The sequence below is a fragment of the Millisia brevis NBRC 105863 genome (assembly GCF_001552615.1).
GTDB lineage: Bacteria > Actinomycetota > Actinomycetes > Mycobacteriales > Mycobacteriaceae > Millisia > Millisia brevis.
Genome location: NZ_BCRN01000002.1, coordinates 171,134 through 401,819, shown reverse-complemented (window position 1 = coordinate 401,819; position 230,686 = coordinate 171,134). Strand labels below are relative to the sequence as shown.

The window sequence follows — 230,686 nt, the reverse complement described above, 5'->3', positions numbered from 1 at the left end:
GACCCGACCAGCCGGCGGATGACCTCGCCCGGCGGGCGCGAGGTCGTCATGACCGACACCGTCGGATTCGTGCGCCACCTGCCGACCCAGCTGGTCGAGGCGTTCCGTTCGACGCTCGAGGAGGTCGCCGACGCCGATCTGCTCCTGCACGTCGTCGACGGCTCCGACCCCGATCCGACCGCCCAGATCAGCGCGGTGCGCCAGGTTCTGCGCGAGGTGCTGGAGGGCGACGACCGGCGGCATCCGCCGGAGTTGATCGCGCTGAACAAGGCCGACGCCGCCGACCCGGTGGTCCTGGCCGGACTGCGCAGCCTGCTTCCGGAATCGATCGTCGTATCGGCGGCCGACGGCACCGGCATCGAGGAGTTGCGGGAACGAATCGGCGCGGTGGTCGACGCCGACGAGGTCTCGCTGGATCTGGTGGTGCCCTACGAACGCGGCGACGTGATCTCCCGGCTGCACCACGCGGCCCGGGTCACCCAGACCGCCCACGAAGCCGACGGCACGCACGTCCGGGTCCGCGTTCCCGCGGGTCTGGTTCCTTCGCTGCGCGAGTTCGTTCGGTCGACGTGAGATATCGACGGCCGAGGTGGGCGGCGGGGGCCGCTTGGGCCGTCGTCTGCCTCTGCCTGGGGATGGCTCCGGCCGCCGCGCAACCCGCGGAAACGCCGGATCCGTCGGCCACCCAGACGTCCGCCGGCTCCGAGGTCTACTGCACCCCGGACGACCCGGGCCTGGTGGAACTGTCCGGGCTGACCGTGGTCGGCGACACGATCTACGCCGTCGGCGACAGCGGCAACGACGATCGGGTCGCGGCCATGGACAGCTCCTGCCAGGTTCTGGAGTGGATTCCCAACCCGATCGACCCCTACGACGTCGAGGACATGACCTATCGGAACGGCCGACTCTGGCTGGCCGATATCGGTGACAACGCCGGGGTTCGGGACACGATCGCGATGACCGATCTGAACCTGACCGACCGCACCGGCGCCGTGCACCGCATGACCTACCCCGACGGGCCCCGCGACGCCGAGGCGATCCTGCTCGAGGCCGACGGCCGCCCGGTGGTGATCACCAAGGACGCCGGCGGCAACAGCGAGATCTTCACCGCCGACGTCCCGGTGGAGGACCTCGCCGCGCCCGGTCCCACGCCGATGCGGGCGGTCGGGCCCTTCGTGGTGACCTCGACCGGCACCGAGGGCGGTCCACCGCTGATCGACGGATCGCTGATGGTGACCGGCGCCGCCATCGACGCGTCCGGCACCGTCGCCGCGGTGCGCACCTATACCGACCTCTACCTCTTCCGGATCGGCGACGGCGGGGTCGCGCAGTCCCTGCTCGGTCCTCCCGCGCTCGTCGTGCCGCTGCCCGCGCAGCCGCAGGGGGAGGCGATCGCCTTCCTCGACAACGGTGACCTGCTGGTGGCGTCGGAGGGCGGCACCCGGCAGGCGACCCAACCGATCGCGGTGGTGCGTGGGGTCGTCGACATGGTCGCTCCCGCGGATATCGCGGAGCCGGTCGCCGACGGATCGGTGAGCCCGTCCGGCGCACTGATCTTCGCGTTGTCCGCGACGGTCCTGCTGATCGGCGTCTCGGTGCTGTTGGGCCGTCGCTCGCGGCGTCGCGCCGCCGAGGAGGACGACGCCTATGACATATCCGACGACGTGGACGACGAGATCGCGGCCGAGGATCGGGCGCTGCCCTTCGATCCCGACGATCCGTACGCCCTCGACCCGACCGACACCGACGCGTCGAACGCGAAGGGTGGGCGCGGCCGTCGATAGCCGAACGCCGCGCTGCCGTTGCGGATCGCAACGACCATTACCCCGGTCCCTGGTGCTACAGAGTTCGGAGGCTGTCCGGTGGTATCACCACGCGCTGGTCAGATCGGTCTGCCCGAAGTCCTCGCCTTTGAACAACAACGGGGCGTTCGCGAGCTTGGCGGTCGCGTAGGAGAAGCAGTCCCCGAGGTTCAGGCCGGCGGGGTGACGTCCCTTTCCGAATCGGCGCCACGCCGTGATGGCTGTTCGCGCGTGATCGGCGTCCACCGGCACGACGGTCGCGGCGACGCCGTCGAGTAACAGTTCGAGATCCCGCGCAGCGTCGGGTCCCTGCTTGGCTTCCACGACGATGCCGGACTCGACGACCGTGGCAGCGCCGATGAGGACCTGCTCACCGTGCATACGGGCGAGGTACCGTTCCGCGTCGTCTTCACCCAGCACGATCGCGACCAGCGCCGACGTGTCGGTGACGATCACGCGGGCAGGCCCCGATCGTCGTAGCCGAGGATCGTGTCGGCACTGCGGTCGTCGATCGTCGCTCGCGCGCGCCCCCGCGCGATGATCGCCTCCAGGCCTGCGGCAGTCACGGCGGACTGTCGTGCTCGAAGAGCCGCGAGTTTCTCCTCGATCGCTTCCCGTAGCGCAGTTGTGATCGGCTTGCCGGTGAGCTGGGCGAGTTCGCGGGCCAACCGATCGGTCTCGGGATCCTTGATGTTGAGCGCCATCTAGGAAGATTATCATGTTGAAAGGAAGATATCGATCCTCCTCAGTTGGGGTGGACGTGTTCGGCGTCAGCCGGGCAGGTGTCCTTTGCGGCGGAGACGATCACTCCCGCGATCGGTGCGTTTCGGATCGTCCGGAGCCCTGGATCGTCTGTCACGCCTTCGTGCGGCGTATCGCTGCGGTCGATGTCTGGCGGCAGCCGAAACAGTTCGCACACATTGCTTCGGTCACGAAAGGTGCTCGCTCCGGTCCTGTCGGTGTCCGGCATCACGTTTTAGCCTGCATGTGGTCGGGCGGGCCGCCATGCGCGCCGGCGCCGACGAGCCATCGACATCGCCCTTCGAGGAGAGCCAGTGGAACGTACCCTGTTCGACGCCGAACACGACCTGTACCGCGAGTCCTACCGCAAGTTCCTCGGGCTGAATGTCGCCCCCAACCACGATCGTTGGGAGGAGCAGAACATCGTCGACCGGGACGTCTGGATCGAAGCCGGTAAGCAGGGCTTTCTGGGGATGGCGGTTCCGGAGCAGTACGGCGGCGGCGGTGTGCGCGACTTCCGGTACAACGCGATAGTCGGCGAGGAGAACACCCGCGGCCACTACGGCGGCCTCGGCTTCACCCTGCAGAACGACGTGGTCCAGCCCTATCTGACCGAGCTGTCCAACGAGGAACAGAAGCAGCGGTGGCTCCCCGGCTTCTGTAGTGGCGAGATCATCACCGCGATCGCGATGACCGAGCCGGGTACCGGCAGCGACCTGCAGGGCATCAAGACCCGCGCGGTCCGCGACGGCGACGACTGGGTGCTCAACGGCTCGAAGACGTTCATCACCAATGGCATCAACTCCGACCTGGTGATCGTCGTGGCGCGCACCGATCCGGAGAAGGGCTCCCAGGGCTTCAGCCTGCTGGTGGTCGAGCGGGGGATGGCCGGCTTCGAACGTGGTCGCAATCTCGACAAGATCGGCCTCAAGGCCCAGGACACCGCCGAGCTGAGCTTCACCGACGTGCGGATCCCCAAGGAGAACGTCCTCGGTGAGGAGGGCCTGGGCTTCATCTACCTCATGCAGAACCTCCCGCAGGAGCGGTTGTCGATCGCCGTCGTCGCGGCCGCCGCGATGGAGTCGGTGCTCGAATCCACCAGCCAGTACGTGCGGGACCGCAAGGCGTTCGGCAAGCCGATCGGTGCCTTCCAGAACACCCGCTTCGAGCTGGCGGATCTGGCGACCCAGACCACGATCGCCCGCGTCTTCGTCGATCGCTGCATCGAGCTGCTCAACGAGGGCAAGCTGACGGTGCAGGAGGCCGCCATGGCCAAGTGGTGGACCACCGATGCGCAGGTCAAGCTGATCGACCGGTGCCTGCAGCTGCACGGTGGCTACGGCTACATGAAGGAGTACCCGATCGCGAAGGCCTTCCTCGATTCGCGGGTGCAGACCATTTACGGCGGCACCACCGAGATCATGAAGGAGATCATCGGGCGCGGGATGAACCTCGCCTGACCTTCTCGAACCGCTCCGCGTCCCCGGCATCGCATAGGTGCCGGGGACGCGTCGTTGCGGGCGATGGTGCTCGGCGGGTGGGAGACCGATAGGGAACAATCGAACCGGTCCGACGCCGAGGTGACAACGACGATGGAGGTGCTGTCCCGTGCCGGATACGAACCCGACGGCCCCGGACGATCCCGATAACAGGCCGGATCCCAGCGGCCGGTGGATACCTTCGCCGCTGGTCGGTGGCCTGTACACGGTGATTCTGCGGTACTGCCGGCGCCGGATCGGGGACACGGGGCACGCCGGCGAACTCGCCGATCGTGTCGCCGAGGACCTGGCGGTTTCGACGATGGTCGCCCTGTCCCGGATCGCGGAGGCCGACGGCCCGGGCGAACCATCGCTGCCCGATGCCCTCGACGCCGCCGAAAGCGAGCTGTCCGCAGCCGGGATTCCGCCCCGGGGGTACCCGGACCGTCGGGCGCTGCTGTCGAAGCTGCCGGACCATCAGCGCGACATCGTGACGCTTCTGGTCGTGGTGGGCATGTCCGCCGAGGAAACCTCCAAGGTGGTCGGCTGGAACGCGGGGGCCGTGCGGGTCGCAGGTCACCGCGGAATGGCCAAGCTCAAGCGAATGCTGGGAGGCCCCGACGACCCGGACTGATACCGACGGACCCGGACCGATACCGACGACCCGGACCCGAACCGGCGCCGTCGGTGTGCGAGCGCCGTCAGTCATCCGCGACGCGCGGCGCCGTGCGCATGGTGTCCCCGGCCCGCGCGGCAAAGGCCACCGCGGTGGCGGTGATCGTCCGGTGCATGACGTCGACCGCCGCCGTGGGCGCGACGTCCGACGGACGATGCAGGCTGATCACGCGCGTGAGCGTCGGCTCCTCGAGCCGTACCGAACGCAGGCCGGGGCGATCGATCAGGACCATCGCCGGCACGATCGCCACGCCGAGGCCGCGCTCGACGAAGCGCAGCACCGCGTCCATCTCCGCCCCTTCGAGCACCACGTTCGGTGTCAGGCCCGCTGCGCGGAACGCGTCGTCGGTGGTGCCCCGCAGGTCGTACGACGAGCTGAAGACGATCTGCGGCAGGCCCGCGACGGCGGCGAGGTCGATCGTGGCGCCGGAGACCACCGCCGGTCGGGCGGCGGAGGAGATCACGACGAGTTCCTCGACCAGTAGCGGCGTCACCGTGAAGCGCTCGGCGGGCGCGGCGTCCGAGGTGGTGATGAGCGCCAGATCGAGTTCCCCACCGGCCAATTCATCGAGGAGCCGCCGCGATCCCCGCTCGGACAGATGTAGTTCGACCGCCGGGTAAGCCGCGTGGAAGGTGCTCAGCACCTCGGCGACGAGACTGATGCACAGTGTCGGCGTAGCCCCCAGGCGGACCCTACCGCGCTGCAGGCCGGCGAGTTCGGCCAACTCCCGGTGGACGGTCTCGGCGTCGGCGAGCATCCGCCGCGCCAACGGCAGCAGTAGCTCCCCGGCACCGGTCAGCGTGCTTCCGCCGCGAGCCCGATGGAACAGTTCGGCACCGAGATCACTTTCCAGAGTGGAGATCTGCCGGCTCAGCGACGGTTGCGCCAGGTGCAGCCGGTCCGCCGCCCGGGTGAAGTTGCCGATCTGCGCCACCTCCACGAAGCTGCGCAACTGTTCGAGGTTCACCTCGATAGCATATCCGTATCGAATCAACCAGAAATATGCATTGGAGTAATGCAGAGGTCGTCCTTACCTTTGGAGTGATGAGCACCCCGGACCATCGGATATCCACAACCGAACGCCAAATGTCCACTACCGTCCTCGTCGTCGGCACCGGAGGCTCCGGACTGCGGGCCGCGATCGAGCTGGCCGAAGCAGGCATCGACGTCCTCGCCCTGGGCAAGCGGCCGAAGATGGACACCCACACCTCGCTGGCCGCCGGTGGGATCAACGCGGCCCTGGCCACCATGGATCCCGACGACAGCTGGCAACAACACGCCGCCGATACGCTTCAGGAGAGCTATCTGCTGGCCAACCCTCGCACCGTCGAGATCGTCACCTCCGGCGCGGCGCGGGGGATCGAGGACCTCGAACGGTACGGAATGCCGTTCGCCCGCGAGGCGGACGGCCGCATCTCGTTGCGCTTCTTCGGCGCACATACCTACCGCCGCACGGCATTTGCCGGCGACTACACCGGCCTCGAGATCCAACGCACCCTGATCAATCGGGCGGCGCAGCTGCAGATTCCGATCCTCGACAGCGTGTACGTCACCCGCATCCTGGTCAACGACGACGGCGCCGTCTTCGGCGCCTACGGGTTCGACATCGAAAACGGCACAAGGTATCTCATCCACGCGGATGCGGTGATCCTCGCGGCGGGCGGGCACAACCGCATCTGGCGGCGTACCTCGTCCCGCCGGGACGAGAACACCGGCGACTCCTTCCGGCTGGCCGTCGACGCGGGTGGTCGGCTGCGTGATCCGGAGCTGGTGCAGTTCCACCCGTCGGGCATTCTCGAACCGGAAAACGCAGCCGGAAGCCTGGTTTCCGAGGCGGCGCGTGGTGAGGGCGGCATCCTGCGCAACGGCCTCGGCGAGCGCTTCATGGGCAATTACGATCCGCAGCGCCTCGAACTGTCGACCCGCGACCGGGTCGCGCTGGCCTGCTACACCGAGATCAAGCAGGGGCGCGGCACCCCGAACGGTGGTGTGTGGCTCGATGTTTCACACCTACCCCGGCAGACGATCATGACCCGGCTGCCGCGGGTCTACCAGACGATGCTCGAGCTGCAGATGCTCGACATCACCAAGGATCCGATCGAGATCGCACCGACCGCGCACTACTCGATGGGTGGGGTCTGGGTGCGTCCCGAGGACCATTCCACGGACGTGCCGGGGCTCTACGCGATCGGCGAAGCCTCCTCGGGTCTGCACGGGGCGAACCGGCTGGGCGGCAACTCGCTGATCGAACTGCTCGTCTTCGGCCGCATCGTCGGGCAGGCGGCGGCCGCGTACTCCGCGGGGCTGTCCGCTCAGAAGCGGTCGTCGGACGCGGTCGCCCGGGCGCGAGCCGAGATCGCGGACCTGCTGTCCACCGACGGTCCGGAGAATGTGCGGGCCCTGCAGCGGGATATCCGCAATACGATGACCGAGCATGCCGGTGTCGTCCGCGACGAGGCGGGCCTGCGGACCGGTCTGGCGGAACTCGACGCGATCGAGGCCCGCATGGCCGATATCGGTGTGCATCCGGACATCGCCGGCTACCAGGATCTCGCGCACGCCTTCGACCTGAAGTCCGCTGCGCTGGCGGCGCGCGCGACCCTGCTGGCCGCCCTCGAACGTCGCGAGACACGCGGCTGCCACAATCGCAGCGACTACCCGGACCTCGACCCCGCCCTGCAGGTCAACCTGGTGTGGTCGCCGTCGACCGGCGTCGTACGCGAGCCGATTCCGGAGATCCCCGCCGCCATCGCCACGCTGATGCGCGACGACATCTCGGTCGCCGGGAAGCTCGTCGAATAGCGGTGACGCGCGTCTGTCGGGCGCTCAACCACGGCGCCCGACACGCGCGCGACCGGATCAGATCTTGCGCACGACGGTGACGACCTTGCCCAGGACCACCGCATCCGTGCCGTCGATCGGCTCGAAGAGGTCGTTGTGGGGGAGCAGCCAGACCTGGCCGTCGGTGCGCTTGAAGGTCTTGACCGTCGCCTCGCCGTCGATCATCGCCGCGACGATGTCGCCGTTGTCGGCGACGTTCTGCTGACGCACGACCACCCAGTCGCCATCGCAGATCGCCGCGTCGATCATCGATTCACCGACGACCTTGAGCAGGAAGAGCGACCCCTCGCCGACCAGCTCGCGCGGCAGCGGGAAGACCTCCTCGACCGCCTGCTCGGCGAGGATCGGACCACCGGCGGCGATCCGACCGAGGACCGGCACGAACGCCGGAGTGGGCAGCGGATCGCCGTCGAAGGTCGACGACGAGTCGTCGACGCCGCGCACGTCGACCGCGCGGGGACGGTTCGGATCGCGGCGCAGGAAGCCCTTGCGCTCCAGCGTCCGCAGCTGATGGGCGACCGAGGACGTCGAGGTCAGGCCCACCGCATCGCCGATCTCCCGGATGCTCGGCGGGTAGCCGCGCTCGGCGACCGAGGCGCGGATGACCTCGAGGACCCGCCGCTGACGATCGGTCAGCTCGGAGACGTCGAGGGAGGGCGCCTCCTCCTCCACGACCGCCGGGCCCTCCGGGCGCAGCCGGGTCACACCGGCGGTGGCGTGATCGTCGGCCTCGTCCGAGGCGCCGTGAGTATCCCGGGTGGTCGGCATGCTGGGCTCCCTGTGTCGCTGGTCGGTCGGCGCGCGGCCGACCGGATCGGATCGAGGGATCCGTCCTGCGCCGGTCGTGGCGTCGTTGGTCTCGAATCTAGTCGCACCCATCGCCCTGATCAAACAGATGTTCGAGGCGTGTCGCGGATGGTCGGCGAACTTTTCCGGTGAACTTGTCGGCCCCCCGTGATAGAAATCGAACAGACGTGCAATCGAACGTCTGATCGAATACCGGCGGCCGGGGGTCGCCGAACCGGCGAAGGGACGGATCATGACACAGGCACTGATGCGTATCGATGGACACACCGCGGACTCCGCCGAGCGGGCCGACGGCGCGCTCGCGGTTCGGCCTGCACGGATCGCGCCGCCGCGCGGTACCACCGCCGACGTGGCGTTCACCGACGTGGCGTTCGCCGACGGATCGGTCAGTTACCTCGACAGCTACCGGTACCGCCGTCCGGTTCCCCGGCGGCGCTCGTCGATGGTCGACGTCGATCGGTCGCGCGAGCGGGAGGTCGTCACCGCGACGCGGGCCACCACCACGATCGTCATCGATGAGACGCCGTTGATTCGCCTGATCCGCACCGTGGTGATCGCGCTGCTGGTGGCGACGGCGTGCATGCTGCTGGTCTGGATCGCGAACCTGCGCGCCACCCCGATCCCGGAGGGGCCGGCTCCGCTGCCGGTCGCCGCGGTGGTCTCGGTGGACTCGTCGGCGACGGTCGGCGGGTGACGAGGTCCGATTCCCGTCGGAGCCCCCGGATGACGCCGGGAGGGGTGAGGGGCTCGAGCACCCAGGCTGAGCAGGGTATTCTCGGAATGCGTACCCGGCCGAAATGGTCGGTCCAGACGTGGTCGAGAACCGAGGGGTTGCGCATGTTCTGCCCGTTCTGTCGTCATGAGAACTCCCGCGTGGTCGACTCGCGCGAGGCGGACGACGGGAACGCGATTCGCAGACGACGACAGTGCACCGCATGCGGGCGGCGCTTCACCACGGTGGAAACCGCGGTCCTGGCCGTGGTGAAGCGCAGCGGCGTCACCGAACCCTTCAGCCGGGACAAGGTGATCCAGGGTGTGCGGCGCGCCTGCCAGGGGCGGGATGTCAACGAGGACCAGCTCGCCCTGCTGGCGCACCGGGTCGAGGACACCGTGCGGGCGTCCGGTTCGGCGGAGATCCCCAGCCACGAGGTGGGTTTGGCGATCCTCGGACCGCTGCGCGAACTCGACGAAGTCGCCTACCTGCGGTTCGCATCGGTCTACCGGTCTTTCAGCTCCGCCGAGGACTTCGCCCGCGAGATCGAGGAATTGCGTTCCCTGCGGCAGCGGGATGGCGACCGTGGGGGCGATCTGGATTCGCATCTGGCTACAGGCGGCGCGTCTCCGCGTTAGATCTACGTCCATCTGGGATGGCAGCGGGTAGGGTCCTTGCAAAGGAATGGCGAGCGGAGGACTGAGCCAGATGGCTAAGACGATCACACTCTTCAATAATAAGGGTGGCGTTTCCAAGACTACGACTTGCTTTAATCTTGGCTGGATGCTAGCCTCCCGCGGTCTACGGGTGATAATGGTAGACGCTGATCCGCAGTGTAATCTCACTGGGATGGTATTGGAGCTAAGTGCTGAAGATGCCCTAGAGGAATTCTACAATGTGAATCCGGGAGTGAATCTAAAGGAAGCCCTAGAGCCCGCATTTAAGTCGCGACCTGTTCCGCTTCAGCCGGTTGATTGTATCCCGGTTCCCGGTCGAGATGGGCTCTATCTTATTCCGGGTCATATTGCTCTATCCGAGGATGAAACATCCTTGGGAATAGCGCAGCAGCTCTCGGAGTCTTTGCAGGGGTTGAGAAATCTTCCTGGCAGCTTTTCTCATCTCTTTAAGATAACAGCTGATAAATATGATGCCGATTATGTAATAGTAGACCTCAGCCCGGGGTTGGGGGCGATTAATCAAAACCTCGTTGCGACCTCTGATTACTGCTTGGTTCCCTGCAGTCCGGATATTTTCTCGGTGATGGCGATCGACTCCCTTGCGAGAATCCTTCCTAGGTGGATGGATTGGGCCAGGAGAGCGAACAAATTGGAAGTTCTAGCGGAGGCAGACTACCCTTTCCCGGAACCGCGCTTGAAGTTTCTCGGCGTGGTTGTGCAGCGGTTCCGAGTTCGCAGCGGAAAGCCGACCCAGGCTTTTCAAAAGTACTTCGACAAACTAAATGAAGCTATTCTGGATTCTCTAGTGCCGGCCCTAAGAAGAACCGATTTGCTGCTTTCGGCGACGAAGTACCGGGATTCTGGAATGGATTCTCACTATGTACTTGCCGAAGTTCCTGACTTCAATACGTTGATCGCTCATTCGCAGCAAACGCGAAAGCCGGTTTTCGCACTGACGCGAGAGGATGTCGGTCGCGGAGGCAGGCTTTGGTCGAACCAAGAGGCGAGCATTGATAGCTTCCGGGACACGTTTGAAGAACTCGCTCAACGGGTCATCAAGTTGACTGACGGTTCCTAGGTAGAAATAGTGGCGACTTCTAGGCTGCCGCAGTTTAATCTCAACGTTGCGCGGGCCCGTGAATTGGTCGGACTCGGTGTGGCGGTTTCCGGCATCACCTCCGGGAGTGTCAATTCTTCCGATATGTACCGATCGGCCCTGGTCCAAGGCGTGGCTGCGCTCGACGCGTACGTTCATGACGTTGTCTTGGACTTCACGATTGAGATCCTGAGGGGCATACGACCGCCTGGTACGGCGGGGCGTATCGGACTGCACTTCGGTGCTGTGTGTGATCTCCTAAACGCACCAGGTGCTGTTGAGTTCGAGCTGATGGCACGTGAACTTGTAAACCAACGCCTCAGTGCCGAGACCTTCCAGAAGCCTGATGACATAGCGAAAGCTTTCGCTTCGGTGGGTGTGAACGGAATATGGCGAGGAGCATTTGGAATCGGTTCAGGGATTACTACCGAATTGAATCTAGTGGTAGGCCGCCGAAATCAAGTTGTTCATCGCTGTGATATGGATCCCGCCGGGGTATTGGGGATACTACCTATGGAGGACCTTGACGCGTTGGCTGCGATCGGAACGGTAGAGACAGTTGTTCAGGGTATTGATGCGTACCTGTGAATGAGGCGCAGCGGTGCGGAGTTATCTCGGCCTGGCGGATTGAGTAGCTCAGACTTGATCCTCTAACGCGAGAGTCGACCTCAGCGCCGCACGAGGGCGGCGATCGTTCGGGCCACACGCTTCTCCGAGATCGGATAGGCCGTTCCGAGGCCCTGGGCGAAGAGGCTGATCCGCAATTCCTCGATCATCCATGCAGGTTGGCGAGCGCCCTCCGACATGCGGGCGCCCTCGGGCAGCGCCTCGAGCGCCTGCGCGTACTGCGCGAAGACCCGATCCAGAGCCACCATTCCCACGCGATCCCGGTCCGCCGACGCGGGCAGCGCCTCCAGTCGCATCCGCGCACCGCTGAGGTAACGCGGCAGATCGGCCAGATGTTCACTGCCGGTGTCGAAGACGAAGCCGTCGAAGATCAACCCGTCCACCTGTTCGCGCACATCGGCGGCCGTATCCGGGAACCGTTGTGTCGCAGCGGTACCGAGCAGAGCGGTCACCTCCGCGGCGGCCGCGAGGATCGCGGCGACCGCGCGCAGCGTGCGCGGTGCGGCGGCGTTGATCGCCGGTCGGATCCGGGTGACCAGCGCCTCGAAGTCCTCGGCGGACATCGGCGCGGGCGCGGCAGCGGCCTGTTCGGCCACCAGGAGCAACACGATGTCGTCGACCAGCGCCTGCGCCGACGGATACGGACTCTGCGAGAGTGCCAACCGATCCCGAGTCCCCAACGACCCCAACAACGAACCGGCCGCCGGGTGGATGCGTCGGGCCGCCAGCCGGGCCACCGCCCGGCGATGCCCACGATCGCGGGAGATCCGCGACGGATACATCCGCAGCGTCGCACCCCCGGACCCGTTCGCCGACGGACCGGCACCGGGCGTTCCCGTCCCGTCCACCGACAGGCCCGGATAGGCCGTCACGTCCATCCCGCGCACCGTGCGTGTCACCTCGTCCTGCAGCGTCCCGAAGGTATCCGCCGTCCACTCGACCGCGGTCGGAGCGGCCGCCGCGGCCGCCGCCGGTCGGCCGGGCCGGGAGCCGCGCACCTGGACGCGCAGCGCCTCGAGATCGCGGGAGCGCCCCACCTCGCGGCCGGAGTCGTCGACGACCCGGAAACCCATCCGCAGGTGCGGATCGAGCGCATCGGGCCGGAAATTGCCCGCCACCACCGGCACCCCGGAGACCTCGACGATCGCCGCGGTCAGGGCGTCGACGAAGGGGCGGGTGCGCACCGGCATCCGAGCCAGCGCGGCGGTCGCGATGTCGGGAGCGGGCACCACCCGGCGACGCAACTCCTTCGGCAGGGTCCGGATCAACGCGGTCGCCAGATCGTGGCGCATACCGGGCACCAACCAGTCGAAGCCCACCGACCGGACGTGGTCGAGCAGCGACGCCGGGATTGTGGCGGTCACGCCGTCGTCGGCGTTGCCCGGCTCGAACAGGTATGTCAGATCCAGCCGCACCTCGCCCTGCTGCCAGATCCGGGGGAACGCCGCCTCGTCGAGGCCCGCCGCCTGCGGATTGGTGACGACGTCGACGGTGAAGTCGAGCAGATCCGGGGTCTCGCGACGCTTGCGCTTCCACCAGGCGTCGAACTGTCGGGCGGTGACCACCTCGCCGTCGATGCGGCGATCGTAGAAATCGAACAGGGCGTCGTCGTCGACGAGGATGTCGCGCCGCCGGGCCCGGTTCTCCAGGTCCTCGGTGTCCTCGAGCAGCCGACGGTTGTGGTCGAGGAAGCGGTGCCGGCCGCGCCACTCGCCCTCCACCAGGGCGTGGCGGATGAACAGTTCACGCGCATGCGTCGGATCGATCCGCGAGAGCTGCACCGGCCGCCCGGTCACCAGCGGCACCCCGAAGAGGGTGACCCGCTCGCGGATCATCGCCGCCTCGCGCTTGCTCGACCAGTGCGGCTCCGCGTACTGCCGCTTCACCAGATGGCCGGCCAGTTGCTCGACCCACTCCGGTTCGATGCGGCCGACCGTGCGTGCCCAGAGGCGGCTGGTCTCCACCAATTCGCCGGCCATCACCCACCGCGGCGGCTTGTTCGCCAGCGACGATGCGGGGAAGATCGCGAACTTGGTGCCGCGCGCTCCGGCGAACTCGCGGGTCTCACCCTCCCGCAGACCGATATGTGTCAGCAGGCCGGCCAGGATCGCACGGTGGACCCGCTCGACGTCGCCGGCCAGCGGGGGAACGCCGTCGTCGGTGGGCTCGGGGAGATCCCGCCGATCGACCGTCCACCCGAGATCGCGGACGATGCCGCGCAACTGCCCGTGCAGGTCCTGCCACTCCCGCACCCGCAGATAGTGCAGATACTCGGTGCGGCACAGCCGGCGGAACGCGCTCGACGAGAGCTGGTCGCGACGCAGCCGTAGGTAGTCCCACAGCCGCAGGTAGGCCAGGAAGTCCGAGCCGGGGACGTTGAAGCGGGCATGGGCGGAGTCCGCCGCGCCGCGATGCTCGGTCGGCCGCTCGCGGACATCCTGGATCGACAGCGCCGCGACGATCACCAGAACCTCGGCCAGTACGCCGGTGCGGTTCGCCTCGTGCAGCATGCGGGCCATCCGGGGGTCGAGCGGGATACCGGCGAGCTCGCGGCCCACCGGGGTCAAGCGGGGACCCCGGGGAGCCTGCTCGGTTTCGTCGTCGCCGGCCGTCGACCGCCGACCCCGGCCGCGGCGACCCCCCGCCCGTCCGCCCGCGGTCGCCTCCTCGGAGCCGGAGCCGGAGCCGGAGCCGGAGCCGGAGCCGGAGAGGCCCGAGCCGTCGGAGCCGGGGGAACCCGAGCCCGACCCGGAGTTCGTATCGGTGGCGGTCCCGTCGGACGCCCGGTCGGTGGTCGCGTCGGACGATCCCCGGTCGTCGGTGCCGGCGAGGGCGCCCAGCTCGGTCAGGACCGCGATGCCGTCGCGCACCGCCCGCGGGTCCGGCGGATCGACGAAGGGAAAGTCCTCGATGCGGCCGAGGCTCAGGGCCGCCATCCGCAGGACGACGGACGCCAGATTGGTCCGCTGGATCTCCGGCTCGGTGAACGCCGGACGGGCGTCGAAATCCTCCTCGGAGTACAGCCGGATGCAGATGCCGTCGGCGACACGACCACAGCGGCCGGACCGCTGGCGCGCCGAGGCCTGCGAGATCGGTTCGATCGGCAGCCGCTGCACCTTGGACCGCAGCGAGTACCGGGAGATGCGCGCCGTCCCCGGATCGACCACGTACCGGATGCCCGGCACCGTCAGCGAGGTCTCCGCGACGTTCGTCGACAGGATCACCCGCCGGCCGGTGTGGGATTGGAAGACCCGATGCTGCTCGGCCGCCGAGAGCCGACCGTAGAGCGGCAGGATCTCGAGGTTTCGGAACTTCCGGTCGCGCAGCGCGTCGGCGGTATCGCGGATCTCGCGTTCGCCGGACAGGAAGACCAGGATGTCCCCATCGCCCTCGGCCAGCAGCTCCGAGACCGCGTCGCAGACCCCGTCGACCTCGTCGAGGTCGATCACCTCCTCGCCCACCTCGACCGTCAGCGGGCGGTACCGCACCTCGACCGGGTAGGTCCGCCCCGATACCTCGATGATCGGGGTGTCGATCCCCATCGACCGGAAGTGCTCGACGAAACGTTCCGGGTCGATCGTCGCCGAGGTGACGATCACCTTCAGGTCGTCGCGCACCTGCAACAGTCGCGCCAGATAGCCGAGGATGAAGTCGATATTGAGGCTGCGCTCGTGGGCCTCGTCGATGATGATCGTGTCGTAGGCGCTCAGCCGACGATCGCGATTGATCTCGTTGAGCAGGATGCCATCGGTCATCACCTTGACCAGGGTCGACGGGCTCGAGGTGTCGGTGAAGCGCACCTGATAGCCGACGTGATTGCCGATCTGTTCGCCGAGTTCGTCGGCGATGCGTTCGGATACCGATCGGGCCGCGAGCCGCCGCGGCTGGGTGTGGCCGATCATGCCGCGCACGCCGAGGCCGAGGTCGAGGCAGATCTTCGGCAGCTGGGTGGTCTTGCCCGAGCCGGTTTCACCCGCCACGATCACGACCCGGTGGTCCCGGATCGCCTCCGCGATCCGATCGCGGGCGGCGGTCACCGGCAGATCCGGGGGATAGGAGATCGTCGGGACCGCGGCGCGGCGCCGCTCGACGATCCCGCGGGCCCGTTCGAAGTCCTCACCGATCGCCGCGCGTGCCCGCGGACTGCGGGCACGCCGCAGCCGCGTCCGGAAGCGTTCGGCGTCGGCGATCGTCAGTTCGTCGAGATCGAACGACACGGGAGGTGCGGGCTCGCGACGAGCGTCGGGCGCGATCTCACCCGGACCGGACGGTGCGGGCTCGCGGGTATCGGACGAATCGCGATCGGAATCGATGGGCATGACCGATCCCAGGATACGGATGCCGCCGCCGGTCGCGAACGGCGCGGGCTCAGGACGCCGTGGTCGAGCGGGATACCGCTTCGGCGTAGCGGCGGTGGAGCCGTTCGCGGATCTCCCCGGGGGTGTACGTGGCGCGGCGCCGTTGATTCCGGGCCACGAGCACACCGCCCGCCGTGACGCCGACGATGCCGGCCAAGCCGACCCACTTCCACAGGGACATTCGCTCATGCTAGGTCAGTGTCGGTCCCGAATCGGGCACCGCACCGGGGTATCGGCGCCGTGTCGCCGGACCCGTTCCCGAGTCGCGCCGCACGCCCTCCTCGGGGTCGTGTCGGGGGGCCGGGCGGCTGGCTTTACACTGTGCGCGTGCGACCGGTCAACGTCGATGACGCCCTGGAAATCAGCCGTACGGGCGACATTTGGTTGTTCCGTGGCCGATCCGGCCCGGACCGAGCGATTCAGACGCTCACCAACAGTCCGGTCAACCATGTCGGAATGATTGTGGCGCTGGATGATTTGCCGCCGCTGATGTGGCACGCCGAGCTGGGTGCCTCGCTCGAGGACATGTGGACCGGGCGGCGTCAGCGCGGTGTGCAGCTGCACGACGCGCGGCAGGCGATCGACCAGTGGACCGGTAGGTACGAGCAGCGGTGTTGGTTTCGGCAGTTGCTCAGCTCGATCACCGTCGAGCAGGAGGATCGGCTGCTCGAGACGATCGCCCGCATGAACGGGGTCGACTTCCCGCATACGATGCGACTGCTGGGTCGGTGGCTGCGCGGGCGGGTTCAGTTGCCCGGCCGCGGCGCCGGGCGCCTCCCGGACGAGGGCGACGAGGAGCAGGCGGGCGGTGCCCGGCGATTGGAATCGGCGTACTGCGCGGAGGTCGTGGCGGTGACCTACGAGGCGATGGGCCTGCTCGAAACCCGCAAGACCACCAACTGGTACGACCCGGGCCGCTTCTGGAGTGGCGACTCGCTGCCGCTGGCCCCCGACGTCGAGTTGGGCCGCGAAATCCCGGTCGCCCTACCCGATCCGAGCCGCTCGACCTGATTCCCCCCCGGCCGGGCAGGCCCCCGGCGGGGCACAGCGGTCGCTCGGCCGCAGGAGCTTTCGAGCGACCGGGTGCGCCGTCCCGCCGCGGTGGCGCGGGCTCAGCCCGCGATCAACTCCACGTCGGTCAGTACGACCTCGCCGGCCCGATCGGACGCTTCGACGTCGACCGTCGCGGTGATCGCCCATCCGTGATCGCCCTCGGGGTCGTCGATGATCTGCCGGAACCGAATCCCGTTGGCATCCGCGGTGTAGTCGAACAGCGCCCCGCCGCGGGCGTTCGGGCCGGAGTCGACCGGGCCGTACTCGTCGGTATAGGGCTGCAATTCGGTCGACCAATCGACATCCGGCGCCAGTTCGGCCAGATCGGCCCAGCGCCGTCGCGCAGCGAATTCGACCAGTCGGAATGCCGCATTTCGGACCATGACTCGGAAGGCGCGGGTATTCGCCGAGATCGGTCGCGGGGCATCCGATTCGCGCGGTGGCCCGACCGGCACCTCCGGGTCGGGGTTGGTCAGCGCCTCCCACTCGTCGAGCAGGCTCGAATCCACCTGGCGCACCAGTTCGCCCAACCACTCGATCAGGTCGTCGAGTTCCTCGGTGCGCGCGGACGGTGGAACGGTCTGTCGCAGCGACCGGTAGGCGTCGGCCAGATAGCGCAGCACGGTGCCCTCGGCGCGGGCCAGACCATAGGCCGAGATCAGGTCGGAGAAGGTCATCGCGCGTTCGACCATGTCGCGCACCACCGACTTCGGCGACAGCGCGGAGCCGTCGATCCACGGGTGTCCCGAGCGGTAGGTCTCGAACGCCGGGACGAGCAGATCGGCCAGCGGGGTGGGCCAACCGATCTCCTCGATCAACTCCATGCGCTCGTCGTACTCGATGCCGTCCGCCTTCATCGCCGCGATCGCCTCGCCGCGTGCCGCGTGCCGCTGGGCGAGCAGGACGGCCATCGGATTGTCGAGCGTCGACTCGATCACCGAGATGACATCCAGGGCGTACTCGGGGGACTCGGGATCGAGCAACTCCAACGCCGCCAACGCGAACGTCGACAGCGGCTGGTTCAACGCGAAATCGGCCTGCAGGTCGGCGGTGATGCGCACCCAGCGGCCGTCGGCGTCCGGCTCGGGGAGGCGTTCGACGATGCCGGCCGCGAGCAGCCCGCGATACAACCCGATGGTCCGCAGAATGTGTTTGCGTTGGGCGGGGCGGCTTTCGTGGTTGTGCTCGAGCAGATGGCGCATCGCGTCGAAGCAGTTGCCCGGTCGGGCGATCACGTTGAGCAGCATCGAGTTGCTGACCGAGAAGCGGGAGACCAACTGCTCCGGGGGAGCGGCGACCAGGCGGTCGAAGGTCGCCTCCGACCAGGAGACGAATCCTTCGGGAGGCTTGCGGCGCTGGACCTTTCGGCGCTTCTTCGGATCGTCGCCGGCCTTGGCCAGGTTGCGGTGGTTCTCGATCTCGTATTCCGGTGCCTGGACGACCACCGTGCCGCGGGTGTCGAATCCGGCGCGGCCGGCGCGACCGGCGATCTGGTGGAATTCGCGGGATCGCAAATGCCGCATGCGTTGTCCGTCGAATTTGGTCAGACCGGTCAACACGACGGTGCGGATCGGCACGTTGATGCCGACGCCGAGGGTATCGGTCCCGCAGACGACGGTCAGCAGTCCGGCCAGCGACAGTCGCTCCACCAGACGGCGATACCGCGGCAGCATGCCCGCGTGGTGGACGCCTATCCCGTGGCCGAGCAGTCGCGAGAGCGTGCGCCCGAAACTGGTGGTGAAGCGGAAGCCGCCGATCACCTCCTGGATCTCGTCCTTGCGCTTCTTGTCGGCGAAGGACCGCGAGGTCAGCGCCTGGGCGCGTTCGAGCGCCTCCTTCTGGGTGAAGTGCACCAGATAGATCGGGCTCTCGCGTTCCTCGATCAGTCGGTCGATCGTCTCGACGATCGGGGTCAGCGCGTACGAGAAGCTCAGCGGCACCGGGCGTTCCGCGCCGGCGATCACCGCGGTCGGGCGACCGGTGCGGGCGGTCAGATCGTCGCGGAAGAAGTCGGTGGTGCCCAGTGTCGCCGACATCAGCAGGAACTGCGCGCGCGGCAATTCGATCAGCGGCACCTGCCAGGCCCAGCCCCGGGAGGGGTCGGAGTAGAAGTGGAACTCGTCCATCACCACTTGGTCGACCGGGGCGTCCGCGCCCTGTCGCAGGGCGATGTTCGCGACGATCTCGGCGGTCGCGCAGACGATCGGCGCCCCGGGATTGACCGAGGCGTCGCCGGTGATCATGCCGACGTTGTGCGGGCCGAAGACCTCGCAGAGCGCGAAGAACTTCTCGCTGACCAACGCCTTGATCGGCGCGGTATACCAACTGCGCTGCCCGCGGGCGAAGGCCAGGAAGTGGGCGGCCATCGCCACCATGGACTTGCCCGAGCCGGTCGGCGTCGACAGGATGACGTTCGCCCCGGTCACCAACTCCAGGATCGCCTCGTCCTGGGCGGGATAGAGGGTCAGGCCGCGGCCGCCGACCCAGTCGACGAAGGCCTCGTAGACCGCGTCCGGATCGTCGCCGTCGGCGGGGATCGCGTCGGTCAGCAGCAAGGTGGCCGTCACGTGGCGCTGCGTTCGTCGTGGCCGATCGCGCCGAGCACGGCGCGGCGGGTCGCCGCGGGCCCGGCGATGCTGTCCTCGACCACCCCGCGGGCGAGGGTCCGGTTCCAGGTGGACCGGTCGAAGCGGGCGGCGGGTTCGGAGTCGAGGAACTCCTCGATCACCCGCAGGAAACGCAGTGGGTCGTCGTGGAACGGGAAATGCCCGGCCCGCCGGAAGATGTCGAGACGGGAGCCGGGCATCGCCGCGTGGGCGAGATGCGCGTGCCGCACCGGGATGACCGAATCGTGGTCGCCCCACACCAACTGCACGGGCAGATCGCGGGCCAGATAACAGCGATCGAGCATCGTGACCACCTGGCCGCGCCAGTCGACGACGGCGCGCAGGGTCCGCAGATAGGCCTGGTACGCCGTCGGATCGAGGAGGTCGCCGAGGACGCGAATCAGATCCTCGCTGTCGTGCAGCGCGCCGCCGAAGGGGTGGACGGGCGCCTTGTCGACGGCGGCGACCAGGTTCGCGACGGTGCGCACCGACCACATCGTGCCGGGGATGCGCAGCAGCTTGACCACGTCGTTGACCACCGGCAGCGACGCGAGCCGCAGGGCCGGATGGACGTCGGCCGTCACACCTCCGGAGGAGACCAGCGCGAGCCGTTCGACCATCTCCGGGTACTGGTAGGCGAACTGCATCGCCACCCCGCCGCCGAGGGAGTGGCCGATCACCGTCGCGCGCTCGATCTCCAGCACCGACAGCAGATCCCGCATGCCGTTGGCGTACGCGGCGATCGAGTAGTCCGCCCGCGGCTTGTCCGACCGCCCGTGGCCGAGCAGATCCGCGGCGATCACCGTGTGATTGCGCGCCAGATGCGGCTGGATGTCCTTCCAGGTCAGGGAGTTGTCGCCGATGCCGTGGATCAGGAGGATCGCCGGGCCGCTGCCCGCGATGCGAAAGGCCCGACGGTAGCCGTGGATCATCCGATATTCGAGCGTCGGCTCCCGGTCGGGTACCGGCCGCAGGGCGCGGACGACGGTGTCGCGATTCTCGCCGGTTGTGGTCGGGCTCATCGTTCTCCTCGATCCGGCCAGGCCGCGGATCGGGGCAGACGGTCCGCGGCGGCTGCGGTGGGGCTCACCGCATGTCGGTCACAGGTTGTCCGGTCCGGTTTCCCGGTCGTCCTGTTCGGCCAGAAAGCGTTCGAACTCCGCGCCGAGTTCGTCGCCACTGGGCAGCGGCTGATCCGAGGCCAACAACGGCTGGTCCTCGGAACGTTGGGCGGTGAAGGCGTCGTACTGCTGTTCCAGTGCGGCGACCAGGGACTGCACTTCCTCGTTGTTCTCGATGTGGTGATCGACCCGCTCGCGGATCTTCTCCGCGGCATCGTCGAGCGCCGCGAGTGGCAGGTTGAGATCACCGAGCGTGCCGATGCGTTCGAGCATCACCTTGGCGGCGGCCGGGAAGTCGGTCTGCGCCAAATAGTGCGGGACGTGGACCGAGAAGCCGGTCGACACGACGCCGTGTTCACCCATCCGGTACTCGAGCAGGGTCGAGGCGCTGCTCGGCACCGTCAGTTCGCCTCCCCAGCGGTCCTCCGGAGCGACGAGGCTGCGGTCGGAGGAGTGGGCGGTCAGCCCGGTGGGGCGGGTATGGGGTACCGCCATCGGGATCGCCGAGAGCCCGACCGCCGCGCGCACACCGAAGCGATCGGACAGTTCGATGACCGCCTTGATGAACCGCTCCCAGCGCAGGTCCGGTTCCATACCGGCCAGCAGCAGAAACGGGGTGGCGTCGACATCGCGGACGATCAGCAGATCCAGCCGCGGCTCGTCGTACCCGGAGAAGTGGTCGGAGGTGAACGTCAGGGTGGGGCGCCGCGAGCGGTAGTCGAGCAGGTCGTCGATCGCGAACGACGCGAGCACCTCGTGATCGAGGCTGTTGCGCAGATGATTCGTCGCGAGCCGCACGGCGTGACCGGCGTCGGAGTATCCCTCGAGCCCGTGTACGAGCACCGGGGCCGATCCCTCCGGCAGGGCCGTCTCCGGATCCCGCGCGAAGCGATAGAGCTCGGAGGTGTCGTCCACCGTGGACCCCTTCCCCCCGGCACGATCCGGGCACATACGCGGGTGCACGCACACCCCGGTCACCCGGTGGAAGCGAATACGCCCGCCGAGCACGTCCCGGAACGTCGATCGGCCTGACCGACCCATCCGTGACCGAGCACCGTTCGGCGTCCGAATGACACCGTCCGAACGCTCATTCTGCACGGTCGATGTTTCGGGTGTGTACACGGCCGGCGGTGTCGGCGCGGCGTACGAACGGTGCGGGCGCGGATCGATCGGGCCGACCGGCGCGGCTACACGCCGAAGGAGCGCAGTTCGCGGATCTTGTTGGTGACGTCGAGCGCCGCGACCTTGTACGCCTCCGACAGGGTCGGATAGTTGAAGACCGCGTCGACGAGATAGTCGACGGTGCCGCCGCAGCCCATGACCGCCTGGCCGATGTGGATCAGGTCGGTCGCGCCCGAGCCGAAGATGTGCACGCCCAGGACGCTGCGATCCTCGGTCGACACCAGCAGCTTGAGCATGCCGTGCGAGTCGCCGGCGATATGTCCGCGGGCGAGCTCGCGGTAGCGGGAGACCCCGACCTCGTAGGGGATCGACTTCTCGGTCAGCTCCACCTCGGTCGCCCCGACGTAGGAGACCTCGGGGACCGAGTAGATCCCGATCGGCTGGATCGGGGTCAGCGCGACCTCGGTTTCGCCGAAGGCGTGGTAGGCGGCGAGGCGTCCCTGATCCATCGATGTGGCGGCCAGCGCCGGGAAGCCGATGACGTCACCGACGGCGTAGATGTGCTCCACTTCGGTGCGGAAATGGTCGTCGACGGAGATCCGCCCGCGGTTGTCGGCCTCGAGTCCGGCCTTCTGCAGGTTGAGTTCGTCGGTCAGACCCTGACGGCCGGCGGAGTACATCACCGTCTCGGCCGGGATGCGCTTGCCGCTCGCGAGGGTGGTCAACGTGCCGCGCTCGCTGCTCTGCACCCCGACGACCTCCTCGCCGAAGCGGAAGGTCACCGCGAGATCGCGCAGGTGGAATCGCAGTGCCTCGATGATCTCCGGATCGCAGAAGTCGAGCATCGCGGGCCGCTTCTCCACCACGGTGACCTTGGTGCCCAGCGCGGCGAACATCGACGCGTACTCGATGCCGATCACGCCGGCGCCGGCGACGACCATCGACGCGGGGATCGCGCTGAGATTGAGAATGTCGTCGGAGTCGAGGACCCGGCCGGGGGTGAAGTCGATGCCGGCGGGGCGGGCCGGGCGGGTACCGGTCGCGATCACCACGTAATCGGTGGTGACCATCGACCGCTCGCCGCGCTCGGGCTGGTCGACCGCGATCGTGTGCGGGTCGAGGAAGCTGCCGGTGCCGGTGAGCATCTCCACCCGGTTGCGCTGCAACTGCGAGCGCACGATCTCGATCTCCTTGCCGATCACGTGCTCGGTGCGCGACATCAGATCGGCCGGGGTGATATCGGACTTGACCCGGTAGCTCGCGCCGTAGAGCTCGCGCTGGTTCATGCCTGTCAGATAGACCACGGCCTCGCGCAATGTCTTCGACGGCACGGTGCCGGTATTGACGCAGACGCCGCCGATCATGTCGGTCTTCTCGACAATCGCCACCCGCTTGCCGAGCTTGGCGGCGGCGATCGCGGCCTTCTGGCCACCGGGACCGGATCCGATCACGACCAGGTCGTACTGATTCTCCGAAGACATGCCTCCACTATTAGGCTGACAATCGACCGGTATATGGCGCTCGCATCACAACCGTATGAACGCGTTGCCACGCTCACAAGGCGGCGGTGAAACGCGCGCGGTCGAGCGCCCACTTTTCGAATGTGGAGGACAACGAATGGCTCAGACGGTTCGCGGTGTCGTTGCACGGGAGAAGGGCAAGCCGGTGGAGGTGGTGCCCATCGTCATTCCGGACCCGGGCCCCAACGACGTCGTGGTCGCGGTGCAGGCGTGCGGTGTCTGCCATACCGATCTGCACTACCGCGAGGGCGGCATCAACGACGAATTCCCCTTCCTGCTGGGTCACGAGGCCGCCGGGGTCGTCGAGTCCGTCGGTGACGCGGTCACCACGGTCGAGGTCGGCGACTTCGTCGTGCTGAACTGGCGCGCGATCTGCGGTCAGTGTCGCGCCTGTAAGCGCGGCGAGCCCTGGTACTGCTTCAACACCCACAACGCCTCGAAGAAGATGACCCTCGAGGACGGCACGGAGCTCAGCCCCGCCCTCGGTATCGGAGCCTTCTCCGACAAGACCCTCGTACACGAGGGCCAGTGCACCAAGGTCGACCCGGAGGCCGATCCGGCCGTCGTCGGCCTGCTCGGCTGCGGCGTCATGGCGGGCCTCGGCTCGGTCCTGAACACCGCCGCGGTCCGCCGCGGCCAGTCGGTGGCCGTGATCGGCTGCGGCGGCGTCGGTATGGCCGCGATCGCCGGTGCCCGCCTCGGCGGCGCCACCCCGATCATCGCGATCGACCGCGACCCGAAGAAGCTCGACTGGGCCCGCGAATTCGGTGCGACCGAGACGATCAACGCCACCGAGGAGGACGTCGTCGAGCGCATCCAGGAGCTGACCGGCGGCTTCGGCGCCGACATCGTCATCGAGGCGGTCGGCCGCCCGGAGACCTGGAAGCAGGCCTTCTACGGTCGCGACCTCGCCGGCACCGTCGTGCTGGTCGGCGTGCCGACCCCGGATATGACCCTCGACATGCCGCTGATCGACCTGTTCTCGCACGGCGGCTCGCTCAAGTCGTCCTGGTACGGCGACTGCCTGCCCGAGCGCGACTTCCCGACGATGGTCGCCCTCTACCGGGAGGGACGGCTGCCGCTGGAGAAGTTCGTCACCGAGCGGATCGCGCTCGACGACGTCGAGGAATCCTTCGCGACGATGAAGAGCGGCGACGTGCTGCGTTCGGTGGTCGTGCAGTGAGCGGAGCGTTGCGGGTCGACAACATCGTCACCTCGGGCACCTTCTCGCTCGACGGCGGTACCTGGGATGTCGACAACAACATCTGGCTGATCGGCGACGACGACGAGGTCGTCATCGTCGACGCGGCCCACACCGCCGATCCGATCATCGAGGGCGTCGGCGGACGCCGGGTGGTCGCGATCGTGTGCACCCACGCGCACAACGACCACGTCACCGTGGCCCCGGAATTGAGCAGCAAGCTCGACGCCCCGGTGCTGCTGCACCCGGGCGACGACGTGCTGTGGCAGCAGACCCACCCGGGCGTCGCCTTCGGGTCGATCGAGGACGGCACCCGTATCCCGGTCGCCGGCACCGAGATCGAGGTCATCCACACGCCGGGCCACTCGCCGGGCTCGGTCTGCCTGTACCTGCCGGAGGCCGGTCGGCTGTTCAGCGGGGACACGCTGTTCTCCGGTGGCCCGGGTGCGACCGGACGGTCCTACTCGGACTTCCCGACGATCATCGGGTCGATCCGCGACCGGCTCTTCGCCCTGCCGGCGGAGACGGTCGTCGGCACCGGGCACGGCGACGGCACCTCGATCGGCGCGGAGTCCCCGCACCTCGAGGAGTGGATCGCGCGCGGCAACTGAGCGCGAATCCGGCGGCGGAAGCGTCGTCGGGACACGTTCGACACACGAGGCGGGGTTGTCGGCGGCATCGATGGGATGTCGTGGGCAGCCCCGCTTCGCCGTCTCCGGTGGTGGTGGTGGGGGCTGAGTGCGGACCGGGGACACGCCGGGCCCGCATCCCCGGAAAAGCGGACGTTCCGGGCAAGGTGGGGGTATGAGTGTGGGTCACCGCTTCCGTCGGTTCGGCCGGATCGGTGCGGCCGCGACGCTGGTCGTGATCGCGACGGGCTGCACGGTGCAGGTCGCCCCGAGCGGCACCGCGGAGACGCAGGTGCCGACGTCGGTCGCCGTCGACCCGGCTCCGGCGCAGGCCGGGACGCCGGCCCCGGCGCCGCAGGATGTCACCACCACCACCGCTGCCGTCGCCGCCGGTAGCGCCGGAACCGGTGGGGTATCGCCGAGCGACCTGCTGGTCGACGCGAGCTACGTCCCGGAGGGATACACCTCCGAGATCGTTCCGGCCGATCGGCGGGCGAGCGTCGTCGGGACCGTGACGGGAATTCCGACCGGCGCCGCCGTCGATCCCTCGAACTGCACCCCGCAACCGCTCGCCGCGGATGCGGCGGTCCTGCTCGCCACCGATGCGAATGCCGCCAATCTGATGGTCGTCGTCGAACGGGTCGACGCGAAGCTGCTGCACCTGGTCACGCAGTGGCGCAACTGTCGGGACTTCACCGTCGCAGACGGCGGCTCGGTGGTTCGGCATCGGGCCGAGCTGACCGCGGCCCCGCCGGTGGGGGTCGACGAATCCGCCGGCCTGCGGACGCTGATCGAGTCGGATGCGGGCGGACCGACCCAACAGACGGTGACCCTCGCCGCCCAACAGGGCGACTACCGCGTCACCGCGGTCGCCCTCGGCCGCCTCGACACCATCGATACGGTCGGGCTGGACACGCTGTTCACCGAAACAGTGCTCAACCTGCGGAATTCCTGACCCGGGTCGCCCACTCGAGCAGGCCTGTCCCCGGGCCTACGGTTATCCACAGCTGCGGCGAACTCGCAGGTCGACGGCCCGGGGCCGCGGCGGCAGCCCGGAAAGCTGCCATTCATGACCACCGATGACCTCGCCGCCGTCGCCCCGATCCGCGATCCCGGCGCCCTGCTGGCCACGCTGCCCGCCATCCTCGGCTTCGTTCCCGAATCCTCGACGATCGTCGTCGGCCTGCGCCGTGAGGACGGCGTCACCACCGTCGGCCCGGTGATGCGTCAGGACCTGCCGGGCCACCCCGACCTGCTCGCGCCGTCCGCGGCGGTGGTGGCCGATATCTGCGCCAACGGGGGAGTCGAACGGGCCCTGCTCGTGGTGGTCGACGGTGATGCGCACGGATGGGCCGACCACATCCCGACCGCGGAGACCTTCGCCGAGGTCCTCGGCGCTCACGGTTGCTCGTTGATCGCCGCGTACTTCGCCCCGCAGCTCGCCGACGGCTCATCGTGGTGCGAGATCGACAGTGCCGGTGACCATCCGCCGCAGTGGACCGGCGACGGCGATCACCGGTCGGGGATGCTGGCCGATCCGGCGACCCGCGATCTGGCGTTGGTGCGCCTCCTCGGGGGTACCCCGGTCGCCGCCGACCGGCGCGACCTCGAGGCGGAGCTGTTGCCGGTCCTGCGATCCCGCAGACGGGCGGTCGAGCGGGCGATCGACGCGCACCGCGGATTCCCGGATCGCGCGGATGCGCGGGCGGCGATCACCGAAGCCGTGCGGGACGCCGGACGCACCGACCATCGTGCGAACTCCGAGTCGATGCACTCCGCGTCGATCCGGCTGATCGCCGATGTCGCCGTCGCGGTCCGCGATGTCTCGGTGCGCGACGTCGCCCTCGGGATCGAGGGGGCCGAGCGCGCGGCCGAACGCCTGTGGACCGCGGTGGGGCGCCACCTGAGCGGCAGCGACCGGGCGACCGCTCTGACCCTCGCCGGCTATCACGCCTATGCACGCGGGGACGGGGCGCGGGCGGGGATCGCCTTCGCGGCGGCGCTGGATGCCGACCCGACGCACCGCCTGGGCGCACTGCTCGACGACGCGCTACGGATCGGTATGTCGCCGACCGATGTTCGCTCGTTATCGGTGGTCGCCGATCGGGTGTCGGCCGATATCGACGCCGATACGCATACCGCCGCCCGGCGATACCGGGCGGCGGACGGAAACGCTCAGACCGAGGCGGGGTGAGCGGCGTGCGAACGGCTGCCGAGCGCCCGGGTGAACTCCCACGCGTCGGCGACGACCTCGTCCAGGTCGGTGCGGGTCGGCTGCCAGCCGAGCTCGGCGGTCGCCTTGGCGCTGGAGGCGACCAGGACCGCCGGATCCCCGGCGCGTCGTTCGGCATCGATCGAGGCGATCGGCAGGCCGGTCACCCGGCGGCAGGCCTCGATGACCTCCCGAACCGAAAAGCCGGTCCCGCTACCGAGATTGAAGATGCGGTGCTCACCGGGTGTACCGGAGCCGAGCGCCAGCAGATGGGCGTCCGCCAGGTCCGCGACGTGGATGTAGTCGCGCACGGCGGTGCCGTCCGGTGTCGGCCAGTCGGTACCGAAGACCGAGATCGCTTGGCGCTGAGCCAAAGCCACCTGCAGGACCAATGGGATCAGGTGGGTCTCCACCCGCCGGTTCTCGCCGAAGCCGCCGTGGGCGCCGGCGACGTTGAAGTACCGCAGGCTGGTCGCGGTGAAGCCGTAGGCGCGCGAGTAGCCGGTGATCGCCGCGTCGATCGCCAGCTTGGTGGCTCCGTAGGTATTGGTCGGGGCGGTCGGCATGTCCTCGGTGATCGGGGTGATCTCCGGTTCGCCGTAGGTGGCCGCGGTCGAGGAGAACACCAGCCGCGGGGTGCCGGAGGCGACGATCGCGTCCAGCAGCGCCAGCGCGGTTTCGACATTGCCGTGCCAGTACTTCGCCGGATCGAGGACCGACTCGCCCACCAGCGACTGCGCCGCGAAATGCAGCACACCGTCGAACGGGCCGTACTCGGCGAAGACGCCGGTAACGGTATCGATCACCGATCCCTCGACGAAGGTCGCCCCGGGCGGGACGCCGTCCCGGTTACCGGTGCTCAGATCGTCGATGATCACGACCTCGTGACCCCGCTCGAGCAGGACCGCCGCGCATACGCCACCCACATATCCGGCGCCGCCGGTGACCAGCAGTCGCATCAGACGGTCTTCACCTGCACGGCGTGTGCCATCTCCGGCGACAACTCGACGTCCTCGTGACCCTGCGTCGTGATCGTGGCGGTGCCGGACGCGTCGAGCGTCACCGTCACGCGGGCATCGGGGACGACACCCGCATCGCGCAGTCGGCCGATCAATTCGGGATCGGACTGGACGTACTCGGCGAGCCGGCGCACCACGACGGCGGTCGCCTGCCCGGCGGACAGATCGCTCAGCCGCACCAGCGCCTCGGGGGTCGGCGCGGTCTGGCCGACGCCGAGCTGGTCGAGCCCCGGGATCGGGTTGCCGTAGGGGGAGGTCGTCGGGTTGTTGAGCACCTCGACGAGGCGGCGCTCGACCTCCTCGCTCATCACGTGCTCCCAGCGGCAGGCCTCGGCGTGCACCTCTTCCCACCGCAGCCCGATCACGTCGACCAGCAGCCGCTCGGCCAGGCGATGCTTGCGCATCACCGAGATCGCGAGTTCGCGACCCTTGTCGGTCAACTTGAGGTGACGGTCACCGGCGACATTGAGCAGCCCGTCGCGTTCCATGCGGGCGACGGTCTGGCTGACGGTCGGGCCACTCTGGTCCAGGCGCTCAGCGATGCGCGCTCGCAGCGGCACAACGCCTTCCTCCTCGAGATCGTAGATCGTTCGGAGGTACATCTCGGTGGTGTCGACGAGATCCTTCACGCAGATATCCCTTCGCTATGGGGTGATTCTAGCCTTGCGCACCCCGAAGCAGGTGACGTCCACCCCAACGGGTGGCCGTCGCCCGGCGGGGCGTCTCGGTACTGCCAACAGTTCCCGCGCACGGTTGATTCCCTCGATGTGATTCGCCCAGCGCAGCGCGGTGAGGTACCTACCCGATCGGGTAGGAGGTATCCCGTGCGATAGATAGTTCTCGTCCGTGCCCCGGAGTGTTGTCGGTGCCGTAGCGTCGAGGTTATGCGGGCAACATCGTCGACGGAGCCGGTTGGAAGGTCGCGCAGTGGGGCGGTTGTGTGGAGTCGCAGCTTCCTTCAGTACCGATGGAGTGCGGACCATCCCATGAGTCCCACGCGACTCGCGCTCACCATGGCATTGGCCGAGAATGTCGGGATTCTCGACGATGTCGAGACGATCGCCCCGGGGATCGCGGCGGAGACCGAACTGCTGCGGGTGCATACCCGCGGTTACATCGACGCGGTCGCCAAGGCGTCGGCGGCCGGGGAGCCCGCGATTCTGCCGGGCCCCGAGTTCGACCACGGTCTCGGTTCCGATGACAACCCGATCTTCGCCGGCATGCACGAGGCGGGGTCGGTGATCGCCGGCGGCACGATGGCCGCGGCCCGGGCGATCGCCGACGGTGTCGCCACCCGCGCGGTCAACATCGGCGGCGGGATGCACCACGCGATGTCGGACTACGCATCCGGCTTCTGCGTGTACAACGATGCGGCCGTTGCCATTTCGTGGTTGCTCGACCGCGGCTACGAGCGCATCGCCTATATCGACGTCGACGTCCACCACGGCGACGGCGTCCAGGCGGCGTTCCAGGACGATCCGCGGGTGATGACGGTGTCGATCCACCAGCACCCGGCGACGCTGTGGCCGAATACCGGCTGGGCGGCCGAGATCGGCAAGGGCGCCGCGGAGGGCACGATCGTCAACATTCCGCTCCTGCCCGGCACCGAGGACGCGTTGTGGCTGCGGGCATTCCACGGTGTGGTGCCGTCGGTGCTGCGCGCCTTCAAGCCGCAGATCATCGTCAGCCAGTGCGGGGTCGACACCCACAAGGAGGATCCGCTCGCGGATCTGTCGCTGACCGTCGAGGGGCAGGTCGGTGCGTTCCGGGCGATGCGCGATCTCGCCGACGAACTGTGCGAGGGGCGGTGGCTCGCCGTCGGCGGCGGTGGCTACGGGGTGATCCGGGTGGTGCCCCGGTCGTGGACGCATCTGTTGGCGACCGCCCTCGATCGCGATCTGGACCCGACAACCCCGATCCCGGAGAAGTGGAAGCAGACCGTCCACGAATCGGTGCCGGGTATCGAACTGCCCGATACCTTCGGGGACGGGGGATCGGCGTACTACGCACCCTGGGACGGGCCGGGCGGAGCCCCGGATACCGGCGATCCGCGCCACGACCGGGCGGTCGAGCGGGTGGATGGTGCGATCCTCGCCGTTCGGCGGTCGGTCTTCCCGACCCTGGGCCTCGACCCCGACGATGTACGAGACTGAAGCTGTGCCGATGTCGAGACACCGATGTTTCGACAGGCCGGATGTCGAGACACCGGATGTCGAGACACCGGATTTCGAGACGTAGCCGACATTCGCACCGGGCCCGACCGGTACAAGACTGAAGGACGAGACGCGGCCGTGGACCGATCGATCGCGACGGGTGACGGTAAGGAGAGCTCGTGACCGAGAACAATTCCGCACGGGGCAGGTCGGGCGGGGGCGCCGGCACGGTTGCCGCCGCCGGAACCGATGCACCGCAGCCGGAGGCGCCGCCGCTGCTGCCGCCCCCGGCGGACGACGCGGCGCGCGAGAAGCTGCGGATCGGCCGGGAGTACCCGCTGCACCGCGAGGCCGATGTCCTGGCCTCCGACGGTCGAGTGGTGCTGCTGCGGCCGATGACCCCCGACGACGCCCAACGCCTGGTCGACTTCCACGGGGGGTTGTCCGCGCGGACCCGCTTCCTGCGCTACTTCGGCCCCTACCCGGTGATCACGCCGCGCGATCTGCATCGCTTCGTGGTGGTCGACCACAAGTACCGCGAAGCGCTGATCATGCTGCTCGGCGACGAGATCATCGCCGTCGGCCGGTACGAGCACCTGCCCGAGGGTGACGGACTGTCCGCCGAGGTCGCCTTCGTCGTCGCCGACTCCCACCAGGGGCGCGGTCTCGGACCGATCCTGCTCGAACACCTCGCCGCGGCGGCCGGCGAGAGCGGCCTGCACCGCTTCGTCGCCGACGTACTCGCCGAGAACCAGGCGATGCTGACGGTCTTCCAGCAGGCCGGTTACACCGTCGAGCGACGTTTCGAGGAAGGCGTCATCCGCCTCGAATTCGCCATCGACCCCAACGACGTCCAGGTCACCGTCCGCAACCGTCGCGAGTCGGCCGCCGAGGCCCGCAATGTCGGCAATATGTTGCGGCCCCGCTCGGTCGCGGTGATCGGCGCCTCCGCCGACCCGAACAAGGTCGGCAACGTCGTGCTGACCAATCTGCTGCGCGCCGGCTTCACCGGGCCGGTCTTCCCGGTGCACGCCGAACGCACGTCGGTCGCCGGGGTGCGCGCCTATCCGTCGGTGCGCGATATCCCCGACGACGTCGACCTGGCGGTAGCGGCCGTCCCCGCCGATGCGATCGACGCCGTCCTCGACGACTGCCTCGAGAAGGGTGTGCGGGCGATCGTGATCGTCTCGTCCGGCTTCTCCGAGGCGGGCAATGCCGGTCGGCAGCGCGAGCGCGCCCTGGTGCGCGCGGCGCGGGCCCACGGTATGCGCGTGGTCGGTCCCGCCGCCCTCGGCGTCGCCAATACCGATCCGGAGGTCTCGCTCAACGCGACCCTCGCGCCGCGGATGCCCCCGGCCGGTCGGATCGGCTTCTTCTGCCAGTCCGGCGCCCTGGGCATCGCGATCCTCGACCAGGCCGCCACCCGGGGTCTCGGGCTGTCGACCTTCGTCTCCGCCGGCAACCGCGCGGATCTGTCCGGCAACGACCTGCTCCAGTACTGGGACACCGACGACTCGACCGACCTGGTGCTGCTCTACCTGGAGACGCTGGGCAACGCCCGCAAGTTCACCCGGATCGCGCGACGGGTATCGCGCCGCAAGCCGATCATCGCGGTCAAGAGCGGCCGCGGCGCGGCGCCGCCGTCGGTGGCATCGGGTGCCGCGGTCGACGACACGATCGTCCGGACGCTCTTCGAGCAGGTCGGCGTGATCCAGGTCGGCTCGATCTCCGAACTGTTCGATACGGCCGCGCTGATCGGCTATCAGCCGCTGCCCCAGGGGCCGCGGGTGGCGGTGGTGTCGAACTCGACCGCCCTCGGTGTGCTCGCCGTCGTCTCCTGCCGCCGCGCCGGGCTCGACGCCTACGACCCGATCGACGTCGGGGCCGCGGCGGACGGCCACACCCTTGCCGTCACGGTCGCCGAGCAGTTGCGGCGCCACGATGTCGACTCGGTGATCGCCGTCTTCGTGCCGCCGGTGACCGTTCGGGTCTCCGAGTTCGCCAGCGAACTGCTCGGCGCCACCAGCGGCAGCGACAAGCCGGTATTGACCACCTTCCTGGCCGCCGAGGGCATCCCGGACGTCCTGGCCCGGGGGATCGACGAGTCGGGTGGTGTCGCCGGATTCGGGTCGATCCCGTCCTATCCCGACCCCGATCGGGCGGTGGCCGCGCTCGCCCGCGCCTGGCGTTACGTCGCCTGGCGGGCCACACCGGAACCGCGACCGGTCCGCCCGGACGGTATCGACCGGGCGGCGGCACGCGAGCTGATCGACGCCTACCTGGAGAGCGAGCCGAGCGGCGGCGAACTCAGCGACGTCGACACCGCGAAGCTGCTGCGCTGCTACGGCCTCGAGTTGCCCGCCTTCAAGCGGGTCGACAACGCCGACGACGCGGTCGCGGCCGCCGAGGAGATCGGCTACCCGGTGGTGGTCAAGGCCCTGGACGTCGGGTGGCGGCACCGCCCCGATCTCGGCGGCGTGCGCCTGGACCTGACCGCGGCGGACGGGGTGCGGCAGGCCTACAACGACCTGACCGCCGAGATCGGCAGCCCGTGGGTGCAGGTGCAGGTGCGCGTCCCCAAGGGCATCGGCTGCTCGGTGCGGGCCAGCGACGATCCGGCCTTCGGGCCGCTGGTGTCGTTCGGTCTGTCCGGGGTGATCCCGGCGCTGTTCAACGACCGGTCCTATGCGGTCGTGCCGATCTCCCGCGAGGAGGCGGTCGGGCTGGTCGACGCGCCGCGGGCCGCGCCCCTGCTCAACGGCGACAGCACTCGCGAGGGCGTCGACAAGGCGGCGCTGGCGGATGTGGTCGAACGGATCGCGACCCTGGTCTCCGACTTCCCGGAGGTTCCGTCGATCGTGTGCGACCCGATCCTGTCCTCACCGGACGGCGCGTTCATCACCGACGCGCGCGCCTGGGTGCGCCCGGAGGACACCAATACGGAGGGCCCCCGTCGGCTCTGGTGACCGATCCGCCGCCGTGACCACCCCGTACCGCCCCCGAACATGACCGGACCCGCCGGCGACCACCACAGCGCCGGCGGGTCCCTCGATCTGGTCGTGGGGCGGACGGGGCGATCCGGTTGTCTCTCCGGTGGCCCGTCCGCTCGGTTGGGTCAGGACGCGTATGCGCGCAAGCGCTCCGCTCGATCGCCCTGACGCAGCTTGCTCATCACTTCGCGCTCGATCTGGCGCACCCGCTCGCGGGAGAGACCGAACAGCTTGCCGATCTGGTCGAGCGTGCGCGGCTGGCCGTCGTCGAGGCCGTAGCGCAGCCGGATGACCTGCTGCTCGCGCTCGTCGAGGGTCGCCAGGACGGTCCGCACGTCGGTGTGCAGCAGCCCGGCGATCACGACGCTCTCGGCCGAGGTGGCCTCCGAGTCCTCGATGAAGTCACCCAGCGGGGCTTCCTCGTCGGTTCCGACCGGCATGTCCAGGCTTACCGGGTCGCGGCTGTGGTCGAGCAGATCGGCGATCTTGTCGATCGAGATGCCCGACTCGGCAGCCAGTTCCTCGTCGGAGGCCTCACGTCCGAGCTGCTGGTGCAGCTCGCGCTTGATGCGGGCGAGCTTGTTGACCTGCTCGACCAGGTGGACGGGCAGCCGGATCGTGCGGCCCTGGTCGGCCATGCCGCGGGTGATCGCCTGGCGGATCCACCAGGTGGCGTAGGTGGAGAACTTGAAGCCCTTGGCGTAGTCGAACTTCTCCATCGCGCGGATCAGTCCGAGGTTGCCCTCCTGGATCAGGTCGAGCAGCGGCATGCCGCGGCCGGTATAGCGCTTCGCCAGCGACACCACGAGGCGCAGATTGGCCTCCAGCAGGTGGGCGCGCGCCGCGCGGCCCTGGCGGACGATGGTCGCCAGTTCACGCTTGCGGGTGGGGGACAACCGCTTCTGCGTCTCGAGCAGGTGGTCGGCGTACAGACCGGCCTCGATCGACTTCGCCAGCTCCACCTCTTGTTCGGCGGTCAACAGCGCGGTGCGGCCGATCCCGTTGAGGTACACGCGAACGAGATCCGCAGCCGGGCTCTGGGCATCCAGATCGGCATCTGTGGGGCGAATCCTCGTCGTGGTGCTCGGGCTGGTCATGAATGCCTCCTCCTGGCTGATCATTCACTTCGTTCAACGCCGAGGTACCCCGGAGTAGTTCCCCGGCCTATGTCTCGCAAAGTGTTCTGACCTGCGGGTTCCCGTGAGCAGCCCTGAGAAGTTACTGAGAAGCGGCGCCGTTCGGAGTAGCGTCCCGGGCATGGAGAGCCGGGGGACCAACGACGGCCGGACAGAGCGGGCCCCGGCAACCGGGACAAATCCGGCGACGACGTCCGGGCGAGCGGCGGGGGAGTCGCTCGACCCGCGGGCGGCGGCCGTCGCGGATCGCCTGCGCGCCGCCAATCGACGGCAGTCCCGGCGCATCGCGGCGTCGGTGCTCGCCCGTTCGCTGCGCTCACACCTCGGCGGTGGACGCGGCTCGGTATCCGGCGGGGGCGACGGGCGTTCGTGGATGCGCGACAAGCTCGACGCGATGGACCCGACCAAGGCGCAGATCTGTTACGTCACCGCGCGCACCCTCGGCGCCCGGCGGGTGGTCGAGGCAGGCACCGGATTCGGCTACTCGACGATCCACCTCGCCGCGGCGGTGCGCGACAACGTCGCCGACGGCGCCGGCTCGGCGACGGTGACCCCGGCCGTCTTCGGTACGGAATTCGAGCCCACGAAGGCGGCGGCCGCCCGGGCGAACCTGGCGGAGGCCGGGCTCGACGACCTGGCGACGGTGCTCGACGGGGATCTGCGCGAGAGTCTGCCGACCGTCGACGGCCCGATCGACCTCATGGTGCTCGACGTGTGGATCGATATGGCCGCGCCCGCCCTGGCGGCCACCCTGGACGCGCTTCGGCCGGGAGCGGTCGTGCTGGCGAACAATGTGGTGGTCGCCGCCGCGCAGTACGCGGAGTATCTGGCGGTGGTCCGGGACCCGAACGGACCGTTCCGTTCCTCGACGCTGCCGCTGCGCGGCGGTATGGAGGTCTCCGTCCGCCGGTGACGGCGCCGGGGGTGTGCAAACCTGCCCGGTTTTCGGCCGCCGCGACAACTATTGCTTCGGCACCCCGAAACCGTGCAGATTCGCACGCCGGCGACGTTGCGCTATGCCTGGTCGGCGCGGGCCTCGGCCGTGGGAGCCTCGTCCGGCTCGCTGTCGATCACCCGCGCCTCGAGCGCCGGGGCCGACGTACCGGCCACCGCGGTGCGGCGATGGTCGTAGCGGCGGGGCTCGTCGGCGGTGCGCGGCGGGCGGTCGTTGGCGATCAGCACCGCGATCCACGGCAGCGGGATCGACACGCCGATGATCGCCAGCGAGATCCACGGATTCGCCCACGCGGAGTACGCCACCGCGGCCAGAATCAGCGCCGGGATCCGCACCGACATGATCATCATGTACTTGCGGACCCGCGCCCGATGCTGCTCCTCGAAGGACGTTTCGGCATCGGTGATCAGGACCGGGCGACCCGAGTCGTCCAGTTCGACTCGTTCGCGTCTACCCATGGCATCTACTGTCCCACTCCGACGGCTCGAAGGGGAGGGCGCCCCCACCGTGACCGGCGTGTCGTCGGAGGGGGTGGGCGGCGCATAATCGGACCATGAGCACGCAGACGATCGAGCGTCCCGATGCGACAACCGACGAAACGACCGACGACGACACTCCCAAGTACTTCCACTATGTCAAGAAGGAACGGATCGCGGAGAGTGCCGTGATGGGGACGCACGTCGTGGCGCTCTGTGGCGAGGTCTTCCCGGTCACCCGCTCGCCGAAGCCCGGTTCGCCGGTCTGCCCGGAATGCAAGAAGGTTTACGACTCGCTGCGCAAGTAGGCACCGCGCACCCCGGGGCCGGTCGCCGTGTCGGGACCGGTGCCGGGGTTTGTCCGGCCCTCCGGCGTGCGGACGCCCTCCGGCGTGCGGACGGTCGGCGCCGATGCGGGGTCGAGCGGCCGACCGGCGTCCGGCAACCGGATCGTCGGGGCCTCCTCGGGTGGCGCCTCCACCGGCTCGCCGGTCCGGATGGGGCCGGTCGCCAGGCGGGTGAGCGCACCGATGGGATTGACCCCCGGATCGATCGCGGTGCGCTCGGTGATCCACCCGCGGACCTGCTCGATCCGCGTGGCCCGCGCCGGCCAGAAGGCCTGCAGCGAGGCGTTGAACTCGGCGCCCAGCACGATCGAGAAGCCGAGGAAGAATGTGAACAGCAGGAAGGCGATGAACGCCGACAGCGCCCCGTAGGTGAAGCCCGCCGCGCTGATCACCGACAGGTAGGCGCGCAGGCCGACGCTCGCCGCCAGGAAGAAGACGCCGGCGAGCAGGGCGCCCGGCAGCAGCCGGTGCCAGGGCAACGATTTGTGCAGCGCGAGCTTGTAGAGGGTGGTCAGCCCGACGATCAGCACCGCCCCCACGAAGGGGAAGTAGCCGATATCGATGATGCGCCCGACGATGCTGTGCCAGGACCCGGGGATCAGCCGGCCGATCAGCGAGGGCCCCAGGGCGATCACCGGCAGCACGACCACCGCGGCGAACAGGAATCCGACGTAGAGCAGCAGCGCGAAGATTCGCTGCCAGATCGGATTGCGCGCGTCCTGCTGCTCGTGGGCGTGCACGATCGAGTCGACGAAGGTCGAGACCGCCGACGATCCGGCCCACAGCGACAGGATGAAGCCGAACGAGATCACCGAGGCGCGGGGCCTGGCCATCACGTCGTCGACCGTCGGTGAGATCACCTCGTCGACCACCTGCGAGCTGAAGATCGTGCTGGCGAAGTCGAGCACCGCATCGGTGATGTCGTTGAGGATATTCGGCCCGAACCAGGGGGTGACATATCCGACGCTGCCCACCAGGCCGATCACCAGCGGCGGCAGCGACAGCGTCTGCCAGAACGCGGCGGTCGCGGCCTTGGCGAAGATCGAGTGGGCCCACGCCCGGGTGATCGTGTGCCAGATCAGTCGCCAGAGCACGAGGGGCGCGGGCCCGTTCGTCGGGTCGGAAGCGCTCGTCGCTCGGCCGGCCGAGGTGTCGGCGGCGGGTCGGATCGGCGCTTCCGCAGGGTTGTCGTGCTCGGGCATCGTGGACTCCAGCATCCCCGATGCCCGGATTCCGTGCGCGTTGCCACCCCGAAGTGGTGTCGATCACTACCGGCCGGTGTGGTGACGATCGTGCCGCCGGCTGTGCCGGGCCTCACCGGAGTGCCTCGAACCGGGCGTCGCGCGAACCGCTAGGCTCCATCGAGTGCCATCAGCCTCAACCGATTCCAGCGGCGCGAGTCCGGCTTCGATCGGGACGGCCGGACCGTCGCTGCGCGCGTGGCAGCGACGGGCACTGACCAAGTACCTCTCCTCGGGCCCGCGCGACTTTCTTGCCGTCGCCACCCCCGGTGCCGGCAAGACGACGTTCGCCCTGCGCCTGGCCGCCGAACTCGTCTCGGACCGAACGGTCGATCAGGTCACCGTGGTCGCGCCGACCGAGCACCTCAAGTACCAGTGGGCGGACGCCGCGCGGCGGTTCGGTCTGGCGCTCGACCCGCGATTCAGCAACTCCACCGGCGCCACCTCGGCGGACTATCACGGTGTGGTGGTGACGTACGCGCAGATCGCGGCGCACCCCACCCGTCATCGGGTCCGGACGGAGAACCGGCGGACGCTGGTGATCCTCGACGAGATCCATCACGGCGGTGACGCGAAGACCTGGGGCGACGCGATCCGTGAGGCTTTCGGGGACGCGACCCGCCGCCTCGCCCTCACCGGAACCCCGTTCCGCAGCGACGACAGCCCGATCCCGTTCGTGACGTACGAGCCGGACGGCGAGGGTCTGATGCGCTCGCGCGCCGACCACACCTACGGCTATTCGGCGGCGCTCGCCGACGGCGTCGTGCGGCCCGTGGTCTTCCTCGCCTACTCCGGCGAGGCGCGGTGGCGCACCAACGCGGGGGAGGAGTACTCCGCGCGTCTGGGCGAACCGCTGTCCGCCGAGCACACCGCGCGGGCCTGGCGCACCGCGCTCGACCCCAACGGCGAGTGGATCCCGTCGGTCCTGGCGGCGGCCGACGTGCGGCTCGCGCAGTTGCGTTCCTCCGGGGTTCCCGACGCCGGCGGCCTGGTGATCGCCTCCGATACCGTCTCCGCCCGCGCCTACGCCAAGATCCTCGAGTCGATCAACGGGATCGCCCCGGCGGTGGTGCTCTCGGACGATCCGGGTTCCTCCGATCGCATCCGCACCTTCGCCGAGTCCAACGAACCGTGGTTGGTCGCGGTGCGCATGGTCTCCGAGGGTGTCGACATCCCCCGGCTGGCCGTCGGGGTGTACGCGACGAGCGCGTCGACGCCACTGTTCTTCGCCCAGGCGATCGGCCGCTTCGTGCGGTCGCGGGTCAAGGGGGAGACCGCCAATATCTTCCTGCCGTCGATCCCGGTCCTGCTCGAACTGGCCAGCGGCCTCGAAGCCGAACGCGACCACGTCCTGGGCAAGCCGCATCGGCCCAAGGAGGGCTGGGACGACGAGCTGATCGAGCAGGCGAACAAGACCGAGACCGAGGACGACCCGGAGGAGAAGGGGTACGTCTCGCTCGGCGCGGACGCCGAACTCGACCAGGTGATCTACGACGGCTCCTCGTTCGGCACCGCGGCGTTCGCCGGATCCGCCGACGAGCAGGAGTACCTGGGCCTGCCCGGTCTGCTGGACGCCGATCAGATGCGGGAACTGTTGCGCCGCCGGCAGAGCGAGCAGCTCGACCGCAATGCCGCGGTCGCCGCGGCGCCGACCCCTGCGCCGACCGCACCGCAGGTCGGTACCGGTCCGTCGGCGGGCGCGGCCGACCTGGGCCGGCTGCGGCGCGAACTGAACTCCCTGGTCGCGATGCGGCATCACCGGACCGGTCAGCCCCACGGCGTCATCCACGGCGAGCTGCGGCGCGTGTGCGGCGGGCCGCCGACCGCGATCGCGACCGCGGACCAGCTGCAGAACCGGATCGAGTACCTGCGCAAGTCCTGAGCGGTCCGGCCGGCCGCCGAGGCCGGAAGTGGCGCCTGCGGGCGTCCGACTGCCGTGATGACCGACTCCCGGGGGCGTCCGGCTCCCGGGACGTTTCGACGGTCGGCGGGACCGACACATCCCCGAAAACAACATCGCGCGGACGTCTCCTCCCGGACGTCCGCGCGATGTCGAAGATGTTCAGTTGTGAATGCTGTGGTACGGCTGTTCTGTTGTGTCAGGGGCCGCGGTGCGCGGCCATCGGACGGGGAATTCGGGTCGACGTGGCGACCCGACTGCCACTAGTCGTCGATCTCTTCCACGAGAATCGTCGCCTCGAGGGCTCGGAGCTGGGCTTCGTGCTTCGTGCCGTGATGACGGCAGAAAAGCAGTTCTCCGCCTCCGGGGAGGACAGCCCGCACGCGAGCCGCCGCCCCGCACCGGTCGCAACGATCAGCGGCAGTGAGAGTTGAGGTGGTGACTGTTCCGGTCATGGCTCCTCCGTCCTGGCACCTGACTGTTGTGCCGTATGGGGCCCCCGCCGCGCCTGGATGGCACGTTCCCTACACCCTAGACAGACGATTGGAACCAGCCGTGTGTTCCCGACATCCGGTGTGTCCGGTGTCACTTTTGTTCGCCGGGTGGCCGTTCTCACCGAGGTTTATAGTGCCGACTGCGACGGGCGGATTTTCCCAAGACCGTACCGTATGTTTTCTGGTCCGTCATCGCCGGTTCACCGTGCGCCGGAGGGGCGAACATGTCGGAGGGCCCGCCTAGCATCGTCGATCGTGAAGGTGCTCGCGTGAAGGTGATCGACTCGGCCGGCCCGTCCGGGGGTGGTTCGGCCGCGCCCCGCGTACGGGAGTTGAGCCGTTCCCAGGCGCGGCGGATCGCGATCGCCGCGCAGGGCCTCGCGGCGCCGCGGCCGACCGGACCGGTCACGATGCGCCATATCGGGTCGTTGCTGGGCCGGATCGGGCTGCTGCAGATCGATTCGGTCAATGTGGTGGCCCGTGCCCACCTGCTGCCCGTTTTCGCCCGTCTGGGGCCGTACGACGTCGCTTTGCTCGATCGTGCGTCGGGACGCGCACCGCGGCGCCTCGTCGAGTACTGGGCGCACGAGGCGTCGTTCGTCCCGCCGTGGACCCGCGAGCTGCTCCGGTGGCGGATGGACCGGATGGCCGACAGCGGCCACGTGCGTCGCCTGCGCGCCGAGCATCCCGAGGTGCTCGCCGCCGTGCGTTCCCTGCTCGACGAGCGCGGCCCGTTGACCGGGCGGGAGGTGCACAGCCTGCTGGAGGGGTCGGCGGTGCAGCGGGACCACTGGGGGTGGAACTGGACCCTCGCGAAGCAGGCGCTCGAGGCGCTCTTCGCCGTCGGCGAGGTCACCAGCGCCGGGCGCACCCGTCAGTTCGAGCGTCGGTACGACCTGACCGAGCGGGTGATCCCGGCCGAGATCCGGGCCGGCGCCCCGGACAACGAGGCCGACGCGGTGCGGGAACTGGTGCAGATCTCCCTGCGGGGGCTGGGGATCGGCAGCGTTCGCTGTATCGCCGACTACTTTCGGCTCTCGATGGCTGCGGTGCGCCCGGCCCTCGACGATCTGGTCGAGGCCGGCATCGCCCAACCGGTGACCGTGCGGGAGTGGGGGCCGGCCTACCTCGACACCGCCGCCGCGGTACCGCGATCGGTATCCGCCCGGGCGCTGCTGGCGCCGTTCGATCCGCTGGTCTTCGAGCGGACCCGTTTGGAGCGCCTCTTCGACATGCACTACCGCATCGAGATCTACACCCCGGCCCACAAGCGGGTCCACGGCTACTACGTGCTGCCGTTCCTGCTGGGGGAGCAACTGGTCGGGCGGGTCGACCTCAAGGCCGACCGCGCCGCCGACGCCCTGGTGGTGCGCTCGGCCTTCGCCCAGCCGGATGCCCCGGCCGATACCGCCGAGCAGTTGGCATACGAACTGGCCGTCCTCGCCGGTTGGCTCGGCCTGTCGGAGGTGACGATCGCCGCCGAACCGGTCGGCGGCGATCTGCTCGGCCCGCTGGGAGCCGAACTGCACGTCGCGCGGTGACCGCCTCGGATCCGGCTCAGCCCACGGCACACCCGGATACGGCAACGCCGTCCGCGTCGGACGGGACGGGGACGGCGTTGTGCGGGTGTCGGGCCGGGTCCTGCGGGGGGACTGCGCCGGACCGGCTCGGGGTCAGTCGAGGTAGTCGCGCAGAACCTGCGAACGGCTCGGGTGGCGCAGCTTCGACATCGTCTTCGATTCGATCTGACGGATGCGCTCACGGGTGACCCCGTAGACCTGGCCGATCTCGTCGAGGGTGCGCGGCTGGCCGTCGGTCAGGCCGAAGCGCAACCGCACGACGCCCGCCTCGCGCTCGGAGAGCGTCTCGAGGACCGACTGCAACTGGTCCTGCAGCAGCGTGAACGACACCGCGTCGACCGCGACAACCGCCTCGGAGTCCTCGATGAAGTCGCCGAGCTGGCTGTCGCCCTCGTCGCCGATCGTCTGATCCAGCGAGATCGGCTCGCGCGCGTACTGCTGGATCTCGAGGACCTTCTCCGGGGTGATGTCCATTTCCTTGGCCAACTCCTCCGGAGTGGGCTCGCGGCCCAGATCCTGGAGCAGCTCGCGCTGGATGCGGCCGAGCTTGTTGATCACCTCGACCATGTGCACCGGGATGCGGATGGTGCGGGCCTGGTCGGCCATCGCACGGGTGATCGCCTGCCGGATCCACCAGGTGGCGTACGTCGAGAACTTGTAGCCCTTGGTGTAGTCGAACTTCTCGACCGCGCGGATCAGACCGAGGTTGCCCTCCTGGATCAGGTCCAGGAACGCCATCCCGCGGCCGGTATAGCGCTTCGCCAGCGACACCACGAGGCGCAGGTTGGCCTCGAGGAGGTGGTTCTTCGCGCGATTGCCGTCGCGGCAGATCCAGTTCATGTCCCGACGCTGAGCGGCGGGCAACTTCTCGCCCTTCTCGGTCAGCTCGGCCATCAGATGCGTGGCGTAGAGGCCGGCCTCGATCCGCTTGGCGAGCTCGACCTCCTCCTCCGCGTTGAGCAGCGCGACCTTGCCGATCTGCTTGAGGTACGCGCGCACCGAGTCGGCGGAGGCGGTCAGCTCGGCGTCCTTGCGGGCCTGCCGCAGCGCCTCCGACTCTTCCTCGTCCCACACGAAGTCACCGGAGGCCTTGTCTTCGGCGGTCGGCTCGGCGGTCTCCTCCTCGGCTTCCGCCTCGGCCTCGACGACGATCTCCTCGCCGTCGACGCCCGGGTCACCGTCGGGACCGTCGAGGTCATCCATATCGGTGACGTCGGCGCCGTCCGCCGGCTCGGCGTCGTCGCCGGTCGTCTTCTTCTTGGTGGCTCGCTTGGCGGGGGCCTTCTTGGCGGCCGCCTTGGTCGCCCGCTTGACGGGAGCCTTCTTGGCCGCAGTGCGCTTGGTCGCCGCCCGTGCGGGGGCCGCTTCGGGCTCGGCCACGGCGGTTGCCGCGGGCTGAGCCTGCTCGGTGTCGGTGACCTGTGAGGTGTCGGTGACAGCCACGTACGCCCTTTCGTGACGGTGTCGTGCCGCGTTATTGTGCCGAAGTATCGGTTCGGCGAAAGTTGAACGGGTTTTCCGGCTTCGAGCCGGGCATCGACCATTGTAACGATCGGACCCCGCGCGGGCCCGTCGCGGTGCACGTGACCACCGGAACCGACGTGTCGCCGGGCCGTTCCGCCGGCGCCGCAGCGGCGCCGGCGGAGACCTCTCAGGCCTTCGTCGCCGCCATCGCCGCGCCGACGATCCCGGCGGTGTTGAGCAGGGTCGCGGCGACCACCGGGGTGCGGCATTCGAGCAGCGGAATCCACTTGTCCGCCTTGCGGCTGATGCCACCACCGGCGATGAACAGGTCGGGCCACAGCAACGCCTCGTACTCCTGCAGGACCCGGCTGACCTCGACGGCCCACTTCTTGTACGACAGGTCCTTGCGTTCCTTGACCGAGGAAGCCGCCCGATGCTCGGCCTCCTCGCCGTCGACGTAGAGGTGGCCGAGTTCGGTATTCGGGAGCAGGACGCCGTTGTGCAGGACCGCCGACCCGATACCGGTGCCGAAGGTCAACAGGATCACCACCCCGGTGGTGTCCTTGCCGCCGCCGTAGGCGTCCTCGGCCACCCCGGCCGCGTCGGCGTCGTTGAGGACGGTCACCGAGCGCCCGCCGAGAGCGTCGCCGAAGAGGGCCGCCGCGTCGGTATCGATCCAGGCCTTGTCGATATTGGCGGCGCTGCGCATCACGCCGTGGGTGACCACGCCCGGCAGCGTCACGCCGACCGGTCCGGTCCAACCGAAGTGCTCGACGACCTTCGCGACGGTCTCGGCGACCGCGTCGGGGGTCGAGGGCTGCGGGGTGAGGATCTTGAAGCGTTCACCGACCAGTTCGCCGGTGGTCAGATCGACAACTCCGCCCTTGACGCCGCTGCCGCCGACGTCGACACCGAAGCCGAGCGGACCGGTGGGGGCGGCGGGTGCGGAATCCGTCGAGGTATCGGCGGATGCGGTATCGGCGGATTCGGGAGTGTCGTTGGTGGGGGCGTCTTCTGCGGAATCGGGCATCGTGGGCTCCCTTTCGCTGCGGCGGACGATGCGCGGTCCGGCGCGATGTGACTCGTACGACTGCCAACACTAGTGCCGGCGGCGTCGCTGTGTGTTGCGATGAGGATGTGATCAGCACAGGTATCCCGGAACGTGCCGATGGGTCCGACAATGGCGGCGATTCGGGGGGTGGTGCGGCGCGAATTCCCGGCCCGGACCCGTCCGCCGGAGCCCCGAACGACGCGGCGACGGACGTCGAGACGCTCGCCGCCGTGGCGACGGTGGTCGCGGAGGCCGCGGCCGGACACGTTCGGGTGCGGCGCCCCGAGGTCCTCGGCGGGATCGGGGGTCGCCGTGCGGTCGCCGACGGTGCGGTCGCCACTAAGTCGGCGCCCACCGACCCGGTGACGATCGTCGACACCGAGACCGAACGGCTCGTGCGCGATCTGCTCGCACGCCTGCGTCCGGGGGACTCGGTCCTCGGCGAGGAGGCCGGCGGCGGGGACGCCCCGGCCGGTGGCGTCCAGTGGGTCGTCGACCCGATCGACGGCACCGTCAACTTCGTCTACGGACTGCCCGCCTACGCGGTATCGCTCGCCGCCCGTGTCGACGGGGTGACGCTGGCCGGTGTCGTCGTCGACGTCTCGCGGCGGCTGACCTACCGGGCGGTGCTCGGCGGCGGCGCCGAGGTGATCGATGCCGACGGCGAAGCGCATTCCCTGGTCTGCTCCGACCGGACCGAGCTGGCGACCGCCCTGATCGCCACCGGATTCGGCTACGCGTCCGCGCGCCGCGAGCGGCAGGCGCACGCCCTGGCCACCGTCCTGCCCGCCGTCCGCGATATCCGCCGCGTCGGCTCGGCCGCGCTCGACCTGTGCATGGTCGCCACCGGCACCGTCGACGCCTCCTATGAGCACGGGCTGCACCCCTGGGACTGGGCGGCAGGGGCGTTGATCGCCGCCGAGGCGGGCGCGATCGTCCGGCTGCCGTCCGGCCCGACCGATCTGACCCTGGCGGCGGCACCGGGAATCGCCGACGACCTGCTCGATCTGCTCGACCGGGCCGGTATCGCCGGATCGATCGACGCCGTGAGCTGACCTCCGAGCCCGAGCCCGAGCCCGAGCCCGAGCCCGAGCCCGAGCCCGAGCCCGAGCCCGGTGGTCGGTCGGTTGGTTGGACCAGGGGCGCCGAAGCGGGTCCGCGCGGATGCGATCCGGCGCACAGTTGTCACATTTGTGGGCCGGTCACCGTCCGATAGGCAACAACAACCGACAAACCGGGAGACAGCGATGCACGTCGTGGTGGTGGGCGCGGGATACGCGGGAGTGATGGCGGCCAATCGTCTGGCCGGACGGGGTTCCGGGATGCGGGTGACGGTGGTCAACCCGCAGGCGGACTTCGTCGAGCGGATCCGATTGCACGAGTTGGCGGCCGGGACCGGCACGGCCACCCGGCCGCTGACAGCCCTGCTGGCCGACGGCGTGGACCTGCACCTCGGCCGCGCCGAGAAGGTCGGCGACGGGGTAGTGGTGGTCCGGGATGTCGACGGCGAGCCGTCCGACGTGCCGTTCGATCGGGTGATTCTCGCGGCGGGCCAGGCGGCGAACCTCCCGGACGGCGCGGTGGGAATCGACAGCCTCGGACGGGCGCAGCACGCGGCCGGCGCGATCGCCGCCCTGCCGACGGGGGCGACGGTGGCCGTGGTCGGAAGCGGTCTGACCGGGGTGGAAGCCGCCGCTGAGATCGCCCGGGCCCGAACGGATCTTCGGGTGGAGCTGATCGGTGCGAGCGAACCGGCCGCCGACTTCGATCCGCGCGGACGCGCGCGGATTCGGGGCGGGCTCGAACGGGCGGGGGTCGAGGTGGTCACCGGATCGGTGCTCGAGGTCGCCGATGGGCGGGCGACGCTCGCCGACGGCGGGACACGAGCCGCCGACCTGGTCGTCTGGGCGGTGGCATCCGGTGCCGGCGCGCCGATCGGCGGGGTCGCGGTCGACCCGGCCGGCCGGATCCGCGTCGACGAGTACCTGCGCAGCGTCGAGGATCCGCGGGTGCTGGCGGTCGGCGACATCGCGGCGGTGCCGGGGATGCGGCCCTCGTGTCAGGCGGCGATCCCGCAGGGGGCCTACGCGGCGGATCTGCTGATCGCCGAGGGCGTCGGCAGTCGGCGGGCTCGGCCCTTCTCGATGCGGTTCGTCGGTCGCAACGTCAGCCTCGGCCGCCGGGATGCGGTCATCCAGGCCACCGATCGCAACGATCATCCGCTGCGGTGGACGATCGGTGGCCGCCCCGCCGCGGCGATCAAGGAGACCGTCTGCCGGGGCGTCGTCCAGGCCGTCCGGCTGGCGAAGTACTACCCGGCCTGACCACGCACCCCCATCACCCGCCCGCCGGCTGTCCCGCGCAGCGCGGTCGGGTCAGCGACGGCGGGGAGCATGGCTCCTCGCCGTCGCTGCGGGTCAGCACTGGTTGTGGCGGGCGGCTTCCAGCAGGCCGACGTCGACCGGCGGCGGGGTGGTGTTGACCGGGGTATCGGCCAGGATGCGCAGCACCTCGATGGCGTCGGGGTTCGGCTGCAGGTCCTGGAAGTAGGTGCCCAGAGCGAGGTCGACCGTGTCGTCGGTGCGGCCGTCGAGCACGAACTCGGTGCAGCGGGCCGCGAGAGCCACGGTCGCGGCCGCCGCGCGGCCCTGCTCACCGAAGCGGATCTGCCCCTGGCACTGCATGTTCTGGTCGACGTAGATCGGGTCGTTGCCGGCCTGGACGTCCGGGGCGCTGGCGAAGCCCATATCGCTCAGCTCGGCGGCGACGGTCGAGGCCTGACCGCGCTGGCCGTTGGCGTTGTACACCCGCACCCGGGTCGAACCGACCGAGGCGGGCTGGACGTCGAGCATCGTGGAGGCATCGACCACGGTGCCCAGCTCCGGAGTGGGGGAGCCGTCCGCGGGCGCGGTCGGGGCATTGCAGGCCACCGCGATGTCGGATTCCTCACTCGCGGTCAACACCCGAATCCACAGACCCGTGGCCACCAGGGCCAGTACGAGCGCCATGATCACGTACGGGAGGGTGCGGCGACGCCGGAACGGGCGCCCCTTCGGGTCGCTCGAGGAGCCTTCTGTGATCAGGGATACCACGGTCTACTCGTGTTCCTTCCGCGCCGTTGTGCCATCGACCCGTCTCGGCGGGCCGTCTACGCCATCGACCCGCATGAACGGGGGCCGTCGGTTTGCTCCGGCCGGGTCACGGGCCCGCCCTCGCAGTCTTTTCAACTCTATAAGGGCTTTCGGGAATGCTCGAGCGCCCTCGTACGTTGTCGGTTCGCAATCGCAGTTTTCGAATCTCCTCGAGGGCGACGTGCGGGTCGGTTCCGGGTACCGGATCGAGCCGAATCGGAGGGGGAGCGGACGACACGATAGCGCCGCAGGACCGCCCGTTTTCGACATCGGCGGTTGGGTGGGCTATTGTTCGGCCGCCTCCCGGATGGGCCGTCGCCCCTCGGCGGGGGTTTCGGTGCCTGCGGGCGCGCGATGAATAGCCACGATCGTGCCTGCGTGTGGACGGTGAAGACCCATCCCCGCGCGCAGGGGAATCGATTCAGGAAGGTCAGGAAAATAATGGCTACCGACTACGACGCTCCTCGGCGCACCGAGTCCGACGAGGTGTCGGAGGACTCCCTCGAGGAGTTGAAGGCTCGACGCAACGAGGCGCAGTCGGCCGTGGTGGATGTCGACGAGTCGGACACCGCGGAATCCTTCGAACTGCCGGGAGCGGACCTCTCGGGCGAGGAACTCTCCGTGCGGGTGATCCCCAAGCAGGCGGACGAGTTCACCTGCTCGAGCTGTTTCCTCGTGCACCATCGGTCCCGTCTCGCGAGCGATGCGGGCGGCGCTCTGGTGTGCCGGGACTGCGCGGCCTGAGACGACGTCCGCGCGGTGGGTCACCGTCGGATCACTCGATAACCACCGTCCTTCCGGTCGGTGATCGGCTCACGATCACCGACCGAGGGAGGTGGGCGGGTCCTGATCGACGGTGGACAGCCCCAGGGCCTCGATCACGGCTTCCGGGCGACGCGTGCTGAAGATCCAGTAGGGCGTCGGATCGTCCGGGTCGTCGAGCACGGCGACCACCATCGGGCGCACCCACGGGCGGTGCAGGACGTAGGCCGCCGGATCGAGTTGGCGACCCATCGCCGCGCTCTTGGCGGTCGGCGGGACCACGGCGGCGCGGGCGATGAACCGCGTCGGCAGCCGGGCGTCGCCGACCTGCAGTTCGCGGCCGTCCGGGCCGTCGACGACCGCGATGGTGGTACGGCCCATGCGGAAGATCGCGAACGCCGCGAGCCCCAGCAGGAACGGGTACGGCAACCAGGCGGGGACCTGCGGTGATCCCATGTGTATCTCCGCGGACAGCACCGCGGCGATACCCAGGGCGAGCAGCCAGATCCATGCCGATACCCAGAGGTACTCGCGGTGGATCACACCCGTCGACCGGTCGGCCGCGCGCGGTGCGGTGTCGTCTCGGGCTTCGGCGGACATGCTGTCGACCTTACCGCCGGCGGGGTGCGAGTGGGGAGTGTGGCCGGTTTCTCGTCGGCCGATCCCGACCACTGCCCGGAGATCGGAACCGTAACCGGTAGTCTTCTGGCTTGTGACCGAACCGATATCTGTCGCCGTTCGTCGGTTGGACCCGGACCTGCCGCTGCCGAAGCGGGCGCATCCGGGTGACGCGGGCCTCGATCTCTACGCGACGACCGAGGTGGTCATCGCGCCCGGCGAGCGGGTTCTGGTCGGCACCGGTATTGCGATCGCGCTGCCGGTGGGCACCGTGGGGCTGTTGCATCCGAGATCCGGTCTGGCCGCGCGTGCCGGACTGTCGATCGTCAACACGCCCGGTACCGTCGACGCGGGCTACCGCGGTGAGCTGAAGGTGTGTCTGATCAATCACGATCTGCGGGAGAGCATCCGGGTCCAGCGCGGCGATCGCATCGCCCAGTTGCTGGTCCAGCGGGTCGAGCTGGTCGACCTGGTCGAGGTGGATGATCTGGACGACACCGACCGCGGCAGCGGTGGTTACGGTTCGACCGGTGGACACGATGTCCTTGCGGCGGGCGCGGGAGCCTGAGCGAAAGATTTCGGGAGATGACGGGCGCGGTCGGGTGCCTCGATGGTCGGAAGACATGGTCGAAGAAGCGTGGTCGGAGAGAAGTCGGCGGGATCGATGAAGGGATCTGTGTAGATGTTCGGACGCGGTAAACGTTCGTCTCGGCAGCGCGGGAACTCCACCGGACGCCAGGGCCGGACGGTCGATTCTCGGAATATCGACGAGATCGACGACTTCGACGATGAGGTCATCCGGGACGGAGCGGAGCTGCCCGGGCCCGGCACCGGTCCCTACGATGTCGACGCCCTGGGTCTCGATCGGGCCACGATGGCCTCCAAGCGCCTCGATTTCGGTTCGATCATGCTGCCGTTCCTGTCCGGCGCGGAGTTGCAGGTCGAGATCGGCGAGGGTGGTCGGGCGACCGGCGTACACATGCAGACCCAGTTCGGGCGCATCACGATCGCCGCCCTCGCGGCGCCGAAGTCGCCCGGACAGTGGCGCGAGATGGCGCGCGAGATGTCGGATCTGCTCCGCAAGAACGGGCAGGTCGTCACCGTCGAGGAGGGCGCCTACGGCCGTGAGGTCCACGCCGCCGGCCCGGACGGCGACCGACGCTTCATCGGCTTCGACGGCTACCGCTGGATGGTGCGCGCCGTCGCGACGGGGCCGACCGGCATGGTCACCGCCGATGCGCCGCTGGTACGGCTGACCCGCGCGGTGCTCAGCGAGACCGCCGTCGTGCGCGGCCCCTCGCCGCATCCGGCGCGCAACCTGCTGCCGATCGTCCTGCCGAAGGTGATGGTCGAGCACCTTCAGGCGAAGGAGATGCAGCGCCGCGCCCAGAGCGCCGCCGAGAATGCGGCCGCGGTCGGCGTGCGGCGTATCCCGGCGACCGCCGGCGCGCCGATGGCGCCCGGTACCGGGGCGATCCCCGCCGCCGCGCGCACCGGCGCGATTCCGATCGCCGCGCCGATCACCGGCGCGATCCCGACCGGGGCTCCCACGGGCGCGATCCCGACCGGGGCACCGACCGGTGCCATCCCGACCGGGCCGGTCACCGGTGCGCTTCCGGTCGCGCCCGGCACCGGTGCGATCCCGACCGCCCCGACCACCGGTGCGATTCCGGTCGCCCCCGGCACCGGTGCGATCCCGGCCGTTCCGGGAGGCCGCCGCGGCGCCGCCGGTTCGGCGATGCAGCAGCTGGGCTGACCCGGCCGGCGGTCACTCGTCGGCTGCTCGGCCCCGGCCGTTCCCCGTGTTCAGGCGCTCCAGAGCCGCCAGGGCGAGCGTCCCGAGCCTGCCCGGATCGGCGCCCAATTCGTCGAGGGTGAGCGTCGACAGGTCCGCGACCGGCAGCTGGGCGCACCACTGCCGGGCCACGGGCAGCGGGTGGACCGGGTCGTCGCTGCCGGCGATCACCGCGACCGGGACGGTGACGGCGGCCAACTCGGCCGGGCTCGGACCCGCATAGCCCGCGGCTTCCCGCAGCGCCGCCGGCAGATCCGGCCACTGGGCCCGCCAGGAGCGGGTCAACTCCGCGGCCAACCACGGGGGACTGCCGGCGGTCATCGTCTCGATCGATCGTTCGAGTCCGATCTCGTCGAGCATGTCGGCCGTCACCCGCGCCGACACCGCCGCCGGCGCCTCGCCCGGCGGGCCGGTCCATGCCGGCAGCGCGGCGATCACCGCAGCGCATCCCCCCGGCCGCCGCGCCGCCCACCGCAGGGCGACCGACGCCCCGAGCGAGACCCCGCCGACGATCGTGTCCGGTCCGGCCGCAGCGTCGAGGGCGCGCCGATACGAGGCGATGAGGTCCGCGGGATCGGGGTCGACCCGGATCACCGTGACTTCGTCTCCGAGCAGGGAGGTTGCGAAGGCCTTCTCCAGAAACCGCGCGTCCGAACCGGTGCCGGGAAGCAGCACGGCGGTACGGGAAGTCGACGCTGACATGGTGGGTGATTGTGCCCCGGGCCGAGAGGGCGGACGCGGCCGGTCCGACAGGTGTTTCGCGATCGGAATCGGACTACAGTGGGAGCAGGTTTCTACGCCGATGTAGGACACGCGAACGAGCTTCAGGAGCACCACATGGCACCAAGTGCCACCGGCTATTTCAAGCGGCTGGGACGTCGCTTGACCGAGGATCAGGACGTCACGGACGCCGAGCGGATGGCCACCCAGTCGTTGGCCACCGGAGCGCTGCCCGCGGTCGACTGCACTCGGGGCAAGGAGGTCACCCTCCTCGGGCGGCTCCGCAGCGTCGATGCGTGCTCGCGGTGTTCGACCCCGAGCGTGGAAGCCGAGCTCTTCGACGGGACCGACGCGGTCACCCTGGTGTGGATCGGCCGGCGCAAGATCGCCGGTATCGAGGCCGGCCGCACCGTGATGGTCAAGGGCCGCATCGGCGAACGCGACGGCCGCAAGGTCGTGTTCAACCCGTACTACGAATTGCGCGACGGTTCCGAGCCGAACGGCTGACCACGTCCGCGGGCGGCTCGCGCGGCGACGTGGGAGCCGCGGCGGTCGTATGTCACCCTGGTCGGTATGACCACGGGCAACTCCGACGACGACAAGCCGACCTCGGCGACCCTGCTCGACCAGATGGGTGGTTGGCGCGGTCTGGTGCAGTCGACGCTGCCGGTGGGCGTCTTCGTCCCGGTCAATGCGATCTTCGGGATGTCGCCCGCGATCGGGGCGGCTCTGGGTGCGGCACTGGCGATCCTGATCTGGTGCCTGTTCAAGCGGCAGTCGGTGCAGCCGGCGATCTCCGGCTTCCTCGGCGTCGCGCTGTGCGGCTTCATCGCGTATCGCAGCGGTGAGGCGCGGGACTACTACCTCTTCGGGCTCTACACCAGCCTGATCTACGGCGCGGTGCTCGCGCTGTCGGTGCTCGTGCGCTTCCCGCTGGTCGGCGTCATCTGGAATCTGCTCAACGGTCGCGACGGCACGTGGCGGCGCGTTCCCGCCGCCCGCCGCGCCTACGACATCGCCACCATGGTGTGGGTGGCGGTCTTCGCGGCCCGCTACCTGGTGCAGTCCGGCCTCTACGACGACGATCGCGTCGGCTGGCTCGGCGTCGCCCGCATCGCGATGGGGTATCCGCTGGCCGCGGTCGCCCTGGTGGTCTGCATCTGGGCGGTGCGCCGCGCCGATCGCGCGCTCGCCGCGGTGGCGGACGACAACCCCGAGGCGAGCGATGAGGTCGCGACCGACCCGGCGAGCCCGTCCGACCCGGTGCGTGTGAACGATGCGGTGCGGTTGAACGATGCGGTGCGTGTGAACGATGCGGTCGGCGTCAACGATGCGGTGGGCGTGAGCGACACGGCCGCCGCCGATTCGGGCGAGTCGCCCGCGGCGTCGCGCCACGGCCGGGACGAGCCACGGGGCTGAGCGCCGGGTACCGGCGCGCGGGCGCTCAGACCAGTCCGAGGACCTCGCGCAGTTCCGCCTGACCGTCGCCGGTCACCACGAACAGCAGCTCGTCGCCACCCTCGAGGGGGTCGTCCTGCTGCGGCACGATCACCCGATCCCCGCGCAGGATCGCGACCAGTGCGGTGTCGCGGGGCAGCTTCAACCGGCGCACCGCCTTGCCGGCGATCGCCGCGTTCTCCGGCAGGGTGATCTCCACCAGATCGGCCCCACCGCGGCGGAAGGTGATCAGCCGCACCAGATCGCCGACCGAGACCGCCTCCTCGACCAGCGCCGCCAGCAGGCGGGGGGTCGAGACCGCGACGTCGACACCCCAGGACTCGTCGAAGAGCCATTCGTTGCGGGGGTCGTTGACCCGCGCGACCGCGCGGCCGACCCCGAACTCGGTCTTGGCGAGCAGGCTGAACACCAGATTGACCTTGTCGTCGCCGGTGGCGGCGATCGCGACGTCGTAGTCCTGCAGATCGGTCGACTCCAACAGCGACAGCTCGCAGACGTCGCCGACGATCCGTTCGATCGGATGGGCATAGGTCGGCGGCCCGCCTGCCGGTACCGGGTCGGGACGTCCGATCACGTCGGCGCGGCGGTCCATCAACAGCACCCGGTGTCCGGCGGTGGCCAGTTCGCGGGCGATCGATCCGCCCACGGCTCCGGCTCCGGCGATGGCTACCTTCACGGCGATCCTTCCTAGTCCGCGTCGACGGGCGGGGCCGCCGCGACCGCGACGGCCCGGTTGACGGTGTCGACCAGGGCGGCCAGATAGACCTCGTCGTCGGCCTGCAGGACGCTGCCGGGCGCCGGGATCACCCCACGGCCCAGTCGCACGACAAACGCCACCCGCGCACCCGACGCCGCCTCGAGCGCGACGATCTTTCGCCCGATCCAGCCGGGATCGACGTAGGCGGAGGTCACGGTGACCGATCCGGTCGGCTCGGTCCAGCGGACGCCGGGGGCCTCCGGGAGCAGTTCGTGCAGCAGCAGATCGGTCGTCCAGGGGACCGTCGCGATCGTCGGAATGCCCATGCGCTCGTATACCGCGGCGCGTTTTGCATCGTAAATACGGGCCACGACACGTTCGACATCGAAATGTTCACGCGCCGTTCGCGCGGCGATGATGTTCGAATTGTCGCCCGAGGAGACCGCCGCAAAGGCGTCCGCACGCTCGATCCCCGCCTCGATCAGGACATTTCGGTCGAATCCGCGGCCGGTGATCGTGCGGCCGGAAAAGCCCGGCGGCAGGCGTACGAAGGCGCCGGGATCCTGGTCGATGATCGCCACCTCGTGCCCGGCGGCGAGGATGGCGGTGGCGAGGCCGGAACCTACACGGCCGCAACCCATTACAACGACGTACACGGGTCTCCTGTCGATCGGGCTGCGGTGGCCTGCGCCACCCGGTCCACCGCGCCGGTGGCCGGCCGAAGGAGGGTATCGAAATCGTTCGGAACGGTTCGGCCCCACCGGTACTCTATCGATTCCGCAGAGGCCTACGCTGACACGCTGTGCCCAGTATTTCGACGGTCACCAAGCGCTTGCTGGTGGGTCGACCGTTTCGCAGCGACACGCTGGAGCAGACCCTGCTCCCGAAACGGATCGCATTGCCGGTGTTCGCCTCCGACGCGATGTCGTCGGTCGCCTACGCCCCCGAGGAAATCTTCCTCATGCTGGCCGTCGGCGGCAGCACGGCGCTGATCTTCACCCCCTGGATCGGCCTGGCCGTCGCCGTGGTGATGGCGGTCGTCGTCGCGAGCTACCGCCAGAACGTGCACGCCTATCCCTCCGGCGGCGGTGACTACGAGGTCGCGACGGTCAACCTCGGCCGCACCGCCGGCCTGGTGGTCGCCGCGGCCCTGCTGGTCGACTACGTGCTGACCGTCGCGGTGTCGATCTCCGCGGCCGCCGCCAACGTCGGATCGGCCTTCCCCTTCGTCGCCGAGCACAAGGTGGCCTTCGCCGTCGGCGCGATCGTGCTCGTCGCGGCGATGAACCTGCGCGGCGTTCGCGAATCGGGCATCTCGTTCGCCGTTCCCACCTACGCCTTCATCTTCTTCACCGCCGGGATGGTGATCTGGGGCGCGATCCGGCTGTCGTTGCTCGGCGACGATCTGCAGGCGGAGTCCGCGCGCTACGAGATCATCGCCCAGCAATCCCATATGAGCACCCTGGCGTTCGCCTTCCTGATCGCCCGCGCCTTCACCTCCGGCTGCGCCGCCCTGACCGGTGTCGAGGCGATCAGCAACGGTGTACCGGCGTTTCGGAAGCCGAAGTCGCGCAACGCCGCGGCGACGCTGGTCATGCTCGGCGGTATCGGCGTCGGGTTGATGCTCGGCATCCTGTTCCTGGCGCGGCGGCTCGGCGTCGTCTTCGTCGAGAATCCGCAGACCCAGCTGGCGAACGTGCCGGCCGACTACCACCAGCAGACCCTGCTCACCCAGGTCGCCGCCACCGTCTTCGACAACTTCCCGCCCGGCTACTACGCGATGGTCGTCGTTACCGCGTTGATCCTCGGCCTGGCCGCCAATACCGCGTTCAACGGCTTCCCGGTGCTCGGCTCGGTGCTCGCGCAGAACAGCTACCTGCCGCGACAGTTCCACACCCGCGGCGACCGGCTGGCGTTCAGCAACGGCATCCTGTTCCTGGCGCTGGCGTCGATCGCTTTCGTGGTGGCCTTCGGGGCGGAGTCGACCCGGCTGATCCAGCTGTACATCGTCGGGGTGTTCGTCTCGTTCACCCTCAGCCAGGCCGGCATGGTGCGGCACTGGACCCGACTGCTCGAGTCGGAGACCGACGCATCGGCGCGGGCGCGGATGATGCGGTCGCGGGTGATCAACACGATCGGCTTCGTGATGACCGGCACCGTGTTGGTGATCGTGCTGCTGACCAAGTTCACCGCCGGCGCCTGGGTGGCGATCCTGGCGATGGGCGCGGCGTTCCTGTTGATGCAGGCGATCCGCAAGCATTACGACGCCGTCGCCGAGGAACTCGCCGACTACGAATGGGACGGGGTGCTGCCCAGCCGCACCCACTCGATCGTGCTGGTCTCCAAACTGCACCGGCCGACCATGCGGGCGGTGGCCTATGCGCGGGCGACCCGTCCGGACACCCTCGAAGCGGTGACGGTCAACGTCGACGACAAGGAGACCCGCCGGCTGGTCGAGCAGTGGGAGCGCAGCGACATCACCGTCCCGCTGAAGGTGATCGAGTCGCCCTACCGGGAGATCACCCGGCCGATCCTCGACTACGTCAAGCGCATCCGGCGCAACTCGCCGCGCGACGTGGTCACCGTCTTCATCCCCGAATACGTTGTGGGCCACTGGTGGGAGCAGATCCTGCACAACCAGAGCGCCCTGCGCCTCAAGACGCGGCTGCTCTTCCAGCCCGGTGTGATGGTCACCAGCGTGCCCTGGCAGTTGGTCTCCTCCGAACATGCCCGCAACCGGCTGGTCGGCCCCGCCCCGGGCACCGCGCGCCGCGGTATCGGCCCCGCCCGCACGAACGACGATCGGTGACCCGACGATGACCGATGGTGTATCCGACCCGAACGGTGTATCCGGCGCGGCCGAGCGGCCCGGAGCCTGGCTGGGGCGCACGCTCGAGGTGACCCTCGACCGACCCGCGCACGGCGGATTCTGCGTCGCCCGCCACGAGGGTCGGGTGGTCTTCGTCCGACAGGGTCTGCCGGGGGAACGGGTGCGCGTCCGGGTGGAGGCCGACGACAAGCCGGGTTGGTGCCGCGCGGAGGTGATCGAGGTTCTCGATCCGTCGCCGCACCGCCGGCCGTCGGTCTGCGCCGCCTCGGCGGAGAGCGGCTCCGGATGCTGCGACCTCGCCCATACCGACCGCGACGGCGCGCTCGCCTACAAGACGGCGGTCCTGCGCGAACAGCTCGAACGCATCGGCGGCCCCGGGGTCGCGCAGGTCGGCGAAGTCCCCGTCGAGACGCTGCCGGCGGCGCCGGAGGCCGGGGCACCCGATCTCGGTTGGCGCACCCGGGTGCGGCTGACCGCCGACGCCGACGGCCGCTTCGGCTACCACCGCTACCGCAGCGAGGACGTCGTCGCCGATCTGCGCTGCCCGCAGCCGGTCGCGGGGGTGATCGACGGGATCGCCGACCTGCGCTCCCGGCCGGGCAGCGAACTGCTGGTGATGCGCGACGCGGACGGCGAGCGGCATGTCGTCGAGATCGGACCGCCCGCCCCGGCCGCCCGTTCCGGCTCCCGCCGCGAGCGGGCCACCGGCCGCCGGACCCGCGGCGGAGCGCGACGTACCTCGACGGTGCTCGAAGGCGATCCGACCGTCGTCGAACGCGTCGGCACGCACGTCTGGCAGCTCGAGCCGACCGGCTTCTGGCAGGCCCACATCGCCGCACCGCGCGTCTACAGCGACGTCGTGACCGAGTGGGCGGACCCGGACGCGGGCGACATCGTCTGGGACCTCTACAGCGGCGCCGGGCTGTTCGCCGCCCCGCTGGCCGACCGGGTCGGGCCCGCCGGTGGTGTCGACGCGGTCGAGATCGCGCCGGCCGCGGTCGCCGCGGGTCGGCGCTCCCTGGCCGATGTGCCCGCGCTGCGTTTCCATCGGGGCGAGACCGTCCGGACCCTGGCGACGCTGCGACCGGATCCGCGGGCGGTGATCCTCGACCCGCCGCGCGCCGGCGCCGGCCGCGCCGTCGTCACCGCGGTCTGCGCCGCCGAGCCGGACCGAATCGTCCATATCGGTTGTGACCCCGCATCATTCGCACGTGATCTCGCTCTCTACGGCGAGCGCGGCTACCGGCCGCGGCGGATGCGTGCCTTCGACGCGTTTCCGCTGACCCACCACGTCGAGGCGATCGCCCTGCTGACCCGTGGAGACTGAGAGCCGGATCACATCCGTGGGTGGTTCGGCGGCGCGGGAGTCGTCGAATCCCGGACGTGCTCCGGCGGGACAGTAGACTCGATTGTCGACCGGGGGCACAACGGCCCGTCGCCCGCGGTGGTCTCGGATGGGAGGAACGTCTGGTGGATGAACTGTCCCGTCTTCACGGCCCGGAAGACCTGCGCTCGATGTCGGACGCGGAGTTGGACGAGCTGGCGGAGGAGATCCGTCGCTTCTTGATCGAAAAGGTCGCCGCGTCTGGCGGACACCTCGGTCCGAACCTCGGAGTCGTCGAGCTGACCCTCGCGTTGCACCGCGTCTTCGACTCGCCGCGCGACCCCATCATCTGGGATACCGGCCATCAGGCCTACGTGCACAAGATCGTCACCGGTCGCGCCGACCGGTTCGACACGCTGCGCCGCGAGAACGGCCTGTCGGGATACCCGAGCCGCGCCGAGAGCGAACACGACATCGTCGAGTCCTCGCATGCCTCCGCGGCGCTGTCCTACGCCGACGGCCTGGCCAAGGCCTTCGAACTGACCGGGCACAGCAACCGGCACGTCGTCGCGGTCGTCGGTGACGGCGCCCTGACCGGCGGCATGTGCTGGGAGGCGCTCAACAACATCGCCGCCGGAGAGAATCGGTCGCTGATCATCGTGGTCAACGACAACGGCCGCTCCTACGCCCCGACGATCGGCGGCTTCGCCGATCATCTCGCCGGTCTGCGCCTGCAACCGGCCTACGAGAAGCTGCTCGACGAGGGCCGCCAACTGCTGCAGTTGATCCCGATGGTCGGCGACGCCGCCTATACGGTCCTGCGCGGTATCAAGGCCGGCCTCAAGGACGCCCTGAGCCCCCAGGTGATGTTCACCGACCTGGGCATCAAGTACGTCGGCCCGGTCGACGGGCACGACCGCGCCTCCCTGGAGTCGGCCTTCCGGCGGGCGATGGCCTTCGGCGGTCCGGTGATCGTGCACGCCGTCACCCGCAAGGGGATGGGGTACTCGCACGCCGAGAACGACAGCGCCGAACAGATGCACTCCACCGGCGTGATCAACCCGCACACCGGCCGGGCCACCTCGACGCCCTCGCCGGACTGGACGTCGGTGTTCTCCAAGGAGCTGGTCGAGATCGGCGAGCGCGACTCGTCGGTTGTGGCGATCACCGCCGCGATGCCCGGCCCCACCGGCCTCGCCGAATTCGGCAGGCGCTTCCCGGACCGGATGTTCGACGTCGGCATCGCCGAGCAGCACGCGATCACCTCGGCCGCGGGACTGGCCCTCGGCGGTCTGCACCCGGTGGTCGCGATCTACTCGACCTTCCTCAACCGCGCCTTCGACCAGGTGATGATGGACGTCGCGCTGCTCGAGCAGCCGGTGACGATCGTGCTCGACCGCGCGGGCATCACCGGCCCGGACGGGGCGAGCCACAACGGCATGTGGGACATGTCGTTGCTGGGCATCGTGCCCGGGATGCGGGTGGCCGCGCCGCGCGACCCGGCGACGCTGCGCGAGGAACTGCGCGAGGCGGTCGCCGTCACCGACGGTCCGACCGTCGTCCGCTTCCCGAAGGGCTCGGTCTGCCCCGACCTCGAGGCGGTGCGGCGGATCGACTCGACCGTCGACGTGCTCGCGGAACCGGCCGCCGAGGACGCCCGCGATGTGCTGCTGATCGCCATCGGCCCCTTCGCCCGGCTGGCCCTCGACGTCGCGGAGACGCTGCGAGCCGGCGGTATCAACGCGACGGTCGTCGACCCGCGCTGGGTGCTGCCGGTACCGGAGGCGGTCGTCAAGCTCGCCGCCGACCACCGTCTGGTGGTCACCGTCGAGGACGGTGGCCTGCACGGCGGCATCGGTTCGGCGGTCTCCGCGGCGATCCGCGATTCCGGGGTCGACGTGCGCTGTCGCGAGGTCGGTCTACCCCAGCGCTTCTACCAGCACGCCTCGCGCGACGCGATCCACAAGGAACTCGGTCTGACCGCCGCCGCGGTGGCGGCGCGGGTCCAGGGTTGGTTGGCCTGACGTCCCGACCCCGGCCGCGTCCGGTGGTTCCGTCGGGGGCGGCCGACGGGTAAGCGGCCCCGGCGGCGGGTACTACTCGGCGGAGTCGGGAGCGGTCTCGGCCGCCGCGGTGGCCGTGCTCAACGCCGCGGCCAACGGTTCGATCGCCAGGTCGCGCTGCCACCGCCGCGATCCGCCCGCAGACAGCACACCGCCGACGTACTCGCGCACCCGATCGAGGTCGGCCGGGTGCTCCTCGGTGGCGATCAGGTCGGACGGCCACGTCCAGCACAGCCGCCGCACCAGGTCGGGGGTCAGCAGGTTCTCGAGCGGTAGCCGCTGCTGATCGGCGACCTCCCGCAGCGCCGTCCGGGCCGCGGTCAGCCGCGCCGCCGCCTCGGGATCCTTGCGCGCCCACCGGTTGGCCGGCGGCGGCCCGTCGAAGGGTGCCGACCGCGGGGGTAGCTCGGAATCGGGCAGGTCGCGGGCCCGCTGCAGCGCCGCGAACCAGCGGTCGGCGCGCCGGCGCTGCCGGGAGCCGGAGAAGATCGGCAGGGCGATCAGCGCCGTGCGGCTGCGTGGCGCGGTCTTGGCGGCGTTGATGATCGCCGCGTCCGGCAACACCCGGCCGGGGGAGATGTCGCGCTGCGCGGCGATGTCGTCGCGTTCGATCCACAGTTCGCGGACCGCCGCGAGCTGGCGGGTCGACTTGAGCGTCTGCAGGCCGGAGGTGCGCCGCCACCGGTCGGGCCGCGGCCCCGACGGCGGGGACGTGCGCACGTGCTCGAACTCCTCGAGCGCCCAGTCGAGCTTGCCCTGCTTCTCGAGGTCGGCGGCGACCTTCTCGCGCAACTCCAGCAGCAGTTCGACGTCCAGCGCCGCGTAGGTCAGCCAGTCGTCGGGCAGCGGGCGGGTCGACCAGTCGTCCGCCCCGTGTCCCTTCGCCAGGTGGAAGCCCAGCAGGTTGCCGATCATCGCGGCCAGGCCGACCCGTTCGTAGCCGGCGAGGCGCCCGCCCAGTTCGGTGTCGAAGAGCGCCCGCGGTCGCAGGCCGAGTTCCTCGAGGCAGGCGAGGTCCTGGTCGGCGGCGTGCAGCACCCACTCCAGGTCGTTGATGACCTCGGCCAGCTCGTCGAGGTGATCGGCGGTCGGGATCGGGTCGAGCAGGATCGTTCCGGAGCCGGCGCGTCGCAGCTGCACCAGGTAGGCGCGGTTCGAATAGCGGAAACCCGAGGCCCGTTCAGCGTCGACGGCCAGCGGTCCGGTCCCGGCGCGCAGCGCGGCGACGGCGGCGGCCACCCCTTCGGGCGTCTCGACCACGGGGGGAACGCCATCGGCCGGTTCGAGCAGGGGGAGGGCGGGCGCGGCCTCGGGCTCGGTCGCGGCGGCCGGGGTCGCGGGGACGTCCGGCTGCGTCGGCGTCGCCGTGGGGATATCGGGCCCGGACCCGTTCACGATGGTGTTGTCCTGCTGATCCGGCATTCACACACCTTACGCAGCGGCGACCCGATCGCCGGCATGCCTCGCGGAGGCCGGGTGTCGGGCGGTGCGGCGAGGTGCGGTCAGCGATCCCGGCGGCCGAGGTCGGCGACCCCGTCCGGCGGCAGGCCCGCGGCGTAGGCGAGCACCTCCGCGAAGGCCTCGACGTGCCGGTCGACGCGGTCGGTCAGACAGGTCCACGAGGCCCGCAGCTCGAGCTGGTGCGCCCGGGTGGGCCCGGCGATATCGCCGAACCGCACCGAGTTGGTCGCGGTCACCGTGCCGCCGAGGGCGGTCAGCTCCTGCTCGCGGCCCGCGAAGGCGTCGACCAGCCAACTCCACGCCACCTCGGGCAGCAGCGGATCGGCGGCGACCACCTCGTCGATATCGGCCTGGATATAGGTGACCAACCGCATGGTGCCGTTCCAGGCCTCGTCGCCGTCCGGGTCGTAGAGCAGGATCAGCCGGCCGAAGGCGTCGCCGTCGGACTGTTCGGGGACCTGGTCGTCGTCCGGATGGCTGACCTCCGCGCCGATCGCGTAGCTGTACGGGGCCAGTTTCTGTGGCGGACGGATCGGGCCGACCTCGATCGCCGGATGGACCGTCGCGCGCCCCATGGCTTCCACGGCCGCACGGAAGGCCTCGGGCTGCCCGGTTTGTCCACGCCTGGTCACGGCCTCGAACGTAGACCGGCGCCGGGCGTCGGACACGCAGGCGCGCCGCCCCGGTGTACACCGTTCGACCAGGTGGTGGTACTGGACGGTCGCCTCTCCGTCACCGGAGACCCGGTGGCCGTTGCACACCACGCGCGAGAGAAGGGCGCCGAGGACAATACGTCCTCGACCGTGCTCTCCCGATCGTCGTGTGCACCAGGTGCCGGCCGGAACGCCCTCGCCCCGATCGGTCGGCGCGGCCGGTTGGGTGGGACGATGGGGGAGATGAACGTTGACGACGCCGTGCGCGATCTTCCCGCCTCCGATTCGCCGGTCACGGCCGATTCCGATTCGCCGGTGACGGCGGTCTCCGATTCGCCCCTGATCCGCGCCGCCCGCGGCCTGCGCCCGCAGCGCCGGCCGGTGTGGTTCATGCGCCAGGCGGGTCGATCGTTGCCGGAGTACCGGAAGCTGCGCGCCGATGTCGGCATGCTCGCCGCCTGTTTCAACCCGGAGTTGGTCTGCGAGATCACCCTCCAGCCGGTCCGCAGGCACGACGTCGACGCGGCGATCCTGTTCTCCGACATCGTCGTTCCGCTGCAGGCCGCCGGTATCGATCTCGACATCGTCGCGGGTGTCGGCCCGGTGATCGCCCATCCGGTGCGCACCGCCGCCGATGTCGACGCGTTGCCCCGACTGCAGCCCGACGAGGTCGGCGCGATCGGCCGCGCGGTGCGCCTGCTGACCGCCGAGCTGGGCGGTACCCCGTTGATCGGCTTCGCCGGCGCGCCGTTCACCCTCGCGTCGTACCTGGTCGAGGGCGGGCCGAGCAAGCATCACGAGCGCACCAAGGCGCTGATGTACTCCGACCCGCAGGCCTGGCATCGGCTGATGGGCGCGCTGGCCGACATCACGACCACCTTCCTGAAGGTGCAGCTCGAGGCGGGCGTCGCGGCGGTGCAGCTCTTCGACTCCTGGGCGGGCACCCTGTCGTTGGCGGACTACACCCAGTTCGTGCTGCCGCACAGCACCCGCGTCTTCGCCGAGGTCGAGGCGGCCGGGGTGCCGCGCATCCACTTCGGTGTGGGTACGGGGGAGTTGCTCGGTGCGATGAGCTCCGCGGGCGCCGACGTCGTCGGTGTCGACTGGCGGGTGCCGCTGGTCGAGGCCGCGCGACGGGTTGGCGCGGGCAAGGCGCTGCAGGGCAACCTCGATCCGGCGGTGCTCTTCGCCGGCCCGGCCGTGGTCGAGGAGCGGGTGCGCCGGGTGGTCGCCGATGCCGACGCCGCGATCGCCGCGGGTGCGATCGGCCACATCTTCAATCTGGGCCACGGCGTCATGCCGGACACCGACCCCGGCGTGCTGACCGCCGCCGTCGAGTTGGTGCACTCGCTCTGACGCCATGACCGACACCCCCGCCCCATCGATCCGTCTGGCCGTCCTGGGCGCCGGAATCTCCGGGCTGGTCGCCGCCTATCGGCTGCGCCGGCTGCACGGGGACGAGGCGCACATCGTGCTGGTGGACGCCGCGAACCGCCCCGGCGGCCAGCTGTACACCGTCGATCTCGCGGACGGTCCCTTCGACGTGGGGGCCGAGGCCTTTGTCACCCGGCGGCCCGAGGTCCCCGCGCTGCTGGCCGAACTCGGCCTGGCCGACCTGATCGAGCATCCCGGCGACGCGCGCCCCTCCGTATGGGCCGGCGGCGCGCTGCACGCCCTGCCCGCGGGCACCCTGATGGGTATCCCCGCGTCCGGCGCCGCGCTCGGAGACCTGGTGGACGCCGGCGCCGCCGCGCGGGTGGACGCCGAACGCGACCGGCCGCTGCGCTGGGAGGTCGGCTCCGATCCGTCGATCGGCGCGCTGGTCGGCGACCGATTCGGCCGCGCGGTGGTCGACCGCAGCGTCGACCCGCTGCTCGGCGGGGTCTACTCCGGTCGGGCCGACGGGATCGGTGTGCGCGCCGCGCTGCCGACCCTGGCGGCCGCCCTCGACGCCGGCGCCGGAAGTCTGATCGAGGCGGTGGAACGGGCCATGCCGCCGACCCGCTCGGGACCGGTCTTCGGCTCGGTGCGCGGCGGCTATCGCGTCCTGGTCGACGCCCTGCTCGCGGCGGCCGATGTCGACCTGGTCCTCGGCCGGCCGGTCGGCCCGATCGGGCGGGTCGGCGGCCGCTGGTCGGTCGACCCGGTCGGCGATGTGGACGGGATCGTCGTCGCGCTCCCGGCGCCGGAGGCGGCCGAGGCGCTGCACGGCGTGGCACCCGAGGTCAGCGTCGAGCTCGCGCGCATCGAACGCGCCGCCGCCGCGGTCGTCGCGCTCGCCATTCCGGACGACCCGCCGCTGCCGCACCGCTCCGGGGTCCTTGTCGCGGCCGACGAACCGCTGCAGACCAAGGCGTTCACCTTCTCCTCGGTCAAGTGGCCGGCCCGCGGGCGCACCGTCCTGCGCGCCTCCCTCGGCCGCGCCGACGATGCCGCCGTGGTCGAGGCCGCCGACGAGAAGCTGATCGACATCGCCCTCGCCGACCTGGAGACCGTCACCGGTCTGCGGGTGCAGCCGCACGCGACGCTGGTGCACCGTTGGCGTGCGGGCATCCCGCAGTACGCGCCCGGCCATGCCGCACTGATCGCCGAGGTCGACCGGCGGATCGCGGACCTCCCCGGCCTGACCCTGGCCGGCGCCTACCGGCACGGCGTCGGGGTGGCCGCCTGCGTCGCCGATGCCGAGCGCGCCGCCCGCCGGGCTCGCGACTGAATCAACGTTCGGCGAGAACCTTGACGACGGCTTCACCCACGCCGGCGGCCGACTGCGGATTCTGCCCGGTGACCAGGCGCCCGTCGACCACCACGTGGTCGGTGAAATTCTCGGCCGGGTGATGAATGGCACCGCGCTGTTCGAGCGCGGTTGCGAGCAGGAAGGGCACCACATCGGTCAGACCGACCGCCGCCTCCTCCTCGTTGGTGAAGCTCGCGACATTCTTTCCGGCGACCAGGTACGTGCCGTCGGCGGTTGTGATGTCGAGCAGCCCGGCGGGTCCATGGCAGACCGCCGATACAACACCACCGTTGTCGTAGACCCGACCGGAGAAAGCGGCCAGCGCTGCGTCGCCGGGGAAGTCGAAAACCGTCCCGTGCCCGCCGACGTAGAGAACGGCGTCGTAGTCGGCCGGATCATAGTCGGCTATGGTTCTCGTGTTCGACAGCTGCGCGGCGACCGACGGATCGCTGAGGAAGGCCTCCTGGTCCGCGTCGTCCGGATCGAAGCCGTCTCGCGGAGGTACCCCACCGCGAACCGACGCGAAGTCAACATCGTAGCCGGCATCGCGCAGCACCTTCCAGGGGTGCGCGGCTTCGTTGATGTAGTAGCCCGTCTTTCGAACACCGGCCAGATCGTCGTGGCTGGTGAGGATGAAGAGAACTCGTCCATTGCTCATGGTTGCTCACATTCCTTCGGCAGTGGGAGGGTGGGGGCAGGCAATTCGCCCGAGCGGAGCCGTAATTGCAACTCCGTCGATGAATCTACGTACGGATGGACCCGGCGTCCAAGAGAAAAACAAATCTGTGGCATAACCCGATTTAGGCATGATCCTGGTCACGGACCTTGTCGCGCACTGCTTTGCGAATAACATCGACCGCGGTTCGCAATGACCTGCGTCGCGACAATGCCCCGGTCATCGCGGCAAGAAACAAGGTATTCAGTGGCGCCACCTCCGGTTGTTCGAGGTCAATCAACTCTCCGCGCTCGAGCTCGTCGGTGACCAGATAGCTTGGGAGCACGCTGATTCCGAAGCCGCTCAGGACTGCGGAACGAACCGCGCTGAGGTTGGGTAGCAGGGTGGCGGTACCCAGTTCGGCTTGGACCCCGTACACAGTCGTCCAGTACCGGCGAATGATGGGAAGTTTGCGATCGTAGGCCACCACCGGGATGTGGCGGAAACGTTCGCTACCTGAACCGACCACCCGCACGGCCATCGTGGGAGCTGCGACCAGCACGAATTCCTCGTCCATGAGCGGCCACGCGGTCACGCCGTCGGCCCGCGGACGCACCGTCGAAATGATCAGATCGAGGCGCCCGGCGACGAGTCGGTCGATCAGTTCCTCCGCGACGTCGAAGGTGAACTCGACGCGCGGGAGGCTATCGGCACGACCGGCGAGAGCGGGCAGCAGTAGCTCGGTCGTGAACTCCAGGGGACCGCCGAGATGCAGAATGCGAGCTTCGGTATCACCTACGACGTCCTCGGCGAAGAACCTCTCGAGGTGATCGAGTTGCTCGCCGACCGCACCGGCCATTTCGTGCGCCGGTGCGGTCGGTTGGGCGCCACCGGTCGAACGGATGAACAACTCCGTCTGCAGCGTTCGCTCCAGTTGCGCAATATGATTGGTGACAGTCGGTTGCGTGACGGACAACTGACGGGCGGCCGCGGTGAACGAGCCGGTGCGATAGACGGCCAGAAACGTGCGCAACACGTCGAGGGACGGTGCCCGGTCAACTCCCATATGCCGATTCTGGCCTCTGCCGACCCCGGCGTCCCATCAGATGTGGGCAAGCTCCCGAAGGTCGAGGGAAAACAGTTCGAGCTCGGCGGCCCGACCCGCATGCTCCGGGGACACCCAGCCCCACGTCGCCCACCGCGACGGCACTCCGGCGGCGGATACTCGCGCGACATTGGTGATGTTGTCATCGACGAACAGGGCCGCGTCCAGCGGTAGACCCCCACCGATCGCCAGACACCGCGCCGCCAAACCCTTGTCGCTCACGTCACCCATCACACCGGCGACATGCCGGGACAGGTCGAAGTGCCGAAGGATCTCGAGACTCGATGTCGCGTCCTTTGCGGTGATGACGAAGACTCGTCCGCTGTACCGCGCGAGTAGCTCCGGGATCCCGGGAAACACGGTATGCGTATCGAGCCATTCGCGGCGATTCGTTTCGCGCCAGTGATCCCGCAGCCTCCGGGCCGACGCCGCGAACCGTTCGATATCATCGGAATCGATCGCGGCCTTCAATCGGTCGAAGGTGGCTTGGGTCGTGACCGGCTCGGTCTTTCTGGCCAGTTGTGTCACCGCAAAGTCGTCGAGTGTTCGGCTGAACGGTCGAAGCTCCGCGAATCGACTCCGAAAGTCCTCCGGTATCTCGGCGAATGCGGTGCGGATGTCGACCGGCGGTTGCTCCGGCCCGGCCCAGTAGCTCAGCGCCGTGCACTCCTCGACCGAGTCGGCGATGACACCGTCGAAGTCGAGCAGCAGCAGTTGTACAACGTTGTTGGACTTCATCCGACGGTCGCAGGCTCACCGACGAGGCTCGCGGCAGTATCGAACACCGAGCGCATGAACGTGCCGACGTATGCGTAGTACGAACAGGTGATGATGTTTCCGTCGACGATGACGTCGGCATCGGTAACGTCCGCACCTGCATTGATGACGTCGTCACGTAGCCCGATATATGCACATGCTTTGCGCCCCTTCAGTACTCCGGCGCTGATCATGATCCAGGGGCCGTGGCAGAGGCCGGCGACGACCTTGCCCGCCGCTGCCATCTCGGCGACGAATCTTGTGGCTCGCGGGTCCTGACGTACCCGGTCCGGTGCCTCGTGTCCGCCAGTGAGGATCACGACGTCGAACTCGGCGATGTCGAGGTCGTCGAAGGAGATCAGTGGGCCCGCGGTCTTGTCCATGGGCAATGGCGTGCCGTACTTTCCGGATACCGGACGACCGTCTTTGGTGGCGATGTCGATATCCCATCCCTCTTCTCGACACCGATACCAGGTATAAATGACATCGTGATCCTGAAACCCTTCGGCGGTCAGGATAGTTGCTCGCATGGCTCATACTCCTTGTCATGAACTGGGTGGCGAAGAGATTGGTAGCGTCCTGTTATCGTGATGCGACGGCCAGATAGGTCTGATCAGTCAACACGGGGGCTTTCGTGCCAGGGGTACAGCCGAGGACCGGATGGCCTGAAATAAACGACTCGAATCCCACTGGTACATAGAAGAGATCGCGAGCCCGGGGGGTATAGAAGATGTCCATACCCGAACGTAAGGTGAATTCGAATCGCGCGCCTGTGCTGGTGCGGCGCAAATGTGTGTGAGCGCGTCGGCGCACTGGCTCGAGTGGTGATTCGCCTTCGGATGTGACAGACGCCTCGTATGCGGTTTTGGAACGATCGTAGCTGTCGTGCAGCCGCAGGAGATCGAACTTGTTTCGCGGCGTCTCGACTTCGATGAGGTGCAATTCCGCGGAGATGGCGCGGGTTCGGTGAAACGCCGCAGGGCCGATCGACACGATGGTGCCGGGGGTGACCGCATGTGATCCGTGCAGGGTGTCGAACCTCCCCTCCCCGGACAGGCACAGCTGATGCGTGGTCTTGCGCAGGTGGGCGTGCATCGAGGTTGCTCCTCCGGCGCGGATACACAGATGCCAGAGGTCGTAGACGGGGTCGGCGAATACCCGGGATTCGTGGCCCCATGGTTTCACGACCACCCGGGAAAGGTCATCGGACGGGTTTTCGTGCCTGATTTCGGTTTCGGGGGTAACCAAATCCCGGACGGCTGCAAGGTCATCGGCATTGGCCTGCAGGAGGACGCGACGGGTGGGGGCTTCGAGCGTGGTCATGCGGATCCCTTTCCGATAGGTCGGAGAGCGTCGATCAGGGCTGACTCGAGCGCGGCGATGCTCGTGGGGTTCTGGGCGGTGATGACCAAGTCGTCACGGACGACGTTCGACGCGCGGTCCGCGGCGCACAGGACCGTCGCGCCTGCCGACTCGAGCGCCTGCTGGAGAGAGAAGGGCAAGAGATCGAGAACCCCGCGATTTCGTTCCTCGTTGTCGCTGAAGGAGGTGATCTGGAGGTCCTGGACCCATGGGCTGCCGTCGCTGCGACGTAGCCCGAGGAAGGCTGCAGGGCCGTGGCAGATGGCTGCGACGACTGCCCGTCGAGCCTCGGCGCTCTCGATCAGTGCGTGTAGGGCGGGTTGAGTCGGGAAGTCCCACATCGCCCCGATCCCACCGACGAAGTAGACAATCTCGTACGGCTGGTCGATGGCGCGCGCGGCCGCGATGGTCGGGACTGTGAGGGGGCGATCGAAAGCACGGTTGAAGCGTTCTATCGCCCGGCTCGGGGACGACTTCAATACCCCCTCGACGGTCCCGCCGCCGAGAGAGGCGAATTCGACGTCGAAGCCGTGCACGGTCAGGAAGTCCCATACCTCTGCAGCCTCACGTATATCGAATCCGGTCGGGCTGTGAAACCCGTCTGCGTGGTACACCTCGGTCACGACGAATAGAGCGCTACTCACAGGTTTTCACCTTTCCGAGTATCCAGATTCTCAGATCATTCGTGAAACCTATCGCTGTATCTGTGGCGGCAGATCTCTCGACGAACGAAAACAGCACTCCGGCAGTGATTCAGTCGCTCTGTCAACTGCAGAGAGGAATGTGATGTGAATCGAGCGGTCGTGGTACAAGTCTGGCGGAAAGCGCCGGATTTCAAAGATACGCAAGGCGCGTGCTCGGGAATTCATCCCGGAGGGCTGCGGGTTGGTGGATGCGACTACCGGCGGTGCATGGCCACCTCGTACGATACAGCAGATTCGGTTTGTAGGAGGCCGTCTATATCCCATCGGAATAATGACTGCTATCGGAGTATTTATTGACCGTCGTGGCGGATAGCGTACCCGCCGAGTGTTTTCCGAGGTCAGCTCGCGGTGGATGATTGATAGCTGGAGTGCCCCCGCGCATTGTGCGGTGATTGAGATCACAATGGTTCTCGAATGGCGGGAGGGTGAGGTGCAACGATGTGGTTAACGCCCGGTTTACGGATAGCCAACGTTTCGAATTGCGGCCGCCTCGGCCTCTCGAATTGTGCGGTGGAAACGGCTGTTGGCATGCGGGATGGGGTTGCTGAATCCTCAGCGTTCTGGAGCGAGACTCGGCCAGACGGTTTCGATCAAGCGATCGGCATAGTCGAGATCGGGGGTAACTCTCATTACGAGCAGGCGGTAATACACTGCGCCCCAGATGGAATCCATAACGACGTCCACTGCCAGGCCCTTTCTGACGAGGCCGTCGGCGCCGGCGCGTCGAAAGAACTCGGTGGTGAAGTCGCGCCGCACCTTGATGAACCGCTCCATAAGCTCGTCGTGCAGGACGTCGTCGAATCGCGCTTCTGCGAAGAGATCAAGTGTGGCCGAGCCGGTCTCGCCGGCGTAGAAGGTCAGGACCGCGCGCACCTCGTTGCGCAGGTCTGTCCGGGGATCTCCGGTGTACTGGAACGTGGGATAGGTGATCTCCCGTTCGTGGACGGCATCGAGAAGCAGTGCGGCCTTGGACTTCCACCATCGATAGACCGTCGACTTTCCTGCGCCGGCTCGACGGGCGATCTCCTCGATGGAGGTCTTGTTGAAGCCGCCCTCCACCAGTGAGGTGTACGCGGCATCCAGGATGGCTCGTCGGGCTTCTTCGTTGCGTCGGCGGCCGCCATGGCGAGACGGGGACGGCCCACCGGTCGCAGAACGAGTCGACTGCTGGTCATCGGACGTGGTGCTCACCATCCGGACGATAGCACTTGACAGATTCGATACGTAGCGTTTTGATTGATCGCGTGCAGCGGCAGCCCGGCTCGCACCGCTCGAACCATCGTCCCAGCCGGCCGTCGGAGACCCGGGACCGGCCCAAAATAGCTGTCAAGCAAGGGAGTCCGCTCATGGTAGGTCGTGCCAAGCTGCGGCAGGCGCAATCGAACACCGAGGTGGAGACAAGTCCCGTTATCAAGTCCATCGGAGTGCTGGGGTATGCACAGGTCAGCGAGCAGGATTGTCTGACCCCCTGGAGATTTTCAAGGGCACCGCGATGGTTCTGAGAGGGGACATAGCACCGTGGCAACGGGACACGATCAACGAGGAACTCGACGTTCGACTGGTTGCTCTCGACGGTCGTGTGATTTCGATGCAGATGGGTACCCAGGTCGTTCCGGATGGCGCCTTCGATCAGGACGAGCTGTTCGATCTGTTCTACGTACCGGGAGGCGTCGGATCGGGGGCGATCGCCACCGATGAGCGCGTGTTGAATACTGTTCGGCGGCATCATGAGTCCGGTCGGATCGTTGCTGCCAACTGCTCAGGTGTCGGTGTCCTGGCCCGCGCGGGCGTACTCGGGGGCCTGCCGGCAACCACGGTTGCGGCGATTGCCCGTGGTCTACGAAACGAAGGTTTCAACGTTTCCCGTTCGCGCAGGATGTGGGTGGGCAATCCGGCCGAGCGAATCTGGACTGCCACCGGCTCCTACGGCGTCAACGGAAGCGCGGTTGCCATGGTCAGCCACTACTTCGGCCGCGAGATCGGGACGATCGTGTCGATGATGTTCGACACGCACAGTGGCTTGGGGGACGCGATCTTCGAGCCTGTAGGACCGGAGTTCTTCGAGCATCCCGAACTCGAGTCCTCGTTCCAGGACCTCTTCGAGGAGATGCTTCTTCCCGCCGACTAGACATGCGTTGGCCGCACCTTGATTGCCACCGAGGAGCAATAGTGTCATCAGCTGTACAGAGCCGAGCCTTCGAGCCCGTCCACGATATTCATTGGATCAGGGGCGCCCTACAAACCGCGATCGCGGTCGAGCACGCGACGATGCCGCTGTATTCGGCTGCAATGTACTCGCTCGAGGTCCAGAACTATCCCGCCTACAACACCCTCCGGTCAGTGCTGATGGAGGAAATGTTGCATATGGCTGCGGCCTGCAATGTGTTAGCTGCGATCGGTGGATCGCCTGGATCGCGCAACTGGATCCGTGGGTCGTGCTGGACGGACTGCCCGGTGGAATCGCACCGTCGTTGCGTGGTCGGTTCGCACGATTGTCCAAACGTCAGCTCGATACATTCATGCGGATCGAGTCCCCCGCGGTTCTGTCCGGTGACGGCCAGGCTCGTTTTCCTACGATAGGTAGTTTCTATCGAGCGATCGCGGCGGCTGTCGAGAAGAACGCTGCCGAGATAGCGGCTGCTGCCAAGTTGCCGCAGCGCTCCAATCAAGTGGGCGGAAATCTCGGATACGCAGTCATCGACGTGTCCCGCCGAACCGCTGTGGTCGACCAGATATTGACCGGAATCGAGCTGATCATCGACCAGGGGGAGGGAGTCGAGTCGACGACTTTGACCGCCGGGGAAAACTCAGGGGGAGAGCTTTCGCATTACGCACGGTTCGCGGAACTTCGATACGGTCGAAGGTATTCCGGCGAAGGGCAGGCAGCCGACGACGGTGACGGCCGCGATGATCGACCGTCCGCGAGCGAGGGGCAGCGCAGGTACTTTCAAGGGGACCGGATCGCGTGGCCGGAGGTCATCAACACCCTGGCTGTGCCGCGTGACGGCTACCGCGCCATCCTGCGGACCGATCCCAACTCGGTCGCGGTGACAACCGAACTGCGAGCCTTCGACAGCGCGTACACCAGGATGCTGGGCGCACTCGACGATGCCTGGAACGGTTCGGTCGAGGATACCTGGCCCTCGCTGGGGCGAGCGGTCTTCGAGATGAACGAACTGCGAGTCATCTCGTGTTTCAACATTGTTCGCTTCCAAGTGCCCGAGCGAGCGGTCGGAGACTTGGACACGCTCTACCCGGGAGAGGCGGACGAGATCCGGCTGCTCAGCGATCTCGGGCGGCCCTGCTTCTACGGTCCTCGTTTCATCAACACCTCCAGCGGGAAGCCGGTACGGCGATGAGCACTCGGGAACCGCGCGTGGCGGTTGTCACCGGAGCCAGCTCCGGAGTGGGAAGGGCTACGGCCCTATTGCTGGCCGGGAAGGGCATTCACGTCCACGCTCTCGCCCGCCGCAAGGATCGGTTGACGATGATCGCGGATCGGGCCGGTGGCGGGATTATCCCGCATGCCGTCGACATCACCGACGCGGACGCCGTCGCGCGGTTCGGGCAGGCGGTCGGCGGTGTCGATTTTCTGGTCAACAATGCCGGCGGAGCACGGGGCTCCGCACCGGTAGTCGCCGCGTCGATCGATCAGTGGGAATGGATGTGGCGGACCAATGTTCTCGGGACGGTGCTCGTCACACGGGCCATCGTCCCGGGAATGGTCGAACGGGGGACCGGCACCGTTGTCAACGTCACGTCGGTGGCGGCCTTCGAGCCGCTCGACAACAGCTCCGGATACAGCAGCAGTAAGCACGCGGAGTCCGCCGTGAGCGTCACGTTGCGGAATGAGCTGTTGGGAACCGGTGTTCGCGTCGTGGAGGTGTGTCCCGGGATCATTCGCTCGGAGTTCTTCCGCCGACGTTTTCCCGACGACCCCGAGCGTGCCGATCGGATCTATGCCGGGATGACACCGTTGGAGCCCGATGATGTCGCCGACGTCATCAGCTACGCGATCCACGTTCCCGTGCACGTCAATCTCGATCGCATCGTCGTTCGCCCGATCAACCAGGGCAGCCACGGTCGATCATTCCGTGAGTGAACGGGAGACCGCCATGAGCAACCTCACCACATCGAGACGCGCGGAGCCGATGCGGCTGATCGCGCTGGCCATTTTGTCGGCGTTCGGTTTCGTGACCATGCTGACGGAGATCGTACCGGCCGGGTTGCTGTCCGGTATGGCGGCCGGCCTGCAGGCGTCGCCATCGACGACCGGCCAGTTGCTGACGGTGTACGCAGCCGCGTCGATGCTCGCCGCCGTGCCCGTGACCGCTCTGACGCGACATCTACCTCGCAAGCTGCTGCTGATTCTCACGGTCGCCGGCATTGTGGTGGCCAACACGGTCACTGCCCTGTCCGACGTCTATGCGCTGACTGTCGCCGCGCGGATCGTCGCCGGCGTATGTGCGGGTGTCCAATGGGCATTGGTAGCCGGTTACGCGATGCGTATCACCGCCGATGCGACCAAGAAGGGCAAGGCGCTGTCGATCGCGATGGCCGGAATACCGCTCGCTCTCGCGGTCGGCCTTCCGCTCGGGACCTACCTCGGAACTCTCGTCGGCTGGCGGGGTGTGTACGCGGCTTTGGCGGTCGTCGGTGCCGTTGCCGCATGCGCCGGCCTCCGGCGACTGCCGAGTCTGGATGCCGAGGCGACCGCTCAGTCCCGGCAGCGCGCGGCCGAGGGCGGCAGGTCGCCGGTGATCACCGCCCTGCTTCGGCCGGGGATCGTGGTGATCGTTCTCTGCGCCTTCGCCTTCCAGGCCGGCCATATGAACCTGTACACCTACATGGAGCCGTTCCTGCAATACTCCGGCCTCGACGGCAACATCACCGCCGTGTTCTTGGTCATGGGAGTCAGCGCGACGGTCGGCCTCTGGATAACGGGCATGGTGATCGACCGGCACATTCGAACGTTGGGATATTCGGTTGCCGTCTGCTTCCTGATCGCTGCGGCGGCACTGGGTATCTGGTCGACCAACTCCGTGATCGTCATCCTGGCAATCTGTTGCTGGGGTCTGGCCCTCGGCGCAGCGCCGACGCTGTTTCAGGCAGCCGCTGCACGCGCGGCCGGAGACCGCATCGATATGGTCCAGGCGATCCTGGTCACCTTGTTCAACGCGGGAATGGCGACGGGGTCGGCCGTGGGCGGTGTGGTGCTCGCCGTGACCCACGCCTCGGCTCTGCCGTGGGTGAGCATGGCGTTCTTCCTGGCGATAACGTGCGCGCTGGTGGTCCACCATCGGGTGGCATTGCCGGCGATGGTGGACGGCAGTCGATCGACATGAGGATCGGTGAGGTGACCGAATGACGAAGAAGACGGCCTTCTATCACGTGGGATTCGCCGTGCCCGACATCGAAGCGAGCATGGATCTGCTCTCCCGGGCCGTGGATGTCACGTGGAATACTCCGCAATCCGCGTCGTTGGGGCCATGGGCGTATCGGATCGTGTTCACCACCGAGCCGCCCTTCATCGAGCTCATACAGGGCCCCGCCGGTAGTCCCTGGGACACCGAATCGTCCGGGCCGCGCTTCGACCACCTGGGATGGTGGGCCGCATCGCTCGATGCGAGTGCCGACGACTGGTCGGGCCGGTGCGGTCTGGACATGGACTACGACGGCCGTACCGAGGGGCGATCATTTGCCTACTTCACCGCAGTGGCGCTCGGCACCCGTTTGGAACTGGTCGAGGCCGACCGGATGGGCGCGTTCCTGTCGGCGTGGTCTCCGGGAACCGACCCGACGGCGATGGACATCCTGGACCGAGACTGACCACACCATGATCGGGCCGGTCGGCTGGGTTCGGTTCGTGCCCGTGGGGAACCGGTGTGATTCGCATCGTGCGGGCGGGGCCGGATCCGACCGTCGGACCAGGGTGGCACGATGGCAGGTATGGCACGTCTGGACTACAACGCGATCAACTCCGAGCAGCGCTACCTGATGTTCTCGGTGTTCAAGGTGCGCGCCGGCGAACTCGGCGCCAACCGGCAGGGCCCGGCGGAGGAACTGACCGCCTTCGTCCGCAAGCTCGAGGAGCGCGGTGTGGTGGTCCGCGGCTTCTACGACATCAGCGGACTGCGCGCGGATGCCGACTACATGGTCTGGTGGCACGCCGAGCAGATCGAGGACCTGCAGGCCGCGTATACCGACTTCCGCCGCCTCACCTCGCTCGGCCAGGCCAGCGAGCCGGTGTGGAGCAACGCCGCGCTGCACCGCCCCGCGGAGTTCAACAAGTCCCACGTGCCCGCCTTCATGGCCGGTGAGGAGCCGGGCGCCTATATCTGCGTCTACCCCTTCGTCCGCTCGTACGACTGGTACCTGCTGCCCGACGAGGAGCGCCGCACCCTGCTCGCCGAACACGGCATGGCCGCCCGCGACTACAAGGACGTGCGCGCCAACACCGTCAGCTCCTTCGCCCTCGGCGACTACGAGTGGATCCTCGCGTTCGAGGCGCCGCAGCTGCACCGCATCGTGGACCTGATGCGCGACCTGCGCGCCACCCGCGCCCGCCTGCACGTGCGCGAGGAGGTGCCCTTCTTCACCGGGCCGCGCGTCGAGCCGGCCGACCTAGTCGGCGCCCTGCCGTGACCGATCCGGCTGCGACCGCGCCGCTCGAGGCGGTGCTGTTCGACTTCTCCGGCACGCTCTTCCGCCTGGAACACGCCGGCGACTGGTTCGCCGGGCCGGGCGGTACCGACGACGTCGAGCAGCAGGTCGAACTGATGCGCCGGCTGACCGCACCCACCGGCGCCCCGGTCGACATGACCGATGCGCAGAAGGCCAAGTGGGACCGCCGCGACCTCGACCCCGAGGCGCATCACGAGGCGTTCACCCACGTGCTGCTGGCGTCCGGTGCCTCGCCGGCGCTCGCGGAGCGGCTCTACGCGCGGGTCTCCGATGTCGACAGCTGGACGCCGTACCCGGATACCGCCGCGGTGCTGCGCGGCCTCGCCGACGCCGGGATCAAGGTGGGGGTGGTCAGCAATATACCCTTCGATCTGCGTCCGATCTTCGACAAGCTCGGCGTCCTGGACACCGTCGGCCTGTTCTCGCTGTCCTTCGAGGTCGGTGCGGTCAAGCCGAATCCGGCGATCTTCGAGCACGCGCTGCACGGACTGGACGTCCGCCCGGAGGTCACCCTGATGGTGGGGGATTCCGAGATCGCGGACGGTGGGGCGCGGGCGCTCGGCGCGCACTTCGCCCTGGTCGATCCGGTGCCCACCGACGAGCGCCCGGACGGGCTGCTGCGCGCGATCGCCCCGTACGGGTTGCCGATCGCATCGGGTACCGGAAGATAGACGCCGGGACCGCCGAATGGCCCGGCCGGAGGAGGACATGCCGTGAGACGGCCGGATGCTCAGCAGATCGCCCACTGGGGCATGTACACCGCGGTGACCGACGGCCGGGATGTGGTCGAGGCGCGACCCGATCCCGGTGACCTCGATCCGTCGCCGGTGCTCGACAATCTGCGCGGTTCGGTCACCCACCGCTCCCGCATCCGCCGACCCGCGGTCCGCCGCGGCTGGCTCGAACACGGCGCCGGGCCGAGCGACCGCCGGGGTGCCGACGACTTCGTCGAGGTCGATTGGGATACCGTCACCTCGCTGCTCGCCGGCGAGTTGCGCCGGGTGATCGAGCGGTTCGGCAACGAGGCGATCTACGGCGGCTCCTACGGGTGGTCGAGCCCCGGCCGATTCCATCACGCGCAGAGCCAGATTCACCGCTTCCTCAAGCTGGCCGGCGGCTACACCCGGTCGGTCAACAGCTACTCGCTCGGTGCGACCGGCATGATCATGCCGCACGTTCTCGGGGCGCACTGGAAGATGTTCGCGCGCAGTACATCCTGGGACGTGATCGCCCGTTGGACCGATACGGTGGTCTGCTTCGGGGGTATCCCGCTCAAGAACACCGCCGTGAACGACGGTGGCACCAGCAATCATCCGGCTCGCGACGGCCTGGACAGGTTGCGCGAACGCGGCGGTCGGATCATCTCGATCAGCCCATTGGCCGACGACATGCACGGCGAGGCGGAACGCATCGCGCCGGTGCCGGGCAGCGATGTTGCGCTGATGCTCGCCCTGGCGTATGTGCTGGTCACCGAGGGCCTGCACGACCGCGACTTCCTCGACACGTATTGCGTCGGCTACCAGCGGTTCGAGCGCTACCTGCTCGGCCTCGACGACGGGGTCGCCAAGTCCCCGCAGTGGGCGGCGCCGATCACCGAGATCGCCCCCGAGGTGATCGTCGCCCTGGCCCACCGGATGGCCGAGGGTCGCACCCTGGTGACGGTCACCTGGTCGCTGCAGCGGGTACGCGGCGGCGAACAGGCGCCGTGGATGGGCGTGACCCTGGCCGCGATGCTCGGCCAGATCGGGCTGCCCGGTGGCGGTTTCGGGCACGGCTACGGGTCGATGAACGAGTCGGGGCTCGCTCCGGTGCCGTATCCGCTGCCGACCTTCCCGCAGGGCAACAACCCGATCGATCAGTTCATCCCGGTCGCCCGGATCGCCGACATGCTGCTCGATCCCGGCGGCCGCTACCGGTACAACGGGCAGAGCCGCACCTACCCGGACATCCACCTGGTCTACTGGGCCGGCGGCAATCCGTTCCATCACCACCAGGACCTCGGCCGGCTGCGGCGCGCGCTGGGGCGGCCCGACACGATCGTCGTGCACGACCCGTACTGGACACCGATGGCCAAGCACGCCGACATCGTGATCCCGTCGACCACCGCGCTCGAACGCGACGACCTGTCCTGCACCCGCAACGACCCGCTGCTGGTGGCGATGCAGGCCGCGGTGCCGCGGTACGCCGACTCCCGCGACGACTACGACACCTTCGCCGCGATCGCCGCCAAGATGGGCCTGGGTGAACGCTTCACCGAGGGGCGCAGCAGCGAGCAGTGGCTGCGGCATATGTACGAGCAGTGGCGCGGCTTCCTGCGCGCCGACGGCGTGACCACCCCGACCTACGAACAGTTCCGCGAGCAGGGCAGCTTCCGGATGCGCACCGAGGACGACCTGGTGATGTTCGAGGAGTTCCGCAAGGACCCGCAGGCCAACCCGCTGCGCACCCCGAGTGGACTGATCGAGATCTTCTCCGACACGGTCGCCGGATTCGGCGACGGCCCGGGACATCCGGTGTGGATCGAGCCGCAGGAGTGGCTGCACGGCGAACGCGCCGAGCGCTTCCCGCTGCACCTGATCGCCAATCAGCCCCGCACCCGGCTGCACAGCCAACTCGACCACGGCGCCACCAGCCAGAAGTCGAAGATCCGCGGCCGCGAACCGATCCGCCTACACCCCGCGGACGCCGCCGCCCGCGGGATCGCGGACGGCGACGTCGTGCGGGTATTCAACGATCGCGGCGCCTGCCTGGCCGGCGCCATCCTCGACGCGGGACTGCGTCCGCATATCGTGCAGTTGGCTACCGGCGCCTGGTACGACCCGCTCGATCCGGCGGACCCGACCAGCATGTGCGTGCACGGCAACCCGAACGTGCTGACCCCGGATATCGGGACCTCCGACCTGGCGCAGGGCTGCACCGGCCAGCACGTTCTGGTCGAGATCGAGCGCTACGACGGCGACCTACCGCCGATCCGCGCCTACGACCCGCCGACGTTCGTCGGCGAGCACATCAGGCCTCGGTCGGGCCCGGCTGCAACCGCAGGCTGATCGAGTTGATGCAGTACCGCTGATCGGTGGGGGTCGGATACCCCTCACCGGCGAAGACGTGCCCGAGGTGGCTGTGGCAGTTCGCGCAGAGCACCTCGGTGCGGTGCATGCCGAGCGAATCGTCGTCGCGCAGGATCACCGCGTCGCTGTCGGCCGGATCGAAGAACGACGGCCACCCGCAATGCGAATCGAACTTCTCGGTGCTGCGGAACAGTTCGGCCCCGCAGGCGCGACAGACGTAGACACCCGGCTCCTTCGTATCGGTGTACTCACCGATGAAGGGGCGCTCGGTGCCCGCCCGACGCAGCACGCGGAACTCTTCCGGATTGAGCTTGACCCGCCACTCGTCGTCGGTCAACGCAACCTTGGGCGCGGGTAGAGACTGGGCAGAAGACATGCACACCACGCTATCGGTAGTCGGGACAGTCCGCCGTACCAGCGGCGGACCGGGGATTGCCCCCGAGTCCGCGTTCCCCCATCCCTGGACCGTCCGGTAGCTGATGGGAGACGCAACCTAGCTGTTCAGACGCGTTTCGATGCCCGGATGTTCCCGATCGATCCGGGCGGTCGCACCATCGTCGGACGGTGCCTCACCGGATGGGTCGGCCCGATGCCGGGGGACGGTGTCCGCGTGACCGGAGCCGGGTGCCCGCGACCCCACCACCGCACCCTCGGCGGAGACCGCCGCGTGTCGACCGGTGGTCGGCTCGGAATCCGTGGCCTGCGAGCCGGCGGGCAGATCGGCGTCGAAGATCGGGTCGATGCCGAATTCGAGGCGGCCCTGACGCCTGGCGGTCAGGTAGCGGCCGACGAGGACGGCGAAGATCACGATGATCAGCAGCGACCATCCGAAGCTGACCCGCATGTACTCGGCCGCGCGACCGGCGGTGAAGTAGCGCGCCGAGAGCCAACTGTCGTACGACATGAATCCGTAGACGGCCAGCCAGGCCGGCCAATTGCGCATCACCGAGTTGCGCAGTACCACCGACATCAGCAGCGGGAACAGCGTCATCGAGTAGTACATCTGCCCCAGCGAGGACAGCAGGTACGCCGCGAGCAGCAGCAGACCGGAGGTGGTGACCACGAAGAAGACGCGGTCCTCGCGGTAGTACCGCCACAGCAGCCACAGGGAGACCGCGACCATCGCCGCGAACAGTCCGCGCATGCCCAGGATCAGCCATTCCGGCAACCCGTAGTACAGGCCGTTACCGACGATCGCGCTGTTGAAGTAGTCGCGGGGCGCCGTCAGATAGGGCATGGTGCGGGTGATGAAGGCGCCGGCGTCGACCGACCACGGGATCGCCAGCAGCGTCAGCACGGCGGGCACGAAGATGGCCGTGCCGATGGTGCGCCACTGCTTGTAGACGAACGGGATCAGCAGCAACGGTGCGAGCACCGGTTTGACCGCGAGCGTCAGTCCGATCGCTATGCCCGCCAACCACTGGCGATTCTGCAGAACGAACCAGAGGAAGAGCACCTCGCCGAGCAGGACGGCACCGTTGATGTTGGTGAAGACCAGCGTATTGGTGACCGTCTCGCTGGCGAACGCCCCGAACAGCAGAATCGGCGCCGCCACCGACCTGATGCCATACCCGAACATCCGCAGGATGATGTACAGCGCGATCAGGATCGCGATCGTATTGACCCCGACGAACAGCCAGCGGGAACGTTCCGGATCGAGCACCGCGAACGGGGCGATCAGCAGGGTCCCGCTCGGTGGATAGAGATAGTGCGGGTCGACCGAACCGTAATCGGCCGTGTACACCGGCTGCCGATTCCAGAACGCGACAGCGGCGTCGTAGACCGGGCGGAAGTCGTCGGTGATGTAGCGGTTGACCGCCTTGATCAGAATGCGGTGCAGGACGGTCATGATGGCCAGCGGCCACATCACATAACGAATGGCATCCGCCGCGGTCCGAGCCGTCTTGGGTTCGAGCGCGCGCATCACCACCCGCAAAAGGTACCCGACCGGCCCGGCCGTTCCGCACACCGTGTCCGGTTCCCGCGATCCGGTACGCGAACCCGCGCTCGGCGCGGCTTGCGGTACCGGATCGTCGCGGTCAGGAGTCCGGGCCGAGGATCTCGTCGATGCGTTCGCGCTTGGCGCGCAGCTGACCGGTGAAGCCGGGCCGGATGTCGGCCTTCAGAACGAGACTGACCCGCGGGGTCACCTCGGCGACCGCTTCGACGGCCCGTTTCACCACGTCCATCGTCTCGTCCCAGTCGCCCTCGATCGTGGTGAACATCGAGGTGGTCTCGTGCGGCAGTCCGGAATCGCGCACCACCTTGATCGCCCGGGCCACGGCCTCGGCGACGCCGCCGTCGGCTTCTGCGGTGGTCGGAGCGATGCTGAATGCAACCAACATGGCTCCAGCCTGGCACAGCGTGCGGCGGGAATCGACGCGGCGCGAGGCGCGTGGATCAGGGCGGGCAGACGGTGCCGTCGGCGGGCAGTCGGCCGCTGTCGATGTAGGTGGTCACCGCGCCGGCGATGCAACCCGACCCGCTGAGCGGGGGATGGCCGAGCCCGTGCCAGGTGAGCGTCGAGGTAGCCGCCCCGGCGTTGGCGAGCGAGCCGGTCACGTCGGCGGTGCCGGTATTGCCGGTCACCGGGTCGGAAATGCCGTTGGTCACCAGGACCGGCACCGACAGCTCGGCCGGCAGTGTCGGCGGTTCGTCGGCCGGCCAAGCCGTGCAGGCGAGCATCCCGAGGGCGGCGGTCGGCCCGAAGACCGGGTACTGATCCGACCACTGGGCGGCCAGCTCGCGCACCCGGTCGGGGGCCACCGAGTCGTTGCCGTCGCTGCATCGCGACGCCAATTGACCGTCCGATCCGGTCGCGGCCAGGTTCCGATCGGACAGGACCAGCACGTCGTCGACGTTGCCGTCGCGGGCCGCGGACAGCGCGTCCGCCAGGATGCGGGTGCGCGCCCCCGAGTCGGCGCCGGCGACGTCGGACAGACCCCACTGCAGGGCGCCGATCACCCCGGCGCGGGAGAGCGGCGGCAGCCCACCACCGGCCGCCCGGGCGACCAGGTCGTCGATCGCCGCGGCGGGGTCGTCGCCGAGGGAGCAGGCGATCGCGCGGCACCGCGCGACGAAGCTGTCGAGGGCGGCCTGCTGGCCGATCACCCGAAACTCGGTGGTCTGTACCGGGTCGGGGCCGGTGGACACCGGGGCATCGAGGATCAGTCGGCCGACGTGGTCGGGATGGGCGGCGGCGTAGGCCAGCGCGGTCAGCGCGCCGTTGCCGGCGCCGATCAGGCCGATGGTCGACACACCCCAGAAGTCCCGCAGGACCTCGATATCGGCGGCGGCGTCCGAGGCGCGGAAGACCATCCGGCCGGGCGGGCGGAAGTCCTCGGCCGACTGCATCACCGCGTCGCGGCAGTCGACGGTGATGTCGCGCGCGGCGGCGGCGACCGCATCGACCGGGTCGCCGCCGGCGAACTGGCCGAGGGTGATCATCGTCTGCTGGTCGAGCGGGTTGGCGCACAGCAACGGGAACGACAGCCCGGTACCGCGGCGGTCGATCGCCACCACCGGGTGTTCGGCAAGCAGGGGATTGTTCGGCTGGGTGGCCAACTCGGCGACCGCCGCGCTCGACGGCCGATCCGCGCCCGAGGTGTAGATCACCGGCGCCGCATCCGCCGGGGTGGCCGCCGACGTCGCCCGCACGACGCCGACCGATACCTCGGTGGGCAGCGCCGGATCGGTCGGATCCATCGGCGCCTGGTAGGAGGAACATTCCAGGGTGACCCCGGCCGGCGGGGCCGGCAGCGACCACTGGGTGATCAGCATCGAGGTGCAGTCGACGTAGCTGAGGTCGACGATCGGCACCTCCGGGGCGGGCGGCGGCTCGACCGTCGGGGAGGTGTCCGCGCCCGGACTGCCGACGGACCGCTCCTGGAAGGCGAATCCCGGCCGGTCGGAGGGGCCGAGGCTGCACCCGGCAAGCGTCGCCGTGACCACCGCGGTCAGGGCGAGAACTCGGGTGACCGGCCGCGCACGCATGGCGTCCAGCCTGCCGGCCGCCGCCGACACCCGAGCACCGACCCGCCGGGACGTTCGCCACACCCGCCCGATGATCAGCGGCGATCGCGGATCAGGGGCGATCGCGATCGATCACCCAGCGGGTGGCGATCGTCCCGTCGTCGTCGGTCAGCAGCACCGCCCGGTGGGCCCGCCGCACGGCGCCATGCGGCGAGGCTGTCGCCCGGCCCGCTCGCCCGGCGGTCAGGATCGGTGCGGTGGTCAGGCAGAACTCGTCGACCAGGTCCGCCTCGATCATCGACCCGATCAGGGAGGGGCCGCCCTCACAGAGCACCCGCAGCAGGTGCAGCTCGGCGAGCGCGGCGACGATCTCCGCCGGCTCCACCGTCTGTCCGGGCAACCGGATCACCCGGGCGCCGGCAGCGGTCAGCGCGTCGACCCGCCCCTCGTCGGCGGACTCGCCGGTCAGCACGATCGGCGCGGCGTCGCCCGCCCCGAAGAGGCGATGATCGGCCGGGATGCGGGCGGACCCGGTGACCACGGCGATCGGGGGAACCGGCGCCAGCCCAGCCTCGACGCGCCGGTCACGGACGGTAGGATCGAAGGCGACCGGCCCGTAGTTCTCGGCCAGCGCGGTGCCGCTGCCGACCAGTACGACATCGCAGAGGCTGCGCAGCAGGTGGTAGATCCGCTGGTCGGCCGGGGTGGCCAGGCCCCCGGACAGGCCATCGACCGCCACCGCCCCGTCGATGCTGGTGATGAAGTTGGCGCGCACCCACGGTCCGGACAGGTCGGCCGGGTAGGCGTACAGGTCGGCGAGTTCCTCGGGGCCGAGGCTGCCGATGGCGATCGGCGGGCTCGCCGCACCAACCGTCCCCGGCGAGTCCCGATCGGTCGGATCTGTTGTGAAGTGGGTCGCTTTCTCGTGACGGGTCACAGGCCGATTGCACCACGTCGTTACTCTTGTCCACCATGGCTCAGCACTTGGTCGATCGGAATCCGACCGTTCCCGTCGATCAATTGATTTCCACGTTGGTGCCACCGCCGACCTTCTCGTCGGTCGGTTTCGATACCTATATTCCGGACCCCAACGAGCCGAGTCAGAAGGCCGCGGTCAAGGCGGCCGAGGAGTTCGCCGCCAAGGTGCGCAAGATCCGGGCCGGCGGCAAGCGCGGCTTCTTCGGTCGCAAGGCGCAGCAGGTGTCCGGTGCGGGTCTGTACCTCGACGGCGGCTTCGGTGTCGGCAAGACTCACCTGTTGGCGTCGATTTATCACGCGGTCGACGAGCCCAAGGCGTTCAGCACGTTCGTCGAGCTCACCCACGTGGTCGGGGCCCTCGGCTTCACGCGGGCGCTCGAACAGCTGTCGAACCACTCGCTGTTGGCGATCGACGAATTCGAGCTCGACGATCCCGGCGACACGATGCTGGTCTCGCGACTGCTCACCGAACTGTCCGCGCGCGGCGTCTCGATCGCGGCGACGTCGAATACCCTGCCGGGCCAGCTGGGCGAGGGCCGCTTCGCCGCCCAGGACTTCATGCGCGAGATCAAGAAGCTCGGCGCGATCTTCGAAGCGGTGCGTGTCGACGGTCCCGACTACCGCCACCGTGATCTGCCGCCCGCGCCCGATCCCTTGCCGCAGGACGCCCTGGAAGCCGCCGCGGAGAAGGACCCCCACGCGACGATCGACAGCTTCGATGCGTTGCTGAAGTTCTTCGGCACCCTGCACCCCTCCAAGTACGGCGCCCTGATCGACGGGGTGTCGACGGTCCTGCTCACCGGGGTGCACCCGGTCGAGGACCAGGCGGTGGCCCTGCGGGTCGTCGTCTTCGCCGACCGGTTGTACGACGCCGGCATCCCGGTGGTCGTCTCCGGCGCGAAGCTCGACCAGATCTTCTCCGACGAGATGATGCAGGGCGGCTACCGCAAGAAGTACCTGCGCGCGACGTCCCGCCTGCTGGCGCTGTCCCGCCAGGCATCGGTGGCCTGACCCGGTCCTTCCCGCCGGGGAATATCGTCCGACGTCCAGTGTTGATTGCGATATCAACTATGTGGAGGTAGCGATGAGCCGACGTACCTACGGAACCCCCGAGCAGCCGACCTTCGGCCTCGATACCTTCGGCGACATCGCGGAAGGCCCGGACGCCGGAGCGGAAGCCGCGGCGCGGGCCCTGCGCGAGGTGGTCGCCGAGGCGGAGCTGGCCGACCGGGTCGGTATCGATCACTTCAGCGTCGGTGAACACCACCGGTCCGAGTACGCGATCACCGCACCCGAGGTGGTGCTGGGCACGATCGCCGGGCGCACCGAGAACATCACGCTGGGCACCGCGGTCACCGTCCTGAGCTCCGACGATCCGGTCCGCGTCTACGAGCGCTTCGCCACCCTCGACGCCCTGTCGGAGGGGCGGGCCGAGATCACCGTCGGCCGCGGCTCGTTCACCGAGTCCTTCCCGCTCTTCGGCTTCGATCTCGCCGACTACGAAGTGCTCTTCGAGGAGCGTCTCGACCTGCTGGCGAACATCCTGCGCGGCGAGCCGGTGACCTGGGAGGGCACCACCCGCGCGGCGCTGACCGATCAGACGCTGTACCCGCCGACGGTCGACGGGCCGATCCCGACCTGGGTCGGCGTGGGCGGTTCGCCCGAGTCGGTGGTGCGGGCGGCGCATCACGGGCTTCCGCTGATGCTGGCGGTCATCGGGGGCTCCCCGGATCGCTTCGAGCCGTTCACCGACCTCTACCGGCGCGCCCTCGCCCAGTTCGACACGCCCGAACTGCCGATCGGCATGCACAGCCCCGGCCATATCGCCGTCGACGACGCCACCGCAGCGGACGAGCACTTCCGCCCGCACCGGGACGCCTTCGCCCGCATCGGCCGCGAGCGCGGCTGGTCGCCGATGAGCCGGTCGGAGTACGACGGCCAGCTGGGGGAGCGCGGCGCCCTCTTCGTCGGCGGTCCGGAGACCGTGGCCCGCAAGATCGCCCGCGCGATCCGCGTCCTCGGCCTCTCGCGCTTCGACCTGAAGTACGCCGTCGGCTCGCTGCCACACGACCAGCGCATGGAGTCGATCCGGCTCTACGGCGAAGAGGTCATCCCGCGCGTGCGCGAGCTGTTGGTGCCCAGCACCGTCGGATGACGCGGCCGGAGCGGGGTCAGGCCCCCGACCTCGAGGGGTCGGCCTCGCTCTGAATGCGCCCGCCGACGTAGTACCAGCGGCCGTCCTCGCGATGGAAGGTGCTGCGCTCCCGCTGGACGCCGGACCGTCGAATCGCCTTGTGCCAGAACTGCGCCCGAAACTCCACCGTGCCCTCGGAGGCGTAGGAGGAGGTGCCGTCGGCGGAGACGATCTCCAACCCGGTCCAGGTGATACTCGGATCGAGGTTGACCGTGCCCGGCCGGGTATCGGGGTGCCAGCTCGCGAGCAGATAGTCGGCGTCGCGCACCGCGAAGGCGGTATAGCGACTGCGCATCAGCTGCTCGGGCGTCTCCGGCAGGGCCGTGCCGCCGCGGCTGGGCAGGAAACGTCCGCAGCACCGGTCGAGTTCGTCCTCCGACCCACAGGGGCAGGGTTCGCTCATGCGGTACCCGGCGACGGGTGCGCGACCGGCCGGAACATCACGAAGTCGTCCTCGACCACCGTGCCGAGCTGGAAGTGCTTGCTGCCCACCACCTCGAACCCGTTGCGGCGGTAGAAGGTCTGCGCGCGCAGATTCTGCTGGTTGACGCCCAGCCAGAGGCCGGACGACCCCGCGGCCACCTCGATGATCGCGGCCATCAGGCTCGCCGCGGTGCCGCGTCCGTGCCGGGCCGGGTGGACGTAGATCTTGCTCAGTTCGAGGACCGGGCGCGGGGTGATCACCGCGGCGACCTCGGGATCGTTCGGCTCCTCGGCGAGGACGACGGCGAAACCGTCGATGGCGAGTTCGCCGGTGGCCTGCGTCTCCGAGGGAGCGACCAGAACGGTCGCCGTGGGATCGGCGATCCATGCGCGAAAGTTGTCGGCCGCCAGGGAGGTGGTCAGGAACTGGCGGATGTCCTCGGCCAGGCTGGTCGGCGGGCAGGCGAGCGGGAAGGTGATCTGGGCTAGACGCTCGAGCGCCGGCGCGTCCTCGGGGACGGCCTGAACGATCGCTGTTCCGTGTGCTGCCTGCATACGGTCAACGGTACTGCGGGCTCGGCGGGGTCGGGTCAAGCCGCGCCGAACGTACCTTCGGGTATGTTTTAGGATGTGGGGTGATCGCGCAGGACACGGTGGATCTCGACGGCCAGGCGGGCCGGTTGATCCCACTGGATGAGGTGTCCGGCGCCCGGCACGATGCTCAGCGTCGCCCCGGGGATCGCGTCGGCCAGGCGGCGCGCCCGATCGGCCGGGATCCAGGTGTCGTCGGCGCCCCAGACGATATGGACCGGGGGAGCGACCTTCGGTAGCAGCGGCTCGATCTCGGCGGTGAACCGCTCGTCGGCCTGCGCGATCTGCCGGTAGAACGCCGCCTTCCCGGCCGGGGTCAGCCACGGGGCGCAGAGGCGGTCGAGATCGTCGGCGCGCAGAGGGCGGTGCGCCGCGCCGGAGATGTAGGTGCGCAGCAGCGCCTCGTGCATCGCGTCCGGCAGCCGCCCGAAGACCTCGGACTGTTCGCGGACCAGGGTGAAGAACGTCGATCCCCACGGCCGCAGCGCCACCACGTCGACCAGGGTCAGCGAGCGGTAGGCCCGGCTGTGCAGCAGGTGGGCGCGCAGGGCGACCGCGCCGCCGAAGTCGTGGGCCACCACGTGCGGCTCGACGCCGTGGTCACGTGACCAGTGCGTCAACAGGGCCGCGAACGCCTCGCCCTGGACCCCGAGGTCGACGTCGTGGTCCGGGTCCATCGACGACGCCCCGTATCCGGGCATATCCCACAGCAGCACGGTGTACTCGGAGGCGAGGGCCTGCGCGATGTCGAGCCACAGGTGCGAGGACCACGGCGTGCCATGGCAGAACACCACCGGCGGCCCGGAGCCGGCGCGCCACCAGGCGATCCGCCGACCGCGCCACTCGAACACGTCCCGTTCCATCCCACTCCCATCACGTGCGGGCGACTGTACGTGCACAGCACGCTGCACAGCGCATCGGCGAGGAGATTCCGCCGCGCCGCACCTGGTGTGCGCATCCGTGGTGGATACCGTGTCGGCGTGGACGTCGGCGTTTCCCTTCTGGCCGCGGCGGTGGTCATCGGGGCTCTGGTCGCGATGGTGACCACCCCGGTCGGTGTATCCGGTGCGGTCTTCCTGTTGCCGGTACAGGTCAGCGTCCTGGAGGTGCCGAGCCCCGCGGTGACGCCAACCAATCTGCTGTTCAACCTCGTGTCGATCCCCGGGGCACTCGTGCGCCAGGCCCGCGCCGGTGCCCTGCTGACGCCATTGACCCGATTGCTGCTGGCCGGAACGGTGCCGGGGGTGGTGGTGGGTTCGGTCCTGCGGGTCCTGGTGGTCCCCGATCCACGGACCTTCCGCATCGTTGCGGCCGGCCTGTTGCTGGTGCTGGGCATCGGGCTGCTTCGACGCGCGCGTGGTCGGCGCGTCCCGGTCGACGGGCGAGTGGGTCCGTCCCGTCGCGCGATCCTGCTCCTCGCCCTGGGCGCGGGCCTGGTGGGCGGGGTATACGGCATCGGCGGGGGATCGTTGGTCAGCCCGGTCCTCGTCGGGCGTGGAATGCGGACGTCGACGGTAGCGCCCGCCGCGTTGACCTGCACCTTCGTCGCCTCGGCGGTCGGTGCGACGGTCTTCGCGGTGCTGTCGGTGGTGGTGGGCGATTCGACGATTGCGCCGATCTGGAGCTTGGGGGTGGCGCTCGGCGTGGGTGGCCTGCTCGGCGGAATCCTCGGCGCACGCCTGGGTCCGATGCTTCCCGAGCGGGTGCTGGTCGGCTTGCTGGGTGGCTTGGCGATCGCCACGGCCGGTCTCTATGCGGTGGAGGTGATCCTCGGATGACGGCGGCAGCCATCGAGGTCGGGATGCAGAAAGGGCCCGCCGGGAATCCGGCGGGCCCTTCTGTTGGTGCGCGATACTGGGATTGAACCAGTGACCTCTTCCGTGTCAGGGAAGCGCTCTCCCACTGAGCTAATCGCGCAGGTCCGCAAACCGCTTTGGGCCTGCAAGAGAGGTGGAGACGGGAATCGAACCCGTGTGCACGGCTTTGCAGGCCGTTGCCTCACCACTCGGCCACTCCACCGTGGGCCCACCTCGATCTCGAGCGGATGACGGGATTCGAACCCGCGACCCTCACCTTGGCAAGGTGATGCGCTACCAACTGCGCTACATCCGCACTGTGCTCGGCCGGGAGCAGCGCCCCGTGCCTTGCGTTTGAGAACATTAGCCGACGTCTCACGCAAAACCCAAATTGGCTGGTCAGCGGGTCGCGGCGGGCGATGGGGCGTCGCACGGCGGGTACGGACTCGGCGGACGGTGGCCTTCCGGAACCGGGTGATCGGAGGCGGATGAACCGCCCGGTCGGACCCGGCGGCGGGGGACCGGACGCCCCTCGGCGCCGGCCGGCGCTTGGTGCGGCGACGACGATTTCGGCTCGCCTGCGTCCTCGTGTTACTGTTCCTGCCCGTCGGTGTTCATCGATTCGTTCGATGTGGCCCGCAGTTGGTCCCGTGGCTCAGTGGAAGAGCGTCCCGTTCACACCGGGGAGGTCGCTGGTTCGATCCCAGCCGGGACCACCAGGTAAGGAAGCTACTTGTCCAGCCCAGGCAACTAGCGGCAATGTCGAGGGTGTTGTAGCCCGTGGGCACCGCCTCGAAACTCCCAGCGCAGGTGCACTATTCGACACACCGCCCCGTAGCGGCGTCTCTGTCGGTGGGCCGTGGAAGTCTGACGTAGTGTCCGAACGGCCCGTCGACTTCGACCGCCTCCGCTACATGCGCTGCTGGACCTGTGCCCACGAGTGGGAGGTCGACGCCGCGTGGCTCGCACGCTTCGACACGGGCGATGAGCCGTGCCCGAAATGTGGCACCGACTGCACCAGCGAGCACCGGCCGGACTTCTGGGTGCGACCGCAGAACCCGGCTCGCTACGACGACACCGTGAGGGCGTGGTACTGGTATCACTCCTCTACCCACGCCGTCTGGCCCGACAGGGACTTCGACCCCGCAGCGCAGCTCACCGACGAGACCAAGCGGAGGATGGAACACGACGGGCTGACTCCCGGAGCGGTGGAACGCTGGGCGGCGCGGCAGAAGTCCAAAGCGCTCCACATCGGCACCTACGAGGCCGCCATCGAGAACATGCTCCGCAGGATGAACGACCAGCGCGACGCTGCGAGCCAGTTCTACCTCTACCGCGTTCAGCTCCGGTCCGACTGCGTCATCGAGCCGGGAATACATCCGGAGCTGCCCGGCCTCATGGGCGATGTGGAACTCAGTGCCGACGCCCAGAAGGCCAACGTGTTCCGGTACGTGAACGTCTGCGAGGACGTGTCCAGCGTGTCGCTCGCCATCGAGATCAGCGCGGTCTGGAAGGTCCAGAGCATCCCGATTCCCTTGCCGGTCGACGCTGACGACCCGGGTTTGCGCGAGGCCACCGCTCGCCTCCTCGCGGCGGCGGACAGACCTATCGAGCAGACACGCCCCGAGGACGATGACGACACCGGCCCTCTCGAACGGTTGCGCCGCCGCCACACGCCGCAGACACCGCTCGCGTCCGAGGCTGGTCGCCTCCGGCATGAGACCGCTGATCTGCTGCCGTTGCTGCAACGGCAGCAGCTGCGTGTCGAATTCGACGAGGCCGGGTTCGCCGGTGACCCGAGCGCTTATCCCGCGAAGCTCATCGGGCTGGTCCGGTTGGTCAGCGATCCGCAAGCCATCCTCGACGCGCTCAACCAGCAACCCGGCCATTTGGTTCCGCCTGCACCTGGTGAACAGAGTTTCCTGATGCAGGAACGGTGATGTTGTGGAGACGTCGTCGACCTGATCTGACCTGCCCGGAGTCTTGATCCTTCCGTCGTGAGAATTCTTGACCGGCATCGGGTAGGTACCGAGAATGTGCTCTGCGGAGTTACGTTAATGTGCCGCTGGTATCAGCAAGGCCGGGATAACAGCATCCGCCCAAAGGTGCGGTTCCTGGTCGTCACAACCCTGGCAATACGGCCGTCGAACTCGTGTACTGGCCTGTGGCGGTGTTCTCCTCCTTCGCCGGGCACGATCCGGCGATTGCCTGGAAGCTGCGGGCGATGCAGGACGAGCACACAGGGTGTTCGCCGAACGCGGCTGCCGCGACGGTGACGTCTCGGCGGATATCGATCCGCGTGCCTTCGCCGAGTTCCTGGCGGGCCGGTGAGGCACGGCGATGACCCGCGAAGCTCCCGTGCTCTACCTCACCATCGAATCCAGCCTCACCCCACTCTGAACGATCGTGGTTCGGATGCTCGCACGGCCGCAGACGCCGGGGTGCCGCACGGCGACTTCCTCGCGGGCCAGCCCGCCGCGTTCGGGATGGCCGGCGGGCGGATGGTCGAGCCCGAGGAGGTCGCCGACCTGGTCGCCTTCCTGGTATCGCCGGTGGCCGCGAGCGTCATCGGCTCCGATGTGGTCATCGACGGGGGCACCCTCAAGCACTGCTGAGCCCCGGGCCGCCGACGACGGTGGGCGCGCGGGGTCAGTAGGACGCGCGCCCGCCGGAGGCGTCGTAGACCGCCCCGGTCGAGAAGCTCACCGCCGACGAACTGAGCCAGGAGACCAATTCGGCGATCTCCTCGGGGCGACCCATCCGCCGCATGGGGGTCAACGCCTGCGAGCGTTCGAGGATCTCCGGGTCGGTGTCCGCGTTCATCGGGCTGGCGACCGCGGCGGGGGCGATCGCGTTGACCAGTACCCCGGTGGTCGCCAATTCCTTGCCCAACGACTTGGTCAGCGCGATCACCGCCGCCTTGGACGCCGAATACGCGCTCTGCAGCGGGTTGCCGTCCTTCGCGGCGATGCTGGCCAGGTTGACGATGCGCCCCCAGCCGCGTTCGCACATCGCCGGGGCGAAGGTCTTGCAGGTCAGGAACGTGCCCTCGGTGTTGATCGCAAAGGTCCGCCGCCAGTCGTCGAGGTCGACCTCGACCAGCGGCGCCGATGGCCCGACCACCCCGGCGCTGTTGATCAGAATGTCGACCGGGCCGATCCGATCGAAGAGCCCGGTCACCGATTCCGGATCCCGCACATCCAGGCGTTGGTCGGCGCCCGCGGCGATGTCCGCGGTGACCACCTCGACCCCGTCGGCTCGCAGCCGTTCGGCGCAGGCGGCTCCGATCCCGCTCGCGCCCCCGGTGACCACGGCTCGTCGCCCCATGACTGTGCTCCTTCGCATCCGAATCTATGTATTTCGCGCACATAATGTGCAACGTCTATGTAGATTTCCGACTATATGTTTCGGGGTGCGGCGGAAGGGCGGGAATGGAAATTCGGTGGATGCAGTCGTTTGTGGCCGTGGCCGAGGAATTGCACTTCGGACGAGCCGCGGCCCGACTGCAGATGGCGCAATCCCCGCTGAGTCAGACGATCCGCAAACTGGAGAAGGAGCTCGGCGCCGAACTCTTCGAGCGCAACACCCGGTCGGTCGCGCTGACCGCCGCCGGTCACGCCTTCCTGCCGCACGCCCGGGCGGTCCTCGGTGAGGTCGAACGGGCCCGGCAGGCGACCCGCGCCTCGGTCGGTGCGGTCTACGGGCACATCACCCTCGGCTTCACCGGCGCCCTCAATCACCTGTCTCTGCCGCCGCTGACCCGGGCGGTCCGCACCACCTATCCCGACATCGACCTCGACCTGGTCGGGCGGGTGATGACGCGCGACGCGATTCAGCAACTCGACAGTGGCGCACTGGATCTCGCGTTTGTCGGTCTCCCCGTCGAGTCGGCCCTCGTGCATACCCGACTGATCGCGCGGGAGCCTTTCTGTGTGGTGCTGCCGAGCGATCACCGCCTGGCGAACCGGTCGGTGATCGAGCTGGTCGAGATGGCCGACGACGACTTCATCTCCACCCCGTTGACCGCCGGTTCGGCGCTGCAGGAGGACGCGATGCGCGCCTGCCTGGAGGCGGGCTTCCGGCCGCGCGTCGTCCAGGAGATCACCGACCCCTACATGATCCTGATGCTGGTCGCGGCGGGCGTCGGGGTCGCGCTGATGACCGAGGGGCTTGCGAACGTCGCCCCACCCGGTGCCGTCTTCGTCCGACTGACCGGCGGAACGGTGCGGATGAACCACGGATTGGCGTGGTCGGCGAAGGCGATTCACCGTTCGGTGGTGCGCGAGGCGGTACTCGCCCTGGCCGAGAGGGTGCTGCCGACACCGCCGCCGGGCGTGAACTGGTCCGCGACCGCCAATTAAGACTCCAAACAGCATAGTCTGAGACCAACTTAGTGTTGGACGAACTTAGGTGTCTCCCCACACACTTCTTCCATCAGTGCGATTGGCGTCACAAGTGTGGAGGAGACACCATGGCGACAACCATCTCGCCGGACCAACAGCAGCCCCCGGCGAAAGAGCGTGGACAGGCCAAGCGAGCCGCGGTTTCCGGCTTCGTAGGCAGCACGCTCGAGTACTACGACTTTTTCATCTACGGATCGGCAGCCGCCCTGGTCTTCGGCCAGGTGTTCTTCCCCGGCGGATCCACCTCGACCCTGTTGTCGATCGCGACGCTCGGCGTCGCCTACGTCGCCCGACCCCTCGGAGCCGTGCTCTGGGGACATCTCGGTGACAAGATCGGCCGACGCAATACCCTGATCGCCTGCCTGGGCCTGATGGGTCTGTCGACCTTCCTGATCGGCTGCCTGCCGACCTACGACCAGGTCGGCATGTTCGCTCCGATCCTGCTGGTCGCTCTGCGTCTGCTGCAGGGGCTTTCGGCCGGCGGCGAGTCGCCGGGCTCGGCCTCGCTGTCGATGGAGCACGCCCCGGATCACCGGAGATCCTTCTTCGCCAGCTTCACCATGAGCGGCATCATGTTCGGCATCGTGCTGTCGAGCCTGGTGTTCATCCCGGTTGCGATGCTCCCGGACGAGCACCTCTACACCTGGGGCTGGCGGGTCCCGTTCTGGCTGTCGATCCTGATGACCGCCGTCGCCTTCTGGCTGCGCCGTCAGCTGCACGAGCCGGAGGTCTTCACCGACACCAAGGCGGCCAACAAGACCGCCGATGTCCCGATCGTCGAACTGTTCCGCAACCACTGGGCCTCGGTCGTGCGGGTGATGTTCAGCTCGACCTTCGCGATGATGAACACGATCATCAACGTCTTCGCCCTGGCGTTCGCCACCCAGCACAACGGCATCGACCGCACGATGATGCTGCTCGCGATCGCGGCGGCCAATATGTGCGCGGTGATCACCCAGCCGCTGTACGGCATGCTCGCCGACCGCATCGGCCGCAAGCCGGTCTTCATCGGTGGCGTCCTCGGCGCCGGCGTGATGATCTTCGTGTACTTCGCGGCGATCGGTTCGGGCAATGTCGCCCTGGTCTTCCTGGCCGGCATGGTCCTGCTCGGCGGCTTCTACGCCGCCCCGAACGGCAGCTACATGGCAGCCTTCCCCGAGCAGTTCCCGGCGTCGGTTCGATTCAGCGGCATGGCGATCGGCCTGATGCTCGGTCTGCTCGTGGCGGGCTTCACCCCGGCCGTCGCCCAGGCGATGACCTCCGGCGACACCAGCAACTGGACCCCGGTCGCGTGGATGTGCCTCGGCTTCGCGGTGCTGTCGGCGGTCGCCTTCGCCACCGGACCCGAGACCTATCGGACCCCCACCGCTCAGTTGGGCCTGCGGCGCAGCTGATCCCGGACAGCAGATATCCCCATCGGACAGGTACAGGACAGGTGAAGAACATGTCTCGCTCACACCATCGGATCGGACTCATCGGAGCCGGGATCGACGGTTCGTTGTCGCCGACCCTGCACCAGACCGAGGCGAGCGCCCTCGGATTGTCCGACTACAGCTACGAACTGCTGGATATCGACGTGCTCGACCGCAGCCCCGAGGACGCCGCCGGTGTCCTGCGGGACGCCCTGGCCAACGGCTACACCGGGTTCAACGTCACCCACCCCTGCAAGCAGACGGTGATGACGGGTCTCGACGAGATCACCGAGCACGCGGCGGCCATCGGGGCGGTCAACACCGTCGTACTCCGACAGGGGCGAACGGTCGGCCACAACACCGACGAGACCGGCTTCCGCACGGCATTGCGGACCGGATTGCCGGGCGCGGCAATGGGCACCGTGGTGCTGTGTGGGGCCGGCGGCGCCGGCGCGGCGGTCGGCTGTGCGCTGGTCCGGGCGGGCGCCCGGCGACTCCTGATCGCCGATACCGATGTCGATCGCGCCACAGCCCTGGCCGACCGACTCGGGCGTTCGGGGGTCGCCGTCGGCGGGATCGCGCCGGCCGACCTGCCCGGTGTCCTGCCCGACGCGGACGGGGTGGTCAACGCCTCGCCGATCGGCATGGACGGACATCCCGGTACACCCTTCGCCACCGACCTGCTGGGGCCGCATCTCTGGGTTGCCGACGTGGTGTATCGCCCCGTGCGCACCCAATTGCTGGCCGCCGCGCAGTCGGTCGGCTGCCGCACGCTCGACGGCGCTCAGATGCTGGTCGCCCAGGCGGCCGACAGCTTCGCATTGGTGACCGGTATCGACCCGGACCCCGCCCGGATGCGCCGCCACCTCGCCGAGGTGCTCGATCGGCGGGCCGGCGCCGCGCGATAGCCCCGCGCGGCCTCCCCGTACAGACTTTCGACAGCGACCGGAGAACGACAGTGACCGGAGAACCAGTGCCCGGAGAACGAGTGACCGACAACCAAATTCCCGCCTACGCGGAGCCGCTGCGCATCGGAGGGGTAACCCTGCGCAACCGCTTCGTCTCGGCGCCGATGGAACGCAACTACTGCCATCCGGACGGAACCCTCACCGACGAGTACATCGACTACATAGCCCGCCGGGCCCGCGGCGGCGCGGCGCTGATCTTCACCGAGGCGTCCTATGTGCGGGCCGACGGCAAGGGCCGCATCCGCCAGATGGCCGTCGACACCGACGACTGCCTGCCGGGATTGACCCGCCTCGCCGACGAGGTCCACCGGCATGGCGCCCTGCTCGGGGTGGAACTCAACCACGGTGGGCGCACCGCCCAGGGTGTGGTCAGCGGTTTCGTTCCGGTCGCGCCCAGCCCGATCCCGTGCCAGGTCGTCGGCGGTCAGATGCCCGAGGAACTCGACGTCGACGATATCGAGCACATCATCGAGTGTTTCGCCGACGCCGCGGAGCGCTGCGAGCGCGCCGGGGTCGACGTCCTGTCGCTGCACGGTGGCCACGGTTATCTGATCCACCAGTTCCTCTCGCCCGCCTACAACCTGCGCACCGACGAATGGGCGGAGCCGACGCTCTTCCTCAATCGGGTGATCGCCGCCGTCCGCGAACGCACCCCGAATATCGCTCTGGGGCTGCGGTTCTCGGCGTTCGAAGGGATCGAGGGCGGGCTGACCCCGGAGCTGACCCGCGAGCGCATCGCCGCCACCGACGTCGAGCGGCTCGACTTCCTCGACGTCTCGGCCGGCAACTACGAAGCGGGACAGTGGATCATCCAGCCGGGGGAGTGGGAGCGCGGCCTGCTGCGCGACTACGCCGAACCCTACCGCCGCGACTACGACATCCCGGTCGGCGTCGCCGGTCGGATCAACACCCCGGACACCGCGGACGAGATCATCTCCGCGGGCAAGGCGGACTTCGTCAGCATGGCGCGCACCCTGCACGCCGAGCCCGACTTCCCGAACCGCGCGCTCGACGGCGGCCGCTACCGCCCCTGCATCGCCTGCAACTACTGCATCGATTCGCTGGCCGCCGGGCCGATCCCGTGCTCGGTCAACCCCTGGGTGGGGCGGGACGCGGCCGAACCGGAAGCGCCGGCGGACCGGCCGACCGTCGTCGCGGTCATCGGCGCCGGCCCCGCCGGACTGGCCGCGGCTCGCGAACTCGGCCGCCTCGGTCACCGGGTCGACCTCTACGACGAGCGGCCCACCATCGGCGGCGACTTCGGGCTGGCCTCGGCGCTGCGCGAGTACCCGGAATACCACCGGATCATCGACTGGTACCGCGACGAGATCAACGATCTGCCGGTCACGGTGCACACCGGCACCCGCGTCGACGCCGCCCGCTTCGCGACCGATCGCCCCGACGCGATCATCCTGGCGGCCGGCGGCGACGGGGTCGGACCGGATATCGAGATCGTCGACCGACCGTTCCGCGATGTACGCGACTTCCTGCGCTCGGGCGACGCCGCACCGGAGGCGATCACCATCTATGGCGCCGACCGCGAGGCCGCGGCGATCGCCGACGACCTGCTCGGCCGCGGCACGCGTGTCGTGCTGATCGGCCCCCAGGAGACGATCGCCCACGACGTGGGACGACGCGCCAAGATCGTGCTGCTCCCGCGCCTGGCGGCCGACCCGAACCTGACCGCGCATCTGTCGGCGCGCGTGGTGCGGGCCGAGGCCGACCGCGCGCTGATCCGGGACGCCGACGGCGAACGCTGGATCGACGCGCCGGGCGAGCTGCTGCTGTCGACGGGCATCGTCCCGCGCAACGACCTGCTCGGTCGGCTGCGGGCGGTGGCCCCGCCGTTGGGTATCCACGCGATCGGCGACGCCGGCGGCGACGGCGGTTCGATCCAGGCCGCTCTGGTCACCGCGGTCGACGCGGTCGCCGAGATCGGTGCGCGGCTGCGACAGGCGGCGAGCGCATGACCGCGGCCGCCGCCGGCGCCGGCGCGAGCCTGCGCACCACGATTCCGCCGATCGGACTCGGCACCTGGCCGCTGGTCGGCCAGGACGCCACCCGCGCGGTGCTCGGCGGGATCGACGTGGGCTACCGGCATATCGACACCGCGACGATCTACGGCAACGAGGACGCGGTCGGCGCCGCGCTGGCGACCACCGACGTCGCCCGCGAGGAGCTCTTCGTCACCTCGAAACTGCGTGGCAGCGACCATATCTCCGGCGACATCCGGGGCGCGGTCGAACGCAGCCTGCACACGATGGGGCTCGACTACCTCGACCTGTACCTGATCCACTGGCCGCTGCCGCGATTCGACCGCTACGTATCGGCCTTCGCCGGTCTGCTCGAATGCCGCGACGCCGGACTGATCCGCTACGCCGGGGTCTCGAACTTCCTCGGCTCGCACCTGACCCGGGTGGTCGACGAGGTCGGCGAGGCGCCGGCGGTCGACCAGATCCAGATGGACCCGTCGTTGGGACGCCGCCCGGTCCGCGAGGTCGCCGACCGGCTCGGCGTGCCGATCGCCTCGTGGAGCCCGCTCGGCCGCGGCGATGTCCTCGACGATCCGGTGGTCGTCGGGATCGCCGAACGGTACGGGCGCACGCCCGCCCAGATCGTGCTGGCCTGGCATCTGGCCGTCGGGGTGCTGCCGGTCGCCCGGTCGGCGAACCCCCAGCGGCAGGCCCAGAATCTCGCGGCGGCCGATATCGCGCTGACCGCGGACGACATCGCCCAACTCGATCGTCTCGACCGCGGCGAATCCGCGGCCCGCGACGTGGAGAAAGAGGAGCACTTCTGATGACCCTGCGTGTGGGCATCGTCGGTTGCGGCAAGATCGCCGGCAACCACGCCCGTTCCCTGCAACAGATCCCCGGGGTCGAGGTGATCGCCTGCTGCGATACCGATTCCGATCGCGCCCGAAACTTCGCGGCGCAGTACGGCATCCCCGCCGGGGTGGCCGGGGTCGAGAGCCTGCTGGCCCTGCGGCCCGACGCGATCACCGTCTGCACCCCGCATCCGGTGCACGAGGAGGTGGTGGTCGCGGCGGCCGCCGCCGGCGTACACGTGCTGTGCGAGAAGCCGATCGCCGTCGAACTCGACGCCGCGGACCGCATGGTCGCCGCGACCGAGGCCGCCGGGGTCACCTTCGGGGTGGTCTTCCAGCGCCGGCTGTGGCCGGCCGCGCAGCGCATCCGCCGGGCGATCGACGACGGCAGCCTCGGCACCCCCATCCTCGGGGAGGTCTCGGTCCTGCTGCACCGCCCGCCCGCCTACTACTCCTGCGACCCGTGGCGCGGGCGGTGGGATACCGACGGAGGCGGCGTGCTGATGACCCAGGCGATCCACCAGGTCGATCTGCTCCAATGGTTCTGCGGCACACCGGTATCGGTGACCGGCTTCATCCGCACCCACGCTCACGGCGAGCACATCGAAACCGAGGACAGCGCGTCGGCGGTGGTCGCCTTCGACACCGGAGCGACCGCCACGATCACCGCGACCACCGCGGCCGCCCACAACCTGGGCAACCGGGTCACCGTCGTCGGCGCGACCGGCGCGGTAGCGAGCGTGCTCGAATACCCGGAGGGGCAGGAGGGCGTCAACGAGATCTGGGCGCTGCCCGGCGACACCAGTTTCGGCGCCCCCTTCCTCGGCGACGAGTCCGCCCACCAGGACATCGGCGACATCAATGCGCGACTTACCCCCTTCCACACCCTGCAGATCCGCGACTTCGTCGACGCGGTCCGCGAGGGACGCGATCCGGTGGTCACCGGACGCGATGCGCGCGCCTCCCTGGCGATCGTCACCGCCATCTACGAATCCGCCCGCACGGGCACAACGGTCGATCTCACCGGGGTCGATCTCACAGGCCAACCGGAAGGAGCCCTGTCATGATCGACACCAGCGCGACGGATCAGATCGCCGAGAGCGTCTCGGGGGTTGAGGAATTCGATGTCGTCGTCGTGGGATCGGGGGCGGGCGGCCTCGCCGCCGCGGTCGCCGCCGCGCACGGCGGCGCCCGGGTCCTCGTCGTCGAGAAGGCGTCGACCTGCGGCGGTGCCACGGCATGGTCGGGCGGCTGGATGTGGACGCCGCGGCACCGCTTCGCGCGGGAGGCCGGCGTCGTCGAGAGCATCGAGGAGCCGAAGTCCTATCTGCGGGCCCGGCTGGGTGACAACTTCAACGAGGCGAAGGTCGACGCCTATCTGACCGGCGCCCCGGAGATGGTCGATTTCTTCGAGGAGCGCACCGCCCTGCAATTCGTTCCGGGCGCGGCGGCCGATATCCACGGCGGCAGCCCCGGCGCGGCCTCCGGTCACCGTCAGGTCGCCCCGAAGCCGGTGCGGCTGACCCGACTGGGACCCGACGTCGCCCGGCTGCTGCGCCGACAGATGTGGGAGACCTCGTTCCTGGGCATGGGCATCATGGCCGGGCCCGACCTGCAGGCCTTCCTGCACTCCACCCGCTCGGCGCGCGCCTTCCTGCACTGCGCGAAGCGCGTCAGCCGCCATGCGCTCGATCTCGCGGTCCACCGCCGGGGGCAGAGCCTGGTCAACGGCACCGCCCTGATCGGGCGACTGTTGCGCTCCGCGCTCGACGCCGGCGTCGAGATCCGCACGGACACCGCCGCCACCGAACTGGTGACCACCGACGGCCGGGTATCCGCGATCCGGCTGGCCGGACCCGTCGACACCTATACCGTCGCCGTGCGGCGCGGCGTGGTGCTCGCGACCGGCGGATTCAGCCACGATGTCGACCTGCGGCGGGAGCGCTTCGATCGCACCCCGACCGGCCGGGAGCACTGGACGTTGCCCCCGGCGGCGACCACCACCGGCGACGGGCTGCGTCTGGCCACCGCGCTCGGTGGGCGCCTCGACACCACGACCGCGTCGGCGGCGGCCTATTGCCCGGTCTCACTGGTGCGCTATGTCAACGGTCGGCGCGGGGTCTTCCCGCATATCCTCGACCGCGGCAAGCCCGGCGTGATCGGCGTGATCCGCGATGGCAGTCGATTCGTCAACGAGGCCAACGGATATCACGACTACACGCTCGGCATGTTCGAAGCGGTCCCCGAGGGCGACCAGGTCTGCTCCTGGCTGATCGCCGACGCGCGCTACCTCAGGCGCTACCCCCTCGGCATCGCGAAACCGTTCCCGGTGCCGCACCTCAACCACCGCCTCTCCGGCTACCTCAAGCGTGGTCGGACCCTCTCGGAGCTGGCCCGGCGCTGCGGGATCGACCCGAACGGCCTGGCGAAGACCGTCGCCGATTTCAACGAGAACGCCCGTCGCGGTGAGGATCCCGAGTTCGGTCGGGGGGAGACCCCGTTCAACCGCAGCTCGGGTGACGCGGACAACCCGTGGCCCAATCCGAGCCTGGCGCCGATCGAGGAGGGGCCCTTCTACGCGGTCAAGGTCGTCCCCGGCAGCTTCGGCACCTTTGCCGGCTTGGTGACCGATACGCAGTCGCGGGTACTCGACGAGACCGACACCCCGATCGACGGGCTCTACGCCGTCGGGGTCGACCAATCGAGCGTCATGGGCGGGCACTACCCGTCCGGCGGCGTCAACATCGGACCGGCGATGACCTTCGGCTATCTGACCGGCACCGCCCTGGGCCGGCCGGCCGCCGACCGGGCCGACGCATCGCAGCCATCGATCGCGCCGGTGGACGCCACCCTGGGACAGGAGATTTCCCGATGAGCGCACCTCTGGGCCTGGCGGCCCTGACCGTCCTGGACACCGCCCCGCTCGACCACATCGCGCTGGCGGAACGGCACGGCTTCGACACGATCGGGCTGCGCCTGCTGCCCGCGGCGCCGGGGACAACCGCCTATCCGCTGCACACCGACCCCGCCGCGATGCGCGAGGTCACCGCCCGGTTGGCGAACTCCGATGTCTCGGTCTTCGACATCGAGATCATCCGGATCGGCGCGGATTTCGTCGCCGACAGCTACCGCCCGCTCCTCGACGCCGGCGCGCAGCTCGGCGCCCGGGCGGTCCTGGTCGGCGGCGACGATACCGACATCGCCCGGCTGACCGACTCCTATGCGCAGCTCGCGCAGCTCTGCGCGACCTACGGGATCGCGGCGAGCCTCGAGTTCATGCCGTGGACCGCGGTGCCGAATGCGCGCTGCGCGGTGGCGATCGTCGAGCAGGCCGATGGGCCGTCGCGCTCGGTGCTTGTCGACACGCTGCACACCGGCCGGTCGGCGACGACGCTCGACGACCTGCGCGCGATCCCGGCGGAGTGGATCCACTACGTCCAGCTGTGTGACGGCTCCGTGCCGACGCCGACCACCGACGAGGAGTTGATCCGTCAGGCCCGCAACGAGCGGCTGATCCCCGGCGAGGGTGGGCTCGAACTGCGCGGCGTGATCGAGGCGCTGCCGGCGGGCACCCCGATCAGCATCGAGCTGCCGAACGAACCGCAACGCCGGGAGCTGGGCACCGATGTCTGGCTCGATCGGATCGTCGCGGCGGCGCGGGAGGTGGTGACGGTCGGCGCGGGCCGCTGATTGTGTCGGGTGCCGGCCGCGCGTTGTCAGGGAGCGGCGGGGGCGGTGATCCCGCGGGCGTCGAGGATCGGCCGCACCCCCTCGGCGAACCAGTAGGCCTCCTCGAGGTGCGGGTAGCCGGAGAGGATGAACTCGTCGAACCCTGCGTCGTGGTACTCGGCGATCAGATCGGCGACCTCGGCGTGCGAGCCGACCAGGGCCGTGCCCGCCCCGCCGCGTACCAACCCGACGCCCGCCCACAGGTTCGGGTGGATCTCCAGGTTCTCCCGGCTGCCGCCGTGCAGGGCCGCCATCCGTCGCTGCCCCTCGGACTGCGAGCCCGCGTGCAGACCGTGGGCGCCGGCGATCTGCTCGTCGGTCAGCTCGTCGAGCAGGCCCTGTGCGACGGCCCACGCCTGCTCGGAGGTCGCCCGGCTGATCGTGTGCAGGCGGATGCCGTAGCGCAGCTTGCGGCCGTGGCCGTCGGCCAGTTCGCGGACCCGATCGATCTTGGCCTTCGCGGCGGCCGGCGGTTCACCCCAGGTCAGATAGGTGTGCACCCGCTTGGCGGCCACCTCGAGCGCCGGGGCGGACGATCCGCCGAACCAGAACTCCGGCAGCGGCAGTGGGGGTTCGGAGACCCGGGCGTCGGCGACGCGGAAGAACTCGCCCTCGTGGTCGACCGGCCCCTCGGTCCAGATCCGGTGCACCACGTCGAGGAATTCGTCGGTGCGCGCGTAGCGGCGGTCGTGGTCGACCCAGTCGCCGAAGCGGCGCTGTTCGCTGTCGTCCCCACCGGTGACGATGTTCAACAACAGCCGCCCCTCCGAGAAGCGTTGCAGCGTCGCCGCCTGCTGCGCCGCCAACGTCGGCGGAGTCAAACCCGGCCGGAAGGCCACCAGGAACTTCAGTCGCCGCGTCTCCTGCAGCAGGGCCGCCGCGGTCAACCAGGCGTCCTCGCACCACGTTCCGGTCGGGGTCAACACCCCTTCGTAGCCGAGCCGGTCGGCGGCGCGGGCCACCTCGGTCAGATAGCTCAGTGTCGGCGGGCGGTAGCCGGCCGGGCGCACGTGATGGCTCGACGCGTGCGAGGCGCCGACGATCGAGCGGCTGTCACCGGAGGTGGGCAGGAACCAGAAGATGCGGGCGGTCATCGGCGATGGGGACCTCTCGGACGGGTGTTCGGGGTAACCCGACGATTGTCGCGAGCCCCGCATCCCGTGGCCGGGGTTCCGCGCACGCTGCGCGGAACCCTCGTGGCGCAACTGTATACAGCTGTATGCAGAAGGGGTCCGCACGAACCGTCCCCTTTCGGAGCACCTTCATGACCGAGTCGGCCACCGCCCTCATCGACACCTCCCGCGCCACCTCCTTCGACGATCCGCAGGTCGCCGCCGCCTACCGCCGCATCGGTGAGGTCGGGCCCTTCGTCTACGGCCTGACCAACTACATCGCCGCCAACCTCAGCGCGAACGTCCTGCTCGCGGCCGGTGCAGGACCCGCGATCGGCGCGGGCGCCGACTGGCCCACCACCTTCCCGGCGGGCGCCGGTGCGGTCTGGATCAACACCGCCACCGTGATGTCCAACGACGCCGAGACCGTGCGCACCGTCGCCCGGACCGCCCGTGACGCCGGCACCCCGTGGGTGCTCGATCCGGTCGCGGTCGGCGCCGGAGCGGTCGAATACGACGCCTTCGTCCGCTCCCTGCTCGAATTCGGCCCGGCGATCATCCGCGGCAACGCCAGCGAATTGATCGCCCTCGCCGGTGGCGACGCGACCGGCAAGGGGGTCGAGACCACCGCCGACTCCGCCGATGCGGTCGAGCACATCGCTGCCCTGGCTCGGACCAGCGGCGCGGTCCTCGCGGTCAGCGGCCCGACCGACTACATCACCGACGGCACCGAGGTTGTTGCCGTGCCCGGCGGGGACCGGCGACTGACGCAGGTCACCGGCGCCGGGTGCAGCCTGGGCGCGCTCGCCGCGGGCGCCGCCGCCGTCACCGAGGATCGCCTGCTCGCCGCGGTGACCGCGCACGCCGCCTATGCGCGGGCCGCCGAGAACGCCGCACAGCGTCTCGGACCGCGCGGCGGCAGCGGCTCCTTTGCCGTCGCCCTGGTCGACGGGCTCTGGGAGCTGGCGAACTGATGCATCTGGCCGCCTTTCTCAACGCCGGACCGCAGGGCACCGTCGGCTGGCGTCACCCCGACGCCGGGACCGGCTTCCTGACCGCCGAGCACTACGTGCGCATCGCCCGGATCCTCGAGGACGCCCGGTTCGATATGGCGTTCGTGCCCGATTCGCTGGCCGTACCGCGCAGCCTCGGCGGCTCGTTCGACCCGGCGGTGCGCTGGGGCACCGGCACCCCGCGTCTCGACCCGCTGCCGGTGATCACGGTGATGGCCGCGGTCACCCGACACCTCGGCCTCGCCGCGACGGCGTCGACCGGATATCAGCAGCCGTACAACCTCGCGCGCACCTTCGCCACCCTCGACCACCTGACCGGCGGCCGGGCCGCGTGGAACGTCGTCACCAGCTTCCAGGACGCCGAGGCGCAGAATTTCGGCCAGGACGCGCTGCCGCCGCGCGCCGAACGGTACGGGCGCGCCGAGGAATTCCTCGAGGTGACCACCCGGCTGTGGGACAGCTGGTCGGACGAGGCGATCGTGCACGACCGGGAGTCCGGCGTCTTCGGCCGCCCGGATCAGGTCGAGGCGATCGACCACGTCGGCGAGTACTTCCGCGTACAGGGGCCGCTGGCCGTGCCGCGCTCGCCGCAGGGCTACCCGGTGATCGTGCAGGCCGGGGCCTCGCCGTCGGGCCGCGACTTCGCCGCCCGTTGGGCCGACGTCATCTTCTGTAGCCACGAATCCCTGGAATCCGGTATCGATTTCGCGCGGGATCTGCGGCGCCGGGTCGCCGAGCGCGGCCGCGATCCGCGCCAGGTCAAGATCCTGCCCGCGGTGACCACCGTCGTCGGGAAGACAACCGCCGACGCCGAGGCGGCGCACCGGGCGTTCGCCGATCTGGTCACCCCGGAAGCCGGGCTCTCCCGGATGGCGTACCACGTGAATGTCGATCTCACCCAATACGATCTGGACGGTCCGCTGCCGCCGCTCGCGGAGGTCGGGGTCGAGGGGCACTATCGCGAGATCGTCGAATTCGCCGAACGCGAGAAGCTGTCGATCCGCGAGATCGGCCGCTGGTACGGGGCGCGCACCGAGGGCAATATGGTCGGCTCGGCCGAGGCGATCGCCGACACCATGCAGCAATGGCTCGAGGCCGGCGCGGCGGACGGCTTCATGATCCAGGCCACCCACGTGCCCGGTGCCTTCGTGGACTTCACCGAACGGGTCCTGCCCGAACTGCGCCGCCGCGGCCTGGTGCCCACCGAATACGCGGGCACCACCCTGCGCGAGAACCTCGGTCTCGACCGGCCCGAACGCGGCGAATGGCGCAACCGCGCCGCATCGACCGCACCGGTGGGGGTCGGCCGATGACCGGCACCCGCAGCGCGCTGGTCGACGCCGACTGGCTGATCGCCCACCGGGACGAGGTGATCGTCCTCGACGCGAGCATCCGCCGCGGGGCGGGCCCGGACGACCCGCCCTTCGCCAGTGGGCGGGACGACTTCTCCGCCGCGCATATCCCCGGCGCCCGCTTCGCGGACCTCTTCGAGGACTTCTCCGACCCCGGGTCGGCGCTGCCGTTCACCCGTCCCACCGACGCCGGCATCGCCCGTGCGGCCGCCCGCGTCGGCATCGGCCCGGACACCCCGATCGTCGTCTACGACCGGCTGACCGGCGCCTGGGCCGCCCGGGTGTGGTGGGTGCTGCGCTCGCGCGGATTCACCGACGTGCGGGTCCTCAACGGCGGGCTCACCGCGTGGACCGCGGCCGGAGGTACGGTCGAATCCGGTGCACCGCAACCGCTCCCGGATGCCGAGGACCGTCGGCCGACGATCGACGCGGCGGCGGACGGCTTCTTCGTCGACATCGACCGGATCGCCGGAGCCCCCGAGGTGGTGCTCTGCGCGCTCAACGAGCAGGCCTACCGGGGCGATCCGGCGCAGCCCGGCACCGGTCACATCCCCGGTTCGCACAGCGCCCCCTACCCGGACACCCTCGACGACGGGCGGATCGATCCGGCGCGCACCCGGGCGCTCGCCGACCGGCTCGGCATCGGCCCGGACACCGACACGATCGTCTACTGCGGCGGCGGCATCAACGCCGCCGGTCTGGCGTTGGCCTTCCACGAGGTCGGGTTGCACCGCACCGCGATCTACGACGGATCGCTCGCCGACTGGCGCTCCGATCCGGAGCGCCCGCTGGTCACCGGAGCGGCCCCGTTCGCCGAGGTCGCGGCCGATGGCTGAGCGGGGCGCGGTCGGCGGCTCCGGTGACCGGGCGCCCGCCGGTAGTGCCCGCGACCGCATCTACGCCGAAATCCGCCGCCGCTTGACCTCCGGCACCTACGGGCCCGGCGATTCGCTGATCCCGGCGGCGCTGTCGGTCGAGTTCGACGTCTCCCGCACCCCGGTGCGGGAGGCGTTGGCGCTGCTGGAACGCGACGGCCTGCTGACGATCACCTCCCGCGGCTACCTGCCGCGGATCCGTTCCGAACAGGAGACCCTGGACGTCTTCGAGGTCCGCGAGATCCTCGAAACCGCCGCCGCGAAGGCCGCCGCCCAACGCCGCAGCGAGACCGACCTCGCCCGGCTGACCGAGGCGACCAGCCGGGCCGCCGCGTCGGCCGACCCGACCGAGAAGCGGCTGCTGTTCAACGACTTTCACACCATCCTGCGGCATGCCGCGCGCAATCCGACGCTGACCGAACTGCTGCAGGGGCTCGAGGCGATCGCCAAGGTCTGCGCTCCCTGGCGTGAATCGACAACCCAGCGTGAATCGTCAACCGGGCGCGAATCGCCGAACGGTCCCGGACCGTCGGAGGGGGGGAGCCGCCCCTTCGTCGACCGGCAGTCCGAACACGAGGACATCCTCGCGGCCATCGTCGACGGGGATGCCGATCGCGCGGAATCGCTGATGCGCGAACATCTTCTGCGCGATCGGCAACTGCGAGTCGGCGGGCGCACCGGAGGACCCGATCGGCAGCCGGCCCCGACGCGCGGAGGGCGGCAGTCCGCCGTATCCGAGCCGGTGCCGACCGGGGTGGGTGGTCACTCCAGCAGGGTCTCGCCGATATAGCCGTCGGGGGCGCACCCCGGCGGGACGGCGAAGACCGCCGACCCGATCGGGGTGGTCCACTCGTTCAGCAGATCCAACTCGTCGAGGCGGCGCTGGATCGGCACGAACTGGGCGTCGACGTCCGCCTGGTAGGCGACGAAGATCAACCCCGAATCGGAAACCGCGCCCCCGGACGGGGGCAGGTCGTAGTTGTACGCCCGCCGGAAGATCACCTCGTCCGGGTTGTCCGAGCGGGCCCGCCGCATATGGGAGAACTCCGGGATCACCGGGAACCCGATCGCCGTCGTCGCGGTGAAGTCCGGCTCGTCGTGCTCCGCCGCACCGGTCAGCGGCGCCCCGGTATCGAGGCGACGCCCGACCGACTGTTCCCGCCCACCGCGATCGAGGCGGTCCCAGGTATCGAGATCCATCGCGGTGCGCCGAATCACGATGCCCGTGCCACCGGCGAGCCACCCGTCGGTCGCCCACACCACCCGGTCGAAGGTGTCGGTCCCCGGCGTCGGATTGGTGGTTCCGTCGACCTGGCCGAATAGATTGCGCATCGTCGTGCCGGGCGCGACCGTGCCGTGCGCATGGCGGAAACCCTGTTGCGTCCAGCGCACCCCGGCGAAGCTGCGGGCGTCCTTGAGCAGCATCCGCACCGCGTGCGCGACGGTGATCGGATCGTCCGAGGCGACCTGCAGCAGCAGATCCCCGTCGTTCCACTCCGGTTGCAGCCGGTCGATCGAGAACGCCGGCAACGGCCGCAACCACGCCGGACCGTCCCTACCGGTCCGAGCGACGAAGCCGGGCCCGAAGCCGAAGGTGACCGTCAGGCCGGCCGGTGAGATCGCCAGTTCCGGTTCGGAATCGGCCAGTGCGGCGGAACCGCGGGTCAGCCTGGCCGCGTCGTCGGACAGGATGCGCATCAACCGGCGCAGCCCCGCCCGGTCGACCTCCGGATGCAGATCCAGGCCGATGAAGGTGGCATGCGCCTGGGCGGCGGTGGCGATACCCGCCTGGTGGGCGCCGTGAAAGTCGACGAGCCGATCCCCGTTGAGCGGTTCCGCCGCACCGGCCGATTCCGCCGAGGTCGACTCGCCGTTCTGCCGCAGGGCGTAGTCCAGTCCGATCGCGCCGGACGCGCCGACGGCGGCGACGGTTCCCCCGATCAGGAACTGTCGCCTCGACGCCGCGGCAAGCGGGCCTCGCCGCCGCGGCGTCTCGGATCGACGGGCGCCCGGTTCGGGCGCCGGCATCAGGAGCCCGAATCCATGGTCATCCCGGAGTCGCCCTCGTACGACTCGTTGGCGCCCGAGTAGTCCTTCACCGGCGCGGTGAACTCTGCGGTGGAGCCGTCCGCGAAGGTCAGGGTCACCGGGACCTCGTCTCCGGCGACGAGCGGGCCGGTCAGGTCCATCAGCATGATGTGGTTGCCGCCCGGCTCGAGCGCAAGGGTGCCGCCCGCGGGCACGACGAAGCCGCCCTCGACGGGCGTCATGACCATCTCGCCGGCGTCGTTGGTGACGGTCTGGTGCAGCTCGAGCATCGTCGAGGCCGGGCTCGCCGCGGCGGTCACGGTGACGTCGGCATCGGAGCTGTTCGACAGCACGCCGAAGGCCGCGGACATGCCGGCGTCGGCGGCCTTGACCCAGGCGTCGTCGAGGGTGACCGCCTCGGCCGCGGTGGCGGTCGAGCCGGAACCCGTGGAGCTCGACGCCGCGCTCGTCGAGGAGCCGGCACTCGAGGTGTCGGTACCGGAGGTGCTCGTGCTCGAACTGTCGGTGCTGGAGCAGCCGGTCAGGGCGATCGCACCCACGGTCAGGGCGATCAACAGACGGTTGGTGGTGATGCGAATAGTCAACGCACTGGTCCTTTTCCGGGAGTCGGGGACTCCCGTGAGGTGGGGAGGGACGCCCCCGCGTGATGTCGGGGTGGCGCTCCGGTGAGGTTCGGGGAGGCGAGGGTCAGGAGCGCGGATCGCCGGACGATCCGGTGCGGCCGCGTCGGGCGCGGACGACCAGGTAGACCGCGACCGCGATGGCCGCGCCGGCGAGGCCGACCAGCAGCACGCGCAGCGCGCCGCCCGAGCCGTCGTCGGAGCCCGCGGCATCGGCGGCGGTGTCCGTGCCCGCCGCCGCGCTCGTCGACTGCCCCGACGGTGCCGGGCTCGACGTCGGCTGATCCGTTGTCGTTTGACCGGTCGGTGACGGCTCGGTGACCGGCACGCCGGTCGCCACGGTGAACGGCACGACCCCACTGATCGGATGGCCGTCCGAGGACACCACCCGCCACCGGATCTCGTAGCCGCCGGCGGGCATCCCGGTGCGCAGCGGAGCCGTCACCAACCCACCCTGAATCTGTGGTGCGCCGTCGACCCAGTCCTGTTCGGACGCGTCGACCACGATCACCGCGGCGCCGATCGTCAGGACGTCGGCCGAGAAGGTCAACTGCACATCCGCCGGCGCGGTCTCGAGCTGTTGACCGCTGGTCGGCGTACTGGAGATCAGGTCGTCGTGCGCCGCGGCGGGTGCGGCTGTGGCGACCAGTACAACGGCAGCGGTCAGGACCGCGCCCGCCATCGCGCGAAATGCGCGCATGTGAAACCACCCATCTGCGCGGCGGTCACCCGTGTCGTTCCGGCACGGGGACGCCACGCGCGGAGAAAAGCGCCCCGAGAGGGGAGCTGCGGAATCCGCCGGTCCCACGGCGCATCGCAGACGCGACGGTGGGACGGCGGTCAGAGAACGGAGATCAGCCGTCCGGGTGGTCCGCGCCTGCCCACCGACACCAGGAAGGGTTCGTCCGCGGCCGATGCGGGTGCCGCGCACACCGGCAGGCGGGTGAGTCCGTCGGGGATCGCCACCGGAACGGACTCGGGGAAGACGATGGTGCGCCGGGCCCGCGAGGCGATCGCGCGGCCGAGGGCCTGCAGCTCGAGCAGGGTGCGTTCACCGCGGTGCACGATCGCGATCGTGACGACGGCGGCAAAGGCGTGCCAGAACCACATGCCCGCACTGGAGCCGGCCATCGCCGACATGTCGTGCAACGGCGCCGAGACATCGGACATCGGCGCGGACGTCGTGATGGTCGCGGCGGGCATCGCCGCGTCGGACATCGGCACGCCGCCGTGTAGGTGGCTGCCGTCGGTCGCGCTCGCCGGCAGAACCAGCGTCGGCGCCGGGCGCGCGGCGAGGACGAAGAGGCTGTGGAAGAGCGACTGGCTGATCGCGACCGCCGCCGTCAGCCGCAGCAAGGACAACCGTTGCCCGGCCAGCAGGGTGCACACCACCAGCGACAGCGCCAGGGATATGGCGACCCCGCCGAGGCCCGGCATGGCTCCGCCACCGGCGAGGTGGGACAACAGCGCGCCGGTGGTGGCGACCGATCCCGCGGCGGCGCCGCGCAGCGCGCGGGGGAGCCTCGGTGGTCGCATACCGCTCATTCTGACACCGGCCCCGACGTGCTCCGACAGGGCGTCGTAGAGCCGGCCGGGAAATCGCCCATTCAGGACATGCGCCCGCCGATCTCCCCGGTGGTCTCCTCGCGGTAGGCGCGGACCAGGACCGCCGCCCAACTGCGGTACGGCTGCCAGGCCTCCGCGATCGCCCGCAGGCGCGGCAGTTCGGCGTCCGGCTCGCGATAGAGCTGCCGCATCGAGTCGATCAGTCGCCGCTCCGCCGTCGGGAAGATGTCGGGTGCCCCGCAGCCGCGGATCAGGATCAGCTCGGCCGAGAACGGCCCGATGCCGGGCAACTCCTGCAGGGCTTTCAGCGCCGACTCGGTGTCGAGGGCGCGGAGCCGATCGGCGTCGAGGGCACCGCCGAGGGCGGCGGTCGCCAGGGCGTGCAGCCGCTGCTGTTTGACCTCCGGCAGCGGCAGTTGATCGGCGACCTGCGCCAACCGGGCGGGGGACGGAAAGACGGGGGCCTGCGCGCCGTCGACCGTGACGACGGTGCCGAAGGTCCGGGCGATCCGCTCCTTGAGGGCGGCGGCCTGAGCGATCCGCACGCGGTGGCCGATCACCGCCCAACAGGCCGATTCGTAGGGGGACAGGAAGCAGACCGGCCGCAGCCCGTCGAACCGGTCGAGCAGGGCGCCGATCACGGGATCCCGTTCCCCGATCGCGGGAAAGCCGGTGCCGTCGACGTCGATCGACAGGATCCGTTCGATCTGCCGGGCCGCGGCGTCGGCGATCGGCGAGTCGGTGCCGGTGTCGGCTGCGTCGATCACCGCGGTGACCGTGCCGTCGTCCTGCTGGGTGATCACCGCCCCGGCGACCTCGTCGGTGCCGTCGACGACAAAGCCGAGCCGCAGCGTGGGCCGCTCGTCGGTGGGGCCGCTGCCGTCGTATCGCGCCGGGGCGAAGCCCTCCAGGAACCGGGTGCTCGCCCGCAGCGAGAAGGTGCCGCGGACATCCAGGGTGCGCATGGATCGACGGTAGGCCCCGACACCGACAGGTTCCCCGGACACGGACACGGACATGACATGCGAACCGGCGGCGGCGACGGTGTGGTCGGGACCGGTCGCGGGGGATTGGAATCACGGTGTGCGCTTGGGTCGACGCGGCCGACGCCCGGTCCTACGGTCCGAGCAGGTGTTCCGGCCGGTCCGGAACGCGGTACGGACCATCGGACACCCCGGGAAGGACTCCAACTCATGGCGATCTACGACTCGGTGCTGTCCGCCGTCGGCAATACCCCGCTGGTGCGTCTCAACCGGCTGACCGAGGGCATCTCCGCGCGGGTCTACGTCAAGCTCGAATACCTCAATCCCGGAGGCTCGGTCAAGGATCGAGCGGCGCGCCAGATGGTCGAGGACGCCGAACGATCCGGCGCCCTGATCCCCGGCGGGACGATCGTCGAGGGATCGTCCGGCAATACCGGGATCGGTCTGGCCCAGGCCGCCGCCGGCCGGGGCTATCACCTGGTGGTCGTCGTTCCGGACAATGTCAGCATCGAGAAGCAGGATCTGTTGCGGGCCTACGGTGCCGAGCTGATCGTGACGCCGGCCGGACATCCGCGCGACCACCCCGATCACGTGTCGAATATCGCCGAACGGATCGCTTCGGAGCGGCCGGACGCCTGGTTCGCCCACCAATACGACAACCCCGGCAACCCCGAGGCGCACCGCCGCACCACCGGCCCGGAGATCTGGCGCGATACCGAGGGTACGGTCACCCATCTGGTCGCCGGGATCGGCACCGGCGGAACGATTTCCGGTACGGGGGAGTACCTCAAGCAGGTGGCCGACGGGCAGGTGCAGGTCATCGGCGCCGACCCGGTCAGCTCGGTCTACAACGGCGGCGACGGCAGCCCCTTCTTCGTCGAGGCCGCCGGCCACTATCTGCACCCCGACACCCCCGAGGACGTCTGGCCGCAGAGCTACCACCCGGACGTCGTCGACCACATCGTCGCGATCCCGGACCGCGAATCGGTGGCCACCATCCGCGAACTCGCCGCCCGCGAGGGCCTGCTGGTCGGCGGCTCCGCCGGACTGGTCACCGCGGCGGCGCTGCGGGTGGCGCGCGATCTCGGCCCGGAGCACACCGTGGTCGCGGTGCTGCCCGATTCGGGACGCGCCTACCTGTCGAAGTACCACTCGCGGGCCTGGCAGCGACGCCTCGGCTTCCTCGACGACGACCGCACCGGCCTGCTCGCCGAATTGGTGGGCGAGGTGGAAGTACCGGCCGCCGGACGCGCGGTGACCCTGGCCGAGGCGGCTGCGCTCGTCCGATCCACCGGGGCGACGATCCTGCCGGTGGTGCTGCGCGAACACAGCATCCTGCCCGCCGCGTTCAGCGAGATCCGGGGGGTGATCGGCCGCCGGGAGTTGCTCGCCCGCGCGGAGCGCGAGCCGCATCGAGCCGTCGGCGAGATCGCCACGCCGCCACCGGCGACCGTCGGCACGGGGGAAACCGCGGCCGAGGCGATCGCCCGGCTGGGGGAGGAGCTCGGCGATCATGTGACCGTGCTGCGCGATGGTCGGCTGGCCGGAATCCTCGCGGCCGAGGACCTGCACCGCGCCGCCGCTCGCGATCGCGCGGCCGCCGTCGCCGGCGCCGCCTGACCGGCGGTCGCGACCGCCGAGGTCAGCCTCGTGGAACCCGGCCCAGGAGATGGAATTCGGGGTTCGGCGGGATACCGGCCGCGTGCACCAGCCGGTTCGACATCGAGAAGAAGGCGGTGATCGCGCTCATATCCCAGATCGCGTCGTCGCTCCAGCCGGCGTCGCGCAGCTTCCGGTGCTGCTCCTCGTCGATCCGATCGGGGTCCACCGACAGCAGCACGCAGTAGTCGAGCATCGCGCGCTGCTTGTCGGTGACATCCGCCTGCCGGTAGTTGGTGGCCAGATAGTCGGCGATCAGCGGGTCCTTGGCGCGGATGCGCAGGATCGCGCCGTGCGCGACCACGCAATACAGACAGCTCCACCGGGCGCTGGTGGCGACGACGATCATCTCCCGCTCCGCCTTGGTCAGCGGCTCGTCCGCATCCATGAGCGCGTCGTGATAGTCCATGAACAGGCGCAGCTGGTCGGGTCGATAGGCCAGTCCCAGGAAGACATTCGGCACGAAGCCGGACTTCTCCTGGACCTGCAGGATCCGGTCGCGCAGGTCCTCCGGCAGGTCCGCGACCTCGGGTACCGGGAATCGACTGATCATGAACGCGCTCCTTCGGTGCTGCCGCCGGGCCGTCGCGGACCGGTCTGCTCCGGATCGTGGCAGAGGCTCCGGGGATATGTCCGGCTGTTCGGTCGAAGCGGCCGGGCCCGGGTGAAAGGTATGTCCGAAAGGAGGGGGCCAACGGCCGGTGACGTGGCGGCTCGAGCGGGTGTACCCCGGATCGTTCGGCGGCCAGGAGAACGCTGGTGAACGATTCGTGACGAATCGGACGGATGTCTCGGCGGGTGCCGGTCGCGGGGGTCGCCCCGGGTAGTGTCGATGGCAACGGATACGGGCGAATTGACCGACGATTCGTCCGAAGAATAGGGGAGACCGAGGAGGTGCCGGTGGCCACAACCGACAAATCCGACGGCGGGACTGCGGATACCGGTGCCACGGAGCGGGTGGACAGTCGTCACCGCGGGCTGATCGTCCGCTATCGCTCGTGGCGAGCCGACCTCGAGAGCAAGCCGGCGACCCTGAGGATCTTCCGGATGATGGTCGGGATCATCGGCACGATCGTCGTGTGTATAGGCATCGTCGCCATCCCGTATCCAGGTCCCGGTTGGCTGATCGTCTTCACCGGCCTCGGCATCCTCGCCTCCGAGTTCGACTGGGCGCAGTCGGTACTGCACTGGGTACGTGGCAAGTACGAGATCGTCATGGGCTGGTATCTGCGTCAGAGCCTGCTGGTCCGCGGCTTCGGCGCCCTGTTCACCTGCGCCGTCGTGGTGCTGACGCTGTGGCTGCTCGGGGCGGTCGGCATGGTCGCCCGCTGGGTCGGGCTCGACCAGTCCTGGTTGCAGAGCCCGCTTCCCTGGCTCTGACCACCGGTTCGCGGCCCGTCGGCGTACGTCGGCGATCGGTCGGTCGATAGGCTGTTCGGGTAGCCAGTCCCCGGTATGTCTCGTCGCGGCCGCTTGCGGCCGTTGTCGAGCGCCGGGACGACCCCAGTATTTCAGCAAAGGAGCGACGATCCTCGTGGTCACAGCCGCAGCAGCAACTACCGGTGCCGAACGGGTGAAGGTTCCCGCCGGGACTACCGCCGGCACCGCGCTGCGCGAAACGGGGCTGCCCAACAAGGGGCCCGAGGCCATCGTCGTGGTGCGTGAGGACGACGGCCGGCTGCGGGATCTGTCCTGGGCGCCGGAGGTCGACGTCGAGGTCGACGCGGTACGTGCCGACTCCGAGGACGGGCGCAGCGTCATCCGGCATTCCGCCGCGCATGTGCTGGCGCAGGCGGTTCAGAGCCTCTTCCCGGAGGCGAAGCTCGGCATCGGCCCGCCGATCACCGACGGCTTCTACTACGACTTCCAGGTCGCCCGGCCGTTCACCCCGGAGGATCTGACCGCGCTCGAGAAGCGCATGAAGCAGATCATCAAGGGCGGCCAGCGGTTCTCCCGACGCGTCTACGACTCGATCGAACAGGCTCGCGAGGAATTGGCGAACGAGCCGTTCAAGCTCGAGCTGATCGACGACAAGTCCAGCGTCGACGACCCCGAGGTCATGGAGGTGGGCGGCGGCGAGCTGACCGCCTACGACAACCTCAACCCGCGCACCGGAGAGCGCGAATGGGGCGACCTGTGCCGCGGCCCGCATATCCCCACCACCAAGTACATCCCGGCGTTCAAGCTCACCCGCAGCTCCGCCGCGTACTGGCGCGGTGATCAGGACAACGCCGACCTGCAGCGCATCTATGGCACCGCGTGGGAGTCGACCGAGGCGCTCGACGGGTATCTGGAGCTGCTCGCCGAAGCGGAGCGGCGCGATCACCGCCGGCTCGGTGCGGAACTGGATCTGTTCAGCTTCCCCGACGAGCTCGGTTCCGGGCTGCCGGTCTTCCACCCCAAGGGCGGCATCATCCGCAAGGAGATGGAGGACTACTCGCGGGCCCGGCATATCGACGCCGGCTACGAGTTCGTCTACAGCCCGCACATCACCAAGAGCCACCTCTACGAGGTCTCCGGTCACCTCGACTGGTACCGCGAGGGCATGTTCCCGGCGATGCACCTCGACGAGGAGCTGAACGAGGACGGCACCGTCCGCAAACCCGGCCAGGACTACTACCTCAAGCCGATGAACTGCCCGATGCACAACCTGATCTTCGCCGCGCGCGGACGGTCGTATCGGGAACTGCCGCTGCGGTTGTTCGAGTTCGGCAGCGTCTACCGCTACGAGAAGTCCGGCGTCATCCACGGGCTGACCCGGGTGCGGGGTATGACGCAGGACGACGCGCATATCTACACCACCAAGGAGCAGATGCGCGGCGAGCTGAGGTCGCTGCTGGAGTTTGTGCTGGACCTGCTTCGCGACTACGGTCTCGACGACTTCTACCTCGAGCTGTCCACCCGCAACCCGGACAAGTCGGTCGGCTCCGACGAGGTATGGGAAGAGGCGACCGAGACCCTCGCCGAGGTCGCCCGCGAGTCCGGGCTCGACCTCGTCCCGGACCCGGGCGGCGCCGCCTTCTACGGCCCCAAGATCTCGGTGCAGGTCAAGGACGCCCTCGGCCGCACCTGGCAGATGTCGACCATCCAGCTCGACTTCAACCTGCCGGAACGCTTCGGCCTGGAGTACACCGGCTCCGACGGCGCCAAGCACCGCCCGGTGATGATCCACCGCGCCCTCTTCGGCTCGATCGAGCGCTTCTTCGGCGTGCTCACCGAGCACTACGCCGGCGCCTTCCCCGCGTGGTTGGCGCCCGAGCAGGTCGTCGGTATCCCGGTCGCCGAGGACTTCGTGCCACACCTCAACACGGTGATCGCCCGACTGCGCGACCGGGGCGTGCGCGCCCGCGTCGATGCCGGGGACGACCGCATGCAGAAGAAGATCCGCACCCACACCACCCAGAAGGTGCCCTTCATGCTGCTGGCGGGTGCGCAGGACCGGGACGCCGCCGCGGTGAGCTTCCGCTTCCGCGACGGTTCGGTACTCAACGGGGTTCCCGTCGACGAGGCGGTCACCGCGATCTCCGACTGGATCTCCGCGCGCACCAACGTCTCGCCGAGCGCGTCCACCTTCCTGTCGAGCGGCCCGGAGCCGGTCGAAGCGGTAGCGAACGGGGTTGCGGCGGACGATGACTGACGCGCGGGTCGACGGCGGATCCCCCGACGGTCGGATACCGGGGGACGCCGGGGCCGTCGAGGACGCCGCGGTGGTCGACACCGGGGTGGGTGACCCGGACCGGCTGCAGCGGCTGTGGTCGCCGCATCGACTGTCCTACATCACCTCCGCCCCGACGGCCGCCGACGACGGCCCGCAGGAGGAGCCGTTCACGGCGATCCCCAAGATGGCCGACGAGGACGGGCTGATCGTCGCCCGCGGCGAATGGGTCTACGCGGTACTCAACCTCTACCCGTACAACCCGGGCCACCTGATGGTGGTGCCCTACCGGCGAGTGGCGAACCTCGAGGACCTCACCGAGCAGGAGAGCCACGAACTAATGGCGTTCACCCAGCGCGCCATCCGGGTGATCAAGGCGGTATCGCGGCCGCACGGCTTCAACGTCGGGCTCAATCTCGGCGCCCCCGCGGGAGGCTCGTTGTCGGAGCACCTCCATCAGCACGTCGTCCCGCGCTGGGGCGGCGACGCGAACTTCATCACGGTGATCGGTCAAGCGAAGGTGATGCCGCAGTTGTTGCGCGATACGCGCGGCCTGCTCGCCGACGCCTGGACGACGGTGTGATGCGAGAGCGGCAGTGATGCACGAACATCGGGAAGTGCTGTGTTGAGTTTCTTCGGCCGCGAGGCCGTCAGCAAGGTCACCACGCCGATCGGAGCGGTGCTGCTGCGGTCCGGGCTGACCCCCGACGTCGTGACCGTCATCGGCACCATCGGCACGATCGCCGCGGCCCTGTGGCTGTTCCCGGCCGGTCAGCTGTTCTGGGGTGCGCTGGTGATCGCGCTGTTCGTCATGTTCGACATGATGGACGGCGCGATGGCCCGCGCCCGCGGCGGCGGAACGAAGTACGGCGCGGTCCTCGACGCCTCCTGCGACCGGCTGGCCGACGGCGCGATCTTCGCCGGCCTCGGGTGGTGGGCGGTCTACGCCCGCGAGGACCGGTGGCTCTTCGTGGCCACCATGATCTGCCTGGTCACCTCGCAGGTGATCTCGTACGTCAAGGCGCGCGCCGAGGCGAGCGGGCTGTCCGCCGACGGCGGCTGGATCGAACGTCCCGATCGGCTGGTGATCGTGCTGGTCGGCGCCGGGCTGACCGGCCTGGCGTTCCTGCTCGGCATCGGTTGGCTCGAACACGCCATCGACGTGGCGATGTGGCCGCTGGCCGCCGCCAGTATCGTGACCGTGTTCCAACGGATTCTCGCGGTCCGGCGCTCGCCGGGCGCCCGCGAGGTCATCCCGAAGTCGGCCCCGGCCGACGCTGCCCACGATGTCGGTACCACCGACGGCGTACACGATGTCGGTACCACCGACGGTGAGGATCGCGAAGGACCGTGACAGTCGGACAACGGCTCGAGGCATACGGATATCTCGCCGGGTGGCGGGTGGTGGGAGCCCTGCCCGAGTCGGTTGCCGTGGGAGCGTTCGACGCGGTCGCCGACGTCATCGCCCGGCGCGGCGGCGGTCCGGCGCAGCTGCGTCGCAACCTCGCCCGCGTGCTGGGCTGCGACCCGGCCGATGTCCCCGCCGATCTGATGCGGGCGAGCGTGCGCTCCTATGCCCGCTACTGGCGCGAGGCCTTCCGGCTGCCGAGGATGGATCTCGCCCGCACCGCCGCCGATGTCGAACCGCTCATCGCCGGGCGGGGGCGGATCGCCGAGGCGGTCGCGGCCGGCAAGGGCGCGATCCTCGTCCTGCCGCACAGCGGCAACTGGGACATCGCCGGCGTCTGGCTCGCCCAGACCTACGGCGGTTTCGCGACCGTCGCCGAACGGTTGGAACCGGAACTGCTGTATCAGCGGTTCGTCGAATACCGAGAAGGGCTCGGGTTCGAGATCTTCCCCACGAAGGGCGGCGAGCAGCCGCCCTTCGAACTGCTGCGCGATCGCCTCGAGGCGGGCGGCGTGATCTGCCTGCTCGGTGATCGTGACCTGACCCGTCACGGGATCCCGGTGACCTTCTTCGGCGAGAAGACCCGGATGCCGGCCGGTCCGGCGCGCCTGGCGATCGAGACCGGGGCTCCGCTGCTGCCGGTGCACTGCTGGTTCACCCCCGGCAGTTGGGCGATGACCATCGAGGAACCGATCGATGTCTCCGGGGGCGTCGAGGCGGCCACCCAGGAGTTGGCGGATCGATTCGCCGCCAATATCGCCGCCCATCCCGCCGACTGGCACATGCTCCAGCCGTTGTGGATCGGCGACTGGTCGCAGGAGCGGCGGGCCCGGATCGAAGGTGCCGGGACCGGGGCGGAGCGGATCGGGGATGGGCGGATCGGGGATGGGCGGATCGAGGGAGACCCCCCACCGCCATGAGAATCGGCATGGTCTGCCCCTACTCGTTCGACGTTCCCGGTGGCGTTCAGGCGCACGTGGTCGAGCTGGCGCGGGTGTTGATCGAACGCGGCCACCAGGTCAGCGTGCTCGCGCCGGTGTCCGACGACACCGAGGTACCCGACTTCGTCGTCTCCGCCGGAAAGGCGGTGTCGATCCCCTACAACGGTTCGGTCGCTCGGCTGCGCTTCGGTCCGGTCACCTACGCCCGCATCCGCCGGTGGATCACCGAGGGCGACTTCGACGTGCTGCACCTGCACGAGCCGAACGCGCCGAGCCTGTCGATGCTGGCGTTGAAGATCGCCGAGGGCCCGATCGTCGCGACCTTCCACACCTCGACCACCAAATCGTTGGTGCTCAGCACCTTCCAGGGTGTGTTACGGCCGTACCACGAAAAGATCGTCGGCCGGATCGCGGTCTCCGAACTGGCCCGCCGCTGGCAGGTCGAGGCGCTCGGGGCCGACGCCGTCGAGATCCCCAATGGCGTCGACGTGTCGGCGTTTCGCCGCGCTCCGCTGCTGGAGGGCTATCCACGGCCCGGCCGGACGGTCCTCTTCCTCGGTCGCTACGACGAGCCCCGCAAGGGCGCGGCGGTATTGCTGCGCGCCCTGCCGGAAGTGGTACGGGCGTACCCGAACGTGGAAATCCTGGTCGTCGGGCGCGGCGACGAGGACAAACTGCGGTCCCTGGCGGGCAAACACGCCGATCGGCTGCGCTTCCTCGGCCAGGTGACCGATGCGCAGAAGGCGTCCGCGATGCGCAGCGCCGACATCTACTGCGCACCCAACCTCGGCGGGGAGAGCTTCGGCATCGTGCTGGTCGAGGCGATGTCCGCCGGGACCGCCGTCGTCGCAGCCGATCTCGATGCCTTTCGACGGGTGCTGCGCGACGGCCGGGCGGGGATGCTCGTGCCGGTCGGCGACGGCAGGGCGCTCGGTACCGCATTGGTCGAGTTGTTGGGTGACGACCGCCGCCGCACCGAACTGGTCGACGCCGCCAACACCATCGTCGGCGCCTACGACTGGCCGGTGGTCGCCCAACAGATCGTCCGGGTCTACGAAACGGTGGCCGTCAGCGGCCAACGCGTGCGAGTCGAGGCCTGACGGTGGATCTGACCATCTCGCTCGGCGTCGCGATCGTCATCGGCATCCTCGTCGCGATCCTGATCCTGCTGGCGCTCTGGGCGTACAGCCGCGCCAACCGCCTCGACCGGCTGCACGTGCGCTACGACCAGTCCTGGCAGGCCCTCGACGCCGCCCTGGCCCGCCGTTCGGTGGTCGCCCGCGCGATCGCGTCGGCGCGGGCCGAGGCCGACCCGACCGCTGCCCGCAGCCTCACCGCCCTGGCCGACCAGGCCGAACGCGCCTCGCGTGAGCAGCGCGAGCAGGTGGAGAACGCCCTGTCCGCGCGGCTGGACAAGATCGACAAGGCGACCTTGAAGCCGGCTCTGGCCGCCGAACTCGGCGACGCCGAGGCGCGGGTGCTGATCGCCCGTCGTTTCCACAACGATGCGGTGCGCGATACCCGCACCCTGCGCGGACGGCGCCTCGTGCGGCTGCTGAGACTGGCCGGAACCGCGCCGTGGCCCACCTACTTCGAGCTGTCCGAACACGCCAACCTCGACGAGCTGACCGCGCCGCCCAACCGCACCTCGGCACGGGTGGTCATCCTCGACGAACACGGCCGCGCGCTGCTCGTGCGGGGCTGCGACCCGGCCAAGCCGGACGTCTTCTTCTGGTTCACCGTCGGCGGTGGAGTCGACGCGGGGGAGACCCTGCGCGAGGCCGCCGTCCGCGAGATCCGGGAGGAGACCGAACTCGAGGTCGACGCCGACCAACTGCGCGGGCCGATCTGGCGCCGCGTGGCCACCTTCAGCTTCGACAGCAAGGTGATCCGCTCCGAGGAGCTCTACTTCGTGGTGCGCACCGCGAGCTTCGAACCCGGCCGCGGCAGGTTCACCGACCTCGAGGTCCGCACGATCACCGACTTCCGCTGGTGCGACGCCGCCGATATGCGCGCGTTGAGCGCCAACGGTGAAACCGTCTTCCCCGTGGAACTGCCGGAGCTGTTGATGGAGGCCAATACCGCCGCGGCCCTGCACACGCCGCCTGCGGTGCGGGCGATTCGGTGACGGATTCGTCTACCTTCCCATGCTTCTGCGGTCGAGGGCAATCCGTCGACTTGTGAACATCGGTGACTTCGGCCGGGCTATCCCACTGGCGATTCGCGCTGAGGCGGAGGCAGCTCGAAATCTGGATCCCGACGATCGCCGTTCCTCCTACGGTCGCGCCGACCTCGTCCACGCCTACAGATCCGCTCGGCGGTTCGACGAACTCATCGCGCTGTACGAAGGGATGCTCTCCGACTCGAACCGCGCAGGTAAGTCCGAGGACTCTGCCACCGAGCGCCTGTGCAAGGGCCTTGCCTACGCGTATACGCATGGAGGTAGGCCGAGGGAGGCGATCGGTCCGTACGAGACCCTCCTCGGCGATCCCGAAGAGTTCCCGGGTTCCGACGACCCCGAGACGCTCGCCACCGCTCACAACCTTGCCGTCGCCTATCGATCCGTCGGTCGGGTTGCGGAGGCGATCGCTCTGCTCGGGAGACGCTCGCGGATCTCCGGCGCGTTCTGGGTCCCGATGACCTTCAGACGATGAGCTCGCAAGCCAGGCTCGCCGACGCGTATCTGACGGCGAGGCGGCTACCTGAGTCGATCACACTGTACGAGCCGGTGCTCACCCACAGTGAAGGCATCCGGGGGCCCGACCATCTCGCGACGCTGACCTATCGCAACAACCTGGCGGTTGCCTATCGATTCGCCGAACAGCTTCCGTAGGCTATCGAGCTGCTGGAGACCACGGTCTCCAGCCGTGAGCGCCTTGTGGGTCCCGACCACCTTGATACCTTGACCTCCCGCACCAACCTCTCCGACGCGTACCGCCGAGCGGGTAGGAACTCCGAGGCGATCGCACTCGATGCGGTGACGCTCGCCCGTGGAGAGCGCACGCTCGGTTCCGACCACCCGAAGTTCTTGAGCATTCGCCGTGCTTTGGCTGTGGACTATCAGTCCGCGGGTCGAATTGCGGAGGCGGTCGCGCTCTACGAAGCAGTGCTTGTCGACAGCAGTCGGATCCTGGGTCCGGACCACCCCGACACGCTGACCATCCGCGACCACCCGGTACAAGCTAAGGGCGAAAGTGATTCGGGCGCAAGCGCTCCTGGTTTGGGTAGTGGGGTGAACGGCCACGATCCGTCACTGTGCGGCTCCGGTTCAGGGGAGGTGTGATGACGGCGGACGTCGTCGGCCGGTGGCCGACTGTTCGGCGAGGCCAATTGATGCCGGTCGTCGGTTCGAGCGCTACCGGACAGCGCCTAGACTGAGCGCACCGGTCAGCGCGGGTCCCAGGGCTTTCGGCGAGACCGCAGCATTCGCCGGGGAGAGGGTGACCGCATGGCCGACGGTTCGGTGATCCGGCAGGTGCTGGCGCCGACGGCGGTGACTGCGCTGACCACCTCCGCCCTCACCGTGATGATCAACCTGGCGACGTCGGGCGAGTACCAACCGTGGAGTTGGGTGGCAGTGGCGGCCCTGACCGCCGTGAGCTTCGGTGCGTCGATGTGGCTGCACCGCCGACAATCCGGAACTGCTACCGATCCCCCGGACAGGCCGACCGGCGGTGGGACGCACGTGCACGCGGACAACGGCTCGGTCGTCGCCCAGGAGATCAGGGACGTCTCCATCATCAACTACCTGAAACCCGGGCCGCCCGCGGACCCTCGTTAGCCGGGACGCGCCGCCAGTCGCCATTCCGTCCCGGCCGATCAACCTCCGGCGACATACTGTCGGCCACCGAGGGGTCGGTCGTCGCCGAGACGATCGGCATTGTCACCTACAGCGTCCATCACCACCATCCCGCCGCCGTACCGGAAACAGGGCAGATCGTCGTCGGAAAGATCCCCGACCGGCCGCACCATTTCGTCGAACGCATCCAGATCGAGCAAATGGCCCGGTGGTCGGATCCGCAGCAACCCGTGGCAGTGGTGACCGGCATGCGCGGCGTCGGCAAGTCGCATGTCGCCGCGGCCTACGCGCGGGCGCGGATCACCGACGGATGCCCTCTGGTGGCCTGGGTCAACGCCGAGACCGCCGACTCGACCCTCGCCGATCTCGTCCGGGTGGCCGAACGACTCGCCATCGCCGATCCGCACGGTGACTCCACCCGCTCGGTCGAACGGTTGCGCGACCATCTGGCGTCGCGCGAGGACGCTGCGCTGATCGTTCTCGACAATGCGACCGACCCCAACCGGATCCGCGCCCTGCTGCCCGGAGTCGGTCCCGCGCGCATCGTGATCACCAGCGTCGACCGGTCGTTCCTGCACCTCGGCGTCGCTGTGGATGTCGATACCTACCAACCGGATCAGTCGATCCGGTTCCTCGATGCGACCACCGGACTCGATGACGACGCCGGAGCCGCGGCCGTGGCTGGCGAACTGGGACACCTTCCCCTCGCGCTGAGCGTCGCCGCAGCCACCATCAGCCCCCATACCGGACAGAACCTCACCTACTCGGCCTATCTGCGGCGGCTGCGGGAGCGCCCGCTTCCCGCGACACTCGAACGTCACGCCGGTCAGGACTACCCGCATTCCGTGGTCGCCTCGATTCTGCTGTCAGTCGACACCGTCGAGGGTGTGCCGGGGGGAAATGCGATTCCGGACAATGCTATTCGGCGCATACTGGGACTGTTCGCGATGCTGTCTTCGGACGGGGTCGACCGCTCGCTGCTCGCCGGACTCACCGCCGTCGGGTCCTCGGGCTCACACCCTGAAACCGAGCCGGGCGCGGACGACGAGAGTGTGATCGACGCCGCGGTGGGACGCATCGTGGCCGGCTCGTTGCTGTCGTGGTCGCTGTCGGGCGAGGTGCTGATCATGCATCGTCTGGTCGCGCGAATCCTGCGCGAACGGGCGCGTTCCTCGGTGGACACCGGAGCGAACCGGCAAGCGGTCGATTCCCTCGTCACCACCGCGATCGGCGTGGTCGAACGTGCGGTAGTCGGGCCGGACGACGCGTGGAGCCGTCGGCAATTCGGGTCGCACGTCGTCGCTCAGATCGAGTCGGTCTTCGCCACCGGACTGATCGATTCCGACGCCGATGCCGATACTCGTGAGCGTGCCGCACGCCTGTACGCCCGAGCGGTTCTACATTTCATCGAGACTGCCGACGGTGCGCGGGGTATTCCGTTGGCGCATCGAGCGCAGGAGGCCACCGTGTATCTTCTCGGTGCCGACCATCCGGACGCGCTGATGGCCCGCAACCACCTTGCGGCCGCCTACTCCTCGGCGGACAAGATGCCGGAGGCGGTCGCGCTGCTCGAGGCCACGCTCGCCGATCGGGAACGGATTCTCGGTGCGGAGCATCCCGATACCCTGATCTCGCGGAACAACCTCGCCGCCGCGTACGAGTCGGCCGGTCGAGTGATGGAGGCCATTGCGCTGCACCGCGCTGCGTTGGCCGAGAGCGAGAGAATTCTCGGGCCCGACCACCCCAACACGTTGTCGGTACGCAACAATCTCGCGTCCGCCTACGGGGCGGCGGGTCGGCTACCCGAGGCGATCGCCTTGTTCAAAAGCGTGGTGGCCGAGAGCGAACGGGTTCTGGGTGCGGAGCATCCGTATACGTTGTCGTCGCGGAACAATTTGGCCTCGACCTACGAGTCCGCGGGGCGGTTGCCGGCGGCGATCGACTTGTTCGCGGCCACCCTGGCGGACCGGGAGCGCATCCTCGGTGTCGATCACCCGGGCACGTTGATCTCGCGCAATAATCTGGCGTCGGCGTATCGGACCGCGGAGCGGTGGTCCGAGGCAATCGCGTTATTGGAGACCACTGTGGCCGAGGGCGAAAGGCTTCTCGGCGCCGAGCACCCGTTCACGTTGTCGTCGCGAAACAACCTGGCCTCCGCTTACCAGTCCGCGGGTCGGATCGGCGAGGCGATCACCTTCTACGAGTCCACGTTGGCCGACCGCACTCGGATCTTCGGATCCGACCATCCGAGCACATTGGTTGCGCGCAATAATCTGGCGTCGGCCTATGGTTCGGCGGGGCGCGGGCCGGAGGCGATCGATCTGTTCGAAGCCACGCTCGCCGACCGGGAGCGGGTTCTCGGGGCCGACCATCCCCATACGCTGTCGTCCCGTAACAATCTGGCTTCCGCCTACGAGTCGGCGGGCCGCCGGTCCGAAGCGATCGACCTGTTCGAACGCACGCTTGCCGACAGCGATCGGATTCTCGGGCCCGATCATCCCGATACGTTGATCGTGCGCAACAATCTTGCGTCGGTCCACGAGTCGGCCGGGCGGGTCGGCGAAGCGGTCGAGCTGTTCGACATCGCCGTGCGCGACAGTGCACGCATCCACGGAGCGGAGCATCCCATCACCGCTGCCACCCGGGAACGCTTCGAAGCCGCCCAACGACGGCTGGACCCCCAGCGACAGCAGGACCCCCAGCGACAAGGGGAGGGCCGCGCGCCGTAGGCGATTCGGGCCCGGCGGGCATTGACATCCGCCCATGAGAAGCCGCCGCCGATCCGTCCGGTGCTGGCCGAGGCCAATCGACGCCGGTGGTCGGTTCGAGCGCCGGCGCGCACCGCCTAGACTCGTTCTGTTCACCGATCACACAAGGAGTCCGTCATGTCCGCCGGCCCAGACACTGCCGCCGCCCCCACCGTCGCCGGTTCGACCGACGACGCAACCCCTCAGACCGGCACCTCCCGCGTCAAGCGCGGCCTCGCCGAGATGCTCAAGGGTGGCGTGATCATGGACGTGGTCACCCCCGAGCAGGCGAAGATCGCCGAGAACGCCGGTGCGGTGGCCGTCATGGCGCTCGAGCGGGTCCCCGCCGATATCCGCGCCCAGGGCGGCGTCTCCCGGATGAGCGATCCGGACATGATCGACGGCATCATCGCCGCGGTCGACATCCCGGTGATGGCGAAGGCCCGCATCGGCCACTTCGTCGAGGCCCAGGTACTGCAGTCGCTCGGTGTCGACTACGTCGACGAGTCCGAGGTGCTCACCCCCGCCGACTACGCCAACCACATCGACAAGTGGCAGTTCACCGTGCCCTTCGTCTGTGGCGCGACCAACCTCGGCGAGGCGCTGCGCCGCATCACCGAGGGCGCGGCGATGATCCGCTCCAAGGGTGAGGCCGGTACCGGCGACGTCTCGAACGCCACCACCCACATGCGCCAGATCCGCGACCAGATCCGGCGGCTGACCTCCCTGCCGACCGACGAGCTCTACGTCGCGGCGAAGGAACTGCAGGCCCCCTACGAACTGGTGGCCGAGGTCGCCCGTACCGGCAAGCTGCCCGTCGTGCTGTTCACCGCCGGCGGTATCGCCACCCCGGCCGACGCCGCGATGATGATGCAGCTCGGCGCCGAGGGCGTCTTCGTCGGGTCCGGCATCTTCAAGTCCGGCAACCCCGAGCAGCGCGCCGCCGCGATCGTGAAGGCGACCACGTTCTACGACGATCCCGACGTGATCGCCAAGGTCTCGCGCGGTCTGGGTGAGGCGATGGTCGGTATCAACGTCGACGACATCCCGCAGCCGCATCGCCTCGCAGAGCGTGGCTGGTGACCGAGCAGACCGACAAGCCTCAGCAGCCTCGGTTCCACGACCGCGGCGTGCCGGCGGTCGACCATCCGCCGATCGACGAGATCCTCGAGCTCGAGCGGATCGAAAAGAACATCTACCGCGGCATCGCGGTCGAGTCGTATCTGCCGCGCACCTTCGGCGGGCAGGTCGCCGGGCAGGCCCTGGTCGCGGCGACCCGCACCGCGGACGAGCAGTACCTGGTGCACTCGCTGCACGGGTACTTCATCCGGCCCGGCAACCCCAAGCAACCGATCGTCTACGTCGTCGACCGGATGCGCGACGGGCGCTCGTTCTGCACCCGTCGGGTCGACGCGATCCAGGACGGCAAGACCATCTTCACGATGGAGGCGTCGTTCCACGTGCCGGAGGACGGCGGCCTGCGTCACCAGGACCAGATGCCGCCGGCGCCGCTGCCGGAGGAGCTTCCCGACTACGCCGAACTGCCCGCCGCGGAACGCGAAACGTGGATGGCGGAGTGGTCCGACTGGGATATCCGGCCGGTGCCGCCGGAGCAGACCCGCACCCTGCCCGGGCTCGCCGCCCAGCAGCGGGTGTGGATCCGCTACCGACGCAAGCTGCCGGACGTCAACATCCTGCACGTCTGCGCCCTCGCCTACCTCAGCGATATGACTCTGCTGGGGTCGGCGCGGGTGCCGCATCCCGGGGTCGAGATCCAGGCGGCCTCGCTCGACCACGCGCTGTGGTTCCTGCGACCGTTCCGCGCCGACGAGTGGCTGCTCTACGACCAGACCTCGCCGTCTGCCGGATTCGGTCGGGCGCTGACCCAGGGGCGGATCTACAACCGCTCCGGGGACATGGTCGCCGCGGTCACCCAGGAGGGTCTGACCCGAATCGCCCGCGACTCGTGATGCGGGGCAGCACTGTCGGCGCGGGGGAGACCTCGTGACCGGGCCGACGATCGGCGTGCTCGCCCTGCAGGGCGGGGTGCGCGAGCACCTGGAGGCGTTGGAGGCGGCCGGGGCCATCGCGGTCCCGGTGCGTCGGGCCTCCGAGGTCGCCGCCGTCGACGGCCTGGTCCTGCCGGGTGGCGAGTCGACGACGATGAGCAACCTGCTGCTGGCCTTCGACCTGTACGAGCCGATCAGGCAGCGCCTCGCGGAGGGATTGCCCGCCTACGGGTCCTGCGCGGGGATGATCCTTTTGGCCGACGAGGTCCTCGACACCCGGCCGGATGCCGTCAGCTTCGGTGCGATCGATATCACCGTGCGCCGCAACGCCTTCGGTCGGCAGATCGACTCCTTCGAGGCCGACCTCGCCGTTACCGGTCTCGAGGGTGACCCGATGCGCGCGGTCTTCATCCGCGCCCCTTTGGTCGAGCGGGTCGGCGATGCGGTCGAGGTGCTGGCCACCGTCGCGGAAGGCCCGGCGGCCGGCCGAATCGTCGCGGTGCGCTCGGGGCAGGTCCTGGCGACGTCGTTCCACCCGGAGATGACCGGGGACCGGCGCCTGCACCGGCAGTTCGTCGATCTGGTGGCCCAGCGCGGCTGATCGGCGTACGTCCGGGGGGAGCGGCAGGATGCGCAGCAGTGAATTGGCCGAGTTGGCGGGCGTCACCGTGCGCACCCTGCGGCACTACCACCAGATCGGGTTGCTCGCGGAACCCCCGCGCACCGGCGGCGGATATCGGCATTACGACGTCGGCCACCTCGTCCGGCTGCTGCGTATCCGCCGGATGACCGCCCTGGGCATTCCGCTGTCCGCATTGCCTGCGGTGCTGGATGATTCGGCGGTGGCCGATCGGCTTCTCGACGAGATCGACCGCACGGTCGCCGAACAGATCGACGAGCTCACCGCTCGGCGCGCCACGATCGCCGCGCTCCGCCGCGCCGGGGCCCCGCCCGATCTTCCTCTCGAACTGTCGGCCTGGGGAACGACTGCCGGACAAGGGATCTCGCCGGAGCGGGCCCGGTACGAGCACGAGCAGATGATCCTGCTCGGCCACCTCCTCGGCCCGGACGGCCCGGCGAGCCTCGCCGCCCTGCTGGGCGACGCGGGCGGGGCGGTACCCGATGAGCTCGTCGCCCGCTTCCACGCCGTCGACGCCGACACCCCGGACGAGGGCATCGAGGCCGTGGTCGGGGAATTGGCCGCCGCCATCGAGCCGATCGTCGACCGATTCGCCGACCTGCCCGCCCTGACTCGGCAGGCCGCGGTGCTGCTGGAGGAACTGAACGCCGGCGCCCTCGGATCGCCGCAGCGCAGGATCCTGCGGCTTCTGCAGGAGCGATTGGCGCCGGATTCCTGACGACCATCCGGCGGGCTTGACTCCGACGCGACGTCCGGGTGTGCAGTGGGGACACCCACCCAGCGACCCCGTCGAGGAGGCCCCCGATGACCACCGCGCCGAAACTGATTCCCGTCGAAGACTTCTACGGTCTGCCCGTGCGCAGCCGCGCCCTGCTGTCCCCGAACGGCGAAACCGTCGCCTACCTGGCCCCGTGGCGCGGCCGGCTCAACGTCTTTCTGCGCGACGTCGACTCCGACTGGACCACGGACGACGCCGGCACCGCCCGCCGCGTCACCTCCGACGGCCGCCGCAACATCGACACCTTCTTCTGGAGCCCCGACGGCCGCTACCTGCTGTTCCAGCAGGACACCGACGGCGACGAGAACTGGCATCTGCACCGCGTCGACGTCACCCGCCCCGACGAACCGGCCGAGGACGTAACGCCCTTTCCCGGCGTCCGCCTGCTCGGCGTCCACTTACCGGTGGATCGGCCGGGCAGCGCCTATGTCCAGCTCAATCGGCGGCGCCCCAACCTCGGCGATCTGTACGAGCTCGACCCGGGCACCGGCGCGCTGACCGTCGTCGCGGAAAATCCGGGCGACATCGTGTCCTGGTTGCCCACCGGCAAACGGGTGCTCGCCTTCACCGTCGAGGCCGACGGCGACCATGTGCTGTCGGAATGGATCGACGGCGGCCTGCGGACCATCACCCGGTTCGCCGGCGACGACATCATTTTCGGGGTATCGCCCAACGCCCCCACCCCGGACGGCGCCGGGCTGTGGATCGGCTCGTCGCGCGGCTCCGATCGCACCCGCCTGGTCCGCCTCGACCTGAACACGGGCGAACAGGTCGGCGTCGACAGCCACCCGATCTTCGATCTGGATACCCCACGCCCCGAAGCTGATTCGCGTTTTCCGTCGTCCCTGATCCTGCACCCGACCACCGGCGAGTTGCTCGGTGCCCGCTACCTCGGTGACCGGCAGGAGATCCACGCCCTCGACCCACATTTCGCGGAGGTGCTGCCCCGACTCGAGGCGCTTTCCGATGGTGACCTCGCCCGGGTGTCCTGCGACCGGACCGGCCTGCGCTGGGTGGTCGACTTCACCCACGACCGCGACCCCAACGTCACCTGGTTCTACGACCACATCACCGGGCAGGCCCGACTGCTGTTCCGGCCGTATCCGCACCTGGACCCCACGGACCTGGCGCCGGTCACCCCGATCACGCTGACCGCCCGCGATGGCCTGACCCTCCCGTGCCACCTGACCCTGCCCGTCGGGGTCGAGCAGCGAAATCTGCCGACGGTCGTCCTGGTGCACGGCGGACCCTGGTACCGCGACAGTTGGTGCTACGACCCGGAGGTCCAGCTGCTCGCCAACCGCGGATACGCGGTGCTGCAGGTCAACTTCCGCGGTTCCACCGGCTACGGGAAGGCCCACACCCGGGCCGGGATCGGCGAGTTCGCCGGCCGCATGCACGACGACCTGCTCGACGCCGTCGACTGGGCGATCGCGCAGGGCCACACCGACCCGCAGCGGGTGGCGATCTACGGCTGCTCCTACGGCGGCTACGCCGCGCTGGTCGGGGCGGCGTTCACCCCGGACCGGTTTGCCGCGGCGATCAGCTATACCGGCATGTCCGACCTCACCGACCTGGTGCGCTCGGTCGTCCCGTTCGCGCGACGCCTCGTCGTCAACAGCTACCTGCGGTACATCGGCGACCCGGACGACCCGATCGCCGAGGCCGATATGCTCGCCCGCTCACCGATCAGCCGGGTCGATGACATCACCGCACCGGTGCTGCTGATCCACGGCGCCCGGGATGTACGCGTCCACCGGCGCAACTCCGATCAGGTCTTCGATGCGCTGCGGGCGCGTGGCGCCGAGGTCGACTATCTGGTCAACGAGAACGAAGGGCACTGGTTCATCAACTCCGACAGCAACATCGAGCTGTACACCAGACTCGAGCGCTTCCTCGCCCGTCACCTCGGCGGACGAACGGCCGGGCCGGAGCTATCAGCCGGCACCGAGTAATCGGCCGAGGGGTGTGGTCGGCCGAGGCGGTGTCAGCCCGAGGCGTCGGCGCGGTGGCCGGTCTCCAGGAACAGCACCCCCGCGCCGACCAGGGCCACGCCGATCGCCATCCGCCAGGTCAGCGGCTCCCCGAAGATCAGCGCCCCGAGCACCACGGTGAGCGCGACCCCGCAGGCCGCCCAGATGCCGTAAGCGATACCGACCGGCATGCCCGCCTTGAGCACCAGCGCGAGCAGCGTGAACGCACCGATGTAGCCGCCGGCGACGACAAACAGCCACCCCCACTTGGCGAATCCCTCGGAGGCACGCAACGCCAGCGTCGCCGACACCTCGAGCACGATCGCCGCGCCGAGCATGATCCACGTCATCGAGCGGTCCGAATCGACATGATCGAACGATAACCGACCGCCGCGGCCACACCCGAAGCCGTGAGATCCGGTCCCCGAAGCCGCGGTGCGCGCGGCTTCGGGGACCGAATCACGGAGCCGCGGTCAGCGGACGATGAGTGCGATCACTCCGCAGTAGACGCCGAATGCGGGGATCAGCAGGAGCGGCCAGGGGATGGGACGGGGGACCAGGACCTTCCAGTGGAAGGAGTAGTCGCGATACTCCGACATGCCCCGGGTGCCCGGCAGAACGAGACGGTTCGGCTGGATGGTGCAGAACACCAGCCAGTCGACGATCAGCAGATCGAAGATATTCAGTGCCAACAGCACAAAGATGCCGACAACGAATCCGTCGAGGAATCCGATGGTTCCGTCGAGGGAGTCGCGGAGCGCCGCCATCGCGAACATCGGTGACCCGAAAACGAGCAGAGTTGTCAGGACGCTCATGACCGCCGACACCATGCGGTCGCGTTGTGTTTTCGGCCCGTAGCGTTCGCGAATCGCCGGCGGGTAATCCTGCGACATCGCACCGGGGGACACCAGAACTCCCATCCCGAGAATGAACGCGAATCCGATCAGGAAGACGCCGGAGTATGCCAACGCGAAGCTGAAGAGCTCGGCCCATTGCATCGAGTAAGGATACCCTTGCTATCCGCTGGCGGCCTCGGCCGACGCCGATGCCGCCGCCGATCCGGAACGGTTACCCGCGCGGGGCGCGGGTGGGACTCCACTTTCGTCGCCGATCCGGAATAGGGGAGCGGGCACGGGGCGTTGGAAGGGGGGATGAGCACACAGTCGGCGACCTCGGACCTCGGGTCGCATTCCGCGAATACCGCTGCGGCGCAGTCCGGCGCCCCGGCGCTCACGTATCCCGCCGTGTCCGTGCTCGACCTGGTGCCGGTGCGTTCCGGTCAGACCAGCGCCGAGGCGGTTCGGGCGTCCCTGGACCTGGTGCGCCTGGCCGATGCGCTCGGCTTCCGCCGGTACTGGTTCGCCGAACACCACAACATGCCCGCCGTCGCCGCCTCGACGCCGCCGGTGATGATCGCGGCGGCCGCCACGATCACCGAGCGCATCCGGGTCGGGTCCGGCGGCGTCATGCTGCCCAACCACGCCCCGCTGGTCGTCGCCGAACAGTTCGCCGCCCTCGAGGCGATCGCCCCCGGACGCATCGACCTCGGGATCGGCCGAGCTCCCGGCAGCGACCCGGTGATCACCGCGCTGCTGCGCGCCACCGGCCCGACCGCCGACGTCGACCGGTTCCCGCAGCACGTGCGCGACATCCTCGCCCTGGTCGACCGGGACGGCGCCGCTCTGGAACTGCGCAACGGTCAGACCTACGAGGTGCGCGCCACCCCCGCGGCGGCCACCGTGCCGGAACTGTGGTTGCTCGGGTCCAGCGACTACTCCGCGCGTCTGGCCGCCCAGCTGGGTCTGCCGTACGTCTTTGCCAACCACTTCGCCGGCGCCGGGCTCGAACAGGCGATGGCGATCTACCGCGGCGAGTTCCAGCCCGGCGTGATCGACAGCCCGCATACCTTCGTCACCACCAACGTCGTCGTCGCCGACACCGTCGAAGAGGCGCAGGCCCGGGCGTTGCCGCAGCTGCGGCAGATGGCGCGCATCCGCACCGGCCTGCCGCTGACCCCGATCGAAACGGTCGAACAGGCGCAGAACACCCCGATGCCGTCCCGCGCCGAAGCGCTGATCGACGCGATGCGCGGCGCCTGGATCATCGACGCGCCCACCGGTGCCGCCGAGCGCATCCGCGACCTGGCGCGCACCGCCGATGTCGACGAGGTGATGGTCGTCCCGGTCGCCGGTTCCCGCGTCGGCGAGCCGGTCACGGAAACCCCGGGCCGCGTACGGACCCTGGAACTGCTGCACCAGGCGCTGTCGACCGCCGCCACTCCGGCGACCGTCTGATCGAGACCGAGCACGCCGCTGCCGGCGGGGTATCCGAAATTTCCGGGTACCCCGCCGGTAGTGGTGTGTCCGTGTCCACACGGCGTCCGCGTAGAATCAATCGGCACATTCCCCAGATTGCGCACGCACCGCTCGATCACGCGCGGATCGAGCTCGTGTACAGATTCGTCCGACCGAAAGCAGGGACATGAGCGGCCATTCCAAATGGGCCACCACCAAGCACAAGAAGGCGGTCATCGACGCCAAGCGTGGCAAGGCCTTCGCGAAGCTGATCAAGAACATCGAGGTGGCGGCACGCACGGGTGGCGGCGACCCTTCGGGTAACCCCACGCTCTACGACGCCATTCAGAAGGCGAAGAAGTCGTCGGTACCCAACGACAACATCGAACGGGCCCGCAAGCGCGGCGGCGGCGAGGAAGCCGGCGGTGCCGACTACCAGACGATCATGTACGAGGGCTACGGCCCGAACGGTGTCGCGGTGCTGGTCGAATGTCTCACCGACAACCGCAATCGCGCCGCCGGTGAGGTGCGCGTCGCGATGACCCGCAACGGCGGCAATATGGCCGACCCCGGTTCGGTGTCCTATCTGTTCTCCCGCAAGGGCGTCATCCTGCTCGAGAAGAACGCCCTGAGCGAGGACGATGTCCTGCTCGCGGTCCTCGACGCCGGCGCCGAGGAGGTCAACGACCTCGGTGAGTCCTTCGAGGTCATCTCCGAGCCCACCGATCTGGTCGCCGTGCGCACCGCCCTGCAGGACGCCGGGATCGACTACGACTCCGCCGAGGCCGGCTTCCAGGCGTCGGTCTCCGTCGCGGTCGACGCCGACGGCGCCCGCAAGGTCTTCAAGCTGATCGACGCGCTCGAGGACAGCGACGACGTGCAGAACGTGTACACCAACGTCGACGTCTCCGACGAGATCCTGGCCGAACTCGACGACGAGTGAGTCGGTAGCCGGCTCGCCCGCGCCCGGTGCGGCACGCCGACACCCGCCTACCGGGCGGGTCGACGCGTGCGCCGTATGCTTCGAACAACAGTTCGTAGTGATGGGCGAGAGGGATGCGCCGGTGCGGGTGATGGGTGTCGATCCGGGTCTGACCCGGTGCGGGCTGAGCGTGGTCGAGTCGACCGGTGGCCGCAAGGTGACGGCGCTCGACGTCGATGTGGTGCGCACCGACGCGTCGATGGCGTTGGGGGAGCGGCTGCTGCGCATCGCCGACGCCGTCGACCACTGGCTCGACACCCACCACCCGGAGGCGGTGGCGATCGAGCGGGTGTTCAGCCAGCACAACGTCAGCACTGCCATGGGCACCGCCCAGGCCGGCGGCGTGATCGCGCTCGCGGCCGCGCGTCGCGGTATCGACGTCGCCTTCCATACCCCGACCGAGGTCAAGGCCGCGGTCACCGGCAATGGTTCCGCGGACAAGGCGCAGGTCACCGAGATGGTGACCCGCATTCTGGCGCTGCAGGCCAAGCCGAGCCCGGCCGACGCCGCCGACGCGCTGGCCCTGGCGATCTGCCACTGCTGGCGCGCGCCGATGATGGCCCGGCTCGCCGCCGCCGAGGCCACCGCCGCGGAGCAGAAGCGTCGCTTCCAGGCCCGGCTGCGCGCCGAGCGCACCGCTCGTACCAAGGCCGAGCGGGCCGCTCGAACCGAGGCCGAGCGGGCCGCTCGAACCGGGGCCGCGGCGACACCGACCAGCAAAGGGGTGCGCGGCGCGTGATCTCGTGTATTCGCGGTGAGGTCCTCGAGATCGGACTCGACCACGCCGTCATCGACGCCGGCGGGCTCGGCTACCGCATCAACACCACCCCCGCCACGCTCGCCGGGTTGCGGCGCGGCCAGTCGGCGCGCCTCGAGACCACGCTGATCGTGCGCGAGGACTCGATGACGCTGTACGGCTTCGCCGACCCGCAGGCCCGCGAACTGTTCGGGGTATTGCAGACCGTCACCGGCGTCGGGCCGCGCCTGGCGATGGCGACGCTCGCGGTCCTGGAACCGGATCAGTTGCGCACCGCCCTGTCGACCGGCGATATCAAGACGCTCGTGCGGGTGCCCGGCATCGGCAAGCGGGTCGCCGACCGGCTGGTGGTGGAACTGCGCGACAAGGTCGGCGTCGTTCCCGGCCCCGATGCCGGTGAATCCGGCGGTGTGATCGGCGGACCGGTGCGCGACCAGGTGGTCGAGGCCCTGGTCGGGCTCGGCTTCCTCGCCCGCGCCGCGGAGCAGACCGTCGACGCGGTGCTCGCCGAGCAGCCCGGTGCCGGGACCGCCGTCGTCCTGCGCGCCTCCCTCACCCAGCTGGGCGCGGCCCGATGAGCGACCATTCCGGTACCTTCCGCGATCCCGGCCCCTCGGAGGACGAGGCGCCGATGGTGCCGATTCGGGTGCCGGAGGACGGCGATATCGAGGCGGGGTTGCGACCGAAGTCGTTGACCGACTTCATCGGCCAACCGCGGGTGCGCGAACAGCTGCGGTTGGTGCTGGTCGGCGCCAAACAGCGGGGCAGTGCGCCCGACCACATCCTGCTGTCCGGGCCGCCCGGCCTGGGCAAGACCAGCCTGGCGATGATCATCGCCGCCGAACTCGGCACGGCGCTGCGCGTCACCTCCGGGCCGGCGCTCGAACGGGCCGGAGACCTCGCCGCGATGCTGAGCAACCTCGTCGAGGGCGATGTGCTGTTCATCGATGAGATCCACCGCATCGCCCGCCCCGCCGAGGAGATGCTCTATCTGGCGATGGAGGACTTCCGGGTCGACATCATCGTCGGCAAGGGCCCCGGCGCCACCTCGATCCCGCTGGAGGTCGCCCCGTTCACTCTGGTCGGGGCCACGACCCGGTCCGGCGCGCTCACCGGGCCGCTGCGCGACCGCTTCGGCTTCACCGCACATATGGACTTCTACGAGCCGGACGACCTCGAGCGCATCCTGCTGCGGTCGGCGGCGATCCTCGGGGTCACCATCGACGCGGAGGGTGCGGCGGAGATCGCCGGACGCTCCCGCGGGACGCCGCGCATCGCCAACCGGCTGCTGCGCCGGGTGCGCGACTACGCCGAGGTCCAGGGCGACGGGGTGGTGACCCGCGACGCCGCACGCGCCGCGCTGACGGTCTACGACGTCGACCGCCTCGGCCTCGACCGCCTCGACCGCGCGGTGCTGCGCGCGCTGATCCGCAGCTTCGGTGGGGGACCGGTCGGCGTGTCGACCCTCGCCGTGGCCGTCGGGGAGGAACCGGCCACCGTCGAAGAGGTCTGCGAGCCCTTCCTCGTGCGCGCCGGACTGGTCTCGCGCACCCCGCGCGGACGGGTCGCCACCGCCGGAGCCTGGGAGCACCTCGGTCTCGTGCCGCCCACTGACCTGCAGATCGGTTCGATCACCGTCCGCGACGGCACCCACCAACCGGAATTGTTCGAGTAGTCGATTCGCCGGAGCGATGGCAGACGATTCGCGTCACAGCCTCGCCGTGACAACTATCTCCTCGGCACCGCTCTCCGACGAATGGTTGATCGCCGTGCGGCCGGCGCCGGCGATCCACCGGTTCGACACCGGTGAGGTCGGCTGCCGGTATGTCGCCCGACGATGGCACACTGGTCACGGTCGCGGGTCGCTGGTGTCGACCCGCCATGGCACAACTGATGGCTTCGCCCGCGGACCCGACCAATCGGTTTCGGGTCGCGTGAAGCCCCGTCGAAAGCGAGGCCCGCCCTGGATATGGCATTCCTGCTCCTGCTGCTGTTCGCGGTGATGTTTCTACCCGTCTTTCTCGGGTTCCGCCGCCAGAAGCGGGAGCTGGCACGACAGTCCGAACTGCAGGGCAGCTTGGAGATCGGCGATACCGTCGTGACCTTCTCCGGCCTGCACGGCACCATCGACGAACTGGACGACGAGACCGTCTACCTCGAGATCGCCCCCGATGTGATCACCCGCTGGACGCGGATGGCCATTCGCGAGAAGGTCGCCGAGTCCGCCTTCGAGTATGAAGACGAAGACGACGAATACGACGGCGACGAGACCGTCGACGAGGTCGTCGTCACTCCGGCCGACGACGCCCCGGCGCCGTCGCTGACCAAGGCCCGCGACGACGAGGCTCGTCCCGGCAACTGACCTCGACCCCGGCGCGCGCAGGCCCTCCACGGATGGCCGAGCGCGTCGGGATCGGGTGGTCGAACCACTGTCCTTCCCTCCGGTAGTTCAGCGCCCGCACGGGTCAGTTCAGCGCCCGCACGGGTCGACGCCGCGAATGTCCGACCCGCGGCGCGGCGAATCGCCGGTGGACCGGACCGCCGGCCGATACGACGTCGACCCGGAGTACGGTTTCTCGCCGGGCCGATCGGCGGACGCCGGGCGGCGGAGACAACCGATCGGACGACGCCCGCATGCGAGGCCATCGCGTGCGGGAGCGTCGCCACCGAAGCATCCTTCACATCACATCAGGAGACGTACCGAACGTGGCCTCATCGACTGAGCAGCGCCCCCGCGGTGGGCGCCCACGGCGAACCGCCGAGGGCAAACGGCATCCGTTCCGTCTCCTGACCGCATTCGGCCTGCTGCTCGTGGTGATCTTCGGACTGGTGTTCTTCACCGGTTCGCGCGAAGCCACCCCGAAGCTGGGTATCGACCTGCAGGGCGGCACCCGGGTCACGCTGACCGCGCGCACCCCGGACGGCAACGAACCGAGCCGCGAGAGCCTCACCCAGGCGCAGCAGATCATCGAGACCCGCGTCAACGCTATGGGCGTCAGCGGCTCCGAGGTGGTGATCGACGGCAGCAACCTCGTCATCACCGTCCCCGGCGACGACTCCTCGCAGGCCCGCTCCCTCGGCCAGACCGCCCGCCTGTACATCCGGCCGGTCCTCGGCTCGATCCCCGCGGCCGGACGCGACCAGCTCGGCGCGGCGACCACCGACCCGAACGCGGCCGTCGACCCCAATGCGGCTGTCGATCCGAACGCCGCCGTCGATCCGAACGCGACCGTCGATCCCAACGCGACCGACCCGAACGCGGTCGACCCGAACGCCGCCACCGACGCCCCGGCGCCGCAGAACCGGCCGTTCCCCGCGCAGGACCAGCCCGACACCACCGAGACCCCCGCGCCGACCGATGGCACACCCGCCGACCCGGCCGCGACCGACGCCGCGCCGACCGACGCTGCCACCCCGACCGACGGGTCGACCGCAGACGGCACCGGCCAGGACGGCCGGCCGCTCACCGAGGCCGAGCGCGCCGCCCAGGAGATCCAGTCGGCCCGCCAGCTCCGGCAGAGCAGCGATCAGATGATCCAGCAGATCGCGGCGATGGGCCTGGACTGCAGCGCGCCCGACCCGCTGCAGGGCAACGACGATCCCACCCTGCCGCTGGTCGCCTGCGACACCGACGGCACCAATATCTACCTGCTCGGACCGTCGATCATCGACGGCCAGGACATCTCCGACGCCACCTCCGGCTTCAACAGCCAGCAGGCCCGCTACGAGGTGTCGTTGACCTTCGACTCCGACGCTTCGAACACCTGGGCGCAGTTCACCGCCTCCAGCATCGGCAGCCAGGCGGCCTTCGTCCTCGACTCCAAGGTCGTCAGCGCCCCGGTCATCGAAGGGGTCACCCCGGCCGGCAGCCCGACCTCGATCACCGGCAACTTCACCCCCACCCAGGCGTCCGACCTCGCGCAGACGCTCAAGTACGGCTCGCTGCCGCTGTCGTTCACCTCCTCCGAGGCGGAGACGGTATCGGCGACCCTGGGCCTGGCCGCCCTGCGCGCGGGCCTGATCGCCGGAGCGGTCGGCCTGCTGCTGGTGCTGGTCTACTGCCTGGTGTACTACCGCCTGCTCGGCGTGCTGACCGCGCTGTCGCTGATCCTGTCCGGGCTGGCCGTCTACGGCATCCTGGTACTGCTCGGCCGCTGGATCGGCTACACCCTCGACCTCGCCGGCATCGCCGGTCTGGTCATCGGTATCGGTATGACCGCCGACTCCTTCGTCGTCTTCTTCGAGCGGATCAAGGACGAACTGCGTGAGGGCCGCAGCTTCCGGTCCGCGGTACCGCGCGGCTGGGTGCGCGCCCGGCGCACGATCCTGTCCGGCAACATGGTCAGCTTCATCGCCGCGGCGGTGCTGTACTTCCTGGCGATCGGCCAGGTCCGCGGCTTCGCCTTCACCCTCGGATTGACCACGATCCTCGACGTGGTGGTCGTCTTCCTGGTCACCTGGCCGCTGGTCGACCTGGCCTCGCGCTCCGCGTTCTGGGCCAAGCCGTCGGTCAACGGACAGGGCGCGGTCATGCGCATTGCACGCGAACGCAAGCAGGCCGCCGAACGGCAGGCCGCGACGGTCGGAGCTGGAGAATGAGCACCCCAACGGACCCGGCGGTCGACGTGACGGCCGACCCCGGCCTCGAGACCGAGAAGCAGCACAGCTTCCTCACCCGCCTCTACACCGGTACCGGCGCGCTCGACGTGATCGGCAACCGGCGGCGGTGGTACCTGATCACCGGCGGCATCCTGCTGGTGGCGCTCCTGGCGATCGCGATCCGCGGCTTCAGCTTCGGCATCGATTTCGAGGGCGGCACCCGCATCCAGATCCCCGGCCAGGGGATCAGCACCGAGCAGGTCGAGCAGGTCTACAGCGATACGCTCGGACACGCCCCGGAGACGGTGCAGGCCGTCGGCTCCGGCGCGGGCCAGTCGATCCAGATCCGCTCGGAGACGCTCGACCAGGGCGAGATCGATCAGTTGCGGACCGCGCTGTTCACCGCGTTCCAACCGACCAACGCCAACGGCGAGGTCACCCCGGACGCGATCGGCATCGCCGAGGTCAGCGAGACCTGGGGTGGTCAGATCACCCGACAGGCGCTGATCGCGCTGGTGGTCTTCCTGGTGATCGTGTCGATCTACATCACGCTGCGCTACGAGCGGGATATGGCGATCGCCGCGCTCACCGCGTTGGCGTTCGACCTGTTCGTCACCGCCGGCATCTACGCGCTCGTCGGTTTCGAGGTCTCGCCCGCGACCGTGATCGGTCTGTTGACGATCCTCGGCTTCTCGTTGTACGACTCGGTGATCGTCTTCGACAAGGTCGAGGAGAACACCCGCGGCGTCACCCACCTGCACAGACGGACCTACGCCGAACAGGCGAACCTGGCGATCAACGAGACGTTGATGCGATCGATCAGCACCTCGGTGATCGGCGTGCTGCCCGTGATCGCGCTGCTGGTGGTCGCGGTGTGGATGCTCGGTATCGGCACCCTCGAGGACCTCGCGCTCGTCCAGCTCGTCGGTGTCCTCGTCGGCGCCTACTCGTCGATCTTCTTCGCCACGCCGCTGCTGGTGAGCATCAAGGAACGGTGGGGCCCGATCGCCGAGCACACCCGCAAGGTGCACGCCAAGCGCGCTCGCGCGGCCGAACGGCGCAGCGCCCGCGTCGCGGTCGAGGAGGCCGACGCGGAGGTCGAGTCCGATGCCGACGGCACCCGCGGCGACTCGGTGATCGGCCGGGAGAGCCGCACCCGCGGCAATGGCGACGGATCGGCCGCCGCGGCGACCTCCAGACCCACCACGGCACGATCGGCCGGTTCGCCGGCGGCGACGGCGACCCCGAGTGCGCCCCGCGCCGGGGCTCGACCGACCGGAAAACGTGCCCGACGCCAACGGTGAGGACCCCTCGACGATGACCCTGCCGACGGCAACGACGCCGAAGCGCCGGAGGTTCACCGGCCGCCGGTGGGGTACTGCGGTAGCGGTGATCGCCCTGGTCGCTGCGGGTTGCTCGACCGCCGAGGAGACCCCGACGATCGGCTACGCCATCGACAACGCGGTCACCACCTACAACGCGGGTAGCGCCGCCGGCGCGGCGACCGGGGCGTCGGCGGCCTTCGCCCGCACCCTGACCGGATTCGCCTATCCGGGTCCCGGCGGCGCCGCCGTCGCGGACACCGACTTCGGTACCGCAGAACTGTTGCCGGGCGACCAACAGACCGTGCGCTACACGATCGATCCGGCCGCCACCTGGTCCGACGGCACCGCGATCACCTGCGACGACCTGCTGTTGACCTGGGCGACCCGCAGCGGCCGCATCCGCGACCCGCAGGCGCCGCTGTTCACCCCGGCGTCGACTGCGGGGTACGCCGACATCGAGACCCTCGACTGCGCGGCGGGCACCAAGGAGGCGATCGCGGTTTTCGACACCAACCGCGGCTTCCGCAATTGGGGGCAGCTCTTCGGTGCCGGCGACATCATGCCCGCGCACGTCGCGGGCCGCGAATCCGGTGTCACCGACGTCGTCGGCGCGATCCGCGGCGCCGATCCGGCGGTGCTGCGACCGTTGGCGGAGTTCTGGAATACCGGCTGGACCCTGATCCCCGGCCAGGTCGACCCCAACCGATTCCCGTCCTCGGGTCCGTACCGCATCGAGTCCTATACCGAGCAGGACGGCCTGGTCCTCGTCGCCAACACCGCGTGGTGGGGGTTGCCGCCGGAGGTTCCGCGCATCGTGATCTGGCCGCACGGGACCGACCTGCCCCCCAAGGTCGACGCCGGCACGGTCCAGGTCATCGACGCCTCCGGCAGCCCGGTCACCGCCGCCGGTTTCACCGCGACCACGCAGCCGTCGCTGGCGGTCGAACAATTGATCTTCACCGAGGAAGGGGTACTGGCCAACCCGGCGGTGCGCCGGGCCGTCGCGCTCTGCGTGCCCCGCGCCGACCTCTACAGCCGCTTCGGTCGCGTCGACCCGGCCCCGACCGTCGGGCTCGGCAGCGGCCCGGTCGACACCCGGTTGATGCCGCCCGGTTCCGTCCTGGACAGCGCGGTCGGCGCCGCCTCGGTCGGCGACCGCTATTCCGATCCGGATATCGACGCGGCGATCGCGGCGCTGGCCTCCGCCAACGTCACCGCCCCGACGATTCGCATCGGCTACCTCGGCCCGGACCAGCGCCGCGCCGACGAGGTTTCCGCGATCGCCGACGCCTGCGCGCCGGCCGGCATCACCATCGTCGATGCCTCGGCCCCGGACTTCGCCGCGGTCGCTCCGGTCGAGCCGCGGGCGGACATCGTCCTGGGTGCCGTCGGCGGCGACCAGGGCGCCTCGGGCAGCGCCGAACCGGATCGCGCCCGCGCCGCGCTGCGCACCGGGGAGTCCATCAACCTGGGTGGCTACTCCAACGAACGGGTCAGCACGATTATCGACATCCTCGGGGTCAACAACTCCGATCAGGCGCAGCTCGACCTCGGGACCGAGGCCGAGCGGATCCTCTGGGATCAGATGCCGACGCTGCCGCTGTTCGCCGATGTCCGCACGACAGAGGTCGCGGACGCCGTGTCGGGGGTGCTGTTCAATCCGGCCGGGATCGGTGCAGGATGGAATATGGACCGGTGGCGGTTGAACTGACAGCGGGGACGCCTGTTGTCGGGGATCGCCGGTCCCGCGGTCGCGCATCGAAGTTGCACGGATGCCATCGTTTCCGGGCGTCCGGTCGCTATCGGGGCGTCGTCCGCTGCACGATGGCGCCGTAGTGTGGCACCATCGGACGACGCGCTTGAGGAGGATGCCGGGTGACTCGTCATATCAGTCGTGACTCGGGCCTGTCGGCCGAGGAGGGTTCACCCCCGGTCGAGGACAGTAGGGACCAGGCGCAGGCGCAGCGCGTCCGGCGAGTGATCGCCGAGGTCGACGAGGCCGGCCGCGAGGGACCGAGCACGCGGCCGATGGACCTGTCCGCGCTGCAGACCACCGAACCGATCGACGCCGGGAACTCCCGCGCCGGCGCGGCGACCACCTCGACATCCCGGCGTGTGCGGGCCCGCCTCGCCCGGCGGATCACCGGCTCGCGCAACAGTCTGGTCCGCCCCGTTCTCGAACCGCTGGTCGCCGTCCACCGCGAGGGCTACCCGAAGGCCGACTTCGGGCTGCTCCAACGCGCCTACGACGTCGCCGAGCAGCGGCACGCCAACCAGCGCCGCAAGTCGGGTGACCCGTACATCACCCACCCGCTCGCGGTCGCCACGATCCTGGCCGAGCTGGGCATGGACACCACGACGCTGGTCGCCGCCCTGCTGCACGACACCGTCGAGGACACCGGCTACTCGCTGGCGCAGCTGCAGGCCGACTTCGGTGAAGAGGTCGCCCATCTGGTCGACGGCGTCACCAAGCTCGACAAGGTCGTGCTCGGCAGCGCCGCGGAGGCCGAGACGATCCGCAAGATGATCATCGCGATGGCCCGCGACCCGCGCGTGCTGGTCATCAAGGTCGCCGACCGGCTGCACAATATGCGCACCATGCGCTTCCTGCCGCCGGAGAAGCAGGCGAAGAAGGCGAAGGAAACGATCGAGGTGATCGCGCCGCTGGCGCATCGCCTGGGCATGGCCTCGGTCAAGTGGGAGCTCGAGGATCTCGCGTTCGCGATCCTGCACCCGAAGAAGTACGAGGAGATCGTCCGGCTGGTCGCCGACCGGGCGCCGTCGCGCGATACCTACCTCGCCCGGGTGCGCGCCGATATCGGCAAGCAGCTCACCGACGCGAAGATCGACGCGGTCGTCGAGGGGCGGCCGAAGCACTACTGGTCGATCTACCAGAAGATGATCGTCAAGGGCCGCGACTTCGACGAGATCCACGACCTGGTCGGCATCCGGGTGCTCTGCCAGGACGTGCGCGACTGCTACGCGGCGGTCGGCGTCGTGCATTCGATCTGGCAGCCGATGGCGGGGCGGTTCAAGGACTACATCGCCCAGCCGCGCTACGGGGTCTACCAGTCGCTGCACACCACCCTGATCGGTCCCGAGGGCAAGCCGCTCGAGGTGCAGATCCGCACCTACGAGATGCACCGGACGGCCGAGTTCGGTATCGCCGCGCATTGGCGGTACAAGGAGACGAAGGGCCGTCACCAGGGCGACGCCAACGAACTCGACGACATGGCGTGGATGCGGCAGCTGCTCGACTGGCAGCGCGAGGCCGCGGACCCGAGCGAATTCCTCGAGTCCCTGCGTTACGACCTGTCGGTCAAGGAGATCTTCGTCTTCACCCCGAAGGGCGACGTCAAGACGCTGCCCAGCGGTTCCACCCCGGTCGACTTCGCCTACGAGGTGCACACCGAGGTCGGCAACAAGTGCATCGGTGCCAAGGTCAACGGCCGGCTGGTCGCCCTGGAACGGCGCCTGGAGAACGGTGACGTCGTCGAGGTCTTCACCTCGAAGTCGCCGAATGCCGGGCCGAGCCGCGATTGGGCGAGCTTCGTGGTGTCGCCGCGGGCGAAGACCAAGATCCGCCAGTGGTTCGCGAAGGAGCGTCGCGAGGAGGCGATCGAATCCGGCAAGGATCTGATCGCCCGTGAGGTGCGGCGCAGCGGGCTGCCGCTGCAGCGGCTGCTCGGCGCCGACTCGATGTCCGCGCTGGCCGCCGAACTGGGCTACCGCGACGTATCGGCGCTCTACGCGGCCGTCGGCGAATCCCAGGTGTCGGCCAAGCAGGTGGTCAACACCCTCGTCGCGCAGCTCGGTGGCGTCAGCGACGTCGAGGAGGAGCTCGCCGAGACGATCCGGCCGTCCGCCCTGCCCACCCGGGCGCCGACGACCGGCGACGTCGGGGTGTCGGTGCCGGGCGTCGACAACCTGGTCATCAAGCTCGCGAAGTGCTGCACCCCGGTGCCGGGCGACGAGATCATGGGCTTCGTCACCCGAGGCGGCGGGGTCAGCGTGCACCGCACGGACTGCACCAACGCCGGCTCCCTGCGCCAGCAGTCCGAGCGCCTCGTGGAGGTGGTCTGGGCGCCGACCCCGTCGTCGGTATTCCTGGTGTCGATTCAGATCGAGGCGCTCGATCGGCATCGGCTGCTGTCCGACGTCACCAAGGCGCTGGCGGACGAGAAGGTCAACATCCTGTCGGCCTCGGTGAACACCTCGCCGGGGGAGCGGGTGGCGGTCAGCCGGTTCACCTTCGAGATGGGCGACCCGAAGCACCTGGGCCACCTGCTCAACGTGGTGCGCAACGTCGAGGGTGTCTACGACGTCTACCGCCTGACCTCGGCCGCCTAGCCGGTCGCACCCGAGGGGTGTGGCAATCGGAACCTATACGGGCCGTGGACGCGATATATGCGTCCGCGGCCCGTATAGGTTCCATCTGCCACAGCTGCCCGGCGTATGCCGCCGAGCGGAGCCGGGCCGACGGCGACCGCCGGCCCGGCGCGGTGTCAGTCCAGTTGCACCGAGGTGATCGTCACCGGCTCGGCCGGCGGACCATCCTGCGAACCGTCCGCGGTGCCGGCGGCGGCGATCGCGTCGACGGTGGCGAGGCCGGTGTCGTCGACGGTGCCGAAGACGGTGTAGCGCGGCGGCAGCTGGGAGTCGCCGTAGACGATGAAGAACTGGCTGCCGTTGGTGCCCGGACCGGCGTTGGCCATCGCCAGGGTGCCGCGCGGGTAGGTCACCGGGAAGTCGAGAGCGGGGTCCTCGTCGGCGTACTGGTCACGGGGGAACTCGTCGGCGAACTGGTAGCCCGGCCCGCCGGTGCCGTTGCCGGACGGGTCACCGCACTGCAGCACCTCGAGGCTGCCGGGCACACTGGTCAGGCGGTGGCAGGTGGTGCCGTCGAAGTAGCCCTGCGAGGCGAGTGAGACGAAGCTGTTGACCGTGCACGGCGACTCGGCGTTGTTCAGGGTCAGGCCGATCGGTCCGCGGTCGGTCACCATGCTCATCGACACCGTCTGCACCGTGGTGTCGATACCGTCGGAGCGCGGCGCCTCGACCGGCTTCGAGGCGTCACCGGACGGGGTATAGGTGCAGTTGATCGTCGCGGGCAGCGCCTCGGCCCGACCGTCGGGCAGCGTCGTCCCGTCGCCCTGGATCTGGGTGCTGGGGGAGGCGGCCTCGTTGGAGGTGTCGTCGCTGCTGCCGAGGGTGCGCCACGCCAGAACGCCCGCGACCACCAGCAGCACGACGCCGAGCCCGGAGCCCAGGATCAGCAGCAGACCCCGTTTCCGGGCGTTCTTCTCGCGCTCTTCGATCGTCCGTTGGAGGTCGCGCTGGGCGTTGGCCCGGCGTTCGGCGTTGGTCGGCACCTCGGATGGCTCCTTCGTCGTTCCGCTGGGGTGGCCGACGTCCCGGGGACCTGTCCCGCCGTTCGACTCCACCGGCGGGTAAGTCTGCCACTGCGGATCGCGCGGCCGGCCGTCACCCGCCGGTCGGGCGGCGACCAATCGACATCGGCGCCGGTGTCGGCGATCCCGCCGGTGACCTACGCTCGACGGGTAGGCGCGCACGCAATCGGACGGATCGGGCGACGCCAGGAAGGAGCACCGTGCGGATCAGCGGATTCCCGGCCGGCATGTTTCAGACCAACTGTTACGTCATCGCGGGCGACGGGACGGAGTGTGTCGTCGTCGACCCGGGCCAGGACGCCGCGGCACCGCTGGCACAGGTGCTCGACGAGACCGGTCTGCGGCCGGTGGCCGTGCTGCTGACGCACGGGCACCTCGATCACACCTGGAACCTCAAGCAGGTCTGTGACCGCTACGACATCCCGGTCTACATCCACCCCGCCGACCGGCATATGCTCGCCGACCCCGCCTCCGGGATCGGCCCGCAGCTCGGGCAGTTCATCACCGACGAGACCTTCGAGGAACCGGACACGGTGATCGAACTGACCGATGGGGAGAAGCTCGACCTCGCCGGCCTCGAGTTCGAGGTGCTCGCCACCCCCGGCCATACGCAGGGCTCGGTCTGCTTCCACCTGCCCACCGAAACCTCCGGCGCCGAGATCGGTGTCGTCGTCTCGGGGGACACCCTCTTCGCCGGTTCCGTTGGCCGCAGCGATCTGCCCGGCGGCGACCACGAACAGCTGATCCGCTCGATCGGCGAGTCGCTGCTGCCGCTCGACGATGCGGTGGCGGTCCTGCCCGGCCACGGCCCGGCGACCTCGATCGGCGCCGAGCGCGCGAGCAACCCCTTCCTGAGCTGACGGCGTTCGGCGCGGCCCACGGAATCGTCCCGATCCCTGTTCACCCGCCGCCGTTACCCTGTGGCATGGCGACCACCGCGCGACCGAACAACGACGTTGTCCTGCGACCGGCAAGCCCATCCGACGAAGACGCCGCCGCGCGCATCCTCGCGCAGGCGTTTGCCACCGACGAATTGACCGTCGGTTTGCTGCCACCCGGAAACCGGGACGACCGCCTCCACGACGTCTTCCTTGCGTCGATCCGCGAGACCTTCGGGGCGGGTGGGCACGTATGGCTGGCCGGCGACGGTGCCGGTGAACTGCTGGGCGTCGCGTTGTGGGATGCACCGGGACGCGCGCCGCGACATCGCGACCGGATCCTGGCGGTGCCGCGCTATCTGCGGGCCTTCGGGGCGCGGATCACCGGGGCGATCCGGGCAGAAGCGATCTCCGAGCGGCATCGGCCGCTGGTCCCGCACTGGTATCTGCGCGCGATCGGCACCGTGCCGCAGGCCCGCGGCACAGGGATTGCGGGAGCCCTGCTGCGCGACCGCCTGTCCGCCGCCGACGCGACCGGGTCGGCGGCGTATCTCGAGTCGTCCTCCGACGCCAATGCTCGCTACTACGGCCGATTCGGCTTCGTTCCGATCAGCCGCATCCAGACGCCCGGCAGCACGGCGGCGATCGGCATGTGGCGACCGGCAACGATCCCGTAGGCCGAAGCGGTGCCGTGCCCGCCGCCCCGTCGCGCGCCGTGGGCCGTGGGCCGTGGGCCGACCTTGCCCGCTGCGGCCGGTGACGAGCGGGTCACTACGCTTGTTCGGGTGACCGCAGCATCCGCACCGACCCCCACGCCCGACACCCCGGCGTCCGAACCGTCCGAAATCCCGGCGGCTCCCGCCGAGCACGCGGGCACCCCGTTCGCCGCTCCCAAGGGTGTACCCGACTACGTGCCGCCGACCTCGGCGCAGTTCGTCGCGGTGCGTGATGCGCTCACCCGGGCCGCCCGTCTGGCCGGCTACCAGCACATCGAACTGCCGGTCTTCGAGGACACCGCGCTCTTCGCCCGCGGCGTCGGCGAGTCGACCGACGTGGTCAGCAAGGAGATGTACACCTTCGCCGACCGCGGCGGCCGGTCGGTGACCCTGCGACCCGAGGGCACCGCCGGGGTGATCCGCGCGGTGATCGAACACGGCCTCGACCGCGGCGCGCTGCCGGTCAAGCTCAGCTACGCCGGCCCGTTCTTCCGGTACGAGCGCCCGCAGGCCGGCCGCTACCGGCAGCTTCAGCAGGTGGGCATCGAGGTCGTCGGTATCGACGATCCGGCGCTGGACGCCGAGGTGATCGCGACCGCCGACGCCGGCTTCCGGTCCCTGGGACTCACCGGCTTCCGGTTGGAACTGACCAGCCTGGGCGACGACACCTGCCGCCCGCAGTACCGCGCCGCCCTGCAGGACTTCCTCGCCGGGCTCGACCTCGACGAGGCGACCCGCCGGCGCGCGGAGATCAACCCGCTGCGCGTCCTGGACGACAAGCGCCCCGAGGTCCGCGAGGCCACCGCGAACGCCCCGCTGATGCTCGACTACCTCTCGGAGTCGGCGGCGGAGCACTTCGCGACCGTCCGCAGCCACCTCGACGCTCTGGGGGTGCCGTACGTGGTCAACCCGCGCCTGGTGCGCGGCCTCGACTACTACACCAAGACCACCTTCGAATTTGTGCACGACGGGCTCGGCGCCCAGTCCGGAATCGGCGGCGGCGGTCGCTACGACGGCCTGATGCAGACCCTCGGCGGACAGCCGCTGTCGGGTATCGGCTACGGCCTCGGTGTCGACCGCACCGTCCTGGCGCTCGCGGCGGAGGGCGTCGACGCCGCCCCGGCCGGCCGGGTGGACGTCTTCGGCGTGCCGATGGGTGAGGCGGCGCGGCTGCGCCTGGCGGTGCTCGCCCAGCGGCTGCGGGCCGCCGGCGTGCGCACCGACCTGGCCTACGGCAACCGCAGCGTCAAGGCATCGATGAAGGCGGCCGACCGCTCGGGCGCGGCGGTGGCGATCGTCATCGGCGACCGGGATCTCGAGGCCGAGCAGGTGGTACTGAAGGATCTGTCGAACGGCGAACAGCGCGAGGTGCCGATCGCCGACGTCGTCGACGAGATCGTTCGGTTGGTGCGGGCATGAACGCGAAAGCCGCCGGCGAGGACATCGACCTCGACATCGTTCCCGCCGAGCTGATCGCCCGCCGGGTGCGCGTCGCCGCGGGGCTGCTGCTCGGGCTCGCCCTGGTGATCGCCGTGCTGTCCTGGGTTCTGTGGTCGCCGTGGGTGGCGCTGGTGGCCGGGGTGATCCTGGGACTGCCGGCGATCGGGGCCGCCGCGATGGCGGGCAAGGGTCGGCTGTTTCTGCGGGACAAGGTGATTCACCGGTCCGCCGCGTTCAAGCCGATCCGGGTGGATCTGACGAGGGCCGAGGTGACCCTGCACGCGCGTTCGGCGCGGATCTGCCAGGTGCTGCTGCGCGCATCGGAGGGCGGGTCCGCGGTCAACGTCGTGCTCGCGGTCTACTCCGAGGACGACCGCGGCCGCGAGCTGTCGCCGCTCGCCCTGCGCGGGCTGGCGGACGCGCTGCCGAAGGGCTCACCGATCGCCGCCGCCCTGGTCGGGCAGTTGCGGTGTGTCGCGCGCGATGCGGCGCTGGCGGATCGTCCCCTGTACCGGGCGGTCGAGCTGGTCCGCGACCGGGATCGGCCCGGCACCGGCGCCCTGAACGCCCAGCAGGTCAGCGCCCTGGTCGACTGACCCGGCGGGCGCTACCAGGTGTCGTAGGTATCCGAGGAGACGGCGAAGCCGTGCGCGATCGGGGTCATGCAGGTGACCCCGAACTCGGGGTCGACCGCGCAGACGTAGCCCTCGACGACCAGCAGTTCGCCGTACGGGAGCGTCCGCGGCGCACCGGAATCGGGCGCGAACATCACGCCGCCGGCGTTGAGGAAGCCACCCTCGCCGTCGCCGACCGCGAGGATCGTATTGGCCGGAATCAGATTGTCCGGTGCGCCCGGGGCGGGCAATCGTGGTGCGGTCGAGGGGATCTCGCCCTGGCAGCCGACCTGCGGCAGGTCGCCGGTCAAGGTGGAGGTTTCGATCCCGCAGACGAAGCGGCCCGACGGCGTGGTGAAGTACCAGCCGCCGGGGCGGTCCCCGGCGAAGTCGCCGGCGTCGACGACCGCCTCGTTCAGGGCGTCGGCGATCTCCGGCGGGATGTCGATCAACGCGGTCCCGGTCGGCCGGGTCGTGGTCGGCCGGGTGGTGGTCGGGGCGACCGTCGGGACGTCGGCTCGGGTCATGAAACTCTCGGTGCTGGTGACCGGGGCGGATTGGGCGCTGCCGGCCACCGTCCGGTCGGCGCAGGCGGAGAGCATCGCCGACGCGGCCAGGGCCGCGGCGATCCGGGGGAGCCGTCCGCTGCGCATGGCGGCGATGGTAGGCCCCCGACGCTCCACCCGGGTGTGCAATGGTTCGCCTCAGCGCCCCGCCGAGAACATAGTCTCCTCGGCGCCGCGCTGAGGAAGATGTACGCACACGGTCAGTGGCGCAGCGACTCCGGAGGGAACCAGGAGCGGTGCAGGCGGGCCAGCGGGGCGGGCGCCCACCAGTTCCACCGGCCGAGCAACCCCATGAACGCCGGCACCAGGATCGCGCGCACCAGGGTGGCGTCGATCAGCACCATCAGCGCCAACCCCAGCCCGAACATCTGGATGAACGACACCGACGACGACACCAGTGCGCTGAGCACGATCGCCATCAGCAGCGCCGCAGCGGTGATGATCCGGCCGGTTTGGGCGATGCCCAGCGCCACGGCCTGCCGGTTGGCCTCGGCGCTGCCGTCCCCGGAACGCCACTGCTCGGCGATGCGGGACAGGATGAAGATCTCGTAGTCCATCGACACCCCGAACGCCAGGCAGAACATCAACAGCGGCAGGGTCGCGTTGAGGTAGCCGGTCGGTTCGAAGCCGAACAGGCCCGACAGGTTCCCGTCCTGGAAGATCCACACCATCGCGCCGAACGTCGCCGACAGCGACAGCAGGTTCATCAGGATCGCCTTGAGCGGCAGCACGACACTTCCGGTGAAGACGAACAGCACCAGGAAGGTGGTCAGCGCGATCCAGGCGAGGGCGATCGGCAGGCGGGTGGCGATCGTGTGCATCGATTCGGCGTTCAGCTCCGCCGCTCCGGTGTACATCACCTCCGCGGGCGGTCGGACGGCGCGCACGGCGTCGACCAGTTGGGCGCCCTGATCGGAGAACGGTGTGACCCCGGAGGCGACCGTGATCCGCGCGACCGTGCCCGAGAGCATGTCCGGTGGCGCGGGCGCGATGCGCAGCCCGCCGACGTGTATGCCGTCCGGGGCGAGGACCGCCGTCACGTCCGGGACCCGGGACAGCTCGGTGGCGTAGTCGGCGTAGGCGTTCGGGTCGGTGGGCCCGTCGGGGACGACGATCGTGATCGAGGCGGTCGGGTCCTGCGCGAAGTCGTTGCGCAGCGCGTCGCCGACCACCCGGCTCGGCACCTGCTCGTTGAGCGCCCGGTCGTCGGTGAACCCGGTGGTCAGGTGCAGGAACGGGATGCCGAGGGTCAGCAGCACGATCACGACCGCGGCGGCGGGCAGCACCGGGCGCCGCACGATCCGGTCGGCGAGCCGATACCAGCCGCTGTCCTCCGGCTCGACGGACGGCGACGGCGAGCGGCCGAGGAGTCGGCGGATCGGACGGCGGATGTCGAGTGCGTCGACCCGCGGGCCGAGCAGCAGCAGGATCGCCGGCAGCACGACGACGGCCGCCAGCGCCGCGGCGGCGACGGCGGCGGACGCCGCGTAGGCGAACGACCGCAGGAAGTAGAGCGGGAAGACCACCAGCGCGGCCATCGACACGATCACCGGCAGCGCGGAGAACAGAACGGTCCGGCCGGCGACCGCGATGGTGCGGCGCACCGCATCGGCGTCGACATCGGTCTCCCCGCGCGCCAACGCGGCGCGCCGCTCCTCCCGGAAGCGGTGCACGATGAACAGGCTGTAGTCGATCGCGATCGCCAGCCCGAGCGCCACGGTCAGGTTCAGCGCGAAGATCGACACATCGGTCACCGTGGTCAGCAGCCGCAGGATCGCGAGCGTCATCAGGATCGAGAACAGCCCGACCGCCAGCGGGAGCATCGCGGCGATCGCGCTGCCGAACACCCAGACCAGGACCAGCGCCGAGATCGGCAGCGCCACCATCTCGGCGCGCACCAGATCCCGGGTCACGGCGGCGTTGCTGTCCCGGTAGACGATCGCCGCGCCGCCGACGGTCACGGTGACCCCGTCGCGGCCGGTGCCGATCCGGTCGGCGAGCTCGGTACCGCTGCGCTGGAATTCGGTTTCGTTGCCGTCGAGCTGCACCGCGATGACCGCGCTGGTCCCGTCGGTGCTGCGCAGTCCCATCGCCATCGGCCCGCTCATCTGCCAATACGACTGCACCGACAGCACGTGCGGGTCGGCCGCGACCTCCTCGGTCACCTCGAGACCGACCTCCCGCGCGGTGGGGGAGTCGACACCATCGGGGTCGGACACCAGCACGATGAGATTCGGGTTTGCCGAGTCGAAGGTGTCCTGCAGCAGTTGGGTGCCGCGCATCGCGTCGGAACGCGGATCGAAGAAGCCGCCCGCACCGAGACGGTCGATGGCGCCGGCCCCGACGAGGCCGGCGGTGACCGCGATCAGCAGGGCCGCGACGATGATGCGCCGCGGCGCCCGAATGACCATCTCGGCGATCCAGCTGAGCACGCGCATTCCTCCCGGACGATGGCCGGACATACCGTCGGGGCCGAAGGCCGCGTGTCCGCCGGGTCGATCCTAGGGAGTGGGGCCGGGCCGGGTGGAAGGCGACGGCCGGGCCGGGTGGAAGGCGACGGCCGGGCCGGGTGGAAGGCGACGGCCGGGCCGGGTGGAAGGCGACGGCCGGGCCGGGTGGAAGGCGACGGCCGGGCCGGTCAGTCGAGCGCGGGATTGCCCGCGCCGTCCGACGTCGACCAGGCGGGGTTGCCGATCACCGGGGTCTGCTCGAGGACGGTATTGAAGGCGTCGAGGACCGCCTGCTGGGTGAGCCGGTAGTTGCCGGTGGCCTGTTGCTGGGGGCCGATGTCGTGCCAGACGAGTCCGCGAATGCGCGGGTTGCCCTGCAGATACGCGGGCAGGGTCGCCAACCATTCGGTGCCGGTGACCCCCGCGTCGTTGACGCCGCCGTCGGCGCCCATCTCCGCGATGAGGAAGGGGCGATCGGTCATCGCGGTCAGCCGGTCGAAGGTCGGTTGATAGGTGGCGGTCGCGTCGTGGTCCCAGCCGTAGCCGGTGGTGCCCGCGAGATCGACCAGATCGTCGCCGGGCCACATGTTCTCGATCGGCGGCGCGGAGGAGCGGACGCTGTGGGTACCAGCGCAGGCCCACACCCAACGGATCGACGGTGCGATCGAGAAGATGTCCCGCACGTGATGCCACAGATCGATGTATTGCCCGGCGGTATTCCCGATCTGCCCGACCGCCCACGGATACCAGTGGCCGTTCATCTCGTGGGCCATCCGCAGATAGACCGGGCGTCCGAAATCGGCGATCGCCTCGGCGATGCGGCGGAAATCGGCGTCCCGGCTGCCGGTGAGCAGATTCTGCAGGGAGAATTCCTGCGGCAGATCTCCGGATTGGAATTCCCACAGCCAGGGTTCCAGGGTGACATACGGGATCGTGCCGGGAGCGGCGAGATGTTGGAGAGTATCGGCGGAGAAGTTCGAATTGAGTTTGACGAAGTAACCGAGCAGCGACGGGGATCGTTTCAGGGTATTCGCGACCGGTACGGCCTCGGCCGGAGATCCGGGAACGAACAGACCCAACCACGGTCGATCCGGTGGATCGGTGCCCCACGAGGTGGCCCCCTCGCCGAGGGCCAGCGCGGCGCTGCCGCCGCCGACGGCCACCGCCGCCGCGCCGACCAGGAAGGCTCGTCTGCTCACGGACCTTCCCGGTCGGCGCGGTGGTGTCACAGGGCTCCGATCACTGCGGGAGTATGCCGGTCAACAATGGTGCCAGGTAGTAGGCGTACGACGTCGAGATATGCGAATCATCCCGGTACACCAACAGGTTACCGATAACCGGCGGGCAGTCCACCGCGGTGCAGAACCAGTCCGTCGGATCGACCACCGGAATGTTCATCGCCGTCATCGCCTGGGTCACCGCCTGACCGCGACCCGGATAGGCCTCCGTCTTGGTGCGGGGCAGGTTGCAGGCTCCCACATCGTCGAGATTGCGGGACAGACATTCGGGAACGTCGTTCTCGTGCACCGGTGTGTCACCGATATACGCCACCGGAATGCCCGCCTCGACGAATCTGCTCATCGTGGTCGCGGTCCGGTCGGCCCACTGCACACTGGTGATCGAGGTGCCGGGGACCGAATTCGACTGACTGACGATCACCACCGCCGGCCGCAGCGCGATGATCCGGTCGACGATCTCCTGACGCCAGGTCTCGCACTCGGTGAATCGGCGTTTGAGTTCGGGGCTGTAGGTCTCCATATCGGCCAGTGAGCAGGCCGCCTTGGTCCAGGACACCAACTTCCACCCCGATTCCGCGGCGGCCCGATCGAGACCGGGTAGCCATTGCTGGGCGTGCGAGTCGCCGACCAGAACGGCGGTACGGTCGGCCTCCCGGTCGCCGTAGTCGCAGGGACCCTGCATGGTCATCAGGAAGTCCAGATGGCAGCCGTTGCGGGTACTGACCGGCTGATCGTTGGCGACCTGGTCCAACGGCGGGGTCAGATTCGACGGAGCCGCACTGACCTGGGTGCCCGAGGCCACCGCGCGTTGCACCGCGGAGACGACATTGCCGTCCAGCGCGGTCACCGAGGCCTCCGCGCCCTGGCCGACCAGCGGTGGCAGGGCGACGACCATCGCCATCGCCGCCCCGGCCAGCGCCGCCGCCGATCCGAAACCGAAGAGGCCCCAGACTTTTCGGCGCAGCTCGGCGCGACGGGTCGGCGACTCGATCAACCAGTAGCTGATGGTCGCCAGCCAGAGCGCGATCACCGTGACCTGCACGTTCTCGAGCCAGCTGAACTCGCGGCCGTACATGATCGGCACCATGATCAGCAGCGGCCAGTGCCACAGATACCAGCCGTAGGAGACGGCGCCGATGCCCTGTACGGAACGGCGGTCGAGGACGGTCTCGACCGAGCCTCGACCCGGCATCGCGCATCCCGCGGCGATCACCATCGCCGTACCCAGGACGGGCAGCAGGGCGTGGTAGCCGGGGAACGGTGTCGCGTCGGTGAACGCCAGGCCGGACAAGAGGATCGCGATCATGCCGATCCAGCCGAGCGGTGTCGTGACGCGCCGCCCCAGCGTGGCCAGGCGGCCGGCCGCCAATGCCAGGACCGCGCCGATACCGAGCTCCCAGGCGCGGGTGTGCAGCGAGAAATACGCCATCGGCGCGTTGGTGGCCGTCACGGTGATCGAGGCCCACAGCGAGTAGGCGATCACCACCGCGAGCAGCCCCGCCACCAGCGGCAACGTCCGGCCGAGTCGGCGGCGGGTCACCACCAGGCACAGCACGATCAGCGCCGGCCAGATCAGGTAGAACTGTTCCTCGACGCCGAGGGACCAGAAGTGCTGCAGCGGGGACTCCGGTCCGTCGGCCTGCTGGTAGTTCACGCCCTGCAGGGCCAACCGGTAGTTGAGCCCGTAGAGCGAGGCAAAGACCGCGTCGAGGGCGATCGTGCGGAACTGGAAGAGCGATCCGAACAGCCGCGCGAGCACCAGGGTGGCGACCAGCACGACGATCGCCGGTGGAATCAGTCGCCGGATGCGGTTGGTATAGAAGGCGCTCAACGAGATTCGACCGTGCTGGTGCATCTCCCGCAGCAGATGCCCGGTGATCAGGAAGCCGCTGATGACGAAGAAGACGTCGACGCCGACGTAGCCGCCGGTGATTCCGGGGACCCCGGCGTGGTAGAGCACGACCAACAGGACCGCGACGGTGCGCAATCCCTGGATATCCGGACGGAAATGGCGCGGCCCGGAGGCCTCCGGAACCATCCCGGCAGGCGGCCGAATCGACGCTCCCGGAACGGGTGCCGTCGCCGAGCGACGCCGCCACAACTGCGGGCGCCAGTCGCGCAGCGGGACGCGAGCGGTCGAGCCGATCGGCATGAACAGCAACGGCAGGTGTACCCAGGTGGCGAGGACGCCGAGCAGCACCATCGCCCAGAAGCGCTCGATCCCGTAGTTGAGGACGCCGAGGATCAGGCCGATCCAGATCAGCGAATACGTCACCGCCACATAGATCTTGACGGTTCGCCCGATCGTCACCGAGAGCGGGGTGCTGCGCGTATTGGCGGCGCCGGTCGCCACCCATTCCTTGGTGCTGCCGGTCAGGATGTGCACGATCGCGACCGCGTGCGCGAACGAGTAGAGCACCTGGACGCGCAGCACGTCCGCGCGCCACCGGCCGCGCATGGTCAGCGGCAGGATGACGAACCACAGCAGCAGCGCTCCGACCAGCCAGATCGAGTTGATCGGCTCGACCCAGCCGGGCAGGAAGTAGAGCATCGCCAGGGCGGGCAGGGGGGCGATGAAGGCGTTGAGGGCGGTCGAGATGTAGTACAGGAAGCCCGCCCAGAAGCAGAGCCGCTGGTGGAAGCCGATATGCTTCGCACCGTGGAACCGGCGGTCCGCAAGTAGGCTCATACTTCCTGTGCACCAACGGTATTGCTGGTTGAGGAAGCCGGAGACGGTGTCCGGGCAGAGTCCCTTGGTCACCAGGACCGGGACGTACCGGACGTGATAGCCGACCTTCATCAGATTGACGCCGGTGTGCACGTCCTCGCTGTGTCCGATCTGGGCGAAGCCGCCGGACCGGTTGAGCGCGGCCCTGCTGTACAGCGCGCAGGTACCCACGCAGATCGCCGCGCGGGCGCGGTCCCGGCTCGGCTGGATCCACCGGTAGAACAGTTCCTGGGTGGCGCCGGCGCATCGTTGCAGCCAGTTCATCGATCCGTGGGTGTCGAAGAATTGCGGGGTCTGCACGATGCCGGCATCGCCGTCGTCGAAGTAGGGCAGCATATTCTGCAGGGCGTCCGACCGTGGCACAAAATCGGCGTCCAGCACCAGAATGTAGTCGCCGCTGCTGTGTTCGTAGCCGTAGCGCAGATTGCCGGCCTTCTTGAGGCGGCCGCGGTCCGGGCGGGTGTGGTAGATGAACCCGAACCGCTCGGCGAGCAGTTCGACCTCGCTGCGTGCGCTGTCGTCGAGGACGTGCACCGTCAGTGGTCCGTCGTAGTCGAGTTCGGCCACGTGCCGGTAGGTATTGCGCAGGATCTCCAGCGGCTCGCCGGCGGAGGGCAAGAAGACGTCGACGCTCGGCATGATCGTGGGACGCCAAGTGGCAACGCGATATTCGTGGTCCCTCAGGCTGGTCCGCTTGGGTCGGGCGCTGGAGCTCAGCGAGATCAGCAGGGTGATCGCGTAGAGCGACATCGGCAGCAGGAAGAGCAGCAGTCGGGTATCGGCGGTCGCGAACCGCGCGATCGAATAGGCGATCATGGCGAACGAAAGTGCTTGTGCCAGTAGCAGCCACCGATGCTGGCGACCCATATACCAGTACTTCTCGGTATCGCTGGGTGGTGCCGGGCAGTTCGGTGCCTCGGTTTCCGGGCGAATCCCGGACAGATTCAAACTCACTCAATCCCCCTGGTGCGACAAGGCATCCGCCGTCCCCGTCGGCGGACATGTGCTGTGCAGGACGGCCGCGAGCGAGATGGGCGGCCACGCACGATGCGGAATTCGGCTCCCCTGCCGCCGCGTCGTGTTGAGAAGCAACGTAAGACCAATCGGTCCGTATGGGCGAATGTGGAGGGTGAATTGTGTCCTACTTCACGTCGGGTATTGCCAACTAATAGCCGGCAATTGTTGGGATGTCCGAATATGTCGTGAATAGGCCTACTGGGTTATCGAGATCCAAGCCGCGTGATGCGTATTCGATCAAGATCATTCCGATATCCCGAATTCCATCGAGCGGGTGCGAGAAGCGGACGGATCACCGAATTATCCGCGCGTGTTCGAACCCGGGGCGAACTAATTCGCACGTGTCGTGCGGCGTCGACGGGAACTCGGAGTATTCCGGCCGTCGTCATCCGGGGGAGCGGTCCGGTGAATGCGTGATCGTGCCGGCGGGCATGGGTCGTTGCCGGTGCGGACCGGTCGCCGCGGCGGGTTCGCGGGATGTCGAGCGGGCCGGGGGTCGGTACCGCGCGCCCGGACCGGCGCCGGCGTCGCATTCGCGGTCGGGAGGACTGCCGCACCGCACGTCCGGGCGTGCTCGACGGCCGTCGCCCGGGGCGCGGGCCGATGTCGCTGCGCGGACGGCCGATTGACAGCGAGTCGAACATATGTTCGCATTGTCCCGTGCGATGGCAGGGACAAGGGCTCGCGGTGGCCGACGGCGCGTTGCCGGGGTTCGAACGTGACGGCGTACTCCGGACGGTACGCACTCCGGAGTTCGAGGGCATCACCTTCCACGAGGTGTTGTGCAAGAGCGCGCTCAACCATGTGCCGGAGCCGTCACCGATGAACTTCCGGTGGACGGTCAACCCGATGCGTGGGTGCACCCATGCGTGCCGCTATTGCTTCGCGCGCCCGACGCACGAGTATCTCGATCTCGACGCGGGTACGGACTTCGACACGCAGATCGTGGTCAAGGTGAACGTCGGTGCGGTGCTGCGCAAGGAATTGCGGCGCCGCAGTTGGGGGAGGGAGTCGGTGGCGTTGGGTACCAATACCGACCCCTATCAGCGCGCCGAGGGGCGATACCGGCTGATGCCGGGGATCATTCGCGCTCTGGCGGAGTCGCGGACGCCGATGTCGATCCTCACCAAGGGAACGCTGTTGCGGCGGGATCTACCGTTGCTGAGCGCCGCGGCCCGCGAGGTGCCGGTCAGCCTGGCGGTCAGCCTAGCCTTCCACGACGAGGCGACCCAGCGGGCGCTCGACCCGGGCGCGCCGAGTCCGGCCGCCCGGCTGGCGTTGATCCGGTCGATCCGCGATGCCGGTTTCGGCTGCCAGGTACTGGTCGCCCCGGTGATCCCGTATCTGACCGACGGGCGTGACCACCTGCGCGCGATGTTCGCCTCGTTGGCCGACGCGGGCGCCACCGGCGTCACCGTCATCCCCCTGCACCTGCGCGGCAGCACCCGCGGCTGGTTCCTGGAGTGGCTCGGCCGCGAGCATCCCGCCCTGGTCGGTCGCTATCAGCGGCTGTACGGGCGCGGCGGCTATGTGAGTGCCGAATACCGAGACTGGCTCGCCGACCGGGCCGACGCAGCGCGACGGGACGTCGTCTTCGAATCGTCGCCCGCGCCGGTGCGGCCGGTGAGCGTGCCGGCGAGCGCGGGGGCTGTTGCACTCGCCCCCGCGCCCGCGCCGACACTCTTCTGACGTGGCCGCCGCGGTGATGGCCGATGTGGTGATGACCGATGTGGTCGGCGACCGGGGAGCCCGGTGCGGCCGGGCGATCCGACGGAACCGCCGGTCAGCGCAGGCCGGGCGGGTTGTCCAGATCGGTGGCGGTGAAGGTATCGCAGCCGGAGATCTGGCCGGTGTTGTATCCCGAGGCGAACCACTTCTGACGCTGCTCCGAGGAGCCGTGCGTCCAGCCCTCCGGGTTCACCCGGCCCGTCGAGGCCTGCTGGATGCGGTCGTCCCCGACCGACGCTGCCGCGGACAGGGCATCGGAGATGTCCTGCTGGGTCAGCGGCTGCAGCAACGGTTCCGAGTTGTTCGGACCCCGCTCGGTCGCGGCGTAGCGCGCCCAGATACCCGCGTAGCAGTCCGCCTGCAACTCCACGCGCACCGCGCCGGACTCCGGGCCGCGCGGATCGCTCTGAGCGCGGCCGAGATCGCCGAGCTGGTTCTGGATGTGGTGGCCGAATTCGTGCGCCACGACGTACATCTGGGCGAGGGGGCCACCGCTGGCACCGAACCGGTCGGTCAGCACCTGGAAGAAGCTGGTGTCGAAATAGGTCGTCTGGTCCGCCGGGCAGTAGAACGGGCCGACCTCGCTGGTGGCATTTCCGCAGGCGGTCGAGACCGATCCGGTGAACAGCACGACCTGCGGTTGGGTGTAATTCACCCCGGTCTGCCGCGTCAGCTGGGTGCCCCAGACCTGGTCGAGGCTGACGGCGGTCGCGTTGATCCGGCAGTCGACGTCGGTATTCGCCTCGGTGGCGCCGCCTGTGCAGCCGGCGCCCTGGCCCGAATTCGAGGAGCTGTTGTCCGTGGTTCCCGCGCCGAGGAAGTCGGCCGGGTTGCCACCGAACAGCAGCGCCAGGACCAGCACGATCAGGCCGCCGGCGCCACCGCCCAGGGCGATTCGACCGCCGGTCCCCCCACCGCCGCGCCGCGCCCGATTGGGGTCGATTTGCGCGCCTTCGCGAAACGTCATGGCGGTAGCTTCGCATGGCCGACCCCGTCGCGTTCGGAGCATGGTGCGCGTCCTCGTAGGATCGTGATCAATTGTCGACCGGTCTCGCGGTCACCGGGCGGTATCGGTCGGTCGCGAACGGGGTCGACAACACCGAACATTCCCGACCCGAATGTCTCTCGACCCGGAAGGACCATCGTGCTGCGCACTCACCTGGCCGGAGCCCTGCGCTCCGAGAACGTCGGCAGTGAGGTCACGCTGACCGGATGGGTGGCGCGTCGCCGCGATCACGGCGGCGTGGTTTTCATCGATCTGCGCGATGCCTCCGGTGTGGTGCAGGTGGTCTTCCGCGAGGGGGCGGTCGCCGAGGCGGCCCACCGCCTGCGTGTCGAGTACTGCATCAAGATCACCGGCCTGGTCGAGAGCCGGCCCGAGGGCAACGACAACCCGGAGATCCCGACCGGTGAGGTCGAGGTCGAGGCAGCCGTCCTGGAGGTCTTCTCCGAGTCCGCCCCGCTGCCCTTCCAGTTGGACGAGCAGCCCGGCGAGGAGCCGCGGTTGAAGTACCGCTACCTCGACCTGCGCCGCCCCGGCCCGGCCAAGGCGATCCGGTTGCGCTCCAAGCTGACCGCCGCCGCTCGCTCGGTCCTCGGCCACCACGAGTTCGTCGAGGTCGAGACCCCGACGCTGACCCGTTCCACGCCGGAGGGTGCCCGCGACTTCGTCGTCCCCGCCCGCCTGCAGCCGGGCGAGTTCTACGCGCTCCCGCAGAGCCCGCAGCTGTTCAAGCAGCTGCTGATGGTCGGTGGCATCGAGCGCTACTACCAGATGGCGCGCTGCTACCGCGACGAGGACTTCCGCGCCGACCGGCAGCCGGAGTTCACGCAGCTCGACATCGAGATGAGCTTCGTCACCCAGGACGACATCCTGCTGCTGGCCGAGGAGATCCTCACCGCGGTCTGGAAGGTGATCGGCTACCACCTGTCGACGCCGATCCCGCGGATGACCTACGCCGAGGCGATGCGCCGCTACGGCAGCGACAAGCCGGACCTGCGCTTCGACGTCGAACTGGTCGACTGCACCGAGTACTTCTCCGACACCCCGTTCCGCGTCTTCCAGGCCCCCTACGTCGGTGCGGTGGTCATGCCGGGCGGTGCCTCGCAGCCCCGGCGCACCCTCGACGGCTGGCAGGACTGGGCCAAGCAGCGCGGCGCGCGCGGTCTGGCGTATGTGCTGGTCGGCGACGACGGCACGCTGTCGGGCCCGGTCGCCAAGAACCTGTCCGAGGCCGAGCGCGAAGGCCTGGTCAAGCACGTGGGCGCGGCTCCCGGTGACTGTGTCTTCTTCGCGGCGGGACCGGTCAAGGCGCAGCGCGCCCTGCTCGGCGCCGCGCGCGTCGAGATCGCCAAGCGGTGCGGCCTGATCGACGAATCGGCGTGGGCATTCGTGTGGATCGTCGACTTCCCGCTGTTCGAGCCGGCCGACGAGGCGACCGCCGCGGGCGACGTCGCCGTCGGTGAGGGGGCGTGGACGGCGGTCCACCACGCCTTCACCTCCCCGAACCCGGACAGCATCGACACCTTCGATACCGATCCCGGCTCCGCGTTGGCCTACGCCTACGACATCGTCTGCAACGGCAACGAGATCGGCGGCGGCAGCATCCGTATCCACAGCCGCGAGGTGCAGGAACGGGTCTTCGCGATGATGGGCATCGACAACGAGCAGGCCCGTGCCCAGTTCGGCTTCTTCCTCGACGCCTTCGCCTACGGCCCGCCGCCGCACGGCGGAATCGCCTTCGGGTGGGACCGCATCTGCGCGCTGCTGTCCGGGACGGACTCGATCCGCGACGTGATCGCCTTCCCGAAGTCCGGCGGCGGTGTCGACCCGTTGACCGGCGCCCCGGCGGAGATCACGGCGGCGCAACGCAAGGAGAGCGGGATCGACGCCAAGCCCAAGGAACGGCGTGCCGCCGGCGAGGGAGGCGACGCGGCCCCCGCGAGCTCCGACGATCGGTAGCCGACTCGGGTTACGGTGGGGTACACCGTAACCGGAGCCGTGGCGTTCGCCGCCGGAGCCAGGGGGATACGGATCACGACGCCGGACGGTGGTGGGACCGTCCGGCGACGAGGAGCCGGAAGGAGGCCGCGATGCCCTGTCGCGCGGTTACCCTGGCGGTGACCTTCGGAAACCCCGACGAAGGGGATTTCTCGGAGGCCGCCGTGTCGCAATTCGCCGTACCCGTGGTCGCCGTGCCCGCCGGGTCCACATCCGACGGGCCCACATCCGACGGGGTCGCACCTGTCGCCTTCGGCGGGCCCGAGGAGCAGACCCGGGTCCGCGTGGCGGTGGTGTCGTGACGGATCTGGACGTGCCCCCCACCTCCGATCCGGCCGGTCTCACCTCCGATCCGGCCGGATTGCGCGCGATCCAGCGGCGCGTCAAGCGGTTGATCGAGGACCGCGACATCACCTACACCCTGACCGGGGAGTCCGGCGGTGGCCGCGCCGTCCCGTGGGAACTCGACGTGGTCCCGCATGTGGTGGAGACCGCGGCGTGGGATTCCCTCGAGCAGGGATTCCTGCAGCGCTCGCGCCTGCTCGACGCGCTGCTCACCGACATCTACGGCGACCGCACCACGTTGCGGCGCGGGCTGGTCCCCCCGCAGTTGATCTTCGCCGACCCCGCCTATGTGCGCGCCGATCACGGCACCACGCTGCCGGGCCGTCACCAACTGTTCCTGCACGCGATGGATGTCGTCACCGACCGGGACGGGTCGTTCCGGGTCTTCGCCGATCGCACCGGCGCCCCGTCCGGCATCGGTTACGCGATCGCCGACCGCCAGGTGATCAGCCGCGCGATGCCGCATACGTACCAAACCTTCGCCCCGCGCCAGGTCTCGACCTTCGTCGACACCCTCCGCGTCGCGGCGCTCGAGGCCGCGCCCGCCGAGGTCGACGACCCCGAGGTGGTGGTGCTCAGCCCCGGTGTGCACTCCGAAACCGCCTTCGACCAGGCCTATCTGGCCTCGATGCTCGGCTTCCCGCTCGTCGAGGCCGCCGACCTGGTCGTGCGCGACGGTGCCCTGTGGATGCGGGCGCTGGGTGAACTGCGCCGCGTCGACGTCGTCCTGCGACGGCTCGACTCCGCCTGGGTCGACCCGCTCGACCTGCGCTCCGGATCGTTGCTCGGCGTCGTCGGGTTGGTCGAGGTGATGCGCCGCGGCGCGGTCAGCATCGTCAACCGACTCGGCAGCGGCGTCCTGGAGAACCCCGGCCTGCTGCCCTTCCTGCCGGAACTGTCGCGGGCACTGCTCGGTGAGGACTTGCTGCTCGAATCGGTGCCCTCCTGGTGGGCGGGCAGCCGCGACGGGCTCGCCCGCATCGACCACGGCCTTGACGGTCTGCTGCTGCGCCGCACCGACCGCGAGGAATGGACCTCCGGGGAGGACCTCGATCGCGACGCGCGGGACGAGCTGGTCGCCCGCATCCACACCGAGCCCGACAGTTGGGTGGCGGTCGAGCGGCCCGACCTGATCGTCGAACGCACCACGCTGCCCGGCGGCAGCTCCGAGCGCGAGGTGGCGCCGGTGCTGATGCGCCTCTTCTCGGTCGCCCAGAGCACCGGATACGTGCCGATGGCCGGCGGCATGGGCCAGGTGCTGGTGACCGAACCGCGCTTCGATCCGCGGATGACGCGCGGCGCCAAGGACATCTGGGTGCGGCCGGCGGAACGCTCGACCGTCGTGGTCGACTCGCGCGGGTCGCGGTCGCTCATCCGCACCCGTTCGGCGGTGCGCGGTCGCGGGATCGACGTCACCTCCCCGCGTGTGCTGGCAGATATGTACTGGATGGGGCGCTACGCCGAACGGGCCGAGTGGTCCTCGCGCGTGCTGGCGACCGCCCACATCCGCGCGGAGGAGGCCCGGGCCCGGCCCGCGGACCCGGCCGCCGGCAGCGTGCCGGTGCTGCTGGCCGCCGTCGCCGCCGCCACCGGGGTCGACGACGGGCCGACCGCCGACGACCGCTACGAGCTGATCCGCCGCCACCTGCACCGCCTGACCGTCGACGAGCGGCGCGACGGCACGATCGCCCAGTCGATCGCCGGGCTGTTGATCGCCGCTCGCTCGGTGCGCGATCAGCTCTCCGCCGATACCTGGCTGATCGTCGGCCGGGTCGAGCAGACCCTCGCCGGTCTGCGGACCGCGCCGGACGACGGCGAACTGCTCGCCGAGGGCCACGAGGACATCGTCGCGGCGATGCTCTCGCTGGCCGGCCTGGCCGCCGAGTCGATGATTCGGGACTCCGGCTGGCAGATGATGCGGATCGGTCGGCGCATCGAGCGGGCCCTCGACCTGACCGAGCTGATGCGCGCGACGATCACCGCCGAACTGCCGACGGCGGTCGAGGTCGCCGTCCTGGACTCGCTGTTGACCATCGGCGAATCGCGGGTGACCTACCGGCGGCGGTACCACTCGGCGCCCAGCGTGCTTCCGCTGCTCGAACTGCTCGTCCTCGACAGCGGCAACCCGCGGTCGGTCGCCTACCAGATCAACGACCTGCGCGAGGGTCTGGCCGCGTTGCCGAACGACGCCTCGCAGCGGCCGATTCAGGCGGTCGACGCGCTGGCGGTCGCGCTGCGGCGGGTCGACCCGCCCGATCTGGTCGACCGCAACGACGACGGTTCGCGGCCCGAACTGATCGCCCTGCTCGACACCTTGACCGAAGGGATCCTCGAGGTGGCCGATCTGGTCTCCCGCACCCACCTGCGGATGCCCGCCGGTACCCGGGCCCTGCATGTCGGCACGATCCGGGTGCGGGGTGCGCAGTGATGTCCGCTCCCGACGGTTTGCCCACCGCCCCCGACGGGTCGGCCACGCCCCCTCACCGGGGGTCGGCCACTCCCGGCGGGTCGGTGCAGCCCCGCGAGGGGGACACCCGGCGCTATCGGGTGCGGCACGAGACCACCTACGAGTACTCCGGGCCGGTCAGTTCGTCCTTCGGTCGCGCCTACCTGACCCCACGCACCACCGGGGTCCAGCGGTGCTCGGAGACCTCGGTCACCGTCGAGCCGGCGCCGGTCGACCAGTCCCGCGGCCGGGACGTCTACGGCAACGAGAACACCTACTTCCAGGTCAGCACCGAGCACACCCGCCTGGTGGTCACCGGGGTGTCGATGGTCGAGGTCGACCCGCCGCTGCGCGATGCGGCGGTCCTGTCGCGACCCTGGGAAAGCTTCCGGCCGACCGCACCGGAACGGGCGGACGACGGCGACCCCGAGCGGCCGCTGGCGGTCGAATTCGTCATCGACGGTCCCCGCCCGGAGATCGACGACCAGGTCCACGCGTATGCGCTCGAGTCCTTCACCCCGGGCCGGCCGATCGGGGAGGCGACGATCGACCTGACCCGGCGCATCTTCCGAGACTTCACCTACCTGTCGGGGTCGACGACGGTCACCACCCGGGTGTCGGAGGTCTTCGCCGAGCGACGCGGCGTCTGCCAGGACTTCGCCCGGCTGGGCATCGCCTGCCTGCGATCGCTGGGCCTGGCCGCCCGATATGTCTCGGGCTACCTCGCCACCCAGCCGCCGCCCGGCAAGGAACGCATGATCGGCGCGGACGCCACCCACGCCTGGGCGGCGGTGTGGATCGGTGGCGACACCTGGTTGGAGTTCGACCCGACCAACGACCAGCTGGCCGATGAGCGTTACGTCACCGTGGCGTGGGGTCGCGACTATGTGGACGTGCCGCCTCTCCGAGGAATCATCCAAACGGAGGCGAAGGACAGTTCGATTCGCGTATCTGTGGACGTCGCCCCGGTTTGAGCCGCAGAATACATACCGATTGCTCGTAGCGATTCGGTAACGTACGACATTCTCAGCAAGCCTTCAGTTCGTGGCGGACTGTGACGAACGCCAAGCCGGTAGGTTCATCCGCGATGACTGCTGTACTGAGTGACCCTGTGACCGAAACGATCGGTGTCGCCCGCGAGGTGCTGTCCCGTCGTACCGGGGCCCCGGTTTCCCTACTCGACCCCGTCGACCTCGGTGGCGACGGTCGGGCGGTCGTTCTGCGCGTTCGCGTGGTGGACAACTCGGCGATTCTGCCGCGCACCCTGGTGCTCAAGTGTGTCGACCCGCGCAACCGGGACGGCTCGCCGAATGTCGGCTTCCTCCGCGAAACCGCCTCCTACCAACTGATTACCGCTCTCGCCTCCCGCAGCCGCCCCGGGCCTGCGTTGATCGCCTACGACCTGTCGGCCGGGCTGATCGTGCTGACCGACCTCGGCGATCACGGCGCGGTGTCCGCTCTGCTGCGCGCCGGACATACCCCCGGCGCGAAGAACACCCTGATGGCGATGGCCCAGGCCCTCGGCCGCATGCACGCCGCCACCGTCGGCCGCGAAGAGGACTTCCGGGCCCTCGCCGCGCGCGTCGGCATCCCCGCCGGACGGCCCGAGGACCACTTCCGCGCGCTGTCGATGGGCACGATCGACACCCTGCCCGAACGGATCGGCCGCCGGCTGAGCGTCAAGCCGTCCGATGCCGCGCTCGACCGCATCACCGGCGCGATCTCGTCGATGAGCGACGGCCGCTTCCGCGCGTTCAGCAGTTCCGATATGTGCCCGGACAACCTGGTCGTCGACGCCGGGGGAGTCCGCTTCCTCGACTACGAGTGGGGCGGCTACCGCAACGTCTTCCTCGACCTGACCTACCCGCTGATGTCCTTCCCCGGCTGCCTGTGCAAGGTCGACATCGACGGCGAGACCGCCGACGCGATGATCGACGCCTGGCGCGCCGAGGTCGCCTCGATCTGGCCGCAACTCGCCGACGACAGCTACCTGGAAGCCCGCGTTCTCGAGGGCCGGCTCAGCTGGGCCTGGTTGACGACCGCGCGTTTCCTCGAGGCGTCGAGCACCGCCCGCACCGCCGCCGCACACCGCCATCACCTGGCCGCGCGCCGCGCCGACGTGCTGCGGTTGCGGTGGGAGCTGCTGCACTCGGCGGCCGAGCGCGCCGGGGACGAGGCGATCGTCGAACTGGCGGCGGACGTCACCGACGCGCTCGACCGCGTCGGGCTGCCCTGAGCCGACCGATCGGCGGTCGCCGTCTCGGCGGGGCGCGGCACGTCCGGGCGCTGCCGTAGATTCGAGTCGGGATGACATCTGCGACCAACCGAAACGATCCGACCTCCGCCGCCGACGGCGCGGAGGAGTCGGTCGACACCCTCTTCGAGCCCGACCCGCCCGCACCGGTGGCCAACGCGCTGGGTGCGCCGGTCGGCAGTGAGGTCCCGCAGGGGCCGCTGGCCGTTCGGATGCGACCGCGGTCGCTCGACGAGGTGGTCGGACAGCGCCGCATCCTCGCCCCCGGGGCGCCGCTGCGGCGACTGATCGAGGGTTCCGGGGCGTCGTCGGTGATCCTCTACGGGCCGCCCGGTACCGGCAAGACCACCCTGGCGTCGCTGCTGTCGACGTCGACCGGACGCCACTTCGAGGCGCTCTCCGCGCTGTCCGCCGGCGTCAAGGAGGTGCGGGCGGTCATCGAGCAGGCCCGACGCCGGCTGATCACCGGCACCCAGACCGTGCTGTTCATCGACGAGGTGCACCGCTTCTCCAAGACCCAGCAGGACGCGCTGCTCGCCGCGGTGGAGAACCAGGTGGTCCTGCTCGTCGGTGCGACCACCGAGAACCCGTCGTTCTCCGTGGTCTCGCCGCTGCTGTCCCGCTCGCTGGTGCTGGCCCTCGAACCGCTCGAACCGGCCGAGGTGCGCGAGGTGCTCGAGCGCGCGATCACCGATCCGCGTGGGCTCGACGGCTCCGTCACCGTCGACGACGACGCCCTCGACCAGTTGGTGCGCCTCGCCGGGGGAGACGCCCGCCGGTCGTTGACCATGCTCGAAGCCGCCGCCGACGGCGCACAGTCCGGGAACGTGGTGCTCGCCGACGTCGAACGGGCGGTCGCCGACGCGGTGGTGCGCTACGACCGCGACGGCGACCAGCACTACGACGTGATCAGCGCGTTCATCAAGTCGATGCGCGGCTCCGACGTCGACGCGGCGCTGCACTACCTGGCGCGGATGATGGAGGCCGGGGAGGACCCGCGCTTCATCGCCCGGCGGTTGATGATCTTCGCCAGCGAGGACATCGGCCTGGCCGACCCGATGGCCCTGCAGACCGCCGCGGCCGCCGCGCAGGTCGTGCAGTTGATCGGCATGCCCGAGGCTCGGTTGACCCTCGCGCACGCGACGATCCATCTGGCCACCGCGCCGAAGTCCAATGCCGTGACCACCGCGATCGGCGCCGCGACCTCCGATGTGCGGGCGGGCAAGACCGGGCTGGTGCCGCCGCATCTGCGGGACGGCCACTACACCGGAGCCCGCAAGCTCGGCCACGCGGTCGGCTACATCTACCCGCACAATGTCCCCGGCGCCGTCGCCCAACAGCAGTACCCGCCGGACGACCTGGTCGGCGTCGACTACTACGAGCCGACCGACCGGGGGCTCGAGCGCGAGATCGGCCCGCGGGTGGGCAAGCTGCGGCGGATTCTGAGGCGCAAGTCGTAGGGCGTGTGGAAACCGGAACCTATACGCGCAGCCGACACCATATAGGTGGGCGCGACCCGTATACGTTCCGATTTCCACACACCGACGCCCGTGAGAAATGCCGCGACGCCGCTCGATAGCATGTTTCGGTGCAGACACACGAGATTTGCAGGCGGTTCCTGGCCTACTTCGAGCAGCGCGGGCATACCCCCGTGCCCGGAGCCTCCCTCGTGATGGACGACCCCAATCTGCTGTTCATCAATGCCGGCATGGTGCAGTTCGTGCCGTACTTCCTCGGCCAGCGCACCCCGCCCTATTCGCGGGCGACCAGCATCCAGAAGTGCGTGCGCACCGGCGACATCGAGAACGTCGGCATCACCACCCGCCACAACACCTTCTTCCAGATGGCGGGCAACTTCTCCTTCGGTGACTACTTCAAGCGCGAGGCGATCGATTTCGCCTGGCACCTGCTGACCGGTTCGGTCGACGACGGTGGCTTCGGATTCGACCCGGAACGCATCTGGGTGACTGTCTACCTCGACGACGACGAGGCGATCGGCTACTGGAAGGAGGTCGCCGGTCTGCCCGACGAGCGCATCCAGCGTCGGGACATGGAGGACAACTACTGGTCGATGGGCATCCCCGGCCCGTGTGGACCGTCCTCGGAGATCTACTTCGACCGCGGCCCGGAGTACGGCCGCGAGGGTGGTCCGATCGCCGACGAGGACCGCTACATCGAGATCTGGAACCTCGTCTTCATGCAGAACGAGCGGGGTGAGGGCACCGGCAAGGCCGACTTCCCGATCATCGGACCGCTCCCGCACAAGAACATCGACACCGGCCTGGGCGTCGAGCGCGTCGCCTTCCTGCTGCAGGGTGTCGACAACGTCTACGAGACCGACCTGGTGCGCCCGGTCATCGAAACCGCCGAGCAGCTGACCGGCCGTCGCTACGGGGTCAACCACGAGGACGACGTGCGCTTCCGCGTGATCGCCGACCACGCGCGCACCGCGGTCATGCTGATCGCCGACGGCGTCACCCCCGGCAACGACGGCCGCGGCTACGTGCTGCGCCGACTGTTGCGCCGTATCGTGCGCAGCGCGCGTCTGCTCGGCGCCCAGCAGCCGACGATGGGCGCGCTGGTCGAGACCGTGATCGGCACGATGGCGCCCTCCTACCCGGAACTCGAGACCGACCGCGCCCGCATCATCGATGTGGCGGTCGCCGAGGAGACCGCGTTCAGCGTCACCCTCGCGTCGGGCTCGAAGCTGTTCGAATCCGCGGCGGCGGACGTGCTGGCGGCCGGCAAGAAGACCCTCGGCGGCGACCGCGCGTTCGAACTGCACGACACCTACGGATTCCCGATCGACCTGACCCTGGAGATGGCCGACGAGGCCGGGCTGACCGTCGACGAGGCGGGCTTCCGCACGCTGATGGCCGAGCAGCGCGCCCGGGCCAAGGCCGACGCGCAGGCGCGCAAGCATGCGCACACCGACCTGAGTGCCTACAAGGAGATGGTCGACGAGCACCCGACGCTGTTCACCGGCTTCGAGGAGCTCGAGACCGAGGCGACGGTGCTCGCGGTGCTCTCGAACGGGGTGCGCGTGCCGGTCGCGAACGCGGGCGACGCGGTGGAGGTCATCCTCGATCGCAGCCCGCTCTACGCGGAGTCCGGCGGCCAGGTCGCCGATATCGGCACGATCACCGCGTCGGGCACCTCGGTGACGGTCTCCGATGTGCAGAAGATCGCCAAGGTGCTCTGGGTGCACCGCGGCACGGTCGATTCGGGCACCCTCGCCGAGGGCGATACCGTGCTCGTCCGCGTCGATCCGCAGTGGCGCAACGGCGCCGAGCAGGGCCACTCGGGCACCCACCTGGTGCACGCGGCGCTGCGGCAGATCCTCGGACCCGGCGCGGTGCAGGCCGGTTCGCTCAACCGGCCCGGCTACCTGCGGTTCGACTTCTCGTACCACGGCCCGCTCAGCGACTCGCAGAAGACGGACATCGAGGCGGTCACCAACGAGGCGATGGTCGCCGACTTCCCGGTCAACACCTTCGAGACCGACCTGGACTCCGCGAAGGCGATGGGCGCTATGGCGCTGTTCGGGGAGAACTACGGCGACCGGGTGCGCGTTGTCGAAATCGGCGGGCCGTTCTCGATGGAACTCTGTGGTGGCACCCACGTCGGGCACTCCTCGCAGGTCGGTCCGGTGACGCTGCTCGGCGAGTCGTCGGTGGCCTCCGGGGTGCGCCGCGTCGAGGCCTACGTCGGGCTCGACTCCTATAAGCACCTCGCCAAGGAGCGGGCGCTGCTCGCCGGCCTGGCGTCGTCGCTCAAGGTGCCGACCGACCAGGTGCCCGGCCGGGTCGAGCAGTTGGTCGAACGGCTGAAGGTCGCCGAGCGGGCGCTCGAGGAGTCGCGGGCGCGCGCGGCGCTCGAATCCGCCGGAACCCTGGTGACCGGGGCTCGCGAGGTCGGGCCGATCAGCGTGGTCGCGCAGGAGGTGCCGGGCGTCGCCGCGGGCGATCTGCGGACCCTCGCGCTCGACGTGCGCACCCGGCTCGGATCGCGGCCCGCGGTTGTCGCGCTGTTCGGCAACGCCGACGGCAAGGCGCCGTTCGTGGTGGCGGTCAACGACGGCGGTCGCGATGCCGGCGTGCAGGCGGGCGCCCTGGTCAAGGAGGTGGCCCCGGTCGTGGGTGGTCGCGGCGGCGGCAAGCCGGACCTCGCCCAGGGGGCCGGTTCCGATCCGTCCGGTATCGCCGCGGCGATCGATGCGGTCATCGATGCGGTCGGCCGCGTCGGTGTGCCCGGCTGATCCGGTTGTGTCGGACCCGATGAACGGGGATTCGGTGTCTCCCGACGAGTTGTCGGGAGGTGTCGAAGACGGGGGGACCCCGGTGCGGGGCCGGCGGCTGGGTATCGACGTGGGCTCGGTGCGCGTCGGGGTGGCGATGAGCGACCCCGACGGCATCCTCGCCACACCGGTCGAAACCGTGCCGCGGGCGGCCGACGATGCCGAGCGAACCGACTTGAAACGCATCGCCCAATTGGCGGACGAATACTCGATCGTCGAGGTGATTGTCGGCCTTCCCCGGACCATGCGTGGGGAGATCGGGCCCGCGGCACGCGACGCGACCAGCTTTGCTCGCGATCTGGGTAATGAGTTGGGTAGCGTACCGGTTCGGTTGTCGGACGAACGATTGACTACGGTTGACGCGACCCGGAAGCTTCAGGCCCGCGGAGTGCGTGGCAAGAAGCAACGGTCGGTTGTCGATCAGGCGGCCGCGGTGGCGATTCTGCAGGGCTGGCTCGACGAGCGGAGGCAACGATGACCGAGTCGCAGGAGCGGGTGGTCGAGTCGCAGGAGCGTCCGGAACATCCACAGGGCGTCGAGAGATACCGGGACGGGGCACAAGGGTGACCGAAGGTTGGGGGGATCCGCGCGGTGCGCGCGGAGACGAGGCGAGTCGACCACGTCCATCGGACCAAACCGAGGCGGGTGAGTGGCTTCCCTCCGGCTCGATCGAACTCGAACACGACTCCGGTCGACATCGTGGGGCGCACGAACGCGGCGCCCATGAGCGCGGCGCGCACGAGGCGCCCACGGCTTTCGACGAGTCCCGCTACGTTCAGCAACGCCACCCGCACTTCGGCGATCCGCCGCAGTTGCCGCCCGAGTACACCCCGCGCACGCGCGCTCGCCGGACCCCACCGGAGCCCGGCACCGGCGGCGGACGCCCCGGCGCCGATACCGGGCAACACCGCAGCGCCGCAACGCAATACGGCTCGTCCCCGTCCTACGGGTCGACCGAGCAGTACGGGTCCGGGCAGCAATACGAAACGGAACCTCAGTACGGCGGAGACCAGCAATACGGCGGAGACCAGCAGTACAGCGGCGAACAGCAGTACAGCGGCGAACAGCAGTACAGCGGCGAACAGCAGTACAGCGGCGAACAGCAGTACGGCAGGCCGTACGGCACCGGGCCGGGTCCGCGCTACGACGACTACTCGACCACCGGCCGCCGACAGGCGCAGTCCGGTCCCGAGCAGGGCTACGGCACCGGTCCGAGTCGACGGCAGTACCAGACCGGACCGAGCCGCCGCGCCGCCGAGCCCTATCCGGATGCCGGCGACTACGGCTCCGGCCCGCGCCACTACGACACCGGCGCCGATCAGCCCGGGTCCGCTTCCGGGTACGGGCAGCACGCGCGCGGCGTCGACCCCGACCCGTACGGCAGCGGCCCCTCCGCACGACATTCCGCAGAGCCCGGTAGGCATCAGGCGCCGTTCGGGGCCGACCCGTCCGCGCCGGATTCCGGTCGCGGGGCGTACGGCACCGGGCCGAGCAGGCAGCAGTATCCGACCGGACCGAGCAAGGGGTTCGACGAAGCGGCGACCGATATCGCCGCCGGTTCCCATGCCGCCGACGACGACCTCGGCGCCGGCGGCTCGCGGGCCGTCGGATTTGCCGCCTCGCCCGCCGACATCCACCCGACCGATATCCATCCGGAGGGGGAGCGTCCCGACGGTTCCTACTACCGGGACCCCGCGTTCCCCGATTCGGCATCGAGCACGTCCGGCGGCTACGACGACGACGGGTTCGAGGCCGGGTACGCCGCCGGCCGGGGCACGGATCGTTATCCCGACAACCGCTTCGGGCGGGACGATTCCGCCCGCGACGACGATCGGCACCGCGCCGCGGCCGCCGGCTTCGGCGGTGCGGCCGCGGTGGGAGCCGCCCGCTTCGCCGACACCGGCGAGGGCAACCATTCGCCTCCCGATCATCCCTTCGACGGATTCGCTCCGACGACCGGCGGCGGTGACGACGGGCAGCCGCCGGGCCGCGCCGATACTCGACGGGCAGCCGGGGGCGGTGGCGGACACCGAGCCGGTGGCCGGCGTCGCCGCAGTCGGCTCCTCGCCGGTGGCGCGGCCGCCGTCGCACTGGTCGCGGTACTCGTTCTCGGCTGGCTCGCCTTCGACCGCTTCTTCGGCGGACCGGGACTGCCCGAGGACTACGTCGGATCCGGCGGAGACAGCGTCATCATCCGCGTCAATCCCGGCGACACCGCCGATCGGATCGCCACCGCCATGGCCGACCAGGACGTCGTCGCCAGCGCGGCCGCTTTCTTCAACGCCGCGGTCCAGCAGCCGGCGATGAGCTCGGTCCAGCCCGGCTACTACGAGCTGACCACGCGTATCCCGGCCGCGCAGGCGGTCTCCGAACTGATCGATCCGACCTCCCGGGTCGGCAACGTCGTCATCGCCGAGGGACGACAGCTGATCGATACGCGGGATGTGAACACCTCCTCGGTCCGCAAGGGCATCTACACCCTGCTGTCCGAGGCGACCTGCGCCGCCGGCATCCGCTGCCTGACGGCGGACGACTTCCGCGCCGCCGGCTCGAGCACCGACCTCGAGGGCCTCAGTGTGCCGTCCTGGGCCATCGATCGGGTGCGGGCGGTCCCGGAGCCGGATCGGCAGCTGGAAGGGTTGATCGCCGCCGGTAGCTGGGATATCGATCCCTCCGCCGATGCGACGACCATCCTGTCGCAGCTGGTGGCCGAGAGCGTCCAGTCCTACGAGAGCACCGGCCTGCTCACCGCCGGTGCGGCCAACGGCCTGAGCCCCTACGACACGTTGGTGGCCGCCTCGCTGGTCGAACGCGAGAGCCTGCCCGCGGACTTCGCCAAGGTGGCGCGCGTGATCGTCAACCGCCTCGCGATCGGGCAGTACCTCGAATTCGACTCGACGGTCAACTACGCGTTGACCGATACCGAGGTGGCGACCACCGACGCGGACCGGGCGCGGGTGACCCCGTGGAATACCTACGCCTCGCCGGGTCTGCCGCAGACGCCGATCTGCTCGCCGAGTTTGGCGGCGGTGCAGGCGATGGAGGCGCCCGAGCCGGGCGATTGGCTCTACTTCGTCACGATCAACACGCAGGGCGAGACGCTGTTCACCAACAGCTACGCCCAGCACCTGGCGAACATCCAGTTGGTCGAACCGGGCTTCCTGGCCAGCGGACGGTGACGTGGCGCATACGGGCGAATCGATGAGCGGGCGGGGCGGCGACATGCCGCGCCGCGCCGGCGTCGTCGGCTCGCCCGTGTCGCATTCGCGTTCGCCCGATCTGCACCTGGCCGCCTACCGCTGGTTGGGGTTGGTCGACTGGACCTACGACCGCATCGAATGTGATGCCGACGGGTTCGCCGCGATGGCCGCCGCGCTGGACGAGCGGTGGATCGGCCTGTCGGTGACCATGCCGAACAAGGTCGCCGCACTGCGCTTCGCGGATCGGGTCAGCGAGCGGGCGATCACCGTCGGGTCGGCCAATACGCTCGTGCGCGACGGCGACGGATGGTCGGCCGACTGCACCGACATCGACGGCATCATCGGGGCGCTCGGCGACGCCGGGGTCACCGCGATCGACGGCGACGCAGTGATCGTCGGCGCCGGCGGCACCGCCCGGGCAGCACTGGCGGCGGTCGCCGACCTCGGGGCATCCGGGGCGACCGTCGTCGTGCGGGAGACCGGTCGGGCCCGCGACGCCCTCGAGGCCGCGGAACGGCTGTCGTTGCCGGCGCACGCGGTCACCCTCGACGCGCTGCGGTCGAGCGTCGCGAAGGCCGCGGCGGTGATCTCGACGGTGCCGCGCGGCAGCCTCGACGCGGTCGCCGACGACGTCGCCGCCACCCCGGTGCTGTTGGACGCGATCTATCACCCCTGGCCCACCCCGATCGCCGAGGCGGTGGCCGCCGCGGGTGGCCGGGTGGTCGGAGGCCTGGAGATGTTGCTGCACCAGGCGGTCACCCAGGTCGAACTGTTCACCGGGCGCACCCCCTCGGTCGACGTGATGCGCGCGGCCCTCGACGGCGACCGGTAGCCCTTCGGGTCGGCTTCTCCACACCCCACCGGTTATCCCCGGGACGGGCGTTTCCGCAGGTCGGCGCCTATGGGTCGACTCGGCCGGCGGCCAGGATGCTCGACATGGAAGAAGCGATGTGGGCCGCAGCGGCCGGTCTTCTGATCGGCGGCGGACCGGTGGCCCGGTGGGCGGGGCGGTGGACGTCGATCGATCCCTGGTGGTGGCGCTGGTGCGCGTCGACCTGCGCGCTGTGGGCCGGATCGGTGGCGGCGGTACTCGTCCGCGGCGGTGCGGAGGCCCGGATCGCCGTGCCGGTTGCGGTACTCGGGGCCGCCGGCGCGACCCTGCTGTCGGTCCTCGATCTTCGGGAACGGCGCCTGCCTCACCTCGTGACCGCCGCGGTCGGCGCCGGGGCGATCACGATCGGGACGATCGCCGGCGACGGGCGGGCCGCGGTGATCGGAGCGGCGGTCGCCTACGGCGCGCATCTGCTGGTCCGCGCGGTCGCTCCGGGCGCGCTCGGCGGTGGTGACGTCCAACTGACCATCGCGGTCGGGGCGCTCGCCGCGCCGACCGGTCCGGTGGGGTGGGCGTGCGCATTTGTGCTTGCCGCCGCGACCACCGCGCTGCTCGGCGGTCGGGTCCGCGGCGCCTCCGTTCCGCACGGTCCGTCGCTCTGCGTGGCCGCGATGCTGATTCCGATGTGGTCCGCGACGGTGGGGTCCCGGACGGGGTAGCCGCCGGGACCCGACCCGGGCCCGGGAGGGACAACCTGCGAGAATGGGGGAGTGTTGCGCTGGACGACTGCCGGGGAATCGCATGGCCCGGCCCTGATATCCGTGGTCGAGGGCGTTCCTGCCGGAGTGGAGATCTCCTCCAAGGACATCGCCGACCAACTCGCTCGACGACGCCTCGGCTACGGCCGCGGCGCGCGGATGAAGTTCGAGGCGGACAAGGTGACCGTGCTCGGCGGGGTCCGGCACGGGCGCACCCTGGGCGGCCCGATCGCCATCGAGATCGGCAACACCGAGTGGCCCAAGTGGGAGCAGGTGATGTCGGCCGATCCGGTCGATCCCGACGACATCTCCGACCAGGCGCGCAACCAGCCGCTGACCCGTCCCCGGCCGGGACACGCCGACTACGCGGGCATGCTCAAGTACGGCTTCGACGATGCGCGGCCGGTCCTGGAGCGGGCGAGCGCCCGCGAGACCGCCGCCCGGGTGGCCGCCGGCACCATCGCCCGGCAGTTCCTGCAGCAGGTCCTGGGCGTCGAGGTGATCTCGCACGTCATCTCCATCGGTGCCAGCGACCCGTACACCGGCCCGATCCCGGATCCCGACGCGCTCGAGCGGATCGACGCGAGCCCGGTGCGCGCCTTCGCCGCCGACGCCGAGGCCGCGATGATCGCCGAGATCGAGGCGGCCAAGAAGGCCGGCGATACCCTCGGCGGCGTCGTGGAGGTCGTGGTCACCGGTCTGCCGATCGGGCTGGGCTCCTTCGTCAGCGGCGAGCAGCGCCTCGACGCCCAACTCGCCGGTGCGCTGATGGGGATCCAGGCGATCAAGGGTGTCGAGATCGGCGACGGCTTCGAGACCGCCCGCCGCCGCGGCAGCGCCGCGCACGACGAGATCCTGGTCGACGAGGACGGCATCACCCGCGCCAGCAATCGCGCCGGCGGCATCGAGGGCGGTATGACCAACGGCGAGCCGTTGCGTGCGCGGATCGCGATGAAGCCGATCTCCACCGTCCCGCGCGCCCTGCGCACGGTCGACATGGCCACCGGTGAGGCGGCGTCCGCGATCCACCAACGGTCCGACGTCTGCGCCGTACCGGCCGCCGGTGTCGTCGCCGAGGCGATGGTCGCGCTCGTGCTGGCCCGCGTCACCCTCGACAAGTTCGCCGGCGACTCGGTCGATCAGACCCGCGGCGCCGTTGCCGCCTACCGACGGGAACTGTCGGAACGGCTGACCCGATGAGCGAGGGGCCGGCCGGCCCGACGCAGTCCGTTGCTCCGGCAGGCCCGCCGATCGCGGTGCTGATCGGTCCGCCGGGAGCAGGCAAGTCGACGATCGGCAAACGGGTCGCGCAGGCGCTCGAGGTCGAGATCTTCGATACCGATATCGCGATCGAGGAGCGGTCCGGACGCACGATCCCGGACATCTTCGAGCAGGACGGCGAACAGGCCTTCCGCGAACTCGAGGAGCAGGTCGTCCTCGACACCCTCCGCACCCGCGGCGGCGTGGTCTCCCTCGGCGGCGGAGCGATCCTGTCGCCGCGCACCCGCGCGGCGCTGCTCGAGCATTGCGTGGTCTACCTGGAGATCAGCGTCGCCGAGGGGCTGCGCCGGACCCGGGCCACCAGCCGGCCGATCCTGGCCGGGGAGGACCCGCGCAAGAAGTACCAGGATCTGATGCGTCACCGTCGGCCGCTCTACCGCGAGGTTGCGGATATTCGCGTCCGCACCGAGGGACGCAGCCCGGCCCGCGTCGCGCAGGCCGTCGTCGATCACCTCGCCCGCCTCGGCCTGGTCGTCCCGGTCGAGGGCGGCGCGGATGTCGACGGTGCGGATGTCGAGGGCGTTGACGTCGACGGTGCGGACGACTCCGAGACCGGCACCGCCTTCGGCGGCCCGGACACCGAACTCGAGGCGGACACCTTCGCCGAGATGTCCGAGGCCGACGACATGTCGGACGCCGACGACGACAGAAACCAGCAGACGACGGGAGCGCGAATATGACGGTCGAGCCGATCCGGGTGCCGGTGACCACCGCACATCCCTACGACGTGGTGATCGGCCGCGGCTTGCTCGACGACATCGTCGCGGCGGCCGCGCCGGCGACGCGCATCGCGATCCTGCACCAGCCGACCCTCAACGAGACGGCCAAGGCGCTGCGCGCCGCGCTGATCGAGGCCGGTCACGATGCGCACTCGATCGAACTGCCCGACGCCGAATCCGGCAAGGAGTTGGCCGTCGCCGACTTCTGCTGGGAGGTCATGGGCCGGATCGGCCTCGGCCGCCGCGACCTGGTGATCGGCCTCGGCGGGGGAGCGATCACCGACCTGGCCGGATTCGTGGCCGGAACCTGGATGCGCGGCATCCCGGTGATCCACGTGCCCACCACGCTGCTCGCGATGGTCGACGCCGCGGTCGGTGGCAAGGCCGGGATCAACACCGAAGCCGGCAAGAACCTCGTCGGCGTCTTCCACGAGCCCACGGCGGTCTTCGTCGACCTGGCGACCCTCGAAACCGTGCCGCGCAACGAGATCATCGCCGGCATGGCGGAGATCATCAAGACCGGCTTCATCGCCGACCCGGTGATCCTCGACCTGATCGAACGCGACCCACAGGCCGCTCTCGACCCGACCGGCCCGGTACTGCCCGAGCTCATCGAACGGTCGATCCGGGTCAAGGCCGAGGTGGTCGCCGCCGATCTGCGGGAGTCGGATCTGCGCGAGATCCTCAACTACGGACATACCCTCGGCCACGCGATCGAGCGGCGCGAGCGGTTCCGCTGGCGTCACGGCGCCGCCGTATCGGTCGGCCTGGTCTTCGCGGCCGAACTCGCCCGGGTGGCCGGCCGGCTGTCCGACGACGTGGCCGATCGGCATCGTCGCGTCCTCGAATCGGTCGGGCTGCCGGTCGGCTACGACGCCGATGCCTTCGCCGACCTGGTCGAGGGCATGCAGGGCGACAAGAAGAACCGTTCGGGGGTGCTGCGCTTCGTGGTCCTCGACGACCTGGGCAAGCCCGGTCGGCTCGAGGGCCCCGATCCGTCGCTGCTCGCGGCGGCGTACTCCGCGGTCGCCCGCAATCCGTCGACCAACGGAATCATGCTCGGCTGAACCGCCCGGCGACAACGCTCGGCGGGTGCCCCGCCGGCCGCTCCCGGCTGGGAGCGGCCGGACGTGGGCGACCGGTCGGACCCGGGAGAGTGGGCGGACGCGGGGCCGGTCAGACGGTGACGTTCTCCGCTTCGCGGGCGGCCTTCGCTTCGTCGCGAGCCTGCCCGCGGCCGACCCACCAGCGGCCGATCGCCGCCCCGGTCACCGCCGGGATGAAGACCAACAGCACGGTGAACGCCGCACCCGAGGTCAGTTCGAAGAAGAGCGAGTTCTGGCTGATCCCCACCCGGATCACCTGCGACACCACCCAGCAGAGCACCCCGCTGACCAGCGCGGCGAAGGCGCCCGCCTTCAGCCACCGCATCGTCAGATCGGCGCCGTTCTCCGGATCCGGATTGCGACGACGATCGGCCACGCCGTCCAGGACGCCCCAGATGCCGGCGACCACGATGCCGATCAGCAGCGCGACCCACCGCAGCACCCCGCCCGACGTGGGCCACTGCAGCAGCCACAACGCCAGCAGCAATCGGGACCCGAAGTGCACGCCGGACATGATCAACCCGCGGAACAGCCACGCCATCATGCCGGACAGCGTAACCGGCGGACCGTCGGACGACGGGCAGGATGGCGATACCGGCGGTATCGGCAATTCGATCCGGACATTCGGGGTAGATTTCCGGCTGTGACGTGGCAGAACGCCGGTGTCGGCGCGCAACAGTCGGGTCCGGCCGCGCGGCGGGAGCGGCTGCGCCGCGATCTCGCGACCCAACGCGCGACCCGCATCCTGGTGACCGACCTGACCAATATCCGATACCTCACCGGGTTCACCGGCTCGAACGCCGCACTGCTGATCGACGCGGCCGGCGACGAGAAGTCGGTGATCTGCACCGATGGGCGCTATCTGACCCAGATCGCCGCCGAGGTTCCCGATCTGCCGCTGGTCTGGGCCCGCGACTGCGCGCCGCGCCTGCTCAACGAGGCAGGCGCCGGGCCGATCCTCATCGAGGACCACGCGGTGACCGTCGCCCAATGGCAGCGGTGGCAGACGATCCGATCCGATATCGAACTGGTCGCCGCCACCGGGACCGTCGCGGCCCTGCGCGAGGTCAAGGACGCCGGTGAGATCGACCATCTACGACGCGCCTGCGCGATCGGCGACCAGGCGCTGGCCGAGATGCTCGAGTCGGGCGAGATCGCCGTCGGCCGATCCGAGCGCGCGATCGCCCGCGCCCTGGAGTTTCGCATGCTCGAACTCGGCGCCGAGGACCGCTCCTTCGAGTCGATCGTCGCCGGCGGACCGAACTCCGCGATCCCGCACCACCAGCCGGCCGACCGGGTGCTCGTCGGCGGCGACCTGCTGACCCTCGACTTCGGCGCGCTCGTCGCCGGGTACCACTCCGATATGACCCGCACGCTGGCGATCGGGGAGCCGGCGCAGTGGCAGCGCGAGATCTACGAGCTCGTCGCCGAGGCGGCCGCCGCGGGTCGAAAAGCCCTGGTCGCGGGGGCCGGGGTGGTCGAGGTCGACAATGCCGCTCGCGAGGTGATCACCGAGGCCGGATACGAGGACAACTTCGTCCACGGCCTCGGACACGGCGTCGGACTCGAGATCCACGAAGCGCCGGGAATCGGCGCACAGGGCACCGGTACACTTTTGTGCGATGCCGTGGTGACGGTGGAACCGGGTGTTTATCTGTCCGGCCGCGGCGGGGTGCGCATCGAGGACACCCTGGTCGTTCGACCGGATGGTCCCGAACTGCTGACGCACACCACCAGAGATCTCATCGTGGTCTGACGAGCGGGCCGCGACGCGCAACGAGGAGAACGCAAGCGAAGTGGCTTCGACCAGTGATTTCAAGAACGGTTTGGTCCTGAACATCGAGGGACAGCTCTGGAGCATCATCGAGTTCCAGCACGTCAAGCCCGGTAAGGGCCCCGCCTTCGTGCGGACCAAGCTGAAGAACGTCCTGTCGGGCAAGGTCGTCGACAAGACGTTCAACGCCGGCGTCAAGGTCGATACCGCCACTGTCGATCGCCGCGACATGACCTACCTGTACAACGACGGCAGCGACTTCGTCTTCATGGACGGCGAGACCTTCGAGCAGCTGTCGATCACCCCGGAGACCCTCGGTGACGGTGCCCGCTTCCTGCTGGAGAACACCATCGTGCAGGTCGCCACCCACGAGGGCACCCCGCTCTACGTCGAGCTGCCGGTGACCGTCGAGCTCGAGGTCACCCACACCGACCCGGGCCTGCAGGGCGACCGGTCGACCGGCGGCACGAAGCCGGCAACCCTCGAGACCGGCGCCGAGATCAACGTGCCGCTGTTCATCAACACCGGTGACCGGCTCAAGGTCGATTCCCGCGACGGCAACTACCTGGGTCGAGTGAACGCCTGAGTGGCCGGAACGAATGAGCAGGGGCGTACCGGCCGACTCGGTACGCGATTCAAGGCCCGCAAGCGGGCCGTCGATCTGTTGTTCGAGGCGGAGGCGCGGGATATCGATCCCGCGCAGCTGACCGACGAGCGGGTGCGCCTGGCCGCGCTCGACGACACGATCGCACCGGTCAACCCGTACACCAAGGAAGTGGTGGTCGGCGTAGCCGATCACCTCGACCGGATCGACCGGGTCATCGAGGATCACCTGCAGGACTGGACCCTCGAACGGCTGCCCGCGGTCGACCGCGCGATCCTGCGCGTCGCCGTCTGGGAGTTGCTGCACGACGACGAGGTGCCGCCGGTGGTCGCGGTCGACCAGGCGGTCGAACTGGCCAAGCAGCTGTCCACCGACGACTCGCCGAGCTTCGTCAACGGTGTGCTCGGCCAGGTGGTCCTGGTCGCCCCGCAGGTGCGGGCGGCCGCCGCGGCGACCCGTGCGGTCGTCTCCGCCGATGCCGCCGGCGATCCGGACGATTCCGCTTCCTGACGCGCTTCCCGACGGCCCGGCTGTTCGGCACCCGAGGAGCCGGTAGCGGCTCGAGGAGGATCGATGACGACCACCAGCGCTCCCTTCGGCAGTTGGCCGTCACCGATCGCCGCCGCCGATCTCGCCGTCAGCGGTCACCCGATATCCGGGGGCCGCTACTTCGGCGACGGGATCTGGTGGCTCGAACAGCGCCCGACCGAGGCCGGTCGCTACCTGGTGCGCCGCCGCGACGACGCCGGTGAGCACGACGTGCTGCCGGCCCCGTGGAATGCCCGCAGCCGGGTGCACGAATACGGCGGCGGTTCCTGGGCGGTCACCGACGACGGCGTCCTGGTGTTCGTCGAGTTCACCGACCAGCGCCTCTACCGGCTCGACCCGGGCAGCGCGGAGCCGGTTGCGCTCACCCCGGCCGGTCGCGGTTTCCGGTTCGGCGAGCTGGCGATCCGCGACGATCGGGTGATCGCGGTGCGCGAGAACGTCGGCCCCAGCGGCGAGGAGGAGGGGCCGGTCACCCGCGATATCGTCTCCGTCCCGCTCGACGGGTCCGCGGCCGACGACCCCGACGCGATCGTCTCGGTGGTCTCCGGCAGCGACTTCCTCGCCTACCCGAGGTACTCGCCGGACGGGACCACGCTCGCCTGGATCGCCTGGGATCACCCCCGGATGCCCTGGGACGGCACCGAACTACGCGTCGGCGCCCTCGATGCGGACGGTCGGGTCGCATCGTTCGACACCCTGATCGGCGGACCCGAGGAATCGGTCCTGCAACCGGAGTGGATCGACGGGGCGTCGCTGTTCGCGCTGACCGACCGCTCCGGCTGGTGGAACCCGGTCCGCGTCACCACCGGTGCTTCCGCCGACGATGTCGCAGGCGGCGAGGTCACCGAGGTGTACCGCCGGGACGCGGATATCGGTGGTCCGTTGTGGCAGATCGGCAGCGGGTTCTACCGCGTTCTGCCCGGCGGTGACCTGTTGGCGGTGTCGACCGTCGGTGGGTCCGAACTGCTGCGCATCGGTTCGGACGGCGCCACCTCCGCGATCGACCTGCCGATCTCCTCGCGCGTGGAGATCGCCGACCTGCGCGACGGGCGGGTGCTGCTGACCGGCGCCGGCGCGACGGTGCCGGGCGGTCTGCGTGAACTCGACCTGGCGACCGGCGACCTGCGCGATATCCGCCTCGACGTCGACGATCTGCCCGACGCGCGGTATCTGCCGCAGTCGCGGCCGCTGTCGTTCCCGGTCGGCGACCGCGAGGTTCACGCCTTCGTCTACCCGCCGACCCACCCCGACTACGTCGGGCCCGAGGGGGAACTGCCGCCCTATGTGGCGTTCGTGCACGGCGGACCGACCGCGCACGTCTCCGGTGGGTTGTCGCTGACCTACGCCTACTTCACCAGCCGCGGCATCGGTGTCATCGACATCAACTACGGCGGCTCCAGCGGGTACGGGCGCGCCTACCGCGAACTGCTGCGCGGCCAATGGGGCATCGTCGACGTCGTCGACACGGCCGCCGCCATGCAGGGTCTCGCGGACGCGGGTCTTGCCGACCCGGGCCGGTTGGCGATCCGCGGCGGCAGCGCCGGCGGCTGGACCGTGCTGGCCTGCCTGACGTCGACCGACGTCTTCGCCTGCGGAGCAAGCTACTTCGGCGTCGCCGACCTCACCGGGTTCGCCGAGTCGACCCACGACTTCGAGTCGCGCTACCTCGAGGGCCTGATCGGCCCGGCCGAGGACGTCGCCCTCTACGCCGAGCGCGCCCCGATCAACAAAGTCGACGGGCTGTCCGCCCCGGTCCTGCTCCTGCAGGGTCTCGACGACCGCATCGTGCCGCCCGAGCAATCCCGGGTCTTCCGGGATGCCCTGCTGGCCAAGGGGATCGCGCACGCCTACCGCGAATACGCGGGGGAGTCGCACGGCTTCCGGCGCGCCGAGACGATCATCGACGCCACCGAATCCGAACTGTCCTTCTACGGTCAGATCCTCGGCTTCACCCCGCCCGGCGTGCCGCTCCTCGAACTCTGGCGGCCGTAGCGGTTGCACACCACGTGCGAGAGAGCGTCGTCATGGATCTATTGTCCTCGGCGGTGCTGTGACGAACGTGTTGTGCAGAGCCCCATCGCTCTGGACCGCAAAGATCTGCTAGCCGGGGACTGCGGCCGAGGGCGCACGCCAACGGTGAACGCGTCGGGGCGCATGGTCAGCCCTTCGGCGACGGTGATCGGCGACGGATCGTGCAGGTGACCGACCGGGCGAGGGACGCGAGGATCAGGACCGCCTCGTGCAGGGCGAACTGGCGGCCGATGCAGGAACGCATACCGACGCCGGAGGGGCGGCACGCCCATTCGGGCGCTCGGACGATATGGCATTCGTTCTGCGCCCCCACGCCGGCCAGTGTGCACCACTCACCGCACCCAGCGCCTATTCGGTGGCCTTCGGGTGACCTGTCCCCGCGGCTTTGAACCACAGAATGCGACCGGCGACGTCCACGACGTACCAGATGCGTCCCCCGCCGGTCACCTCGTATTGCCACTGCTCCATGTCGACGCCGCCATGCGCGGCCGTGGACAGGCTGCCCTTGAGCTGATGATGGCGCGACGTCGGGGCCGGGCGGTCGGATCGTGCGCGCAGTTCCGTCCACGCCGCCAGGGTGTTGGCGGGCGCCTGACGGCACAGGTCTTCCCACCCTTTGGCTGCTTCGCTGGTAGCGAAGCGAAGGTCCCGCCCCTCGTCGGGGTGCGGAGGTGGCGCGACTCGGTCTCCTCGCTTGGGGCTCACGGAATCTCGGGCTCGGGAATCGGCCCGTGGTCATCCTCGGTGTCGCCGGACAGAATGGCCGCCAGCTCGGGATCGGCCAGAGCCTCCGCGGTGTGGCGCCACGCGTCGATCACCTGGACGAGCGGCGTGGGATTGCCGAGCGAGTCCGCCGCCCGCATGGTGGAGACCAATTCGAGAACGAACTCCTGCACCTCGGCGCGGGAGAGGAAGGACACCCACGGGAAGACGTCCGGCAGCACGTCGGTGACCAGTTCCCGAACCTGTGGATCACGTTGCATCAATGCTACGAACATGCGGGCGGTCACCGATGCGGCGGTGTGTTCGACGTCCGCACGCGCGGCCGTGGTCAGGACCAGGTCGTCCGCGTCGCGCCGGGTGACCAGCAATGATTGGGTTCTCGAGCGATGCAGTAGCTCCACGGTCGCCTTGCCCCGCAACTGGAGGTCGGAAAAGGTGACTTCCTCGATGCTCATATATTAAAACTACTTCTAAATTCTTCGAGTGTCGACGATCGGTCTGTGATCGGTCGAGCGAGCCGGCCGGGAGCGGGGTGCCGGGGGCGCGCTGCTAGCATTGCCGTCGTTCGGGCATCCTTTAACGATCCGTCCTGTGAGGCGGAGAAGGAGGTCGCGGTGGGTTCTGCGCGCGACAGGCGAGAGGACAGTTCCCCCATTTCTTCTTCCGAATCCGGCGCCCGTGCCGGCGGCGTACGCGAGATTCTCTCCGCGTCCGACGTCGCCCGCACCATCGCACGGATGGCACACCAAGTCATCGAAAAGACCGCGCTCGATGCGCCGGACGCCCCCCGGGTGGTCCTGATCGGCATCCCGACGCGCGGCACCTATCTGGCGCAGCGGCTGGCGGAGAAGATCGAGGAGTTCGGCGGCGTTCGCGTCGGCGTGGGCTCGCTCGACATCACGCTCTACCGCGACGACCTGCGCGGCAAGCCGCACCGGGCCGTGGGCCGCACGACGATGCCCGAGCGCGGTATCGACGGCGCCCTGGTCATCCTGGTCGACGACGTGCTCTACTCCGGCCGCACCGTCCGCGCCGCGCTCGACGCGCTGCGCGATATCGGTCGCCCGGAAGCGGTGCAGTTGGCCGTGCTGGTCGACCGCGGCCACCGGCAGCTGCCGATCCGCGCGGACTACGTCGGCAAGAACATCCCCACCGCTCGCAGCGAATCGGTCTGGGTGCGGATGGAACAGCACGACGGCCACGACGCGGTCGATATCGGCACCATCGAGGACGGGGGCCGATGACCATGCGCCACCTGCTATCCGTAACCGACCTGACCAAGGACGACGCCACCTCGTTGCTCGACGAGGCGGTCAACTTCGAGCAGGCGCTGACCGGCCGCGAGGTCCGGAAGCTGCCCACGCTGCGCGGTAAGACGATCATCACCGTCTTCTACGAGAACTCCACCCGCACCCGGGTGTCGTTCGAGGTCGCCGGCAAGTGGATGTCCGCGGACGTCATCAACGTGTCCGCCGGCGGCTCGTCGGTCGGCAAGGGCGAATCGCTGCGCGATACCGTGCTGACCCTGCGCGCCGCCGGGGCCGACGCCCTGGTGGTGCGGCATCCGCAGTCCGGCGCGGCGCATCGCATCGCCGCCTGGACCCACGAGGACGGGCACGGCCCGGCGGTGATCAACGCCGGCGACGGCACCCACGAACACCCGACCCAGGCGCTGCTGGACGCGCTGTCCCTGCGCCAGCGCCTCGGGCCCGACCTGACCGGGCGGCATATCGCGATCGTCGGCGACGTCCTCCACAGCCGGGTCGCCCGCTCGAACGCCTTCCTGCTCTCGACGCTCGGCGCCGAGGTGACGCTGGTCGCCCCGCGCACCCTGCTGCCGGTGGGCGTGAGCACCTGGCCGGTGCACGTCAGCGACAGTCTCGACGCCGTCCTGCCCGGGGTCGACGCGGTGATGATGCTGCGGGTGCAGGCCGAACGCATGAACGGCGGCTTCTTCCCGTCGGCGCGCGAGTACTCGATCGCCTACGGGCTGTCGGAGAAGCGCCTCGCGGTGATGCCCGAGCACGCGGTGGTGCTGCACCCGGGACCGATGCTGCGCGGTATGGAGATCGGATTCTCGGTGGCCGACGCCCCGCAGTCGGTGGTGCTGCAACAGGTGACCAACGGAGTGCACGTGCGGATGGCCGTGTTGTTCCGACTGCTGATCGGCGAACGGGAGGTGGCGCGGTGAGCGAACTGGTGATTCGACGGGTACGTCCCTACGGCGAGGGCGAACCGGTCGACGTACGGATCGTCGACGGCACGATCGTCGCGATCGGAGCCGACGCGGCGGCGGAGGCTGCCGGGTCGGATGCGGCGGGGTCGGTCGAGGAGATCGACGGCGCGGGCGGGATCCTGCTGCCCGGCCTGGTCGACCTGCATACCCATCTGCGCGAGCCGGGCCGCGAGGACACCGAGACCATCGAAACCGGTTCCGCCGCGGCCGCTCTCGGTGGTTTCACCGCGGTCTTCGCGATGGCGAATACCAACCCGGTCGCCGACAGCCACGTGGTGACCGACCACGTCTGGAAGCGCGGCCGCGAGATCGGGCTGGTCGACGTGCATCCCGTCGGCGCGGTCACCGTCGGCCTCGAGGGCAAGAAACTCGCCGAGCTCGGCGTGATGGCCGCCGGCGTCGGACGGGTGCGGGTGTTCTCCGACGACGGCAAGTGCGTGCACGACCCGCTGCTGATGCGCCGGGCGCTCGAATACTCGGTGCACCTGGACGCGGTGATCGCCCAGCACGCCGAGGAACCCCGGCTGACCGAGCAGGCCGTCGCCCACGAGGGGCCGACCGCCTCGAAGCTCGGCCTGGCCGGCTGGCCGCGCGCCGCGGAGGAGTCGATCGTCGCCCGCGACGCGATCCTCGCCCGCGACGCCGGCGCCCGGGTACACGTCTGCCACGCCTCGACCGCCGGCACCGTCGAGATCCTGCGCTGGGCCAAGGGGCAGGGCATCGCGATCACCGCCGAGGTCACCCCGCACCACCTCTTCCTCGACGACTCCCGCCTGGTCGACTACGACCCGGTCTTCCGGGTCAACCCGCCGCTGCGCGAGAACACCGACGTCGCCGCGCTGCGGCAGGCCCTCGCGGACGGGATCATCGACGCGGTGGCCACCGATCACGCCCCGCACGCCGAGCAGGACAAGTGCGTCGAGTTCGGGCTCGCTCGGCCCGGCATGCTCGGCCTGCAGACCGCGCTGTCGATCGTCGTGGCCACCATGGTCCAACCGGGCCTGCTCGACTGGCGCGGCGTCGCACGGGTGATGAGCGAGGCGCCCGCGCGGATCGGCGGCCTCGACGATCAGGGTCGCCCGATCGAGGTCGGCGCCCCCGCCAACCTGGTGGTGGTCGACCCGGACGCCGAGTGGACCGTCCACGGACCGGACCTGGCGAGCCTGTCCGTCAACACCCCGTACGAGGGCATCACCCTGCCGGCGACCGTCACCGCGACGATCCTGCGCGGCACGGTCACCGCCCGCGACGGCGCCACCGTATCGGCCCCCGACGAAAGTGTCGTCTGATGGATCGAGTGCTTCTGGTCATCCTGTTCGCCGCGATCTGGATCTCCGGTGTGCTGCTGATGTACGTCGGCTGGCGCGGCCGCGGCCGACGCCAGCGCGAGATGGTCGGCGAGCTGCCCGTGGTCCCCGAGGTGCGCGGTGAGCAGACCGTCCCCACGGCCACCGGTCTCTACCTGGGCACGACGATCGCGCCGAATTGGCAGGACCGCATCGCGATCGGCGACATCGGCTACCGCGCCGCCGGCACGGTGACCGCCTACCCGACCGGTGTCGCCGTCGATCGGGACGGGGCGAGCACCATCTGGATTCCGCGCCCGGCGTTGCGCGCGGTGCGCACCGAACGCGGTCACGCCAACAAGGTGATGACCAAGGACGGCATCCTGGTGATCCGCTGGCAGCTGCCCAGCGGCCTCGAGGTCGACACCGGATTCCGCGCGGACAACAAGTCGGTCTATCCGACCTGGGTCGACAGCCCCGACCTGCAGGGCCCCGACTCGCCGGCCACAGAGCCCCGGGAGACGGATCTGCCCACGGTGCGGACCGATACCCCCGAACTCGGCGAGTCGGTTCCGAGCAGCAACGGGGTCGATTCCCGACAGACGAAGGAGAACACGTGAGCGCCGCAGTTGCCGGCCCGGCCGCCCTGGTCCTCGAGGACGGTCGCATCTTCCGCGGCAGCGGATACGGCGCGGAGGGAACGACGTTCGGTGAGGCGGTCTTCTGTACCGCGATGACCGGCTACCAGGAGACGCTGACCGATCCGAGCTACCACCGGCAGATCGTGATCGCGACCGCCCCGCAGATCGGCAATACCGGCTGGAACGACGAGGACAACGAGTCGGTCGGCCCGACCGGCGATCCCGACGAGGCGCGCATCTGGGTCGCGGGCTACGCGATCCGCAACCCCAGCCGCATCCGCTCGAATTGGCGCTCCACCCGCACCCTCGAGGACGAACTGGTCCGCCAGGGCATCGTCGGGATCTCCGGTCTCGACACCCGCGCGATCGTGCGGCATCTGCGCACCCTCGGCTCGATGCGCGCCGGTGTCTTCTCCGGCGACGCGCTCGCCGGAGAAGACACGATGCTCGAGCAGGTGCGCACCCGTCCCGGCATGCTCGGCGCCGACCTGGCCGCGGAGGTCACCACCACCGGCGGCTACACGATCGAACCGGACGGCGAGCATCGCTTCACCGTCGTCGCGGTCGACCTGGGCATCAAGACCAACACCCCGCGGATGTTCGCCGCGCGCGGTATCCGGGTCCGCGTCGTGCCGTCGACCATCGACTTCTCGACGCTCTCCGACCTCAACCCCGACGGGGTCTTCCTGTCGAACGGACCGGGCGACCCGGCGACCGCCGACGGCGTGGTCGGACTGACCGGTGAGGTCATCGACGCGGGCATCCCGCTGTTCGGTATCTGCTTCGGCAACCAGATCCTCGGCCGCGCCTTCGGCCGCGACACCTACAAGCTCAAGTTCGGCCACCGCGGCATCAACATCCCGGTCCTCGAACACGAGACCGGCCGGGTGGCGATCACCGCCCAGAACCACGGCTTCGCCCTGGAAGGGGAGGCCGGCGAACAGTTCGACACCCCGTTCGGCCGCGCCGAGGTCAGCCACACCTGCGCGAACGACGGGGTGGTCGAAGGGGTCCGACTGCTCGACGGGCGCGCCTTCTCGGTGCAGTACCACCCGGAGGCGGCGGCGGGCCCGCACGATGCGGCGTACCTGTTCGACCGCTTCACCCAGCAATTGGAACGGCGCAAGCTCGAGAAGGGGCGTAACTGATGCCACGGCGGACCGACCTCGAGCACGTCATGGTGATCGGCTCCGGGCCGATCGTCATCGGCCAGGCCTGCGAATTCGACTACTCCGGCACCCAGGCGTGCCGGGTGCTGCGGGCCGAGGGCCTGCGCGTCAGCCTGGTCAACTCCAACCCGGCGACGATCATGACCGACCCGGAGTTCGCCGACGCCACCTACGTCGAGCCGATCACCCCGGAGTTCGTCGAGAAGGTGATCGCCAAGGAGCGCCCCGACGCGCTGCTGGCCACCCTCGGCGGGCAGACCGCGTTGAACACCGCGATGGCGCTGCACGCCAACGGGGTCCTCGAGAAGTACGGCGTCGAACTGATCGGCGCGGACATCCCGGCGATCAACCGCGGTGAGGACCGGCAGACGTTCAAGGACATCGTCGCCGACTGCGGCGGCGAGTCCGCGCGCTCGGCGGTCTGTCACACGATGGAGGAGGTGCGCGAGGCGGTTGCCGATCTCGGCCTGCCCGTCGTCGTGCGGCCCTCGTTCACCATGGGCGGCCTCGGCTCGGGTATGGCGTACACCGACGAGGACCTCGAGCGCATCGCCGGCGCCGGCCTCGCCGCGTCGCCGACCGCGAACGTGCTGATCGAGGAGTCGATCCTCGGGTGGAAGGAATACGAACTCGAACTGATGCGCGACGGCCGCGACAACGTCGTGATCGTCTGCTCGATCGAGAACGTCGACCCGATGGGTGTACACACCGGTGATTCGGTGACCGTCGCCCCGGCGATGACCCTCACCGACCGCGAGTACCAGAAGATGCGCGATCTGGGCATCGACATCCTGCGTGCGGTCGGCGTCGCCACCGGCGGCTGCAACATCCAGTTCGCGGTCAACCCGCGCGACGGCCGACTGATCGTCATCGAGATGAACCCCCGCGTCTCGCGGTCGAGCGCGCTGGCCTCCAAGGCGACCGGCTTCCCGATCGCGAAGATCGCCGCGCGCCTGGCGATCGGCTACACCCTCGACGAGATCATCAACGACATCACCGGCGAGACCCCGGCCGCGTTCGAGCCGACCCTCGACTACGTCGTGGTCAAGGCGCCGCGGTTCGCGTTCGAGAAGTTCCCGGCGGCCGACCCGACGCTGACGACGACGATGAAATCGGTCGGCGAGGCGATGAGCATCGGCCGCAGCTTCTCCGAGGCGCTCGGCAAGGTCCTGCGGTCGCTGGAGACGTCGGCGGCCGGCTTCTGGACGGTCTCCGACGAGGCGATCGCCGGCGACCGGGCCCACGACGTCGCCGCGATCCTGGCCGACCTGCGGGTGCCCACCGAGGGGCGCCTCTACGACGTCGAACTCGCGCTGCGGCTCGGCGCCTCGATCGAGGACGTCGCCGAGGCCTCCGGGATCGACCCGTGGTTCGTCGCGGAGATCGCCGCACTGGTGCAACTGCGCACCGACATCATCGACGCCCCGGTGCTCGACGAGCAGCTGCTGCGGGTCGCCAAGCACAACGGCCTGTCCGACCGGCAGATCGCCCGCCTGCGCACCGAATTCGCCGGTGAGGACGGCGTCCGCAGCCTGCGGCATCGGCTCGGCATCCACCCGGTGTTCAAGACGGTGGACACCTGCGCCGCCGAATTCGAGGCGCGCACGCCGTACCACTACTCGACCTACGAACTCGACCCCGCGGCCGAGTCCGAGGTCGCCCCGCAGCACGACCGCAAGAAGGTGCTCATCCTCGGCTCCGGGCCCAACCGGATCGGCCAGGGCATCGAATTCGACTACTCGTGTGTGCACGCGGCGACCACGCTGTCGGCGGCCGGGTACGAGACGGTGATGGTCAACTGCAACCCGGAGACGGTCTCGACCGACTACGACACCGCCGACCGGCTCTACTTCGAACCGCTCACCTTCGAGGACGTCCTCGAGGTGTATCGGGCCGAGGCGCAGTCCGGCGAGGTCGCCGGCGTGATCGTGCAGCTCGGCGGGCAGACCCCGCTCGGGCTCGCCGCCCGGCTCGCCGCCGCCGGCGTCCCGATCGTCGGCACCGGCCCGGAGGCGATCGACCTCGCCGAGGACCGCGGCGCCTTCGGTGACGTTCTGACCGCCGCCGAGCTGCCCGCGCCGCGGTTCGGCACCGCCACCAGCGAGGAGCAGGCCCGCGCCGTCGCCGCCGATATCGGCTACCCGGTGCTGGTGCGACCCTCCTACGTCCTCGGTGGCCGCGGGATGGAGATCGTCTACGAGGAGCGCACCCTGCGCGACTACATCCGGCGCGCGACCGAGCTGAGCCCGGAGCATCCGGTGCTGGTCGACCGGTTCCTCGAGGACGCGATCGAACTGGACGTCGACGCGCTCTGCGACGGCGACGAGGTCTTCCTCGGCGGCGTGATGGAACACATCGAGGAGGCCGGCATCCACTCCGGCGACTCCGCCTGCGCGCTGCCGCCGATCACGATCGGCCGCACCGATATGGACGCGGTGCGCCGGTCGACCGAGGCGCTCGCCAAGGGCATCGGGGTGCTCGGCCTGCTCAACGTGCAGTACGCGCTCAAGGACGACGTGCTCTACGTCCTGGAAGCCAATCCGCGCGCCTCGCGGACGGTGCCCTTCGTCTCCAAGGCGACGTCGGTGCCGCTGGCCAAGGCCGCCGCCCGCATCATGCTGGGGGAGAAGATCGCCGACCTGCGCGCCGACGGGCTGCTGCCCGCCGAGGGCGACGGCGGCACCACCTCGACCGACGCGCCGGTGGCGGTCAAGGAGGCGGTCCTGCCGTTCAACCGGTTCCGTCGCGCCGACGGCTCCGGGGTCGACTCGCTGCTCAGCCCGGAGATGAAGTCGACCGGCGAGGTGATGGGTATCGATACCTACTTCGGTACCGCCTTCGCCAAGAGCCAGTCCGCCGCCTACGGATCGCTGCCGATCTCCGGCACCGTGTTCGTCTCGATCGCCAACCGCGACAAGCGGTCGATGGTCTTCCCGATCAAGCGGCTCGCCGACCTCGGGTTCACCATCCTGGCGACCGAGGGCACCGCCGAGACGCTGCGCCGCAACGGGATCAAGAGCACCGTCGTGCGCAAGGTCACCGACAGCGCGGCCGCGGCCGCCGACGGCGGGCCGGAAGCCTCCGGGCCGACGATCGTCGACCTGATCGCCGCCGGGGAAGTCGACATGATCGTCAACACCCCCTACGGCAACAGCGGGCCCCGCGTCGACGGCTACGAGATCCGCAGCGCCGCGGTCTCCTACAACATCCCGTGCATCACCACCGTGCAGGGCGCCGCCGCGGCCGTACAGGGCATCGAGGCGCTGCGCAACGGCGATATCGGGGTGCGCTCGCTCCAGGAGCTGCACGCCTTCCTACGGGCCGAGACGGCGGACTCGGACGCGTCCGCGTGAGCGGGCCGGAACCGTTCGTCGACCGGCTCGGTGCGGCCGTCGAGCGGCTCGGACCGCTCTGCGTCGGCCTCGACCCGCACCCGGCACTGCTCGAACGCTGGGGGCTGCCGGTAACCGTCGACGGACTGGAACGCTTCGCCGAGACCGTCGTGGCCGCGACCGCCGGGCAGGTCGCGGTGGTCAAGCCGCAGGTGGCCTTCTTCGAGCCGTTCGGCTCGGCGGGGCTGGCTGTCCTCGAACGGGTGATCGCCCGGCTGCGGGAGTCCGGGACGCTGGTGATCGCGGACGTCAAACGCGGCGATGTCGGCAGCACGATGGCCGGCTATGCCCGGGCATGGCTGGGCCCCGAGTCGCCGTTGTACAGCGACGCGATGACCGCCTCACCCTACCTCGGGTTCCATTCGCTCGATCCGGCGATCGACGCGGCGACCGCGGCGGGCGGTGCGGTCTTCGTCCTGGCTCGGAATTCGAATCCCGAAGCGACACAACTGCAGTCGGCGGTCCTCCCGGACGACGACGGCCGGGTCGACGGCTCGCGGCCGACGATCGCGCAGCACATCGTCGACCGGGCCGCGGCGCTCGACGCCGAGGCGCCGGCGCCGGTGATCGGACTGGTGGTCGGTGCGACCGGCGACGACGCGACCCACCCGGAGTTGGCGGGCTTCCCGGGGCCCGTGCTGGCGCCCGGACTGGGCGCTCAGGGGGCCACGGCCGCCGATATCGCCCGCCGTTTCGCGAACGTGCGGGGGACCGTACTACCCGCGGCCTCCCGGTCCGTGCTGGCGGCCGGGCCGGCCGTCGCGGACGTCACGGCGGCGGCGTTGCGGCTGCGCGACGAGCTCGCCGACGCGACCGCGCGCGCCCGATAGCACCCCGCCCGCGGCGCGCTGACCTCGGCATCGTCGCGGCGCGCCGACCAGGGGGGCGGGTTCGCAATCCGAAAGTGTGCGCAGTACGGTCGCTATCGCCAGGTAATGCTGCGATGTCGCGCACCGATCAGGTGGGTGACATGGCATGCCGAACAACGAGACGGAGGAACCCGTGGCCCTTCCCCAGTTGACCGACGAGCAGCGCGCGGCTGCGTTGGAGAAGGCAGCTGCCGCACGTCGAGCGCGGGCGGAGCTGAAGGAGCGCCTCAAGCGCGGTGGAACCGACCTCAAGCAGGTCCTCACCGACGCGGAGACCGACGAGATCCTGGGCAAGATGAAGGTGTCCGCGTTGCTCGAGGCGTTGCCGAAGGTGGGCAAGGTCAAGGCGCAGGAGATCATGAACGAGCTGGAGATCGCTCCGACCCGCCGTCTGCGCGGACTCGGCGATCGCCAGCGCAAGGCCCTTCTCGCGCGATTCGATTTCGACTGAGTGGTGACCAGCCGTCGTAGTGGCGGCCCGGCGGCGGCCGAGGGTGCGCGATGAAGCCTGCGGGTGGATTCGACACCGGGGTCGCCGACCGGTCCGATGTCCCCGAACCCCCCGCCCGCGGCCGGCTGATCGTGCTGGCCGGTCCGTCGGCGGTGGGGAAGTCGAGCGTGATCAGGCGTCTACGCGAACTGGTCCCGCAGATGTATTTCAGTGTCTCCGCCACCACCCGGGCCCCCCGGCCCGGTGAGGTGGACGGGGTCGACTATCGATTCGTCAGTTCCGAGCAGTTCGACGCGATGATCGCGTCGCGGCAACTGCTCGAGTGGGCGGAGATCCACGGCGGCCTGCAACGGTCGGGCACCCCGGCCGCCCCGGTGTTCTCCCACCTCGAGGCCGGGCGACCGGTCCTGATCGAGGTGGACCTCAACGGCGCCCGGGCGATCCGCGTGACCTGTCGGGAGGCGACGCTCGTCTTCCTCGAGCCGCCCAGTTGGAACGATCTGGTCAGCAGATTGACCGGTCGAGGCACCGAAACCCCGGCCACTCTGCAGCGCCGGTTGCATACCGCCGAGGAGGAGATGGCCGCCCGCGACGAGTTCGACGTGGTGGTCGTCAACGACGACGTCGAACGCGCCGCCCGCCAGTTGGTATCATTGCTGGTCGGTGTCCGACCCGATACGGGATCGGGTGGCCCCGGAGCCGTCCGCTGAGGTTCATCCGGCCGACGTTCGTCGGCCGATGACTCCCGGTACCGGATCCGCCACCAGCACACCGAGTCGACATCGACGATGTCGACACCCCGAGACCGGCCCACGGTTTCGCCGACACACCTAGCCCCATCTGGTCTGTACCGAGGAGCCTTCAGCCCGTGAGCAGCACGCCGGTGGACGTCACGTCCGCACCCGTTTACGACACCCCGCACGGCATCACCAACCCGCCGATCGACGAGCTGCTCGAGCGCACCTCGTCGAAGTACGCGCTGGTGATCTACGCCGCCAAGCGTGCGCGGCAGATCAACGACTACTACAACCAGCTCGGCGACGGCATCCTCGAGTACGTCGGCCCGCTCGTCGAGCCGGGCCTGCAGGAGAAGCCGCTGTCGATCGCGCTGCGCGAGATCCACAGCGACCTGCTCGAGCACACCGAAGGCGAGTGAGCCGGACGGGTATGTCGGTGTCCAGCACTTCGACCGACCCCACCCCTGCCGAGTCGGCCACGACGGAGCCCGCGGCATCCCGCGTGCCGACTGTGGTGGTCGGCGTCGGCGGCGGTATCGCCGCCTACAAGGCGTGCCAATTGGTGCGCCTGTTCAGCGAACTCGGCTTCGACGTCCGGGTGATCCCGACCGAGTCCGCCCTGCACTTCATCGGAGCGGCCACCTTCGAGGCCCTCTCCGGCAACCCGGTGCATACCGGCGTCTTCGACGATGTCCCCGAGGTACCGCACGTCCGGCTCGGCCGTGAGGCGGACCTCGTGGTCGTCGCGCCCGCGACCGCCGACCTGCTCGCCCGCGCCGCCAACGGTCGGGCCGACGATCTGCTGACCGCCACCCTGCTGACCGCCCGATGTCCCGTCCTGTTCGCCCCGGCGATGCACACCGAAATGTGGGAGCACCCGGCGACGGTCGCGAACGTCGAGGTCCTGCGGCAGCGCGGCAACGCGGTACTCGAACCGGCCAGCGGCCGGCTGACCGGCGCCGACAGCGGACCGGGACGCCTGCCCGAACCGGCCGAGATCGCCGAATTCGCCCGACTGCTGCTCGAGGTTCCCGGCGCGCTGCGTCGCGACCTCGACGGTATGCGGATCACCGTGACCGCCGGCGGCACCCGCGAACCGCTCGACCCGGTCCGCTTCCTGGGCAACCGCAGCTCCGGCAAGCAGGGGTACATGCTGGCCCGCGTCGCCGCCCAGCGCGGCGCCGACGTCACGTTGATCAGCGGCTACACCGCCGATCTGCATCCGCCGGCCGCCGTCGACGTGGTCTCGGTGCGCACCGCGGCGGAGATGAACGACGTGGTCAAGGCGCACAGCCACGGCGTCGACGCGATCATCATGGCCGCCGCCGTCGCCGACTTCCGACCGACCACCGTGTCGTCCGCGAAGATCAAGAAGGGCAGCGAGGACGAGCCCGACCGCATCCTGTTGACCCGCAACGACGACATCCTCGCCGGGCTGGTCACCGACCGGCGCGCCGGGACGATCGACGCGAAGACCGTCATCGTCGGATTTGCCGCCGAGACCGGTGACGACCACGGCGGTGTGCTCGATCACGCCCGCGACAAGCTCGCGCGCAAGGGCTGCGATCTGCTGGTGGTCAACGCCGTCGGCGAGGGCAAGGCCTTCGAGATGGACGACAACGCCGGCTGGTTGCTCGGATCCGACGGTTCGGAGCGGGTGCTCGAACTCGGCTCCAAGGCCCGCATGTCGGCCGGGGTCCTCGACGCCCTCGCCGATCTGCTCGCCAAGCGTCCCGGCTTGTGACACCCGGTGGGGGTACCGTCGATGCGTACGACGCGACCACCCACTTGTCACAATCCCGCTGACGGGAAGACGCTCCTGCGGGCCCGCGGGGGTTAGGGTCGGGCGGTCCGCACCGTCCCGGATTCCGGCGTGACGCCGCGCGGGACGGAAAACGACCGGGGGCGACGCCGGCTGCAGAGCAGCCCGGGGTGCCCCACATCGACATGACCGAGGGTTGCGCCGCACGCGACCGTGAATGAGATCCGAAGGGGAGACCGTGAGCACGTCCGGCAGCCGCCTGTTCACCAGCGAGTCCGTGACCGAAGGGCATCCCGACAAGATCTGCGACGCGATCAGCGACTCGATCCTGGACGCTCTGCTCGCCCAGGATCCGCGGGCGCGGGTCGCGGTGGAAACCCTGGTGACCACCGGCCAGGTTCACGTCGCGGGTGAGGTCACCACCTCCGCCTATGCCGATATCCCGAAGATCGTGCGCGACAAGGTCCTCGAGATCGGCTACGACTCGTCGGCGAAGGGCTTCGACGGCAACTCCTGCGGCGTCAACGTCGCGATCGGCTCCCAGTCACCGGAGATCGCACAGGGTGTCGACACCTCGCACGAGGCCCGTACCGGCGACGAGGTCACCGACGACGACATCCAGCGTCAGGGTGCCGGCGACCAGGGCCTGATGTTCGGCTACGCCATCCGCGACACCCCGGAGCTGATGCCGCTGCCGATCGCACTGGCACACCGGCTGGCCCGCCGCCTGACCGAGGTGCGCAAGACCGGCGTCCTGCCCTACCTGCGTCCCGACGGCAAGACGCAGGTCACCATCGAGTACGACGGTGACGTCCCGGTCCGCCTCGACACGGTCGTCGTGTCGACGCAGCATGCCGCCGATATCGACCTGGACAACCTGCTCGCTCCCGATATTCGCGAGCACGTGGTCAACACCGTGCTCACCGAACTCGGTCACGAGACCCTCGACGTCTCCGACGTGCGGTTGCTGGTCAACCCGACCGGACGCTTCGTGCTCGGCGGACCGATGGGTGACGCCGGTCTGACCGGCCGCAAGATCATCGTCGACACCTACGGCGGCTGGGCACGCCACGGCGGCGGCGCCTTCTCCGGCAAGGACCCGTCGAAGGTCGACCGCTCCGCCGCCTACGCGATGCGGTGGGTCGCCAAGAACGCCGTCGCCGCCGGATTGGCCGAGCGCATCGAGGTCCAGGTGGCCTATGCGATCGGCAAGGCCGCGCCGGTCGGGCTGTTCGTGGAGACCTTCGGCACCGAGACGGTCGACCCGGCCCGCATCCAGTCCGCGATCACCGAGGTCTTCGACCTGCGCCCCGGCGCGATCATCCGCGATCTGGACCTGCTGCGCCCGATCTACGCCCCCACCGCGGCGTACGGGCACTTCGGCCGGACCGATATCGATCTGCCCTGGGAGCGCACCGACCGGGCGGACAAGCTCCGCGCGGCCGCCGGTGCCTGATACCGCTCGGTGACACCCGAGCCGGGTCCGGCCGGGCCCGACCCGGGCGTGGGGACGCCGCCGGCCGACCGCGAGCCGCCGGAGCACGATGTGCTGCTCGAGGTCGAACCGGTGCTCCCGCCGACGCCGCCTGCCAAACGCGCGGCGCGCACGGCTGCGGCGGCGAGGAAGAAAGCCACGGCCGCGCCCGCCCGCGCGGCGGCGGAGACCGACAAGGTCGCCCGGGTCCTGCCGATGCTGGGCCTGGCGCACCTCGACAGACCCTTCGACTATCTCGTGCCGGCCGAACTCGATGAGCAGGCCCAACCCGGTGTCCGGGTGCGGGTGCGGTTCTCCGGACGCCTCGTCGACGGATTCGTCCTCGAACGACGCGAGGACACCGACCACTCCGGCCGTCTCGGCTGGCTCGACAAGGTCGTCTCACCCGAACAGGTGCTGACCCCGCGGATCGCGGATCTCGCAGAAACGGTGGCCGCCCGGTACGCCGGAACGCGATCCGACGTGCTGCGGCTGGCGATCCCCCCGCGGCACGCCCGCGTCGAGGCCGAAACGCCGGCGGAGCCGATCGAGCCCGGCCGGGTGGACCGCGCCGCGATCTTCGCCGATCCCACCGGATGGGGCCGCTACCGGCACAGCGCGAACTTCGCCGACGCGGTGGTCGCCGGCCGCACCCCGCGCGCGATCTGGCAGGCGCTGCCGGGGGAGGACTGGGCGGCCCGCTTCGTCGACCAGGCGCTCGCCGCCGCCGAACCGGACCGCGGGGTGCTGGTCCTCGTCCCCGACCAATACGACCTCGACCGCATGGTCCGCGCCTTCGCCGACCGCACCACCGAGGGTTCGGTGGTCGCACTGGCCGCGGGTCTCGGACCCACCCAGCGGTACCGCCGTTGGCTGTCGATCCTGCGGGGGAGCGCCCGCATCGTCATCGGCACCCGCAGCGCGGTCTTCGCTCCGGTGCGCGACCTCGGCCTGATCGCCATGTGGGACGACGGCGACGAGAGCTGGGTGGAGCCGCGCGCTCCCTATCCGCACGCGCGGGAGGTGGCGCTGCTGCGGGCACATGCCGAGGGGGCGGCGGTGCTGCTCGGCGGCTTCGGACGCACCGCGGAGGCCCAGGCGCTGGTCGCGACCGGGTGGGCGCACGACCTGGTGGCCGATCGAGCGGTGCTCCGGTCGGCGATGCCGCGGATCGTCGCTCCCGGCGACAGCGAACGCGCCCTCGACCGCGACCCGCTCGCCGGGGCGACCCGACTGCCGGGCATCTTCTTCGAAACCGCACGCGCCGCGATCGCCGCCGACGCCCCCGTCCTGGTGCAGGTGCCGCGCCGCGGCTATCTACCCGCCGTGGTCTGCGCGGTCTGCCGCACCCCGGCCCGATGTCGCCGCTGCAACGGCCCGCTGCGACTCGACTCCGGCGATCGCGACGCCACCGCGGTCTGCCGATGGTGTTCGCAGCCGGAACCGCGACCCCGCTGCGGCGCCTGCGGGTCGAACCGGCTCCGCGCCGCGGTGATCGGCAACGAGCGCACCGCCGAGGAGTTGGGCCGCGCCTTCCCCGGGGTGCCGATCCGCCGGGTCACCGGCGACGACCGGCCCGATCACCTGCCCGCGGGCGCGGCCCTGGTGGTCGCCACCCCCGGCACGGAACCACCGGTGACCGGCGGATACGCGGCGGCGGCCCTGCTCGACGGCTGGGCGCTGCTCGGTCGAGCCGATCTGCGCGCGAGCGAACGGGCCCTCGCCCGCTGGATGTCGGCGGCGGCTCTGGTGCGGCCGAACGGCACGGTCGTGGTGATGGCCGACCCCGGCCTGCCGACCACGCAGCACCTCATCCGCTGGGACCCGGTCGGGGCGGCGCAGGCCGAACTCGACCAACGCGCCCAGCTCGGCTTCCCGCCCGCGGTGCACCTGGCGGCGATCGACGGCTCCGAGGGCGCGATCTCCGCCCTGCTGGCGGTGACCGACCTGCCCGAGGCCGCCACCACGCTGGGACCGGTGCCGCTGCCGCCGGGGGAGCGGCTGCCCGCCTCCGGCGACGATCCGGACGATCCCGCCGCGCGCATGCTGGTGCGCGTCCCCCGCGCGGCGGGCGGCGCCCTCGCCGCATCCCTGGCCGCCGGCCGCTCCCACCTCGGCGCCCGCCACGCCTCCCCGCCCCTGCGCGTCGGCATCGACCCGCACCGCATCGGCTGATCCGGCGACGTTTGGGTACGCCCACCCGCGGTGAGCGCGGGTAGGCGTCCACAAACGTCGCAGTGGGGTCGCCGTAAGCTCGCTGGGTGCGTCTTGTCTTTGCGGGTACCCCCGAACCGGCGGTGCCGTCCCTGCGTCGATTGCTCGCGTCCGACCGCCACGAGGTCGTCGCGGTGCTCACCCGACCGGACACGGTCGCCGGGCGGGGCCGCAAGGCGGTCCGCTCGCCGATCGCCCGTCTCGCCGACGAGCACGGCGTCGAGGTGCTCGCGCCCACGCGCGCCTCCGACCCGGACCTGCTCGCCCGACTGACCGAGCTCGCCCCGGACTGCTGCCCGGTGGTCGCCTACGGCAACCTGCTGCGTGCCCCGCTGCTCGAGGTCCCGAAGTTCGGCTGGATCAACCTGCACTTCTCGTTGCTGCCGGCGTGGCGCGGCGCCGCGCCGGTGCAAGCCGCGATCGCAGCGGGCGACGAGGTCACCGGGGCGAGCACCTTCCTGATCGAGGAGGGCCTCGACACCGGGCCGGTCTTCGGGGTGGTCACCGAACGGGTCACGCCGACCGACACCGCGCAGACCCTGCTCGACCGTCTCGCCGAGACCGGCGCGGTACTGCTCGAACGCACCCTCGACGGGATCGAGGACGGCGCGATCGCCCCGCAACCGCAGAGCCACGACGGGGTCTCGCACGCCCCGAAGGTCACCGTCGACTCCGCCCGCATCGTATGGACCCTGCCGCCGGCGATCGTCGAACGGCGGATCCGCTCGGTCACCCCCGCACCCGGGGCGTGGACGACCATCGGCGAGACCCGCCTCAAGGTCGGCCCGGTCCAGCAGACCGACGTCACCCTGCCCGCCGGCCGCGTCGCGGTCTCCAAGCGCGAGGTACTCATCGGCACCGCCGGGACCGCCGTACGACTCGACCGCATCCAACCGCAGGGCAAGAAGGAGATGATCGCGGCCGACTGGGCCCGCGGCGCCCACCTGCCCGACGACGCCGAGGCCCGCTGATATGCCCACCGAACCCCGCGGCAACCGCTCCTCCGGCCGACGCCGGCCCGCCCCCGCCCGACGCGGCGACGGCCGCGGCGGCAAGGGACCCAACCCGCGCACCGCCACCCCGCCGGCCCCGATCGACCCCGCCCGCACCGCCGCCCGCGACGTCCTGCGCGCGGTCCGTCGCGACGACGCCTACGCCAACCTGCTGTTGCCCCGGCTGCTGCGCGAACGCAAGATCACCGAGCGGGATGCCGCCTTCGCTACCGAGCTGACCTACGGGGCCAGCCGCACCCTCGGCCTGCTCGACGCGATCATCTCGGCCGCGGCCGACCGCCCGATCGACGCGATCGACGGCGACGTACTCGACCTGCTGCGCCTCGGCGCCTACCAGTTGTTGCGCACCCGGGTCGCCACCCACGCGGCGGTCGCCACCACCGTCGACATGGCGCGCGAGGAGTTCGGCAGCGGCCGCGCCGGCTTCGTCAACGCGGTCCTGCGCCGCGTCTCGGAGGCGGACGAGGACAGCTGGATCGCACGTCTGCAGCCGGACGCCGCGGCCGATCCGATCGGAAACCTCGCCTTCCGCCACGCCCACCCGGAATGGATCGCGCAGGCGTTCGCCGACGCGTTGGGGGAGCGCGCCGGGGAACTGCCCGATCTGCTCGCCGCCGACAACGCCCGCCCCGAACTGCATCTGGTCGCCCGGCCCGGCGCGATCACCGCCGAGGAATTGGCGCTCTCGACCGGGGGTGAGGTCGGCCCCTACTCGCCGTATGCGGTGCACCTGGACGGCGCCGGCGATCCCGGCCGCATCGACGCGGTGCGCGACCGCATGGCATCGGTCCAGGACGAGGGCAGCCAACTCGTGGTGCTCGCGCTCGAACGCGCCCAGCTGGTCGGACCGGACGGCGGCCGCTGGCTCGACCTGTGCGCCGGTCCCGGCGGCAAGGCCGCGCTGCTCGGGTCCCTCGCCGACATCGAGGGCGCCCGCGTCGACGCGGTCGAACCGTCGACACACCGCGCCGAACTGGTGCGCACCGCGGTCGACGGGCTGCCGGTCGAGGTGCACGTCGTCGACGGTCGGAGCAGCGGCCTCGAACCGGGCTACGACCGCGTTCTGGTCGACGCGCCCTGCACCGGCCTCGGTGCGCTGCGACGTCGCCCCGAGGCGCGCTGGCGGCGGACCGAGGAGGACCTGCGCGATCTGACCCGCCTGCAGCGCGAACTGCTGGCGGCGGCGGTCGACCTGGTGCGGCCCGGCGGCGTCATCGCCTACTCGACCTGTTCGCCGCATCTGTCGGAGACCATGCGGATCACCGCCGACGCGACCCGCCGGTTCGGACTCGAACCGCTCGATACCGCCGGGGCGCTCGCCGAGGTCCCCGACGCGGCCGCCTTCGGGGGAGCCGCGCAGCTGTGGCCGCACCGCCACGGCACCGACGGCATGTTCGTCGCGCTCCTGCGCAAGCCGGTCTAGTCGGTCCGCGGTTGCCGCGGTACGGGTACCGGTTCGGAGCTCGGCGGTACAGCCGCCGCTCGCGGTGCCGGGCGCCGTCCAACGTCCCGGCGGTCGGCTCCGACCGGTCGGGCTGGGTTCCGCCGGTATCGCCCGGACTCAGGGCGGATCGAGCCGCCGCCGCAGCAGGCAGAAGTGGTTGCCCTCCGGATCGGCCAGGACGTGCCAGGATTCGTCGCCGGTCTGTCCGACATCGGCCGGGGTCGCGCCGAGCGCCAGCAGCCGCTCCAACTCGGCCGACTGATCGCGGTCGGTCGGGCTCAGATCGATATGCAGCCTGGGCTTCGCCGGCTCCGGACGCTCGGACGGGCTCAGAATGATCGTCGGCTGCCGACCGCCGAAGCCGTCGCGCGCACCGATCTCGATCGCCCCGCCGTCGCGGTCGAGCACCACGAAGTCGAGCACCTCGCACCAGAACCGGGCCAGGGTCTCGGGATCGCGACAGTCGAGCACGAGTTCACCGATACGGCAGGCCATCACCGCACCTTGCGCCCCGCGACCCGACCCGGTCAACACAATTTTCGGCCGGCGGTCCGCCCTCGATCCCGCGCATGCCCGGTGATTCGTCGCCGCGCCCCCTAGAGTCGGCGATATGTCCGATGTGCTCCTGATCCTGGCCGGGTTGATCGGGCTGGTCGTAGGTGCGGAGGTTCTCGTGCGCGGCGGTTCGGCGATCGCCGCCCGGCTCGGTGTCTCGCCGCTGTTGATCGGACTGACCGTCGTGTCGATCGGCACGAGCCTGCCGGAACTCGCGGTCGGCGTCGACGCCGCTCGCCTCGGTGCCGGGCCGTTGGCGATCGGCAATATCGCCGGTACCAATATCGTCAACCTGCTGCTGATCCTGGGCTTGTCGGCCGCGATGATCCCGCTGGCGCTGGGCCGTCAGACCGTCCGGCTCGACTTGCCGGTGATGGTCGGCAGCGCCCTGCTGTTGCTGCTGTTGAGCCTCAACGGTTCGCTCTCCCGCCTCGATGGCTTCATCTTGCTGGCGGTGGCGATCGTCTACACCGCCGTGGTGATCCGGGTCGAACTGCGGTCGCGGGCTGCCGCTCGAGCGACCGCTTCCGACCCGGTCGGTCCCGACCGACCTCCGGCGGGGGACGGGCCCGATGCGGATGATGGCGCTGATGCACCGTCCGGGTCGTCGGCGCCGTTGTGGCGTGCGGTCCTGCAATTGGTCGGCGGCATCGCCGTCGTGGTATTTGCCGCCGACTGGCTGGTCAAAGGGTCGATCTCGGTCGCCTCCGACCTCGGTGTCAGCGAAGCCTTCATCGGGCTGACGATCGTCGCGATCGGTACCTCGGCGCCGGAATTGGTCACCACGATCGTGTCGACGATCCGGGGTGATCGGGACCTCGCGATCGGCAATCTCGTCGGCTCGAGCGTCTATAACGTCACGCTGATTCTGGGCGCCTCCGCGCTGGTGATGCCGCTGGAAGTGACCGACGAGCTCATCCGGATCGACCTGCCGTTGATGGCGGCCGTCGCGCTGCTGTGTGTACCGGTCTTCCTGACCGGTCGGCGGATCTCGCGGCTCGAGGGCATCGCCTTCGTCCTCGCCTATGTCGTCTACCTCGCGGTGCTGATCGCCTTCCGCGCCTAGGTTGTCGGCTGGAATGACGCGCACGCTCGCCGGGGCTGTCGGTCGGTGGGTCTAGCGTGGCGGCCATGCCACTTCCGAAGGATGAACGCGAACAGTTCCTCGCCGAACCGCATATCGCGGCGTTGTCCGTCGCGGCCGGAGCGGATCGCGGCCCGCTCACGGTGCCGATCTGGTACCAGTACCAACCCGGTGGTGACCCGTGGGTCCTGACCGGGGAGGGTTCGCGCAAGCATCGTCTGATCGAGGCCGCCGGGCACTTCTCGTTGATGGTCGAACGCCTCGAGCCGTCGATCCGCTACGTCGCCGTCGACGGCCCGGTTGCGAGCATCGAGACGACCACCGATGACGAACTGCGCGAAATGGTCGAGCGCTACCTCGAGCCGGAGCAGGTGCAGCCCTATATCGACGGGGCGGCCGCCGGACACGGACCGTCGGTGACGATCAGGCTGCGGGCTGCGCACTGGTTGTCGGCCGACCTCGGCAGTCTGTAACCCCCCGATGCCGCGGCGCGGGCAACCCTGCAGCGACTCTCTCCGGATCGACAGCTCATCCAACTCGACATCGACGGTATCGGCGGCGGCGGAATCCACTGCGCCCCGCAGCAGCAGCCGCTGGTGTCGACGCGACCGGTTCGGGCGAAAAGGCCCTGCCGCTTGCTCCCCGGTCGCGATCATGGATCCGAACGGGCCGTGCGGGAAACCTCGTGTCGGGTGGCCCACACCACGCCGGAAGTTGATCATGTCACTACCCTGATGTGCTCGAGACTGAAAAGAGGGGGGCGGCGATGGGGTGGGTCGACCACGCGGTGTGGTGGCAGGTGTACCCGCTGGGTTTCTGCGGTGCCCCGATCAGGGAGCGCGATCCCGCACCCGGGCCGCGGCTGCGCCGACTGTTGGGCTGGTTGGACTACGCGGTCGAGTTGGGTGCCAACGGCCTGCTCCTCGGGCCGGTCTTCGCCTCCCGGTCGCACGGCTACGACACGATCGATCAGTTCCGGATCGATTCGCGCCTCGGTGACGAACGCGATTTCGACGACCTGGTTCACGAATGTCGCGAACGCGGACTGCGCATCGTTCTCGACGGGGTCTTCAGCCACGTCTCGCGGGCCCACCCGGATCTCGAGCGGGCCCTGCGGGACGGCCCGGACAGCGAATCCGCCGCGCTGTTCGATATCGACTGGCATTCGCCGAACGGCCCTCAGCCGCGGGTCTTCGAGGGACACTCCAGCCTCGCCCGCCTGAACCACCATTCCCCGCGCGCCCGCGACTACGCCGTGCGCGTCATGCAGCACTGGCTGTACCGGGGGATCGACGGCTGGCGCCTCGACGCCGCGTACGCGGTCGACCCCGCCTTCTGGGCGCAGGTCCTCCCGCGGGTGCGGGTCGATCATCCGGAAGCGTGGTTCCTCGGCGAGATGATCCACGGCGACTACGTCGGTTTCGTCGAGGAGTCCGGCGTCGACTCGGTGACCCAGTACGAGCTGTGGAAGGCGATCTGGTCGAGCCTGCGCGACGGCAACCTCCACGAGCTGAACTGGGCGCTCGAGCGGCACAACGAGTTCCTCGCGCACTTCATCCCGCAGACCTTCGCGGGCAATCACGACGTCACCCGCATCGCGAGCACCCTCGGGCCGGAGGGGGCGGTCACCGCCCTGGCGATCCTGATGACCGTCGGCGGTATCCCGTCGATCTACTCCGGCGACGAGCAGGGCTTCACCGGCGTCAAGGAGCGGCGCCTCGGCGGCGACGACGCGGTGCGCCCCCGCTTTCCCGGGCTGCCGTCCGATCTCGCCTCCTGGGGTGAGCCGATCCTGCGCGCCCACCAGGACCTGATCGGGCTGCGGCGGCGGCATCCCTGGTTGGTCTCGGCGACCACCAAGTCGCTGGCGCTCGAGAACCTGCGCAGCGCCTACCGGGTCATCTCGGTCGACGGGCGCGATCACCTGGACGTGGACATCGACCTGACCGACCAGCCGCGGGTCATCATTCGCGACCGGTCGGGTCGGATTCTGTGGGATCAGCGCCGACCGGCTTGACCCGAGGAGCGGCGGCCTATCCGTTCGGCCGGTAGGGGCCGCCGGCAGAAAAATGGGATGCGGACGCGGGGCCCGCGCTCCTACCGTTTCCTGTCGTGACCACCGCGCCGACCCTCGCGCCGCGGCTCGAAAATGCCCGTGGCGCCACCGCCGTCCCCGCCGCCCCGTTCGAGGGCATCGGGTGGCGACGGCTGCGCGGGGCCGCTGCGGGAGTGGCGTTGTCGCTCTCGATCGTCGGGGCGATCGCCGAGGCGATCGGAACGGTGGTCATCGGTCGGCTCGCGTCCGGCGCGACGGTCCCCCTGGTGGCGCTGCTGGGGGTATGCGTGGTCGGCGGCACCCTGCTCGACGCGGTCGGCCGGGTGATCTGGTCGACGCGGACCGTTCGGGCGGAGGGCCGCCTGCGCGACGATCTGCTGACGGCGGTGTGGTCGCAGCCGGTGCCGGCGCTGTCCGAACAGGCCGCCGGGGAACTCCTCGACCGCGTCGACGGCGACACCGCGGAGTTGGGCTCCCTGGTCCGCCAGCAGGTGTGGGACGTCCTGCGGGTCGGCTTCGCCGCCCTGCCGATGTGGATCGTTGCCGGGGTGACCTGGTGGCCGGCGTTCCTTCTCTTCCCGGTGGTCGCCGCCGCGCTCTGGGTCGCCACCCGCGGCCTCGCCGCGGAGATCGCGCGCCGCAAGGTGCTCGAGGAAGTTGCCTGGACCGATCAAGCCGCCCATCTGGAGGAGGCGATCGCCGCTCGCGACGACCTGCGGACCAGCCTGGGTGCGCCGCACGTCCTGCGGCGCAACGCACAGCTGTCCGCCCGGATCGTCGATCGGTTGCGCGCGGTTCTCGGTGTGCAGGCGCGGATGCTGCTGATCGGTGGCGGCCTGCTGCAGGGCCTGCTGGCGGCGGTCACGGTACTGGGCTTCGCCCTGGTCCTCGGCGACCGGTTGACGGTGGGAGCGCTGGTGACGCTCTTCCTGGTGACCGCCTCGTTTGTCGCGCAGATCGGCCAGGTGGCCGAACAGCTGCCGCAGCTGCAGGCCGGTATGGGTGCGGTCCTTCGGCTGCGCCTGCTGCTCGACGCGCCCCGCGAGCCGAACGGCGGCGCCGCGATTCCCGCCGGCGCCCTCGACATCCGTATCGAGGACCTGGCCTTCACCCACGGCGGCTCCTTCACCCTGCGGGTGGAGCGGCTCGAGGTACCGGCGGGGGAGACGATCGCCCTGGTCGGACGTTCTGGATCGGGTAAGTCGACGCTGGCGGCTTTGCTGTCGCGGGCCGTCGAACCGCCGGCGGGCGCCGTTTTCATCGGCGGTGTCGACGTGCGGGATCTCGACCCGATCCGGCTGCGCGAGGCGGTCGGGGTCGTCACCCAACGCACCGAGATCATCGCGGGCACGATCGCCCAGAACATCGCGCTGTTCGCCGATCTGCCGGCGGAGCGGATCACCGCCGCCCTGAACGAGCTCGGGCTGACGGCGTGGGTGGCGGGCTTCCCGCAGGGGATCGACACCCCCTTGGGGGCCGGCGGCACGGTGTTGTCAGCGGGGGAGGAGCAGTTGATCGCCTTCGCCCGGCTGTTGGTGCGCGACGTGCGGCTCGTCGTCCTCGACGAGGCGACCGCGCGGATGGACCCCGCCACCGAACGGTTGGTGGTCCGGGCGTCCGCGCGGCTGCTCGACGGTCGGACCGGCGTCGTGATCGCTCATCGGTTGGCGACGACCCGCCGGGCGGATCGGGTCGCGGTGCTGCGCGCCGGCCGGATCGTGCAACAGGGCGACCGCGCCGACCTCGCCGCGGTCGACGGTCCCTACCGGGACCTGCTCGCCCACGCGGGCACGGCGCCCGACGGACCCGACGAGCAGATCCCCGAGACGATCGTGCCCGACGGTGATGTGCTGCCCGCGGTCCGCTCCCGCGCGGAGTCGTCGCCGACCGCCGACGTCCGGGTGCCCGGCCTGGCGAAGGTGGTGGCGCGCGCGTTGGTCACCCTGCCGACGCACGGCCTGGTGGGGGCGGCCCTGTTCCTGGCGCTCGTGGTGACCGGCGCGCAAGGGGTGGTGACCGCTCATGCCTGGAGCTCCGTGGTCCAGGGCCTCTCCGACGGAGCAGGCCTCGGCGAACTGTGGCCCGCGCTGGTGATGGTCGTCGTCTCCCTGGTGGTCGGCGTGGTGGCGCTGCCCACGGCGTTCCGGCGGTACCTGCTCTGGTGGGTGGAGGTGCAATTGCGGGTGCGCACGGCGGTGCTGGTCGCGCAGACCGCGCCGCGCCGCGCCGCCGCGGGGGCGCCCGGCGAGATCGTCGCCCGCGCGCTCGATACCGAACGGCTGCTGATCTACGTCGATCGGTGGGTGGACCTGACCAACGGATCGATCGTTGTGGTCGTGGCGATCATCCTGACCGGCAGCCCGCTCGCGGGCCTGGTGCTCGGGGCGATCATGCTGGTCGCGGCGCTGACGTCGTGGGCGGCGCGCCGGGCGATGGGGTCGACCGCGGCGCGGGCCGGGCAGGCGCGGGCGACCTTCGGGCGGGTCCTGGTGTCCGCCCTGGAGGCCTCGCGCACGGTGCAACTGTCCGCGGCGACCGGAGCGGTGCGCGCGCATCTGCGTCGGGTCAACGCCGATCGGGTTGCCGCCTCGGTGCGCGAGTACGTGGTGTTCTTCGGCGTCCAGGCCATACTTCTGGCCACGGTGCAGATCGCGATCGTGGTCGTGTGGTGGGTGCATCTGGCCGGCGGCTGGGATCTGGCCGTCGCGCTGATGCTGTCGGTCACCATCTCCGGGTTCGGCTACTTCGGAATGGTCGCCGGCATGGTGATCAGCGATGCCCCCGGGGTGCGCGCCTGGCAGCGGGAGACCGCCGACTTCGCGGGCGGCGCCGACCTGATCGGTCTGCCCGGCGGCGTCGACCTGCGGGCGGGTACCGCCCCGGCGCCGGCACCGCCGATCGCCGACGATCTGCGGTCGTTCGAGCTGCGTGGGGTATCGGTGATCCACGAGGACGGCACGATCGGCGTCGAGGGGGTGACGACCACGGTGCGCCCCGGCGAACTGGTGCTGTTGGTCGGGCGCATCGGCTCCGGCAAGTCGAGCCTGCTGCGCGGCCTGGCGGGATTGGCCGATCACACCGGTGAGATCCGCTGGAACGGGCGACCGCTCGACCATCCGGAGCAGCTGCGGCCGGGCCGCGTCGCCTGGGTCGGACAGACGCCGCGGGTGCTGTCCGGGACGTGGGCGCAGAACATCGTGCTCGACCACCCGGACCGCGACGCCTGGTCGGCGGCCCGCGCCGCGCAGCTCGGTCCCGACCTGGCGGCGGCCGGCGGTCTCGAGGGTCGGGTCGGTCAGCGCGGGGTCCGGCTGTCCGGTGGTCAGGTGCAGCGGCTGGCGCTGGCCCGCGCCCTGGCGACCGGGTCGCGGGTGTTGCTGGCCGACGATGTGTCGAGCGCCCTCGACGCGACCACCGAACTCGAGCTGTGGACCGACCTGCGGCAGCGGGGGGTCACCGTGATCGGTGCGACCTCGAAGCGGGCCGCGCTCGCGCTCGCGGATCGGGTGATCGTGCTCGAGGCCGGTCGGGTCGCGGCCACCGGGACCTGGGCCGACCTCGCCGACCGGTGGGGGCATCTCGCCGGATGACCGCGCCCTCGGCAGCCGTGCGCTGCCGAGGGCGCCGGTCGGGTCCCATCCGGCCGCATCCGCCCGGGGGGGCTGACCGATCGGTGCCGGACATCACAGGACATCGAGGAATCGGGGTCGCACCCGGCCCGTTGTATCTCGGCGTGACTTCTTCCGACACGCGGGACACCGCCCTCGGCGCCGCGCCCGCCCCGGACCGGCAGCAGCTGTCGTCCCTGCGGGTCGCCGCGGCGATCATCGCGCTCGCCCTGGGTGGATTCGCGATCGGCACCACCGAGTTCGTCACCATGGGTCTGCTGCCCGAGATCGCGACCGGCATCGGCGCGTCCATCCCGTCGACCGGGCACATCATCACCTCCTACGCGCTCGGCGTGGTGATCGGCGCGCCGCTGATCGTCTCGCTCGGCGCCCGGCTGCCGCGCCGCGAACTCGCCGCCGGGCTGGTGCTGGCCCTCGGCGTCGGCAACGCGGTGACCGCGCTCGCGTCCGGTTACGACCACGTGATGTTCGCGCGGTTCCTCGCCGGACTGCCGCACGGCGCCTACTTCGGCGTCGCCTCGCTGATCGCCGCCTCGCTCGTCCCGCCGGACCAGCAGGGTCGCGCGGTCAGCCGGGTGATGATCGGCCTGTCGGTCGGCACCGTGATCGGCGTCCCGGTCAGCACCTGGCTCGGACAATCCTTCGGCTGGCGGGCCGCGTACTGGTTCGTCGTCGCGATCACCGTGGTGACCGCCGCCCTGATCATGTGGGCGATCCCGCACGTCCGCGGCGACAAGACCGCGACGGTGCGCCGCGAGCTCGAGGCGCTGCGCCGGCCAGCGGTCCTCTACGCCGTCGCGACCGGCATGATCGGCTTCGGTGGCATCTTCGCGATGTACAGCTACGTCTCGCCGCTGGTCACCGAGGAATCCGGGCTGTCGATCGAGGCGGTCCCGCTGGTGCTGTTGGCCTACGGCGTCGGATCGGTCATCGGATCGTGGGCCGCCGGCCCGCTGGTCGACTGGAGCATCAACCGCACGGTGATCGGATCGTTCGTGGTCACCGCGCTCGCCCTGGTCCTGGTGCTGCCGTTCGCCGGGAGCGCCGCCGCCACCATCGCGATCATCTTCGTGGTCGGCCTGCTCGGTTCGATGCTGTCGATCTCGTTGCAGGTGCGTCTGATGCGGGCGGCCGGCGATGCGGAGATGCTCGGCGCCGCCCTCAACCACTCGGCGCTCAACGTCGCCAACGGCCTCGGCGCGTTGCTCGGCTCGCTGGTGATCAGCGCCGGCTGGGGCTACCGCGCACCCAGTCTGGTCGGCGCCGGTCTGGCCGTCGGCGGATTGGCGATCTTCCTGTTCTCGCTGTGGGTACTCGGCCGCGGCGCGCAGCGGCAACGCTGCGACGACATCGCCCCGTCACCCGAACAGGCCTGACGGCTCGTCGGCCATCCCGACGTCTCCGCACCGGAGGCGTCGGGATTTCGTCAGAGCACTTGTTCTAGTTGAACTAGAACAAACGTGATACGGTGTGTACATGCTCGTTCGACTCGATCCCTCGCTGTCAACGCCGTTGTTTCAGCAGTTGGCCGCCTCGATTCGCGCCCAGATCGCCGCCGGCGACCTGGCGCCGGGGGACCGGTTGCCCGGCGCCCGCGAACTGGCGGCGTCCCTGGACGTCAACGTGCACACCATCCTGCGCGGTTACGGCGTACTTCGGGACGAGGGCCTGCTCGAGGTGCGGCGCAGCCGTGGAGCGGTCGTCACCGGACAGGCGAGTCGGGTTGCCGGCTCCGACCTGGCAGCGCTGACGACCGCCGTCGAGGAGGTTCGCGACCTTGCCCGCCGGCTGGGTCTGTCCCTCGATGAACTGCTCGACCTGATCCGAAAGGGGTATCAGACATGACCACCACACCCACCTCCCGCAGACCGACGATGCGTATCGCCATCGCCGCGATCGTGTTGCCCCTGATCTGGTTGATCGTCGGAGCGGTATTCGTCGCCGCCTGGCGATCCGATCTCCCCGATCCGATCGCCACGCACTGGGGCCCGCGGTCGATGCCCGACGGATTCGCTTCGGTCGACCAGCCGCTGTGGATGCTGCTCGTGATCGCCGCGCTGGTGATCGTCGCCGGGATCGCGATCACGGTGACCTCCTCGTCGTCGCCGATCGCCCGGTCCTTCGTCGGGCTCTCGTCCGGCCTGTCGGCGTTCCTCGCGGCACTGATCGTCGGGCTGACCGCCGTGCAACGGGGGGTGGCCGACGCCGCACAGGTCGCCTTCCCCGGCTGGGTCGTTCCGGTCGCCGGTGTGATCGCGATCGGGGCCGGATTCCTGGCGGCGGTGGTGATCCCGCCGTGGGTGGGAGCGCTCGCGTCGCCCGCGTCCGACAGCGCCGAGGCGTTGCCGATCGGGCCGACCGAGCGGGTGGTGTGGTCGTCCGCCGTGACGTCCCCGCTGCCGATCGTCCTGATCGCCGGTCTCGCCGCCGTCGCGACCGCAGCCGGCGCCGTGCTGCTCGGCATGTGGTGGATGCTGACGATCACCGCCGTATTGCTGGTGGCGACGGCGACGATGCTGACCGTCCGGGTCACCGTCGATCGGACCGGGCTGCAGATCCGGGGCACCCTCGGGTGGCCGCGCGCCCGGATCGCCGCCGCCGACATCGCGACCGTCGGCACCACCCGGGTCCGGGCGTTGCGCGACTTCGGTGGCTTCGGCTACCGGATGGCGGTCACCGGACCGCTGCGCGGAGCCCGCGGGTTCATCCTGCGCAGCGGAGAGGCGCTGGTGGTGACCACCCGCGACGGGCGAACCGAGGTCGTCGTGGTCGACGACGCACAGTCGGGCGCCGCCGTCCTCGAAGCGGTACGCCTGCGCGACACCAACCGGACACGCTGACCTCACTTGCCCCACGGGTGGCCGGTGGCATAGGAGTAGGCACATGACGGAAACCATCGACAGCGGCCGGCCGCTGTCGCCGATGATTGCCCCTTCGATCCTCTCGGCCGATTTCGCCCGCCTCGGCGACGAGATCGCGGCCATCGAGGGCGCGGACTGGGTCCACGTCGACGTGATGGACGCGCACTTCGTCCCCAACCTCACCCTGGGGCTGCCGGTGGTCGAGAGCCTGCTGGCCGCCACCGATATCCCGCTGGACTGCCACCTGATGATCGACAACCCCGGCCGCTGGGCGCCGGGGTATGCCGAAGCCGGTGCCTACAACGTCACCATCCACGCCGAGGCGACCGACGATCCGATCGCGGTGGCCAAGAACATCCGCGCGGCAGGTGCCCGTGCGGGCCTGAGCGTCAAGCCCGGTACCCCGATCGAGCCCTACCTCGAGATCCTGCGGCACTTCGACACCCTGCTGGTGATGAGCGTCGAACCCGGCTTCGGCGGCCAGTCGTTCATCCCCGACGTGCTCGGCAAGGCGCGCATCGTGCGGGACCTGGTCGACGCGGGAGAGCTGCAGGTGCTCGTCGAGATCGACGGCGGCATCAACGCCGACACGATCGAACAGGCCGCCGCCGCCGGCGTCGAGTGCTTCGTCGCCGGCTCGGCGGTCTACAACACCGACGACCCGGCCGAGGCGGTGCGCAAGCTGCGGGCCCGCGCCGCCGCGATCGCGGGATGACCGAGGCGGGCGGCGAGGCGTCGTCGGGGGAGCACCCGCGGCTCGGCAGCCCGGTCGAGTCGATCGAGGCGGCGATGGATCTCGCGATCGCCGCCTCGCAGGTCGTCCGCGGGAGCACCTATCCCAATCCGCCGGTCGGCGCGGTGGTGATCGACGCCGACGGCATCGTGCGCGGGGTCGGCGCCACCAGCCCACCGGGCGGTCCGCACGCCGAGGTCCACGCCCTGCGCCAAGCGGGCGATCGGGCCCGCGGCGGCACGATCGTCGTGACGCTCGAACCCTGCAATCACACCGGTCGCACCGGCCCGTGCAGCCACGCGGTGGCCGCGGCGGGCATCGTGCGGGTTCTGCACGCGGTCTCCGATCCGAACCCGACCGCCGCCGGGGGTGGCCACTACCTGCGGGAACATGGTATCGAGGTCGTCTCCGGCGTCGGCGCCGACCGGGTCGCGAGCGGTCCCCTCGACGCCTGGCTGCACCGGGTGCGCACCGGCCGACCCCTGGTCACCTGGAAGTACGCGGCCACCCTCGACGGGCGCATCGCGGCGATCGACGGCACCAGCCGGTGGATCACCGAGCCCGCCGCCCGCCGCCGCGTCCACGACCGACGCGCCCAACTGGGCGCCATCGTGGTCGGCACCGGAACCGTGCTCGCCGACGACCCGCAATTGACCGCCCGGCTGCCCGACGACTCGCTCGCCGCCCACCAGCCGACCCGCGTGGTCGTCGGCCGCCGGGAGATCCCGCCGACCGCTCGCATCCTCGACGACAGCGCCCCGACCCTGCTGCTGCGCGATCACGACCCCGCCGCGGTGATCGCACAGCTCGCCGACCGCGTCGACGTTCAGATCGAGGGCGGAGCCGTCCTCGCCGGCGCCTTCCTCGCCGCCGGGGCGGTCGATCGGATCGAGGCCTATATCGCGCCGGTGGTGCTCGGCGACGGCCTGCCCGCTGTGGTCGGGGCGGGTGTCGACACGATCGCGCACGTCCATCGCTTTCGCCCGCGGTCCGTCGAGTCGCTCGGCCCCGATACGCTCATCACATTCGATCGGGATCCGGCGGGTATCGGATTCCGGCAGGATTGAGCGGTCCACCGAAGGCGCGGAACGAGGAGTGCGGGTGTTCACCGGAATCGTCGAAGAACTGGGCGAGGTCGTCGATCGGGACGAGCTGACGGAGGCGGTGCGCTTCACCGTCCGCGGGCCGTTGGTCACCTCGGACGCCACACACGGCGACTCGATCGCGGTGAACGGGGTCTGTCTGACGGTGGTCGACATCGTCGACGGCGGATTCACCGCCGACGTGATCCAGGAGACGCTCGATCGGTCCAGCCTCGGCGGCGTGATCACCGGCAGCCGGGTCAACCTCGAGCGGGCGGCGCCCATCGGCGGTCGCCTCAACGGCCATATCGTGCAGGGCCACGTCGACGGCGTCGGGCGTGTCCTCAGCCGTACCTCGACCGACAACTGGGACGTCGTGCGCATCTCGCTACCCGCCGACCTGGCCCGTTACGTCGTGCTCAAGGGTTCGATCACCGTCGACGGCGTCTCGTTGACCGTCTCCGGTCTGCAGGACGATGCCGCGGACGGAAGCTGGTTCGAAATCTCGGTGATCCCCACGACGCGCGAGCTGACCACCATCGGCCGCGTCGACGTCGGCGATACCGTCAACCTGGAGGTCGACGTCATCGCGAAGTACGTCGAACGGCTGACAATCACCGCAGGACCCGCCTGAGGAACCTTGTCCGCATTGTCCGGCCGGGCCGGCATGTCGATCCCCTCCCCGGCGGGGACTACTGTGCGGTAGCAGGGTGTTGTATCCGGCGGTGATGGATCCGGTGAATGTAATCGTCCCAACGCGGCGGTCGCCGGGCCAGGATGGACCCGACCGAATTCGACAATGTGGTCGTGCAGGGCGAGACCGGAAGCGGAGATGGCGTGATCAAGTTCGACAGCATCGAGCGGGCGGTGTCGGATATCGCCGCCGGCAAGGCGGTGGTGGTCGTCGATGACGAGGACCGCGAGAACGAGGGCGACCTGATTTTTGCCGCCGAGAAGGCGACGCCCGAGTTGGTGGCCTTCATGGTGCGGTACACCTCGGGGTACCTCTGTGTGCCGTTGCTCGGCGACGACTGTGACCGTCTCGGTCTGCCCCCGATGTACTCCACCAATCAGGACAAGCACGGCACCGCCTATACGGTGACCGTCGATGCGCGCGCCAACGTCGGCACCGGTATCTCCGCCGCCGATCGCGCCACGACGATGCGGCTGCTCGCCGACCCGGACAGCCGGGCGATCGACTTCACCCGCCCCGGCCATGTCGTTCCGCTGCGCGCCCGCGAGGGCGGTGTGCTGCGGCGCCCCGGGCATACCGAGGCCGCGGTCGACCTCGCGACGATGGCCGGGCTGCGTCCCGCCGGCGTGATCTGCGAGATCGTCAGCCAGAAGGACGAGGGCGAGATGGCCCGCGGCGAGGAGCTGCGCGTCTTCGCCGACGAGCACGAACTGGCGATGATCTCGATCGCCGACCTGATCGCCTGGCGGCGTCGCCACGAGCGCCAGGTGCGCCGGGTCGCCGAGGCCCGCATCCCCACCCGCTTCGGTGAGTTCCGGGCGGTCGGCTACGACGGCATCAACGACGGTGTCGAGCACGTCGCGCTGGTCCGCGGCGATGTCACCACCGACAACGGCGACGACGTGCTGGTGCGCGTCCACTCCGAATGCCTCACCGGCGATGTCTTCGGCTCGATGCGCTGCGACTGCGGTCCGCAGCTCGAGGCGGCGCTCGAGATGGTCGCCCGCGAGGGCCGCGGGATCGTGCTCTACATGCGCGGTCACGAGGGCCGGGGGATCGGACTGATGCACAAGCTGCAGGCCTACCAACTGCAGGACGCCGGCGCCGATACCGTCGATGCGAACCTTCAGCTCGGACTGCCCGCCGACGCCCGCGACTACGGCCTCGGCGCCCAGATCCTCGTCGACCTCGGCGTCTCGTCGATGCGGCTGCTGACCAACAACCCCGCCAAGCGCGTCGGCCTGGACGGCTACGGCCTGACGATCCTCGAGCGGGTGCCGATGCCGCTGCGCGCCAACGCCGAGAATCTCCGCTATCTGCGCACGAAGCGCGACCGGATGGGCCACGATCTCGTGGGACTCGACGAATACGAGAGGGGTCAGACCCAGTGAGCGCCGAAGGCGAACCGCAGATCGACGTGACCGGCGCGAGCGGACTGACCGTCGCGATCGTCGGAAGTCGGTGGCATACCGAGATCTCCGATGCCCTGGTCGACGGTGCCCGGCGCACCGTCACCGCAGCCGGCATCGAACCGACCGTGGTGCGGGTCGCCGGGGCCAACGAGCTTCCGGTGATCGCCCAGGCGCTCGGTCGCGACCACGACGCGGTGATCGCCCTCGGGGTGGTCGTACGCGGCGAGACACCGCACTTCGACTACGTCTGCGACGCGGTGACGATGGGACTGACCCGCGTCGGCCTCGACCTCGGCAAGCCGGTCACCAACGGCGTGCTGACGGTCAACACGATCGAGCAGGCCCGGGCGCGGTCGGGGCTGCCCGGGTCGGTGGAGGACAAGGGCGCCCAGGCGGCGTCGGCGGCGCTCGACAGCGCCGCCACCCTCGCGAAGCTGGCGGCGGCCGCCCACGACGGCTTCGGGTTCGGCCGATGACCGCGGAGACGGGGCAACGGGTGGGCGACAAGACGTGGGTGTGGTCGGTGAGCTCCAAGCGCACCGCGCGCTACGCGATGGTCGCGGCGGCCATCATCTTCGCGGTGCACGTCGTGCTGGCCTTCACCCTGGTCGACGCCGGCTCCGGTACCGGGGTCTACTTCCGACCGGTCGACCAGCTGGCGATGCTGGCGATCGGTGGCTGCCTCAGCGGCGCGGTCCTGTTGCTGGCCCGGTCGCGGCTGCGGGTCGGGCCGCAGGGGGTCGGGGTCCGCAACGCCTTCATGGAGAAGGTGATTCCCTGGAGCCGGGTGAACGGGCTCTTCTTCGTCGAGGGAGCGTCCTGGGCGCGTATCGAACTGCCCGACGACGAGTACACCCCGGTCCTGGCGATCCAGACCAACGACGGTGAGCACGCCGCCCGGGCGGCGGAGACCTTCCGCGAGTACATGGCCCGGTACACCGCCTCCTGACACGAGCGGTGCACCGCGGGACGGTGGACCGGAGCCGTCGGGGCCGGCGGCTAACCTGGAAGACGTGCCCGATCCCGCTTCCTATCGCCCGGCCCCCGGCTCGATTCCGGTGGACCCGGGGGTCTACAAATTTCGGGACGTACACGGTCGGGTCATCTACGTCGGCAAGGCCAAAAGCCTGCGCAGTCGCCTGAATTCCTACTTCGCCGACATCCTCGCCCTGCACCCGCGGACCCGGCAGATGGTGACCACCGCCGCCTCGGTCGAGTGGACCGTCGTCAGCACCGAGGTCGAGGCGCTCCAGCTCGAGTACAACTGGATCAAGGAGTTCGATCCGCGCTTCAACGTGCGGTACCGCGACGACAAGAGCTACCCGATGCTCGCGGTGTCGATCGGCGAACAGTACCCGCGGCTGTTCGTCTACCGCGGTGCCCGCCGCAAGGGCGTCCGCTACTTCGGCCCCTACGCGCACGCCTGGGCGATCCGCGAAACGCTCGACCTGTTGCTGCGCGTCTTCCCGGCCCGCACCTGCTCCAACGGCGTCTTCAAGCGGCATCGGCAGATCGACCGGCCCTGCCTGCTCGGCTACATCGACAAGTGCTCCGCCCCCTGCATCGGCCGGGTGAGCGCCGACGAGCATCGGGCCATCGTCGACGACTTCTGCGACTTCCTCTCCGGCCGCACCGACCGGTTGATCCGGCAGTTGGACGTGCGCATGCGGGAGGCGGCGGAGGCCCTCGACTTCGAGAACGCCGCCCGGCTGCGCGACGATCTGTCCGCGCTGCGGCGGGCCCTCGAGAAGCAGGCGGTCGTCCTCGGTGACGGCACGAACGCCGATGTGGTCGCCTTCGCCCGCGACGATCTCGAGGTCGCCGTTCAGGTCTTCCACGTCCGTGGCGGCCGGGTGCGCGGCCAGCGCGGCTGGGTAGTCGAGGCGGCCGACCTGCCCGACGACACCGGCGACGACGATCCCGACGACCTCTCCGCCGTCGTCGAGCAGTTCCTCACCCAGTTCTACGGCGAACAGGCCGCCCACGCCGAGGCCGCCGACGGCGCCGGCTCCGGGGCGATCCCGCGCGAGATCCTGGTCCCGCAGCTACCGCCGGACGCCGCCGAGGTCGAACGGTGGCTCGGCACCCTGCGGGGCTCCTCGGTCGTCCTGCGCGTCCCCAAACGCGGCGACAAAAAGGCCCTCGCCGAGACGGTCGCCCGCAACGCCTCCGAGGCGCTCAACCAGCACAAGCTCAAGCGGGCCGGCGACCTGACCACCCGCTCGGCCGCCCTGCAGGGCATCCAGGAGGCCCTCGACCTGGACTCGGCGCCGCTGCGCATCGAGTGCATCGACATCTCCCATGTCCAGGGCACCGACGTCGTCGGCTCCCTGGTCGTTTTCGAGGACGGTCTGCCGCGACGCAGCGATTACCGTCGCTATGCGATCAAGGAGGCGGCCGGGGACGGCCGATCGGACGACGTCGCCAGCATCGCCGAGGTGACGCGCCGGCGCTTCCGGCACTATGCCGCCGACCGGATCACCGTGCCGAGCGAGTCCGGCGCGCCCAAGGCGGACGACCCGGAGAAGGCCGGCGGCAAGCCGGGGCGCTTCGCCTACCCGCCGAACCTCTTCGTCGTCGATGGCGGTCCACCCCAGGTGGCGGCCGCGGCCGCGGTCCTCGACGAACTCGGCATCACCGACGTCGCGGTCGCGGGATTGGCGAAGCGGCTCGAGGAGGTGTGGCTGCCCGGCGAGCCCGATCCGGTGATCCTGCCGCGCACCGGCGATTCGCTGTTCCTGCTGCAGCGCATCCGTGACGAGGCCCACCGCTTCGCCATCGACTACCACCGCAGCAAGCGGTCGAAACGGATGACCTCCTCGACCCTCGACGCGGTCCCCGGGCTCGGCGAGGCACGGCGAACGGCCCTGGTCAGCCGGTTCGGCTCGGTCGAATTGTTGCGCAAGGCGAGCATCGAGGACATCACCTCGGTCCCCGGTATCGGCGAGACCACCGCACGGGCGGTATTGACCGCTCTCAATGGTCCCGCCGACGGTATGAATGGCGCACCCGACGGCGGGCACGATACCGTGCGGTCCGCAGATGAAGATCTACGCCAACCCGAGGTGGCGGGCAGCGCGAACGGTACCGTTGTGCGCGGTACGGGTACGCAATAGGTCGGTCGGCGGGTGGGACCTCCGACCGGGCGGTCTCGGCGTCGACGCGGGGGAGCGGTCGCCGCCGGGCGCCGAGCCGTGGCGAGCGGACGAACAATCGAGCGGGACACGACAGCGGGATACGACATGGAGCGGGGAGGGAGCGCTGTGAGCGAGTGCGGTGCGTCGTCGGCCGTGGTCGCGGCCGGTGCGAATCCGGAGGCCGAGCCGACCGCACCCGATGCCGCGGTGGCCACCGAGTCGGTCGTGCCCGAGATCGAGGTCGCGCTGGTGACCGGGCAGTCCGGCGCCGGTCGGGGGACCGCGGCGAAGGTGCTCGAGGATCTCGGCTACTACGTCAGCGACAATATGCCGCCCGAGCTGGTGACCCGCATGGTGCAGATCGGCCGGGAGTCCACCCCGCCGATCGAGCGGTTGGCCATGGTGGTCGATCTGCGCAGCCGACTGTTCAACGGCGACCTGCCGACGCTCAAGGCCGATCTGGCCGAGATCGGCGTGACCCCGCGCATCGTCTACCTGGAGGCCTCCGACGAGGTGCTCGTCCGCCGCTTCGAGTCGGTGCGCCGCAATCATCCGCTCCAGCATGTGCACACCGGCTCGGTCGCCGAGCGCACCCTCAGCGAGGCGATCGCCGAGGAACGCCGCCTGCTCGCCCCGGTCAAGGGTGTCGCCGACCTGGTGATCGACACGAGCTCGCTGTCGGTCCACGATCTGCGCCGGCGCATGGAGTCCGCCTTCGGCGGTCCCGACTCCGGCCTGGTCGCGGTGACCGTCCAATCCTTCGGCTTCAAGTACGGGCTGCCGCTCGACGCGGATGCCGTGTGCGACATGCGGTTTCTGCCGAACCCGTTCTGGGTGCCGGAGCTGCGGTCATCGACCGGCCAGTCGCCGGAGGTGGCCGACTACGTGCTCGGCGGTCCGGGCGCCCGGGAATTCCTCGAGGGTTACCACCGGCTGCTGCTGCTGACCGTCGACGGCTACCGCCGCGAGGGCAAGCGCTACCTGACGGTCGCGGTCGGATGCACCGGCGGCAAACACCGCAGCGTCGCGATCTCCGAGGCGCTCGCCGGGATGCTCGGCCGCTCACCGGGATTGTCGGTGCGCGTGAGCCACCGCGATATGGGGCGCGAATGACCTCGGCGCCCGAGGGAAGCTCCGCCGCGCCGCGCTCGATCGTCGCGCTCGGCGGCGGCCACGGCCTCTTCGCCACCCTGCGGGCCGCCCGGCTGCTCAGTCCCGACGTGACCGCGGTGGTGACCGTCGCCGACGACGGCGGTTCCTCGGGGCGACTGCGCGCCGAGTTGGATGTGATTCCACCCGGGGATCTGCGCATGGCGTTGGCGGCCTTGGCCGCTGACGATCACACCGGAACGCTCTGGGCCGAGGTCTTCCAGCACCGCTTCGGCGGCCGCGGCGCCCTCGCCGGCCACTCGGTGGGCAATCTGGTGATCGCCGGGCTGATGGAGGTCCTCGGCGATCCGATCGCCGCACTCGACGAGGCGGCCCGCCTGCTCGGGCTGACCGGACGGGTGCTGCCGATGTCGCCGATGCCGCTGACGATCGAGGCGGATGTGCAAGGTCTCGAGGAGGACCCGCGGGTGACAAACGTCATCCGCGGACAGGTCGCGGTGGCCACCACCCCGGGCAAGGTGCGACGGGTGCGGCTCATCCCGACCGACCCGCCCGCGGTGCCGGCGGCGATCGAGGCGATCGAGCGCGCCGACCTGGTCATTCTCGGTCCGGGGTCCTGGTTCTCGTCGGTGATCCCGCACGTTCTGGTGCCCGATCTGCTCGCCGCGCTGTCGGAGACGATGGCGACGAAGGCGTTGATCCTCAACCTCGCCCCGCAGCCCGGCGAAACCGCCGGGTTTTCTGCGGAGCGGCATTTACACGTACTGTCCCAACACGCGGCGCGGTTCACCGTCGACGACATCCTCGTCGACTCGACGACGGTGACACCGGGTGCGGAGCGCGGACATCTCGACCGGGCGGCCGCCCTGTTCGGTGCCGGCGTTCGCTACGTCGACGTCGCCCGAACCGGAACGCATGTCCACGACGAGACGAAGTTGGCCGCGGCCCTCGACGCCCTCCAGGGGCGTCGCGCACGGTCGAGGACGGAGGCTGTGCGATGGCGATGACCGCCGAGGTCAAGGACGAGCTCAGCAGGCTCGAGGTCACCAGGGTCAGCTGCCGACGCGCCGAGGTGTCCGCGCTGCTGCGCTTCGCCGGCGGCCTGCACATCGTCGCCGGCCGGGTGGTCGTCGAGGCCGAGGTCGACACCGGGTCGACCGCGCGCCGGCTGCGCCGCGAGATCTTCGACCTCTACGGCTATCAGGCCGATGTGCACGTCCTGGGCGCCGGCGGTATGCGTCGGTCCACCCGCTACGTGGTGCGGGTCGCCAAGGACGGCGAGACCCTCGCCCGCCAGACCGGGCTGCTCGATCTGCGCGGGCGCCCGGTGCGCGGTCTACCCGCCCAGGTGGTCGGCGGCAGCACCGCCGACGCCGAGGCGGCCTGGCGGGGAGCCTTCCTCGCGCACGGTTCGTTGACCGAGCCGGGGCGATCCTCCGCGCTCGAGGTGTCCTGCCCCGGTCCGGAGGCGGCGCTGGCCCTGGTCGGTGCGGCCCGCCGGCTCGGGATCTCCGCCAAGGCCCGCGAGGTGCGCGGCGCCGACCGCGTCGTCGTCCGCGACGGTGAGGCGATCGGCGATCTGCTGACGCATATGGGCGCCCACGCTGCTCGGCTGAACTGGGAGGAGCGGCGGATGCGCCGCGAGGTGCGCGCCACCGCCAACCGGCTCGCCAACTTCGACGACGCGAATCTGCGGCGGTCCGCCCGCGCGGCCGTCGCCGCCGCCGCCCGGGTGGAGCGCGCGCTCGACATCCTCGCCGACGAGGTGCCGGACCACCTGGCCGCCGCCGGGCGGCTGCGCGTGGAACACCGGCAGGCCTCGCTCGAGGAACTCGGACAGCTGGCCGACCCGCCGATGACCAAGGACGCCGTCGCCGGACGGATCCGCCGGTTGCTGTCGCTGGCCGACCGCCGGGCCCGCGAACGCGGCATACCCGACACCGAGTCCGCGGTCACCGCGGATCTGCTCGACGACGCCTGAGTCGGATTTTTCGCACTGTTCGGCCTGCCGTGGTCGGGCCCTTCGCCGCCCGTTATGTGATGTGCGTCTCCGGTGCCCGGAAGGTGACGGTGGCGACACCATGATCTGGTGCGTTCCGGTACCCGATTCGAACGTTGTGCGATTAGGGTTGGAACTGGTTGATCCAGGCCGGGTCGCTGTCGCCAACGCAACGTCGCGCCCGTCCACTGATGTACACGACGAGCAACTTAGGAGCTAACAGTGACGGTGCGCGTAGGTATCAATGGCTTCGGGCGGATCGGCCGGAACTTCTTCCGGGCGGTCGACGCACAGAAGGCGCTCGGTACCACCGACATCGAGATCGTCGCCGTCAACGATCTCACCGACAATGCCACCCTGGCCCACCTGCTGAAGTTCGACTCGATCCTCGGCCGCCTCGACAAGGATGTCGTCGTCGACGGCGACAGCATCATCGTCGGCGGAACCCCGATCAAGGCCCTCGAGGTCCGCGAGGGACCCGCCGCGCTGCCGTGGGGCGACCTGGGCGTCGACGTGGTGGTCGAGTCCACCGGCATCTTCACCGATGCCGCCAAGGCCAAGGGCCACCTCGACGCCGGCGCCAAGAAGGTCATCATCTCCGCCCCCGCCAAGGGCGAGGACATCACGATCGTCATCGGCGTGAACGAGGACAAGTACGACGGCACCCAGAACATCATCTCGAACGCGTCCTGCACCACCAACTGCCTCGGTCCGCTGGCCAAGGTCGTCAACGACGAGTTCGGCATCGTCAGTGGTCTGATGACCACCATCCACGCCTACACCCAGGACCAGAACCTCCAGGACGGCCCGCACAAGGACCTGCGTCGCGCCCGCGCCGCGGCCCTGAACATCGTGCCGACCTCCACCGGTGCCGCCAAGGCGATCGGCCTGGTCCTCCCCGAGCTCAAGGGCAAGCTCGACGGCTTCGCGCTGCGCGTGCCGATCCCCACGGGTTCGGCCACCGACCTGACCGTCGAACTGGACAAGAAGGCGTCCGTCGAGGACATCAACGCCGCCCTCAAGGCCGCCGCCGAGGGCCCGCTCAAGGGCATCCTGCGCTACTACGACGCGCCGATCGTCTCCTCGGACATCGTCACCGACCCGGCCTCGTCGATCTTCGACGCCGGCCTGACCAAGGTCCTCGGCAACCAGGCCAAGGTCGTCTCCTGGTACGACAACGAGTGGGGCTACTCCAACCGCCTGGTCGACCTGGCGGACCTGGTCGGCAAGTCCCTCTGATCGGAGCGACGACGTGACTGTCCCCACGCTTGCCGAGCTGATCGACAGCGGGGTTTCCGGGCGCACCGTGCTGGTGCGCTCGGACTTCAACGTCCCGCTCGAGGACGGCCGGATCACCGATCCGGGTCGTATCGAGGCTTCGCTGCCGACGATCAATGCTCTGCTGGACGCCGGGGCGGCCGTGGTGCTCACCGCGCACCTCGGCCGGCCCAAGGGTGAGCCGGATCCGAAGTACTCGCTGGCACCGGTGGCCGAGAAGCTCTCCGAGCTGCTCGGTCGCCACGTGCAGCTCGCCGCCGACGTGGTCGGCACCGACGCCCAGGCCCGGGCCGAGGGGCTGACCGAGGGCGACGTGCTGCTGCTGGAGAACGTGCGCTTCGATCCGCGCGAGACCAGCAAGGACGAGGCCGAGCGGGGTGAGCTGGCCAAGGCGCTGGCCGACCTGGTCGGTCCCGGAGCGGCGTTCGTCTCCGACGGTTTCGGTGTGGTGCACCGCAAGCAGGCGTCGGTCTACGACGTCGCGAAGCTGCTGCCGCACTACGCCGGAAAGCTGGTCGCCACCGAGGTCGACGTTCTGAAGAACCTGACCGAGGACCCGAAGCGGCCCTATGCGGTCGTGCTGGGCGGCTCGAAGGTCTCCGACAAGCTCGGCGTCATCGAGGCGCTCGCGCCCAAGGTCGACACCCTGGTGATCGGCGGCGGCATGGCGTTCACCTTCCTTGCCGCACAAGGCTTGTCGGTGGGCACCTCGCTGCTGCAGGAAGACCAGATCGACGTCTGCAAGGGCCTGCTCGAGCGGTTCGCCGACGTCATCCACCTGCCCGTGGATGTTGTTGTCGCCGACTCGTTCTCGGCCGACGCGGAGGCGCAGACCGTCTCCGCCGAGGAGATCCCCGAAGGCTGGATGGGTCTGGACGTCGGGCCGGAGTCGGTGTCGCGGTTCGCCGCGGTGCTCGGCAACGCCAAGACGATCTTCTGGAACGGTCCGGCCGGTGTCTTCGAGTTCGAGAAGTTCTCGGCGGGCACCAAGGGCATCGCCGAAGCGATCATCGGGGCGACGGCCAAGGGCGCGTTCAGCGTTGTGGGCGGCGGTGACTCCGCCGCGGCGGTGCGCACCCTCGGTCTCGACGAGGACGGCTTCTCCCATATCTCCACCGGCGGTGGAGCTTCGCTCGAGTACCTGGAAGGCAAGACGCTTCCGGGTCTCGCCGTCCTCGAGGAGTCGGCTCCGTGAGCGCACGCAAGCGGCTGATCGCCGGCAACTGGAAGATGAACCTCAACCACCTCGAAGCGATCGCCCTGGTGCAGAAGATCGCCTTCGCCCTGCCGGCGAAGTACCTCGAGGCGGTCGACGTGGCGGTGATCCCGCCGTTCACCGATCTGCGCAGCGTGCAGACCCTGGTCGACGGAGACAAGCTGCTGCTCACCTACGGGGCGCAGGACATCTCGGTGCACACCTCCGGGGCGTACACCGGTGAGATCAGCGGGGCCTTCCTGGCCAAGCTGGGCGTCACCTGGGCGGTGGTCGGACACTCCGAGCGCCGCGTCTACCACGGTGAGGACGATGCGCTGGTCGCGGCAAAGGCCAAGGCCGCGTTGAGCTTCGGGCTGATCCCGATCATCTGCATCGGTGAGGGCCTCGACATCCGGGAAGCCGGAACGCATGTCGAGTACAACCTCGAGCAGCTGCGCGGCTCGCTCGCCGGCCTGACCAACGAGCAGATCGCCGGCTCGGTCATAGCCTACGAGCCGGTCTGGGCCATCGGTACCGGCAAGGTCGCGAGTTCCGCGGACGCGCAGGAGGTCATCGGTGCGCTGCGCACCGAGGTCGCCTCAATCGCCGACGCGGAGACCGCCGCGGCGGTGCGCATCCTCTACGGCGGTTCGGTCAAGTCCGGCAATATCGGCGAGATCGTCGCCCAGCCGGATATCGACGGAGCCCTCGTCGGTGGTGCCTCCCTCGACGCGGACGAGTTCGCCAAGCTCAGCGCTCTGGCGGCCGGCCTCTAAGCACGGTTTTCCACCTTTCGCCGCAGCAACCACCCGGTTGCTGCGGCGAAAGTGTTTGTGCGAGTTCGGGGAGCAGCGTCAGTTGACGACAGTGCGCGCTAGGTCGACGAGCGTCTCCGCTCGGCGGACGAGCACCTGGACCTTGGAAGCGCCGACGCGCCGATGGGTGTACTCGACGGTGGATTTTTCTGCGATCAGCTCGCCGAGGGCCCGACACGCTCGTGCCTGTTCGGGGTGGCCGGCCAGGATCTTCTCCAACTCGCGCACGGCCTGGCGATGATCATCGGATTTCGCCGTTCGACCGGTCAACGCGGTTGCGATGGCGTCCTTTGCGCTTATACCGGCGTGGATCGCCATCCCTGCCGCCGGTATCCACAGGCGGTTGTCTTCCTCGTTCTGCGCGGCGAGGAGGAAAGCTTCCGCCTTCTCCAGGTACATGCGGGCCCGGTTTCGATCGTCGGCCTCAGCCATCGACCGTTACCTCCACCCGGCGTACGACATTTCGCGAGATCGGCGCACCGTACAGCGAGAAGCGGTCTCGGATGATGTCCGATACCACCGGTTCGGTGCCGGCGCGGGCGAGTTCCTCGAATTCGTCCACACCGAACACCAGAATGTCGCACGATCCGCCGAAGCGGCGTTCCACTTCTTCGCCGAAGCGCCAACGGCGTTCCCACTCATCGCCGGTCGTGGTCAGGACAGCGAGGTCGATGTCGCTTTCGCGCCCAGCCTCTTTGCGGCCGGCCGACCCGAAGAGAATGACGGATACCACCTCCCGGTCGTCGGCGACCAGTTCGCTCACAACGCTGCGGAGGAGTTCCCTCGGGTCCATCAGCAGCCGAAGAGCCGGCACTGCGATGTGATCGTTGTTGGTCGAGTACATCAAGGCGCGGCCGACGGGCGTCGCCTCAATCACGCCGATGGCCTGCAGGACCTTGAGCGCGGTCTGGACCGTCGCCAAACTGTAGGCGCCGTCGGTGAGCTTGTGGACTTGTCTGCCCGTCAGCGGTGCCCCCGTCCGCAGCAGAATCCTCAGCACGGCCGCCTGTGCTCCGGGGATGAGGCCGCCGAATGGTTCACTCGTGAACATGACCGCCATTCTAGTCATATGACCGTCAGATCAGTCATATGACTGATCTAGCGGTCATACGCGTGTGCGGCGGACGCCGGCGTTCGGGTGAGTGGGCCTCCCGGATCGCGCATATGGGGGACATCTGGGGGTCTTCCCGGAGGTGCCCGGCGGGGTCCGCGGCATAGCCTGAATATATGACCGAGCAGGCTTTTCCCGAACCGCAGTCCGCGTCCCCTCGACCGACCTACCTGCGCGCGACGGATGCTCCGGAGTCCGGCGCCGTGATCGGCCCCGAGATCCCCGCCACCGGCCCGTCGCTGCAGAAGGCGCCGACGTCCCTGCCGACCACCCCTCCCGGCCCCGCCGGGATGCGCGCCTCGACCGCCGACCGCGAACGGGTCGCCCTGGTGCTGCAGACCGCGATGGCCGAGGGGCGGATCACCGCCGACGAACTGTCCGAACGCCTCGGCATCGTCTACCAGGCCAAGACGCTCGGCGAACTCGAGCCGGTCACCCGCGATCTGCCCGCCCACCGACCCCTGGTGACCGAGGTGCCGCGCTCGGCCGTGGCACCGCAGCCGCAGCACATGCCGGCCGGGACCTACACCTCGTCGTCGGCGATCGCGATCATGTCCGGCGTCGAGCGCAAGGGCATGTGGGCGGTACCGGATACCTTCACCGCCGTCGCGGTGATGGGCGGCGCCGAGATCGACCTGACCGAGGCGATCTTCACCGCCGGTGAGGTCACGATCAACGCCTTCGCGCTCTGCGGTGGCATCGAGATCAAGGTCCCCGACGATGTGCTGGTCCAGGAGGACGGCATCGGCATCATGGGTGGCTTCGACAGCAAGGTGCCGCCGACGGGCGACCTGCCGCGGGCGATCGTCAAGGTGCGCGGCCTGGCCCTGATGGGCGGTGTCGAGGTGCGGCGCCTCAGCGACAAGGAACGCCGCAAGCGCGTCCGCAAGCAGGAGAAGCAGGCGCTGAAGCAGCAGCGCGCCGACAACGATTACTGAGCCGACCGCTTCGCCGCGCCGCCCGGGTGACCTTTGTCATCCGGGCGGTGGTCTTTCTCGACAGGACCGGTCACGGCCGACTCACTAAAATCGACACGGCGTTCTCCGCCGAATGGGATACCGATCGTCACCTTCGACGCCGAACGGACCCGTCGTTGAAGGAGAGTCACATGGAGTCGTCGGACGTCATCGTCATCGGGCTGGGATCGATGGGCGGCGCGGCCTGTAATGCGTTGGCGGAGCGTGGATATCGCACCATCGGGATCGAGGCCTTCCAGCCCGGTCACGATCAGGGATCCGCCCACGGCGGTACCCGCATCATCCGGCAGTCCTACTTCGAGGACCCGGCCTATGTCCCCTTGCTGCGCAGCGCATATGACGGCTTCCGCAAGCTCGAACAGGAGTCCGGTCGCGACCTGATGCAACTCTGCGGTGGCATCTATATCGGCGATCCGAACAATACGATCTTCGCCGGCTCCCGCGACGCGGCCATCGAGCACCATCTGCCG

At 69.7% G+C, this 230,686-nt stretch carries 208 protein-coding genes, 4 tRNA genes and 3 pseudogenes (2 of these 215 cut by a window edge); 148 read left to right on the top strand and 67 right to left on the bottom strand.

Annotated elements, in window-relative coordinates:
• Both hflX and MB1_RS04540 read left to right on the top strand, forming a co-directional pair.
• Nucleotides 1-573 carry the 3' portion of a GTPase HflX gene (gene hflX / locus MB1_RS04545; RefSeq protein ID WP_084350845.1) on the top strand. 972 nt of this gene lie to the left of the window's left edge, so 573 of the gene's 1,545 nt are visible here — the last part of the coding sequence; its start codon lies off the left edge, out of view; its stop codon occupies nt 571-573.
• A gap of 62 nt (nt 574-635) precedes the next feature.
• Nucleotides 636-1,784: a hypothetical protein gene (locus tag MB1_RS04540; protein ID WP_066904016.1), complete on the top strand. Its 1,149-nt coding sequence runs from the start codon at nt 636-638 to the stop codon at nt 1,782-1,784.
• An 84-nt stretch (nt 1,785-1,868) separates the two neighbouring features.
• Here MB1_RS04540 and MB1_RS04535 read toward each other — a convergent pair whose 3' ends face one another.
• The 3 genes from MB1_RS04535 to MB1_RS25535 are packed head-to-tail and all read right to left on the bottom strand — an operon-like array spanning nt 1,869 to nt 2,772.
• Nucleotides 1,869-2,258 carry a type II toxin-antitoxin system VapC family toxin gene (locus MB1_RS04535; RefSeq protein WP_218000184.1) on the bottom strand — a complete coding sequence of 130 codons (390 nt, stop codon included), beginning with the start codon at nt 2,256-2,258 and terminating at the stop codon, nt 1,869-1,871.
• Nucleotides 2,255-2,506 (bottom strand): type II toxin-antitoxin system VapB family antitoxin, encoded by a 252-nt coding sequence (locus MB1_RS04530; RefSeq protein ID WP_066904014.1) that lies wholly within the window; start codon nt 2,504-2,506, stop codon nt 2,255-2,257. Before MB1_RS04530 ends, MB1_RS04535 begins: the two co-directional genes overlap by 4 nt.
• A 41-nt stretch (nt 2,507-2,547) precedes the next feature.
• The gene (locus MB1_RS25535) at nt 2,548-2,772 is read right to left on the bottom strand and encodes a hypothetical protein (RefSeq protein ID WP_157083897.1); all 225 of its coding nucleotides are present in this window, start codon (nt 2,770-2,772) and stop codon (nt 2,548-2,550) included.
• A gap of 85 nt (nt 2,773-2,857) precedes the next feature.
• Between MB1_RS25535 and MB1_RS04525 the strand changes: the two genes are divergently transcribed.
• Both MB1_RS04525 and MB1_RS25530 read left to right on the top strand, forming a co-directional pair.
• Nucleotides 2,858-4,003 carry an acyl-CoA dehydrogenase family protein gene (locus tag MB1_RS04525; RefSeq protein ID WP_066904012.1) on the top strand — a complete coding sequence of 382 codons (1,146 nt, stop codon included), beginning with the start codon at nt 2,858-2,860 and terminating at the stop codon, nt 4,001-4,003.
• Nucleotides 4,004-4,151: 148 nt separating this feature from the next.
• Nucleotides 4,152-4,655: a sigma factor-like helix-turn-helix DNA-binding protein gene (locus tag MB1_RS25530; protein ID WP_157083896.1), complete on the top strand. Its 504-nt coding sequence runs from the start codon at nt 4,152-4,154 to the stop codon at nt 4,653-4,655.
• 67 nt (nt 4,656-4,722) lie between these two features.
• Here the strand turns inward: MB1_RS25530 and MB1_RS04515 are convergent, their stop codons facing one another.
• The gene (locus tag MB1_RS04515) at nt 4,723-5,664 is read right to left on the bottom strand and encodes a LysR family transcriptional regulator (protein WP_066904008.1); all 942 of its coding nucleotides are present in this window, start codon (nt 5,662-5,664) and stop codon (nt 4,723-4,725) included.
• A gap of 77 nt (nt 5,665-5,741) precedes the next feature.
• Between MB1_RS04515 and MB1_RS04510 the strand changes: the two genes are divergently transcribed.
• Nucleotides 5,742-7,499, top strand: a complete 1,758-nt coding sequence (locus MB1_RS04510; protein ID WP_218000183.1) for an L-aspartate oxidase — start codon at nt 5,742-5,744, stop codon at nt 7,497-7,499.
• A 57-nt stretch (nt 7,500-7,556) separates the two neighbouring features.
• Here the strand turns inward: MB1_RS04510 and lexA are convergent, their stop codons facing one another.
• Nucleotides 7,557-8,306 (bottom strand): transcriptional repressor LexA, encoded by a 750-nt coding sequence (lexA, locus tag MB1_RS04505; RefSeq protein ID WP_084350910.1) that lies wholly within the window; start codon nt 8,304-8,306, stop codon nt 7,557-7,559.
• Between the two features lie 271 nt (nt 8,307-8,577).
• Between lexA and MB1_RS04500 the strand changes: the two genes are divergently transcribed.
• From MB1_RS04500 to MB1_RS25525, 4 genes are all read left to right on the top strand, one after another.
• A complete protein-coding gene (locus MB1_RS04500; protein ID WP_066904004.1) occupies nt 8,578-9,039 on the top strand; it encodes a hypothetical protein in 462 nt (153 codons plus the stop codon).
• Between the two features lie 143 nt (nt 9,040-9,182).
• The gene (gene nrdR, locus MB1_RS04495; RefSeq protein WP_066904002.1) at nt 9,183-9,695 is read left to right on the top strand and encodes a transcriptional regulator NrdR; all 513 of its coding nucleotides are present in this window, start codon (nt 9,183-9,185) and stop codon (nt 9,693-9,695) included.
• 46 nt (nt 9,696-9,741) lie between these two features.
• Nucleotides 9,742-10,812 carry a ParA family protein gene (locus MB1_RS24880; protein ID WP_369406845.1) on the top strand — a complete coding sequence of 357 codons (1,071 nt, stop codon included), beginning with the start codon at nt 9,742-9,744 and terminating at the stop codon, nt 10,810-10,812.
• A gap of 9 nt (nt 10,813-10,821) precedes the next feature.
• Nucleotides 10,822-11,418 (top strand): hypothetical protein, encoded by a 597-nt coding sequence (locus MB1_RS25525; RefSeq protein WP_157083895.1) that lies wholly within the window; start codon nt 10,822-10,824, stop codon nt 11,416-11,418.
• 80 nt (nt 11,419-11,498) lie between these two features.
• On the opposite strand, the gene hrpA is transcribed toward MB1_RS25525, so the two are convergent.
• On the bottom strand, nt 11,499-15,776 hold the full coding sequence (gene hrpA, locus MB1_RS04490) for an ATP-dependent RNA helicase HrpA (RefSeq protein WP_084350841.1): 4,278 nt from the start codon (nt 15,774-15,776) through the stop codon (nt 11,499-11,501).
• Between the two features lie 49 nt (nt 15,777-15,825).
• Nucleotides 15,826-15,996, bottom strand: coding sequence for a hypothetical protein (locus MB1_RS25960; protein WP_169801593.1), 171 nt, complete (start codon nt 15,994-15,996; stop codon nt 15,826-15,828).
• Between the two features lie 140 nt (nt 15,997-16,136).
• Between MB1_RS25960 and MB1_RS04485 the strand changes: the two genes are divergently transcribed.
• Nucleotides 16,137-16,826 carry a guanylate cyclase gene (locus MB1_RS04485; RefSeq protein WP_066904000.1) on the top strand — a complete coding sequence of 230 codons (690 nt, stop codon included), beginning with the start codon at nt 16,137-16,139 and terminating at the stop codon, nt 16,824-16,826.
• Between the two features lie 101 nt (nt 16,827-16,927).
• On the opposite strand, the gene MB1_RS04480 is transcribed toward MB1_RS04485, so the two are convergent.
• From MB1_RS04480 to sthA, 4 genes are all read right to left on the bottom strand, one after another.
• Nucleotides 16,928-19,423: a DEAD/DEAH box helicase gene (locus MB1_RS04480; RefSeq protein WP_066904298.1), complete on the bottom strand. Its 2,496-nt coding sequence runs from the start codon at nt 19,421-19,423 to the stop codon at nt 16,928-16,930.
• 8 nt (nt 19,424-19,431) lie between these two features.
• A complete protein-coding gene (locus MB1_RS04475; protein ID WP_066903998.1) occupies nt 19,432-20,496 on the bottom strand; it encodes an alpha/beta fold hydrolase in 1,065 nt (354 codons plus the stop codon).
• A gap of 78 nt (nt 20,497-20,574) precedes the next feature.
• Nucleotides 20,575-21,510, bottom strand: coding sequence for a proteasome assembly chaperone family protein (locus tag MB1_RS04470; protein WP_066903996.1), 936 nt, complete (start codon nt 21,508-21,510; stop codon nt 20,575-20,577).
• A 272-nt stretch (nt 21,511-21,782) separates the two neighbouring features.
• Complete coding sequence (gene sthA, locus MB1_RS04465; RefSeq protein WP_066903994.1) at nt 21,783-23,198, bottom strand: Si-specific NAD(P)(+) transhydrogenase; 1,416 nt, start codon at nt 23,196-23,198, stop codon at nt 21,783-21,785.
• A gap of 136 nt (nt 23,199-23,334) precedes the next feature.
• Here sthA and MB1_RS04460 point away from each other — a divergent pair, with 136 nt between their 5' ends.
• The 4 genes from MB1_RS04460 to MB1_RS04445 all read left to right on the top strand — a co-directional run bounded on the left by MB1_RS04460 (nt 23,335) and on the right by MB1_RS04445 (nt 27,261).
• Nucleotides 23,335-24,420: an S-(hydroxymethyl)mycothiol dehydrogenase gene (locus MB1_RS04460; RefSeq protein WP_066903992.1), complete on the top strand. Its 1,086-nt coding sequence runs from the start codon at nt 23,335-23,337 to the stop codon at nt 24,418-24,420.
• Complete coding sequence (locus tag MB1_RS04455) at nt 24,417-25,049, top strand: MBL fold metallo-hydrolase (RefSeq protein ID WP_066903990.1); 633 nt, start codon at nt 24,417-24,419, stop codon at nt 25,047-25,049. The genes MB1_RS04460 and MB1_RS04455 overlap by 4 nt, the downstream gene beginning before the upstream one ends.
• Before the next feature lie 193 nt (nt 25,050-25,242).
• A complete protein-coding gene (locus MB1_RS04450; protein ID WP_066903988.1) occupies nt 25,243-26,022 on the top strand; it encodes a hypothetical protein in 780 nt (259 codons plus the stop codon).
• 114 nt (nt 26,023-26,136) lie between these two features.
• On the top strand, nt 26,137-27,261 hold the full coding sequence (locus MB1_RS04445) for a DUF4192 domain-containing protein (protein ID WP_066903986.1): 1,125 nt from the start codon (nt 26,137-26,139) through the stop codon (nt 27,259-27,261).
• Here the strand turns inward: MB1_RS04445 and galE are convergent.
• Entirely contained in the window at nt 27,243-28,238 is a 996-nt protein-coding gene (gene galE, locus MB1_RS04440) for a UDP-glucose 4-epimerase GalE (protein ID WP_066903984.1), read from the bottom strand. The genes MB1_RS04445 and galE overlap by 19 nt on opposite strands.
• A complete protein-coding gene (locus MB1_RS04435) occupies nt 28,238-28,927 on the bottom strand; it encodes an iron-dependent transcriptional repressor DtxR (protein ID WP_066903982.1) in 690 nt (229 codons plus the stop codon). Before MB1_RS04435 ends, galE begins: the two co-directional genes overlap by 1 nt.
• A 255-nt stretch (nt 28,928-29,182) precedes the next feature.
• Between MB1_RS04435 and MB1_RS04430 the strand changes: the two genes are divergently transcribed.
• Both MB1_RS04430 and MB1_RS04425 read left to right on the top strand, forming a co-directional pair.
• Nucleotides 29,183-30,451 (top strand): acetoin utilization protein AcuC, encoded by a 1,269-nt coding sequence (locus MB1_RS04430; protein WP_066903979.1) that lies wholly within the window; start codon nt 29,183-29,185, stop codon nt 30,449-30,451.
• 275 nt (nt 30,452-30,726) lie between these two features.
• The gene (locus MB1_RS04425) at nt 30,727-33,417 is read left to right on the top strand and encodes a bifunctional acetate--CoA ligase family protein/GNAT family N-acetyltransferase (RefSeq protein ID WP_066904295.1); all 2,691 of its coding nucleotides are present in this window, start codon (nt 30,727-30,729) and stop codon (nt 33,415-33,417) included.
• 149 nt (nt 33,418-33,566) lie between these two features.
• On the opposite strand, the gene MB1_RS04420 is transcribed toward MB1_RS04425, so the two are convergent.
• Complete coding sequence (locus tag MB1_RS04420; RefSeq protein WP_066904293.1) at nt 33,567-34,538, bottom strand: sigma-70 family RNA polymerase sigma factor; 972 nt, start codon at nt 34,536-34,538, stop codon at nt 33,567-33,569.
• A 160-nt stretch (nt 34,539-34,698) separates the two neighbouring features.
• Here MB1_RS04420 and MB1_RS04415 point away from each other — a divergent pair, with 160 nt between their 5' ends.
• Nucleotides 34,699-35,490, top strand: a complete 792-nt coding sequence (locus MB1_RS04415) for an O-methyltransferase (protein ID WP_066903977.1) — start codon at nt 34,699-34,701, stop codon at nt 35,488-35,490.
• A 101-nt stretch (nt 35,491-35,591) separates the two neighbouring features.
• On the opposite strand, the gene MB1_RS04410 is transcribed toward MB1_RS04415, so the two are convergent.
• On the bottom strand, nt 35,592-35,990 hold the full coding sequence (locus tag MB1_RS04410; protein WP_066903975.1) for a DUF3099 domain-containing protein: 399 nt from the start codon (nt 35,988-35,990) through the stop codon (nt 35,592-35,594).
• Between the two features lie 95 nt (nt 35,991-36,085).
• On the opposite strand from MB1_RS04410, the gene MB1_RS04405 reads away from it, so the two are divergent.
• A complete protein-coding gene (locus MB1_RS04405; RefSeq protein ID WP_066903973.1) occupies nt 36,086-36,316 on the top strand; it encodes a DUF3039 domain-containing protein in 231 nt (76 codons plus the stop codon).
• Here the strand turns inward: MB1_RS04405 and MB1_RS04400 are convergent.
• Nucleotides 36,295-37,557: a YihY/virulence factor BrkB family protein gene (locus MB1_RS04400; protein ID WP_084350908.1), complete on the bottom strand. Its 1,263-nt coding sequence runs from the start codon at nt 37,555-37,557 to the stop codon at nt 36,295-36,297. The genes MB1_RS04405 and MB1_RS04400 overlap by 22 nt on opposite strands.
• Nucleotides 37,558-37,765: 208 nt before the next feature.
• Here MB1_RS04400 and MB1_RS04395 point away from each other — a divergent pair, with 208 nt between their 5' ends.
• A complete protein-coding gene (locus MB1_RS04395; protein WP_245650028.1) occupies nt 37,766-39,478 on the top strand; it encodes a DEAD/DEAH box helicase in 1,713 nt (570 codons plus the stop codon).
• Nucleotides 39,479-39,759: 281 nt separating this feature from the next.
• On the opposite strand, the gene MB1_RS26475 is transcribed toward MB1_RS04395, so the two are convergent.
• Nucleotides 39,760-39,951 carry a DUF7455 domain-containing protein gene (locus MB1_RS26475; RefSeq protein WP_084350837.1) on the bottom strand — a complete coding sequence of 64 codons (192 nt, stop codon included), beginning with the start codon at nt 39,949-39,951 and terminating at the stop codon, nt 39,760-39,762.
• A gap of 308 nt (nt 39,952-40,259) precedes the next feature.
• On the opposite strand from MB1_RS26475, the gene MB1_RS04385 reads away from it, so the two are divergent.
• Nucleotides 40,260-41,531: a winged helix-turn-helix domain-containing protein gene (locus MB1_RS04385; RefSeq protein ID WP_369406844.1), complete on the top strand. Its 1,272-nt coding sequence runs from the start codon at nt 40,260-40,262 to the stop codon at nt 41,529-41,531.
• A gap of 132 nt (nt 41,532-41,663) precedes the next feature.
• Here MB1_RS04385 and MB1_RS04380 read toward each other — a convergent pair whose 3' ends face one another.
• Together MB1_RS04380 and ppgK are read right to left on the bottom strand one after the other, a co-directional pair.
• Nucleotides 41,664-43,061: an RNA polymerase sigma factor gene (locus MB1_RS04380; protein WP_084350906.1), complete on the bottom strand. Its 1,398-nt coding sequence runs from the start codon at nt 43,059-43,061 to the stop codon at nt 41,664-41,666.
• 160 nt (nt 43,062-43,221) lie between these two features.
• The gene (gene ppgK / locus MB1_RS04375; protein ID WP_084350834.1) at nt 43,222-44,064 is read right to left on the bottom strand and encodes a polyphosphate--glucose phosphotransferase; all 843 of its coding nucleotides are present in this window, start codon (nt 44,062-44,064) and stop codon (nt 43,222-43,224) included.
• Nucleotides 44,065-44,246: 182 nt separating this feature from the next.
• Between ppgK and MB1_RS04370 the strand changes: the two genes are divergently transcribed.
• On the top strand, nt 44,247-45,140 hold the full coding sequence (locus MB1_RS04370; protein WP_439646920.1) for an inositol monophosphatase family protein: 894 nt from the start codon (nt 44,247-44,249) through the stop codon (nt 45,138-45,140).
• A gap of 192 nt (nt 45,141-45,332) precedes the next feature.
• A complete protein-coding gene (locus MB1_RS04365) occupies nt 45,333-46,409 on the top strand; it encodes an NAD(P)/FAD-dependent oxidoreductase (RefSeq protein WP_066903965.1) in 1,077 nt (358 codons plus the stop codon).
• A 93-nt stretch (nt 46,410-46,502) separates the two neighbouring features.
• On the opposite strand, the gene cei is transcribed toward MB1_RS04365, so the two are convergent.
• Nucleotides 46,503-47,177, bottom strand: a complete 675-nt coding sequence (gene cei, locus MB1_RS04360) for an envelope integrity protein Cei (protein WP_066903963.1) — start codon at nt 47,175-47,177, stop codon at nt 46,503-46,505.
• 480 nt (nt 47,178-47,657) lie between these two features.
• On the opposite strand from cei, the gene MB1_RS04355 reads away from it, so the two are divergent.
• The gene (locus MB1_RS04355) at nt 47,658-47,960 is read left to right on the top strand and encodes a DUF4193 domain-containing protein (protein ID WP_066903962.1); all 303 of its coding nucleotides are present in this window, start codon (nt 47,658-47,660) and stop codon (nt 47,958-47,960) included.
• A gap of 75 nt (nt 47,961-48,035) precedes the next feature.
• Here MB1_RS04355 and MB1_RS04350 read toward each other — a convergent pair whose 3' ends face one another.
• On the bottom strand, nt 48,036-48,578 hold the full coding sequence (locus tag MB1_RS04350) for a DUF3093 domain-containing protein (protein ID WP_066904284.1): 543 nt from the start codon (nt 48,576-48,578) through the stop codon (nt 48,036-48,038).
• Nucleotides 48,579-48,690: 112 nt separating this feature from the next.
• On the opposite strand from MB1_RS04350, the gene dut reads away from it, so the two are divergent.
• Both dut and MB1_RS26770 read left to right on the top strand, forming a co-directional pair.
• The gene (dut, locus tag MB1_RS04345) at nt 48,691-49,164 is read left to right on the top strand and encodes a dUTP diphosphatase (RefSeq protein WP_066903960.1); all 474 of its coding nucleotides are present in this window, start codon (nt 48,691-48,693) and stop codon (nt 49,162-49,164) included.
• A 114-nt stretch (nt 49,165-49,278) separates the two neighbouring features.
• A complete protein-coding gene (locus tag MB1_RS26770) occupies nt 49,279-50,352 on the top strand; it encodes a DUF3710 domain-containing protein (RefSeq protein ID WP_066903958.1) in 1,074 nt (357 codons plus the stop codon).
• Nucleotides 50,353-50,364: 12 nt separating this feature from the next.
• On the opposite strand, the gene MB1_RS04335 is transcribed toward MB1_RS26770, so the two are convergent.
• On the bottom strand, nt 50,365-51,093 hold the full coding sequence (locus tag MB1_RS04335; RefSeq protein ID WP_066903956.1) for an alpha/beta fold hydrolase: 729 nt from the start codon (nt 51,091-51,093) through the stop codon (nt 50,365-50,367).
• A gap of 135 nt (nt 51,094-51,228) precedes the next feature.
• On the opposite strand from MB1_RS04335, the gene MB1_RS04330 reads away from it, so the two are divergent.
• Complete coding sequence (locus MB1_RS04330) at nt 51,229-51,618, top strand: OB-fold nucleic acid binding domain-containing protein (RefSeq protein WP_066903954.1); 390 nt, start codon at nt 51,229-51,231, stop codon at nt 51,616-51,618.
• A 66-nt stretch (nt 51,619-51,684) separates the two neighbouring features.
• Nucleotides 51,685-52,530: a DUF3159 domain-containing protein gene (locus tag MB1_RS04325; protein ID WP_084350832.1), complete on the top strand. Its 846-nt coding sequence runs from the start codon at nt 51,685-51,687 to the stop codon at nt 52,528-52,530.
• Between the two features lie 25 nt (nt 52,531-52,555).
• Here the strand turns inward: MB1_RS04325 and MB1_RS04320 are convergent, their stop codons facing one another.
• Together MB1_RS04320 and MB1_RS04315 are read right to left on the bottom strand one after the other, a co-directional pair.
• Nucleotides 52,556-53,245 (bottom strand): potassium channel family protein, encoded by a 690-nt coding sequence (locus MB1_RS04320; protein WP_066903952.1) that lies wholly within the window; start codon nt 53,243-53,245, stop codon nt 52,556-52,558.
• Nucleotides 53,246-53,256: 11 nt separating this feature from the next.
• Entirely contained in the window at nt 53,257-53,922 is a 666-nt protein-coding gene (locus tag MB1_RS04315; protein ID WP_066903950.1) for a potassium channel family protein, read from the bottom strand.
• Nucleotides 53,923-54,068: 146 nt separating this feature from the next.
• Between MB1_RS04315 and MB1_RS04310 the strand changes: the two genes are divergently transcribed.
• The 3 genes from MB1_RS04310 (at nt 54,069) to dxs (ending at nt 59,444) form a co-directional block, all read left to right on the top strand.
• Complete coding sequence (locus tag MB1_RS04310; RefSeq protein ID WP_066903948.1) at nt 54,069-56,075, top strand: APC family permease; 2,007 nt, start codon at nt 54,069-54,071, stop codon at nt 56,073-56,075.
• Between the two features lie 7 nt (nt 56,076-56,082).
• Nucleotides 56,083-57,423, top strand: coding sequence for a class I SAM-dependent RNA methyltransferase (locus tag MB1_RS04305; RefSeq protein WP_066904281.1), 1,341 nt, complete (start codon nt 56,083-56,085; stop codon nt 57,421-57,423).
• Nucleotides 57,424-57,566: 143 nt separating this feature from the next.
• A complete protein-coding gene (gene dxs / locus MB1_RS04300) occupies nt 57,567-59,444 on the top strand; it encodes a 1-deoxy-D-xylulose-5-phosphate synthase (RefSeq protein ID WP_157083894.1) in 1,878 nt (625 codons plus the stop codon).
• Between the two features lie 72 nt (nt 59,445-59,516).
• Here dxs and MB1_RS04295 read toward each other — a convergent pair whose 3' ends face one another.
• Complete coding sequence (locus MB1_RS04295; protein WP_084350830.1) at nt 59,517-60,905, bottom strand: ribonuclease D; 1,389 nt, start codon at nt 60,903-60,905, stop codon at nt 59,517-59,519.
• 80 nt (nt 60,906-60,985) lie between these two features.
• Complete coding sequence (locus MB1_RS04290; protein ID WP_084350902.1) at nt 60,986-61,576, bottom strand: DUF3000 domain-containing protein; 591 nt, start codon at nt 61,574-61,576, stop codon at nt 60,986-60,988.
• 264 nt (nt 61,577-61,840) lie between these two features.
• Between MB1_RS04290 and hemE the strand changes: the two genes are divergently transcribed.
• Nucleotides 61,841-62,953 (top strand): uroporphyrinogen decarboxylase, encoded by a 1,113-nt coding sequence (gene hemE / locus MB1_RS04285; RefSeq protein ID WP_084350829.1) that lies wholly within the window; start codon nt 61,841-61,843, stop codon nt 62,951-62,953.
• A 4-nt stretch (nt 62,954-62,957) separates the two neighbouring features.
• Nucleotides 62,958-64,310 (top strand): protoporphyrinogen oxidase, encoded by a 1,353-nt coding sequence (locus MB1_RS04280; RefSeq protein WP_066903944.1) that lies wholly within the window; start codon nt 62,958-62,960, stop codon nt 64,308-64,310.
• A 1-nt stretch (nt 64,311) separates the two neighbouring features.
• On the opposite strand, the gene MB1_RS04275 is transcribed toward MB1_RS04280, so the two are convergent.
• The 7 genes from MB1_RS04275 to MB1_RS04245 all read right to left on the bottom strand — a co-directional run bounded on the left by MB1_RS04275 (nt 64,312) and on the right by MB1_RS04245 (nt 70,104).
• A complete protein-coding gene (locus MB1_RS04275) occupies nt 64,312-64,989 on the bottom strand; it encodes a type 1 glutamine amidotransferase domain-containing protein (protein WP_066903942.1) in 678 nt (225 codons plus the stop codon).
• Nucleotides 64,990-65,131: 142 nt separating this feature from the next.
• On the bottom strand, nt 65,132-66,052 hold the full coding sequence (locus tag MB1_RS04270) for a LysR family transcriptional regulator (RefSeq protein ID WP_084350827.1): 921 nt from the start codon (nt 66,050-66,052) through the stop codon (nt 65,132-65,134).
• A gap of 36 nt (nt 66,053-66,088) precedes the next feature.
• A complete protein-coding gene (locus MB1_RS04265) occupies nt 66,089-66,829 on the bottom strand; it encodes an HAD family hydrolase (protein ID WP_066903938.1) in 741 nt (246 codons plus the stop codon).
• Nucleotides 66,826-67,377, bottom strand: a complete 552-nt coding sequence (locus tag MB1_RS04260; protein ID WP_066903936.1) for a type 1 glutamine amidotransferase domain-containing protein — start codon at nt 67,375-67,377, stop codon at nt 66,826-66,828. Before MB1_RS04260 ends, MB1_RS04265 begins: the two co-directional genes overlap by 4 nt.
• A 52-nt stretch (nt 67,378-67,429) precedes the next feature.
• Nucleotides 67,430-68,170 (bottom strand): cupin domain-containing protein, encoded by a 741-nt coding sequence (locus MB1_RS04255; protein ID WP_066903934.1) that lies wholly within the window; start codon nt 68,168-68,170, stop codon nt 67,430-67,432.
• A complete protein-coding gene (locus MB1_RS04250) occupies nt 68,167-68,853 on the bottom strand; it encodes a type 1 glutamine amidotransferase domain-containing protein (RefSeq protein ID WP_066903932.1) in 687 nt (228 codons plus the stop codon). The genes MB1_RS04255 and MB1_RS04250 overlap by 4 nt, the downstream gene beginning before the upstream one ends.
• Before the next feature lie 612 nt (nt 68,854-69,465).
• Nucleotides 69,466-70,104, bottom strand: a complete 639-nt coding sequence (locus tag MB1_RS04245) for a TetR/AcrR family transcriptional regulator (RefSeq protein ID WP_169801592.1) — start codon at nt 70,102-70,104, stop codon at nt 69,466-69,468.
• 265 nt (nt 70,105-70,369) lie between these two features.
• On the opposite strand from MB1_RS04245, the gene MB1_RS04240 reads away from it, so the two are divergent.
• From MB1_RS04240 to MB1_RS04205, 9 genes and pseudogenes are all read left to right on the top strand, one after another.
• Nucleotides 70,370-71,041, top strand: coding sequence for a DJ-1/PfpI family protein (locus MB1_RS04240; protein ID WP_084350823.1), 672 nt, complete (start codon nt 70,370-70,372; stop codon nt 71,039-71,041).
• Between the two features lie 2 nt (nt 71,042-71,043).
• A pseudogene (locus tag MB1_RS26905) lies at nt 71,044-71,313 on the top strand (ferritin-like domain-containing protein); the annotation flags it as partial.
• 35 nt (nt 71,314-71,348) lie between these two features.
• Nucleotides 71,349-72,272: a ferritin-like domain-containing protein gene (locus tag MB1_RS24865; protein ID WP_169801591.1), complete on the top strand. Its 924-nt coding sequence runs from the start codon at nt 71,349-71,351 to the stop codon at nt 72,270-72,272.
• Nucleotides 72,269-73,015: an SDR family oxidoreductase gene (locus MB1_RS04230; protein ID WP_066903925.1), complete on the top strand. Its 747-nt coding sequence runs from the start codon at nt 72,269-72,271 to the stop codon at nt 73,013-73,015. The genes MB1_RS24865 and MB1_RS04230 overlap by 4 nt, the downstream gene beginning before the upstream one ends.
• A gap of 13 nt (nt 73,016-73,028) precedes the next feature.
• The gene (locus MB1_RS04225; RefSeq protein WP_066903922.1) at nt 73,029-74,258 is read left to right on the top strand and encodes an MFS transporter; all 1,230 of its coding nucleotides are present in this window, start codon (nt 73,029-73,031) and stop codon (nt 74,256-74,258) included.
• Between the two features lie 19 nt (nt 74,259-74,277).
• Nucleotides 74,278-74,742, top strand: coding sequence for a VOC family protein (locus MB1_RS04220; RefSeq protein WP_066903920.1), 465 nt, complete (start codon nt 74,278-74,280; stop codon nt 74,740-74,742).
• Nucleotides 74,743-74,862: 120 nt separating this feature from the next.
• Complete coding sequence (gene hemQ / locus MB1_RS04215; protein ID WP_066903918.1) at nt 74,863-75,558, top strand: hydrogen peroxide-dependent heme synthase; 696 nt, start codon at nt 74,863-74,865, stop codon at nt 75,556-75,558.
• Nucleotides 75,555-76,268 (top strand): HAD family hydrolase, encoded by a 714-nt coding sequence (locus MB1_RS04210; RefSeq protein ID WP_066903916.1) that lies wholly within the window; start codon nt 75,555-75,557, stop codon nt 76,266-76,268. Before hemQ ends, MB1_RS04210 begins: the two co-directional genes overlap by 4 nt.
• Nucleotides 76,269-76,349: 81 nt before the next feature.
• Nucleotides 76,350-78,644, top strand: coding sequence for a molybdopterin-dependent oxidoreductase (locus tag MB1_RS04205; RefSeq protein ID WP_066903914.1), 2,295 nt, complete (start codon nt 76,350-76,352; stop codon nt 78,642-78,644).
• Here the strand turns inward: MB1_RS04205 and msrB are convergent.
• The 5 genes from msrB to MB1_RS04180 all read right to left on the bottom strand — a co-directional run bounded on the left by msrB (nt 78,607) and on the right by MB1_RS04180 (nt 83,574).
• The gene (gene msrB / locus MB1_RS04200) at nt 78,607-79,041 is read right to left on the bottom strand and encodes a peptide-methionine (R)-S-oxide reductase MsrB (protein ID WP_066903912.1); all 435 of its coding nucleotides are present in this window, start codon (nt 79,039-79,041) and stop codon (nt 78,607-78,609) included. The genes MB1_RS04205 and msrB overlap by 38 nt on opposite strands.
• A gap of 117 nt (nt 79,042-79,158) precedes the next feature.
• Nucleotides 79,159-80,589, bottom strand: coding sequence for a glycosyltransferase family 87 protein (locus MB1_RS04195; protein WP_084350898.1), 1,431 nt, complete (start codon nt 80,587-80,589; stop codon nt 79,159-79,161).
• Between the two features lie 115 nt (nt 80,590-80,704).
• Nucleotides 80,705-81,010 (bottom strand): thiamine-binding protein, encoded by a 306-nt coding sequence (locus MB1_RS04190; protein ID WP_066903910.1) that lies wholly within the window; start codon nt 81,008-81,010, stop codon nt 80,705-80,707.
• Nucleotides 81,011-81,065: 55 nt separating this feature from the next.
• Nucleotides 81,066-82,658: an alpha/beta fold hydrolase gene (locus MB1_RS04185; protein ID WP_157083892.1), complete on the bottom strand. Its 1,593-nt coding sequence runs from the start codon at nt 82,656-82,658 to the stop codon at nt 81,066-81,068.
• Nucleotides 82,659-82,749: 91 nt separating this feature from the next.
• Entirely contained in the window at nt 82,750-83,574 is an 825-nt protein-coding gene (locus MB1_RS04180; RefSeq protein WP_245650017.1) for a pyrimidine reductase family protein, read from the bottom strand.
• Between the two features lie 35 nt (nt 83,575-83,609).
• On the opposite strand from MB1_RS04180, the gene zapE reads away from it, so the two are divergent.
• A complete protein-coding gene (gene zapE / locus MB1_RS04175) occupies nt 83,610-84,626 on the top strand; it encodes a cell division protein ZapE (RefSeq protein WP_066903906.1) in 1,017 nt (338 codons plus the stop codon).
• Between the two features lie 73 nt (nt 84,627-84,699).
• Complete coding sequence (locus tag MB1_RS04170) at nt 84,700-85,770, top strand: LLM class flavin-dependent oxidoreductase (RefSeq protein ID WP_066904266.1); 1,071 nt, start codon at nt 84,700-84,702, stop codon at nt 85,768-85,770.
• A 16-nt stretch (nt 85,771-85,786) separates the two neighbouring features.
• Here the strand turns inward: MB1_RS04170 and MB1_RS04165 are convergent, their stop codons facing one another.
• The 3 genes from MB1_RS04165 to MB1_RS04155 form a co-directional block, all read right to left on the bottom strand.
• A complete protein-coding gene (locus MB1_RS04165; RefSeq protein WP_066903905.1) occupies nt 85,787-86,212 on the bottom strand; it encodes a YchJ family protein in 426 nt (141 codons plus the stop codon).
• Nucleotides 86,209-86,787, bottom strand: coding sequence for a GNAT family N-acetyltransferase (locus tag MB1_RS04160; protein ID WP_066903903.1), 579 nt, complete (start codon nt 86,785-86,787; stop codon nt 86,209-86,211). Before MB1_RS04160 ends, MB1_RS04165 begins: the two co-directional genes overlap by 4 nt.
• Nucleotides 86,788-86,855: 68 nt before the next feature.
• Nucleotides 86,856-87,686 carry an alpha/beta fold hydrolase gene (locus tag MB1_RS04155; RefSeq protein WP_066903901.1) on the bottom strand — a complete coding sequence of 277 codons (831 nt, stop codon included), beginning with the start codon at nt 87,684-87,686 and terminating at the stop codon, nt 86,856-86,858.
• A 117-nt stretch (nt 87,687-87,803) separates the two neighbouring features.
• On the opposite strand from MB1_RS04155, the gene MB1_RS04150 reads away from it, so the two are divergent.
• Nucleotides 87,804-88,601, top strand: a complete 798-nt coding sequence (locus tag MB1_RS04150) for a TSUP family transporter (RefSeq protein WP_218000182.1) — start codon at nt 87,804-87,806, stop codon at nt 88,599-88,601.
• A gap of 64 nt (nt 88,602-88,665) precedes the next feature.
• Here MB1_RS04150 and MB1_RS04145 read toward each other — a convergent pair.
• The 3 genes from MB1_RS04145 to MB1_RS04135 all read right to left on the bottom strand — a co-directional run bounded on the left by MB1_RS04145 (nt 88,666) and on the right by MB1_RS04135 (nt 88,935).
• Nucleotides 88,666-88,740, bottom strand: a tRNA-Val gene (locus tag MB1_RS04145).
• A 31-nt stretch (nt 88,741-88,771) separates the two neighbouring features.
• Nucleotides 88,772-88,842: transfer RNA gene (locus tag MB1_RS04140), tRNA-Cys, on the bottom strand.
• Nucleotides 88,843-88,862: 20 nt separating this feature from the next.
• Nucleotides 88,863-88,935 (bottom strand) — tRNA-Gly (locus MB1_RS04135).
• Nucleotides 88,936-89,263: 328 nt separating this feature from the next.
• On the opposite strand from MB1_RS04135, the gene MB1_RS04130 reads away from it, so the two are divergent.
• The 3 genes from MB1_RS04130 (at nt 89,264) to MB1_RS25520 (ending at nt 91,234) form a co-directional block, all read left to right on the top strand.
• Nucleotides 89,264-89,338: transfer RNA gene (locus MB1_RS04130), tRNA-Val, on the top strand.
• A gap of 156 nt (nt 89,339-89,494) precedes the next feature.
• Nucleotides 89,495-90,559, top strand: coding sequence for a hypothetical protein (locus MB1_RS04125; protein ID WP_066903899.1), 1,065 nt, complete (start codon nt 89,495-89,497; stop codon nt 90,557-90,559).
• 501 nt (nt 90,560-91,060) lie between these two features.
• Nucleotides 91,061-91,234 carry an SDR family oxidoreductase gene (locus MB1_RS25520; protein WP_245650016.1) on the top strand — a complete coding sequence of 58 codons (174 nt, stop codon included), beginning with the start codon at nt 91,061-91,063 and terminating at the stop codon, nt 91,232-91,234.
• Nucleotides 91,235-91,268: 34 nt separating this feature from the next.
• Here the strand turns inward: MB1_RS25520 and MB1_RS04120 are convergent, their stop codons facing one another.
• Entirely contained in the window at nt 91,269-91,946 is a 678-nt protein-coding gene (locus tag MB1_RS04120) for an SDR family NAD(P)-dependent oxidoreductase (RefSeq protein ID WP_066903897.1), read from the bottom strand.
• Nucleotides 91,947-92,050: 104 nt separating this feature from the next.
• Between MB1_RS04120 and MB1_RS04115 the strand changes: the two genes are divergently transcribed.
• From MB1_RS04115 to MB1_RS04080, 8 genes are all read left to right on the top strand, one after another.
• Nucleotides 92,051-92,980 (top strand): LysR family transcriptional regulator, encoded by a 930-nt coding sequence (locus MB1_RS04115; protein ID WP_066903895.1) that lies wholly within the window; start codon nt 92,051-92,053, stop codon nt 92,978-92,980.
• A 110-nt stretch (nt 92,981-93,090) separates the two neighbouring features.
• On the top strand, nt 93,091-94,416 hold the full coding sequence (locus tag MB1_RS04110; protein WP_066903893.1) for an MFS transporter: 1,326 nt from the start codon (nt 93,091-93,093) through the stop codon (nt 94,414-94,416).
• 50 nt (nt 94,417-94,466) lie between these two features.
• Nucleotides 94,467-95,342, top strand: coding sequence for a shikimate dehydrogenase (locus MB1_RS04105; RefSeq protein ID WP_066903891.1), 876 nt, complete (start codon nt 94,467-94,469; stop codon nt 95,340-95,342).
• Nucleotides 95,343-95,422: 80 nt separating this feature from the next.
• Complete coding sequence (locus MB1_RS04100; RefSeq protein WP_245650015.1) at nt 95,423-97,372, top strand: oxidoreductase; 1,950 nt, start codon at nt 95,423-95,425, stop codon at nt 97,370-97,372.
• Nucleotides 97,369-98,202 carry an aldo/keto reductase gene (locus MB1_RS04095; RefSeq protein WP_066903886.1) on the top strand — a complete coding sequence of 278 codons (834 nt, stop codon included), beginning with the start codon at nt 97,369-97,371 and terminating at the stop codon, nt 98,200-98,202. Before MB1_RS04100 ends, MB1_RS04095 begins: the two co-directional genes overlap by 4 nt.
• A complete protein-coding gene (locus MB1_RS04090) occupies nt 98,202-99,296 on the top strand; it encodes a Gfo/Idh/MocA family protein (protein WP_066903884.1) in 1,095 nt (364 codons plus the stop codon). The genes MB1_RS04095 and MB1_RS04090 overlap by 1 nt, the downstream gene beginning before the upstream one ends.
• The gene (locus MB1_RS04085) at nt 99,293-101,104 is read left to right on the top strand and encodes an FAD-dependent oxidoreductase (RefSeq protein WP_084350814.1); all 1,812 of its coding nucleotides are present in this window, start codon (nt 99,293-99,295) and stop codon (nt 101,102-101,104) included. The genes MB1_RS04090 and MB1_RS04085 overlap by 4 nt, the downstream gene beginning before the upstream one ends.
• The gene (locus MB1_RS04080) at nt 101,101-101,919 is read left to right on the top strand and encodes a sugar phosphate isomerase/epimerase family protein (RefSeq protein ID WP_066903882.1); all 819 of its coding nucleotides are present in this window, start codon (nt 101,101-101,103) and stop codon (nt 101,917-101,919) included. Before MB1_RS04085 ends, MB1_RS04080 begins: the two co-directional genes overlap by 4 nt.
• 26 nt (nt 101,920-101,945) lie before the next feature.
• On the opposite strand, the gene MB1_RS04075 is transcribed toward MB1_RS04080, so the two are convergent.
• Nucleotides 101,946-103,052: an LLM class flavin-dependent oxidoreductase gene (locus MB1_RS04075; RefSeq protein WP_066903880.1), complete on the bottom strand. Its 1,107-nt coding sequence runs from the start codon at nt 103,050-103,052 to the stop codon at nt 101,946-101,948.
• 170 nt (nt 103,053-103,222) lie between these two features.
• Here MB1_RS04075 and thiM point away from each other — a divergent pair, with 170 nt between their 5' ends.
• The 4 genes from thiM to MB1_RS04055 are packed head-to-tail and all read left to right on the top strand — an operon-like array spanning nt 103,223 to nt 107,100.
• Nucleotides 103,223-104,044 (top strand): hydroxyethylthiazole kinase, encoded by an 822-nt coding sequence (thiM, locus tag MB1_RS04070; RefSeq protein ID WP_066903878.1) that lies wholly within the window; start codon nt 103,223-103,225, stop codon nt 104,042-104,044.
• The gene (locus tag MB1_RS04065) at nt 104,044-105,396 is read left to right on the top strand and encodes an LLM class flavin-dependent oxidoreductase (protein ID WP_066903876.1); all 1,353 of its coding nucleotides are present in this window, start codon (nt 104,044-104,046) and stop codon (nt 105,394-105,396) included. Before thiM ends, MB1_RS04065 begins: the two co-directional genes overlap by 1 nt.
• Nucleotides 105,393-106,271, top strand: a complete 879-nt coding sequence (locus MB1_RS04060) for a sulfurtransferase (protein WP_066904259.1) — start codon at nt 105,393-105,395, stop codon at nt 106,269-106,271. Before MB1_RS04065 ends, MB1_RS04060 begins: the two co-directional genes overlap by 4 nt.
• A complete protein-coding gene (locus MB1_RS04055; protein ID WP_084350812.1) occupies nt 106,264-107,100 on the top strand; it encodes a GntR family transcriptional regulator in 837 nt (278 codons plus the stop codon). The genes MB1_RS04060 and MB1_RS04055 overlap by 8 nt, the downstream gene beginning before the upstream one ends.
• Here MB1_RS04055 and MB1_RS04050 read toward each other — a convergent pair.
• The 5 genes from MB1_RS04050 to MB1_RS04030 all read right to left on the bottom strand — a co-directional run bounded on the left by MB1_RS04050 (nt 107,073) and on the right by MB1_RS04030 (nt 111,510).
• Nucleotides 107,073-108,338, bottom strand: a complete 1,266-nt coding sequence (locus MB1_RS04050; RefSeq protein ID WP_084350810.1) for a Dyp-type peroxidase — start codon at nt 108,336-108,338, stop codon at nt 107,073-107,075. The genes MB1_RS04055 and MB1_RS04050 overlap by 28 nt on opposite strands.
• Complete coding sequence (locus MB1_RS04045) at nt 108,338-108,943, bottom strand: copper chaperone PCu(A)C (protein ID WP_084350808.1); 606 nt, start codon at nt 108,941-108,943, stop codon at nt 108,338-108,340. Before MB1_RS04045 ends, MB1_RS04050 begins: the two co-directional genes overlap by 1 nt.
• Nucleotides 108,944-109,046: 103 nt before the next feature.
• The gene (locus MB1_RS26465) at nt 109,047-109,679 is read right to left on the bottom strand and encodes a copper resistance CopC family protein (protein ID WP_084350806.1); all 633 of its coding nucleotides are present in this window, start codon (nt 109,677-109,679) and stop codon (nt 109,047-109,049) included.
• 140 nt (nt 109,680-109,819) lie between these two features.
• Nucleotides 109,820-110,515: a hypothetical protein gene (locus tag MB1_RS04035; RefSeq protein WP_066903874.1), complete on the bottom strand. Its 696-nt coding sequence runs from the start codon at nt 110,513-110,515 to the stop codon at nt 109,820-109,822.
• A 71-nt stretch (nt 110,516-110,586) separates the two neighbouring features.
• Complete coding sequence (locus MB1_RS04030; RefSeq protein ID WP_066903872.1) at nt 110,587-111,510, bottom strand: DNA-3-methyladenine glycosylase family protein; 924 nt, start codon at nt 111,508-111,510, stop codon at nt 110,587-110,589.
• A 228-nt stretch (nt 111,511-111,738) separates the two neighbouring features.
• Here MB1_RS04030 and MB1_RS04025 point away from each other — a divergent pair, with 228 nt between their 5' ends.
• Entirely contained in the window at nt 111,739-113,148 is a 1,410-nt protein-coding gene (locus MB1_RS04025) for a pyridoxal-phosphate dependent enzyme (RefSeq protein ID WP_084350804.1), read from the top strand.
• 22 nt (nt 113,149-113,170) lie between these two features.
• Here MB1_RS04025 and MB1_RS04020 read toward each other — a convergent pair whose 3' ends face one another.
• The gene (locus tag MB1_RS04020; protein WP_066903870.1) at nt 113,171-113,740 is read right to left on the bottom strand and encodes a peroxidase-related enzyme; all 570 of its coding nucleotides are present in this window, start codon (nt 113,738-113,740) and stop codon (nt 113,171-113,173) included.
• A 404-nt stretch (nt 113,741-114,144) separates the two neighbouring features.
• Between MB1_RS04020 and MB1_RS04015 the strand changes: the two genes are divergently transcribed.
• The 17 genes from MB1_RS04015 to MB1_RS03940 all read left to right on the top strand — a co-directional run bounded on the left by MB1_RS04015 (nt 114,145) and on the right by MB1_RS03940 (nt 131,119).
• A complete protein-coding gene (locus MB1_RS04015) occupies nt 114,145-114,567 on the top strand; it encodes a TIGR02611 family protein (protein WP_066904248.1) in 423 nt (140 codons plus the stop codon).
• Between the two features lie 154 nt (nt 114,568-114,721).
• A complete protein-coding gene (gene thrS, locus MB1_RS04010) occupies nt 114,722-116,824 on the top strand; it encodes a threonine--tRNA ligase (protein WP_066903868.1) in 2,103 nt (700 codons plus the stop codon).
• Entirely contained in the window at nt 116,817-117,425 is a 609-nt protein-coding gene (locus MB1_RS04005) for an ATP adenylyltransferase (RefSeq protein ID WP_066903866.1), read from the top strand. The genes thrS and MB1_RS04005 overlap by 8 nt, the downstream gene beginning before the upstream one ends.
• A 39-nt stretch (nt 117,426-117,464) precedes the next feature.
• Nucleotides 117,465-118,196: a phosphatidylinositol phosphate synthase gene (pgsA, locus tag MB1_RS04000; RefSeq protein WP_066903864.1), complete on the top strand. Its 732-nt coding sequence runs from the start codon at nt 117,465-117,467 to the stop codon at nt 118,194-118,196.
• Nucleotides 118,193-119,170 carry a phosphatidylinositol mannoside acyltransferase gene (locus tag MB1_RS03995; protein WP_084350800.1) on the top strand — a complete coding sequence of 326 codons (978 nt, stop codon included), beginning with the start codon at nt 118,193-118,195 and terminating at the stop codon, nt 119,168-119,170. The genes pgsA and MB1_RS03995 overlap by 4 nt, the downstream gene beginning before the upstream one ends.
• On the top strand, nt 119,167-120,291 hold the full coding sequence (locus MB1_RS03990; protein ID WP_066903862.1) for a glycosyltransferase family 4 protein: 1,125 nt from the start codon (nt 119,167-119,169) through the stop codon (nt 120,289-120,291). The genes MB1_RS03995 and MB1_RS03990 overlap by 4 nt, the downstream gene beginning before the upstream one ends.
• 8 nt (nt 120,292-120,299) lie before the next feature.
• Nucleotides 120,300-121,319, top strand: a complete 1,020-nt coding sequence (locus tag MB1_RS03985) for an NUDIX hydrolase (RefSeq protein WP_066904245.1) — start codon at nt 120,300-120,302, stop codon at nt 121,317-121,319.
• Between the two features lie 19 nt (nt 121,320-121,338).
• Complete coding sequence (locus tag MB1_RS03980) at nt 121,339-121,845, top strand: tetratricopeptide repeat protein (RefSeq protein ID WP_084350798.1); 507 nt, start codon at nt 121,339-121,341, stop codon at nt 121,843-121,845.
• Nucleotides 121,842-122,024 carry a tetratricopeptide repeat protein gene (locus tag MB1_RS24860; protein WP_084350796.1) on the top strand — a complete coding sequence of 61 codons (183 nt, stop codon included), beginning with the start codon at nt 121,842-121,844 and terminating at the stop codon, nt 122,022-122,024. Before MB1_RS03980 ends, MB1_RS24860 begins: the two co-directional genes overlap by 4 nt.
• A 3-nt stretch (nt 122,025-122,027) precedes the next feature.
• Complete coding sequence (locus MB1_RS24855) at nt 122,028-122,474, top strand: tetratricopeptide repeat protein (RefSeq protein ID WP_369406847.1); 447 nt, start codon at nt 122,028-122,030, stop codon at nt 122,472-122,474.
• A gap of 165 nt (nt 122,475-122,639) precedes the next feature.
• Complete coding sequence (locus MB1_RS03975; protein WP_066903859.1) at nt 122,640-122,972, top strand: hypothetical protein; 333 nt, start codon at nt 122,640-122,642, stop codon at nt 122,970-122,972.
• Between the two features lie 53 nt (nt 122,973-123,025).
• Entirely contained in the window at nt 123,026-125,719 is a 2,694-nt protein-coding gene (gene fxsT, locus MB1_RS03965; RefSeq protein ID WP_281189807.1) for an FxSxx-COOH system tetratricopeptide repeat protein, read from the top strand.
• A 156-nt stretch (nt 125,720-125,875) separates the two neighbouring features.
• Nucleotides 125,876-126,820, top strand: a complete 945-nt coding sequence (gene pdxS, locus MB1_RS03960) for a pyridoxal 5'-phosphate synthase lyase subunit PdxS (RefSeq protein WP_066903854.1) — start codon at nt 125,876-125,878, stop codon at nt 126,818-126,820.
• 71 nt (nt 126,821-126,891) lie between these two features.
• Nucleotides 126,892-127,707, top strand: coding sequence for an acyl-CoA thioesterase (locus MB1_RS03955; RefSeq protein ID WP_066904242.1), 816 nt, complete (start codon nt 126,892-126,894; stop codon nt 127,705-127,707).
• Between the two features lie 34 nt (nt 127,708-127,741).
• Nucleotides 127,742-128,347, top strand: a complete 606-nt coding sequence (gene pdxT / locus MB1_RS03950; RefSeq protein ID WP_066903852.1) for a pyridoxal 5'-phosphate synthase glutaminase subunit PdxT — start codon at nt 127,742-127,744, stop codon at nt 128,345-128,347.
• A gap of 28 nt (nt 128,348-128,375) precedes the next feature.
• Nucleotides 128,376-129,104 (top strand): MerR family transcriptional regulator, encoded by a 729-nt coding sequence (locus MB1_RS03945; protein WP_066903850.1) that lies wholly within the window; start codon nt 128,376-128,378, stop codon nt 129,102-129,104.
• A gap of 86 nt (nt 129,105-129,190) precedes the next feature.
• Nucleotides 129,191-131,119, top strand: a complete 1,929-nt coding sequence (locus MB1_RS03940) for a S9 family peptidase (RefSeq protein WP_066903848.1) — start codon at nt 129,191-129,193, stop codon at nt 131,117-131,119.
• Nucleotides 131,120-131,151: 32 nt separating this feature from the next.
• Here the strand turns inward: MB1_RS03940 and MB1_RS03935 are convergent, their stop codons facing one another.
• Both MB1_RS03935 and MB1_RS03930 read right to left on the bottom strand, forming a co-directional pair.
• Complete coding sequence (locus MB1_RS03935) at nt 131,152-131,487, bottom strand: DMT family transporter (RefSeq protein WP_066903845.1); 336 nt, start codon at nt 131,485-131,487, stop codon at nt 131,152-131,154.
• Between the two features lie 123 nt (nt 131,488-131,610).
• Entirely contained in the window at nt 131,611-132,135 is a 525-nt protein-coding gene (locus MB1_RS03930; RefSeq protein ID WP_066903844.1) for a hypothetical protein, read from the bottom strand.
• Between the two features lie 153 nt (nt 132,136-132,288).
• Here MB1_RS03930 and MB1_RS03925 point away from each other — a divergent pair, with 153 nt between their 5' ends.
• From MB1_RS03925 to MB1_RS03880, 10 genes are all read left to right on the top strand, one after another.
• Complete coding sequence (locus MB1_RS03925) at nt 132,289-133,431, top strand: LLM class flavin-dependent oxidoreductase (RefSeq protein ID WP_084350792.1); 1,143 nt, start codon at nt 132,289-132,291, stop codon at nt 133,429-133,431.
• A 187-nt stretch (nt 133,432-133,618) separates the two neighbouring features.
• On the top strand, nt 133,619-134,374 hold the full coding sequence (locus MB1_RS03920; RefSeq protein WP_066903841.1) for a YebC/PmpR family DNA-binding transcriptional regulator: 756 nt from the start codon (nt 133,619-133,621) through the stop codon (nt 134,372-134,374).
• A gap of 121 nt (nt 134,375-134,495) precedes the next feature.
• Nucleotides 134,496-135,152, top strand: coding sequence for a crossover junction endodeoxyribonuclease RuvC (gene ruvC / locus MB1_RS03915; protein ID WP_066904237.1), 657 nt, complete (start codon nt 134,496-134,498; stop codon nt 135,150-135,152).
• Nucleotides 135,149-135,748, top strand: a complete 600-nt coding sequence (gene ruvA / locus MB1_RS03910; protein WP_066903839.1) for a Holliday junction branch migration protein RuvA — start codon at nt 135,149-135,151, stop codon at nt 135,746-135,748. Before ruvC ends, ruvA begins: the two co-directional genes overlap by 4 nt.
• A 53-nt stretch (nt 135,749-135,801) precedes the next feature.
• Nucleotides 135,802-136,845, top strand: a complete 1,044-nt coding sequence (gene ruvB, locus MB1_RS03905; protein WP_066904234.1) for a Holliday junction branch migration DNA helicase RuvB — start codon at nt 135,802-135,804, stop codon at nt 136,843-136,845.
• A 294-nt stretch (nt 136,846-137,139) separates the two neighbouring features.
• Entirely contained in the window at nt 137,140-137,532 is a 393-nt protein-coding gene (yajC, locus tag MB1_RS03900) for a preprotein translocase subunit YajC (protein WP_066903837.1), read from the top strand.
• A gap of 344 nt (nt 137,533-137,876) precedes the next feature.
• Complete coding sequence (gene secD / locus MB1_RS03895) at nt 137,877-139,769, top strand: protein translocase subunit SecD (protein WP_439646919.1); 1,893 nt, start codon at nt 137,877-137,879, stop codon at nt 139,767-139,769.
• The gene (secF, locus tag MB1_RS03890) at nt 139,766-141,073 is read left to right on the top strand and encodes a protein translocase subunit SecF (RefSeq protein ID WP_084350786.1); all 1,308 of its coding nucleotides are present in this window, start codon (nt 139,766-139,768) and stop codon (nt 141,071-141,073) included. The genes secD and secF overlap by 4 nt, the downstream gene beginning before the upstream one ends.
• Entirely contained in the window at nt 141,054-142,805 is a 1,752-nt protein-coding gene (locus MB1_RS03885; protein ID WP_157083890.1) for an ABC transporter substrate-binding protein, read from the top strand. The genes secF and MB1_RS03885 overlap by 20 nt, the downstream gene beginning before the upstream one ends.
• Nucleotides 142,806-143,122: 317 nt before the next feature.
• A complete protein-coding gene (locus MB1_RS03880; RefSeq protein WP_066904225.1) occupies nt 143,123-145,444 on the top strand; it encodes a RelA/SpoT family protein in 2,322 nt (773 codons plus the stop codon).
• 155 nt (nt 145,445-145,599) lie between these two features.
• Here MB1_RS03880 and MB1_RS03875 read toward each other — a convergent pair whose 3' ends face one another.
• Nucleotides 145,600-146,466, bottom strand: a complete 867-nt coding sequence (locus MB1_RS03875; RefSeq protein WP_066903833.1) for a peptidylprolyl isomerase — start codon at nt 146,464-146,466, stop codon at nt 145,600-145,602.
• A 239-nt stretch (nt 146,467-146,705) separates the two neighbouring features.
• Between MB1_RS03875 and MB1_RS03870 the strand changes: the two genes are divergently transcribed.
• The 4 genes from MB1_RS03870 (at nt 146,706) to MB1_RS03855 (ending at nt 150,135) form a co-directional block, all read left to right on the top strand.
• Nucleotides 146,706-147,365 carry an MBL fold metallo-hydrolase gene (locus MB1_RS03870; protein WP_066903831.1) on the top strand — a complete coding sequence of 220 codons (660 nt, stop codon included), beginning with the start codon at nt 146,706-146,708 and terminating at the stop codon, nt 147,363-147,365.
• 65 nt (nt 147,366-147,430) lie between these two features.
• Nucleotides 147,431-148,060 (top strand): GNAT family N-acetyltransferase, encoded by a 630-nt coding sequence (locus tag MB1_RS03865; protein ID WP_066903829.1) that lies wholly within the window; start codon nt 147,431-147,433, stop codon nt 148,058-148,060.
• 168 nt (nt 148,061-148,228) lie between these two features.
• Complete coding sequence (gene hisS / locus MB1_RS03860; RefSeq protein WP_066904222.1) at nt 148,229-149,518, top strand: histidine--tRNA ligase; 1,290 nt, start codon at nt 148,229-148,231, stop codon at nt 149,516-149,518.
• Nucleotides 149,515-150,135 carry a hypothetical protein gene (locus tag MB1_RS03855; RefSeq protein ID WP_066903827.1) on the top strand — a complete coding sequence of 207 codons (621 nt, stop codon included), beginning with the start codon at nt 149,515-149,517 and terminating at the stop codon, nt 150,133-150,135. The genes hisS and MB1_RS03855 overlap by 4 nt, the downstream gene beginning before the upstream one ends.
• 11 nt (nt 150,136-150,146) lie before the next feature.
• On the opposite strand, the gene MB1_RS03850 is transcribed toward MB1_RS03855, so the two are convergent.
• The 4 genes from MB1_RS03850 to MB1_RS03835 form a co-directional block, all read right to left on the bottom strand.
• Nucleotides 150,147-150,806 carry a hypothetical protein gene (locus MB1_RS03850; protein ID WP_066903825.1) on the bottom strand — a complete coding sequence of 220 codons (660 nt, stop codon included), beginning with the start codon at nt 150,804-150,806 and terminating at the stop codon, nt 150,147-150,149.
• A gap of 113 nt (nt 150,807-150,919) precedes the next feature.
• Nucleotides 150,920-153,151, bottom strand: a complete 2,232-nt coding sequence (locus MB1_RS03845) for an MMPL family transporter (protein ID WP_066904218.1) — start codon at nt 153,149-153,151, stop codon at nt 150,920-150,922.
• 206 nt (nt 153,152-153,357) lie between these two features.
• Nucleotides 153,358-154,368, bottom strand: coding sequence for a glycoside hydrolase family 26 protein (locus tag MB1_RS03840; RefSeq protein ID WP_066903823.1), 1,011 nt, complete (start codon nt 154,366-154,368; stop codon nt 153,358-153,360).
• Nucleotides 154,369-154,408: 40 nt separating this feature from the next.
• Nucleotides 154,409-158,089: an SGNH hydrolase domain-containing protein gene (locus MB1_RS03835; protein ID WP_157083889.1), complete on the bottom strand. Its 3,681-nt coding sequence runs from the start codon at nt 158,087-158,089 to the stop codon at nt 154,409-154,411.
• Nucleotides 158,090-158,812: 723 nt separating this feature from the next.
• Between MB1_RS03835 and MB1_RS03830 the strand changes: the two genes are divergently transcribed.
• The gene (locus tag MB1_RS03830) at nt 158,813-159,841 is read left to right on the top strand and encodes an Rv2578c family radical SAM protein (protein WP_084350782.1); all 1,029 of its coding nucleotides are present in this window, start codon (nt 158,813-158,815) and stop codon (nt 159,839-159,841) included.
• A gap of 94 nt (nt 159,842-159,935) precedes the next feature.
• Here MB1_RS03830 and ypfJ read toward each other — a convergent pair whose 3' ends face one another.
• On the bottom strand, nt 159,936-160,847 hold the full coding sequence (gene ypfJ / locus MB1_RS03825) for a KPN_02809 family neutral zinc metallopeptidase (protein ID WP_066903819.1): 912 nt from the start codon (nt 160,845-160,847) through the stop codon (nt 159,936-159,938).
• A gap of 177 nt (nt 160,848-161,024) precedes the next feature.
• On the opposite strand from ypfJ, the gene aspS reads away from it, so the two are divergent.
• From aspS to aroB, 14 genes and pseudogenes are all read left to right on the top strand, one after another.
• Nucleotides 161,025-162,842, top strand: a complete 1,818-nt coding sequence (aspS, locus tag MB1_RS03820) for an aspartate--tRNA ligase (RefSeq protein ID WP_066903817.1) — start codon at nt 161,025-161,027, stop codon at nt 162,840-162,842.
• Nucleotides 162,843-162,973: 131 nt separating this feature from the next.
• Nucleotides 162,974-163,183 (top strand): hypothetical protein, encoded by a 210-nt coding sequence (locus MB1_RS25955; RefSeq protein ID WP_066903815.1) that lies wholly within the window; start codon nt 162,974-162,976, stop codon nt 163,181-163,183.
• Nucleotides 163,180-165,654, top strand: a complete 2,475-nt coding sequence (locus MB1_RS03810) for a circularly permuted type 2 ATP-grasp protein (protein ID WP_066903813.1) — start codon at nt 163,180-163,182, stop codon at nt 165,652-165,654. Before MB1_RS25955 ends, MB1_RS03810 begins: the two co-directional genes overlap by 4 nt.
• Nucleotides 165,654-166,646, top strand: coding sequence for a transglutaminase family protein (locus tag MB1_RS03805; RefSeq protein WP_084350778.1), 993 nt, complete (start codon nt 165,654-165,656; stop codon nt 166,644-166,646). The genes MB1_RS03810 and MB1_RS03805 overlap by 1 nt, the downstream gene beginning before the upstream one ends.
• Before the next feature lie 113 nt (nt 166,647-166,759).
• Complete coding sequence (locus tag MB1_RS03800) at nt 166,760-167,908, top strand: hypothetical protein (protein ID WP_066903809.1); 1,149 nt, start codon at nt 166,760-166,762, stop codon at nt 167,906-167,908.
• 71 nt (nt 167,909-167,979) lie between these two features.
• Nucleotides 167,980-169,386 (top strand): replication-associated recombination protein A, encoded by a 1,407-nt coding sequence (locus MB1_RS03795; protein WP_084350777.1) that lies wholly within the window; start codon nt 167,980-167,982, stop codon nt 169,384-169,386.
• Between the two features lie 128 nt (nt 169,387-169,514).
• Complete coding sequence (gene alaS / locus MB1_RS03790; RefSeq protein ID WP_066903807.1) at nt 169,515-172,184, top strand: alanine--tRNA ligase; 2,670 nt, start codon at nt 169,515-169,517, stop codon at nt 172,182-172,184.
• Between the two features lie 19 nt (nt 172,185-172,203).
• Nucleotides 172,204-172,701: a Holliday junction resolvase RuvX gene (ruvX, locus tag MB1_RS03785; protein WP_066904212.1), complete on the top strand. Its 498-nt coding sequence runs from the start codon at nt 172,204-172,206 to the stop codon at nt 172,699-172,701.
• A gap of 85 nt (nt 172,702-172,786) precedes the next feature.
• Nucleotides 172,787-175,402, top strand: coding sequence for an endolytic transglycosylase MltG (locus MB1_RS26900; protein WP_066903805.1), 2,616 nt, complete (start codon nt 172,787-172,789; stop codon nt 175,400-175,402).
• A 22-nt stretch (nt 175,403-175,424) separates the two neighbouring features.
• Nucleotides 175,425-176,255 (top strand): shikimate dehydrogenase, encoded by an 831-nt coding sequence (locus tag MB1_RS03775; RefSeq protein WP_066904209.1) that lies wholly within the window; start codon nt 175,425-175,427, stop codon nt 176,253-176,255.
• Nucleotides 176,256-176,359: 104 nt separating this feature from the next.
• Nucleotides 176,360-176,974: an A24 family peptidase gene (locus MB1_RS03770; RefSeq protein WP_245650013.1), complete on the top strand. Its 615-nt coding sequence runs from the start codon at nt 176,360-176,362 to the stop codon at nt 176,972-176,974.
• Between the two features lie 51 nt (nt 176,975-177,025).
• On the top strand, nt 177,026-178,213 hold the full coding sequence (aroC, locus tag MB1_RS03765) for a chorismate synthase (protein WP_066903802.1): 1,188 nt from the start codon (nt 177,026-177,028) through the stop codon (nt 178,211-178,213).
• A pseudogene (locus MB1_RS03760) lies at nt 178,210-178,752 on the top strand (shikimate kinase); the annotation flags it as partial. The gene aroC and the pseudogene MB1_RS03760, both read left to right, overlap by 4 nt.
• A 218-nt stretch (nt 178,753-178,970) precedes the next feature.
• Nucleotides 178,971-180,080: a 3-dehydroquinate synthase gene (aroB, locus tag MB1_RS03755; protein WP_066903800.1), complete on the top strand. Its 1,110-nt coding sequence runs from the start codon at nt 178,971-178,973 to the stop codon at nt 180,078-180,080.
• A gap of 109 nt (nt 180,081-180,189) precedes the next feature.
• Here aroB and MB1_RS03750 read toward each other — a convergent pair whose 3' ends face one another.
• On the bottom strand, nt 180,190-180,663 hold the full coding sequence (locus tag MB1_RS03750; protein WP_157083888.1) for a B-4DMT family transporter: 474 nt from the start codon (nt 180,661-180,663) through the stop codon (nt 180,190-180,192).
• 99 nt (nt 180,664-180,762) lie between these two features.
• Between MB1_RS03750 and MB1_RS03745 the strand changes: the two genes are divergently transcribed.
• From MB1_RS03745 to MB1_RS03730, 4 genes are all read left to right on the top strand, one after another.
• Nucleotides 180,763-181,875 carry a M24 family metallopeptidase gene (locus MB1_RS03745; RefSeq protein WP_066903796.1) on the top strand — a complete coding sequence of 371 codons (1,113 nt, stop codon included), beginning with the start codon at nt 180,763-180,765 and terminating at the stop codon, nt 181,873-181,875.
• A gap of 40 nt (nt 181,876-181,915) precedes the next feature.
• The gene (efp, locus tag MB1_RS03740) at nt 181,916-182,479 is read left to right on the top strand and encodes an elongation factor P (protein ID WP_066903794.1); all 564 of its coding nucleotides are present in this window, start codon (nt 181,916-181,918) and stop codon (nt 182,477-182,479) included.
• Nucleotides 182,480-183,007, top strand: coding sequence for a transcription antitermination factor NusB (gene nusB / locus MB1_RS03735; protein ID WP_066903792.1), 528 nt, complete (start codon nt 182,480-182,482; stop codon nt 183,005-183,007).
• Nucleotides 183,008-183,070: 63 nt separating this feature from the next.
• Nucleotides 183,071-185,038, top strand: coding sequence for an alpha/beta hydrolase family protein (locus MB1_RS03730; RefSeq protein WP_066903790.1), 1,968 nt, complete (start codon nt 183,071-183,073; stop codon nt 185,036-185,038).
• A gap of 166 nt (nt 185,039-185,204) precedes the next feature.
• Here MB1_RS03730 and MB1_RS25515 read toward each other — a convergent pair whose 3' ends face one another.
• From MB1_RS25515 to MB1_RS03720, 3 genes are read right to left on the bottom strand one after another with little or no spacing between them, the layout of a single operon-like run.
• Entirely contained in the window at nt 185,205-185,390 is a 186-nt protein-coding gene (locus MB1_RS25515; RefSeq protein ID WP_157083887.1) for a hypothetical protein, read from the bottom strand.
• A gap of 35 nt (nt 185,391-185,425) precedes the next feature.
• On the bottom strand, nt 185,426-185,782 hold the full coding sequence (locus tag MB1_RS03725; RefSeq protein ID WP_066903788.1) for a hypothetical protein: 357 nt from the start codon (nt 185,780-185,782) through the stop codon (nt 185,426-185,428).
• The gene (locus MB1_RS03720) at nt 185,779-186,255 is read right to left on the bottom strand and encodes a hypothetical protein (protein WP_066903786.1); all 477 of its coding nucleotides are present in this window, start codon (nt 186,253-186,255) and stop codon (nt 185,779-185,781) included. Before MB1_RS03720 ends, MB1_RS03725 begins: the two co-directional genes overlap by 4 nt.
• A 198-nt stretch (nt 186,256-186,453) precedes the next feature.
• On the opposite strand from MB1_RS03720, the gene pyrR reads away from it, so the two are divergent.
• The 15 genes from pyrR (at nt 186,454) to MB1_RS03645 (ending at nt 204,467) form a co-directional block, all read left to right on the top strand.
• Nucleotides 186,454-187,044 carry a bifunctional pyr operon transcriptional regulator/uracil phosphoribosyltransferase PyrR gene (gene pyrR / locus MB1_RS03715; protein WP_066904206.1) on the top strand — a complete coding sequence of 197 codons (591 nt, stop codon included), beginning with the start codon at nt 186,454-186,456 and terminating at the stop codon, nt 187,042-187,044.
• A gap of 2 nt (nt 187,045-187,046) precedes the next feature.
• On the top strand, nt 187,047-187,991 hold the full coding sequence (locus MB1_RS03710) for an aspartate carbamoyltransferase catalytic subunit (RefSeq protein WP_066903784.1): 945 nt from the start codon (nt 187,047-187,049) through the stop codon (nt 187,989-187,991).
• Complete coding sequence (locus tag MB1_RS03705) at nt 187,988-189,325, top strand: dihydroorotase (RefSeq protein ID WP_066903782.1); 1,338 nt, start codon at nt 187,988-187,990, stop codon at nt 189,323-189,325. Before MB1_RS03710 ends, MB1_RS03705 begins: the two co-directional genes overlap by 4 nt.
• Nucleotides 189,325-189,942 carry a PH-like domain-containing protein gene (locus tag MB1_RS03700; RefSeq protein ID WP_084350773.1) on the top strand — a complete coding sequence of 206 codons (618 nt, stop codon included), beginning with the start codon at nt 189,325-189,327 and terminating at the stop codon, nt 189,940-189,942. Before MB1_RS03705 ends, MB1_RS03700 begins: the two co-directional genes overlap by 1 nt.
• Nucleotides 189,939-191,111: a glutamine-hydrolyzing carbamoyl-phosphate synthase small subunit gene (gene carA, locus MB1_RS03695; protein WP_066903780.1), complete on the top strand. Its 1,173-nt coding sequence runs from the start codon at nt 189,939-189,941 to the stop codon at nt 191,109-191,111. Before MB1_RS03700 ends, carA begins: the two co-directional genes overlap by 4 nt.
• On the top strand, nt 191,111-194,485 hold the full coding sequence (gene carB / locus MB1_RS03690) for a carbamoyl-phosphate synthase large subunit (protein WP_066903778.1): 3,375 nt from the start codon (nt 191,111-191,113) through the stop codon (nt 194,483-194,485). The genes carA and carB overlap by 1 nt, the downstream gene beginning before the upstream one ends.
• Nucleotides 194,482-195,354 (top strand): orotidine-5'-phosphate decarboxylase, encoded by an 873-nt coding sequence (gene pyrF, locus MB1_RS03685; RefSeq protein ID WP_066903776.1) that lies wholly within the window; start codon nt 194,482-194,484, stop codon nt 195,352-195,354. Before carB ends, pyrF begins: the two co-directional genes overlap by 4 nt.
• A 172-nt stretch (nt 195,355-195,526) precedes the next feature.
• Complete coding sequence (mihF, locus tag MB1_RS03680; RefSeq protein ID WP_066904203.1) at nt 195,527-195,844, top strand: integration host factor, actinobacterial type; 318 nt, start codon at nt 195,527-195,529, stop codon at nt 195,842-195,844.
• 50 nt (nt 195,845-195,894) lie between these two features.
• A complete protein-coding gene (gene gmk, locus MB1_RS03675) occupies nt 195,895-196,554 on the top strand; it encodes a guanylate kinase (protein ID WP_084350772.1) in 660 nt (219 codons plus the stop codon).
• A 158-nt stretch (nt 196,555-196,712) separates the two neighbouring features.
• The gene (rpoZ, locus tag MB1_RS03670; protein WP_066903774.1) at nt 196,713-197,000 is read left to right on the top strand and encodes a DNA-directed RNA polymerase subunit omega; all 288 of its coding nucleotides are present in this window, start codon (nt 196,713-196,715) and stop codon (nt 196,998-197,000) included.
• An 11-nt stretch (nt 197,001-197,011) separates the two neighbouring features.
• Nucleotides 197,012-198,325 carry a bifunctional phosphopantothenoylcysteine decarboxylase/phosphopantothenate--cysteine ligase CoaBC gene (gene coaBC, locus MB1_RS03665; RefSeq protein WP_066903772.1) on the top strand — a complete coding sequence of 438 codons (1,314 nt, stop codon included), beginning with the start codon at nt 197,012-197,014 and terminating at the stop codon, nt 198,323-198,325.
• A gap of 256 nt (nt 198,326-198,581) precedes the next feature.
• Nucleotides 198,582-199,799: a methionine adenosyltransferase gene (metK, locus tag MB1_RS03660; protein WP_066904197.1), complete on the top strand. Its 1,218-nt coding sequence runs from the start codon at nt 198,582-198,584 to the stop codon at nt 199,797-199,799.
• Between the two features lie 234 nt (nt 199,800-200,033).
• Nucleotides 200,034-201,992, top strand: coding sequence for a primosomal protein N' (locus MB1_RS03655; RefSeq protein WP_066904194.1), 1,959 nt, complete (start codon nt 200,034-200,036; stop codon nt 201,990-201,992).
• Nucleotides 201,993-202,078: 86 nt separating this feature from the next.
• Nucleotides 202,079-203,002: a methionyl-tRNA formyltransferase gene (gene fmt, locus MB1_RS03650; protein WP_066903770.1), complete on the top strand. Its 924-nt coding sequence runs from the start codon at nt 202,079-202,081 to the stop codon at nt 203,000-203,002.
• A gap of 1 nt (nt 203,003) precedes the next feature.
• Nucleotides 203,004-204,467: an RsmB/NOP family class I SAM-dependent RNA methyltransferase gene (locus MB1_RS03645; protein WP_066903768.1), complete on the top strand. Its 1,464-nt coding sequence runs from the start codon at nt 203,004-203,006 to the stop codon at nt 204,465-204,467.
• A 138-nt stretch (nt 204,468-204,605) separates the two neighbouring features.
• On the opposite strand, the gene MB1_RS03640 is transcribed toward MB1_RS03645, so the two are convergent.
• Entirely contained in the window at nt 204,606-204,983 is a 378-nt protein-coding gene (locus MB1_RS03640; protein ID WP_066904191.1) for a VOC family protein, read from the bottom strand.
• A gap of 115 nt (nt 204,984-205,098) precedes the next feature.
• Here MB1_RS03640 and MB1_RS03635 point away from each other — a divergent pair, with 115 nt between their 5' ends.
• From MB1_RS03635 to tpiA, 21 genes and pseudogenes are all read left to right on the top strand, one after another.
• Nucleotides 205,099-206,109 (top strand): calcium/sodium antiporter, encoded by a 1,011-nt coding sequence (locus MB1_RS03635; protein WP_066903766.1) that lies wholly within the window; start codon nt 205,099-205,101, stop codon nt 206,107-206,109.
• Nucleotides 206,110-206,174: 65 nt separating this feature from the next.
• The gene (locus MB1_RS03630; RefSeq protein ID WP_066903764.1) at nt 206,175-206,600 is read left to right on the top strand and encodes a pyridoxamine 5'-phosphate oxidase family protein; all 426 of its coding nucleotides are present in this window, start codon (nt 206,175-206,177) and stop codon (nt 206,598-206,600) included.
• 6 nt (nt 206,601-206,606) lie between these two features.
• Nucleotides 206,607-206,720 (top strand): annotated as a pseudogene (locus tag MB1_RS27020) (agmatine deiminase family protein); the annotation flags it as partial.
• Between the two features lie 173 nt (nt 206,721-206,893).
• Nucleotides 206,894-208,144, top strand: coding sequence for an alpha-amylase family protein (locus MB1_RS03625; protein ID WP_066903761.1), 1,251 nt, complete (start codon nt 206,894-206,896; stop codon nt 208,142-208,144).
• Between the two features lie 95 nt (nt 208,145-208,239).
• The gene (locus MB1_RS03620) at nt 208,240-211,773 is read left to right on the top strand and encodes an ATP-binding cassette domain-containing protein (RefSeq protein WP_066903760.1); all 3,534 of its coding nucleotides are present in this window, start codon (nt 208,240-208,242) and stop codon (nt 211,771-211,773) included.
• 143 nt (nt 211,774-211,916) lie between these two features.
• A complete protein-coding gene (locus tag MB1_RS03615; protein ID WP_245650012.1) occupies nt 211,917-213,188 on the top strand; it encodes an MFS transporter in 1,272 nt (423 codons plus the stop codon).
• Between the two features lie 100 nt (nt 213,189-213,288).
• Nucleotides 213,289-213,657 (top strand): GntR family transcriptional regulator, encoded by a 369-nt coding sequence (locus MB1_RS03610; protein ID WP_066904185.1) that lies wholly within the window; start codon nt 213,289-213,291, stop codon nt 213,655-213,657.
• Complete coding sequence (locus MB1_RS03605; protein WP_157083886.1) at nt 213,654-214,652, top strand: DUF1648 domain-containing protein; 999 nt, start codon at nt 213,654-213,656, stop codon at nt 214,650-214,652. The genes MB1_RS03610 and MB1_RS03605 overlap by 4 nt, the downstream gene beginning before the upstream one ends.
• 43 nt (nt 214,653-214,695) lie before the next feature.
• Nucleotides 214,696-215,388: a ribulose-phosphate 3-epimerase gene (gene rpe, locus MB1_RS03600; RefSeq protein ID WP_066903756.1), complete on the top strand. Its 693-nt coding sequence runs from the start codon at nt 214,696-214,698 to the stop codon at nt 215,386-215,388.
• Nucleotides 215,385-216,473 carry a bifunctional diaminohydroxyphosphoribosylaminopyrimidine deaminase/5-amino-6-(5-phosphoribosylamino)uracil reductase RibD gene (ribD, locus tag MB1_RS03595; RefSeq protein WP_084350768.1) on the top strand — a complete coding sequence of 363 codons (1,089 nt, stop codon included), beginning with the start codon at nt 215,385-215,387 and terminating at the stop codon, nt 216,471-216,473. The genes rpe and ribD overlap by 4 nt, the downstream gene beginning before the upstream one ends.
• Before the next feature lie 34 nt (nt 216,474-216,507).
• Nucleotides 216,508-217,122, top strand: a complete 615-nt coding sequence (locus tag MB1_RS03590) for a riboflavin synthase (RefSeq protein WP_066904180.1) — start codon at nt 216,508-216,510, stop codon at nt 217,120-217,122.
• 203 nt (nt 217,123-217,325) lie between these two features.
• Nucleotides 217,326-218,573 (top strand): bifunctional 3,4-dihydroxy-2-butanone-4-phosphate synthase/GTP cyclohydrolase II, encoded by a 1,248-nt coding sequence (locus MB1_RS03585; RefSeq protein ID WP_066904177.1) that lies wholly within the window; start codon nt 217,326-217,328, stop codon nt 218,571-218,573.
• Nucleotides 218,570-219,070 carry a 6,7-dimethyl-8-ribityllumazine synthase gene (gene ribH, locus MB1_RS03580; RefSeq protein ID WP_066903754.1) on the top strand — a complete coding sequence of 167 codons (501 nt, stop codon included), beginning with the start codon at nt 218,570-218,572 and terminating at the stop codon, nt 219,068-219,070. The genes MB1_RS03585 and ribH overlap by 4 nt, the downstream gene beginning before the upstream one ends.
• Nucleotides 219,067-219,543, top strand: a complete 477-nt coding sequence (locus MB1_RS03575) for a PH domain-containing protein (RefSeq protein WP_066903752.1) — start codon at nt 219,067-219,069, stop codon at nt 219,541-219,543. The genes ribH and MB1_RS03575 overlap by 4 nt, the downstream gene beginning before the upstream one ends.
• Nucleotides 219,544-219,607: 64 nt before the next feature.
• On the top strand, nt 219,608-221,710 hold the full coding sequence (gene uvrC / locus MB1_RS03570) for an excinuclease ABC subunit UvrC (RefSeq protein ID WP_084350767.1): 2,103 nt from the start codon (nt 219,608-219,610) through the stop codon (nt 221,708-221,710).
• 147 nt (nt 221,711-221,857) lie between these two features.
• On the top strand, nt 221,858-222,844 hold the full coding sequence (rapZ, locus tag MB1_RS03565; protein ID WP_439646918.1) for an RNase adapter RapZ: 987 nt from the start codon (nt 221,858-221,860) through the stop codon (nt 222,842-222,844).
• Complete coding sequence (locus MB1_RS03560) at nt 222,841-223,848, top strand: gluconeogenesis factor YvcK family protein (protein WP_066903750.1); 1,008 nt, start codon at nt 222,841-222,843, stop codon at nt 223,846-223,848. The genes rapZ and MB1_RS03560 overlap by 4 nt, the downstream gene beginning before the upstream one ends.
• A complete protein-coding gene (gene whiA / locus MB1_RS03555; protein ID WP_066903748.1) occupies nt 223,839-224,822 on the top strand; it encodes a DNA-binding protein WhiA in 984 nt (327 codons plus the stop codon). The genes MB1_RS03560 and whiA overlap by 10 nt, the downstream gene beginning before the upstream one ends.
• A gap of 240 nt (nt 224,823-225,062) precedes the next feature.
• Nucleotides 225,063-226,079 (top strand): type I glyceraldehyde-3-phosphate dehydrogenase, encoded by a 1,017-nt coding sequence (gene gap / locus MB1_RS03550; protein ID WP_066903746.1) that lies wholly within the window; start codon nt 225,063-225,065, stop codon nt 226,077-226,079.
• Nucleotides 226,080-226,092: 13 nt separating this feature from the next.
• Nucleotides 226,093-227,313: a phosphoglycerate kinase gene (locus MB1_RS03545; RefSeq protein ID WP_066903744.1), complete on the top strand. Its 1,221-nt coding sequence runs from the start codon at nt 226,093-226,095 to the stop codon at nt 227,311-227,313.
• The gene (tpiA, locus tag MB1_RS03540) at nt 227,310-228,089 is read left to right on the top strand and encodes a triose-phosphate isomerase (protein WP_084350763.1); all 780 of its coding nucleotides are present in this window, start codon (nt 227,310-227,312) and stop codon (nt 228,087-228,089) included. Before MB1_RS03545 ends, tpiA begins: the two co-directional genes overlap by 4 nt.
• 78 nt (nt 228,090-228,167) lie before the next feature.
• Here tpiA and MB1_RS03535 read toward each other — a convergent pair whose 3' ends face one another.
• Together MB1_RS03535 and MB1_RS03530 are read right to left on the bottom strand one after the other, a co-directional pair.
• Nucleotides 228,168-228,560, bottom strand: a complete 393-nt coding sequence (locus tag MB1_RS03535) for a hypothetical protein (protein WP_066903742.1) — start codon at nt 228,558-228,560, stop codon at nt 228,168-228,170.
• Nucleotides 228,553-229,179 carry a nucleotidyltransferase domain-containing protein gene (locus MB1_RS03530; protein ID WP_084350890.1) on the bottom strand — a complete coding sequence of 209 codons (627 nt, stop codon included), beginning with the start codon at nt 229,177-229,179 and terminating at the stop codon, nt 228,553-228,555. Before MB1_RS03530 ends, MB1_RS03535 begins: the two co-directional genes overlap by 8 nt.
• 176 nt (nt 229,180-229,355) lie before the next feature.
• On the opposite strand from MB1_RS03530, the gene MB1_RS03525 reads away from it, so the two are divergent.
• Complete coding sequence (locus MB1_RS03525) at nt 229,356-230,177, top strand: DUF1707 SHOCT-like domain-containing protein (RefSeq protein WP_245650011.1); 822 nt, start codon at nt 229,356-229,358, stop codon at nt 230,175-230,177.
• A gap of 170 nt (nt 230,178-230,347) precedes the next feature.
• On the top strand, nt 230,348-230,686 hold the beginning of the coding sequence (gene solA / locus MB1_RS03520) for an N-methyl-L-tryptophan oxidase (protein ID WP_066903738.1). The gene runs 828 nt beyond the window's last position; the window shows 339 of its 1,167 coding nt (coding positions 1-339); its start codon is at nt 230,348-230,350; the stop codon falls past the right edge of the window.

Excerpts from the sequence above, each read along its gene's own strand:
- MB1_RS04540 (WP_066904016.1), top strand. The coding sequence starts at position 636 with ATGGCTCCGGCCGCCGCGCAACCCGCGGAAACGCCGGATCCGTCGGCC.
- MB1_RS04530 (WP_066904014.1), bottom strand. The coding sequence starts at position 2,506 with ATGGCGCTCAACATCAAGGATCCCGAGACCGATCGGTTGGCCCGCGAA.
- MB1_RS25535 (WP_157083897.1), bottom strand. The coding sequence starts at position 2,772 with ATGCCGGACACCGACAGGACCGGAGCGAGCACCTTTCGTGACCGAAGC.
- MB1_RS04510 (WP_218000183.1), top strand. The coding sequence starts at position 5,742 with ATGAGCACCCCGGACCATCGGATATCCACAACCGAACGCCAAATGTCC.
- lexA (WP_084350910.1), bottom strand. The coding sequence starts at position 8,306 with ATGCCGACCACCCGGGATACTCACGGCGCCTCGGACGAGGCCGACGAT.
- MB1_RS04500 (WP_066904004.1), top strand. The coding sequence starts at position 8,578 with ATGACACAGGCACTGATGCGTATCGATGGACACACCGCGGACTCCGCC.
- nrdR (WP_066904002.1), top strand. The coding sequence starts at position 9,183 with ATGTTCTGCCCGTTCTGTCGTCATGAGAACTCCCGCGTGGTCGACTCG.
- MB1_RS24880 (WP_369406845.1), top strand. The coding sequence starts at position 9,742 with ATGGCGAGCGGAGGACTGAGCCAGATGGCTAAGACGATCACACTCTTC.
- hrpA (WP_084350841.1), bottom strand. The coding sequence starts at position 15,776 with ATGCCCATCGATTCCGATCGCGATTCGTCCGATACCCGCGAGCCCGCA.
- MB1_RS25960 (WP_169801593.1), bottom strand. The coding sequence starts at position 15,996 with ATGTCCCTGTGGAAGTGGGTCGGCTTGGCCGGCATCGTCGGCGTCACG.
- MB1_RS04475 (WP_066903998.1), bottom strand. The coding sequence starts at position 20,496 with ATGAGCCCGACCACAACCGGCGAGAATCGCGACACCGTCGTCCGCGCC.
- sthA (WP_066903994.1), bottom strand. The coding sequence starts at position 23,198 with ATGTCTTCGGAGAATCAGTACGACCTGGTCGTGATCGGATCCGGTCCC.
- MB1_RS04460 (WP_066903992.1), top strand. The coding sequence starts at position 23,335 with ATGGCTCAGACGGTTCGCGGTGTCGTTGCACGGGAGAAGGGCAAGCCG.
- MB1_RS04450 (WP_066903988.1), top strand. The coding sequence starts at position 25,243 with ATGAGTGTGGGTCACCGCTTCCGTCGGTTCGGCCGGATCGGTGCGGCC.
- MB1_RS04445 (WP_066903986.1), top strand. The coding sequence starts at position 26,137 with ATGACCACCGATGACCTCGCCGCCGTCGCCCCGATCCGCGATCCCGGC.
- galE (WP_066903984.1), bottom strand. The coding sequence starts at position 28,238 with ATGCGACTGCTGGTCACCGGCGGCGCCGGATATGTGGGTGGCGTATGC.
- MB1_RS04430 (WP_066903979.1), top strand. The coding sequence starts at position 29,183 with ATGCGGGCAACATCGTCGACGGAGCCGGTTGGAAGGTCGCGCAGTGGG.
- MB1_RS04420 (WP_066904293.1), bottom strand. The coding sequence starts at position 34,538 with ATGACCAGCCCGAGCACCACGACGAGGATTCGCCCCACAGATGCCGAT.
- MB1_RS04415 (WP_066903977.1), top strand. The coding sequence starts at position 34,699 with ATGGAGAGCCGGGGGACCAACGACGGCCGGACAGAGCGGGCCCCGGCA.
- MB1_RS04410 (WP_066903975.1), bottom strand. The coding sequence starts at position 35,990 with ATGGGTAGACGCGAACGAGTCGAACTGGACGACTCGGGTCGCCCGGTC.
- MB1_RS04405 (WP_066903973.1), top strand. The coding sequence starts at position 36,086 with ATGAGCACGCAGACGATCGAGCGTCCCGATGCGACAACCGACGAAACG.
- MB1_RS04400 (WP_084350908.1), bottom strand. The coding sequence starts at position 37,557 with ATGCCCGAGCACGACAACCCTGCGGAAGCGCCGATCCGACCCGCCGCC.
- MB1_RS26475 (WP_084350837.1), bottom strand. The coding sequence starts at position 39,951 with ATGACCGGAACAGTCACCACCTCAACTCTCACTGCCGCTGATCGTTGC.
- ppgK (WP_084350834.1), bottom strand. The coding sequence starts at position 44,064 with ATGCCCGATTCCGCAGAAGACGCCCCCACCAACGACACTCCCGAATCC.
- MB1_RS04365 (WP_066903965.1), top strand. The coding sequence starts at position 45,333 with ATGCACGTCGTGGTGGTGGGCGCGGGATACGCGGGAGTGATGGCGGCC.
- MB1_RS04355 (WP_066903962.1), top strand. The coding sequence starts at position 47,658 with ATGGCTACCGACTACGACGCTCCTCGGCGCACCGAGTCCGACGAGGTG.
- MB1_RS04350 (WP_066904284.1), bottom strand. The coding sequence starts at position 48,578 with ATGTCCGCCGAAGCCCGAGACGACACCGCACCGCGCGCGGCCGACCGG.
- MB1_RS26770 (WP_066903958.1), top strand. The coding sequence starts at position 49,279 with ATGTTCGGACGCGGTAAACGTTCGTCTCGGCAGCGCGGGAACTCCACC.
- MB1_RS04335 (WP_066903956.1), bottom strand. The coding sequence starts at position 51,093 with ATGTCAGCGTCGACTTCCCGTACCGCCGTGCTGCTTCCCGGCACCGGT.
- MB1_RS04330 (WP_066903954.1), top strand. The coding sequence starts at position 51,229 with ATGGCACCAAGTGCCACCGGCTATTTCAAGCGGCTGGGACGTCGCTTG.
- MB1_RS04325 (WP_084350832.1), top strand. The coding sequence starts at position 51,685 with ATGACCACGGGCAACTCCGACGACGACAAGCCGACCTCGGCGACCCTG.
- MB1_RS04305 (WP_066904281.1), top strand. The coding sequence starts at position 56,083 with ATGACCGATGGTGTATCCGACCCGAACGGTGTATCCGGCGCGGCCGAG.
- MB1_RS04295 (WP_084350830.1), bottom strand. The coding sequence starts at position 60,905 with ATGCCGGATCAGCAGGACAACACCATCGTGAACGGGTCCGGGCCCGAT.
- hemE (WP_084350829.1), top strand. The coding sequence starts at position 61,841 with ATGAACGTTGACGACGCCGTGCGCGATCTTCCCGCCTCCGATTCGCCG.
- MB1_RS04280 (WP_066903944.1), top strand. The coding sequence starts at position 62,958 with ATGACCGACACCCCCGCCCCATCGATCCGTCTGGCCGTCCTGGGCGCC.
- MB1_RS04275 (WP_066903942.1), bottom strand. The coding sequence starts at position 64,989 with ATGAGCAATGGACGAGTTCTCTTCATCCTCACCAGCCACGACGATCTG.
- MB1_RS04270 (WP_084350827.1), bottom strand. The coding sequence starts at position 66,052 with ATGGGAGTTGACCGGGCACCGTCCCTCGACGTGTTGCGCACGTTTCTG.
- MB1_RS04265 (WP_066903938.1), bottom strand. The coding sequence starts at position 66,829 with ATGAAGTCCAACAACGTTGTACAACTGCTGCTGCTCGACTTCGACGGT.
- MB1_RS04260 (WP_066903936.1), bottom strand. The coding sequence starts at position 67,377 with ATGCGAGCAACTATCCTGACCGCCGAAGGGTTTCAGGATCACGATGTC.
- MB1_RS04255 (WP_066903934.1), bottom strand. The coding sequence starts at position 68,170 with ATGACCACGCTCGAAGCCCCCACCCGTCGCGTCCTCCTGCAGGCCAAT.
- MB1_RS04230 (WP_066903925.1), top strand. The coding sequence starts at position 72,269 with ATGAGCACTCGGGAACCGCGCGTGGCGGTTGTCACCGGAGCCAGCTCC.
- MB1_RS04225 (WP_066903922.1), top strand. The coding sequence starts at position 73,029 with ATGAGCAACCTCACCACATCGAGACGCGCGGAGCCGATGCGGCTGATC.
- MB1_RS04220 (WP_066903920.1), top strand. The coding sequence starts at position 74,278 with ATGACGAAGAAGACGGCCTTCTATCACGTGGGATTCGCCGTGCCCGAC.
- hemQ (WP_066903918.1), top strand. The coding sequence starts at position 74,863 with ATGGCACGTCTGGACTACAACGCGATCAACTCCGAGCAGCGCTACCTG.
- MB1_RS04205 (WP_066903914.1), top strand. The coding sequence starts at position 76,350 with ATGTACACCGCGGTGACCGACGGCCGGGATGTGGTCGAGGCGCGACCC.
- msrB (WP_066903912.1), bottom strand. The coding sequence starts at position 79,041 with ATGTCTTCTGCCCAGTCTCTACCCGCGCCCAAGGTTGCGTTGACCGAC.
- MB1_RS04195 (WP_084350898.1), bottom strand. The coding sequence starts at position 80,589 with ATGCGCGCGCTCGAACCCAAGACGGCTCGGACCGCGGCGGATGCCATT.
- MB1_RS04190 (WP_066903910.1), bottom strand. The coding sequence starts at position 81,010 with ATGTTGGTTGCATTCAGCATCGCTCCGACCACCGCAGAAGCCGACGGC.
- MB1_RS04185 (WP_157083892.1), bottom strand. The coding sequence starts at position 82,658 with ATGCGTGCGCGGCCGGTCACCCGAGTTCTCGCCCTGACCGCGGTGGTC.
- zapE (WP_066903906.1), top strand. The coding sequence starts at position 83,610 with ATGGCTCAGCACTTGGTCGATCGGAATCCGACCGTTCCCGTCGATCAA.
- MB1_RS04170 (WP_066904266.1), top strand. The coding sequence starts at position 84,700 with ATGAGCCGACGTACCTACGGAACCCCCGAGCAGCCGACCTTCGGCCTC.
- MB1_RS04165 (WP_066903905.1), bottom strand. The coding sequence starts at position 86,212 with ATGAGCGAACCCTGCCCCTGTGGGTCGGAGGACGAACTCGACCGGTGC.
- MB1_RS04160 (WP_066903903.1), bottom strand. The coding sequence starts at position 86,787 with ATGCAGGCAGCACACGGAACAGCGATCGTTCAGGCCGTCCCCGAGGAC.
- MB1_RS04155 (WP_066903901.1), bottom strand. The coding sequence starts at position 87,686 with ATGGAACGGGACGTGTTCGAGTGGCGCGGTCGGCGGATCGCCTGGTGG.
- MB1_RS04120 (WP_066903897.1), bottom strand. The coding sequence starts at position 91,946 with ATGGGGCGACGAGCCGTGGTCACCGGGGGCGCGAGCGGGATCGGAGCC.
- MB1_RS04115 (WP_066903895.1), top strand. The coding sequence starts at position 92,051 with ATGGAAATTCGGTGGATGCAGTCGTTTGTGGCCGTGGCCGAGGAATTG.
- MB1_RS04110 (WP_066903893.1), top strand. The coding sequence starts at position 93,091 with ATGGCGACAACCATCTCGCCGGACCAACAGCAGCCCCCGGCGAAAGAG.
- MB1_RS04105 (WP_066903891.1), top strand. The coding sequence starts at position 94,467 with ATGTCTCGCTCACACCATCGGATCGGACTCATCGGAGCCGGGATCGAC.
- MB1_RS04095 (WP_066903886.1), top strand. The coding sequence starts at position 97,369 with ATGACCGCGGCCGCCGCCGGCGCCGGCGCGAGCCTGCGCACCACGATT.
- MB1_RS04090 (WP_066903884.1), top strand. The coding sequence starts at position 98,202 with ATGACCCTGCGTGTGGGCATCGTCGGTTGCGGCAAGATCGCCGGCAAC.
- MB1_RS04085 (WP_084350814.1), top strand. The coding sequence starts at position 99,293 with ATGATCGACACCAGCGCGACGGATCAGATCGCCGAGAGCGTCTCGGGG.
- MB1_RS04080 (WP_066903882.1), top strand. The coding sequence starts at position 101,101 with ATGAGCGCACCTCTGGGCCTGGCGGCCCTGACCGTCCTGGACACCGCC.
- MB1_RS04075 (WP_066903880.1), bottom strand. The coding sequence starts at position 103,052 with ATGACCGCCCGCATCTTCTGGTTCCTGCCCACCTCCGGTGACAGCCGC.
- thiM (WP_066903878.1), top strand. The coding sequence starts at position 103,223 with ATGACCGAGTCGGCCACCGCCCTCATCGACACCTCCCGCGCCACCTCC.
- MB1_RS04065 (WP_066903876.1), top strand. The coding sequence starts at position 104,044 with ATGCATCTGGCCGCCTTTCTCAACGCCGGACCGCAGGGCACCGTCGGC.
- MB1_RS04060 (WP_066904259.1), top strand. The coding sequence starts at position 105,393 with ATGACCGGCACCCGCAGCGCGCTGGTCGACGCCGACTGGCTGATCGCC.
- MB1_RS04055 (WP_084350812.1), top strand. The coding sequence starts at position 106,264 with ATGGCTGAGCGGGGCGCGGTCGGCGGCTCCGGTGACCGGGCGCCCGCC.
- MB1_RS04050 (WP_084350810.1), bottom strand. The coding sequence starts at position 108,338 with ATGCCGGCGCCCGAACCGGGCGCCCGTCGATCCGAGACGCCGCGGCGG.
- MB1_RS26465 (WP_084350806.1), bottom strand. The coding sequence starts at position 109,679 with ATGCGCGCATTTCGCGCGATGGCGGGCGCGGTCCTGACCGCTGCCGTT.
- MB1_RS04035 (WP_066903874.1), bottom strand. The coding sequence starts at position 110,515 with ATGCGACCACCGAGGCTCCCCCGCGCGCTGCGCGGCGCCGCCGCGGGA.
- MB1_RS04030 (WP_066903872.1), bottom strand. The coding sequence starts at position 111,510 with ATGCGCACCCTGGATGTCCGCGGCACCTTCTCGCTGCGGGCGAGCACC.
- MB1_RS04025 (WP_084350804.1), top strand. The coding sequence starts at position 111,739 with ATGGCGATCTACGACTCGGTGCTGTCCGCCGTCGGCAATACCCCGCTG.
- MB1_RS04020 (WP_066903870.1), bottom strand. The coding sequence starts at position 113,740 with ATGATCAGTCGATTCCCGGTACCCGAGGTCGCGGACCTGCCGGAGGAC.
- MB1_RS04005 (WP_066903866.1), top strand. The coding sequence starts at position 116,817 with ATGACTGACGCGCGGGTCGACGGCGGATCCCCCGACGGTCGGATACCG.
- MB1_RS03990 (WP_066903862.1), top strand. The coding sequence starts at position 119,167 with ATGAGAATCGGCATGGTCTGCCCCTACTCGTTCGACGTTCCCGGTGGC.
- MB1_RS03980 (WP_084350798.1), top strand. The coding sequence starts at position 121,339 with ATGCTTCTGCGGTCGAGGGCAATCCGTCGACTTGTGAACATCGGTGAC.
- MB1_RS24860 (WP_084350796.1), top strand. The coding sequence starts at position 121,842 with ATGAGCTCGCAAGCCAGGCTCGCCGACGCGTATCTGACGGCGAGGCGG.
- MB1_RS03975 (WP_066903859.1), top strand. The coding sequence starts at position 122,640 with ATGGCCGACGGTTCGGTGATCCGGCAGGTGCTGGCGCCGACGGCGGTG.
- pdxS (WP_066903854.1), top strand. The coding sequence starts at position 125,876 with ATGTCCGCCGGCCCAGACACTGCCGCCGCCCCCACCGTCGCCGGTTCG.
- MB1_RS03945 (WP_066903850.1), top strand. The coding sequence starts at position 128,376 with ATGCGCAGCAGTGAATTGGCCGAGTTGGCGGGCGTCACCGTGCGCACC.
- MB1_RS03940 (WP_066903848.1), top strand. The coding sequence starts at position 129,191 with ATGACCACCGCGCCGAAACTGATTCCCGTCGAAGACTTCTACGGTCTG.
- MB1_RS03935 (WP_066903845.1), bottom strand. The coding sequence starts at position 131,487 with ATGACGTGGATCATGCTCGGCGCGGCGATCGTGCTCGAGGTGTCGGCG.
- MB1_RS03930 (WP_066903844.1), bottom strand. The coding sequence starts at position 132,135 with ATGCAATGGGCCGAGCTCTTCAGCTTCGCGTTGGCATACTCCGGCGTC.
- MB1_RS03925 (WP_084350792.1), top strand. The coding sequence starts at position 132,289 with ATGAGCACACAGTCGGCGACCTCGGACCTCGGGTCGCATTCCGCGAAT.
- MB1_RS03920 (WP_066903841.1), top strand. The coding sequence starts at position 133,619 with ATGAGCGGCCATTCCAAATGGGCCACCACCAAGCACAAGAAGGCGGTC.
- ruvB (WP_066904234.1), top strand. The coding sequence starts at position 135,802 with ATGGTGCCGATTCGGGTGCCGGAGGACGGCGATATCGAGGCGGGGTTG.
- yajC (WP_066903837.1), top strand. The coding sequence starts at position 137,140 with ATGGCATTCCTGCTCCTGCTGCTGTTCGCGGTGATGTTTCTACCCGTC.
- secF (WP_084350786.1), top strand. The coding sequence starts at position 139,766 with ATGAGCACCCCAACGGACCCGGCGGTCGACGTGACGGCCGACCCCGGC.
- MB1_RS03880 (WP_066904225.1), top strand. The coding sequence starts at position 143,123 with ATGGACCTGTCCGCGCTGCAGACCACCGAACCGATCGACGCCGGGAAC.
- MB1_RS03865 (WP_066903829.1), top strand. The coding sequence starts at position 147,431 with ATGGCGACCACCGCGCGACCGAACAACGACGTTGTCCTGCGACCGGCA.
- MB1_RS03855 (WP_066903827.1), top strand. The coding sequence starts at position 149,515 with ATGAACGCGAAAGCCGCCGGCGAGGACATCGACCTCGACATCGTTCCC.
- MB1_RS03850 (WP_066903825.1), bottom strand. The coding sequence starts at position 150,806 with ATGCGCAGCGGACGGCTCCCCCGGATCGCCGCGGCCCTGGCCGCGTCG.
- ypfJ (WP_066903819.1), bottom strand. The coding sequence starts at position 160,847 with ATGACGTTTCGCGAAGGCGCGCAAATCGACCCCAATCGGGCGCGGCGC.
- MB1_RS25955 (WP_066903815.1), top strand. The coding sequence starts at position 162,974 with ATGCCCTGTCGCGCGGTTACCCTGGCGGTGACCTTCGGAAACCCCGAC.
- MB1_RS03805 (WP_084350778.1), top strand. The coding sequence starts at position 165,654 with ATGTCCGCTCCCGACGGTTTGCCCACCGCCCCCGACGGGTCGGCCACG.
- MB1_RS03800 (WP_066903809.1), top strand. The coding sequence starts at position 166,760 with ATGACTGCTGTACTGAGTGACCCTGTGACCGAAACGATCGGTGTCGCC.
- MB1_RS03795 (WP_084350777.1), top strand. The coding sequence starts at position 167,980 with ATGACATCTGCGACCAACCGAAACGATCCGACCTCCGCCGCCGACGGC.
- ruvX (WP_066904212.1), top strand. The coding sequence starts at position 172,204 with ATGAACGGGGATTCGGTGTCTCCCGACGAGTTGTCGGGAGGTGTCGAA.
- MB1_RS03775 (WP_066904209.1), top strand. The coding sequence starts at position 175,425 with ATGAGCGGGCGGGGCGGCGACATGCCGCGCCGCGCCGGCGTCGTCGGC.
- MB1_RS03770 (WP_245650013.1), top strand. The coding sequence starts at position 176,360 with ATGGAAGAAGCGATGTGGGCCGCAGCGGCCGGTCTTCTGATCGGCGGC.
- aroB (WP_066903800.1), top strand. The coding sequence starts at position 178,971 with ATGACGGTCGAGCCGATCCGGGTGCCGGTGACCACCGCACATCCCTAC.
- MB1_RS03750 (WP_157083888.1), bottom strand. The coding sequence starts at position 180,663 with ATGATGGCGTGGCTGTTCCGCGGGTTGATCATGTCCGGCGTGCACTTC.
- MB1_RS03730 (WP_066903790.1), top strand. The coding sequence starts at position 183,071 with ATGACGACCACCAGCGCTCCCTTCGGCAGTTGGCCGTCACCGATCGCC.
- MB1_RS03720 (WP_066903786.1), bottom strand. The coding sequence starts at position 186,255 with ATGAGCATCGAGGAAGTCACCTTTTCCGACCTCCAGTTGCGGGGCAAG.
- MB1_RS03710 (WP_066903784.1), top strand. The coding sequence starts at position 187,047 with ATGCGCCACCTGCTATCCGTAACCGACCTGACCAAGGACGACGCCACC.
- MB1_RS03700 (WP_084350773.1), top strand. The coding sequence starts at position 189,325 with ATGGATCGAGTGCTTCTGGTCATCCTGTTCGCCGCGATCTGGATCTCC.
- carB (WP_066903778.1), top strand. The coding sequence starts at position 191,111 with ATGCCACGGCGGACCGACCTCGAGCACGTCATGGTGATCGGCTCCGGG.
- gmk (WP_084350772.1), top strand. The coding sequence starts at position 195,895 with ATGAAGCCTGCGGGTGGATTCGACACCGGGGTCGCCGACCGGTCCGAT.
- coaBC (WP_066903772.1), top strand. The coding sequence starts at position 197,012 with ATGTCGGTGTCCAGCACTTCGACCGACCCCACCCCTGCCGAGTCGGCC.
- MB1_RS03655 (WP_066904194.1), top strand. The coding sequence starts at position 200,034 with ATGCTGGGCCTGGCGCACCTCGACAGACCCTTCGACTATCTCGTGCCG.
- MB1_RS03645 (WP_066903768.1), top strand. The coding sequence starts at position 203,004 with ATGCCCACCGAACCCCGCGGCAACCGCTCCTCCGGCCGACGCCGGCCC.
- MB1_RS03640 (WP_066904191.1), bottom strand. The coding sequence starts at position 204,983 with ATGGCCTGCCGTATCGGTGAACTCGTGCTCGACTGTCGCGATCCCGAG.
- MB1_RS03635 (WP_066903766.1), top strand. The coding sequence starts at position 205,099 with ATGTCCGATGTGCTCCTGATCCTGGCCGGGTTGATCGGGCTGGTCGTA.
- MB1_RS03630 (WP_066903764.1), top strand. The coding sequence starts at position 206,175 with ATGCCACTTCCGAAGGATGAACGCGAACAGTTCCTCGCCGAACCGCAT.
- MB1_RS03625 (WP_066903761.1), top strand. The coding sequence starts at position 206,894 with ATGGGGTGGGTCGACCACGCGGTGTGGTGGCAGGTGTACCCGCTGGGT.
- MB1_RS03610 (WP_066904185.1), top strand. The coding sequence starts at position 213,289 with ATGCTCGTTCGACTCGATCCCTCGCTGTCAACGCCGTTGTTTCAGCAG.
- MB1_RS03605 (WP_157083886.1), top strand. The coding sequence starts at position 213,654 with ATGACCACCACACCCACCTCCCGCAGACCGACGATGCGTATCGCCATC.
- rpe (WP_066903756.1), top strand. The coding sequence starts at position 214,696 with ATGACGGAAACCATCGACAGCGGCCGGCCGCTGTCGCCGATGATTGCC.
- ribD (WP_084350768.1), top strand. The coding sequence starts at position 215,385 with ATGACCGAGGCGGGCGGCGAGGCGTCGTCGGGGGAGCACCCGCGGCTC.
- MB1_RS03575 (WP_066903752.1), top strand. The coding sequence starts at position 219,067 with ATGACCGCGGAGACGGGGCAACGGGTGGGCGACAAGACGTGGGTGTGG.
- MB1_RS03560 (WP_066903750.1), top strand. The coding sequence starts at position 222,841 with ATGACCTCGGCGCCCGAGGGAAGCTCCGCCGCGCCGCGCTCGATCGTC.
- whiA (WP_066903748.1), top strand. The coding sequence starts at position 223,839 with ATGGCGATGACCGCCGAGGTCAAGGACGAGCTCAGCAGGCTCGAGGTC.
- MB1_RS03535 (WP_066903742.1), bottom strand. The coding sequence starts at position 228,560 with ATGGCTGAGGCCGACGATCGAAACCGGGCCCGCATGTACCTGGAGAAG.
- MB1_RS03530 (WP_084350890.1), bottom strand. The coding sequence starts at position 229,179 with ATGTTCACGAGTGAACCATTCGGCGGCCTCATCCCCGGAGCACAGGCG.
- MB1_RS03525 (WP_245650011.1), top strand. The coding sequence starts at position 229,356 with ATGACCGAGCAGGCTTTTCCCGAACCGCAGTCCGCGTCCCCTCGACCG.